Origin of the sequence: Streptomyces sp. NPDC006174 (assembly GCF_040614075.1) — a bacterium.
GTDB lineage: Bacteria > Actinomycetota > Actinomycetes > Streptomycetales > Streptomycetaceae > Streptomyces.
Genome location: NZ_JBEXTJ010000006.1, coordinates 1 through 227,527, shown reverse-complemented (window position 1 = coordinate 227,527; position 227,527 = coordinate 1). Strand labels below are relative to the sequence as shown.

Annotated in this window: 205 protein-coding genes, 1 tRNA gene, 6 pseudogenes and 1 riboswitch (1 of these 213 cut by a window edge); of the genes and pseudogenes, 122 read left to right on the top strand and 90 right to left on the bottom strand. The window is 70.9% G+C overall.

The genetic code is table 11. The annotated features are described in order from the left end of the window. Positions 1-638: the 3' portion of a serine protease gene (locus ABZ267_RS15710; RefSeq protein ID WP_356748727.1), read on the top strand. Its footprint begins 142 nt before the window's first position; the window shows 638 of its 780 coding nt (coding positions 143-780); its start codon lies off the left edge, out of view; it ends in the stop codon at positions 636-638. Between the two features lie 34 nt (positions 639-672). Here ABZ267_RS15710 and ABZ267_RS15705 read toward each other — a convergent pair whose 3' ends face one another. Next, on the bottom strand, positions 673-2,496 hold the full coding sequence (locus ABZ267_RS15705; protein ID WP_356748725.1) for a glycoside hydrolase family 35 protein: 1,824 nt from the start codon (positions 2,494-2,496) through the stop codon (positions 673-675). Positions 2,497-2,648: 152 nt separating this feature from the next. Here ABZ267_RS15705 and ABZ267_RS15700 point away from each other — a divergent pair, with 152 nt between their 5' ends. Together ABZ267_RS15700 and ABZ267_RS15695 are read left to right on the top strand one after the other, a co-directional pair. Continuing rightward, positions 2,649-3,527: an AraC family transcriptional regulator gene (locus tag ABZ267_RS15700; protein WP_356748723.1), complete on the top strand. Its 879-nt coding sequence runs from the start codon at positions 2,649-2,651 to the stop codon at positions 3,525-3,527. Between the two features lie 24 nt (positions 3,528-3,551). Then, a complete protein-coding gene (locus tag ABZ267_RS15695; protein WP_356748721.1) occupies positions 3,552-3,914 on the top strand; it encodes a chorismate mutase in 363 nt (120 codons plus the stop codon). Here ABZ267_RS15695 and ABZ267_RS15690 read toward each other — a convergent pair. Further along, positions 3,895-4,710 (bottom strand): aquaporin, encoded by an 816-nt coding sequence (locus ABZ267_RS15690; RefSeq protein WP_356748719.1) that lies wholly within the window; start codon positions 4,708-4,710, stop codon positions 3,895-3,897. The genes ABZ267_RS15695 and ABZ267_RS15690 overlap by 20 nt on opposite strands. 182 nt (positions 4,711-4,892) lie before the next feature. Between ABZ267_RS15690 and pepN the strand changes: the two genes are divergently transcribed. Then, positions 4,893-7,457, top strand: a complete 2,565-nt coding sequence (pepN, locus tag ABZ267_RS15685; RefSeq protein WP_356748717.1) for an aminopeptidase N — start codon at positions 4,893-4,895, stop codon at positions 7,455-7,457. Positions 7,458-7,500: 43 nt separating this feature from the next. On the opposite strand, the gene ABZ267_RS15680 is transcribed toward pepN, so the two are convergent. Continuing rightward, on the bottom strand, positions 7,501-7,875 hold the full coding sequence (locus ABZ267_RS15680; protein WP_356748715.1) for a metalloregulator ArsR/SmtB family transcription factor: 375 nt from the start codon (positions 7,873-7,875) through the stop codon (positions 7,501-7,503). Between the two features lie 113 nt (positions 7,876-7,988). After that, positions 7,989-8,441, bottom strand: a complete 453-nt coding sequence (locus ABZ267_RS15675) for an ATP-binding protein (RefSeq protein WP_356748713.1) — start codon at positions 8,439-8,441, stop codon at positions 7,989-7,991. Positions 8,442-8,813: 372 nt separating this feature from the next. On the opposite strand from ABZ267_RS15675, the gene ABZ267_RS15670 reads away from it, so the two are divergent. Continuing rightward, positions 8,814-10,229, top strand: a complete 1,416-nt coding sequence (locus ABZ267_RS15670) for an aminotransferase class V-fold PLP-dependent enzyme (RefSeq protein ID WP_356748711.1) — start codon at positions 8,814-8,816, stop codon at positions 10,227-10,229. Beyond that, positions 10,226-11,653 (top strand): SidA/IucD/PvdA family monooxygenase, encoded by a 1,428-nt coding sequence (locus ABZ267_RS15665; RefSeq protein ID WP_356748709.1) that lies wholly within the window; start codon positions 10,226-10,228, stop codon positions 11,651-11,653. The genes ABZ267_RS15670 and ABZ267_RS15665 overlap by 4 nt, the downstream gene beginning before the upstream one ends. 87 nt (positions 11,654-11,740) lie before the next feature. On the opposite strand, the gene ABZ267_RS15660 is transcribed toward ABZ267_RS15665, so the two are convergent. After that, positions 11,741-13,564, bottom strand: a complete 1,824-nt coding sequence (locus ABZ267_RS15660; protein ID WP_356748707.1) for a 5'-nucleotidase C-terminal domain-containing protein — start codon at positions 13,562-13,564, stop codon at positions 11,741-11,743. Positions 13,565-13,710: 146 nt separating this feature from the next. On the opposite strand from ABZ267_RS15660, the gene ABZ267_RS15655 reads away from it, so the two are divergent. Both ABZ267_RS15655 and pyk read left to right on the top strand, forming a co-directional pair. Next, positions 13,711-14,436 (top strand): SIMPL domain-containing protein, encoded by a 726-nt coding sequence (locus ABZ267_RS15655; RefSeq protein ID WP_356363332.1) that lies wholly within the window; start codon positions 13,711-13,713, stop codon positions 14,434-14,436. Positions 14,437-14,555: 119 nt separating this feature from the next. Continuing rightward, positions 14,556-15,995: a pyruvate kinase gene (gene pyk / locus ABZ267_RS15650; protein WP_356748705.1), complete on the top strand. Its 1,440-nt coding sequence runs from the start codon at positions 14,556-14,558 to the stop codon at positions 15,993-15,995. A 6-nt stretch (positions 15,996-16,001) separates the two neighbouring features. On the opposite strand, the pseudogene ABZ267_RS15645 reads toward pyk, so the two are convergent. From ABZ267_RS15645 to ABZ267_RS15625, 5 genes and pseudogenes are all read right to left on the bottom strand, one after another. After that, a pseudogene (locus ABZ267_RS15645) lies at positions 16,002-16,608 on the bottom strand (helix-turn-helix domain-containing protein). Positions 16,609-16,678: 70 nt separating this feature from the next. Then, on the bottom strand, positions 16,679-16,867 hold the full coding sequence (locus tag ABZ267_RS15640; protein WP_356748703.1) for a hypothetical protein: 189 nt from the start codon (positions 16,865-16,867) through the stop codon (positions 16,679-16,681). Then, the gene (locus ABZ267_RS15635; protein ID WP_356748906.1) at positions 16,864-17,460 is read right to left on the bottom strand and encodes a recombinase family protein; all 597 of its coding nucleotides are present in this window, start codon (positions 17,458-17,460) and stop codon (positions 16,864-16,866) included. The genes ABZ267_RS15640 and ABZ267_RS15635 overlap by 4 nt, the downstream gene beginning before the upstream one ends. A 145-nt stretch (positions 17,461-17,605) precedes the next feature. After that, positions 17,606-17,977, bottom strand: a complete 372-nt coding sequence (locus ABZ267_RS15630) for an STAS domain-containing protein (protein WP_356748701.1) — start codon at positions 17,975-17,977, stop codon at positions 17,606-17,608. Then, the gene (locus tag ABZ267_RS15625; RefSeq protein WP_356748699.1) at positions 17,974-19,407 is read right to left on the bottom strand and encodes a GAF domain-containing SpoIIE family protein phosphatase; all 1,434 of its coding nucleotides are present in this window, start codon (positions 19,405-19,407) and stop codon (positions 17,974-17,976) included. Before ABZ267_RS15625 ends, ABZ267_RS15630 begins: the two co-directional genes overlap by 4 nt. Positions 19,408-19,729: 322 nt before the next feature. Here ABZ267_RS15625 and ABZ267_RS15620 point away from each other — a divergent pair, with 322 nt between their 5' ends. Together ABZ267_RS15620 and ABZ267_RS15615 are read left to right on the top strand one after the other, a co-directional pair. Then, positions 19,730-21,424, top strand: coding sequence for a Mu transposase C-terminal domain-containing protein (locus ABZ267_RS15620; RefSeq protein ID WP_356748697.1), 1,695 nt, complete (start codon positions 19,730-19,732; stop codon positions 21,422-21,424). An 86-nt stretch (positions 21,425-21,510) separates the two neighbouring features. After that, entirely contained in the window at positions 21,511-22,221 is a 711-nt protein-coding gene (locus ABZ267_RS15615) for a hypothetical protein (protein ID WP_356748695.1), read from the top strand. 308 nt (positions 22,222-22,529) lie between these two features. Here the strand turns inward: ABZ267_RS15615 and ABZ267_RS15610 are convergent. Further along, positions 22,530-22,602: transfer RNA gene (locus ABZ267_RS15610), tRNA-Leu, on the bottom strand. 100 nt (positions 22,603-22,702) lie between these two features. On the opposite strand from ABZ267_RS15610, the gene ABZ267_RS15605 reads away from it, so the two are divergent. Next, on the top strand, positions 22,703-23,359 hold the full coding sequence (locus tag ABZ267_RS15605; RefSeq protein WP_030567928.1) for a response regulator: 657 nt from the start codon (positions 22,703-22,705) through the stop codon (positions 23,357-23,359). A 90-nt stretch (positions 23,360-23,449) separates the two neighbouring features. Here ABZ267_RS15605 and ABZ267_RS15600 read toward each other — a convergent pair whose 3' ends face one another. The 7 genes from ABZ267_RS15600 to ABZ267_RS15570 all read right to left on the bottom strand — a co-directional run bounded on the left by ABZ267_RS15600 (position 23,450) and on the right by ABZ267_RS15570 (position 32,691). Beyond that, a complete protein-coding gene (locus ABZ267_RS15600; protein ID WP_356748693.1) occupies positions 23,450-24,166 on the bottom strand; it encodes an ABC transporter ATP-binding protein in 717 nt (238 codons plus the stop codon). Beyond that, complete coding sequence (locus ABZ267_RS15595; protein WP_356748691.1) at positions 24,163-25,122, bottom strand: ABC transporter ATP-binding protein; 960 nt, start codon at positions 25,120-25,122, stop codon at positions 24,163-24,165. The genes ABZ267_RS15600 and ABZ267_RS15595 overlap by 4 nt, the downstream gene beginning before the upstream one ends. Before the next feature lie 2 nt (positions 25,123-25,124). After that, positions 25,125-26,963, bottom strand: a complete 1,839-nt coding sequence (locus ABZ267_RS15590) for a branched-chain amino acid ABC transporter permease (RefSeq protein ID WP_356748689.1) — start codon at positions 26,961-26,963, stop codon at positions 25,125-25,127. Further along, a complete protein-coding gene (locus tag ABZ267_RS15585) occupies positions 26,960-27,889 on the bottom strand; it encodes a branched-chain amino acid ABC transporter permease (protein ID WP_356748687.1) in 930 nt (309 codons plus the stop codon). The genes ABZ267_RS15590 and ABZ267_RS15585 overlap by 4 nt, the downstream gene beginning before the upstream one ends. 95 nt (positions 27,890-27,984) lie before the next feature. Further along, positions 27,985-29,220: a branched-chain amino acid ABC transporter substrate-binding protein gene (locus ABZ267_RS15580; protein WP_356748685.1), complete on the bottom strand. Its 1,236-nt coding sequence runs from the start codon at positions 29,218-29,220 to the stop codon at positions 27,985-27,987. A 628-nt stretch (positions 29,221-29,848) separates the two neighbouring features. Beyond that, complete coding sequence (locus tag ABZ267_RS15575; protein WP_356748683.1) at positions 29,849-30,319, bottom strand: hotdog fold thioesterase; 471 nt, start codon at positions 30,317-30,319, stop codon at positions 29,849-29,851. An 89-nt stretch (positions 30,320-30,408) separates the two neighbouring features. Then, complete coding sequence (locus tag ABZ267_RS15570) at positions 30,409-32,691, bottom strand: FdhF/YdeP family oxidoreductase (RefSeq protein ID WP_356748681.1); 2,283 nt, start codon at positions 32,689-32,691, stop codon at positions 30,409-30,411. Positions 32,692-32,810: 119 nt separating this feature from the next. On the opposite strand from ABZ267_RS15570, the gene polA reads away from it, so the two are divergent. Beyond that, positions 32,811-35,522 (top strand): DNA polymerase I, encoded by a 2,712-nt coding sequence (gene polA, locus ABZ267_RS15565; RefSeq protein ID WP_356748679.1) that lies wholly within the window; start codon positions 32,811-32,813, stop codon positions 35,520-35,522. Positions 35,523-35,576: 54 nt separating this feature from the next. Here polA and ABZ267_RS15560 read toward each other — a convergent pair whose 3' ends face one another. After that, positions 35,577-36,467: a DUF4184 family protein gene (locus tag ABZ267_RS15560; protein WP_356748677.1), complete on the bottom strand. Its 891-nt coding sequence runs from the start codon at positions 36,465-36,467 to the stop codon at positions 35,577-35,579. Between the two features lie 200 nt (positions 36,468-36,667). Here ABZ267_RS15560 and ABZ267_RS15555 point away from each other — a divergent pair, with 200 nt between their 5' ends. From ABZ267_RS15555 to ABZ267_RS15545, 3 genes are all read left to right on the top strand, one after another. Then, a complete protein-coding gene (locus ABZ267_RS15555; RefSeq protein ID WP_356748675.1) occupies positions 36,668-38,422 on the top strand; it encodes a lytic transglycosylase domain-containing protein in 1,755 nt (584 codons plus the stop codon). A gap of 161 nt (positions 38,423-38,583) precedes the next feature. Then, positions 38,584-38,721, top strand: coding sequence for an SPW_0924 family protein (locus ABZ267_RS15550; RefSeq protein ID WP_356748673.1), 138 nt, complete (start codon positions 38,584-38,586; stop codon positions 38,719-38,721). A 28-nt stretch (positions 38,722-38,749) separates the two neighbouring features. Then, complete coding sequence (locus tag ABZ267_RS15545; RefSeq protein WP_356748671.1) at positions 38,750-39,715, top strand: DUF3068 domain-containing protein; 966 nt, start codon at positions 38,750-38,752, stop codon at positions 39,713-39,715. Here ABZ267_RS15545 and hrpB read toward each other — a convergent pair. After that, positions 39,702-42,203 (bottom strand): ATP-dependent helicase HrpB, encoded by a 2,502-nt coding sequence (hrpB, locus tag ABZ267_RS15540; RefSeq protein WP_356748669.1) that lies wholly within the window; start codon positions 42,201-42,203, stop codon positions 39,702-39,704. The genes ABZ267_RS15545 and hrpB overlap by 14 nt on opposite strands. 64 nt (positions 42,204-42,267) lie before the next feature. Beyond that, entirely contained in the window at positions 42,268-43,098 is an 831-nt protein-coding gene (locus ABZ267_RS15535; RefSeq protein WP_356748667.1) for a class I SAM-dependent methyltransferase, read from the bottom strand. 433 nt (positions 43,099-43,531) lie between these two features. On the opposite strand from ABZ267_RS15535, the gene rpsA reads away from it, so the two are divergent. Beyond that, the gene (rpsA, locus tag ABZ267_RS15530) at positions 43,532-45,043 is read left to right on the top strand and encodes a 30S ribosomal protein S1 (protein WP_018512105.1); all 1,512 of its coding nucleotides are present in this window, start codon (positions 43,532-43,534) and stop codon (positions 45,041-45,043) included. 104 nt (positions 45,044-45,147) lie between these two features. Here the strand turns inward: rpsA and ABZ267_RS15525 are convergent, their stop codons facing one another. After that, on the bottom strand, positions 45,148-46,107 hold the full coding sequence (locus ABZ267_RS15525) for a right-handed parallel beta-helix repeat-containing protein (protein WP_356748665.1): 960 nt from the start codon (positions 46,105-46,107) through the stop codon (positions 45,148-45,150). A 268-nt stretch (positions 46,108-46,375) separates the two neighbouring features. Between ABZ267_RS15525 and ABZ267_RS15520 the strand changes: the two genes are divergently transcribed. The 3 genes from ABZ267_RS15520 to ABZ267_RS15510 all read left to right on the top strand — a co-directional run bounded on the left by ABZ267_RS15520 (position 46,376) and on the right by ABZ267_RS15510 (position 48,421). Then, positions 46,376-47,314, top strand: coding sequence for a PAC2 family protein (locus tag ABZ267_RS15520; RefSeq protein ID WP_356748663.1), 939 nt, complete (start codon positions 46,376-46,378; stop codon positions 47,312-47,314). Positions 47,315-47,381: 67 nt separating this feature from the next. Continuing rightward, positions 47,382-47,987 (top strand): dephospho-CoA kinase, encoded by a 606-nt coding sequence (gene coaE / locus ABZ267_RS15515; protein WP_356748661.1) that lies wholly within the window; start codon positions 47,382-47,384, stop codon positions 47,985-47,987. 68 nt (positions 47,988-48,055) lie between these two features. Further along, positions 48,056-48,421, top strand: coding sequence for a tetratricopeptide repeat protein (locus tag ABZ267_RS15510; protein ID WP_356748659.1), 366 nt, complete (start codon positions 48,056-48,058; stop codon positions 48,419-48,421). A 62-nt stretch (positions 48,422-48,483) separates the two neighbouring features. Here ABZ267_RS15510 and ABZ267_RS15505 read toward each other — a convergent pair whose 3' ends face one another. Then, positions 48,484-48,816, bottom strand: a complete 333-nt coding sequence (locus ABZ267_RS15505; protein WP_356748657.1) for a DUF6343 family protein — start codon at positions 48,814-48,816, stop codon at positions 48,484-48,486. A 56-nt stretch (positions 48,817-48,872) separates the two neighbouring features. On the opposite strand from ABZ267_RS15505, the gene ABZ267_RS15500 reads away from it, so the two are divergent. Further along, positions 48,873-49,571 carry a class I SAM-dependent methyltransferase gene (locus ABZ267_RS15500; protein WP_356748655.1) on the top strand — a complete coding sequence of 233 codons (699 nt, stop codon included), beginning with the start codon at positions 48,873-48,875 and terminating at the stop codon, positions 49,569-49,571. Between the two features lie 28 nt (positions 49,572-49,599). Here ABZ267_RS15500 and ABZ267_RS15495 read toward each other — a convergent pair whose 3' ends face one another. Then, positions 49,600-49,953, bottom strand: coding sequence for a hypothetical protein (locus ABZ267_RS15495; protein ID WP_356748653.1), 354 nt, complete (start codon positions 49,951-49,953; stop codon positions 49,600-49,602). A gap of 344 nt (positions 49,954-50,297) precedes the next feature. Between ABZ267_RS15495 and ABZ267_RS15490 the strand changes: the two genes are divergently transcribed. From ABZ267_RS15490 to ABZ267_RS15475, 4 genes and pseudogenes are all read left to right on the top strand, one after another. Further along, positions 50,298-53,270 carry a DEAD/DEAH box helicase gene (locus ABZ267_RS15490; protein ID WP_356748652.1) on the top strand — a complete coding sequence of 991 codons (2,973 nt, stop codon included), beginning with the start codon at positions 50,298-50,300 and terminating at the stop codon, positions 53,268-53,270. Continuing rightward, positions 53,267-54,622 (top strand): SWIM zinc finger family protein, encoded by a 1,356-nt coding sequence (locus ABZ267_RS15485; RefSeq protein WP_356748650.1) that lies wholly within the window; start codon positions 53,267-53,269, stop codon positions 54,620-54,622. The genes ABZ267_RS15490 and ABZ267_RS15485 overlap by 4 nt, the downstream gene beginning before the upstream one ends. A gap of 59 nt (positions 54,623-54,681) precedes the next feature. Next, positions 54,682-55,413 carry a hypothetical protein gene (locus ABZ267_RS15480; protein WP_356748648.1) on the top strand — a complete coding sequence of 244 codons (732 nt, stop codon included), beginning with the start codon at positions 54,682-54,684 and terminating at the stop codon, positions 55,411-55,413. Positions 55,414-55,473: 60 nt separating this feature from the next. Continuing rightward, a pseudogene (locus ABZ267_RS15475) lies at positions 55,474-55,559 on the top strand. A gap of 316 nt (positions 55,560-55,875) precedes the next feature. Here ABZ267_RS15475 and ABZ267_RS15470 read toward each other — a convergent pair. Beyond that, complete coding sequence (locus ABZ267_RS15470) at positions 55,876-57,087, bottom strand: pyridoxal phosphate-dependent aminotransferase (RefSeq protein ID WP_356748646.1); 1,212 nt, start codon at positions 57,085-57,087, stop codon at positions 55,876-55,878. An 86-nt stretch (positions 57,088-57,173) separates the two neighbouring features. Here ABZ267_RS15470 and ABZ267_RS15465 point away from each other — a divergent pair, with 86 nt between their 5' ends. After that, a complete protein-coding gene (locus tag ABZ267_RS15465; protein WP_356748644.1) occupies positions 57,174-57,851 on the top strand; it encodes a winged helix-turn-helix transcriptional regulator in 678 nt (225 codons plus the stop codon). A gap of 80 nt (positions 57,852-57,931) precedes the next feature. Next, the gene (locus tag ABZ267_RS15460; protein WP_356748642.1) at positions 57,932-58,576 is read left to right on the top strand and encodes a uridine kinase; all 645 of its coding nucleotides are present in this window, start codon (positions 57,932-57,934) and stop codon (positions 58,574-58,576) included. Here the strand turns inward: ABZ267_RS15460 and ABZ267_RS15455 are convergent. Further along, positions 58,573-59,499: a PfkB family carbohydrate kinase gene (locus ABZ267_RS15455; protein WP_356748640.1), complete on the bottom strand. Its 927-nt coding sequence runs from the start codon at positions 59,497-59,499 to the stop codon at positions 58,573-58,575. The genes ABZ267_RS15460 and ABZ267_RS15455 overlap by 4 nt on opposite strands. Next, positions 59,496-60,428, bottom strand: a complete 933-nt coding sequence (locus ABZ267_RS15450; RefSeq protein WP_356748638.1) for a pseudouridine-5'-phosphate glycosidase — start codon at positions 60,426-60,428, stop codon at positions 59,496-59,498. The genes ABZ267_RS15455 and ABZ267_RS15450 overlap by 4 nt, the downstream gene beginning before the upstream one ends. Positions 60,429-60,533: 105 nt before the next feature. Between ABZ267_RS15450 and ABZ267_RS15445 the strand changes: the two genes are divergently transcribed. Continuing rightward, positions 60,534-60,896, top strand: coding sequence for a cupin domain-containing protein (locus tag ABZ267_RS15445; protein ID WP_356748636.1), 363 nt, complete (start codon positions 60,534-60,536; stop codon positions 60,894-60,896). Positions 60,897-60,907: 11 nt separating this feature from the next. Here the strand turns inward: ABZ267_RS15445 and ABZ267_RS15440 are convergent, their stop codons facing one another. The 3 genes from ABZ267_RS15440 to ABZ267_RS15430 all read right to left on the bottom strand — a co-directional run bounded on the left by ABZ267_RS15440 (position 60,908) and on the right by ABZ267_RS15430 (position 63,906). Then, complete coding sequence (locus ABZ267_RS15440; protein ID WP_356748905.1) at positions 60,908-62,107, bottom strand: MFS transporter; 1,200 nt, start codon at positions 62,105-62,107, stop codon at positions 60,908-60,910. A gap of 272 nt (positions 62,108-62,379) precedes the next feature. Then, positions 62,380-62,937 (bottom strand): methylated-DNA--[protein]-cysteine S-methyltransferase, encoded by a 558-nt coding sequence (locus ABZ267_RS15435; RefSeq protein ID WP_356748635.1) that lies wholly within the window; start codon positions 62,935-62,937, stop codon positions 62,380-62,382. An 81-nt stretch (positions 62,938-63,018) separates the two neighbouring features. Continuing rightward, a complete protein-coding gene (locus tag ABZ267_RS15430) occupies positions 63,019-63,906 on the bottom strand; it encodes a glycerophosphodiester phosphodiesterase family protein (RefSeq protein WP_356748633.1) in 888 nt (295 codons plus the stop codon). 285 nt (positions 63,907-64,191) lie between these two features. On the opposite strand from ABZ267_RS15430, the pseudogene ABZ267_RS15425 reads away from it, so the two are divergent. From ABZ267_RS15425 to ABZ267_RS15405, 5 genes and pseudogenes are all read left to right on the top strand, one after another. Then, positions 64,192-64,806 (top strand): annotated as a pseudogene (locus tag ABZ267_RS15425) (MHYT domain-containing protein); the annotation flags it as partial. Positions 64,807-64,929: 123 nt separating this feature from the next. After that, positions 64,930-67,059: an excinuclease ABC subunit UvrB gene (gene uvrB / locus ABZ267_RS15420; RefSeq protein ID WP_356748631.1), complete on the top strand. Its 2,130-nt coding sequence runs from the start codon at positions 64,930-64,932 to the stop codon at positions 67,057-67,059. A 181-nt stretch (positions 67,060-67,240) separates the two neighbouring features. Beyond that, positions 67,241-67,819 (top strand): TerD family protein, encoded by a 579-nt coding sequence (locus tag ABZ267_RS15415; RefSeq protein ID WP_015607863.1) that lies wholly within the window; start codon positions 67,241-67,243, stop codon positions 67,817-67,819. A 119-nt stretch (positions 67,820-67,938) separates the two neighbouring features. After that, a complete protein-coding gene (locus ABZ267_RS15410; RefSeq protein ID WP_356748629.1) occupies positions 67,939-69,864 on the top strand; it encodes a TerD family protein in 1,926 nt (641 codons plus the stop codon). A 241-nt stretch (positions 69,865-70,105) separates the two neighbouring features. Next, positions 70,106-71,113 carry a TerC family protein gene (locus ABZ267_RS15405; RefSeq protein WP_356748627.1) on the top strand — a complete coding sequence of 336 codons (1,008 nt, stop codon included), beginning with the start codon at positions 70,106-70,108 and terminating at the stop codon, positions 71,111-71,113. A gap of 138 nt (positions 71,114-71,251) precedes the next feature. Here the strand turns inward: ABZ267_RS15405 and ABZ267_RS15400 are convergent, their stop codons facing one another. Beyond that, positions 71,252-71,908 (bottom strand): MBL fold metallo-hydrolase, encoded by a 657-nt coding sequence (locus tag ABZ267_RS15400; RefSeq protein ID WP_356748625.1) that lies wholly within the window; start codon positions 71,906-71,908, stop codon positions 71,252-71,254. 53 nt (positions 71,909-71,961) lie between these two features. After that, the gene (locus tag ABZ267_RS15395) at positions 71,962-72,651 is read right to left on the bottom strand and encodes a maleylpyruvate isomerase family mycothiol-dependent enzyme (RefSeq protein ID WP_356748623.1); all 690 of its coding nucleotides are present in this window, start codon (positions 72,649-72,651) and stop codon (positions 71,962-71,964) included. 177 nt (positions 72,652-72,828) lie between these two features. Between ABZ267_RS15395 and uvrA the strand changes: the two genes are divergently transcribed. Beyond that, complete coding sequence (uvrA, locus tag ABZ267_RS15390) at positions 72,829-75,885, top strand: excinuclease ABC subunit UvrA (RefSeq protein ID WP_356748621.1); 3,057 nt, start codon at positions 72,829-72,831, stop codon at positions 75,883-75,885. A 176-nt stretch (positions 75,886-76,061) separates the two neighbouring features. Then, the gene (locus tag ABZ267_RS15385) at positions 76,062-76,490 is read left to right on the top strand and encodes a Rieske (2Fe-2S) protein (protein ID WP_356748619.1); all 429 of its coding nucleotides are present in this window, start codon (positions 76,062-76,064) and stop codon (positions 76,488-76,490) included. Positions 76,491-76,541: 51 nt separating this feature from the next. Here ABZ267_RS15385 and ABZ267_RS15380 read toward each other — a convergent pair whose 3' ends face one another. Further along, a complete protein-coding gene (locus tag ABZ267_RS15380; protein WP_356748617.1) occupies positions 76,542-77,468 on the bottom strand; it encodes a hypothetical protein in 927 nt (308 codons plus the stop codon). Positions 77,469-77,694: 226 nt separating this feature from the next. On the opposite strand from ABZ267_RS15380, the gene ABZ267_RS15375 reads away from it, so the two are divergent. The 15 genes from ABZ267_RS15375 (at position 77,695) to ABZ267_RS15305 (ending at position 93,364) form a co-directional block, all read left to right on the top strand. Then, positions 77,695-78,309, top strand: coding sequence for a papain-like cysteine protease family protein (locus tag ABZ267_RS15375; protein WP_356748615.1), 615 nt, complete (start codon positions 77,695-77,697; stop codon positions 78,307-78,309). Between the two features lie 4 nt (positions 78,310-78,313). Next, complete coding sequence (locus ABZ267_RS15370) at positions 78,314-79,219, top strand: hypothetical protein (RefSeq protein ID WP_356748613.1); 906 nt, start codon at positions 78,314-78,316, stop codon at positions 79,217-79,219. A gap of 98 nt (positions 79,220-79,317) precedes the next feature. Further along, positions 79,318-81,420, top strand: a complete 2,103-nt coding sequence (uvrC, locus tag ABZ267_RS15365) for an excinuclease ABC subunit UvrC (protein WP_356748611.1) — start codon at positions 79,318-79,320, stop codon at positions 81,418-81,420. Beyond that, positions 81,417-82,424 carry an RNase adapter RapZ gene (gene rapZ / locus ABZ267_RS15360; RefSeq protein WP_356748609.1) on the top strand — a complete coding sequence of 336 codons (1,008 nt, stop codon included), beginning with the start codon at positions 81,417-81,419 and terminating at the stop codon, positions 82,422-82,424. The genes uvrC and rapZ overlap by 4 nt, the downstream gene beginning before the upstream one ends. Further along, positions 82,421-83,455, top strand: a complete 1,035-nt coding sequence (gene yvcK / locus ABZ267_RS15355) for a uridine diphosphate-N-acetylglucosamine-binding protein YvcK (protein WP_356748607.1) — start codon at positions 82,421-82,423, stop codon at positions 83,453-83,455. Before rapZ ends, yvcK begins: the two co-directional genes overlap by 4 nt. Further along, positions 83,446-84,435: a DNA-binding protein WhiA gene (gene whiA / locus ABZ267_RS15350; protein WP_084745309.1), complete on the top strand. Its 990-nt coding sequence runs from the start codon at positions 83,446-83,448 to the stop codon at positions 84,433-84,435. The genes yvcK and whiA overlap by 10 nt, the downstream gene beginning before the upstream one ends. 242 nt (positions 84,436-84,677) lie before the next feature. Next, positions 84,678-85,688 (top strand): type I glyceraldehyde-3-phosphate dehydrogenase, encoded by a 1,011-nt coding sequence (gene gap / locus ABZ267_RS15345; RefSeq protein ID WP_356748605.1) that lies wholly within the window; start codon positions 84,678-84,680, stop codon positions 85,686-85,688. 115 nt (positions 85,689-85,803) lie between these two features. Next, complete coding sequence (locus tag ABZ267_RS15340; protein WP_356748603.1) at positions 85,804-87,015, top strand: phosphoglycerate kinase; 1,212 nt, start codon at positions 85,804-85,806, stop codon at positions 87,013-87,015. A gap of 6 nt (positions 87,016-87,021) precedes the next feature. Then, complete coding sequence (tpiA, locus tag ABZ267_RS15335) at positions 87,022-87,798, top strand: triose-phosphate isomerase (RefSeq protein ID WP_356748601.1); 777 nt, start codon at positions 87,022-87,024, stop codon at positions 87,796-87,798. A gap of 114 nt (positions 87,799-87,912) precedes the next feature. Next, entirely contained in the window at positions 87,913-88,149 is a 237-nt protein-coding gene (gene secG / locus ABZ267_RS15330; RefSeq protein WP_026241503.1) for a preprotein translocase subunit SecG, read from the top strand. A 108-nt stretch (positions 88,150-88,257) separates the two neighbouring features. Beyond that, positions 88,258-88,593, top strand: a complete 336-nt coding sequence (locus ABZ267_RS15325) for an RNA polymerase-binding protein RbpA (protein WP_073217477.1) — start codon at positions 88,258-88,260, stop codon at positions 88,591-88,593. A 181-nt stretch (positions 88,594-88,774) separates the two neighbouring features. Beyond that, positions 88,775-90,427, top strand: coding sequence for a glucose-6-phosphate isomerase (gene pgi / locus ABZ267_RS15320; RefSeq protein ID WP_356748599.1), 1,653 nt, complete (start codon positions 88,775-88,777; stop codon positions 90,425-90,427). A gap of 4 nt (positions 90,428-90,431) precedes the next feature. After that, entirely contained in the window at positions 90,432-90,950 is a 519-nt protein-coding gene (locus ABZ267_RS15315; RefSeq protein ID WP_356748597.1) for a PH domain-containing protein, read from the top strand. Next, positions 90,947-92,467 carry a PH domain-containing protein gene (locus ABZ267_RS15310; RefSeq protein ID WP_356748596.1) on the top strand — a complete coding sequence of 507 codons (1,521 nt, stop codon included), beginning with the start codon at positions 90,947-90,949 and terminating at the stop codon, positions 92,465-92,467. Before ABZ267_RS15315 ends, ABZ267_RS15310 begins: the two co-directional genes overlap by 4 nt. 57 nt (positions 92,468-92,524) lie before the next feature. After that, a complete protein-coding gene (locus ABZ267_RS15305) occupies positions 92,525-93,364 on the top strand; it encodes a poly-gamma-glutamate hydrolase family protein (protein WP_356748594.1) in 840 nt (279 codons plus the stop codon). A 45-nt stretch (positions 93,365-93,409) separates the two neighbouring features. Here ABZ267_RS15305 and ABZ267_RS15300 read toward each other — a convergent pair whose 3' ends face one another. The 6 genes from ABZ267_RS15300 to tkt all read right to left on the bottom strand — a co-directional run bounded on the left by ABZ267_RS15300 (position 93,410) and on the right by tkt (position 100,440). Beyond that, entirely contained in the window at positions 93,410-93,772 is a 363-nt protein-coding gene (locus ABZ267_RS15300; RefSeq protein ID WP_356748592.1) for a VOC family protein, read from the bottom strand. A gap of 76 nt (positions 93,773-93,848) precedes the next feature. After that, entirely contained in the window at positions 93,849-94,631 is a 783-nt protein-coding gene (gene pgl / locus ABZ267_RS15295) for a 6-phosphogluconolactonase (RefSeq protein ID WP_356748590.1), read from the bottom strand. Then, positions 94,628-95,653: a glucose-6-phosphate dehydrogenase assembly protein OpcA gene (gene opcA, locus ABZ267_RS15290; protein ID WP_356748589.1), complete on the bottom strand. Its 1,026-nt coding sequence runs from the start codon at positions 95,651-95,653 to the stop codon at positions 94,628-94,630. Before opcA ends, pgl begins: the two co-directional genes overlap by 4 nt. Further along, positions 95,650-97,182 carry a glucose-6-phosphate dehydrogenase gene (gene zwf / locus ABZ267_RS15285; RefSeq protein WP_356748587.1) on the bottom strand — a complete coding sequence of 511 codons (1,533 nt, stop codon included), beginning with the start codon at positions 97,180-97,182 and terminating at the stop codon, positions 95,650-95,652. The genes opcA and zwf overlap by 4 nt, the downstream gene beginning before the upstream one ends. A gap of 5 nt (positions 97,183-97,187) precedes the next feature. Beyond that, the gene (gene tal / locus ABZ267_RS15280) at positions 97,188-98,306 is read right to left on the bottom strand and encodes a transaldolase (RefSeq protein WP_356748585.1); all 1,119 of its coding nucleotides are present in this window, start codon (positions 98,304-98,306) and stop codon (positions 97,188-97,190) included. Positions 98,307-98,352: 46 nt separating this feature from the next. Then, positions 98,353-100,440: a transketolase gene (gene tkt / locus ABZ267_RS15275; RefSeq protein ID WP_356748583.1), complete on the bottom strand. Its 2,088-nt coding sequence runs from the start codon at positions 100,438-100,440 to the stop codon at positions 98,353-98,355. Between the two features lie 290 nt (positions 100,441-100,730). Here tkt and ABZ267_RS15270 point away from each other — a divergent pair, with 290 nt between their 5' ends. Then, positions 100,731-101,684 (top strand): heme o synthase, encoded by a 954-nt coding sequence (locus tag ABZ267_RS15270; RefSeq protein ID WP_356748582.1) that lies wholly within the window; start codon positions 100,731-100,733, stop codon positions 101,682-101,684. 87 nt (positions 101,685-101,771) lie between these two features. Continuing rightward, positions 101,772-102,149 (top strand): hypothetical protein, encoded by a 378-nt coding sequence (locus ABZ267_RS15265; protein WP_356748580.1) that lies wholly within the window; start codon positions 101,772-101,774, stop codon positions 102,147-102,149. Between the two features lie 58 nt (positions 102,150-102,207). Here the strand turns inward: ABZ267_RS15265 and ABZ267_RS15260 are convergent, their stop codons facing one another. The 3 genes from ABZ267_RS15260 to ABZ267_RS15250 all read right to left on the bottom strand — a co-directional run bounded on the left by ABZ267_RS15260 (position 102,208) and on the right by ABZ267_RS15250 (position 104,953). Continuing rightward, positions 102,208-103,194, bottom strand: a complete 987-nt coding sequence (locus ABZ267_RS15260; protein ID WP_356748578.1) for a COX15/CtaA family protein — start codon at positions 103,192-103,194, stop codon at positions 102,208-102,210. Positions 103,195-103,262: 68 nt separating this feature from the next. Further along, on the bottom strand, positions 103,263-104,030 hold the full coding sequence (locus ABZ267_RS15255) for an ABC transporter permease (protein WP_356748576.1): 768 nt from the start codon (positions 104,028-104,030) through the stop codon (positions 103,263-103,265). Next, on the bottom strand, positions 104,027-104,953 hold the full coding sequence (locus ABZ267_RS15250; RefSeq protein ID WP_356748575.1) for an ABC transporter ATP-binding protein: 927 nt from the start codon (positions 104,951-104,953) through the stop codon (positions 104,027-104,029). Before ABZ267_RS15250 ends, ABZ267_RS15255 begins: the two co-directional genes overlap by 4 nt. Positions 104,954-105,089: 136 nt before the next feature. Between ABZ267_RS15250 and ABZ267_RS15245 the strand changes: the two genes are divergently transcribed. The 9 genes from ABZ267_RS15245 (at position 105,090) to ABZ267_RS15205 (ending at position 112,105) form a co-directional block, all read left to right on the top strand. Continuing rightward, a complete protein-coding gene (locus ABZ267_RS15245) occupies positions 105,090-105,833 on the top strand; it encodes a metalloregulator ArsR/SmtB family transcription factor (protein ID WP_356748573.1) in 744 nt (247 codons plus the stop codon). Then, the gene (gene sufB / locus ABZ267_RS15240; RefSeq protein ID WP_030568051.1) at positions 105,830-107,251 is read left to right on the top strand and encodes a Fe-S cluster assembly protein SufB; all 1,422 of its coding nucleotides are present in this window, start codon (positions 105,830-105,832) and stop codon (positions 107,249-107,251) included. The genes ABZ267_RS15245 and sufB overlap by 4 nt, the downstream gene beginning before the upstream one ends. A 99-nt stretch (positions 107,252-107,350) precedes the next feature. Then, a complete protein-coding gene (gene sufD, locus ABZ267_RS15235; RefSeq protein ID WP_356748571.1) occupies positions 107,351-108,532 on the top strand; it encodes a Fe-S cluster assembly protein SufD in 1,182 nt (393 codons plus the stop codon). Next, on the top strand, positions 108,532-108,849 hold the full coding sequence (locus tag ABZ267_RS15230; protein WP_014156911.1) for a bifunctional 3-phenylpropionate/cinnamic acid dioxygenase ferredoxin subunit: 318 nt from the start codon (positions 108,532-108,534) through the stop codon (positions 108,847-108,849). The genes sufD and ABZ267_RS15230 overlap by 1 nt, the downstream gene beginning before the upstream one ends. 7 nt (positions 108,850-108,856) lie before the next feature. Continuing rightward, positions 108,857-109,621: a Fe-S cluster assembly ATPase SufC gene (gene sufC, locus ABZ267_RS15225; protein WP_019762839.1), complete on the top strand. Its 765-nt coding sequence runs from the start codon at positions 108,857-108,859 to the stop codon at positions 109,619-109,621. Further along, on the top strand, positions 109,618-110,886 hold the full coding sequence (locus tag ABZ267_RS15220) for a cysteine desulfurase (protein ID WP_356748568.1): 1,269 nt from the start codon (positions 109,618-109,620) through the stop codon (positions 110,884-110,886). The genes sufC and ABZ267_RS15220 overlap by 4 nt, the downstream gene beginning before the upstream one ends. 10 nt (positions 110,887-110,896) lie before the next feature. Further along, on the top strand, positions 110,897-111,352 hold the full coding sequence (sufU, locus tag ABZ267_RS15215) for a Fe-S cluster assembly sulfur transfer protein SufU (RefSeq protein WP_032772319.1): 456 nt from the start codon (positions 110,897-110,899) through the stop codon (positions 111,350-111,352). After that, positions 111,349-111,687 carry a metal-sulfur cluster assembly factor gene (locus tag ABZ267_RS15210; RefSeq protein ID WP_015607822.1) on the top strand — a complete coding sequence of 113 codons (339 nt, stop codon included), beginning with the start codon at positions 111,349-111,351 and terminating at the stop codon, positions 111,685-111,687. The genes sufU and ABZ267_RS15210 overlap by 4 nt, the downstream gene beginning before the upstream one ends. A 52-nt stretch (positions 111,688-111,739) precedes the next feature. After that, positions 111,740-112,105, top strand: a complete 366-nt coding sequence (locus tag ABZ267_RS15205) for a VOC family protein (protein ID WP_356748566.1) — start codon at positions 111,740-111,742, stop codon at positions 112,103-112,105. 3 nt (positions 112,106-112,108) lie between these two features. Here ABZ267_RS15205 and ABZ267_RS15200 read toward each other — a convergent pair whose 3' ends face one another. After that, the gene (locus ABZ267_RS15200) at positions 112,109-113,101 is read right to left on the bottom strand and encodes a hypothetical protein (RefSeq protein WP_356748903.1); all 993 of its coding nucleotides are present in this window, start codon (positions 113,099-113,101) and stop codon (positions 112,109-112,111) included. 282 nt (positions 113,102-113,383) lie between these two features. Between ABZ267_RS15200 and ABZ267_RS15195 the strand changes: the two genes are divergently transcribed. From ABZ267_RS15195 to dapD, 3 genes are all read left to right on the top strand, one after another. After that, complete coding sequence (locus ABZ267_RS15195; protein ID WP_356748564.1) at positions 113,384-113,710, top strand: multidrug efflux SMR transporter; 327 nt, start codon at positions 113,384-113,386, stop codon at positions 113,708-113,710. After that, the gene (locus ABZ267_RS15190; protein ID WP_356748562.1) at positions 113,710-114,258 is read left to right on the top strand and encodes a TetR family transcriptional regulator; all 549 of its coding nucleotides are present in this window, start codon (positions 113,710-113,712) and stop codon (positions 114,256-114,258) included. The genes ABZ267_RS15195 and ABZ267_RS15190 overlap by 1 nt, the downstream gene beginning before the upstream one ends. Positions 114,259-114,323: 65 nt before the next feature. Then, entirely contained in the window at positions 114,324-115,322 is a 999-nt protein-coding gene (dapD, locus tag ABZ267_RS15185) for a 2,3,4,5-tetrahydropyridine-2,6-dicarboxylate N-succinyltransferase (protein WP_356748560.1), read from the top strand. A 3-nt stretch (positions 115,323-115,325) separates the two neighbouring features. Here the strand turns inward: dapD and dapA are convergent, their stop codons facing one another. Continuing rightward, entirely contained in the window at positions 115,326-116,219 is an 894-nt protein-coding gene (dapA, locus tag ABZ267_RS15180) for a 4-hydroxy-tetrahydrodipicolinate synthase (protein WP_356748558.1), read from the bottom strand. Between the two features lie 161 nt (positions 116,220-116,380). On the opposite strand from dapA, the gene ABZ267_RS15175 reads away from it, so the two are divergent. The 3 genes from ABZ267_RS15175 to ABZ267_RS15165 all read left to right on the top strand — a co-directional run bounded on the left by ABZ267_RS15175 (position 116,381) and on the right by ABZ267_RS15165 (position 119,470). After that, a complete protein-coding gene (locus ABZ267_RS15175; protein WP_356748556.1) occupies positions 116,381-117,025 on the top strand; it encodes a DUF4232 domain-containing protein in 645 nt (214 codons plus the stop codon). 84 nt (positions 117,026-117,109) lie between these two features. Then, positions 117,110-117,823 (top strand): antibiotic biosynthesis monooxygenase, encoded by a 714-nt coding sequence (locus ABZ267_RS15170; RefSeq protein WP_356748554.1) that lies wholly within the window; start codon positions 117,110-117,112, stop codon positions 117,821-117,823. A 183-nt stretch (positions 117,824-118,006) separates the two neighbouring features. After that, on the top strand, positions 118,007-119,470 hold the full coding sequence (locus ABZ267_RS15165) for a hypothetical protein (RefSeq protein ID WP_356748552.1): 1,464 nt from the start codon (positions 118,007-118,009) through the stop codon (positions 119,468-119,470). 50 nt (positions 119,471-119,520) lie between these two features. Here the strand turns inward: ABZ267_RS15165 and ABZ267_RS15160 are convergent, their stop codons facing one another. Next, on the bottom strand, positions 119,521-120,627 hold the full coding sequence (locus tag ABZ267_RS15160; RefSeq protein ID WP_356748550.1) for a hypothetical protein: 1,107 nt from the start codon (positions 120,625-120,627) through the stop codon (positions 119,521-119,523). A 70-nt stretch (positions 120,628-120,697) separates the two neighbouring features. Here ABZ267_RS15160 and ABZ267_RS15155 point away from each other — a divergent pair. Together ABZ267_RS15155 and ABZ267_RS15150 are read left to right on the top strand one after the other, a co-directional pair. Continuing rightward, positions 120,698-120,928 (top strand): annotated as a pseudogene (locus ABZ267_RS15155) (TROVE domain-containing protein); the annotation flags it as partial. 88 nt (positions 120,929-121,016) lie between these two features. Next, the gene (locus ABZ267_RS15150; RefSeq protein WP_003969918.1) at positions 121,017-121,247 is read left to right on the top strand and encodes a hypothetical protein; all 231 of its coding nucleotides are present in this window, start codon (positions 121,017-121,019) and stop codon (positions 121,245-121,247) included. 110 nt (positions 121,248-121,357) lie between these two features. Here the strand turns inward: ABZ267_RS15150 and ABZ267_RS15145 are convergent, their stop codons facing one another. Together ABZ267_RS15145 and ABZ267_RS15140 are read right to left on the bottom strand one after the other, a co-directional pair. Next, the gene (locus ABZ267_RS15145) at positions 121,358-122,581 is read right to left on the bottom strand and encodes a TerD family protein (RefSeq protein ID WP_356748548.1); all 1,224 of its coding nucleotides are present in this window, start codon (positions 122,579-122,581) and stop codon (positions 121,358-121,360) included. Next, positions 122,578-123,552, bottom strand: a complete 975-nt coding sequence (locus ABZ267_RS15140) for a LuxR C-terminal-related transcriptional regulator (protein WP_356748546.1) — start codon at positions 123,550-123,552, stop codon at positions 122,578-122,580. The genes ABZ267_RS15145 and ABZ267_RS15140 overlap by 4 nt, the downstream gene beginning before the upstream one ends. A gap of 687 nt (positions 123,553-124,239) precedes the next feature. Here ABZ267_RS15140 and ABZ267_RS15135 point away from each other — a divergent pair. From ABZ267_RS15135 to ABZ267_RS15090, 10 genes are all read left to right on the top strand, one after another. Continuing rightward, complete coding sequence (locus ABZ267_RS15135) at positions 124,240-124,416, top strand: hypothetical protein (protein WP_356748544.1); 177 nt, start codon at positions 124,240-124,242, stop codon at positions 124,414-124,416. A gap of 112 nt (positions 124,417-124,528) precedes the next feature. Continuing rightward, positions 124,529-125,653: a glutamine-hydrolyzing carbamoyl-phosphate synthase small subunit gene (carA, locus tag ABZ267_RS15130; protein WP_356748542.1), complete on the top strand. Its 1,125-nt coding sequence runs from the start codon at positions 124,529-124,531 to the stop codon at positions 125,651-125,653. Next, positions 125,653-128,952, top strand: a complete 3,300-nt coding sequence (gene carB / locus ABZ267_RS15125; protein ID WP_356748540.1) for a carbamoyl-phosphate synthase large subunit — start codon at positions 125,653-125,655, stop codon at positions 128,950-128,952. The genes carA and carB overlap by 1 nt, the downstream gene beginning before the upstream one ends. A 25-nt stretch (positions 128,953-128,977) precedes the next feature. Continuing rightward, entirely contained in the window at positions 128,978-129,979 is a 1,002-nt protein-coding gene (sbnA, locus tag ABZ267_RS15120) for a 2,3-diaminopropionate biosynthesis protein SbnA (RefSeq protein WP_356748538.1), read from the top strand. Beyond that, positions 129,966-130,970 (top strand): 2,3-diaminopropionate biosynthesis protein SbnB, encoded by a 1,005-nt coding sequence (sbnB, locus tag ABZ267_RS15115; protein WP_356748536.1) that lies wholly within the window; start codon positions 129,966-129,968, stop codon positions 130,968-130,970. Before sbnA ends, sbnB begins: the two co-directional genes overlap by 14 nt. Then, the gene (locus tag ABZ267_RS15110; protein ID WP_356748534.1) at positions 130,967-132,646 is read left to right on the top strand and encodes an FAD/NAD(P)-binding protein; all 1,680 of its coding nucleotides are present in this window, start codon (positions 130,967-130,969) and stop codon (positions 132,644-132,646) included. The genes sbnB and ABZ267_RS15110 overlap by 4 nt, the downstream gene beginning before the upstream one ends. Positions 132,647-132,681: 35 nt before the next feature. Further along, complete coding sequence (locus ABZ267_RS15105; RefSeq protein WP_356748532.1) at positions 132,682-134,250, top strand: carbamoyltransferase C-terminal domain-containing protein; 1,569 nt, start codon at positions 132,682-132,684, stop codon at positions 134,248-134,250. Between the two features lie 106 nt (positions 134,251-134,356). Further along, positions 134,357-137,527 (top strand): amino acid adenylation domain-containing protein, encoded by a 3,171-nt coding sequence (locus ABZ267_RS15100; protein WP_356748530.1) that lies wholly within the window; start codon positions 134,357-134,359, stop codon positions 137,525-137,527. Then, entirely contained in the window at positions 137,520-138,326 is an 807-nt protein-coding gene (locus ABZ267_RS15095; protein ID WP_356748526.1) for an alpha/beta fold hydrolase, read from the top strand. The genes ABZ267_RS15100 and ABZ267_RS15095 overlap by 8 nt, the downstream gene beginning before the upstream one ends. A gap of 8 nt (positions 138,327-138,334) precedes the next feature. Further along, a complete protein-coding gene (locus ABZ267_RS15090; protein ID WP_356748524.1) occupies positions 138,335-139,639 on the top strand; it encodes an MFS transporter in 1,305 nt (434 codons plus the stop codon). Between the two features lie 63 nt (positions 139,640-139,702). Here the strand turns inward: ABZ267_RS15090 and ABZ267_RS15085 are convergent, their stop codons facing one another. Beyond that, the gene (locus ABZ267_RS15085; RefSeq protein WP_356748522.1) at positions 139,703-140,623 is read right to left on the bottom strand and encodes a LysR family transcriptional regulator; all 921 of its coding nucleotides are present in this window, start codon (positions 140,621-140,623) and stop codon (positions 139,703-139,705) included. On the opposite strand from ABZ267_RS15085, the gene ABZ267_RS15080 reads away from it, so the two are divergent. From ABZ267_RS15080 to ABZ267_RS15060, 5 genes are all read left to right on the top strand, one after another. Further along, entirely contained in the window at positions 140,546-140,857 is a 312-nt protein-coding gene (locus ABZ267_RS15080; RefSeq protein WP_356748520.1) for a putative leader peptide, read from the top strand. The two genes, ABZ267_RS15085 and ABZ267_RS15080, sit on opposite strands and share 78 nt — an antisense overlap. 173 nt (positions 140,858-141,030) lie before the next feature. Beyond that, the gene (locus ABZ267_RS15075) at positions 141,031-141,606 is read left to right on the top strand and encodes an LLM class flavin-dependent oxidoreductase (RefSeq protein WP_356363812.1); all 576 of its coding nucleotides are present in this window, start codon (positions 141,031-141,033) and stop codon (positions 141,604-141,606) included. Positions 141,607-141,656: 50 nt separating this feature from the next. Next, complete coding sequence (gene ssuE, locus ABZ267_RS15070; RefSeq protein ID WP_356748518.1) at positions 141,657-142,211, top strand: NADPH-dependent FMN reductase; 555 nt, start codon at positions 141,657-141,659, stop codon at positions 142,209-142,211. Between the two features lie 73 nt (positions 142,212-142,284). Beyond that, positions 142,285-143,457, top strand: a complete 1,173-nt coding sequence (locus ABZ267_RS15065; protein WP_356748901.1) for an SfnB family sulfur acquisition oxidoreductase — start codon at positions 142,285-142,287, stop codon at positions 143,455-143,457. 23 nt (positions 143,458-143,480) lie between these two features. Then, complete coding sequence (locus tag ABZ267_RS15060) at positions 143,481-144,644, top strand: LLM class flavin-dependent oxidoreductase (RefSeq protein WP_356748516.1); 1,164 nt, start codon at positions 143,481-143,483, stop codon at positions 144,642-144,644. Positions 144,645-144,703: 59 nt separating this feature from the next. On the opposite strand, the gene ABZ267_RS15055 is transcribed toward ABZ267_RS15060, so the two are convergent. From ABZ267_RS15055 to ABZ267_RS15040, 4 genes and pseudogenes are all read right to left on the bottom strand, one after another. Then, positions 144,704-146,155 carry a penicillin-binding protein 2 gene (locus ABZ267_RS15055; RefSeq protein ID WP_356748514.1) on the bottom strand — a complete coding sequence of 484 codons (1,452 nt, stop codon included), beginning with the start codon at positions 146,153-146,155 and terminating at the stop codon, positions 144,704-144,706. Positions 146,156-146,269: 114 nt separating this feature from the next. After that, positions 146,270-146,426 (bottom strand): annotated as a pseudogene (locus tag ABZ267_RS15050) (DNA-binding response regulator); the annotation flags it as partial. A gap of 58 nt (positions 146,427-146,484) precedes the next feature. Next, positions 146,485-146,963, bottom strand: a pseudogene (locus ABZ267_RS15045) (GNAT family N-acetyltransferase). Then, on the bottom strand, positions 146,963-147,733 hold the full coding sequence (locus ABZ267_RS15040) for an IclR family transcriptional regulator (RefSeq protein ID WP_356364033.1): 771 nt from the start codon (positions 147,731-147,733) through the stop codon (positions 146,963-146,965). The pseudogene ABZ267_RS15045 and the gene ABZ267_RS15040 overlap by 1 nt, the downstream one beginning before the upstream one ends. Positions 147,734-148,886: 1,153 nt before the next feature. On the opposite strand from ABZ267_RS15040, the gene ABZ267_RS15035 reads away from it, so the two are divergent. From ABZ267_RS15035 to ABZ267_RS15025, 3 genes are all read left to right on the top strand, one after another. Continuing rightward, positions 148,887-149,579, top strand: a complete 693-nt coding sequence (locus ABZ267_RS15035) for a hypothetical protein (protein ID WP_356748512.1) — start codon at positions 148,887-148,889, stop codon at positions 149,577-149,579. Positions 149,580-149,702: 123 nt separating this feature from the next. Beyond that, the gene (locus tag ABZ267_RS15030) at positions 149,703-150,419 is read left to right on the top strand and encodes a DsbA family oxidoreductase (RefSeq protein ID WP_356748510.1); all 717 of its coding nucleotides are present in this window, start codon (positions 149,703-149,705) and stop codon (positions 150,417-150,419) included. An 87-nt stretch (positions 150,420-150,506) separates the two neighbouring features. Beyond that, complete coding sequence (locus ABZ267_RS15025; RefSeq protein ID WP_356748508.1) at positions 150,507-151,565, top strand: aminotransferase class V-fold PLP-dependent enzyme; 1,059 nt, start codon at positions 150,507-150,509, stop codon at positions 151,563-151,565. Positions 151,566-151,572: 7 nt separating this feature from the next. Here the strand turns inward: ABZ267_RS15025 and ABZ267_RS15020 are convergent, their stop codons facing one another. After that, on the bottom strand, positions 151,573-152,079 hold the full coding sequence (locus tag ABZ267_RS15020) for a MarR family winged helix-turn-helix transcriptional regulator (RefSeq protein WP_356748506.1): 507 nt from the start codon (positions 152,077-152,079) through the stop codon (positions 151,573-151,575). A gap of 168 nt (positions 152,080-152,247) precedes the next feature. Between ABZ267_RS15020 and ABZ267_RS15015 the strand changes: the two genes are divergently transcribed. Continuing rightward, positions 152,248-153,318, top strand: coding sequence for an alkene reductase (locus ABZ267_RS15015; RefSeq protein ID WP_356748504.1), 1,071 nt, complete (start codon positions 152,248-152,250; stop codon positions 153,316-153,318). On the opposite strand, the gene ABZ267_RS15010 is transcribed toward ABZ267_RS15015, so the two are convergent. From ABZ267_RS15010 to ABZ267_RS14985, 6 genes are all read right to left on the bottom strand, one after another. Beyond that, positions 153,294-154,331 (bottom strand): VOC family protein, encoded by a 1,038-nt coding sequence (locus tag ABZ267_RS15010; protein WP_356748502.1) that lies wholly within the window; start codon positions 154,329-154,331, stop codon positions 153,294-153,296. The genes ABZ267_RS15015 and ABZ267_RS15010 overlap by 25 nt on opposite strands. A gap of 102 nt (positions 154,332-154,433) precedes the next feature. Continuing rightward, complete coding sequence (gene thpD, locus ABZ267_RS15005; RefSeq protein WP_356748500.1) at positions 154,434-155,327, bottom strand: ectoine hydroxylase; 894 nt, start codon at positions 155,325-155,327, stop codon at positions 154,434-154,436. Positions 155,328-155,332: 5 nt separating this feature from the next. Beyond that, positions 155,333-155,731 carry an ectoine synthase gene (locus ABZ267_RS15000; protein WP_018512207.1) on the bottom strand — a complete coding sequence of 133 codons (399 nt, stop codon included), beginning with the start codon at positions 155,729-155,731 and terminating at the stop codon, positions 155,333-155,335. A gap of 84 nt (positions 155,732-155,815) precedes the next feature. Continuing rightward, positions 155,816-157,078, bottom strand: coding sequence for a diaminobutyrate--2-oxoglutarate transaminase (gene ectB / locus ABZ267_RS14995; RefSeq protein ID WP_356748498.1), 1,263 nt, complete (start codon positions 157,076-157,078; stop codon positions 155,816-155,818). Positions 157,079-157,303: 225 nt separating this feature from the next. After that, positions 157,304-157,834 (bottom strand): diaminobutyrate acetyltransferase, encoded by a 531-nt coding sequence (ectA, locus tag ABZ267_RS14990; protein ID WP_356748496.1) that lies wholly within the window; start codon positions 157,832-157,834, stop codon positions 157,304-157,306. A 308-nt stretch (positions 157,835-158,142) separates the two neighbouring features. Continuing rightward, on the bottom strand, positions 158,143-159,249 hold the full coding sequence (locus ABZ267_RS14985; protein ID WP_356748494.1) for an aminotransferase class V-fold PLP-dependent enzyme: 1,107 nt from the start codon (positions 159,247-159,249) through the stop codon (positions 158,143-158,145). 111 nt (positions 159,250-159,360) lie between these two features. Between ABZ267_RS14985 and ABZ267_RS14980 the strand changes: the two genes are divergently transcribed. Together ABZ267_RS14980 and ABZ267_RS14975 are read left to right on the top strand one after the other, a co-directional pair. Beyond that, positions 159,361-160,473: an amidohydrolase family protein gene (locus ABZ267_RS14980; RefSeq protein WP_356748492.1), complete on the top strand. Its 1,113-nt coding sequence runs from the start codon at positions 159,361-159,363 to the stop codon at positions 160,471-160,473. Between the two features lie 301 nt (positions 160,474-160,774). Beyond that, positions 160,775-161,779 carry an SCO1860 family LAETG-anchored protein gene (locus ABZ267_RS14975; RefSeq protein ID WP_356748490.1) on the top strand — a complete coding sequence of 335 codons (1,005 nt, stop codon included), beginning with the start codon at positions 160,775-160,777 and terminating at the stop codon, positions 161,777-161,779. Between the two features lie 61 nt (positions 161,780-161,840). On the opposite strand, the gene cobC is transcribed toward ABZ267_RS14975, so the two are convergent. Next, the gene (gene cobC / locus ABZ267_RS14970; protein ID WP_356748488.1) at positions 161,841-163,421 is read right to left on the bottom strand and encodes an Rv2231c family pyridoxal phosphate-dependent protein CobC; all 1,581 of its coding nucleotides are present in this window, start codon (positions 163,419-163,421) and stop codon (positions 161,841-161,843) included. 170 nt (positions 163,422-163,591) lie between these two features. Here cobC and ABZ267_RS14965 point away from each other — a divergent pair, with 170 nt between their 5' ends. After that, positions 163,592-164,314, top strand: coding sequence for a ZIP family metal transporter (locus ABZ267_RS14965; protein WP_356748486.1), 723 nt, complete (start codon positions 163,592-163,594; stop codon positions 164,312-164,314). A 34-nt stretch (positions 164,315-164,348) separates the two neighbouring features. On the opposite strand, the gene ABZ267_RS14960 is transcribed toward ABZ267_RS14965, so the two are convergent. The 7 genes from ABZ267_RS14960 to ABZ267_RS14930 all read right to left on the bottom strand — a co-directional run bounded on the left by ABZ267_RS14960 (position 164,349) and on the right by ABZ267_RS14930 (position 172,865). After that, on the bottom strand, positions 164,349-165,698 hold the full coding sequence (locus ABZ267_RS14960; RefSeq protein WP_356748484.1) for a cobyrinate a,c-diamide synthase: 1,350 nt from the start codon (positions 165,696-165,698) through the stop codon (positions 164,349-164,351). Next, positions 165,692-166,291 (bottom strand): cob(I)yrinic acid a,c-diamide adenosyltransferase, encoded by a 600-nt coding sequence (gene cobO, locus ABZ267_RS14955; protein ID WP_026237554.1) that lies wholly within the window; start codon positions 166,289-166,291, stop codon positions 165,692-165,694. Before cobO ends, ABZ267_RS14960 begins: the two co-directional genes overlap by 7 nt. Then, positions 166,291-168,327: a putative cobaltochelatase gene (locus tag ABZ267_RS14950; RefSeq protein WP_356748482.1), complete on the bottom strand. Its 2,037-nt coding sequence runs from the start codon at positions 168,325-168,327 to the stop codon at positions 166,291-166,293. Before ABZ267_RS14950 ends, cobO begins: the two co-directional genes overlap by 1 nt. Continuing rightward, positions 168,324-169,961, bottom strand: coding sequence for a cobyric acid synthase (locus ABZ267_RS14945; protein WP_356748480.1), 1,638 nt, complete (start codon positions 169,959-169,961; stop codon positions 168,324-168,326). Before ABZ267_RS14945 ends, ABZ267_RS14950 begins: the two co-directional genes overlap by 4 nt. Continuing rightward, a complete protein-coding gene (locus tag ABZ267_RS14940) occupies positions 169,958-170,938 on the bottom strand; it encodes a cobalamin biosynthesis protein (protein ID WP_356748478.1) in 981 nt (326 codons plus the stop codon). Before ABZ267_RS14940 ends, ABZ267_RS14945 begins: the two co-directional genes overlap by 4 nt. A gap of 125 nt (positions 170,939-171,063) precedes the next feature. Continuing rightward, a riboswitch (cobalamin riboswitch) is annotated at positions 171,064-171,197 on the bottom strand. Between the two features lie 147 nt (positions 171,198-171,344). Then, on the bottom strand, positions 171,345-171,584 hold the full coding sequence (locus tag ABZ267_RS14935; protein WP_356748476.1) for a hypothetical protein: 240 nt from the start codon (positions 171,582-171,584) through the stop codon (positions 171,345-171,347). 12 nt (positions 171,585-171,596) lie between these two features. Continuing rightward, positions 171,597-172,865: an inorganic phosphate transporter gene (locus ABZ267_RS14930; RefSeq protein WP_356748474.1), complete on the bottom strand. Its 1,269-nt coding sequence runs from the start codon at positions 172,863-172,865 to the stop codon at positions 171,597-171,599. Positions 172,866-173,142: 277 nt separating this feature from the next. On the opposite strand from ABZ267_RS14930, the gene ABZ267_RS14925 reads away from it, so the two are divergent. The 3 genes from ABZ267_RS14925 to ABZ267_RS14915 all read left to right on the top strand — a co-directional run bounded on the left by ABZ267_RS14925 (position 173,143) and on the right by ABZ267_RS14915 (position 176,522). Further along, positions 173,143-173,802, top strand: a complete 660-nt coding sequence (locus tag ABZ267_RS14925) for a class II aldolase/adducin family protein (RefSeq protein WP_356748472.1) — start codon at positions 173,143-173,145, stop codon at positions 173,800-173,802. An 81-nt stretch (positions 173,803-173,883) separates the two neighbouring features. Then, positions 173,884-175,011 carry a hypothetical protein gene (locus ABZ267_RS14920; RefSeq protein WP_356748470.1) on the top strand — a complete coding sequence of 376 codons (1,128 nt, stop codon included), beginning with the start codon at positions 173,884-173,886 and terminating at the stop codon, positions 175,009-175,011. Positions 175,012-175,196: 185 nt separating this feature from the next. Further along, positions 175,197-176,522, top strand: coding sequence for a hypothetical protein (locus ABZ267_RS14915; protein ID WP_356748899.1), 1,326 nt, complete (start codon positions 175,197-175,199; stop codon positions 176,520-176,522). A gap of 68 nt (positions 176,523-176,590) precedes the next feature. Here ABZ267_RS14915 and ABZ267_RS14910 read toward each other — a convergent pair whose 3' ends face one another. Continuing rightward, complete coding sequence (locus ABZ267_RS14910) at positions 176,591-177,481, bottom strand: neutral zinc metallopeptidase (protein ID WP_356748468.1); 891 nt, start codon at positions 177,479-177,481, stop codon at positions 176,591-176,593. A 200-nt stretch (positions 177,482-177,681) separates the two neighbouring features. Between ABZ267_RS14910 and ABZ267_RS14905 the strand changes: the two genes are divergently transcribed. The 3 genes from ABZ267_RS14905 to ABZ267_RS14895 all read left to right on the top strand — a co-directional run bounded on the left by ABZ267_RS14905 (position 177,682) and on the right by ABZ267_RS14895 (position 180,777). Further along, positions 177,682-179,280, top strand: a complete 1,599-nt coding sequence (locus tag ABZ267_RS14905; RefSeq protein ID WP_356748466.1) for an ABC-F family ATP-binding cassette domain-containing protein — start codon at positions 177,682-177,684, stop codon at positions 179,278-179,280. Between the two features lie 354 nt (positions 179,281-179,634). Then, positions 179,635-179,856, top strand: coding sequence for a helix-turn-helix domain-containing protein (locus tag ABZ267_RS14900; protein ID WP_006123601.1), 222 nt, complete (start codon positions 179,635-179,637; stop codon positions 179,854-179,856). Between the two features lie 129 nt (positions 179,857-179,985). After that, positions 179,986-180,777: an enoyl-CoA hydratase/isomerase family protein gene (locus ABZ267_RS14895; RefSeq protein WP_356748464.1), complete on the top strand. Its 792-nt coding sequence runs from the start codon at positions 179,986-179,988 to the stop codon at positions 180,775-180,777. Here the strand turns inward: ABZ267_RS14895 and ABZ267_RS14890 are convergent. Continuing rightward, a complete protein-coding gene (locus tag ABZ267_RS14890) occupies positions 180,774-181,568 on the bottom strand; it encodes a hypothetical protein (RefSeq protein WP_356748462.1) in 795 nt (264 codons plus the stop codon). The two genes, ABZ267_RS14895 and ABZ267_RS14890, sit on opposite strands and share 4 nt — an antisense overlap. 94 nt (positions 181,569-181,662) lie before the next feature. Between ABZ267_RS14890 and ABZ267_RS14885 the strand changes: the two genes are divergently transcribed. The 5 genes from ABZ267_RS14885 to amaP are packed head-to-tail and all read left to right on the top strand — an operon-like array spanning position 181,663 to position 183,985. Further along, positions 181,663-182,139, top strand: a complete 477-nt coding sequence (locus ABZ267_RS14885) for an Asp23/Gls24 family envelope stress response protein (RefSeq protein WP_356748460.1) — start codon at positions 181,663-181,665, stop codon at positions 182,137-182,139. Between the two features lie 40 nt (positions 182,140-182,179). Next, a complete protein-coding gene (locus ABZ267_RS14880; RefSeq protein WP_093709428.1) occupies positions 182,180-182,371 on the top strand; it encodes a hypothetical protein in 192 nt (63 codons plus the stop codon). Then, positions 182,368-182,715: a hypothetical protein gene (locus ABZ267_RS14875; RefSeq protein ID WP_356748458.1), complete on the top strand. Its 348-nt coding sequence runs from the start codon at positions 182,368-182,370 to the stop codon at positions 182,713-182,715. Before ABZ267_RS14880 ends, ABZ267_RS14875 begins: the two co-directional genes overlap by 4 nt. After that, positions 182,712-183,401: a DUF6286 domain-containing protein gene (locus ABZ267_RS14870; protein ID WP_356748456.1), complete on the top strand. Its 690-nt coding sequence runs from the start codon at positions 182,712-182,714 to the stop codon at positions 183,399-183,401. Before ABZ267_RS14875 ends, ABZ267_RS14870 begins: the two co-directional genes overlap by 4 nt. 5 nt (positions 183,402-183,406) lie before the next feature. After that, positions 183,407-183,985, top strand: coding sequence for an alkaline shock response membrane anchor protein AmaP (gene amaP, locus ABZ267_RS14865; RefSeq protein WP_356748454.1), 579 nt, complete (start codon positions 183,407-183,409; stop codon positions 183,983-183,985). Positions 183,986-184,019: 34 nt separating this feature from the next. Here the strand turns inward: amaP and ABZ267_RS14860 are convergent, their stop codons facing one another. The 6 genes from ABZ267_RS14860 to ABZ267_RS14835 form a co-directional block, all read right to left on the bottom strand. Then, positions 184,020-184,775 (bottom strand): SDR family oxidoreductase, encoded by a 756-nt coding sequence (locus tag ABZ267_RS14860; protein ID WP_356748453.1) that lies wholly within the window; start codon positions 184,773-184,775, stop codon positions 184,020-184,022. Between the two features lie 4 nt (positions 184,776-184,779). Continuing rightward, positions 184,780-186,573 carry a glycoside hydrolase family 15 protein gene (locus tag ABZ267_RS14855; protein ID WP_356748451.1) on the bottom strand — a complete coding sequence of 598 codons (1,794 nt, stop codon included), beginning with the start codon at positions 186,571-186,573 and terminating at the stop codon, positions 184,780-184,782. A 77-nt stretch (positions 186,574-186,650) separates the two neighbouring features. Beyond that, positions 186,651-187,457, bottom strand: a complete 807-nt coding sequence (locus tag ABZ267_RS14850) for an SURF1 family protein (RefSeq protein WP_356748449.1) — start codon at positions 187,455-187,457, stop codon at positions 186,651-186,653. A gap of 78 nt (positions 187,458-187,535) precedes the next feature. Then, the gene (locus tag ABZ267_RS14845; protein WP_006123591.1) at positions 187,536-187,769 is read right to left on the bottom strand and encodes a hypothetical protein; all 234 of its coding nucleotides are present in this window, start codon (positions 187,767-187,769) and stop codon (positions 187,536-187,538) included. 63 nt (positions 187,770-187,832) lie between these two features. After that, on the bottom strand, positions 187,833-188,864 hold the full coding sequence (locus ABZ267_RS14840) for a DEDDh family exonuclease (RefSeq protein ID WP_356748447.1): 1,032 nt from the start codon (positions 188,862-188,864) through the stop codon (positions 187,833-187,835). Positions 188,865-188,918: 54 nt separating this feature from the next. Then, a complete protein-coding gene (locus tag ABZ267_RS14835; RefSeq protein WP_356748445.1) occupies positions 188,919-192,002 on the bottom strand; it encodes an NACHT domain-containing protein in 3,084 nt (1,027 codons plus the stop codon). A 149-nt stretch (positions 192,003-192,151) separates the two neighbouring features. On the opposite strand from ABZ267_RS14835, the gene ABZ267_RS14830 reads away from it, so the two are divergent. Continuing rightward, a complete protein-coding gene (locus ABZ267_RS14830) occupies positions 192,152-193,126 on the top strand; it encodes a sterol desaturase family protein (protein WP_356748444.1) in 975 nt (324 codons plus the stop codon). Continuing rightward, positions 193,123-193,863, top strand: a complete 741-nt coding sequence (locus ABZ267_RS14825) for a lysoplasmalogenase (RefSeq protein ID WP_356748442.1) — start codon at positions 193,123-193,125, stop codon at positions 193,861-193,863. The genes ABZ267_RS14830 and ABZ267_RS14825 overlap by 4 nt, the downstream gene beginning before the upstream one ends. On the opposite strand, the gene ABZ267_RS14820 is transcribed toward ABZ267_RS14825, so the two are convergent. Next, on the bottom strand, positions 193,818-195,326 hold the full coding sequence (locus ABZ267_RS14820) for a S8 family serine peptidase (protein WP_356748440.1): 1,509 nt from the start codon (positions 195,324-195,326) through the stop codon (positions 193,818-193,820). The two genes, ABZ267_RS14825 and ABZ267_RS14820, sit on opposite strands and share 46 nt — an antisense overlap. A gap of 323 nt (positions 195,327-195,649) precedes the next feature. Between ABZ267_RS14820 and ABZ267_RS14815 the strand changes: the two genes are divergently transcribed. The 3 genes from ABZ267_RS14815 (at position 195,650) to moaA (ending at position 198,842) form a co-directional block, all read left to right on the top strand. Next, positions 195,650-196,015 (top strand): DUF485 domain-containing protein, encoded by a 366-nt coding sequence (locus tag ABZ267_RS14815; RefSeq protein ID WP_356748438.1) that lies wholly within the window; start codon positions 195,650-195,652, stop codon positions 196,013-196,015. Further along, positions 196,012-197,652, top strand: coding sequence for a cation acetate symporter (locus tag ABZ267_RS14810; RefSeq protein ID WP_356748436.1), 1,641 nt, complete (start codon positions 196,012-196,014; stop codon positions 197,650-197,652). The genes ABZ267_RS14815 and ABZ267_RS14810 overlap by 4 nt, the downstream gene beginning before the upstream one ends. Positions 197,653-197,852: 200 nt before the next feature. Continuing rightward, positions 197,853-198,842, top strand: a complete 990-nt coding sequence (gene moaA / locus ABZ267_RS14805) for a GTP 3',8-cyclase MoaA (protein WP_356748434.1) — start codon at positions 197,853-197,855, stop codon at positions 198,840-198,842. A 3-nt stretch (positions 198,843-198,845) separates the two neighbouring features. Here the strand turns inward: moaA and ABZ267_RS14800 are convergent, their stop codons facing one another. Then, positions 198,846-199,094, bottom strand: coding sequence for a hypothetical protein (locus ABZ267_RS14800; RefSeq protein WP_356748432.1), 249 nt, complete (start codon positions 199,092-199,094; stop codon positions 198,846-198,848). A gap of 221 nt (positions 199,095-199,315) precedes the next feature. Then, positions 199,316-199,693: a DUF3099 domain-containing protein gene (locus ABZ267_RS14795; protein ID WP_356748431.1), complete on the bottom strand. Its 378-nt coding sequence runs from the start codon at positions 199,691-199,693 to the stop codon at positions 199,316-199,318. 206 nt (positions 199,694-199,899) lie between these two features. On the opposite strand from ABZ267_RS14795, the gene ABZ267_RS14790 reads away from it, so the two are divergent. Further along, a complete protein-coding gene (locus tag ABZ267_RS14790) occupies positions 199,900-200,175 on the top strand; it encodes a GlsB/YeaQ/YmgE family stress response membrane protein (protein WP_356748429.1) in 276 nt (91 codons plus the stop codon). Between the two features lie 74 nt (positions 200,176-200,249). Here ABZ267_RS14790 and tyrS read toward each other — a convergent pair whose 3' ends face one another. The 3 genes from tyrS to ABZ267_RS14775 are packed head-to-tail and all read right to left on the bottom strand — an operon-like array spanning position 200,250 to position 204,488. Beyond that, on the bottom strand, positions 200,250-201,521 hold the full coding sequence (gene tyrS, locus ABZ267_RS14785; protein WP_356748427.1) for a tyrosine--tRNA ligase: 1,272 nt from the start codon (positions 201,519-201,521) through the stop codon (positions 200,250-200,252). Positions 201,522-201,573: 52 nt separating this feature from the next. Then, positions 201,574-202,968, bottom strand: a complete 1,395-nt coding sequence (locus ABZ267_RS14780; RefSeq protein WP_356748425.1) for a metallopeptidase TldD-related protein — start codon at positions 202,966-202,968, stop codon at positions 201,574-201,576. Next, positions 202,965-204,488: a TldD/PmbA family protein gene (locus tag ABZ267_RS14775; protein ID WP_356748423.1), complete on the bottom strand. Its 1,524-nt coding sequence runs from the start codon at positions 204,486-204,488 to the stop codon at positions 202,965-202,967. Before ABZ267_RS14775 ends, ABZ267_RS14780 begins: the two co-directional genes overlap by 4 nt. Before the next feature lie 237 nt (positions 204,489-204,725). Between ABZ267_RS14775 and fabG the strand changes: the two genes are divergently transcribed. From fabG to ABZ267_RS14760, 3 genes are all read left to right on the top strand, one after another. Continuing rightward, on the top strand, positions 204,726-205,445 hold the full coding sequence (gene fabG / locus ABZ267_RS14770; protein ID WP_356748421.1) for a 3-oxoacyl-[acyl-carrier-protein] reductase: 720 nt from the start codon (positions 204,726-204,728) through the stop codon (positions 205,443-205,445). Between the two features lie 5 nt (positions 205,446-205,450). Continuing rightward, positions 205,451-206,218, top strand: coding sequence for an enoyl-ACP reductase FabI (fabI, locus tag ABZ267_RS14765; protein ID WP_073879980.1), 768 nt, complete (start codon positions 205,451-205,453; stop codon positions 206,216-206,218). A 184-nt stretch (positions 206,219-206,402) separates the two neighbouring features. Beyond that, positions 206,403-206,774: a hypothetical protein gene (locus ABZ267_RS14760; RefSeq protein WP_356748419.1), complete on the top strand. Its 372-nt coding sequence runs from the start codon at positions 206,403-206,405 to the stop codon at positions 206,772-206,774. A gap of 6 nt (positions 206,775-206,780) precedes the next feature. Here ABZ267_RS14760 and ABZ267_RS14755 read toward each other — a convergent pair whose 3' ends face one another. Next, positions 206,781-207,455, bottom strand: coding sequence for a FadR/GntR family transcriptional regulator (locus ABZ267_RS14755; RefSeq protein WP_356748417.1), 675 nt, complete (start codon positions 207,453-207,455; stop codon positions 206,781-206,783). A 122-nt stretch (positions 207,456-207,577) separates the two neighbouring features. On the opposite strand from ABZ267_RS14755, the gene ABZ267_RS14750 reads away from it, so the two are divergent. The 4 genes from ABZ267_RS14750 to ABZ267_RS14735 all read left to right on the top strand — a co-directional run bounded on the left by ABZ267_RS14750 (position 207,578) and on the right by ABZ267_RS14735 (position 210,027). After that, positions 207,578-208,882 carry an MFS transporter gene (locus ABZ267_RS14750; RefSeq protein WP_356748415.1) on the top strand — a complete coding sequence of 435 codons (1,305 nt, stop codon included), beginning with the start codon at positions 207,578-207,580 and terminating at the stop codon, positions 208,880-208,882. 17 nt (positions 208,883-208,899) lie between these two features. Next, on the top strand, positions 208,900-209,016 hold the full coding sequence (locus ABZ267_RS14745) for an SGM_5486 family transporter-associated protein (RefSeq protein ID WP_093693186.1): 117 nt from the start codon (positions 208,900-208,902) through the stop codon (positions 209,014-209,016). Between the two features lie 148 nt (positions 209,017-209,164). Beyond that, positions 209,165-209,404: a hypothetical protein gene (locus ABZ267_RS14740; protein ID WP_356748413.1), complete on the top strand. Its 240-nt coding sequence runs from the start codon at positions 209,165-209,167 to the stop codon at positions 209,402-209,404. Between the two features lie 104 nt (positions 209,405-209,508). Next, positions 209,509-210,027: a histidine phosphatase family protein gene (locus tag ABZ267_RS14735; protein WP_356748411.1), complete on the top strand. Its 519-nt coding sequence runs from the start codon at positions 209,509-209,511 to the stop codon at positions 210,025-210,027. Between the two features lie 157 nt (positions 210,028-210,184). Here the strand turns inward: ABZ267_RS14735 and serB are convergent, their stop codons facing one another. Next, the gene (gene serB, locus ABZ267_RS14730) at positions 210,185-211,510 is read right to left on the bottom strand and encodes a phosphoserine phosphatase SerB (protein ID WP_356748409.1); all 1,326 of its coding nucleotides are present in this window, start codon (positions 211,508-211,510) and stop codon (positions 210,185-210,187) included. A gap of 238 nt (positions 211,511-211,748) precedes the next feature. Between serB and ABZ267_RS14725 the strand changes: the two genes are divergently transcribed. Beyond that, positions 211,749-214,367, top strand: coding sequence for an FHA domain-containing protein (locus ABZ267_RS14725; protein ID WP_356748407.1), 2,619 nt, complete (start codon positions 211,749-211,751; stop codon positions 214,365-214,367). 75 nt (positions 214,368-214,442) lie between these two features. Here the strand turns inward: ABZ267_RS14725 and ABZ267_RS14720 are convergent, their stop codons facing one another. The 3 genes from ABZ267_RS14720 to ABZ267_RS14710 all read right to left on the bottom strand — a co-directional run bounded on the left by ABZ267_RS14720 (position 214,443) and on the right by ABZ267_RS14710 (position 217,389). Continuing rightward, positions 214,443-215,189 carry a transglycosylase SLT domain-containing protein gene (locus tag ABZ267_RS14720; protein ID WP_356748405.1) on the bottom strand — a complete coding sequence of 249 codons (747 nt, stop codon included), beginning with the start codon at positions 215,187-215,189 and terminating at the stop codon, positions 214,443-214,445. A gap of 272 nt (positions 215,190-215,461) precedes the next feature. Then, the gene (locus ABZ267_RS14715) at positions 215,462-216,619 is read right to left on the bottom strand and encodes an S-adenosylmethionine:tRNA ribosyltransferase-isomerase (protein ID WP_356748897.1); all 1,158 of its coding nucleotides are present in this window, start codon (positions 216,617-216,619) and stop codon (positions 215,462-215,464) included. A gap of 44 nt (positions 216,620-216,663) precedes the next feature. Next, positions 216,664-217,389, bottom strand: coding sequence for an SDR family oxidoreductase (locus ABZ267_RS14710; RefSeq protein ID WP_356748403.1), 726 nt, complete (start codon positions 217,387-217,389; stop codon positions 216,664-216,666). A 246-nt stretch (positions 217,390-217,635) separates the two neighbouring features. Between ABZ267_RS14710 and ABZ267_RS14705 the strand changes: the two genes are divergently transcribed. Together ABZ267_RS14705 and ABZ267_RS14700 are read left to right on the top strand one after the other, a co-directional pair. Beyond that, positions 217,636-218,781 carry a GAF domain-containing sensor histidine kinase gene (locus ABZ267_RS14705; protein WP_356748401.1) on the top strand — a complete coding sequence of 382 codons (1,146 nt, stop codon included), beginning with the start codon at positions 217,636-217,638 and terminating at the stop codon, positions 218,779-218,781. Next, positions 218,774-219,418 carry a response regulator transcription factor gene (locus ABZ267_RS14700; RefSeq protein ID WP_356748399.1) on the top strand — a complete coding sequence of 215 codons (645 nt, stop codon included), beginning with the start codon at positions 218,774-218,776 and terminating at the stop codon, positions 219,416-219,418. Before ABZ267_RS14705 ends, ABZ267_RS14700 begins: the two co-directional genes overlap by 8 nt. A gap of 307 nt (positions 219,419-219,725) precedes the next feature. On the opposite strand, the gene ABZ267_RS14695 is transcribed toward ABZ267_RS14700, so the two are convergent. Then, positions 219,726-220,514: a hypothetical protein gene (locus ABZ267_RS14695; protein ID WP_356748397.1), complete on the bottom strand. Its 789-nt coding sequence runs from the start codon at positions 220,512-220,514 to the stop codon at positions 219,726-219,728. A 157-nt stretch (positions 220,515-220,671) separates the two neighbouring features. On the opposite strand from ABZ267_RS14695, the gene ABZ267_RS14690 reads away from it, so the two are divergent. The 4 genes from ABZ267_RS14690 (at position 220,672) to ABZ267_RS14675 (ending at position 223,977) form a co-directional block, all read left to right on the top strand. Then, on the top strand, positions 220,672-221,469 hold the full coding sequence (locus ABZ267_RS14690) for an ABC transporter ATP-binding protein (protein WP_015607716.1): 798 nt from the start codon (positions 220,672-220,674) through the stop codon (positions 221,467-221,469). A gap of 111 nt (positions 221,470-221,580) precedes the next feature. Next, complete coding sequence (locus tag ABZ267_RS14685; protein ID WP_356748395.1) at positions 221,581-222,009, top strand: NfeD family protein; 429 nt, start codon at positions 221,581-221,583, stop codon at positions 222,007-222,009. 99 nt (positions 222,010-222,108) lie between these two features. Further along, positions 222,109-223,125 carry an SPFH domain-containing protein gene (locus tag ABZ267_RS14680; protein WP_356748393.1) on the top strand — a complete coding sequence of 339 codons (1,017 nt, stop codon included), beginning with the start codon at positions 222,109-222,111 and terminating at the stop codon, positions 223,123-223,125. A gap of 84 nt (positions 223,126-223,209) precedes the next feature. Then, positions 223,210-223,977, top strand: a complete 768-nt coding sequence (locus tag ABZ267_RS14675; protein WP_356748391.1) for a sulfite exporter TauE/SafE family protein — start codon at positions 223,210-223,212, stop codon at positions 223,975-223,977. 75 nt (positions 223,978-224,052) lie between these two features. Here the strand turns inward: ABZ267_RS14675 and ABZ267_RS14670 are convergent, their stop codons facing one another. The 3 genes from ABZ267_RS14670 to ABZ267_RS14660 form a co-directional block, all read right to left on the bottom strand. After that, complete coding sequence (locus ABZ267_RS14670; protein WP_356748389.1) at positions 224,053-224,565, bottom strand: HNH endonuclease; 513 nt, start codon at positions 224,563-224,565, stop codon at positions 224,053-224,055. A 138-nt stretch (positions 224,566-224,703) separates the two neighbouring features. Then, entirely contained in the window at positions 224,704-225,240 is a 537-nt protein-coding gene (locus ABZ267_RS14665; RefSeq protein ID WP_356748387.1) for a YbhB/YbcL family Raf kinase inhibitor-like protein, read from the bottom strand. 84 nt (positions 225,241-225,324) lie between these two features. Further along, complete coding sequence (locus ABZ267_RS14660) at positions 225,325-226,107, bottom strand: sporulation protein (RefSeq protein WP_350683973.1); 783 nt, start codon at positions 226,105-226,107, stop codon at positions 225,325-225,327. An 87-nt stretch (positions 226,108-226,194) separates the two neighbouring features. Between ABZ267_RS14660 and ABZ267_RS14655 the strand changes: the two genes are divergently transcribed. Beyond that, complete coding sequence (locus ABZ267_RS14655; protein ID WP_356748385.1) at positions 226,195-226,839, top strand: DNA-3-methyladenine glycosylase; 645 nt, start codon at positions 226,195-226,197, stop codon at positions 226,837-226,839. The last annotated feature ends 688 nt before the right edge of the window (positions 226,840-227,527 follow it).

The window sequence follows — 227,527 nt, the reverse complement described above, 5'->3', positions numbered from 1 at the left end:
TCCCGTTCATGGTCCGGCTCTCCATGGGCTGCGGTGGCGCCCTCTACGCCAAGGACATCGTCCTCACCGCCGCCCACTGCGTGAACGGATCGGGCAACAACACCTCGATCACCGCCACCGCCGGTGTCGTCGACCTCCAGTCGTCGAGCGCCATCAAGGTCCGCTCCACCAAGGTCCTCCAGGCTCCCGGCTACAACGGCACCGGCAAGGACTGGGCGCTCATCAAGCTCGCCCAGCCCATCAACCTGCCCACCTTGAATATCGCCACCACCACCGCCTACAACCAGGGCACCTTCACCGTCGCCGGCTGGGGAGCCAACCGTGAGGGCGGCAGCCAGCAGCGCTACCTGCTCAAGGCCGACGTCCCGTTCGTCTCCGACACCGCTTGCCGCTCCGCCTACGGCAGCTCGTTCGTCGCCGGTGAGGAAATCTGCGCCGGCTACCTCAGCACCGGTGGCGTCGACACCTGCCAGGGCGACTCCGGCGGCCCGATGTTCCGCCGGGACAACGCCGGAGCCTGGGTCCAGGTCGGGATCACCAGCTACGGCCAGGGCTGTGCCCGACCCAACTACCCCGGCGTCTACACCGAGGTCTCGACCTTCGCCTCCGCCATCGCCTCCGCGGCCCGCACGCTCTGACGCCGCTGACCGGCACCCGCTTCCCCGTGGGTGATCACGGCTGAACCACTCCGGGGGCGCCCGAGCACCGTACGGGCGTCCCCGGTCCCAGCTCCACCCACGCCTCGCCCGCGCCCTCCAGCTCCAGCACCCACACCTCGTTGACGCCGTCCCGGAGCACCGGACCCGGCACGTACAGCGTCTCCTGCGGGCCCACCGACCGGTACCGGCCCAGGCAGAAACCGTTCACCCAGACGAACCCACGTGTCCAGCCCGGCAACCGCAGCCCCGCGTGATCGACGCCCTCCGCCGCCTCGACGGTGAACGTCCCCCGGAACAACCCGGTCCGCTCCACTCCCGCGTCCACCGGCGAAGGCACCGGCCCGAACGGCACCCGCGCCACCGCACCCGCCTCCTCGAACGCGTCCAGCCGCAGCCCCCGGGCCCGTACACCGTGCAGATACTGCCGCTCGTGCAGCACCCCGCCCGTGATCCCCTTCGGCTCACCCAGGCGCGGCCCGTAGTTGACCCGGCCCAGCGACTCCGCCCACAGCTCCACCTCCGCCGGACCCGCCACCGGCTCCGGCAGCGTCGGGCTCTCCTCGGTCAGCACGCCCGCCCGGACCCCGTCCACGGACACCACCGCCCGGTCCCGCAACCCCGCCACCGTCAACGGATACGGCATACGCGGCCCCGGCACCGCCACCCGGTAGCGCACCAGCCCCCGGCCCACGCCCAGCTCCTCGAACGTCGGCGCCACTCCCGACTCCGGCCCCTCCGGATCACCCAGCGCCTCCAGTACGTCACCGAGCCCGGCCCACCCGTCCAACTCCACCCGCACGGGACGCGCCAACCCCACCGGCTCCGGCGGCACCGCGGGCAACGGGCCCTCCGCGTATCCCTCCAGCACCTTCCGGAACAGGCGGAACTTCTCCGTGGCCCGCCCGTACTCGTCGACCGGCGCGTCATAGTCGTACGACGTCACCGTCGGCTGGAACTCCCCGTCCTGCACCGGCCCACCCCGGTTCGCCCCGGCCCACCCGGCGAAGTTCGTCCCGCCGTGCGCCATGTAGATGTTCACCGACGCCCCGCACTCCAGGATCTCCCGCAGCGCCTCGGCCGCCTGCGCCGGATCCCGTACGACCGGTTCCGCGCCCCAGTGGTCGAACCAGCCGCACCAGAACTCCATGCACATCAGCGGCCCGTCCGGCTGGTGACGGCGCAGCACCTCGAACGCCTCCCGCGCACCGGAGCCGAAGTTCGCCGTCGCCAGCAGCCCCGGCACGGAACCGCCGGTCAGCATGTGGTCCTCCGGGCCGTCCGACGTGAACAGCGGGACGCTCACCCCGCACTCCCGCAACAGCTCCGCCAGCCACTCCAGATACACCGCGTCGCTGCCGTAACTCCCGTACTCGTTCTCCGCCTGCACCAGGACCACCGGACCGCCCCGGCCGATCTCCCGCTCCACCACCTGCGGCAACAGCTCCCGGAACCACCGCTCCACCACCGCCCGGTACTCCACGTCCCGCGTCCGCACCCGCCGACCGAACCGGCCCGTCACCCAGACCGGCAGCCCGCCGTTCTCCCACTCGGCACAGATGTACGGACCCGGCCGCACGATCGCCCACAGCCCGGCCTCCCGCACCGCGTCCAGGAACCGCCCGAGCGCCCCCACATCCCGGTAGGACCCCTCCCGCTCCTCGTGCAGATTCCACGGCACGTACGTCTCCACGCAGTTCAGCCCCATCGCCGCCAGCATCGCCAGCCGGTGCTCCCACTGCCCTTCGTGCACCCGGAAGTAGTGCAGCGCACCCGACAGCAGCCGTACGGGCTTCCCGTCCAGCCGGAAGTGGTCGGTCCCCACGGTGAAGTCGGACATCGTGTACGTACGCTCCTGTGGTCGGCGCACCCGGCGGCCCGGGCGTGCAATGGTCCGACCACTGTGACCTCTGGCGTTACGACGGTCCATGGACAAAGATCGCTGCTGATTGGACGCAAGAGACGTGCGGATCCTGGGAGGAGAAGGCCGCGATGTACCACACCTGGATGCGCTTCTTCACTCCCAGCCCGCTCCACCACCGCCTCGGCCTCGTCTGCCTCGGCGTCGGCCTCCAGCACGGCGCGCTGCCCACCGTCGGCCCCCGGACCCTGGACCACCACGTCGCCGTGATCGTCAACTCCGGCACCGGCTGGTTCAGCGGCCCCGACGGCCGCCGCACGCCCGTCACCGGCCCCACCCTCATCTGGCTCACGCCCGGCACCCCGCACCACTACGGCGCCGATCCGGGCACCGGCTGGGACGAGAGCTTCGTCGACTTCACCGGCCCCGCCACCACCACCTACACCGAGCTCGGCTGCATCGAGCCCGACCGCCCCCTCGTCCCGCTCTCCGACACCGCCGCCCCGCGCGCCGCCGTCGGCCGCATCGTGCGCGCCGCCCGCCGCGGCAACCCCTTGCTGGAGGTCGAGACCGCGGCCGCCGTCCACGAGCTCCTCGTCTCGCTGCGCCGCGCCCGCGCCGACCTCGGTCCCGACGGCGACCCGGTCCTCCAGGCCCTCGCCCGCGACGCCTACCAGCCGCTCACGGTCGCCGAGCACGCCGCCAAACACGGCATGACCCCGGCCGAGCTCCGTACCGCCGTCCGCCGCGGCGCCGGATGCAGCCCCAAGGACTACCTGCTCACCATCCGCCTCGGCCGGGCCAAGGAACTCCTCGCCGCAACCGACCTCCCGGTCGCCGCCGTCGCCCGCCGCGTCGGCTACGACGACCCCGCCTACTTCTCCCGCCTCTTCGCCCGCCGCGTCGGCACCGCCCCCGTCCGCTTCCGCGAACAGCAGGGCCGCACCGTGCCCGGCGGCTGGAGCGACCAGGTGCCCGACCCGGACCACCCGCCGATGATCGGACCGTGAGGAGGGCGTCTAAGCTCGCTGACCATGAGTACGAGCGAGAACGACGCGCCCGCGTCCCAGCTGACCGACCCGTCCGTCCAGGCGGAGCTGAGCCGGCTGCGCGAGTCCATCGACAACATCGACGCCGCCGTCGTCCACATGCTCGCCGAGCGCTTCAAGGCCACCCAGCAGGTCGGCCGCCTCAAGGCCGACCACCAGCTGCCGCCCGCCGACCCGGCCCGCGAGACCCGCCAGATCACCCGGCTGCGGCAGCTGGCACAGAGCGCCAACCTGGACCCGGCCTTCGCCGAGAAGCTGCTCACCTTCATCATCGCCGAGGTCATCCGCCACCACGAGCGCATCGCGGAGGAGACGGGCAACGGGGCCGCTACGGCCGGCGGGGCCTGACGGGCGGGCCGCCGAGCCTCCTGTACGCCGCCGCCGCGAGCCCCGCGCCCAGTCTTCCGCGCACCACCGCCATCAGCCCCGCCCCGGCCACCGCCCCCAGCACCGGCCCGGCCACGTACACCCACAGCAGTCCGGCCTCTCCGGACAGCAGCGCCGGGCCGAACTGCCGGACCGGGTTGGCCGATCCGCCGGTCAGCGGACCGAGTACCGCGATGACGAGCGCGGTGACCAGACCGACGGCGTACGGGAGGAGTCTGCGGCCCACCGGATGCGCCAGGAGCCCCGCGAGCAGCAGCGTCGACCCGGCCGGCACCCCGGCCTCCGCCACCAGCACGGTCACCTCACTCCAACCGGGACCGGGCCGCACCACCGCGTGAGCGACCGGCGGCCGGGCGACCACGGACCCCCACACCAGCCCCGCCAGCCACGTCCCCGCCACCGAGCCGCCCACCTGCGCGACGACGTACGGCGCCACCTCCCGTCCCGGGAACGCCCCGAGCCGCCACAGCGCGACGGTGACGGCCGGATTCAGATGCCCGCCCGACCACCGTCCCGGCGCGGAGAGCATGAGGACGGTCAGCAGCGCACCGACCCCGGTCCCGAGCAGCACGAACGCCGTCCCGCCGCCTCCGTACCCGTCCGGCGCGAAGAGCCACCGCACACCGCTCACCACGGCCAGGAGCAGCAGCGCGGTCAGCCCGAACTCGCAGCCGGCACGGCGCATCAGGCCGGCGGAGGAGGAAGGGACCAGGTCAGGAACGCGGGCGGCGGCAGCGCGCGCAGGCGTGAGCGTCATGAGGATGTCCTCGGTACTCGGTGTGCCGCGCCGAGGAGATGGTAAGGCAACAGCCCCCAGGGGGTATACGCCCCCTCCCGTACACCGGCCCACCTCAGCCCTTCCTGGGGCAGGCACCCCTTCCCGTACGCCCAGGGAGAACCCCCCTGCCCGCGCCCGATCCGGTACGGCAGCATGGGCCCATGTCCGTACTGACGCGCGACGAAGCGCAGACCCGAGCCCAGATCATCGACGTGGAGCGGTACACGATCGCCCTCGACCTCACCACCGGCGAGGAGACCTTCGACTCACGGGCCGCCATCCGGTTCACCGCCCGCGCGGCCGGAGACACCTTCGTCGAGGTCAAGCCCGCCACCCTGCGCTCGATCAGCCTCGACGGACAGCCCCTGGACCCCGCCCTCCTCGACGGCAACCGCTACCCGCTCACCGGCCTCGCCGCCGGCCCGCACGAACTGCACGTCGACGCCGCGATGAGCTACTCGCGCACCGGCGAGGGCATGCACCGATTCACCGACCCGGCCGACGGCGAGACGTACGTCTACACCCAGCTGTTCATGGAGGACGTTCAGCGCGTCTTCGCCGCCTTCGACCAGCCCGACCTGAAGTCCGTCTTCGCCATCACGGTCACCGCCCCCGAAGGCTGGACCGTCCTCGGCAACGGCGTCGCCGACCGCGCCGAGGACGGGCGCTGGACCATCGCGCCCACGCCGCTCATCTCCACCTACCTCGTCGCCGTCGCCGCCGGCCCCTGGCACTCGGTCACCACCCGGCACGCCGGACTGCCCTTCGGCCTCCACTGCCGCCGCTCCCTCGCGCCCCACCTGGACGCCGACGCGGACGAGATCCTCGGGATCACCCGCGCCTGCTTCGACCGCTACCACGAGAAGTTCGACGAGCCCTACCCGTTCGACTCCTACGACCAGGCCTTCGTCCCCGAGTTCAACGCGGGCGCCATGGAGAACCCCGGCCTCGTCACCTTCCGCGACGAGTTCATCTACCGCTCGGCCGTCACCGACACCGAACGCCAGACCCGCGCCATGGTCGTCTCCCACGAGATGGCCCACATGTGGTTCGGCGACCTCGTCACGCTCAGCTGGTGGGACGACATCTGGCTCAACGAGTCCTTCGCCGAGTACATGGGCTACCAGACCCTCACCGAGGCCATCCTTCCCCAAGCTCTCAACTCCGTTCGAGCAGGGGAGGCCCCATTCCCCGACACCTGGGTGGAGTTCGGCGTCGCTCGCAAGGGCTGGGGCTACGACGCCGACCAGCGCCCCTCCACCCACCCGGTCGCACCCGACCCCGAAGCCGTCCCCGACACCGCCTCCGCCCTCCTCAACTTCGACGGCATCAGCTACGCCAAGGGCGCCTCCGCACTCCGCCAACTCGTCGCCTGGCTCGGCGAGAAGGACTTCCTGGCCGGCATCAACACCCACTTCGCCCGGCACAAGTTCGCCAACGCGACCCTCGCCGACTTCATCGACAACCTCGCCTCCGCCACCGACCGCGACGTCCACGCCTGGGCCGAGCAGTGGCTGCGCACCACCGGCGTCGACACCCTCACCGCCGACGTCCACGAACCCACCGGACCCACCGAGGCCGGCCAGTCCTGGGCGCTCACCGTCGAGCGCGACGGCAGCCGGCCCCACCGCATCACCGTCGCCACCTTCGACCACGCCCTCAACACCCAGGCCGGCCCCGGCCACCTCGCCCCGCGCGACCGCTTCGAACTCGACGTACCCGGCGACTCCGCCCCCACCGTCCGCACCGGCCGCCGTCCCGCCCTCGTCGTCCTCAACGACGGTGACTTCACCTACGCCAAGATCCGCCTCGACCCCGCCTCCTGGGACACCGCCCTCGGCCACCTCTCCGCGATCCCCGACGCCCTGACCCGGGCCGTCATCTGGAACGCCGCCCGCGACATGGTCCGCGACGGCGAGCTCGACCCCGCGCGCTACCTCACCGCCGCCCGCACCCACCTCCCGTACGAGAGCGACCTCGCCCTCGTCCAAGGCGTCCTGGCCTTCGCGGGCGGCCAGATCGCCGACCGTTACGTCACCCCGGAAGCCTGCCCGGCCGCCCTCGCCACGCTCACCGACCTCTGCCGCGACCTGATCCGCCGCACGGAGGACGGCTCGCACCCGGGCCTGCGCCTCACCGCCGTACGCCACTTCATCGACGCCGCCACCCAGCCCGACACCCTCCAGGCCTGGCTCACCGAAGGCACCGTCCACGGCGGACCCGAACTCGACCCCGAGCTGCGCTGGCGCATCCTCACCCGCCTCGCCGTCCTCGGCGCCACCGACGAGCGGGCCATCGACGCCGAACTCGCCGCCGACCCCAGCGCAACCGGCCGCGAAGGAGCCGCCCGCTGCCGGGCCGCGCTGCCCACGCCCGAGGCCAAGGCGGCGGCCTGGCAGGCCATGTTCGGCGACGACACCCTGTCCAACTACCTGTTCACCGCCGCCGCCCAGGGCTTCTGGCAGCCCGGCCAGGACGAGCTCCTCACCGCGTACGTCGACCGCTTCTACCCCGACGCCACCGCACTCGCCGCCCGCCGGGGCCCGGCCATCGCGGAGGCCGCCGGACGGTACGCCTTCCCCGCCTACGCCATCGACCCCGACAGCCTCGCCACCGGAACCCGCGCCCTCAAGGACCCGGCCCTCATCCCGGCGCTGCGCCGCAAGCTGGTCGACCAGCTCGACGACCTGCGCCGGGCCCTGGCCGTACGAGCGACGGAGCACTGACCCGGCAGACACGGGTGAGGACCGGCGGGCGCGACGACCACCGTCAGCTGCCCGCCGGCCCCTCACCCGGTCCCGGATCGGCCGCCCCCGGATCGACCGCCCGCAGATCCGCCAGCAGTTCTGCCTGACCCGTCAGCACCTCGGTGAGAATCGTCCGCGCCACCCGCAGCAGCTCCGCCACCTCCGGCGCCGCCAACGTGTAGTGCGCGGCGGAACCCTCCCGCCGCGCCACCACCAGACCGGCCCGGCGCAACACCGCCAACTGCTGGGAGAGATAAGCCGCTTCGACGCCCACCTCGCTCAGCATCTCCGAGACCGCGTGCTCACGCTCACTGAGCAGTTCGAGCACCCGGATCCTGACCGGATGACCCAACGTCTTGAAGAACTCAGCCTTCAGCCGGTACAGCGGCGTACTCACCGACGGGGCCCCGTTCCGTGCACCGGGAACCCGTCGTGGCACGGCGCACCAGATCTCTTCTCCATGGGTTCATCCTCCCGTCTCCCCGCCGCCGCGGTGAACCGGCCGGTGGTTCACGGAGCGCGGAGTGTGCCCGGCCGCCGGAGCGGAAGCGTGACCCAGATGCTCTTCCCGCCCTCGTCCGCGTCCCCTCGCACCACCGCGCTGCCGCCCAGCTCCAGCGTCAGCTCCACCACCGTGGCCAGACCCCGCCCGGCACCGGCCACCGCCGAGGTGTAGAGCGCGGGACGGTAGGGATGACGGTCGTGCACCCCGAACGCGAACGCGTCCGGCCCGCCCGCGAAGACCACCGTCACACTCGGGGAGAGCACCGCCGCGTGCCGCACGCTGTTGGCCACCAGCTCGCTCAGGATCAGCAACGCCGGTCCCGCACACGGCTCCTGCGGGCCCACGCCCCACTCCGCCAGCACCTGCTCCGTCGTCTCCCGCGCGACCCGCACCGCCGAACCCATCGCGGGCAGCGTCAGGACATGGCGGTACGGCAACGAGTCATGAGGCCTGATCACCGGGAAGCCTCCTCGCCATCGGGTCCACAGCATGGAGGGAATTGCAGAATTCGGCAATTAGTTGATCGCCTAACTCCTCCTTCTAGCGCTCCCTCCACGCTCCCCGCCCCGCCGGAAGCACTCTGCCGAAGCACTCCGCCCAAGCGCTGCGCCGCAACCGCCTCACAGGAACCGCCCCGCCGGCACCACCCGTACGCCCGTACACCCGTCTAGAAACCGCACATCTATACCACCCGAACCCCCGGCAAAGGGCCCACACCGGCCGCCAGTACCCCTTTCGAGTTCAGATCGTTGACCTCTTCGGCCGCCCCGCCCGAAACCCGGGACAAGCTGGCATGTCCACCCCCGCCCTCCCGAAGGACCACCCCACCCATGCCCACCCCACCCCTCGCCGGAGGCACCGCAGGGCCCGCCGCACTGCGCCCCCTCATCGACACCGTGCTCACGGCACTCCACGACGGCGCGGCCCTCCGGGACGGCCCCCTCCCCGCCGGCGGACCCGACACCGTCACCCCGCGCACCCGCACCGCCACCCACCCCCTCATCCCCGACCACGGCACCGGCGCCCACCACGCCCTCCGCGCCCTCGTCACCGCCCTCACCGAAGGCGCCGCCGACCCCGCCCACCCGCACTGCGCCGCCCACCTCCACACCCCGCCGCTCGCGCTCGCCGCAGCCGCCGACCTCGCCGCCAGCGCCCTCAACCCCTCCATGGACTCCTGGGACCAGGCCCCCGCCGCCTCCGCCCTCGAAGCCGACCTCACCACCGCACTCGCCGCCGAGATCTACCCTCACGCCCCGTCACCCGACGTCGTCATCACCACCGGCGGCACCGAGGCCAACCAACTCGCACTCCTCCTCGCCCGCGAACGCCACGGCCCCGTCCAGACCGTCTGCGCCACCAACACCCACCACAGCGTCGCCCGCGCCGCCTGGCTCCTCGGCCTCCCCGAACCCGTCACCGTCCCCGCCCCCGACGGCACGATGAACCCCGCCGCTCTCGACGACACCCTCGCCCGCCTCCACCGCCCGCTCCTCGTCGTCGCCACCGCCGGAACCACCGACACCGGCGCCATCGACCCGCTCGACACCATCGCCGACCTCTGCACCACCCACGGCGCCGAACTCCACATCGACGCCGCCTACGGCGGACCCCTCCTCTTCAGCCCCACCCACCGCACCCTCCTCCACGGCCTCCACCGCGCCCACAGCGTCACCCTCGACCTGCACAAACTCGGCTGGCAACCCGCCTCCGCCGGCCTCTTCGCCGTCCCCGAACGCCACCACCTCACCCCCCTCCACCACCACGCCCCCTACCTCAACGCCGACGACGACACCGAAGCCGGCCTCCCCGACCTCCTCGGCCGCTCCCTGCGCACCACCCGCCGCCCCGACGCCCTCAAGATCGCCGTCACCCTCCAGGCCCTCGGCCGCACCGGACTCGCCGACCTCATCGACCGCACCCTCGCCACCGCCCACCACCTCGCCGACCTCATCACCCGCACTCCCGCGCTCGACCTCTACCAACGCCCCACCATCTCCACCGTCCTCTTCCGCCCCACCGGCGCCGACGACCACACCGTCGCCACCCTCCGCCGCACCCTCCTCAACCGCGGCCACGCCGTCCTCGGCCGCGCCCACGCCGCAGGCCGCCTCTGGCTCAAGGCCACCCTCCTCAACCCCCACACCACCCCCGAAGACCTCCAGGCACTCATCGACCTCGTCACCACCACCACCGACCTGGCGGTCACCACCACCCCCCGCACAGAAGGCGACACCTCGCGATGACCGACCGGCCCGCCCCCGCCCCCGACCGGCCGCACGACCTCGTCGGCATCGGCATCGGCCCCTTCAACCTCTCCCTCGCCGCCCTCGCCCACAACATCCCCGCCACCCCCGACGACCCCCGGCCCCTCGCCGCGACCTTCTACGAACAACGCCCCGCCTTCCACTGGCACCCCGGCCTCCTCCTCGACGGCGCCAGCCTCCAAGTCCCCTTCCTCGCCGACCTCGTCACCCTCGCCGACCCCTCCAGCCCCTGGAGCTTCCTCAACTACCTCCGCACCCGCGACCGCCTCTTCCCCTTCTACTTCGCCGAGCGCTTCCACATCCAACGAGCCGAGTACGACGCCTACTGCCGCTGGGTCAGCGAACAACTCCCCGGACTCCACTTCGGCCACCAGGTCGACGCCGTCCGCTGGAACACCGAACGCGCCCTCTTCGAAGTTGACTTCACCCAACTCGACCCCGACGGCGAAGCCGAAGCCCTCGGCCGCGCCTACGCCCGCCACATCGCCCTCGGCATCGGCACCGAACCCTTCGTCCCCGAACCCCTCCGGCCCCTCGCCGAAGCCGAATCCGTCCCCGTACTCCACTCGGCCGACTACCTCCGCCACCGCGAACAGCTCCTCGCCGCCAACCACATCACCGTCATCGGCTCCGGCCAGTCCGGCGCCGAAGTCTTCCTCGACCTCCTGCGCGCCCGACCCGAAGGCTCCGAGAACATCCACTGGCTCGCCCGCACCCAGGCCTTCGCCCCCATGGAATATTCCAAGCTCGGCCTGGAGCACTTCACGCCCGACTACAGCCGCTACTTCCACGCGCTCCCAGAAACCGCCCGCGACGAACTCGTCCCCCGCCAATGGCAGCTCCACAAAGGCATCGACGCCGACACCATCGCCGCCATCCACGACGAGCTCTACCGCCGCACCCTCCACGGCGGCTGGCCCGACGCCACCCTCACCCCCGGCGTCCACGTCCGCACCGCCGGACGCCTCGCCAACACCCGCGTCGAACTCCACCTCGAACACACCCAGCAGGGCACCCGCTCCCGTCTCACCACCGACGCCGTCATCCTCGCCACCGGCTACCGCGAACGCCCCCTCGACGCCCTCCTCGGCGGCCTCGACCCCTACCTCCGCCGCGACGCCTCGCACCGCCCCCGCATCGACGACCAGTACCGCCTGATCCTCGACCGCGCGGTCACCGGACACGTCTACGTACAGAACGCCGAACGCCACACCCACGGCGTAGGCGCACCCGACCTCGGCCTCGCCGCCTGGCGCAGCGCCACCATCCTCAACAACCTCACCGGCACCATCCCCTACCCCCTCCCCGAACGCACCGCCTTCACCACCTTCGGCCTCGCCCCCAACCACCCCCGCGTACCCGCCCAGGCTCCCGCCCTCATCCCGCTCAGCCAGTCCGTCTAGCCGGCGCACGGCGGACGGCGGACACAGAACGGCCCGGGACTCCACCACACGGAGACCCGGGCCGAACGAACAGCACACCGCTCAGAGTTACGGGAACACCGGCGTCCCCTCACGCGTCAGCCGCCACCCCACCGAAGCGAACGCCGCCGGATCCACCGACCCCTTCGCCTGCACCCACGCGATGATCGTGTTCCGGATCTCATCCGAATTCGCCCACACCTGCTTGGCACCCGGCACATGCGGGAAATTGCCTCCACCGCTCGCCCGGTAGTTGTTCACCGCGAACACGAACCGCGCCGCCGGATCGACGGGCTTCCCCTCGAAGGACAGTCCGACGATCCGCGAACCCACCGGCTGCGCGATATCGATGTCGTACGTCACACCCGACACCGCGTCATAGTTGTAATCCGGAATCCCGTCCGCATTCGTCAGCTTCGCCGTATCCACCGGACCACCCGCCGCAGTTCGCACGTAATACCGCGCCGAATACTCCAGATACTCCTTCAACTGCACGCCCGTGAGCAGCCGCGCCTCCAACGTGTTCTCGAACGGATACAGCCCCGCCGCATCCCGGATCGTCACCTCGCCCGCCGGAATCCCCGCCGTACGCGAGAAGCACGACGCCTGCGACAGCACCGGCAGCTCCGCATACTCCCCACCCGCCAGCGCCGCCGCCACCGTCTCCGTCTGCACCTGGTTGATCAGATCGATGATCGGCTCGTCCCTCCACGGCGCGTCCGCCGTCGACATCGCCACCACCGACGTACCGATCACCTGATTGACGTACGCCACCACCTTCCGGTGCTCGCTCCGCAACAGCGACACCACCTTCCGGTCCTCCGCCACCGCATTCGAGTTCAGCACCTGCGAACCGGCCTTCTCGACCGTCCAGCGCCCCTTCTCCCACACCAGATCGAAATCGAACAACGTCAGCCGCTGCCCCCACTTCGCCGGCTCCGAGAGCACCACACGCTTCCCGGTCTCCTTGTTCACCACGAAATGCTCGGCGATCTCCACATGCGCGTGACCCACCAGAATCGCGTCGATCCCCGGCACCTGCTCAGCCACCAGACCCGCCGCATTCTCGACGTACGGCAACTGATCCCCGTACGACGACGTCCCCGACGAACCCGAATGCGCCGACACGATCACCACATCAGCACCCATCGACCGCAGCCTCGGCACCCACTTCGCCGCCTGCTCCTCCAACCCCGGGAACACCATCTTCCCGCCCACATTCACCTTGTCCCAGATCGCGATCCCCGGATTCGTCAACCCGAGAACCGCCACCCGAACATCACGCCCGAACGGCGTCCGCAACCGCTTGATCACATACGGCGCGAACGCCGGCCGCAACGTCTTCGCATCCAGCGCATTCGCCCCCAGCAGCGGAAAATCACACTGCTCCTCAAACTTCCGCAGCACCGGAATCCCGTAATTGAACTCATGATTCCCCAGCGCCGCCGCGTCATAACCGATCGCGTTCATCGCCTTCGCCATCGGATGCACCGGACCACGCCGCGCGGTGATCGGATCGACCTTCGCGTAGTAATACGACAACTGCGTGCCCTGGATCGTGTCACCCGCGTCGATCAGCAACGTGTTCCGGCGCCCCTTCTCCCTGCGCACCTGATCCACCAGCGTCGAGATCTTCGCCAGACCGATGTCGTTGCGGGCCGCGTCGTCGTACTCCTTGTCGGTGAAGTAGTCCCAGTTGAAGACGTTCCCGTGCAGATCCGTCGTCCCCATCACCGTGAACGAGTACCGCCGGCCCGGCCGCCCACGACTGTGACCGTGCTCCCGGCCCCGCGCCCGAGCCTCACCACCCGCCACCACCACACCGGCGGCACCCGCACCGACAGCGGCCGAACGGCCCAGAAACGTCCTACGGTCCCACCGGTCCAACGCCATGCTTCTCACTCCTCGTTCAGTAGGGCAACGCGCGTAGATTCTGACCCGCCCGCGTTACACGCAACACCCCCGGCAGATGAGGATCCGATGGCCACCCCACACACGTCCTCCACAACCACCCCCGCCCGCCATGCCACAGTGAACGCATGACCGAAACCCCCACACCCACGCCCGCACCCACCCACCACGCCTACGGCACCCCCGACACCCCCCACGTCACCGTCCGAGGCGAAGCACACCTCGAAGTCGACCCCGAACTCGCCCACATCACCATCACCCTCACCGCCCGAGGCACCGACCGCCGCACCACTCTCGACGACCTCACCCGCCGCAACACCACCACCCTCGACCTCATCAAGAGCTACGGCGACACCATCGAAAAGCTCGAGACCGGCACCCTCACCATCAATCCCGAACTCACCCGCCACGGCCGCGCCGAACGCATCCGCGCCTACCACGGCCACATCCAACTCACCGCCACCGTCAACGACTTCACCACCCTCGGCGAACTCATCACCCGCCTCGCCGACCACGACCTCACCCGCATCGACGGCCCTTGGTGGTCCCTGCACCCCACCTCACCCCACCACGCCACCGCCCGCCGCCAAGCCGTCCGCGAAGCCCTCCAACGCGCCCGCGAATACGCCGAAGCCCTCGACACCCGCCTCGGCGCCCTTCTCGAACTCAGCGACACCGGCACCCACCACAGCCCCCTCGGCCGCGCCGCCTTCGCCGAGTCCATGCCCTACGCCGCAGCGGCGGGCGGAGCCGAAGCCACCGACGCCGCCCCGATCAACCTCGAACCCGTACGCCAGAACATCGACGCCCAGGTCGAAGCGTCCTTCACCCTCATCCCGCCGGCCCTCGGATAACGCTCATCGGAGCGGACCGCTGCACAATTCAACACTTGTCAATAACCCTTCACCCAAAGGTTGTTGAGGTGTCATGCCGAGCCAAATACCTACCCGTAGGTAAGGTTTAGGCTCGAACCATGCGCCGAGCGAAAATCGTTTGTACCCTGGGACCCGCAACCGACACATACGACCAGATCAAGGCCTTGGTCGAAGCGGGAATGGACATCGCCCGCTTCAACCTCAGCCACGGCTCCTACGCCGAACACGAGCAGCGATACCACCACGTCCGCAAAGCCGCCGAAGAGACCGGCCGCAGCGTCGGCATCCTCGCCGACCTTCAAGGCCCGAAGATCCGCCTCGGACGCTTCCGCGAAGGCCCCGTACTCCTTGAACGCGGCGACACCTTCACCATCACCGTCGAACCCCTCGAGAACGAAGGCGACGGCGACATCTGCGGCACCACCTACGACGGCCTCGCCGCCGACGTCACCACCGGCGAACGCATCCTCGTCGACGACGGCCGCGTCACCCTCGAAGTCACGGACGTCGACGGCCCCCGCGTCCACACCACCGTCATCGAAGGCGGCATGGTCTCCGACAACAAGGGCCTCAACCTCCCCGGCGTCGCCGTCTCCGTCCCCGCCCTCTCCGAGAAGGACATCGACGACCTCCGCTGGGCCCTGCGCACCGGCGCCGACCTCATCGCCCTCTCCTTCGTCCGCACCGGACGCGACATCGACGACGTCCACCGCATCATGGACGAAGAAGGCCGCCGCCTTCCCGTCATCGCCAAGGTCGAAAAACCCCAGGCCGTCGAGAACATCGACGACATCGTCGCCGCCTTCGACGGCATCATGGTCGCCCGCGGCGACCTCGGCGTCGAAATGCCCCTGGAACAGGTCCCGATCGTCCAGAAGCGCGCCATCAAGCTCGCCAAGCGCAACGCCAAACCGGTCATCGTCGCCACCCAGATGCTCGACTCGATGATCGACAACTCCCGCCCCACCCGTGCCGAAGCCTCCGACGTCGCCAACGCGATCATCGACGGCACCGACGCCGTGATGCTCTCCGGCGAGACCAGCGTCGGCAAGTACCCCATCGAGACCGTCCGCACCATGTCCCGCATCGTCGAAGCCGCCGAGGAAGACATCCTCGCCAAGGGCCTCCCGCCCCTCACCGACCGCAACAAGCCCCGCACCCAGGGCGGCGCGGTGGCGCGTGCGGCCGCCGAGATGGGTGACTTCCTCGGCGCCAAGTTCCTCGTCGCCTTCACCCAGAGCGGCGACACCGTCAAGCGCCTCTCCCGCTACCGCTCACCCATCCCGCTCCTCGCCTTCACCCCCGACGAAGCGACCCGCGCCCAGCTCAACCTCACCTGGGGCGTCGAGACCTTCCTCGGCCCGCACGTCGACTCCACGGACGCGATGGTCGCCCAGGTCGACGAGGAACTCCTGCGCATCGGCCGCTGCGCGAAGGGCGACATCGTGGTGATCACGGCCGGCTCCCCGCCCGGCGTGGCAGGCTCCACCAACCTGGTCCGCGTCCACCACGTGGGCGAGGACGACAGCCCGAAGTAGGACGGCTCAGTATGTCGGCCCGACGTGCGCATCCATGAGGGCGACGGATGCCCGTCGGGCTACGGAGATGTTGTAGGGCTTGCCCGCACGTGTGCAGTGCGTCCAGACGATGCCGAGCGCGTCGAGGGTGGTCGTGTAGAGCCCGCGGATGTCGTCGGAGACGTTGGTGAAGTAGTACCGCGGATACTCGTAGCGCTTCTGTTCGCCTTTGACGATCCGGGTCGTCCAGTTCATGTTCCGGCATCCGTCGGAGTGGATGAGGCCCCGGACGAAGCGCCAGGGATGCCCGTCGACGATCTCCTGTTGCCACGGTTCGAGAACGATGGGGCGTTCGTGCTTCTTGCCCGGCCCGTGCTGAGGAAAGGCGCAGATCCAGTACTTGCTGTACGACTTCACTTCAGCGCAGTTGTTCCGCTGCCGCCGACCGGTGCGCGGCATGGGCATGACCTTGCGCATGGGCGCTTCGGCCTCATCGACCACGCCCGGCCAGATGGCGTCGCAGAAGACCGACAGATGGTGCTCTGCTTGGCTTCGACGTGATGTGGCCGTCACCGAGGTACAGCCCCAGTAGGTAGGCGTACGCGGGGCGGTCGAGTTCTCGGCCCGTGCACACGGGGCAGTCGGTGGTCTGTTCTTACTGCACTCCGCGCCGCTTGCGGTCCTTGTCGGCCGACGCGGAAATGTCAGTGCTTCCGACAGCGAAAGTTCCAGCGGTCCGTGCGTTCGTCGTCCGGCTCGGCGTGCACCTGGTCCTGCTCGTCAACGTCGTGTTTGGTGTCCCCGCCGTACGGCCCGAAGGGCCAGACCTCCCCGGCGGTGCGGGCGCCCAGGACGAGGGAGGCCCCCTTCAAGCGGTACGGGGCGGCGATCACCGACCGCTCCCTTCGAGCTGGGCGGGGACGCGAGAGGTCCGCAGTTCCTTGAGGTCGGGGATGTGGTTGTAGAGGGTGCCCACCGAGACGCCGAGCAGGGCCGCGATCGTCTCGATGCTGTTCTCCGGGTTGGGCAGCATGCCGCGGGCGGCGCGCAGCAGGTTGTCGTTGACGACGGTGGGTCGGCCGCCGACGCGACCGCGGGCCCGGGCTGCGGCCAGGCCCTCGTTGGTGCCCTGCACGATCAACTCCCGGATGAACTCCGCGAGGGCGGCGAAGACGTGGAAGATCAGGCGGCCACCCGGGGTGGTGGTGTCGAGCCGCTCGTGCAGGGATGTGAAGCCGATCTGCCGCTTGTGGAGTTCGCCGACCATGTTCACCAGGTCCTGGAGGCTGCGGCCGTACCGGTCCAGGGAGGGGACGACGAGGGTGTCCCCTTTCTGGAGGAAGGCGTGGCACGCCTTCAGTTCGGGGCGCAGGTCGTTCTTGCCGGACTTCTTCTCCGGGAAGATGCGCCGGCACCCCGCGAGGGTGAGGGCGTCGATCTGCCGGTCGAGGTTCTGCCCGCCGGTGGAGACCCGGGCGTAGCCGATGCGGATCTCGGTGGGGTGGAGGGGGAAGGTGCCCAGGGGGTCGTCGTCCCCTGAGCTGAGGGCGCTGGTGAGGCTGTCCACGTGTTGATCGTGCCCTCTCTTGATGCTGCGGCGGACGCCTTTGCCCGGCGGTCACCGCAGGGAGTTAGGCGTCGGCCGTGTCTGGGCTGGGGGTGTGCGCGACGAGGGCGTGGGCTGCTGTGGGGTGGGCGGGTAGCAGGGTGCTCAGGCCGGTGAGGTCCAGCAGCCGCTCAAGGCGGTCGGGGACGGCGGCGAGGACCAGGGTGCCGTCGGTGGTCTTGGCGCAGCGGTAGATGCCGATCAGGGCGCTGAAGCCCGTGGAGTCGCAGAAGGTGACGGCTGAGAGGTCCAGGATCAGGTGCCGGTGGCCCTGTTCGATCAGGGCCAGTGCCTGGGCGCGCAAGCGGGGGGCGGTGGCTATGTCGAGTTCCCCGGCGACGTGGACCAGGGCCAGGTCGCCGTCGGTGTGCTGTGCGGTGAGGCTGAAGTCGGTCACGGTCGGCTCTCCGGCGTCTCGCCGGCGGGGGCGATGGTGTGGGCGGTGGCGGTCGCGGTGAGGCCGTCCGCGGCGCGTGCGAGGGGGACGGACAGGGCCAGCAGGGCGACGTCGTCGCCGGCCCCCTGGGGTGTGGCGTCGATGAGGTCGACGGTGTCCCCTATGACCTCCGCCGCGCTGATGGGCCCGGTACGTGCGGAGAGGAAGCGGGTCAGGCCCTCTTCTCCGATCATTCCTCCGCCCAGGATGCGGGCCTCGGTCAGGCCGTCGGTGTAGAGGAGCAGTCCTTCGCCCGGTGCGAGGTGGAGTGTGTGGGAGGCGAAGCGCGCCTCGGCGAGGGCGCCGATGAGCATGCCGCCCTGCGGGCGCACCGATTCCACCGTCCCCTGTCCGCGCAGGTGGTAGGCCGGGGGGTGTCCGCCGGTGGCCACCGTGACGGTGAACCCGTCCTTCTCGTGGGGTTCCAGGGTGCCGAAGACGGCGGTGCAGAACCGGGTCCCGACAGCGGGGTCGAGGAGCAGCGCCGTGTTCAGCGCGGTGAGTACTTTGTCGGGGTCGGGGTCGATCAGGGCGGCGGCGCGCAGGGTGTAGCGGGTCAGGGAGGTGACGGAAGCGGCTTCGGGGCCCTTGCCGCACACGTCGCCGAGGAAGAACGCCCACCTCGTGTCGTCGAGGGGGAAGACGTCGTAGAAGTCGCCGCCCACATCCTGCGGGGAGGCGGTGGCGTAGTGGCAGGCCAGTTCCAGCCCCGGGATCACCGGGAGTGCCGGCGGCAGCAGGGTGCGCTGGAGGGTGGAGGCGAACGCCTGGATGGCGGCCATGTCGCGCTCCGCGCGCTCGCGGGCCTCCTCCTGCTCGATGCGCCGCTCCTGCTCGGCGCGCAGGGCGTTCAAGGCCGCCAGGCGCATCTCCAGCTCGTCGAGCACGATCGCGGCCAGGTCGGCGAGGGTGGCGGTGTCGTCCTTGGTGATCAGGCGAGGCTTGACGTCGAGGATGTTGACGGTGCCCAGTCGGTGCCCGTCACGGGTGGTGATCGGCGCGGCGGCGTAGAACCGGACGCCCATCGGCCCGGTGACCAGCCCGTTGTTGGCGGCGACGGGGTCGGTGAGAGTGTCGGGGATCACCAGGGTCTCGTCGGCGAGGATCGCCGAGCCGCACAGGCCCGGCTCCCGGCCGATCTCGCTGACGCCTTCCAAGCCGTGGGCTGCCTTGAACCAGATCCGGTCCTCGTCCACGATCGTCACGCTCGCCACCGGCACCTTGAACAGCCGGGCGGCCATCGCCGCGACGCGGTCGAACGCGCCGTCGGGCGGGGTGTCGAGGATGTTGTAGCGGCGCACGGCGTTCATCCGGGCCGCTTCTTCCACCGCACCGAGCGTCTGGCGCCCCGGCTCGTTCGCCGGGCTGGTCGCGTGTCGCGCTTGCGGCATGTTTGCCTTCCTTGACGCGCCGGCCTCGGTGGCCGACGACTGTCGCAGCCTAGACCGGCCTCCCGTCGTCAAGAAACCAACGTTTTCTGAGGAATGGCCGACGATCACCAGAAGAGGGTCCAGAGCCTTCGACAACTCCCTCACAACCCTGGCCGTCAGAAAGTTCGCACCACCCTTTGGTGAGGGAATCCGGACCTCTCCGGCCGTATCGGGATCATGTCGGAGCCGTACGTGCCACCTGTTCAGCGAAGGCTTATCCGAACGTGTGGATGCGGGCGCATGTTCGGGGACGGCGGCGCCGACACCATTGACACTGCGGTTCATGGGGAGGGTGACGGAGGAGAAGCGTCGGGCGGCCGTCGAACGGCTGTCCCGGCTGCGGGACGACGAGGCGCTGACCGCCGCGCACGTCCGTACGGTCGCGGACGCGCTGGAGGTCTCGGAGCGGACGGTGTGGCGGTGGCTCGCGCCGCCGAGGCCCGCCGAGCCGGCCGCGTGCCCCCGCTACAAGCTGACCGACACCGACCGCGCGGCGTTCGCGTTCTACCGAGGCAACGTCGCCGCACTGGCCCGTGCCCGGCACGCGGTCACCGCCGGAGACGGCACCACGGCCGGGGCACCGGTGCCCGACTTCCTCGCCGAAGGGTGGGCGCGGGCGAAGACCGTCACCGAGCGGACGCTGCAACGCGCGTTCATCGCCGACATGACCGCCGCGGACCGGACGGCGTGGAAGACCGGCGAGGCCGTGCGCCGTGCGGCCGCGGTCTACCTGCGCCGCCCGGACGCGCCGCGCGGGCGGACCTGGGAGATGGACCACAAGCAGCTACCCCTCATGGTCCTGCCGCCCAAGGGCAAGGCGCTCGCACCGTGGCTGACCACCGTGGTCGACGACGGCACCCGGGCCCTACTCGGCTGGGCCATCGCCGTCACCCCGACCTCCGGCACCGTCCTGACCGCGATGCGCATGGCGCTCACCCACGAGCCGGACCTCTCGCCGTTCGGCGCGGTGCCCGAGCGCGTACGGATCGACCGCGGCCTGGAGTTCGCCGCCGGGGCGGTGAAGGAGGTCCTCGGCGGCCTGGCCGTGGTCATGCACCGCCTGCCCGCGTTCACCCCACACCGCAAGGGCAAGGTGGAGCGGCTGAACCTCACGATCGAGCAGACGCTGATCTCCCAGCTCGCAGGCTTCACCGGCGGCCCGCGCGACGCCGGCGGGAAGTTGTACGGGCCGGTGAAGGACTCCGTCGCCGCCCAGCGCGCCGCCGAAACGGCCGCAGAAGGCACCGGCCCGCTGCGCATCCAGCGGTTCGTCGCCCGGTTCGCCGCATGGGCCCGCTGGTACAACACCGAGCGCCCGCACCGCTCCCCGGCTTGGCGCACCCCGCTGACGGCCTGGAACGAGGACACCGCGCCGCTGCGGCGGATCGGCGCCGACCAGCTGCGCCACCTCATGCTCGCCGGGGTGGAGCGGACCGTGCAGAAGGACGGCATCAACTTCGGTGGCCTGGCCTACGTCGCTCCCGAACTGCACGGGCGCGGCCGACAGCGGGTCCAGATCCGGTACATGCCGCACGACGACCGCAGCATCGAGGTCTACGACCTGCCGACCTTCGAGGACGCCGCCGTCTACCTCCGTGCCGACTGGGCCCACCAGCTCGACCGCCTCGACGACGACGACGAATGCCCCAGCTACGGCCACACCACCGGCAAGACCCTCCTCCCGCCGTACGCGGCCGACATCATCGCCGCCCACCTCGCCCACCGCCGAGCGGACGGCGCCGGCACCCTCCGCCGCTTCTTCGCCGACCCGAAGGACCCCGAGCTCGACACCTCCGACCGCGCCCTGACCGAGATGGTCCTGCGTACCTGCCGCAGCATCGGCTTCGACCCGGTCTGGCTCCACCGCGGGCACTGCGAATTCGCGAAGCTCGGCTCTGGACCAGCCCCCATGACCGACTGGATGGCCGCCCGCCGACTCGACGGGAAGATCCTCAGCGACCGGGGTGCCGCCCTGTGACCGGCCCGTACAAGCCCCCGCGCTACAAGCCCCGCGGCTGGGGCGAGGAACTGCGCCGCACAACGCGGGCATGTCTGCGTGGGAGCTTGCCGACCTCCTCGGCGTCCACGAAGCCGACATCAGCCTGGATCACCTTCCCAACCAGCCGCTGCACGTCGTCCTCGAACTCGCCCGGCGCCTCGACCTCCACCCCGGCGACCACCCCGTACGCCGCCGACGTTTACGACCGCCCCCGCTACCTTGACGCCCAGCAGTCGCCCGAGCCCGCCCCCGCCCCCGGCACCGACACGGACGCCGTCGCTCTCCTCAACGCTCTCGCCCACGCCGCCCGCCCGCTCACCGCCGACTTCCTCGCCGAGTCCCTCGGCTGGAACCTCGACCGCGTGAGCGACGCCATCGAGCGCGCCTGGGCGTACCCCCACCTCTCCGGGCCGCATGCCCTGCGGCGCACCGCCCCCGCGCACTTCACCCTCAGCCCGCGCCTGGACGTCCTCACCGACCGGCAGATGAACTGGGTCCACCCCGCCAACCACACCGAGCCGTGGCGCGACCCGCGAGACCCCTACCACCGACCGCTTCAACGCGACGTGCTCAGTGATCAGGACGCGGCCGTGCTGTTCCAGGCGTCCTATGAGGGCTCCGTCTCCACCGACTCCGAGGAGCCGACCGCAGCCACCGTCGCGGGTCTGCTCGACACCGGGCTCCTGGTCCGCGCCGACGACGGCACCGCCGTACTGGCCGACGACGTCCGGTACAGCCTCCGCCTCACCGACACCAACGACCCCAGCACCTACTGACACACCTCATGTCGGAACCACTGACATCAGCTGTCGGAATCCACTGCCATCCTGATGTCGCCCGACAGTCCTCGTGCAGCCACCAGCCGACGGTTCCGCGTGGGACGTTCAGGTGCTCCGCGACTGCTCGATTGGCGGTCCCGCCCCGCAGGAGGTCAAGTGCTTCGTCACGTATCGAGGGGTTGTGCATGCTCCATGCAGCGCAGTTTCCTGCGACCTTCGAAGGCGCGTGCCTGGATCGAAGGTGCGTCCACCGGCAAGGGTGAAGATCGCCAAATTATTGCTCGACCTTGGAATCCAAGGAGAAGTGCCCCGAGTCGGATTCGAACCGACGCTGTATGGGTTTTGAATCCATCGCCTCTGCCGCTGGGCTACCGGGGCCCCTTCGAAACGAAGGATATCGAGGACCCTCCGTGCCTCAAACATACCGTAACTAGGTAGGCTCTTGGGAGCTGCACCCCTGTCCTTCCCAAGGAGCCCCGTGACCACCCCCGAGTCGCCCCAGCCCGTAGACGCCGTCGACGACGACAAGTCGCACGTCCCGCCGCTGACGACCCGCGTCGTCATCGCCGAGGACGAGGCCCTCATCCGCCTCGACCTCAAGGAGATGCTGGAGGAGGAGGGCTACTCCGTCGTCGGTGAGGCGGGCGACGGGCAGCAGGCCGTCGAGCTGGCCCGGGAGCATAAGCCGGACCTGGTGATCCTCGATGTGAAGATGCCGGTCCTGGACGGGATCTCCGCCGCCGAGAAGATCGCCGAGGAGTCCATCGCGCCCGTCCTCATGCTCACCGCCTTCTCGCAGCGCGACCTGGTCGAGCGGGCCCGGGACGCCGGGGCGATGGCGTACCTCGTGAAGCCGTTCAGCAAGAGCGACGTCGTGCCGGCCATCGAGATGGCCGTCTCCCGGTTCGCGGAGCTGAAGGCGCTGGAGAGCGAGATCGCGGATCTGTCGCAGCGGCTGGAGACGCGGAAGCTGGTGGACCGGGCGAAGAGCATTCTCCAGACCGATTACGGGCTCTCCGAGCCGGCCGCGTTCCGGTGGATCCAGAAGACGTCGATGGACCGCCGGATGTCGATGCAGCAGCTGGCGGAGGCGCTGATCGAGGACGCCGAGGAGAAGAAGAAGGCGGCCGAGTAACCCCGTACGTGCGCGATCGTACAAAGAAGAAGAGGCCCGCACCCGGATCAAGAACCGGGTGCGGGCCTCTCCGCGTACGGGGCGAGGACCTCAGTCCTCGCCCAGGTACGCCTTGCGGACCGAGTCGTCGTGCAGCAGGTCCTGGCCGGTGCCGGAGAGGACGATGTTGCCGACCTCCATCACGTGCGCGTGGTTGGCGAGCGAGAGCGCCGCCTGGGCGTTCTGCTCGACGAGCAGGATGGTGGTGCCCTGCGCGCGCAGTTCGGTGATGGTCGCCATGATCTTCTGCATCATGATCGGGGAGAGGCCCATGGAGGGCTCGTCGAGCATGAGCAGCTTGGGCTGGGACATCAGGGCGCGGCCCATGGCGAGCATCTGCTGCTCACCGCCGGAGAGGGTTCCGGAGGCCTGCTTCCGGCGTTCCCCGAGGATGGGGAAGAGGTCGTAGGCGCGCTGGATGTCCTTGTTGATCCCGTCGTTGTCCTTGCGGAGGAACGCGCCGAGGCGCAGGTTGTCCTCGATGGACATGCGGGGGAAGATGTGGCGGCCTTCGGGGGAGTGGGCGAGTCCGAGCGAGACGACCTGGTGGGCCGGGATCTTGCGGAGGGACTTGCCGTTGAACTTGATGTGGCCGGTGAGCGGCTTGATCAGTCCGGAGAGGGTGCGCAGCGTCGTGGTCTTGCCGGCGCCGTTGGTGCCGATGAGGGTGACGACTTCGCCTTCTTCGACCTTGAACGAGATTCCTTTGACGGCCTCGATCTTGCCGTAGGCGACGCGCAGGTCCTCGACTTCGAGTAGTGCGGTCATCGGTCGTTCTCCTTGCTGGTGCTCTCGCCGGGGGTGGTGGGAGCGTCTTCGGTCGTGGCCTTGGCCGTGGTGGCCTCCGGGGTCTCCGTCGCTGCGGCGGCTTCGGCGGCTTCGACTTCGGCGACTTCGGCTGCGCCGGGGTCGCCTTCGAAGGGTTCGCCGAGGTAGGCGGCGACGACGCGTTCGTCGCCCTGGACCTCGGCGGCGGTGCCTTCGACGAGCTTCTCGCCCTGGACGAGGCAGGCGACGCGGTCGCAGAGGTTGAAGATGAAGCGCATGTCGTGCTCGATGACGAGGACGGCGATGCCCTTGTCGCGGATGGCGAAGATGAGTTCTTCGGCCGCGCGGGTCTCCTGCGGGTTCATGCCGGCGGTGGGCTCGTCGAGCAGGAGGAGGCCGGGCTCGCTGGCGAGCGCGCGGGCGATCTCCAGCTTGCGCTGTTCGCCGTAGGGGAGGTTGCGGGAGAGGTGTTCGGCCTTGTGGTCGAGGCCGACGAACTCCAGCAGTTCCATGGCGCGGGCCTTGGACTCGGCCTCGGCGCGGTGGAAGCCGGGGCCGCGGAGGAGGGCGGACCAGAGGCCTTCCTTGGTGCGGGTGTGGCGTCCGACGAGGACGTTCTCCAGGACGGTCATGTTGGAGAAGAGCCGGATGTTCTGGAAGGTGCGGGCGATGCCGGTCGCCGTGATCTTGAAGGATTTGGCGGGGAGGACGTTGCCCTTGTAGCGGACTTCGCCTTCGGTGGGGATGTAGAGGCCGGTGAGGCAGTTGAAGAAGGTGGTCTTGCCTGCGCCGTTGGGGCCGATGAGGCCGACGATCTCGCCGGAGTTGACGGTGAGGTCGACGGAGCGGACGGCGGTGAGGCCGCCGAATCGCATGGTGACGCCGCGGGCGTCGAGGACGGTTTCGCCGGGGGTGCTCACGGCTGTGGCCTCGGCGGTGGTGGTGTCGGTGGTCATCGTCAGGCCCCTGCCTTGGTGAGAGTGGCGGGCGCTTCGTCCTTCTCGTGGAATTCGAGCTGTCGGCGGCGGTTGGCGATGAGGCCCTCGGGGCGGAAGCGCATCAGCAGGACCAGCGCGAGCCCGAAGGCGAAGAGCTGGTAGTCGCTCATGAACTGGAGCTTGGCGGGGATGAGGAAGAGCAGTGCGCCGCCGACGAGCGGGCCGCTGATCGTTCCCATGCCGCCGAGGACGACCGCCGCGAGGAGGAAGGCCGAGTTGGGCGGGACGGCGTGGGCGAACTGGTACTGCTCGGGTGTCACGGTGTACGTGACGTGTGCCTGTACGGCTCCGGCGAGGCCGGCGAGGGTGGCGCCGAGGGCGAAGGCGATGAGCTTGGTGCGGAAGCCGTTGATGCCCATGGCTTCTGCGGCGGTCTCGTCCTCGCGGATGGCGACCCAGGCGCGGCCGATGCGGGATTCGGCGCTGCGGCGGAAGACGACGACCACGATGAGCGTGACGAGCAGCATCAGGAAGAAGTAGTTCGCGAAGCGTCCGATGGTGAAGCCGGCGATGGTGTGGGCGGCGCCGAAGTCGAAGCCGAAGATGGAGAGGTTCGGGATCGAGGAGATGCCGTTGGAGCCGTTGGTGACGTCGGGTCCGGAGGTGCCGTCGAGGTTGAGGACGGCGATGCGGAAGATCTCCCCGAAGCCGAGGGTCACGATGGCGAGGTAGTCGCCGCGCAGTCGCAGGGTGGGGGCGCCGATGAGGACGCCGAAGACCATGGAGGCGGTGGCACCGACCAGGATGGCCTGCCAGAACGGCAGTTGGATGCCGAGCGGGGAGGTGGGTGAGCCGGAGACCAGGGCGGCGGCGTAGGCGCCGACGCCGAGGAAGGCGACGTATCCGAGGTCGAGGAGGCCGGCGAGGCCGACGACGATGTTGAGGCCGAGGGCGACGGTGGCGAAGATGAGGATGTTGACGCCGATGGTCGCGTACTGGTCGTCGGACTGGGTGAACGGGAAGGCCGCGGCGGCGACGAAGGCGCCGACGAGGGTCACGTTGCGGTGGCGTGCGGTGAGGGTGGAGACGCGCTGGATGAGGCCGGCTTTCTGGATCGCCGCGAAGCCGAAGCCGGCGGTGATGAGGAAGCCGATGAACAGCTCGTCGTACTCGGTGGTGATGCCGTAGGTGAAGACGACCAGGCCGAGGGCGAGGACGGCCGCGACGATGAGGATCTCGAGGTAGGCGGGGAGGGTCTTCGCGGGCTGGGCGCTGGTGGTGTTGAAGGCGCTCTTGTAGGTGGTCCCGCGGTTGCTCAGGTTGTGCTTGAACTGGTCGTAGCCGCTGTCCTCGGGGTCGGCGGGGGTGTTCTCGGGCCGCTCGAAGGGGAGGGAGCGGGCGCCGATCCAGCCGATGAGGGTGGCGACGAGGGCGACGTAGGCGCCGGGTTCGAGGTTGACGACGCCGCCGAGCTGGACGCTGATGGCGATGATCGAGAACCAGGCGGTGGCGAGGGCCGCGTAGGAGGCGAGCCGGATCGCGGGGTCGGCGCCCTGGGGGGTCAGCCAGGTGAGGCCCTTGACCCCGTAGGAGGAGAGGCCGAAGAGGGCGAGGAGGGCGCCGCTGACGAGGACGAGCCACTGGAGGCCGCCGGGGTAGCCGTAGACGGTGAGGTCTCCGGGGAAGGCGGAGGTCCAGGTCCAGGCGAGGAAGGCGGAGACGACGGTGAGTGCTCCGCCGGCGGTGGCGGTGGCCCGGGCGATGTGCGGCGGGAGGGTGAGGGGGCCGCGGGTGGTGGGGGCGGTCGGTGCGGGTGCGGTGACCGTGCTGGTGGTCTGTGTGGTGGTCATGGTGGTCACGCCCTGTCCGCGACGCGCTCGCCCATGATGCCCTGGGGCCGGAAGAGGAGCACGAGGATGAGGAGTACGAAGGCCCAGGCGTTGGCCCAGGACTGGCCGCCGAGCTGTTCGAGGCCGGGGATCTCGGCGACGTAGGCGGCGGCCATGGTCTCGGCGACGCCGAGGGTGAGGCCGCCGATCATGGCGCCGTAGATGTTGCCGATGCCGCCGAGGACGGCTGCGGTGAAGGCCTTGAGGCCGAGCAGGAAGCCCATGCGGAACTGGACTTCGCCGTACTTGAGGCCGTAGGCGACGGCTCCGATGGCGGCGAAGGTGGCGCCGAGGGCGAACGCGACCACGATGATGCGGTCGGTGTTGATGCCCATGAGCTTGGCGGTGTCGGGGTCCTGCGCGGTGGCCTGCATGCCGCGGCCGGTGCGGGTCTTGATGACGAAGTAGCCGAGGACGGCCATGGAGATGGGGGCGGCGATGAGGAGGAAGACGTCACCGGTCTGGATGGTGACGGGGCCGAGCTCGAAGGGGCCGCCGGGGATCTCGGGGAAGGTGCGGGCGGACTTGGCGCCCGGGTACCAGGCCCATACGGCTTGCTGGAGGGCGAGCGAGAGGCCGATGGCGGTGATGAGGGGTGCGAGGCGTGGTCCGCCGCGTAGCGGTCGGTAGGCGAATCGTTCCGCTCCGACGGCGATGGTGGTGGCGACGACGATCGCGCCGATGAGCATGAGGGGGAGTGCGAGCAGCACGCTGGTGCCGCTGGGGAGTATGAGCCAGACCGTGAGGGCCCCGAAGCCGCCGGTCATGAAGATCTCGCCGTGGGCGAAGTTGATGAGCTGGACAATGCCATAGACCATCGTGTAGCCGATGGCGACGAGCCCGTACATCGATCCGAGTAGCAGGCCGTTGACCAGCTGTTGCGGCAGTTCGTTCACCGCGGGTCCTCCGTGTCTTTCGCCGGGTATAGAGCAGCGCGGGGCGCCTGGTGTGCGGCGCCCCGCGCTGCCGGTGGTGGGTCAGGCTGGTGGTGTCAGCTGGTGAGCTCGCCGGACTTGACCGCGGCCCAGGCGCCGTTCTTGTACGCGTAGACGGTGAGCTGCTTGTTGGTGGTGTCACCGAACTCGTCGAAGGAGACCTTGCCGGTCACGCCGTCGAAGTCGACCTTGCCGACGGCCTCGGCGACCTTGGCGCGGGCGTCGCTCGGGAGCTTGCCGTCGTTGGCCTCGGCGACGGCCTTGACTGCCTCGATGATCGACCAGGCGGCGTCGTAGGAGTAACCGCCGTACGCCTCGAAGGGCTCCTTGTAGCCGGCCTTCTCGTAGTTCGCCACGAACTCCTTGGCGGACGGCAGGGTGTCGATCGGCGCACCGACGGAGGTGGCGAGGTCGCCCACGCCTTCGGCGCCGGAGAGCTTGATGTACTCGGCGCTGTAGATGCCGTCGCCGCCGACGAGCGGGATCTTGGCGCCGGCCTTCTTGATCTGCTTGCTGAGCGGGCCGGCCGCGGGGTATTCGCCGCCGTAGTAGACGACGTCGGCGCCGGAGCTCTTGACCTTGGTGGCGACCGAGGAGAAGTCCTTGGTCTCGGGGTCGATGTGCTCGGTGCCGGCGATGGTGCCGCCGAGCTTCTCGAATTCGGCCTTGAAGGTGCCGGCGAGGCCGGCGCCGTAGGTCTTCTTGTCGTCGATGACGAAGACCTTCTTCTTCTTGGCGTCGTTGAAGAGGTACTGCGCCGCGAAGGGACCCTGGACGGCGTCGGTGGTCGCGGTGCGGAAGTAGGAGGCGAACGGGCGGGCCTTGGTGCCGCCGTTCCAGTCCTGGCCCTGGGTGAGGGAGGGCGAGGTGTTGGCGGGGGAGACCTGGACGAGCTTGGCGTCGGCGAGGACCTTCTGCATGGACTCGCCGACGGACGAGTTCAGGGGGCCGACGACGCCGAGGACGTCCTTGTTGGCGACCAGCTTGCTGGCGTTCTGCTGTCCGGAGGACGGCTGGGCCTGGTCGTCGAGGGCTTCGACCTTGAAGGTGACGCCTTCGACGAACTTCTTGGCGTTGGCCTGCTTGACGGCGAGGTCGGCGGAGTTCTTGATGCCGAGGCCGAGGGCGGAGAGGTCACCGGTCAGCGGGGCGTCGATGCCGATGACCACGGTCTGGGTGCCACCGTCGCCGCCGCTGCTGTTGTTGCTGTCGTCGCGCGAACCGCAGGCGGTGAGGGTGAGTGCTCCGGTGGTGAGCACGGCAGTGAGTATGAGCAAAGAACGGTGTCGCACGAAAAGTCCTTTCCCTGGCGCGGCCTCCTCTGCTTGAGGTGCCGTGTCGGTCGCCGGGCCGTGCTGGGGTGGTGCGAGGGGCTGTGCGGCAGACGTGCCCGGCGGCGCGGTGACTGGCGGTGACTCTAAGCGCAGCTGGGGGCGTCCGGGACGGGTCGGCGACGGATGTGACGCTCTTGTTATGCCGTTGAGCAAGGCTTGAGGTTCCTGGGTGTGGATGTGTGGCTTTGGCACGGAGTGCGGAATGACCACATGCTGAGAACGCGCAGCTCTGCTAAGGGGCTTGGGGTGATCTTGGTGCTGACGCGGGGCGGGGGCGGCATCGGGCGTGCCGGAGTGCCCCGGGGCCCCGGGCCGGGGTGGGCGACTGGTTTTCACATTTCGCACTTGTTACGCAGTGTTACAACGGCGAAGGTGCGTTCGAGTTCACTGAGGCCAATGTGGCTGCTGAGTGGCTCATGGAACGTCGTTCGCCGTCAAGGGTGTTGACCGAGGGTGGTGATCAACGCCGTTGGGATTGGTGGGGATATGGCGCTGCCCGGCCGGAATGCGGGGGCGATTCCGGCCGGGCAGTGGGGTTCTTGCGGCGGTGGTACGGGGTGACGCGGCGTGCTTCTGAGGAGCTGGGTCAGCCGGCGTCGGTGTGGGGGGCGTCGCGGAGGAGGCAGGTGAGGCGGGCGGTGCAGACCCGCTTGTCCTGTTCGTCGGTGATGACGATCTCGTACGTGGCGGTCGAGCGCCCCCGGTGTACGGGGGTGGCGACGCCGGTGACGAGGCCGCTGCGCGCGCCGCGGTGGTGGGTGCAGTTGAGGTCGACGCCGACGGCGATCTTGTTCGCGCCGCCGTGGAGCATGGAACCGATGGAGCCGAGGGTCTCGGCGAGGACGGCGGAGGCGCCGCCGTGCAGGAGGCCGTAGGGCTGGGTGTTGCCTTCGACGGGCATGGTGCCGACGACGCGGTCGGCGGCGGCCTCGACGATGGTCACGCCCATGCGCTCGCCGAGGTGGCCGGCGGAGAAGAGGGCGGGCAGGTCGATGCCGAGTGCCGCGTACTCGTCGATGACTTCCTTGGGGAAGAGGGGTGCGGTGTGCTCGCCCATGGGTCCGGCTCCGATCGTCTGCGCTGGTTCATTGCTGTGTGCACTGTTCTTACCAGACGGCTGAGCGAACGCTTAGGGAGTGGCGGTTTTCAGTCGGTGGCCTCGGTGCTCTCGAAGCGGATGACGACGGACTTGCTGGCCGGGGTGTTGCTGGTGTCGGCGGTGGAGTCCAGCGGGACCAGGACGTTGGTCTCCGGGTAGTAGGCGGCGGCGCAGCCTCGGGCGGTGGGGTAGTGGACGACGCGGAAGCCTTTCGCGCGGCGCTCGACGCCGTCCTTCCACTCGCTGACGAGGTCGGTGTAGGAGCCGTCGGTGAGGCCGAGCGCGGCGGCGTCGTCGGGGTTGACCATGACGATGCGGCGGCCGCCTCTGATGCCGCGGTAGCGGTCGTTCAGGCCGTAGATGGTGGTGTTGTACTGGTCGTGCGAGCGCAGGGTCTGCAACAGGAGCCTGCCTTCGGGGAGTTCGGGGAACTCGACGGGCGCGGCGGTGAAGTTGGCGCGGCCGGTGGCGGTGGGGAAGCGGCGTTCGTCCCGGGGGGCGTGAGGGAGGGTGAAGCCGCCGGGATGGGCGATGCGGGTGTTGAAGTCCTCGAAGCCGGCGACGACGCGTGAGATGCGGTCGCGGATGGTGGCGTAGTCGCGCTCGAACTCCTCCCACGGCGTACGGGAGTTGGCGCCGAGGGCCGCGCGGGCGAGGCGGGCCACGATGGCGGGCTCGGAGAGGAGGTGGGGGCTCGCGGGCGTGAGGTTGCCTCGGGAGGCGTGGACCATGCCCATGGAGTCCTCGACGGTGACGAACTGCTTGCCGCCCGCCTGGACGTCCTTGTCGGTGCGGCCGAGCGTCGGCAGGATCAGCGCGCGGGTGCCGGTGACGGCGTGTGAGCGGTTGAGCTTGGTCGACACGTGGACGGTCAGGCGCGCGCGGCGCATCGCGGCCTCGGTGACGGCGGTGTCGGGTGTGGCCGCGACGAAGTTGCCGCCCATCGCGAAGAAGACCTTCGCCTCGCCGTCGCGCAGAGCCTGGATGGCGCGCACCACGTCGTAGCCGTGGTGGCGCGGCGAGGTGATGCCGAACTCCTGGTCCAGGGCGTCGAGGAAGGCCGGTGCGGGCCGTTCGAAGATGCCCATGGTGCGGTCGCCCTGGACGTTGGAGTGGCCGCGCACCGGGCAGACGCCGGCGCCGGGGCGGCCGATGTTGCCGCGCAGGAGGAGGAAGTTGACGACTTCGCGGATGGTGGGCACGGAGTGCTTGTGCTGGGTGAGGCCCATGGCCCAGCAGACGATGGTGCGCTCCGAGGTGAGGACCATGGCGAGGGCCTGCTCGATCTCGGCGCGGGTGAGGCCGGTGGCCCTCAGGGTCTCGTCCCAGTCGGCGGCTTCGGCGGCTTCGGCGAACTCCTCGTAACCGTGGGTGTGTTCGGTGACGAACGCGGTGTCGACGGCGCCTTCGGCGGCGAGGATCAGCTTGTTGAGGAGGCGGAAGAGGGCCTGGTCGCCGCCGATGCGGATCTGCAGGAAGAGGTCGTTGAGCGGCGTGCCCTTGAGCATGCCGTGCGGCGTCTGCGGGTTCTTGAACCGCTCCATACCGGCCTCGGGCAGCGGGTTCACCGAGATGATCTTCGCGCCCGCGCGCTTGGCCTTCTCCAGGGCCGAAAGCATCCGGGGATGGTTGGTGCCGGGGTTCTGTCCGGCGACGATGATCAGGTCGGCCTGGTGGATGTCCTCCAGGGAGACGCTGCCCTTGCCGATGCCGATGGTCTCGTTGAGCGCCGAGCCGGAGGACTCGTGGCACATGTTGGAGCAGTCGGGGAGGTTGTTGGTGCCGAACTCGCGGGCGAAGAGCTGGAGGAGGAAGGCGGCCTCGTTGCTCGTCCGTCCGGAGGTGTAGAAGAGGGCCTCGTCGGGTGAGCCGAGTGCGGTCAGCTCCTCGGCGATGATCGCGAAGGCGCGCTCCCAGGTGATCGCCTCGTACCGGTCGGCGCCTTCGGGCAGGTACACCGGCTCGGTGATCCGGCCCTGCTGGCCGAGCCAGTAACCGCTGCGTTCGGCGAGGTCGGCGACCGGGTGCGCGGCGAAGAAGCCGGGCGTGACGCGGCGCAGCGTGGCTTCCTCGGCGACGGCCTTCGCGCCGTTCTCGCAGAATTCGGCGGTGTGCCGTTTGTCGCCTTCGGGCCAGGCGCAGCCGGGACAGTCGAAGCCGTCCTTCTGGTTGACCTTGAGGAGGGTCTGCGCGGTGCGGCGCACGCCCATCTGCTGCCTCGCGATGCGCAGGGAGTGGGCGACGGCGGGCAGTCCGGCGGCGGCGTGCGGTGCCGGTTCGACCTGCGGGGCGTCCTGGACCGGGTCACCGGTCGGCGGCTTGCTGGCCATGATGCTGCTCCCCTTCGAGCGCTTCTTCGGCGGTCGTGTGTCCTCTCCATCGATCCTGTCACGGTCGGGCAAGGCCGTGCCGGTCCGGATTGTCAGTGGGCCGTGGCAGGATCGGGGGCGTGGCTGAGACGGCATCGAAGAAGACGGCAGACAACCGACCGCGCCTGCTCCTCATGGACGGGCACTCCCTGGCGTACCGGGCGTTCTTCGCCCTGCCCGCGGAGAATTTCACGACGGCGGTGGGGCAGCCGACGAACGCCGTGTACGGCTTCATGTCGATGCTGGCGAACACCCTGCGTGACGAGGCTCCTACGCACTTCGCGGTCGCGTTCGACGTGTCCCGCAAGACCTGGCGGGCCCAGGAGTTCCCGGAGTACAAGGCGAACCGCTCCAAGACCCCCGACGAGTTCAAGGGCCAGGTCGAGCTGATCGGCGAGCTGCTGGACGCGATGCACGCGGACCGGTTCGCGGTGGACGGCTTCGAGGCGGACGACGTCATCGCGACGCTGGCGACCCAGGCCGAGGCGGCCGGGTTCGAGGTGCTGATCGTCACCGGCGACCGGGACTCCTTCCAGCTGATCACGGAGAACGTGACCGTGCTGTACCCGACCAAGGGCGTCTCCGAGCTGACCCGGTTCACTCCGGAGAAGGTTTTCGAGAAGTACGGACTCACTCCGCGGCAGTATCCGGACTTCGCCGCCCTGCGCGGCGACCCGTCGGACAACCTTCCGAGCATCCCCAAGGTCGGTGAGAAGACGGCCGCGAAGTGGATCAACCAGTTCGGCACGTTCGACGAGCTGATCGCGCGGGCCGACGAGGTCAAGGGCGTGGCCGGGCAGAACCTCCGGGACCACCTGGACGCGGTGAAGATGAACCGGGTCCTGACCGAGATGGTCCGGGACGTGGAGCTGCCGAAGTCCCCGGCCGAGCTGGAGCGCGCTCCGTACGACCGCTCGGCGGTCACCGGCATCCTGGACATACTGGAGATCCGCAACCCGAGCCTGCGCGAGCGCCTCCTCGCCGTCGACCCGGGCGCCGCGGAGGCCGAGCCGCCCGCGCCCGCCGCCGGGATCGAGCTGGACGGGGCCGTCCTCGGCTCCGGTGAGGTCGGCCCGTGGCTGGAGGCGCACGGCGCGCAGCCGCTCGGCGTGATGACGGTCGACACCTGGTCGCTCGGTGCCGGTACGGTCACCGAGGTCGCGCTCGCCGCCGCCGACGGGGCCGCCGCCTGGCTGGACCCGGCGCAGCTGGAGGAGGCCGACGAGCGGGCGTTCGCCGCCTGGGTCGCCGACCCGCAGCGGACGAAGGTCCTGCACAACGCGAAGAACGTGATGCGGGTCTTCCCGGAGATGGGCTGGCAGCTCGAAGGCGTCACCATGGACACCGCGCTCGCCGCGTATCTGGTGAAGCCGGGCCGCCGCTCCTTCGCGCTGGACGCGCTGGCCGTGGAGTATCTGGGCCGCGAGCTGGCCCCGGCCGCCGCCTCCGACGGGCAGCTGGCCTTCGGCGCGGACGACCGGGCCGAGGCGGACGCGCTGATGGCGCAGGCCCGTGCCGTGCTGGACCTCGGCGAGGCGTTCACGACCCGGCTGAAGGAGGTCAACGCCACCGAGCTGCTCCATGACATGGAGCTGCCGACCTCGATCCTCCTGGCCCGCCTGGAGCGCCACGGCATCGCGGCGGACCGGGCCCATCTGGAGTCCATGGAGCAGCAGTTCGCCGGGACCGTGCAGCAGGCGGTGAAGGAGGCGCACGCGGCGGTGGGCCGCGAGTTCAACCTCGGTTCGCCCAAGCAGCTCCAGGAGATCCTCTTCGGCGAGCTGGGCCTGCCGAAGACGAAGAAGACCAAGACCGGATACACCACGGACGCGGACGCGCTGGCCTGGCTGGCCGCGCAGACCGAGCACGAGCTGCCGGTCCTCATGCTGCGCCACCGCGAGCAGGCCAAGCTCCGGGTCACGGTCGAGGGCCTGATCAAGACGATCGCCGCCGACGGCCGCATCCACACCACGTTCAACCAGACGGTCGCGGCGACCGGCCGCCTCTCCTCCACCGACCCCAACCTGCAGAACATCCCGGTCCGCACCGACGAGGGCCGCGCCATCCGCCGCGGCTTCGTCGTCGGCGAGGGCTTCGAGACGCTCATGACGGCGGACTACAGCCAGATCGAGCTCCGGGTCATGGCGCACCTCTCCGAGGACGCCGGTCTCATCGAGGCGTTCACCTCCGGCGAGGACCTCCACACCACGGTCGCCTCGCAGGTCTTCGGCGTGGAGAAGGACGCCGTCGACCCGGAGATGCGCCGCAAGATCAAGGCCATGTCGTACGGACTGGCCTACGGCCTCTCCGCGTTCGGCCTCTCCCAGCAGCTGAACATCGACCCGGCCGAGGCGCGGGTGCTGATGGACACCTACTTCGAGCGGTTCGGCGGCGTACGGGACTATCTCCACCGGGTCGTCGAGGAGGCGCGGGCCACCGGCTACACGGAGACGATCCTCGGCCGCCGCCGCTACCTCCCCGACCTCAACAGCGACAACCGCCAGCGCCGCGAGGCCGCCGAGCGGATGGCGCTCAACGCCCCGATCCAGGGCACGGCGGCGGACATCGTGAAGGTGGCGATGCTCCGGGTGGACAAGGCGCTGCGGGAGGCGGAGCTGACCTCGCGGATGCTGCTCCAGGTCCACGACGAAATCGTGCTGGAGATCGCCAAGGGCGAGCGGAAGCAGGTGGAGGAGATCCTGCGCCGCGAGATGGCGGGCGCGGTCGAGCTGCGCGCCCCGCTGGACGTCTCGGTCGGCGTCGGCAAGGACTGGGAGTCGGCGGCACACTGACCGACGAAGAAGGGCCCGGAACCGGGACGCGGTTCCGGGCCCTTCGGCGTCCCGCTACGCCCGGTCGGCGGCGGACTCCTCCGTACGGGATCCGTCCGCCAGGGACGGTACGGTTACGGCTTCCAGGCTCTCCGCCGGCCGTCGGCGCCCGCGCAGCAGCCGCATCCACACCCCGTACAGCAGCAGTCCGCACGCCAGCCCCGCGCCGGCACCGAAGCAGGCGGTCGGGATGATGTCGAGCGGGTTCTCGATGCGCCCGAAGTGGGCGTAGAAGCGCACGCACCGGTGGACGATCCCGGCCACCATGCAGCCGGCGAGCAGCCCGAGCGCACCCCACCGCTCGCCACGGCCGAGCTCCGGCAGCGCCTCCGGCACCGGTGTCGCGACCGTGCGCCGCAGCGCGGTGAGCACGAACCAGCCGAGCACCACCAGCGCCAGGGCCGAACTGCCGTACTGCGCGAACTGGTAGAGCGGGAAGCCGCCGACGCTCCGGTTCAGGAACGGCAGCAACTCCGTGCCCCACCGGCTGTGATGCGTGAACGCGTCCCACACCACATGCGTGGCCGCGCCCAGTGCGGCCGACCGCACGAACCACATCCAGGCGGCGGGCCGAAACGTCCGCCGGTTCCACCGCTGTCCGCGTACCAGAGTGTGCACGCGGCCTCGTACGCGTACCGGAAGCAGCGCCACCATCGGCTCGCGCAGCGCCGCCCAGACCGCCACCAGCACGGCGGCGATCAGCACGTTCACCGTGACGACGCCGAGAAAGGTGTGTGTGAAGTCGCCGAACCTCATGGCCCCGGGGATCACGGTGTCCGCGAAGTAGGTGATATCGGGCGCGAACGAACCGGCGATCAACGCCGAGGGGTACAGCCGCCCGCGGGCGGTCCCGTTCCGGCGGATTACCGGGAGCACGGCGGCGGCATGGCTGAGGGTGAACGGCATGGCGGCAAGTATGCGGGAGCGTCGGAACCGCCTGCCGGGGCAGCCTCCGTTGCCCTCCCGGACACCGTGTGTGGCGGAACGTGAAAAAACCGTAAGAAGCGGTCAGGGTGCGGTGCTCGGGCGCCACATGGTGCCGTAGGGTCGCTTGAGTCTGGCGCTGGGGAGCGCGATCAGCCTTCGAGGGGGAGGGACCGGAACGTATGGCAGCGCACATTCGCCGACGGCTGCGCAAGGGGGCCACGACGACCGCGGTGGCGGCGGCCGCCGTGGCGGCGCTCGCGGCGTCCCAGGCGCCCGCGGCCCCGCTGGCCGACGGGTCCATGGGCGGCGACCAGCAGACCGCCGGCGGTGAGTCGGGCGGCCCGGAGGACGGCGCCGCCACCGGCAACTCGCCGTACTACACCGACCTTCCCCCTCTCGTCACACCCAATCGGCCCGGTTCGTCCAGTAATCTCCCGGCCGCCACCGGTAGCGCGGAGGCAGGCATTCCGGCCTCGATTCTGGCCGCGTACCAGCAGGCCGAGCGGACCGTCACGACCACCGACCCGGCCTGCCGGCTGCCCTGGCAGCTCCTCGCCGCGATCGGCAAGGTCGAGTCAGGCCAGGCCCGCGGCGGCCAGGTCGACGCGAACGGCACCACCCCGACCCCGATCCTCGGCCCGGCCCTCAACGGCCAGGGCTTCGCGCTCATCAAGGACACCGACGGCGGTGCGTACGACGGCGACGCCGTCCACGACCGCGCGGTCGGCCCGATGCAGTTCATCCCGTCCACCTGGGCCACCTGGGGCCAGGACGCGAACGGTGACGGACGCAAGGACCCCAACAACATCTACGACGCGGCGCTCGCCGCCGGCCGCTACCTCTGCGCGGGCGGCCGGAACCTCGCCGTCGCCGCCGACCTCGACCGGGCGGTGCTGAGCTACAACCAGTCGACGGAGTACCTGCGTACGGTCCGGTCCTGGTTCGCGTACTACCAGCGCGGCACGCACGAGGTACCCGACGGCAGCGGCGTCCTCCCCACCGCGCCCAGCACCCCGACGCCGAGCCCGAGCCCCGTTCCCGTCGGGACGACGAGCCCGACGCCCTCCCCGTCCCCGTCCACGCCCGGTGGTACGAACCCGAGCCCGGGCCCCACGAAGCCCGGCGGCGGCTCCACCAGCCCGACGCCGACGCCGCCCACCACGCCGCCGAAGCCGACACCGCCGCCGAGCCCGTCCCCGTCCCCGTCCCCGGCCGAGACCTTCGGCTCCCTGGAGAACGCGGGCACCGGACCCCTCCGCGCCACCGCCGGCTCCACGTTCGAGCAGCGGCTCTCCGTCCGCGCCCGCAACGCCCTCGGCGCGACGATGGCCAAGGTGCCCGTCACCTTCACCGTCACCGGGACCACCGGCACGCTCTTCGACGGCGGCAGGAAGACGGTCACGGTCGTCACCAAGGCCGACGGCACCGCCACCGCACCCGCGCTCAAGGCGGGCGAGAAGACCGGCGAGTTCACCGTCACCGCCACGGCCGGCACCACCCGGCCGCGTGCCCTGACATACGCGGCGAGCGTCACCGCCCGCCAGGCCGACACGATCGTCCGGGTCGGTGAGGAGGCGCTCGTCGCCGCGCCCGGCCAGAAGTTCGCCGACGCCGTCACCGTCAAGGCCACGCACAAGGGCGCCGCCGCGGCCGGAGTGGCCGTCACCGCCAGCATGGTCAAGGACAGCCTCGGGCTCATCGACAACGACAAGGGCCCGTACTTCAAGGACGCGGCCGGAAAGCCGCTGCGGACCCTGGAGCTCACCACGGACGCCGACGGCCTGCTCCAGCTCCCGGAGATCTTCGCCGACGAGAACCCGGGCACGTACAAGCTGCGGCTCACCACCGAAGGCGGCGGCTCGGTCGTCATCGAGCTGACCGTCCAGGCCCCGGAGGAGACGGCGCCGGAGGAGACCGAAACCCCCGCAGCCTGACCCAGGCCGCTCCCACAGATCTCACCGCTCCCACCGACAGCCCCCGCGCCCACCCGGCGCGGGGGCTGTCCGCGCTGTTCTCATCTCACGCCCCGGTTGCTACGGTGCCTCATCCCTGACGAACCATCAGATCGCCGACGTACCGTTCCGGGAGGTCGAGCATGCGTGCCCTCGTCGCCGCCGCCATCGGGCTGGCCGCAGCCTTCGCGCTCGTGTTCACCCTCTCCGCCGTCGGCTCGCCGCCCGGTGAGACCTCGCCGAAACCCCTGCTCACCACGGTCCCGGGCCCCAAGAGGTAGTACCGCAGAGGGAGAGGTCACCACCACCATGCGCCGCCGAGCCGGTCTCGTACTCCTGGCCTTCGCCGTCTTCTTCACCGCCCTGTCACCGCTGCTGCGCTGGTACGCCTTTCCTCGCCTGGCCAAGGTGCCGCCGAACCAGTACCAGGAGGTCGTGCTGGAGGCGAAGCCCGCGACCCTTCTCGACTACACGACGCTCAAGGCGAAGGAGGTCGAGAAGGTCACCGTCGTCCAGACGCTCAGAGGCAACGTGGAGGAGTCCGAGAAGATCGAGCGCAGCGCCGGACGGGACGTCGTCGTCTGGGACGCGCTCTCCTACATCGAGGGCCCCGACGGCGAAATGGTCTCCGAGATACCCGAGCGCTACATCTTCGACGCCCACACCCAGGCCCCGGTCAACGCCACCGGTGAGATGGTCGACGGCGACCCGGTCCGCCGCACCGGCATCGAGTTCAAGTGGCCCTTCCTCACCGAGAAGCGGGACTACGAGTACTTCGACGCGCAGTCCCGTACCACCGCGCCCATCCACTACCAGGGCACCCGCACCTTCCGTGGCCTGGAGGTCTACCACTTCGAGCAGACCATCCCGTGGACCAAGGTCCCGATGCCGAAGAAGATGCCCATCGAAGGCGTCACCGCCGAGCAGATCGCACAGACCGGCATCACCCGCTGGTACACCACCAAGCGCATGTTCTGGGTCGAGCCGGTCACCGGAGCGCCGGTCAACGGCGAGGAGATCCACGAGGAGGAGCTGCGGAACGCGAAGAAGATGGGCATGTCCGAGGACACCGTCACCGCGTTCTCCGGCCATGTGAAGATGCGCGAGGACTACATCGTGGACACCGTCGAGCTGGTGAAGTCCCAGCGCGTCCTGGTCCTCCTCCTCACCTCGTATCTGCCGTGGGGCTTCCTCGGCCTCGGCATCGGGCTGCTCGCGCTCGCGCTGTGGCTGGAGGCGCGGTCAAGGCGGCCGGAGGGTGCTACGACCGCTTGAGGCGTGCGGAGGTGTACCGCGTCGCCTGTACGGTCGCGGGGTCCTCCGGCCACGGATGCTTCGGGTAGCGGCCGCGCAGCTCCGCCCGTACCGCCTTGTAGCCGTCCCGCCAGAACGACGCCAGGTCGGCGGTGACGGCGGCGGGACGGCCTGCGGGGGAGAGGAGGTGGACCAGGACCGGCACGCCGGCCACCCGTGGCGTCTCGGCCAGCCCGAACAACTCCTGGAGCTTGACCGCGAGTACGGGCTGCTCGCCGCCGTACTCGACGCGGATACGGGAGCCGCTCGGCACCCCGATCCGCTCCGGCGCCAGCTCGTCCAGGCGCACCGCCTCGCCCGTCGCCCACGGCAGCAGCCGGCGCAGCGCCTGGCCCGCGTCGATCCGTCCCAGGTCAAAGCGGCGCCGGGCCCGCGACAGCTCCGGCTCCAGCCAGGCACCCGGCTCCGCCAGCAGCGCCTCGTCCGACACGTCCGGCCACGGCGCGCCCACCACCCGGTGCAGGAACGCCAGCCGCAGCCGCAGCTGCTCACTGTCCCGGCTCCACCGCAGCAACCCGAGCCCTTCCCGCCGCAGCCCCTCCACCAGGGCCCCGCGCACCAGCTCCGGATCCGGCTGCTTCAACGGCCGCACCGCCAGCTCCACCGCTCCGACCCGGTCCACCGACCGGGCCACCACCTCACCGTCGACCCAGCGCACCTCCTCGCCGCGCACCCGCAGATGCCCGGCGGCCAGCAGCGCGGTCTCCTGGTCGACCACCGCCGCCAGCCGCACCCGGGCCGAGGCCGCATGAGAGGGCCGGTCCGCGACGGCGACGGCCAGCCAGGCCGCGCTGCGCAGCCGTGAGGTCTCCCGCAGCTCCGCGCCCGTACCCGACACCATGAGGAAGGCCCCGTCGCCTCGCGCCCGCGCCACCCGCTCCGGAAAGGCCAGCGCGGCGACGAGCCCGACGACGGCGTCATCGGAGCGCTGTTCATCGGTGCCGGAGCCGCTCACCTGGGCCGACAGCCGCCGCACCTCCTGCTTCCACCGCGCCGCGTACCCGTCCTGGCCCCGGCGGGCCGTCCGCAGCGCCGCCGCCAGATCGTCCCCGTACTCCCTCGGCGGCTCCTCGCTCAGCAGCGCCACCACCTCCGCGGCCCGCCGCGCACCGGCCTCCGAGGCGCCGTCCAGCAACGCCCGCGCCAGCCGGGGATGCAGCCCGAGGCGGGACATCCGTACACCGCGCTCGGTGACCCGGCCCGTCGCATCGACCGCGCCGATCGCCTCCAGCACCTCGCGGGCGGCGGCCATGGCTCCGGCGGGCGGCGGGTCCAGCAGCGCGAGCGAGGAGGCGTCCGGGTCGCCCCAGCACGCCACCTGGAGCGCGAACGCCGCGAGGTCGGCCACCTTGATCTCCGGCGCCGGGAAGCGCGCGAGCCGCCCGTCCTCGGCCTGCTCCCAGCACCGGTACACCGCACCGGCCGCCTCCCGCCCGGCCCGGCCCGCACGCTGCCGGCCGGCCGCCTGCGAGGCCCGTACGGTGGTCAGCGCGCTCAGGCCCCGGGCATGGTCGGTACGCGGCTCCCGGGCCAGGCCCGAGTCGACGACGACCCGCACACCCGGCACCGTCAGCGACGACTCCGCCACCGAGGTCGCCAGCACCACCCGCCGTACGCCGGACGATCCGGCCAGCACCGCGTCCTGCACGGCGGCCGGCGCGCGCCCGTGCACCTGGAGCACCTCGGCACCGACCCCGGCGAGCTGCCTGGCCACCCGCGCGATCTCTCCGACACCGGGCAGGAAGCAGAGCACGTCCCCGTCCCGCTCCGCGAGGGCCCGCCGTACGGTCGCGGCCACATGCGTCAACAGCGCCGGTTCCACGTGCATCCCGTGCGGAGGCTTCACCGGCCGCGCGGTCGGCGCCCAGACCACCTCCACCGGATACGAGACCCCCTCGGCCTCGACGACCGGCGCATCGCCCAGCAGCCGGGCCCACCCTTCCGCGTCCGTCGTCGCGGAAGCCGCCACCAGCCGCAGATCGGGCCGGATCGCCTCCCGTACGTCCAAGAGGAAGGCGGCCACCGTGTCGGCGTCCAGATGGCGCTCATGGCACTCGTCGATGATCACCACGTCGACCCCGGCCAGCTCCTGGTCCCGCTGGAGCCGCTGGAGCAGCACCCCGGTGGTCACCACCTCCACCACCGTCTGCGGGCCCACCACGCGCTCGCCGCGCACCGTGAAGCCGATCCGTCCGCCCGGCCGCTCGCCCAGCAGCCACGCCATCCGCCGCGCCGCCGCCCGCGCGGCGATCCGGCGCGGCTCGGCAACCACGACCCGGCGCACCGGTCCTGCCCCGGTCAGCCCGGCCAGGACCAGCGGCACGAGGGTCGTCTTGCCGGTGCCGGGCGGGGCGCAGAGGACGGCGACGCCTCGCGCGTCGAGCGCGCGCTCCAGGGCGGGGACGGCGGTGCGGACGGGGAGGCGGTCCAGGGCTTCGGTGCGGATCACGGTCCCAGTGTCGTACGCGATAGTCCCTGGGGGAGACGTCAGTCCCGCCCGCACACGAAGAACCTCAGTCCCGCTCGCACACGAAGATCGCCGTCCCCGGGATCAGGTTGCCGCGCAGCGGGGACCAGCCGCCCCACTCCTGGTCGTTCCACTCGGGCCATTCCGGTTCGACGAGGTCGAGCAGCCGGAACCCGCCCGCCACCACGTCCCGTACCCGGTCGCCGAGTGTGCGGTGGTGTTCCACATAGACGGCGTCGCCCTGCTCGTCCTGCTCGACATAGGGGACACGGTCGAAGTAGGAGGCCGCGACGGAGAGGCCCTCGGGCCCCGGCTCGTCCGGGAACGCCCAGCGGATCGGGTGCGTCACGGAGAAGATCCAGCGCCCGCCGGGCCGCAGCACCCGGTGCACCTCGCGGAAGACCTGTACCGGGTCGGCGACGAAGGGCACCGCCCCGTACGCGGAACAGGCCAGGCCGAAGGAGGCGTCCCGGAACGGCAGCCGGCCCGCGTCCGCCTCGACGAGCGGGATGTCCTCGCCGATGCGCAGCGCGTGCTGGAGCTGGCGGTGGGAGAGGTCGAGCGCCACCGGGCGGGCGCCCTGCGCGGCCAGCCAGCGCGAGCACTGTGCGGCTCCGGCACCGATCTCCAGGACGTCGAGCCCTTTGAGGGAGGCGACGGGCCCCAGCAGGCCGGCCTCCGCCTCGTCGAGCCCTTCCGGGCCCCAGACGAAGCGGTCGTCACCGAGGAAGCCGCCGTGATCCATCTGGTACTCGTCGGCGTTCCGGTCCCACCAGCCGCGGCTGGCCCGGCTGCTCTCGGCCTCGTCCGCCGTCCGGCGGGTCGCTTCGGGTTCTGCGGGTCCCTCTGTGGAGGTCCCGTGGATCTCTTGGCTCATCGTGCCCGTCGTTGTAGTTTGCCTTCACTCGCCGCACGCGGTACGGACCGGAGGTGGTACCGGGTCGGACACGTGTGCGCGACGCCTTGCCGCACTGCCGTATTGTGTACGGGTCGATCGGCCCGAACGCGCCTCGGAGAACAGGAGTTGCTCCGGTACAGGGCCGACATGGAGCCGTGGTGTCCCTCGGTCCGCGCCTGCGCGCATTGACCCTGTCCGGCTGCCCCCGTATGCTACAAGTTGCGCTGCGAGCCTGCGCGCCTCAGACCTAGCAGGCCGCGCTCGCGTCTGTTGCATGTCCCCTCGGTTGTCGAGGCGCCTCTCCGGAAACGGATTGCGCGCCTTCCAGGCTGTCCGGCTTCTGCAGAGGCGATACGGGCTTTCGGCGTAGCAGTACCTACGACTCTCTGTCCGTACCGGAGCCCTTTCCCACATGACGAGCAGCACCGAGACCACCGCCACCACTCCGCAGGTTGCGGTCAACGACATCGGCGACGCGGACGCGTTCCTCGCGGCGATCGACGAGACGATCAAGTACTTCAACGACGGCGACATCGTTGACGGTGTCATCGTCAAGGTTGACCGGGACGAGGTTCTCCTCGACATCGGTTACAAGACCGAAGGTGTCATCCCGAGCCGCGAGCTCTCGATCAAGCACGACGTCGACCCGAACGAGGTCGTCAAGGTCGGCGACGAGATCGAGGCCCTGGTTCTCCAGAAGGAGGACAAGGAAGGCCGCCTGATCCTCTCGAAGAAGCGCGCTCAGTACGAGCGTGCCTGGGGCACCATCGAGAAGATCAAGGAAGAGGACGGCATCGTCACCGGTACCGTCATCGAGGTCGTCAAGGGTGGTCTCATCCTCGACATCGGCCTCCGCGGCTTCCTCCCGGCGTCGCTCGTCGAGATGCGTCGTGTCCGCGACCTCCAGCCCTACGTGGGCAAGGAGCTCGAGGCGAAGATCATCGAGCTGGACAAGAACCGCAACAACGTGGTCCTGTCCCGCCGTGCCTGGCTCGAGCAGACCCAGTCCGAGGTGCGCCAGACGTTCCTCACGACCCTCCAGAAGGGTCAGGTCCGCTCCGGCGTCGTCTCCTCGATCGTCAACTTCGGTGCCTTCGTGGACCTGGGTGGCGTCGACGGTCTCGTGCACGTCTCCGAGCTCTCCTGGAAGCACATCGACCACCCCTCCGAGGTTGTCGAGGTCGGCCAGGAAGTCACCGTCGAGGTTCTCGACGTCGACATGGACCGCGAGCGCGTCTCCCTGTCGCTCAAGGCGACGCAGGAAGACCCGTGGCAGCAGTTCGCCCGGACGCACCAGATCGGTCAGGTCGTCCCGGGTAAGGTCACGAAGCTCGTTCCGTTCGGTGCGTTCGTCCGTGTCGACGAGGGCATCGAGGGCCTGGTCCACATCTCCGAGCTGGCCGAGCGCCACGTGGAGATCCCGGAGCAGGTCGTCCAGGTCAACGACGAGATCTTCGTCAAGGTCATCGACATCGACCTCGAGCGCCGTCGCATCAGCCTCTCGCTGAAGCAGGCCAACGAGTCCTTCGGTGGCGACCCGGCCTCGGTCGAGTTCGACCCGACCCTGTACGGCATGGCCGCGTCCTACGACGACCAGGGCAACTACATCTACCCCGAGGGCTTCGACCCCGAGACCAACGACTGGCTCGAGGGCTTCGAGGCACAGCGCGAGGTCTGGGAGACGCAGTACGCCGAGGCGCAGCAGCGCTTCGAGCAGCACCAGGCCCAGGTCATCAAGTCCCGCGAGGCCGACGAGGCCGCCGCTGCCGAGGGTGCTGCCGCCCCGGCCGGCGCCGCTCCGGCCGCCTCGGGTGGCTCCGGTGGCGGTTCGTACTCCTCGGAGTCGGCGGACAACTCCGGCGCCCTGGCGTCGGACGAGGCCCTCGCCGCCCTGCGCGAGAAGCTGGCGGGCGGCCAGAGCTGACGCTCCGGATCCCGACGGCTCATCGGCTGCGGTAAAGCTGTAGAGCGGTAAGTGAGGCCCGTTCCCTTAGGGGGACGGGCCTCACTCGCGTATGCGGAGGCCGGTCAGGGCGTGACGGTGATGTTGGTGAGGCCCTTGCCGCCGGTGACGGTGTTGCTCGCGTGGACCGCGGTACGGCAGGTGGCGCTGTTGTTGGTGACGTTGATGGCGAGTTGCCGGTCGCCGGTGGCGCCGGACAGGTTCGCGGTGTTGTTCCGGAAGACGGTGCCGCAGCCCCAGCCGCTCTGCTGGGTGTGGGTCTCGTAGCCGTTGTTGGTCGTACGCATACCCCGGTTGCCTTCCACCAGGACGTTGTTGCCCTTCACGTCGACCCAGGAGTCGTCGTAGTTGGCGCCGGTGAGCCCGCTGCCGTCGAAGGTGTTGCCGATGATCCGGGCGCCGGTGGTGCCTTCCTTGATGTCGACGTTCTCGCCGCCGACGCCGGGCCCGATGGTGTTGTTGAGGATCTGCGCGTTGTCGCTGCGGTCGGAGAGGTCGTTCGCCGTGCCGACGTAGACGCCCTCGCCCATGCCGCGGCCGTTCTTCCCGGTGTCGTAGATGCGGGAGTTCTTCAGTACGCCGTCGCGGCTGGACTTGCGGAAGTGGACGCCCTCCATGTCGAGGTCGTGGACGGTCACCGAGTCGATGACGACGCCGTTCGCCGCGTCGGCCATGATCCCTTTCTGACCGCCCTTGATCGTGACCCCGTGGACCGTCCAGTACGAGGCGCCGTTCAGGTGCAGTCCGTTGCCGCCGCCCGCCGTCAGGACGGCCCTGCTGGAGCCGGTGAGGATGATCCGGGCGCCGGAGGTGCCGGGCCGGGTGGCCTTGAAGTTCCCGGTGTACGTGCCGTCGGCGAGCCGGATCGTGTCGCCGGGAGAGACGGTGGTGAGCGCCGACTTCAGCTGGGCCGCGGTGGACACGTCGATGACGGCCGCGTGCGCGGGCCCGGCGCCGGTCAGGACCAGGCCGCCGGTGGCGAGGACGGCGGTGAGCAGGGCGGTGAGGGGAGCGCGGGGGCGCATGGGGGGAGGCCTTCCCGTCGGAGGGGTTCAGGGCGTCCTCGTACATTCCTGCACATTCCTGTACGTGAATGAGGAACGCGTCTCTGAACGTGTCGCCCAGTGACGGTAGGGACGGCGGTCGGACCCGTCAAGGTCTGGACCAATAACTTCCCGACCCGGACCGGCAACTGACGCGCCGTGAAGCTCCGTTGCCGGAAAGTGCGGTCGCGGGGAATGCTCATGCGGCCGGCCGCGTTCTTCCCAAGGAACACGAGGAGGAGCGGTAACCGTGCCTGATCCGCAGAGTTTGTACGAATGGGAGCCGAAGGGCCTGGCCGTCGTCGACATGGCGCTGGCCCAGGAGTCGGCCGGCCTGGTCATGCTCTACCACTTCGACGGATACATCGACGCGGGCGAGACCGGCGAGCAGATCGTCGAGGGCCTGCTCGAAACGCTGCCCCACCAGGTCGTGGCCCGCTTCGACCACGACCGGCTCGTCGACTACCGCGCACGCCGGCCCCTGCTGACCTTCCGGCGCGACCGCTGGACCTCCTTCGAGGCCCCGACCCTGGAGGTCCGGGTCGTCCAGGACGCCACCGGAGCGCCTTTCCTGCTGCTGTCGGGCCCGGAGCCGGACGTGGAGTGGGAGAGGTTCGCCGCCGCCGTCGAGCAGATCGTCGAGCGCCTCGGCGTCCGCCTCACGGTCAACTTCCACGGCATCCCCATGGGCGTTCCGCACACCCGGCCCGTCGGCATCACGCCGCACGGCAACCGCACCGACCTGATGCCGGGCCACCGCAGCCCCTTCGACGAGGCGCAGGTCCCGGGTTCGGCGGAGTCCCTCGTGGAGTACCGGCTGATGGAGTCCGGCCACGACGTCCTCGGGGTCGCCACGCACGTCCCGCACTACGTGGCCCGCTCCGCCTACCCGGACGCGGCCCTGACCGCGCTGGAGGCCATCACCGCCGCGACCGGCCTGGTCCTGCCCGCCCTCGCGCACTCCCTGCGCACCGAGGCGCACCGCACGCAGACCGAGATCGACCGGCAGATCGGCCAAGGCGACGAGGAGCTGGTCTCGCTCGTCGAAGGCCTCGAGCACCAGTACGACGCGGTCGCCGGCTCCGAGACGCGCGGCAACCTGGTCGCCGAACCGGTCGACCTGCCGTCCGCCGACGAGATCGGCCGCGAGTTCGAGCGCTTCCTCGCGGAGCGGGAGGGCGACGGCTGAGCTGCCGGGGCCGCCGAGGGGGAGGGTGGCGGTCGGGCGCTGCGGCCGGGCCCGTAGGCTGCGGGCCATGCTGAAAGTGGGCCTGACCGGCGGGATCGGCGCCGGCAAGAGCGAAGTGTCGCGGCGACTCGTCGAGTACGGTGCCGTCCTGATCGACTCCGACCGGATCTCGCGCGAGGTCGTCGAGCCCGGAACCCCCGGGCTCGCGGCCGTGGTCGAGGAGTTCGGGCCGGACATCCTGGCGGCCGACGGCACGCTGGACCGCCCGGCGCTCGGCCGAATCGTCTTCGCCGACCCGGACCGCCGCGCCGCGCTCAACGCGATCGTCCACCCTCTGGTCGGCGCCCGCGCCGCCGAGCTGGAGCGCGATGCGGGTGCGGACGCCGTCGTCATCCACGACGTACCGCTGCTGGCGGAGAACGGTCTCGCACCTTTCTACGACCTGGTCGTCGTCGTGGACGCCTCGCCCGAGACCCAGCTCGACCGGCTGGTGAACGTACGCGGAATGACCGAGTCCGACGCCCGCGCCCGGATGGCCGCCCAGGCGACCCGTGAGGAACGTCTCGCCGTCGCCGATCTGACCGTGGACAACGACGGGCCGATAGAGGCGCTGGAGCCGCAGGTCCGCGGAGTGTGGGAAGAGCTGCTCCGCAGGGCCGCCGCCACGCGCTGATCGCCGTACCGGAATACGCGCTCCCGGGTGGACGTTGGAAACCCGGGAGCGACAGGAAGGATGCGACCGTGCCTGAGAGCAACCCGGAAACCCATGTCATCGACTTCCGCGCGGCCGAGCAACTGCTCGACGCCCGGGATCCCCGGGGCGCGGTCAAACTGCTCGACTCGGTGATCGCCGCGCACCCGGAGAACACCGCCGCCAGGCTCCTCCGGGCCCGCGCCTTCTTCGCCGCCGCGCAACTGCGCCCCGCCGAGCTGGAGTTCGAGCTGGTGCTGGAGCGTGAGCCGGACAACGCGTTCGCCCACTTCGCACTGGCCCGCACCTTCGAGCGGGCGGGCCGCCCGGAGGCGGCGACGCGGCACTTCCGGCTCGCGGCGGCGCTGGACCCGAAGCCGGAGTATCTGAAGGCGGCCAGGTTCGACGCGGAGTGAGCACCGGAGGCTCTTCGGGGCGTCACGGCGTCCGGATCCGCGCGCCGGAGCCCTCCGGGCCGTCACGGAGGTTTCGTACGGTCTCCAGGGGTCGGTCTGCGCCACCGAGGACGCCCGCCGCGGTCGGGTTCGTACGGCGGCACGTCCCGACCCGGCTGGAAGTGCGCTCCCTGGCGCATGCGGTACGTGACCACGCCGAGGTCCAGGAGCGTGAGGGCCAGGAGCACCGCGCAGGCCACCGCCCAGCCCGGCCGCCCGACCAGCGAGAACGCCACCAGCCCGAAGAGCGCCCAGAACGTCCCCCAGAGACTCAGCCAGAGCCGCATCCGCAGCGGACTGCGGGCGGTCGCGGGCTCACTGCCGGTACGCATGGCGATCACCTCACCCTCCAGCATGGACCCGTGAGGCGCGTAGCGGGAACCGATGGACCGAGGCCGGCCGTTGGTCCTTCATGGGTGAATCACCGGTACGCGAGGGATATACGGGGACGGGGCCGGGAGCCATCACGCCGGACGGGTGCGCCGTCGAGCTCTACCGGCGCCTGGCCGTCGGCGATGAGCCGGAGGTGATCGCGTCGGTGGCTCCCGCCGGCGCGAGCCTGCTCGAACTGGGCTGTGGAGCGGGCCGGGTGACGCATCCGCTCGTCGAGCGCGGTTTCGCCGTGACGGCGGTGGACGAGTCGGCGGAGATGCTGGAGCAGATCGCCGGCGCGCGTACGGTGCGCAGCGCCATCGAGACGCTGGACCTCGGCGCCGAGCGGTTCGATGTGGTGCTGCTCGGTTCGTTCCTGGTCCACGCGGGCGAGCACCGGGTGCGGGACGGCATGCTGCGCGTCTGCCGCCGGCACGTGAAGGACGGCGGGATCGTCCTCATCCAGCGCGAGGGCGTCGCCCACCGCTCCGAGCTGCCGTGGGAGCGGGTCGACGCGTCCGGCTGCGTCATCCGGATCGTCTCGGCGCTGCCGGTGGGGGACGGGGTGCGGTCGGTGCGCGCGGAGTACGACTTCGGTGACGCCCGGTGGACGCAGACGTTCCTGTCGCGGGAGCTGTCCGACGATCAGCTCGCCGGACACCTGGCGGCGGCGGGACTCACGGTGGACCGCACTCTCACCGCCGACGGCACCTGGCTGCTGGCCCGGCCCGTGCCGTGACGGCCGGGCACCGGCCACGGTCCCTGCCTCAGTGCACGAAGGTGTAGCTGCGCCACGGCGGGCCGCTCTCGGGCGCCACATCGCTGAACCGGGTGGCCACATAGGCCGTGCCCTGACCGGAGCAGTCGCGGGTCGGGTAGAGGACGATGTCGACCAGCGTGCCGTTCTCGATCTCGCGGGCTCCGGCCGGCGAGAGCCGGTGGCAGCCGCGCACGGAGGGGCTGTTCACCTGCACCACCGCCTCGCGGTCGGTGTGGTAGGTCACCGGGCCGACGGCGGTGCGGCCGAGACCGGAGCAGCCCGAGACGGTGAGGGCGAGGAGCGAGGCGGCGGCGACGGCGCCGAGACGGCGTCGGCGGGGATCGGGCGCGGTCACGGACATGGGCGGGTCCTCGTCTGCTCGTCCGGTGCTCGTCCGGCTCGTTCGGTACGTCTCCGGCTCTCATCGGTACGCCGGGAGACGTGCTGGCGCTGGCCACCCTGCCCGCTTCCCACCGCCACGGCATCCGGTGCGCGGCCGACCGGGCGAGGGACGGACCATGCGGAGGCCCCGCCACCCGTCACCGGGCGTAACCGGCGCCGGACCGGTCCTGAGCGCGCCGGATACCGCTCTGAGCTGCGGTGACGCAACCGGAGGAAGGGTTGTCAGACCTCCCGCCTAGACTCGCAGAGTCAGCATGACCGTGCTGGTCGGTTCGGTGGATCTGGTGGGAGGAGGTGGCCGGAATGGCAGCAGCAACAACTCGGGACGCACACGACCCGCGCGGTGGCGAGCCGCGCACCGCGGACGTCGGCCGCCTGCTGCGCTGTGCGGCGGTCTTCCTGCCGGGCCCGGTCCCGCGCGAGGGCCGGATCGCCTTCTGGGACCCGCACGCGGACGGGCGTGGTGGGTCCTCCTTCGCCTACGCGGACGGGTCCCCCGCCGACGCCGTGCCGTACAGCCCGCACCAGCTCACCGTGGTCCGGCGGGACGGGGCCGCACCTGGTGTCCGGAGCGCCGAGGTGCCCGCCGCGCTGCTCTCCGTGGACGACGCGCTCCCCGTGCTCGTCCGCGCCCGCCACCAGGCGTCCGCCCATCCCGCCACCCGCTGCTGGGGCGCGGCCGCGCTGCACGCACTCCACCTGGTCGCGCGCGGCAGGCTCCTGCCCGGTCTCACGGCGGACGGCGACGACGCCTGGCGTGCGGGCCCACGGGACGCGGAGGACGTCGCGCACCTGCGGGCCACCGCCGCGGCGATGCCGTACGAGGGATACGCGACGCCGCTCCCGGAGCAGGACCCGCTCCGGCTGCCCGACCCGGAGGCGCTGATCGGCTCCTTCCTGGACGCGGTCGCCGACACGCTCCCGCGCACCCCGGCCGCCGCCTTCGCGATGGGCGCGGCCTTCGCCGCCCGGGAGCCGCAGCACCTGCCCCATGCCGCCGCCTGGGCCGTCGAGGTGGCCTCCGGGCTGGACGCCGGGGTGCGGGTCTCGCTCAGGCTCGACCTCTCCGCCTACGAGCTGTTCGACACCGCCGACACCTACGCGGTCACGGCCTCCCGGGAGGACAGTGATCAGGGCGCCCCGGAGCACCCGGACGACCCGGCGCTCTGCCATGCCGCCGCGGCCGTCGTCCAGGTGCACAGCCTCGCCGACCCGACGTACGTGGTCGACGCGGCCGCCCTCTGGAACGGGCTCGCAGGCGAGCCGTTCGGGCCGCGAGCCCGGGTCGACGCGGTGCTGGCGCTGCGCCGGGCCGCCCGGGTCTGGGGACCGCTGCAGCGGCTGCTGGACCAGCACGTGCCCGATGTACTGGCGATCACCGAGGACGAGCTGTACGAGCTGCTGAGTGACGCGGGAGCCCGGCTGGCGGCCGCCGGGGTCCACGTCCACTGGCCCCGCGAGCTGGCCCGATCGCTCACCGCGGCCGCCGTCGTGCGGCCCGCGCCCGGATCGGCCACCGACGGCACCTCGTTCTTCGACGCCGAGCAGCTCTTCGCCTTCAACTGGCAGCTCTCGCTGGGCGACGAGCGGCTCACCGAGGCCGAGATGGACACCCTCGCCGAAGCGCACCGCCCGGTGGTGCGGCTGCGCGACCAGTGGGTGGTCGTCGATCCGCACCTCGTCCGCAAGGCGCGCAAGCGGGAGCTCGGGCTGCTGGACCCGGTGGACGCGCTGGCCGTCGCCCTCACCGGCAGCGCCGAGGTGGACGGGGAGCAGGTCGCGGCCGTCCCGGTCGGAGCGCTCGCCGCACTCCGTACGCGGATCCTCGCCGACGACACGGTGATCGCACCGCCGCCCGGCCTCGACGCCACGCTGCGCGACTACCAACTGCGCGGCCTGGCCTGGCTGGACCGGATGACCTCGCTCGGCCTGGGCGGCTGCCTCGCCGACGACATGGGCCTCGGCAAGACGATCACCCTCATCGCGCTCCACCTCCACCGCGCCCAGCAGGCGCCCACGCTGGTCATCTGCCCGGCCTCCCTCCTCGGCAACTGGCACCGGGAGATCAACCGCTTCGCGCCCGGCGTGCCGGTCCGGCGCTTCCACGGCACCGACCGTACCCTCGGCGAGCAGGACGGCGGCTTCGTCCTCACCACGTACGGCACCATGCGCTCCAGCGCGACCCAGCTCGCCGCGCACACCTGGGGCCTGGTCGTCGCCGACGAGGCGCAGCACGTCAAGAACCCGCACTCCTCCACCGCCAAGGCCCTGCGCACCATCCCGGCCCCGGCCAGGGTCGCCCTGACCGGCACCCCGGTGGAGAACAACCTCTCCGAGCTGTGGGCCCTGCTCGACTGGACGACCCCCGGACTGCTCGGCCCGCTCAAGGCGTTCCGGGCCCGGCACGCCCGGATCGTGGAGAACACCGGCACCGCCGCGGGCCTCGGCAACGAGGAGGCGGTCGAGCGGCTCTCCCGGCTGGTCCGTCCCTTCCTCCTCCGCCGCAAGAAGTCCGACCCCGGCATCGCTCCCGAGCTGCCGCCCAAGACGGAGACCGACCACCCCGTCTCCCTCACCCGCGAGCAGGCCACGCTCTACGAGGCGGCGGTGCGCGAGACGATGGCGCAGATCGAGGCGGCCGAAGGCATCGCCAGGCGCGGCCTGGTCATGAAGCTGCTGGCCTCGCTCAAGCAGGTCTGCAACCACCCGGCGCAGTATCTGAAGGAGGAGCCCACCCGGCTCACCGGCCGCTCCGGCAAGCTCGCCCTGCTGGACGAGCTGCTCGACACGATCCTCTCCGAGGACAGCTCGGTCCTGATCTTCACGCAGTACGTGACGATGGCCAAGCTCCTCTCCGCGCACCTCGCCTCCCGCGCGATCCCTTCCCAACTCCTGCACGGCGGTACACCGGTGGCCGAGCGGGAGCGGATGGTGGACCGCTTCCAGTCCGGTGAGGTCCCCGTCTTCCTGCTCTCCCTCAAGGCCGCCGGCACCGGGCTCAACCTGACCCGCGCCGCGCATGTCATCCACTACGACCGCTGGTGGAACCCGGCCGTGGAGGAGCAGGCCACCGACCGCGCGTACCGCATCGGCCAGACCCAGCCCGTGCAGGTCCACCGCCTCATCGCGGAGGGCACGGTGGAGGACCGGATCGCCGAGCTGCTGGAGTCCAAGCGCGCCCTCGCCGACGCGGTCCTCGGCGCCGGTGAGACCGCCCTCACCGAGCTGAGCGACCGCGACCTGGCCGACCTCGTCTCACTGCGGAGGCCCGCATGAGCCCGCGCCCGACCACCGGCCCGGCCGCCCGGCGATCGGCCCCTCGTGCCCGTCCCGGCCCCGACGATCTGCGGCGTACCTTCGAAGCCGTGCCCGCCCGCACCTCTCAGGAAGGCGAGCCGTTCGCCGACAGCTGGTGGGGCCGTGCCTGGGTGGCGGCGCTGGAGTCGCTGTCGATGGACGAGGCCCGGCTCGCCCGCGGCCGTACGTACGCCGACGAAGGCAAGGTCGCCGCGATCACCGTCACTCCCGGACGCGTCGTCGCCTATGTGCACGGCAGCCGTGCCCGTCCCTACCGCGCCGAGCTGCGTCTGCGCCCCTTCACCGACACCGGCTGGGACACCCTGCTCGACGCGGTCGCCGTCCATCCGGGCCACCTCTCCGCGCTGCTGGCCAAGGAGATGCCGCACTCCCTGGCCGACACCGCGCGGGAGGCCGACGTCCGGCTGCTGCCCGGCGGCAACGACCTGGACCCGAGCTGTACGTGTCCCGACCACGGCCGGCCCTGCAAGCATGTCGCCGCGCTCTGCTACCAGACCGCGCGGCTGCTCGACAGCGACCCGTTCGTCCTGCTGCTGATGCGGGGCCGTGGCGAGCGCGAGCTGCTGGACGAGCTGGGCCGCCGCAACGCCGTCCACACCGCCCGCGAGCGCCCCGCCGCCCCTGCTGTCCCCTCGGTCCCGGCGGCGGACGCCCTCGCGGACCGCTACCTGCCGCCGCTCCCGGCGCCCCTTCCCGTACCGCCGTATCCGGGCCAGCCGCCGTCCTACCCGGACCTGCCGGGCGCACGCGACCCGCTGGGCCTGGACCACCTCGCCACCGACGCCGCCGCCCGCGCCCACGCGCTCCTGACGACGGGCCGCGATCCGCTGGCCGGGCTCACCGCCTGGCAGGACGCCGTCCGGATCGCCGCCTCACGCCCGACCGCCGGGCTCACCGCCACCACCCGCGCGCTCTACCGGGAGCTGGCCCACGCCACCGGCCGCAACACCACCGACCTGGCCCGCGCGGTGGCCGCCTGGCGGCAGGGCGGGGCCGAGGGGCTCGCGGTCCTTGAGGAGCCCTGGGACCCGCCGGCCGGCCCGTTCGACCGGGCCAGGCCGCTGCTGGCCGCCGCCGAGTTCCCGCGCTTCACGCCCTGGCGCAACCACCTCACCCACCCGGCCGGCACGCTCCAGCTCCGCTTCGGTCACGACGCCCGCTGGTACGGCTACGAGTCCGACCCCGGCGCCGAGGACTGGTGGCCCCGCGCCACCCCGGACCCCGACCCGGTCGCCGCCCTCGAAGGACTGATGGCCGGCGACACGCTCACCACGGCTCCGGACGACGTCGACCCGTCGTACGTCAGATGACACCTGCGTACGGCAAAACCTTTGGCCACAGCCCAGTTGGCGCTGTTACCGTCCTCGACGTGGCGAAACTCAATCAGATCATCGCAGTGGAGAAGGGCGTCAAGTCCAAGGCGCACCAGGACCTGACGGCGGCCCACCACGGTCTGCAGAAAGCCGGACTGCTGGCCGGGATCTCCCGGACCTACCAGCCCAAGGACGAGGAGGGCGAGCAGCTTCCGCCCGAGTCGACGCTGGTCCAGGTCAAGGCCGAGGATGTGCTCCGGGACACCGCGAGCACGCTCACCCGGCTCTTCGACGTGACCGCCACGAAGGACTGGGCGAACTGCTCCGCCAGGGCCGACGTGAAGGTCGACGGCCGGGTGCTGGTGGCCGAGGTTCCGGTCTCGTACCTGCTCTTCCTGGAGAAGCAGCTCACCGACCTCAACACCTTCATCCGTAAGCTGCCGGTGCTGGACGCCGCCGAGGCCTGGGGGCAGGACCCGTCCACCGACTCCTGGAAGACCGAGCCGGTCCGGACACTCCGGACGAAGAAGGTGCCCCGCAACCATGTGAAGGCGGAGGCCACCGAGAAGCACCCGGCGCAGGTCGAGGTGTACTACGAGGACATCCCGATCGGTTACTGGACGACCGTCAAGTTCTCCGGCGCACTGCCCGTGCGGCGCGTCAACGAGCTGCTGGACCGGGTCGAGAAGCTCCAGCAGGCCGTGAAGTTCGCCCGCGAGGAGGCCAACGGCGTCGAGGTCACCGACCAGCGGGTGGGTGATGCGGTATTCGGTTACCTCTTCGGGTGACCGGCCTCGGTCATCTCTTCAGGTGACCGACCATGGATTCCCCGGTAACCGATCAAGGCCGCCGGGGTGCGCGAGGAGCGCAAGCTGAAACTGAAGCTTGTCGTGAAGGCGCGGTTCCAGTGGAGGTTCGACTCCTCCCTCCGGCACGGGCCGGAGTAGCCCAAGCAGGCAGAGGCAGACCGCCGTCAATCTCAGACTCTTGCTCCAGACTCAGCATTCGCCGCCGATCGCCGGATCGAACGGGCCCGGGCCCGCGCGCGTCGAGATGCCGGTTCAAGTCCGGCCCGCAGAGCTTTCGATCTGCGGTGGTCCAAAGGCAGGACGCGACGACATCATGACTGACCCGGACCCTTAAACGTGCCGGCGTGCGAGATGGGCGGCACACTCAGGGCCCGGAGGCCGGCTACGCCTCCGGGCCCGCTCCCGTTTCCGGGGGCAGGCCCTTGGAACCCTGCGGCCCACTCACTGGCGGTATCCGTTCAGGAAGCGGCCGATGCGGCTGATCGCCGCGTCGAGGTCGTCGGCGTACGGGAGGGTCAGGATGCGGAAATGGTCCGGGCGCGGCCAGCTGAAGCCCGTGCCCTGCACCACCTGGATCTTCTCCCGCAGCAGCAGGTCGAGGACGAACTTCTCGTCGTCGACGATGGGGTGCACCTTCGGGTCGATGCGCGGGAACGCGTACAGCGCGCCCTTCGGCTTCACGCACGAGACGCCGGGGATCTCGTTCAGCCGCTCCCAGGCCCGGTCGCGCTGCTCGTGCAGCCTGCCGCCCGGCGCGACCAGCTCCCGGATCGACTGCCGGCCGCCGAGCGCGGCCTGAATGGCGTACTGCGCGGGCGCGTTGGGACACAGGCGCATGGAGGCCAGCATGGTGAGGCCCTCCAGATAGTTGCGGGCGTGCTGCTGCGGACCGGAGACCACCATCCAGCCGGAGCGGAACCCGGCCACCCGGTACGTCTTCGAGAGCCCGCTGAAGGTGAGGCAGACCAGGTCCGGTGCGAGGACGGCCGCGCTGTGGTGCTCGGCGCCGTCGTACAGGATCTGGTCGTAGATCTCGTCGGCGAAGACCATCAGGTTGTGCCGGCGGGCCAGATCCAGGATGCCTTCCAGGATCTCGCGCGGATACACCGCGCCGGTCGGGTTGTTCGGATTGATGATCACGACGGCCTTGGTCCGGTCGGTGATCTTCGACGCCATGTCGGCGAGGTCCGGGTTCCAGTCGGACTCCTCGTCGCAGATGTAGTGCACGGCCCTGCCGCCCGCGAGCGTGGTCACCGCCGTCCAGAGCGGGAAGTCGGGCGCCGGGATCAGCACCTCGTCGCCGTCCTCCAGCAGCGCCTGCACGGCCATCGAGATCAGCTCGGAGACCCCGTTGCCGAGGAAGATGTCGTCCACGCCGACCTCGGTCAGCCCCATGGCCTGGTAGCGCTGCGCCACCGCGCGCCGCGCGGAGAGGATGCCGCGCGAATCGGTGTAGCCATGAGCCTGCGGCAGCATCCGGATCATGTCCTGGACGATCTCCTCCGGCGCCTCGAAGCCGAAGAGCGCCGGATTGCCCGTGTTGAGCCGGAGCACGCTGTGGCCCGCCTCCTCCAAGGCGTTGGCGTGCTCGATGACCGGGCCCCGGATCTCGTAACAGACCTCGTTGAGCTTGCTGGACTGCCGGAACTCCATGCGGTGCCTCCCCGAGCCGAACTGCGATACTTGGTTTTACCAAGTGAGAGCTTGGAAAGTCCAACAACGTGTCTAGACTGCGTCGCATGCCACGTCAGCAGCCCGCCGCCCCACGCCCCGTCAGACGCCGGAGCTACGACCAGTTCTGCGCCACAGCCCGCGCCCTCGACTCCGTCGGCGACCGGTGGACGCTGCTGATCGTCCGCGAACTGCTCGCCGGACCTCGCCGCTACACCGACCTCCACGCCGACCTGCCCGGCGTCTCCACCGACGTCCTGGCCTCCCGCCTCAAGGACATGGAGCAGAGCGGCCTCGCCGTACGCCGCAAACTCCCGCCGCCCGCCGCCGCCTCGGTCTACGAGCTGACCGAACGCGGCCACGGCCTGCTCCCGGTCCTCGCCGCCCTGGCCGAGTGGGGAGCGCCCGCACTCACCGAACGCCGTCCCACCGACGCCGTGCGCGCCCACTGGTTCGCTCTGCCGCTGCTGCGCGCGCTGCCGGGGCTCACTCAGGAAGGCGTCCTCGAAGTGCGGCTGGACGAGGGCGAGTTCCATGTCCGCACGGGAGTGGGCGCGGCGGTGGAGTCGGAAGGCGAGCCGTACGGGTTCGGCCCGGCGGTGCGGCCCGATGCCCGCATCACGCTGGACGCCGAGCTGTGCCTGGCGCTGGGACGCGGCGAGGTCACGCTCGCGGAGGCGGTCAAGGACGGGCGGATCGAGGTGGCGGGGGAGGGGGCGCTCGCCGCCGAACTGCGCGGCGGGTGACGCGGGGCCGCGTCGGCCGGGATGGATCATGGAGGCGTGCGACCACCGAGGCCGCGTCTTCCGGCAGGGATGATGGAGGCGTGCGACTCGAAGCGATCACCTGGGAACGGCTGGCCGGCGAGCTGGCCCGGCACGCCGACGGCCTCGCCGCCGCCGACGGAGCGCCCTGGCTCACCCTCGGCATCGACGGCGCCCCGGCCGCCCGCACCAGTGACCTGGCGGAACGCCTCGCCGATGAGCTGAGGCTGCGCGGCCGGTCGGTGCTCGTGGTCTCCACCGAGGGCTTCCTGCGGCCGGCGAGCCTGCGGTTCGAGTACGGGAAGGAGGACCCGGACGCGTACGCGGACAGCTGGTTCGACACGGGCGCGCTCTGGCGCGAGGTGTTCGGGCCGCTGGAGGCGGGCGGTACCGGGCGGGTGCTGCCCGATCTGTGGGACCCGGTGACGGACCGGGCCACGCGCACGCCGTACCACCGGCTGCCGGAGGGCGGCGTGGTGATCGTGCACGGGCCGCTGCTGCTCGGCCACTGGTTCCCGTTCGCGCTGAGCGTCCATGTGCGGCTCTCGCCGGGCGCGTTGCGACGGCGTACGCCGGAGGAGGAGCGGTGGACGCTGCCGGCTTTCGCGCGGTACGAGGAGGAGGCGGCGCCCGCCGACGCGGCGGACGTGACCGTGCGCGCGGACGACCCGCACCATCCGGCGTGGTCGGGGCTGGACGGCCTCTAGGGCTCGTTCTGCCCAGGTGGGCGGCCGCCCACCGTGGTCACCGCCTCGGCCCCGGCCCGGCAGCCCTCCGCCGCCGCGGCCTCGTCGTCCGCACCGGCCAGCAGAGCCGCGAGGAACCCGCCGGTGAACGCGTCACCCGCCCCCGTCGAGTCGACCGGCTCCCGGACCGCCGGTGCCCGGACCCGGCCCGTCACCACGCCTCCGGCGGCCACCAACGCACCCCGCTCGCCCAAGGTGACGGCGACCCGTGGAAACGTACGGCTCAACTCGGCCGCCGCTTCCTCCGGTTCGGGCAGTCCGGTCAGCAGCCTGGCCTCGTCCGCGTTCGGCAGCAGCAGCTCGGCCCCGTCGGCGAGCTCCAGGAACCGCTTCGGCCCCAGCTCCGCGAGGAACCCCGCCGACGCCGGATCCACACTTACCGGAACGCCTCGTTTCACAGCCGTACGCAGAGCGAGCAGCGCCGTGACACGGCTCGCCGCGGCGAACAGGAGATAGCCGGAGAGGTGCAGCCGTCCCACGCCGTCCAGCATCGACGGTGCGAAGTCCTCGGTGGCCAGGCGCAGTACGGCCCCGCTGTCGGTGAGGAACGTCCGCTCGGCGGCGGCGTCCACCAGCGCGATGACGGTCGCGGTCGCCACCTCGTCGTCCACCGCCAGCAGCGCCCGCACCCCGGCCCGCTCCAGCGCCTCCCGGTGCCAGGCGGCGGACTCCACGCCGGCCCGCGCCACCAGCGCCACGTCCCGGCACCCCGAACGCACCGCCCAGCACGCCACGTTGGCGCCCGCACCGCCCGGCACGCTCAGAATGTGGGCGGCGGTGTCCGTGCCGTGGACGAGCGGAGAGCCGTGCCGTGCCACGACGTCGGTGACCACCTCGCCGACCACGAGGAGCCCGCGCCCGGTCGCCGGGCCCGCGTCGGTCACCGTACGGCCGCCGCTGCGGCGATCCGTGCCGCGAGCCGCACGTTCCCGCGCACCGCCGCCAGATTCGCCTCCAGCGACGCTCCCTCGGTCCGCCGCATCAACTGGTCCAGCAGGAACGGCGTCACGCCCTGCCCGGAGATCCCACGCTCCCGGCACGCGTCGAGCGCCTCGGCGAGCACCCGGTCGTGCAGCGCCGGATCCAACTGGTCCTCCTCCGGTACGGGATTGGCGACGATCAGCGCGGCTTCCGGGCCGCCCAGCGCCTCCTTGGCCCGGACCACCTCCACCACCTCCTCCGGGCTGTGCACGGTCCAGTCGACCGGTTGGCCGGAGCTGCTCAGGTAGAAGCCGGGGAAGTGGCCGGTGCCGTATCCGAGGATGCCGACGCCCAGGGTCTCCAGCCGCTGGAGCGTCGCCGGGACGTCGAGGATCGACTTCACGCCCGCGCAGACCACCGTGATCCCGGTGCGGGCGAGCAGCCGCAGGTCGGCGGACTCGTCCTGGCTGTCGGCCCATTCCCGGTGGACGCCGCCGAATCCGCCGGTGGCGAAGAAGCGCAGGCCAGCCCGCGCCGCGAGGAACGCCGTCGCGGAGACCGTGGTCGCTCCGCTCGCTCCGAGCGCGAGGGCGGGCGCGAGATCGCGGTGGCCCAGCTTCCGGACCTCCGGGTCGGCGGCCACCCGCTCCAACTGGTCCTTCTCCAGACCCACATGGGCCTCACCGTCCAGAACGGCGATGGTCGCCGGGACGGCGCCGGCGGACCGGACGATCCCTTCCAGTTCGACGGCCACCTTGAGGTTGCGCGGACGCGGCAGTCCGTGCGCGATGATCGTCGACTCCAGGGCCACCACGGGCAGTCCGCCGGCCAGGGCCGCGCGTACCTCGGCGGAGAGGACCGGCTCGTAGGAGGTGTCGCTGTTCTGTGGCATGTCCCCATCCCTGTCGCGGGCGGGAGGGCCGCAAACCACGGGAGGACGGGTTCCGGCCGGTCCTGGTGACGGGTCGGCCGGAAGTGGTCGCTAAGGTGACCGGCCATGACGACAAACGACCAGGCCCCCGCCTCCTTCGCCGTACACATCCCGGACGCCGAGCTCGAACCGGAGCCGCTGGATCCGGCCCAGATCGTCTCGGGCGAGCCCGAGGTGACGGGCAAGGTGCTGTGGGAGTCCGCCGACGGCACGCAGGTGCGCGGGATCTGGCAGATCACGCCGGGCGTGGTCACCGACACCGAGGCGAACGAACTGTTCGTGGTCGTCAGCGGACGGGCGACCGTGGCGGTGGAAGGCGGCGCGACGCTGGAGATCGGTCCGGGGGACGCCTGTGTCCTGCGGGAAGGTGACCGGACGACGTGGACGGTCCACGAGACGCTGCGCAAGGCGTACCACATCAGCCTCTGAGGCTCGGTGGTTCAGCCTCCGGCGATGGAAGGCCTCATGCTCCGCCGCAGCGCCAGCGCGGCCACCGGCAGCAGCAGCGCGGCACCGACGGCGTTCAGTGGGCCGTACCCCCACTGGGCGACGATCACTCCGGCCGTCGCTCCGCCGATCCCGGCCGCCGCGTTCATGGACAGGTCCGACAGGCCCTGCACCGCCGCCCTGGCGTCCTGCGGCACGGAGTCGGTGAGCAGCGCCGAACCGGCGATCATGCCCGCCGACCAGCCGAGGCCGAGCACGAACAGGCCCAGAGCGGTCTGGCCGTGCCGTGGCCCGGCGGTGCCGGCGAGCAGCGCGGCGCAGCTCAGCAGACCGACCGCGAGGCCGATCACCGATAGCCGGCCGAACCGGTCGGCCAGCCATCCCATCACCGGTGAGAACGCGTACATGCCCGCGATGTGCCCGCTGATGACCAGCCCGATCAGCTGGAGACCGGCGCCGTGTCCGCCCAGGTGGACGGGGGTCATGACCATGATCGACACCATGGCGGTGTGCGACACGGTGACGGTGCCCAGCGCGAGCTTGGCCATCGGCGACTCACGGACAGCCGCGACCCCGGCGCGCAGGGACCGCTTCCGCGCTCCTTGCGGGCTCTGCGGAGCCAGGGCGCGGGCCGTGAGGAGCGGGTCAGGCCGCAGCAGTACGGCCACGATCACGCCGGCGAGCAGGAAGGCGACGGCGGACCAGAGGTAGGGGCCCGCGGTCTCGGGCACCGGCGTCTCGCGGAACACCCGGCCCGCCGGCGCCGCGATGTTGGGGCCCACCACCGAGCCGATCGTGGTGGCCCAGACGACGGTGGAGATCGCCCGGCCCCGCCGCTCCGGCCCTACCAGGTCGGCCGCCGCGAACCGGGCCTGGAGGTTGGCGGAGGACCCGGCGCCGAACGCGGCCATCCCGAGGAGCAGCAACGGGAAGCTGCGCACCACCGTGCCGAGGACCACCAGAGCACCGCCGAGCGCACCGATCAGATAGGCGAGCACCAGACCGGGGCGCCGGCCACGCGAGGTCATCAGGGCGGGCAGCGGCAGCGACAGCAGCGCCGTACCGGCGACGGACGCGGTCGGGGCCAGCCCGGAGAGCGCCTCGGAGCCGGTCACCTCGGTGGCCAGCATCGGAGCCAGCGCGATGCCGATGGCCACACCGAGGCCGCCGAGTATCTGGCTGACGACGAGCACGGCCGAGGTCCGGCGCTGGAGCGCGGGCAGCGTGGCGGCGGTGATCGGAGGCGCGGAGCGGAGGAGTGATGGTGTCACCGGCGCAGTGTGCCATTGGATGAACGGCGTGTTGCACCCGTCCGAGTGAACCGGCCGCCGATGCGTTCGGGAAGCGCCCGGGAATCGCGCCTGCGCCACGTCACGGCCGTAGCGAGAGGCTCCTGAAAAGGCTCCGGGACAGCCTCTGCCTGAGACAGCCTCCGCCGGAACAGCCTCTGCCGAAGCAGCAGGCCTTAGAACAGCGGCTGCGGCAGCACTCCCTCCAGCGCCAGCAGCTGCCGCTTCGTCTCCAGCCCGCCTCCGAACCCGCCGAGGCCGCCGTCGCTCTCCACCACCCGGTGGCACGGCACCACCACCGGCAGCGGGTTCGACCCCATCGCGGCCCCCACGGCCTGCGCGCCTTCCGGCCGGCCGACCCGCGCGGCCAGCTCCCCGTACCCGACGACCGTCCCGTACGGCACTCCGGACTCCAGCTCGCGGAGCACCTCGCGGTGGAAACCGGCCGTCAGCGACCAGTCCAGCTCCAGGCCGAAGTCCTGCCGCTCACCCGCGAAGTAGGCCGCGAGCCTGCGTATCGGCTCGGCGAGCCGCTCCGAGCCGGGCGCCTCCACCGGCTCCGCGCCGAGCCGGGCCCGCAACTGGGCGAGGGCCGCGTCCCGCACGTCGGGACGCGCGTGGAAGGCCACGCTCACCAGACCGGCGGAGGTCGCGGCGAGCAGCATCGGTCCGATCGCGCTCTCCACGACGGACCACTCGACGGCCGGCTCCCCACCGGGCCCGTAGCTGTTCATGCCGTCCACGGTACGACCGGCCCCTGACAACGCCGGGCCCGTCGGCGGAGACCGACCGGCCCGGCGCCTGCCTCCGCCGCGTCAGCGCGTCGCGTCACGCACCACGTCGGGATAGTTGGTGATGATGCCGTCCACGCCGTAGGCGTGGACCTTGGCCGCGTTCGCCGCGTCGTTGACCGTCCAGGTGCTGACCCGCAGCCGCTTGCCGTGCGGGCCCTTGAGCCGCTGCACGGCCGCCACGTAGTCGGCGTCGATCGTCGCGTACGAGGGATTGATCTGGTCGGTGAACGCCGCGTACCCGGGGAGGTCGGCCACCGGCGGGGTGCCCAGGAAGCCGGTGGTGATGTCGGGGCGCAGGGCGTGCACCTCCTTGACGCTGTCGGCGCCGAAGCTCTGTATGACCAGCCGGTCCCGTACGTGCGAGCGGTCCAGCCATCCCGCCTGGCCCAGCACACGCAGGATGTCCCGCTCGATGCCCGGGTAGGTGGCCGGGCTCTTGATCTCCAGGAGCAGCTTCTGCCGGTTGCGCTCCAGCCGGTTCACGAACTGGCTGAGCGTCGGCACCCGGGTGCCGGTGAACTGGGACCCGAACCAGCTGCCCGCGTCGAGCTTCGCGATCTCCGCGGCGGTGAAGTCCTTGACCGCCCACGGAGCGCGGCCGGGGAAGACCTCCTCGACGTTCGTCGTGCGCTTCAGGTCGGTGTCGTGCAGCACGACGAGCACACCGTCCTTGGTGCGGTGGACGTCATTCTCCACCCACTCGACGGAGAGCGCCTTCGCGGCGTCCGCGGCGGCGAGCGTGTTCTCCGGCGCGTAGCCCGAAGCGCCCCGATGGGCCACGACGACCGGGCTCGTCCGCGGGTCGGAGGTCAGGGCGGCCGTCTCCTGCGGATGGGCGGCGGGCAGCAGCAGCGCGCCGGCGCCGAGCACGGCCGCGGCGGTGGAGGCGGTTGCGGTGCGTACGGACACGTGGACTCCTCGTATCGGAGTGTGCGGACACGGCGAGACTGTCAGCGGCCCGCCAACGCCGTGCGGGGCGGCGATGGCCGCGGAGTGAACGGATTCGCGGAATCCGCGCGACCTGAGTGACCAGGAGGAGCCACCGCAGTGGCCAGGAGCCACCTGAGTGGCCCGGGGAACACACCGGACGGCCGGGAGCACGGTCCCGGGCCGATAAAATGTGTTCCCTACATATGCCTGTCGGGCCCTGGGGGACACCCATCGAACCCGGGCTTTCTCGAAGGGCGTGCCGGAGTGCAGGGAACGGTTGACGGATTCACCCATGGCCCGGTGATCCCGGTCCTGGCTTTCCTCGTGGCCTGCCTGGGAGCCGCTCTGGGGCTCCGCTTCACCGTCAGATCTCCCCGCACGGCACGCTCCTTCAAGGCCGGCCGGCTGGCGCTCGGTGCGCTGTCCATCGGCTCCGGGATCTGGACCATGCACTACGTGGCGATGACGGGCTTCACCGTCGTGGAGGCACCGCTCTCCCACGACAAGCCCTACATCCTCGCCGGCCTGGCCGTGGCGGTCGTGATGGCCGGCGTCGGCCTCTTCATTGTCGGGTACCGGGGCGCGACCCGCATGGCGCTGATCACCGGCGGCACCCTCACCGGCCTCGGCATCGCCTCCACGCACTACCTGGGCATGGCGGGCATCCGCTTCCGGGGACACTTCACGTACGAGACACCTCTGGTCGTCCTCTCGGTCCTGATCGCCGCGACCGCCGCCACCGCCGCGCTCCGCGCCGCCCTCTCCACCCGCGCGCTCCTCTCCGGCCTGGGCGCGGGCGCCATGATGGCCGTCGCGGTGACCGGGATGCACTACACCGGGATGGCCTCGCTCGGCGTGTACCTGCACCCGACAGCGCCCGGCCTCACCTCCGACCACCTCACACCGGACTGAGCGCTTCCGCCGCTGCCGCGCGAGCGTGCGGGACGGGGCCCGTTGCGCCGATCCGAGGCCGTTGTCAGTGGGTGGCCGTACGGTGGTTGCATGCGGCCCGTTTCCAAGATCGAACGTTCGGTGGCGCCTTTCGAGGTCGTCAGTCCCTACCAGCCCAGCGGCGACCAGCCGGCGGCCATCGCCGAGCTGGACCGGCGTATCCGCGCAGGTGAGAAGGATGTCGTCCTGCTCGGCGCGACCGGCACCGGCAAGTCGGCGACCACCGCCTGGATGATCGAGAAGCTGCAGCGCCCCACCCTGGTGATGGCGCCGAACAAGACGCTCGCCGCCCAGCTGGCCAATGAGTTCCGCGAGCTCCTGCCGAACAACGCGGTGGAGTATTTCGTCTCGTACTACGACTACTACCAGCCCGAGGCGTACGTCCCGCAGTCGGACACCTACATCGAGAAGGACTCCTCGATCAACGAGGAGGTCGAGCGGCTGCGCCACTCGGCGACCAACTCGCTGCTCACCCGGCGCGACGTCGTCGTGGTCGCCTCCGTCTCCTGCATTTACGGCCTCGGCACGCCGCAGGAGTACGTGGACCGCATGGTCCAGCTCAAGGTCGGCGAGGAGACCGACCGCGACCAGCTGCTGCGCCGGTTCGTGGAGATGCAGTACACGCGCAACGACCTCGCCTTCACCCGCGGCACCTTCCGGGTGCGCGGCGACACCATCGAGATCTTCCCGGTCTACGAGGAGCTCGCCGTCCGCATCGAGATGTTCGGCGACGAGATCGAGGCCCTCTCCACGCTGCACCCGCTGACCGGCGAGGTCATCAGCGAGGACCAGTCGCTCTACGTCTTCCCCGCCAGCCACTACGTGGCCGGACCCGAGCGGCTGGAGCGGGCCGTCCGGGGCATCGAGGAGGAGCTGGAGCAGCGCCTGGCCGAGCTGGAGAAGCAGGGCAAGATGCTGGAGGCCCAGCGGCTGCGGATGCGCACCACGTACGACATCGAGATGCTCCACCAGATCGGCAGCTGCTCCGGCATCGAGAACTACTCGATGCACTTCGACGAGCGGGCCCCCGGCACCGCGCCCAACACCCTCCTCGACTACTTCCCCGAGGACTTCCTGCTCGTTCTCGACGAGTCGCACGTCACCGTGCCGCAGATCGGCGCGATGTACGAGGGCGACGCCTCCCGCAAGCGGACGCTCGTCGACCACGGCTTCCGGCTGCCGTCCGCCATGGACAACCGCCCGCTGAAGTGGGAGGAGTTCCTCAAGCGGATCGACCAGACGGTCTACCTCTCCGCCACCCCGGGCAAGTACGAGCTCTCGCGCGGCGACGGCTTCGTCGAGCAGATCATCCGCCCCACCGGCTTGGTCGACCCCCAGATCGTCGTCAAGCCGACCGAGGGCCAGATCGACGACCTGGTGCACGAGATCCGCAAGCGCACCGAGCGCGACGAGCGGGTCCTGGTCACCACCCTCACCAAGAAGATGTCGGAGGACCTCACCGACTACTTCCTGGAGCTCGGCATCCAGGTCAGGTATCTCCACAGCGACGTCGACACCCTGCGCCGCATCGAGCTGCTGCGCGAGCTGCGCTCCGGTGAGTACGACGTCCTGGTCGGCATCAACCTCCTCCGCGAGGGCCTCGACCTTCCCGAGGTCTCCCTCGTGGCCATCCTCGACGCCGACAAGCAGGGCTTCCTGCGCTCGGGCACCTCGCTCATCCAGACCATCGGCCGCGCCGCCCGAAACGTCTCCGGCCAGGTCCATATGTACGCGGACAAGGTCACCCCGGCGATGGCGCAGGCCATCGACGAGACGAACCGCCGCCGCGAGAAGCAGATCGCGTACAACACCGAGCGCGGTCTCGACCCGCAGCCGCTGCGCAAGAAGATCAACGACATCGTGGCCACCATCGCCCGCGAGGAGATCGACACCGAGCAGCTCCTCGGCACCGGCTACCGGCAGGGCAAGGAGGCCAAGACGCCGGTGCCGACGCTCGGCGCCAAGGCGGCCAAGGGCGGCGCCAAGACCAAGGGCGCCTCGCCCGGTGCGGTGGTCAGCGACCGTCCCGCGGCCGAACTGGCCGGGATCATCGAGGAGATGACCGACCGGATGCGGGCCGCCGCCGCCGACCTGCAGTTCGAGGTCGCCGCCCGGCTGCGTGACGAGGTGGGCGAGTTGAAGAAGGAGCTGCGCCAGATGAAGGAGGCGGGCCTCGCCTGAGGCCCGGCCCGCCGGACGGCCCACCGGCGCGCGGCGACCGCCGTCCGCCGGTGGCTCGCCCGGTGTGTTGCAAGACCGACACAAAAACGGACCGAAGCTGCTGCCGCGCCGGGGGGAATGCGTAGGGTGCGGGGAAACCGCACACGGACGGTTGCGGGGCAATGCCGAGAGGGGACAGCGCGTGACGGTCAACATGACCAAGGGTCAGGCCATCAGCCTGCAGAAGAGCGACGGGGGGACCCTGACGGCGGTACGGATGGGGCTCGGCTGGCAGGCGGCTCCGCGCCGCGGTCTGTTCGGCTCGCGCACCCGCGAGATCGACCTGGACGCCTCGGCGGTGCTCTTCGCCGACAAGCAGCCGGTCGATGTCGTGTTCTTCCGTCACCTCGTCAGCGACGACGGCTCGGTCAAGCACACCGGCGACAACCTGGTCGGCGGCGCCGGCTCCGGCGGCGACGACGAGGCGATCCTCGTCGACCTCCAGCGCGTCCCGGTCCACATCGACCAGATCGTCTTCACGGTGAACTCCTTCACCGGCCAGACGTTCCAGGAGGTCCGACACGCCTTCTGCCGCATCGTGGACGAGACCAACGGCCAGGAGCTCGCCCGGTACACGCTGGACGGCGGCGGCCAGTACACCGCCCAGATCATGGCCAAGGTGCACCGCGCGGGCAGCGGCTGGCAGATGACGGCCCTCGGAAACCCGGCCAACGGCCGCACCTTCCAGGACCTGATGCCCTCCATCCTGCCCCACCTGTAGGCGGACCGGACCGGATCAGGCCGGCACCGGCACCTGCGGCTCCCGGAGACACCCGCCTCCGGGAGCCGCACCGCGCGCGGGGCGCGGGCACAGCACACATCGTCGAGGGGGACAGCGCAATGACGGCCGAACTGGTCCGCGGGCAGAACCACACCTTGCCCCAGACCCGTCTGGAGATCCGGGTGTCGGCGGGCACACCCGTCGTGGCCGGCGCCACCCTCGGCGACGAGAACGGCGTGGTGCGCGGCGCCGAGTGGATCGCCCACCCCGGCTCGCCCCAGCTCCCCGGCCTCGAAGTCTCCCAGCAGGCCGCGGCCGGCCACCGCCTCGCCGTCGACCTGGAGGCCCTGCCCGAGGCGGTCCACCGGGTCACCGTGCTGCTCGCCCTCCCGGTCGGCGCGGGCGGCCCGGCCCGGTTCGGCGCCACCGCCGCGCCCTTCGTCGCCGTCACCGGGCTCGACGGCACCGAGATCGCCACCTTCACGCTCACCGGCCTCGACACCGAGTCGGCGGTCACCGCCCTGGAGCTCTACCGCCGCCAAGGCGCCTGGAAGGTCCGGGCCGTCGGCCAGGGGTACGCGGCCGGGCTGGCCGAGATGCTCGCCGACCAGGGCCTGTCCGGTGCGGCCGAGCTGGCCGCGTCCATCCAGGAGGCGGTCGCCCGCTCCCTGGCCCGCTCGGTGGCCCCGCCACCGCCCCGCACGCCCGAAGGCGACCACGTACGCCACGCCTCCGGCTCCTCGGACCCCGGCCCCGCGCCCGCCGCGCCTCCGGCAGCCACCCCCGTACAACCATCACCAGACCCCGACCCGACCCCCGGCGGCCCCATCGACTACGCGCACCCGCGCCGTCAGCACGCCGCCCCGCCGACGCCGCCGCCCACCGCGCCCCCGGCACCGCCCGGGCAGGCCGCGCAGCCGGTGGCCGGGGACGCCACCGGCTGGTCGATGGACGAGCGGCTCTACAACCAGATCTGGGGCATGTTCGAGGACCTGGCACGGGCTGCCGCGGCCTACCGCAGCGCCGTGGACTTCGCCGAGTCCCGGATGGACCAGGAGCTCGACCGGTCGCTGTCCGACCCGCGCAACCGGATCGGTGGCGCGGGCGACCGGGTCCGCGAGGAGGCCCGCGCCAAGCGCGACGAGCTGACCGCCCGGGCCCGTGAGGTCCTCGACCGCGACCTCGCGCAGCTGGCCGCCGAGGCCGCCGTCGTCGAGCCCGCGCTCCCGGCCGCGTACGCCGGCTGGGACAACCCCGTCTGGCACGCCCACCGCATCCCGATGGAGCTGCCGATGGCCCTGCGCCTGGGCGACCTCCATCTGCCCGAGCGCACCGACCTGCGCATCCCGCTGCTGGTCCGGCTGCCGCTGGAGCGGGGGATGTGGGTGGACAGCGGGCGTACGGCCTCCGAGGCCGCCGCGCTCATGGACGGCGACCGGCTCCGCCGCCTGGCGATGGAGACCGCCGTCCTGCACGCGGCCCGGCTGCTCGCGGTGTACCCGCCCGGCGAGTTCGCGGTGCACGTCATCGACCCGGCGGGCGCGGCGGCGGGGCCGCTCGCGCCGCTGGTCGACGCGGGTGTCCTCGCCGGACCGCCGGCCGCCGGGCCGCAAGGAGTGGCCGCGGTCCTCGCCCACCTCACCCGCCGCGTGGACCTGGTGCAGATGGCGGTGCGGGCCGGGGCGGCCGACTCGCTCCCGCCCGACCTGGACACCGGCGAGCAGCTCCTGGTGGTCAACGACTTCCCGCACGGCTTCGACGACCGGGCCGTCACCCAGCTCCGCTACCTCGCCGACGAGGGCCCGGCGGTCGGCGTGCATCTGCTGGTGGTGGCGGATCGCGAAGATGCGAGTGCGTACGGGCCGGTGCTCGACCCGCTGTGGCGGTCGCTGCTGCGGATCACTCCGGTCGCCGACAGCCACCTCGCCGACCCCTGGGTCGGTCACGCCTGGACATATGAGCCGCCGGTGACACCACCGGGCAGCCGCGTCCTGGAGCAGGTCCTCGCGGCGGTCACAGCGGCCCGCCGAGCTGCCGACCGTTGACCACCGACCGTACCTGACCTGCTTATTTTGATTCCTCTTTACCTTTTTCTTTACCTATCCTTGGTGGTACATGTACTGTACGGACCACGGAGGGGAGTACTCCTTACGCGACGTTCCCGTCAGTACGGACCGTGACCGGTCCCGGGGCGTCGGCCCGGCACGCATCCCGTGTGCCAGGGTGGAAGAGACCTCCGGCAGCGACGACGCTGATCAGTAGCCGTAGCGAACTGCCGGAGGCGCAGTGGACGTTTCATGGACCCTTTGGGCTCTGACCATCATTGGTCTGTCAGCCTTGATCGCCGTCGACTTCTTCATCGGGCGCAAGCCCCATGACGTGTCGACCAAGGAAGCCGGGATCTGGACGATCGTCTGGATCGCGCTGGCCGTCGTCTTCGGGCTCGGCCTGCTGGTGTTCGGCAGCAGCCAGGCGTCCGGCGAGTTCTTCGCCGGATTCATCACCGAGAAGTCGCTCAGCGTCGACAACCTCTTCGTCTTCGTCCTGATCATGGCGAAGTTCTCGGTGCCCTCGCACCTCCAGCAGCGTGTGCTGCTCATCGGTGTGCTCATCGCGCTGGTGCTCCGGGCGATCTTCATCGCCGCCGGTGCCGCCGTGATCGCGAACTTCTCGTGGGTGTTCTACATCTTCGGCGCGTTCCTGATCTACACCGCCTGGAAGCTCATCCAGGAGGCCCGGGCCGGCGAGGAGGAAGAGGAGTTCGAGGAGAACCGTCTCCTCAAGTCGATCGAGAAGCGCTTCGGCGTCTCCGACCAGTACTACGGCACGAAGCTCTTCATCCAGAAGCACGGCAAGCGCGTCATGACGCCGCTGATGGTGGTCATGCTCGCCATCGGCACCACCGACGTCCTGTTCGCGCTGGACTCGATCCCGGCGATCTTCGGCCTGACCCAGGACCCGTACATCGTCTTCACGGCCAACGCGTTCGCGCTGATGGGCCTGCGGCAGCTGTACTTCCTCATCGGCGGTCTGCTGAAGAAGCTGGTCCACCTCAGCTACGGCCTGTCGGTGATCCTCGGCTTCATCGGCGTCAAGCTGGTGCTGCACGCGCTGCACGAGTCCGGGGTGCACGTGCCGGAGATCTCCATCCCGTTCTCCCTCACCGTCATCTGCGGCGTCCTGGTGGTCACCACGATCACCAGCCTGATCGCGAACAAGAAGCGTGAGGCGGCCGAGGCCGAGGCGAAGAGCGTCGACGCTTCCGACGAGCAGCCGGAGAGCGTCAGCAGCTGACCCCGGGCCGCCGAGGGCGGCACAGGGATCCACCGGCAGCGGCCGGGGCGGAGGGGCGCGAGCCCGTCCACCCCGGCCGCTGTGCGTGTACGGGAGAGGAGTCCGGGGCCCACCGGCCCCGGACGGGAGAAACCGGGGTCACCAGCCCCGCGCGCGCCACTCCGGCAGGTGCGGCCGCTCGTCGCCGAGGGTCGTGTCGTTGCCGTGGCCCGGGTAGACCCAGGTCTCGTCGGGAAGCCGGTCGAACAGCTTCGTCTCGATGTCGTGCAGCAGGCTCGCGAACGCCTCGGGGTCCTTGTGCGTGTTGCCGACCCCGCCCGGGAAGAGGCAGTCGCCGGTGAACAGGTGCGGGGCGCCGTGCGGGTCGTCGTAGACCAGCGCGATCGAGCCGGGCGTGTGGCCGACCAGGTGGCGGGCGGTCAGCTCCACCCGGCCCACCGTGATCGTGTCGCCGTCCTCCACCGCCACGTCCGTGGCGACCGGGACGCCCTCGGCGTCGTACCGGCCGGCGTACGTACGGGCGCCGGTGGCCGCCACCACCTCGGCCAGCGCCTGCCAGTGGTCGCCGTGGCGGTGGGTGGTGACGACGGACGCGATGGAGTCGTCACCGATCAGCGCCAGCAGGGTCGCGGGCTCGGCGGCCGCGTCGATCAGGAGCTGCTCGCCGGTGGCCCGGCAGCGCAGCAGATAGGCGTTGTTGTTCATCGCGCCGACGGCGACCTTGGAGATCATCAGATCCGTCAGTTCGTGCACGCTCGCCGGTCCGCCGACCTTCACCGCTCCGCTGTACGTCATACGGATCACCCTAATCCGTATGACGTACAGCGGGGACGGAGTCCGGACAGCCGCTACAGCGGCGGCAGCCCCGGCAGCGCGCCACCGGTCACGGTCAGCGCCGAGCCGTCGCGGCGGCCGGCCAGCCAGCCCAGGAGATCGGCGGCCGTACCTCGTACGGACACGGCCGGGCCGTCCGCGCCGCCGCCCGTGGTCCAGGTGCGGCCGTCCTCGGCGGTCACCGTGGTGGCGGGGACGTCCGGGTGGCCGGCGAAGCGGTCGGTGAGGAAGGCGATCTCCCGCTCGGTGAAGTCCGCCGGCAGGTCCTCCAGCTCGTAGCCGACGTCCAGGTCGACATGGTGGATCTCCACCTCGATCAGGCGCCGGAAGGGGAGCCGGGACGCGGAGTCCGTCACACCGTTGCGGAGGGCGACCGTACGGGACCAGTCGGCCGGTTCGTCGGCCGCCGCCCGCAGGCGGTCCGCGCTCTCCCGGAAATCGGCCAGCTGCTCGTCCAGCGGGCGCGAGGCGCCGGCCGCGATGTCGGCGTCCCGCATTTCGCTGCTCGCGTACATCGGCAGACCCCGGAGAACATTTTCGAGCGCGTCGGCGTTACGTGACAAGTGGGTCAGGACATGGCCCCGACTCCATCCGGGCAGCCGTGACGGCTCGGCGAGTGCGGCGTTGTCCCACTTACCCGCTTCGTTGAGCAGTCGATCGGTCGCTTCGCGTACAGCTCCCAGGTCATGCGCATGATCCATCATGCGGCCGAGCCTAGCTCCGCCACTCATTCGGGTGAAGGAGTCCGAGCGCGACCGTTAATCGAATGTGCGTGCTATACGCTCGGAGGAGACAAAGCTTCCCACATCGCTGTGGCGCCCCCCATAACCTGGACCGGGGGCTGAGTTCCCCCGTTTCTCTCTAGAAAGGTGCGGACCGGCGTGGCCGACCGTCTCATCGTCCGTGGCGCGCGCGAGCACAACCTGAAGAACGTCTCGCTCGATCTCCCCCGTGACTCCCTCATCGTCTTCACCGGGCTCTCCGGGTCGGGCAAGTCGTCCCTCGCGTTCGACACGATCTTCGCCGAGGGCCAGCGGCGCTATGTGGAGTCCCTCTCCTCGTACGCCCGGCAGTTCCTCGGCCAGATGGACAAGCCGGACGTCGATTTCATCGAAGGTCTCTCCCCGGCCGTCTCCATCGACCAGAAGTCGACCTCGCGCAACCCGCGCTCGACGGTCGGCACCATCACGGAGGTCTACGACTACCTCCGGCTGCTCTTCGCGCGGATCGGCAAGCCGCACTGCCCCGAGTGCGGCCGCCCCATCGCCCGCCAGTCGCCGCAGGCCATCGTGGACAAGGTCCTCGGCCTGCCCGAGGGCAGCCGGTTCCAGGTGCTCTCGCCGCTCGTGCGCGAGCGCAAGGGCGAGTTCGTCGACCTCTTCGCCGACCTCCAGACCAAGGGGTACAGCCGCGCCCGGGTCGACGGCACCACCATCCAGCTCTCCGAGCCGCCCACGCTCAAGAAGCAGGAGAAGCACACCATCGAGGTGGTCATCGACCGCCTCACCGTCAAGGACAGCGCCAAGCGCCGGCTCACCGACTCGGTGGAGACCGCGCTCGGCCTCTCCGGCGGCATGGTCGTCCTGGACTTCGTCGACCTCCCCGAGGACGACCCCGAGCGCGAGCGGATGTATTCCGAGCACCTCTACTGCGCCTATGACGACCTCTCCTTCGAGGAGCTGGAGCCGCGCTCCTTCTCCTTCAACTCGCCCTTCGGCGCCTGCCCCGACTGCACGGGCATCGGTACGCGCATGGAGGTCGACCCGGAGCTGATCGTTCCGGACGAGGAGAAGTCGCTCGACGAAGGAGCGATCCACCCCTGGTCGCACGGCCACACCAAGGAGTATTTCGGCCGGCTGATCGGCGCGCTCTCCAAGGCGCTCGGCTTCCGCACGGACATCCCGTGGGCCGGCCTGCCGCAGCGCGCCAAGAAGGCCCTCCTGTACGGACACAAGATCCAGACCGAGGTCCGCTACCGCAACCGGTACGGGCGCGAGCGCGCTTACACCACGCCCGCCTTCGAAGGCGCCGTCCAGTTCGTCAAGCGGCGCCACACCGAGGCCGAGAGCGACTCCAGCCGCGAGCGCTTCGAGGGCTACATGCGCGAGGTGCCCTGCCCCACCTGTGAGGGCACGCGGCTCAAGCCGATCGTCCTCGCGGTGACGGTGATGGAGAAGTCCATCGCCGAGGTCGCCGCGATGTCGATCAGCGAGTGCGCAGAGTTCCTCGGCCGCCTCAAGCTGAACGTCCGCGACAAGAAGATCGCCGAGCGGGTCCTCAAGGAGGTCAACGAGCGGCTGAAGTTCCTGGTCGACGTCGGCCTGGACTACCTCTCGCTGAACCGCGCGGCCGGCACGCTCTCCGGCGGCGAGGCCCAGCGCATCCGGCTCGCCACGCAGATCGGCTCCGGCCTGGTCGGCGTGCTGTACGTCCTGGACGAGCCGTCCATCGGCCTCCACCAGCGCGACAACCACCGGCTGATCGAGACACTGGTCCGGCTCCGCGACATGGGCAACACGCTCATCGTCGTCGAGCACGACGAGGACACCATCAAGGTCGCCGACTGGGTCGTCGACATCGGCCCCGGCGCCGGTGAGCACGGCGGCAAGGTCGTCCACTCCGGCTCGCTCAAGGAGCTGCTGACCAACAAGGAGTCGATCACCGGCCAGTATCTGTCCGGCAAGCGGGCCATCCCGACGCCGGACATCCGCCGCCCGATCGACCCGGCGCGCAGCCTCACGGTGCACGGCGCCCGCGAGAACAACCTGCACGACATCGACGTCTCCTTCCCGCTCGGCGTGCTCACCGCCGTCACCGGAGTCTCCGGATCCGGGAAGTCGACCCTGGTCAACGACATCCTCTACACCCACCTGGCCCGCGAGCTGAACGGCGCCAAGTCGGTCCCCGGCCGCCACACCCGGGTCGACGGCGACGACCTGGTCGACAAGGTGGTCCACGTCGACCAGTCGCCGATCGGCCGGACGCCCCGGTCCAACCCGGCGACGTACACCGGCGTCTTCGACCACGTCCGCCGGCTGTTCGCGGAGACGATGGAGGCGAAGGTGCGCGGCTATCTGCCGGGCCGCTTCTCCTTCAACGTCAAGGGCGGCCGCTGCGAGAACTGCTCCGGCGACGGCACGATCAAGATCGAGATGAACTTCCTGCCCGATGTGTACGTCCCGTGCGAGGTCTGCCACGGCGCGCGCTACAACCGGGAGACCCTGGAGGTCCACTACAAGGGCAAGTCCATCGCCGAGGTGCTGGACATGCCGATCGAGGAGGGCCTGGAGTTCTTCGAGGCCGTCCCGGCGATCGCCCGCCACCTCCGTACGCTGAACGACGTCGGCCTCGGATACGTCCGGCTCGGGCAGTCCGCGCCGACCCTGTCCGGCGGTGAGGCGCAGCGCGTCAAGCTGGCGAGCGAGCTCCAGAAGCGCTCCACCGGCCGTACGGTCTACGTCCTGGACGAGCCGACCACCGGTCTCCACTTCGAGGACATCAGCAAGCTGATCACCGTCCTCTCCGGCCTGGTCGACAAGGGCAACTCGGTGATCGTCATCGAGCACAACCTGGACGTCATCAAGACCGCCGACTGGGTCATCGACATGGGCCCCGAAGGCGGCAACGGCGGCGGACTGGTCGTCGCCGAGGGCACGCCGGAGCAGGTCGCCTCGGTCCCGGCCAGCCACACCGGGAAGTTCCTCCAGGGGATCCTGGACGCGGACCGGATCAGCGAGGCCGCGCTGCCGTCGGGACGAGGGACGGCTCGTAAGACCGCCGCCCGGAAGACCACCACGGCGAAGAAGGCCACGGCGGCCGGTGCGAAGAAGACCGCCGCCACCAAGGCCACGGCGGCCAAGAAGGCGACGGCGGTCAAGAAGGCCACCGCCACCAAGGCCGCCACCGCGAAGAAGGCGACGCGCGCCCGCAAGGCGTGAGCTGACGACTGTGGCCCCCTCCCGCTCAGGAGGGGGCCACAGCCATGACCGGGACCGGGCCCGGCCGCAGGCCGTCCGTTCCCCGCCGGTATCGTCGGTTCCGTCACCGGCGGCAACAGCCTCCGCCGCCTCCCGGCGACACCGCCCCACCCCGAACACCGATCCGTGGAGTCCGCATGCCCGGCCTGCCCGCCGCCCGCCGTACCGTGCTGAAGGGCGCCGCGCTCGCCGGTGCCGCCGGGCTGGGAGCGGCCGCCTGCTCCACCGAGTCCAAGCTCGGCCACGCCAAGTCGCCCACGCCCACCGCACCCGTCGCGCTCGGCGAGGCATCCGAGGTGCCCGTCGGCGGCGCCAAGCTCTACCGCGAGCAGCGCCTGGTCGTGAGCTGCCCGGCGAAGGGTGAGTACAAGGCGTTCAGCGCCCAGTGCACCCACGGCGGCTGCGTCCTGACCAAGATCGAGGGCACCGAGGGCCACTGCGCCTGCCACGGCAGCCGCTTCGACACGACCACCGGCGAGGTCATCCAGGGTCCGGCCACCGTCCCGCTGCCCGCAGTGCCGGTCACGGCCGACGGCGGAAAGCTCGTCGCGGGCCCGGACGCCTGACCCCGGCCCCGCACTGCACGGCCCCGGTCCCACCCCACGTAACGCCGACACTCACTCCCAGTCCCAGTCGATCCCCACGAGCCCCGGCCGCACCCCTTCCTCCACCACGTGCACCGTCCGGTGCAGGCCGGTGAGCGTGAGGTCCCGGCGGGCCGCGCGGGCCGCACCGGCCGAGGACTGCTCGAACCGGCGGCACCGCACCGGCAGCGCGGCCCCGTCGAAGCCGACCTGGAGCACGTACTGCCCGCCGCCGAAGGTGAAGCCGCGCACGTACTCGTCGCTGGGCCCGCCCGTACCGTCCTCGAAGCCGTAGCCGAAGACGTACGTCTCGCCCGACCGCAGCCGGGTGTCGAAGAGCAGCTCCGCCACCAGCACGCCCGCCTCCGCGTCCCAGCGCACCCGCCCGGTCCGGCAGTTCTCACCGGCCCGGACCGCGATCCGCGACGGCTCGCACCCCGGATCGCCGCGGTGGACCGCCAGATAGCGGTCGACGCCGTCCCGGTGTGCGCGGACGACATGGAGCGAGGTACGGCCCGCCAGCTCGCGCCGCGCTCCGATCCGTACGCGCTCCTGGTGGTCCACGGTGTGCAGCCCGCCGTCCACCGGTGACTCCATCGCCGCCAGCAGCCGTTCCACCGCACCCGAGGACTCCAGCAGCGAGCGGTACGAGCGTGCCGCCGGGCGCTCTCCGTCGCCGCCGGAACCGTCGTCCCGCAGCAGCCGCAGCAGCGACTCGTCCGGCAGCGCCAGCACGTCCTCCAGTGCGCGGACGGCCCGCAGCGACTCGGGGCGGCGCGGCCGCCGTACGCCCTGCTGCCAGTAACTCAGGCTCGTCACCCCGACTTTGACGCCCCGGTGCGCCAGATGGTGCTGCACCCGGTGGAGCGGCAGCCCGCGCACCGAGAGGGCGGTGCGCAGGGCCAGATGGAAGGGGCCGGTGTCCAGCACCCGGTCCAGTTCTCTCTCGGTGTGCCGCATAGGGGCCTCCGGTGAACGTTCACGTGGGGGAGAGGCGACACCGCCCCCGGGGGATGCGGGGGAGCAGGTGAGGGGGCTGCGCCGTTCACACGGGCGTCGCGCCGTTCACACCGTGATGTCACTCCGCATTGAAGCGTGTTGACCTGCTCCGGACAACGGTCGATGCTCCTCATCAGCGTCCGGACGCGCTCCTCCGATCCCCGCCCCCCGCCTTGGGAGGAACGCCATGCGCAACCGAAGAATCCGTCCCCGAAAGCTGTCCTTCACCGCCCTTCTGGCCGCCGCCCTCCTCGCCGTCCCCGCGGCCACCGCCACCGCCACCGCAGTGGAGCCCGCGTCCCGGGACGGTGCCTCCATCGCCGCCGCGCAGCGCCTCGACATCACCATGCAGGCGCAAGCGAAGACCAACTGGTGCTGGGCGGCCGGCGGCAACACCATCGCCGCCTGGTTCGGCCGCAGCTACTCGCAGAACCAGTTCTGCAACGCCTCCTTCAACCGCTCGCAGAACACCGAGTGCCCCAACTCGCAGGCCACGCTCGGCAACGTCCAGACCGGACTGTCCTGGGCCGGCGTCCGGCCCGGCAGCTACGTCACCGGCTGGCTGCGCTACCCGACCGTCCAGGCCGAGATAGCCGCTCAGCGGCCCGTCGAGACCCGCATCCAGTGGTCGTCCGGCGGCGGCCACATGCACGTCATCTACGGCTACGACGACGCCAACAGCTGGGTGTACTGGGGCGACCCGTGGCCCTCCAGCGACCGTTACAACTGGGCCTCGCACTCCTGGTACGTGAACAACAACCAGTTCTCCTGGACCCACTCGCTCTACCGGATCGGGGCGTGAGGACATGACCACGACCACCCGGCGCCTCGCCGTCGCCACCGCGCTCGCCGCCACCGCCCTGCTCGCCGCCGCGCCCCTGGCCACCGCCGACGAGGGCCCGGCCGCCCCGCCGAAGCTGACCGCCACCACGCTCGAAGCCGCCCACGAGGCCGCCTCCGCACCGGCCACCCTGGACACCCTGTCCCGGTTCTTCGCCCGTGAGGGAGCGGTGGCGCGTACGGCGGCCGCACCGCGCATCGAGGCGAAGACGGTCCCTGTACGTACGCTCTCGGCCGCGTACGTCGCCGGGAAGCCCGGGGCCGCGCCCAGCACGCTGGACTACCTCGCCGCCACCGCCGTCTCCTCCGACGGCCAGAAGGCCTCCCTGTGGACCGTTCCCGGCGCCGGCGGCAGCGGAGAATGGCAGGTGGTGAACATCGCCACCGGCGACGACGAGGCCCGCTACACCGCGCAAGGAGCCCGCGCGCTCCCCGGCGGCACGGTCTTCCGCGAACCGCAGATCGACGCCTGGTACGTCCACGACGCCTCCCGCGTGCTGCCGCTGGACGAGGACGCGACGGCGGCCGTGGGCGCGAAGGGCACCAGCCTGAACGCGTACCGGGCCCGCGTGACGGAGGCGTACGGCGACAAGCTGCCCGGCTCCGGCTACGCGAAGTCCGGCAAGGCGGGCGGTTACGGCCCCGAGGCGGCGACCGGCACCGGAACCGGCGCCCAGGCCCCCGCACCCGGTCCTGACGCCGCACCCGGACCCGCGCTCGCCGACGCGGCCGGCACGGGCACTCCGGACACCGCGCTGACCGCCGTCTCCACGACGGCCGGCGCCGGGGCCCTGCTCGCTCTGGCGCTCGGCGGAGCCGCCGCCGTACGCCACCGCGGCCGCACCCGGCACAGCCCAGCGCCGGACGCCTGAGCGGAGCGCTCCGGGGCCGTCGGCACCCCGGCGCCCCGGAGCGCACCGGTCACCTCGCGGACGACGTCCTGTCACACCCCGCAAGTAGGGTGTGAGACATGGCAGACCCCTCCAGCTACCGCCCCAGCCCGGGGCAGATCCCCGACTCCCCGGGGGTCTACAAGTTCCGCGACGAGCACCGCCGGGTGATCTACGTCGGGAAGGCGAAGAACCTCCGCCAGCGCGTGGCCAACTACTTCCAGGACCTGGCCAATCTCCATCCGCGTACGCGCTCGATGGTCACGACCGCCGCCTCCGTGGAGTGGACGGTGGTCTCCACCGAGGTCGAGGCGCTCCAGCTGGAGTACACCTGGATCAAGGAGTTCGACCCCCGGTTCAACGTCAAGTACCGGGACGACAAGAGCTATCCCTATCTCGCCGTCACGCTGAACGAGGAGTTCCCGCGCGTCCAGGTGATGCGCGGCGCGAAGAAGAAGGGCGTGCGCTACTTCGGTCCGTACGGGCACGCCTGGGCGATCCGCGAGACCGTCGACCTGATGCTCCGCGTCTTCCCCGTCCGCACCTGCTCCGCCGGCGTCTTCAAGAACGCCGCCCGCACCGGCCGCCCCTGCCTGCTGGGCTACATCGACAAGTGCTCGGCCCCTTGCGTCGGCCGCGTCACGCCGGAGGAACACCGCGAGCTGGCCGAGGACTTCTGCGACTTCATGGCCGGTCGTACGGGCACCTACATCCGCCGCCTGGAGAAGGACATGGCGCAGGCGGCCGAGGAGATGGAGTACGAGCGCGCCGCCCGCCTCCGGGACGACGCCGGGGCCCTCAAGCGGGCCATGGAGAAGAGCGCCGTCGTCCTCGCCGACGCCACCGACGCCGACCTGATCGCCGTCGCCGAGGACGAGCTGGAGGCCGCCCTCCAGATCTTCCACGTGCGCGGCGGCCGGGTGCGCGGCCAGCGCGGCTGGGTCACCGACAAGGTCGAGGCGGTCGACACGGCCGGCCTCGTGGAGCACGCGCTCCAGCAGCTGTACGGCGAGGAGCGCGGCGACGCAGTCCCCAAGGAGGTCCTGGTCCCGGCCCTGCCCGAGGACACCGAAGCGGTCTCGCAGTGGCTCGCCGAGCGCCGGGGCTCCCAGGTCAGCCTGCGCATCCCGCAGCGCGGCGACAAGAAGGACCTCATGGCGACGGTCCAGCGCAACGCCCAGCAGGCGCTCGGCCTGCACAAGACCAGGCGCGCCTCCGACCTCACCACCCGCTCCCGGGCGCTGGAGGAGATCGCCGAGGCGCTCGACCTGGACACGGCCCCGCTGCGCATCGAGTGCTACGACATCTCGCACCTCCAGGGCGACGACGTGGTGGCCTCCATGGTGGTCTTCGAGGACGGCCTGGCCCGCAAGAGCGAGTACCGCCGCTTCCAGATCAAGGGCTTCGAGGGCCAGGACGACGTCCGCTCGATGCACGAGGTGATCGGCCGCCGCTTCAAGCGCTACCTCCAGGAGAAGGAGCGCACGGGCGAGTGGGACCAGACGCCGCAGGCCACCGAGGAGACGCCGGAGACCGCCCAGGCTCTACCGGGAGCCGGCCCCACCGAGTCCACGGGCCCCGCTCCCACCGGCCCCGTCCCGGCCCCCGCCTTCACCCCCGCATCACCGGCCGACGAGATCGAGCCCCGTGAGGACGACGGCCGTCCCAAGCGGTTCGCGTACCCGCCGCAGCTCGTCGTGGTCGACGGCGGACAGCCGCAGGTCGCCGCCGCCAAGCGCGCACTGGACGAGCTGGGCATCGACGACATCGCCGTCTGCGGCCTGGCCAAGCGGCTGGAGGAGGTCTGGCTCCCCGATGACGACGACCCCGTCGTCCTGCCGCGCTCCAGTGAGGGCCTCTACCTCCTCCAGCGCGTCCGCGACGAGGCCCACCGCTTCGCCATCACCTACCAGCGCGCCAAGCGGGCCAAGCGCATCCGTACGAGCCCGCTGGACGACGTGGCAGGGCTCGGCGAGACCCGTAAACAGGCCCTGATCAAGCATTTCGGCTCCGTGAAGAAGCTCCGGCAGGCGACAATCGAGGAGATCTGCGAGGTCCCCGGGATAGGGCGCAGGACGGCCGAATCGGTGGCGGCCGCGCTCGCCTCGGCCGCTCCCGCGGCCCCTGCCGTGAACACGGCCACAGGAGAGATCATGGAAGAGGACGACGGGGACACGTCATGACCGAGCACACCCGCCGGGCCGACGGCGGAGGCGACGCCGGCAGCGCGCCCACCGACGACCAGCAGCACGAACGAACAGACCGAGCAGACGGAGCAGACGTGAGTACGAACACCAAGAACGAGACGGGCGAGGCAGTCGCGCCGGCCATCCCCGAGCTGGTGATCATCTCCGGCATGTCCGGCGCCGGACGCAGCACCGCCGCCAAGTGTCTGGAGGACCTCGGCTGGTTCGTCGTCGACAACCTGCCGCCCGCGCTGATCCCCACCATGGTGGAGCTCGGCGCCCGCTCCCAGGGCAACGTGGCGCGGATCGCCGTCGTCGTCGACGTGCGCGGCCGCCGCTTCTTCGACAACCTCCGCGAGTCCCTCGCCGACCTGGAGGCCAAGCACGTCACCCGGCGGATCGTCTTCCTGGAGTCCTCCGACGACGCGCTGGTCCGCCGCTTCGAGTCCGTCCGCCGCCCGCACCCGCTCCAGGGCGACGGCCGCATCGTCGACGGCATCGCCGCCGAGCGCGACCTGCTGCGCGAGCTGCGCGGCGACGCCGACCTGGTCATCGACACCTCCAGCCTCAACGTGCACGAGCTGCGGGCCAAGATGGACGCCCAGTTCGCGGGCGAGTCCGAGCCGGAGCTGCGCGCCACGGTGATGTCCTTCGGCTACAAGTACGGCCTGCCCGTCGACGCCGACCTCGTCGTGGACTGCCGCTTCCTGCCCAACCCGCACTGGGTCCCGGAGCTGCGCCCCTTCACCGGCCTGAACGAGGAGGTCTCCGGTTACGTCTTCGACCAGCCCGGTGCCAAGGAGTTCCTCAACCAGTACACGGAGCTGCTCCAGCTGATCGCCGCCGGCTACCGCCGCGAGGGTAAGCGGTACGTGACCATCGCCGTCGGCTGCACGGGCGGCAAGCACCGGTCCGTCGCCATGTCGGAGAAGCTCTCCGCCCGCCTGGCCGCCGAAGGCATCGAGACCGTCCTCGTCCACCGGGACATGGGGCGAGAGTGACCGGTCGCAATCTGCGGATGCGGCGGCTGAGCCGCGCCACATCGGCGCTCTCCGGCCGCAAACGCGGTGCACAGCCCAAGGTCGTCGCGCTCGGCGGCGGCATGGGCCTCTCGGCGTCCCTGGCGGCGCTGCGCCGGATCACCGGCGACCTCACGGCCGTGGTCACCGTCGCCGACGACGGCGGCTCCAGCGGCCGGCTCCGCGAGGAGCTCGGCGTGCTGCCGCCCGGCGACCTGCGCAAGGCGCTCGCCGCGCTCTGCGGCGACGACGACTGGGGCCGCACCTGGGCCCGGGTCATCCAGCACCGGTTCGAGTCCAAGGGCGACCTCCACGAGCACGCGGTCGGCAACCTGCTGATCGTGGCCCTGTGGGAGCAGCTCGGCGACCATGTCCAGGCTCTCGACCTGGTCGGCAAGCTGCTCGGCGCGCAGGGCCGGGTGCTGCCCATGTCCGCCGTGCCGCTGGAGCTCCAGGCGCTGGTCAAGGGCCACGACCCGGAGGTGCCCGACGCCATCGTCACCGTGCGCGGCCAGGCCACCGTCGCGCTCACGCCGGGTGAGGTGCAGTCCGTGCACGTCGTCCCGCCCGACCCGCCGGCCGTCCCGGAAGCGGTGGCGGCGGTCCTCGACGCGGACTGGGTGGTGCTCGGCCCCGGCTCCTGGTTCTCCTCGGTCATCCCGCACCTCCTGGTGCCGGAACTGCTCGACGCGCTGGTCACCACGAAGGCCCGCAAGGTCCTGTCGTTGAATCTCGCACCACAGCCCGGTGAAACCGAGGGGTTCTCACCGCAGCGTCATTTGGAGGTTTTGGGACGACACGCCCCTAAACTCGCCTTGGACGTGGTGCTGGCCGACGAGGCAGCCGTGCCCGACCGCGAATTGCTCGACGACGCCGCAAAACGGCTCGGAGCCGCGGTCGAGCTGGCGCCGGTGGCATCGCCCGACGGCGTTCCGGTCCATGATCAGGAGCTGTTGGCCGCCGCGTACGACCGTATTTTTCGGATGCATGGAAGGATCGGCCCATGGCGATGACGCCAGCGGTGAAGGACGAAATCTCTCGGCTTCCCGTCACCCGGACCTGCTGCAGGAAGGCGGAGGTCTCGGCGATTCTTCGGTTCGCGGGCGGGCTGCACCTGGTGAGCGGCCGCATTGTGATCGAGGCGGAGCTGGACACCGCGATGGCGGCGCGCCGGCTCAAGCGCGACATCCTCGAAATCTTCGGGCACAGCTCGGAGCTGATCGTGATGGCCCCCGGCGGACTGCGGCGCGGCTCGCGCTACGTCGTACGGGTGGTGGCGGGCGGCGACCAGCTGGCCCGCCAGACGGGCCTGGTGGACGGCCGCGGCCGTCCCATCCGCGGTCTGCCGCCGCAGGTGGTCTCGGGGGCCACCTGCGACGCCGAGGCCGCCTGGCGTGGCGCCTTCCTCGCGCACGGCTCGCTCACCGAGCCCGGCCGCTCCTCCTCGCTGGAGGTCACCTGCCCCGGCCCCGAGGCGGCCCTCGCGCTGGTCGGCGCGGCCCGCCGGCTCTCCATCGCCGCCAAGGCCCGCGAGGTCCGCGGCGTGGACCGGGTCGTCGTCCGCGACGGCGACGCCATCGGCGCCCTGCTCACCCGGCTCGGCGCCCATGAGTCGGTGCTGGCCTGGGAGGAGCGCCGGATGCGGCGCGAGGTCCGCGCCACGGCCAACCGGCTCGCCAACTTCGACGACGCGAACCTGCGCCGCTCGGCCCGCGCGGCGGTCGCCGCCGGGGCCCGGGTGGGGCGCGCACTGGAGATCCTCGGCGAGGAGGTCCCCGAGCACCTCGCGGCGGCCGGCCGGCTGCGTATGGAGCACAAGCAGGCCTCGCTGGAGGAGCTGGGAGCGCTCGCCGACCCGCCGCTGACCAAGGACGCCGTCGCCGGCCGCATCCGCCGCCTGCTGGCCATGGCCGACAAGCGCGCCCAGGACCTCGGCATCCCCGGCACGGAGGCCACGCTCAGCGAGGAGCTGGCGGACGGCCTGGTCGGCTGAGCCGGGCGGCGGCTCGGGACCAACGTCCCGGGCCGCACCGGGACCTAGGTCCTGAAGCGTGAACGGAGGCCCGTGACCCTACTGGGGAGTACGGGCCTCCCGTCGTATTCCGGTGGCGCGTACGGCCCCCGTCGATGTCACCCCGGCGGCCTCGGAGAGGTAGGGTCGATAGCGGTCGGGGACATCCCTATACACCCTCGCCGGCGTCAGAAACCGGCGTACCTATACGAGGAGATCGGTTCGTGACGATCCGCGTAGGCATCAACGGCTTTGGCCGCATCGGTCGTAACTACTTCCGCGCGCTGCTGGAGCAGGGTGCGGACATCGAGATCGTGGCTGTCAACGACCTGGGTGACACTGCGACCACGGCCCACCTGCTGAAGTACGACACCATCCTGGGTCGTCTTAAGGCAGAGGTCAGCCACACCGCCGACACCATCACCGTCGATGGGCACACCATCAAGGTGCTGTCCGAGCGCAACCCGGCCGACATCCCCTGGGGTGAGCTGGGCGTCGACATCGTCATCGAGTCGACCGGCATCTTCACCAAGAAGGCCGACGCCGGGAAGCACATCGCCGGTGGCGCCAAGAAGGTCCTCATCTCGGCTCCGGCCAAGGACGAGGACATCACCATCGTGATGGGCGTCAACCAGGACAAGTACGACGCGGCCAGCCACCACGTCATCTCCAACGCCTCCTGCACCACCAACTGTGTGGCGCCGATGGCCAAGGTTCTCGACGAGAACTTCGGCATCGTCAAGGGCCTGATGACGACGGTCCACGCGTACACCAACGACCAGCGCATCCTGGACTTCCCGCACTCGGACCTGCGCCGCGCCCGCGCAGCCGCCGAGAACATCATCCCGACCACGACCGGTGCCGCCAAGGCCACCGCTCTGGTCCTCCCGCAGCTCAAGGGCAAGCTCGACGGCATCGCGATGCGCGTCCCGGTCCCGACCGGCTCCGCCACCGACCTCGTCGTCACGCTGGACCGCGAGGTCACCAAGGACGAGGTCAACGCCGCGTTCAAGAAGGCCGCCGACGACGGCGCCCTCAAGGGCTTCCTGACGTACACCGAGGACCCGATCGTCTCCTCGGACATCGTCGGCGACCCGTCGTCCTGCACCTTCGACTCCTCCCTGACCATGGTCCAGGAGGGCAAGACGGTGAAGATCCTCGGCTGGTACGACAACGAGTGGGGCTACTCCAACCGCCTCGTCGACCTCACGGTCTTCGTCGGCGAGCAGCTCTGACCCTCGGGCCGGCAGGCACAACCATGTGAGTGAAGGGGCTCGACCGGCGCAAGGACGCGCCGGTCGAGCCTCTTAGCATGTTCATCCGCCCTTGCAAGGAGTAACGGAAGACCAGATGAAGACGATCGACGAACTTCTCACCGAAGGGGTCGCCGGCAGGCGGGTATTCGTCCGCGCCGACCTCAACGTGCCGCTGGACGGCACCACCATCACCGACGACGGCCGCATCCGCGCCGTCCTGCCGACGGTCACCAAGCTCGCCGAAGCCGGCGCGCGCGTCGTCGTCGCCTCGCACCTGGGCCGCCCCAAGGGCGCTCCGGACCCGGTGTTCTCGCTGGCGCCCGCCGCCGCGCGGCTCGGTGAACTCCTCGGTGCCGACGTGGCCTTCGCGACCGACACCGTCGGCGACTCCGCCCGCTCAGTCGTCGCCGGCCTCACCGACGGCCAGGTCGCCGTCGTCGAGAACCTCCGCTTCAACGCCGGTGAGACCTCCAAGGACGACGCCGAGCGCGGCGCCTTCGCCGACCAGCTGGCCGAGCTCGCCGACGTGTACGTGGGCGACGGCTTCGGGGCCGTACACCGCAAGCACGCCTCGGTCTTCGACCTCCCGGCGCGGCTTCCGCACTACGCGGGCTACCTCATCGCCACCGAGATCGGCGTCCTCAAGAAGCTGACCACCGACGTCAAGCGGCCGTACGCCGTCGTCCTCGGCGGGGCCAAGGTCTCCGACAAGCTCGGCGTCATCGACCACCTGCTGGAGAAGGCCGACCGCATCCTCATCGGCGGCGGCATGGTCTTCACCTTCCTCGCGGCCCAGGGCCACGAGGTCGGCGCCTCGCTGCTCCAGGAGGACCAGATCCCGGTCGTCAAGGAGTACCTGGAGCGGGCCGGGAAGCAGGGCGTGGAGTTCGTGCTCCCGGTCGACGTGCTGGTCGCCGCCGAGTTCCCGGACGTGAAGACCAAGGCCCCGGCCCACCCGGACACCGTCGCCGCCGACGCGATCCCGGCCGGCAAGATGGGCCTGGACATCGGCCCGGAGTCCGGCCGGCTGTACGCCGCGAAGCTCGCCGACGCGGCCACCGTCTTCTGGAACGGCCCGATGGGCGTCTTCGAACACCCCGACTACGCCGAGGGCACCCGCGCGGTCGCCCAGGCGCTCCTCGACTCCCCGGCGTTCACCGTCGTCGGCGGCGGCGACTCCGCCGCGGCCGTACGCATCCTGGGCTTCGACGAGAATGCTTTCGGACATATCTCGACCGGTGGCGGCGCCAGCCTCGAATACCTCGAAGGCAAGACGCTTCCCGGCCTCGCCGCACTGGAGGACTGAACCTCAATGACCACCCGCACCCCGCTGATGGCGGGCAACTGGAAGATGAACCTCAACCACCTCGAGGCCATCGCCCACGTCCAGAAGCTCTCCTTCGCCCTGGCCGACAAGGACTACGACGCCGTCGAGGTCGCCGTCCTGCCGCCCTTCACCGACCTGCGCTCCGTGCAGACCCTGGTGGACGGCGACAAGCTGAAGATCAAGTACGGCGCCCAGGACATCTCGGCGCACGACTCCGGCGCGTACACCGGCGAGATCTCCGGCCCGATGCTCGCCAAGCTGCGCTGCACGTACGTGGCCGTCGGCCACAGCGAGCGCCGCCAGTACCACGGCGAGAACGACGAGATCTGCAACGCCAAGGTGAAGGCCGCCTACCAGCACGGCCTGACCCCGATCCTCTGCGTCGGCGAGGGCCTGGACATCCGCAAGGCCGGCGACCAGGTCTCCTACACGCTCGCGCAGCTCGACGGCGCCCTGAAGGACATCCCGGCCGAGCAGGCCGAGTCCATCGTCATCGCCTACGAGCCGGTCTGGGCCATCGGGACCGGCGAGGTCGCCACCCCCGAGGACGCCCAGGAGGTCTGCGGTGCGATCCGCCGCCGGCTGGCCGAGCTGTACTCGCAGGAGCTGGCCGACGCCGTCCGCATCCAGTACGGCGGCTCGGTGAAGTCCGGCAACGTGGCCGCCATCATGGCGCAGCCCGACGTCGACGGCGCCCTGATCGGCGGCGCCGCGCTGGACGCCGACGAGTTCGTCAAGATCGTCCGCTTCCGCGACCAGTGAGTATGCGGTAGCGCGGATCCGTCGTACCCTTGCGGGGGCCGAGGGGGTTGCCACCCTCCGGCCCCCGCTGTACGTACAGGCAGTAGTCGAGAATTCTGAAAGTAGGGACCAGCCGTGGTTATGGCGTTCCAGATCGCTCTGATCGTCTTCAGCCTGCTGCTGATGCTGCTGGTGCTCATGCACAAGGGCAAGGGCGGCGGCCTCTCCGACATGTTCGGTGGCGGAATGCAGTCCTCCGTCGGCGGCTCCTCCGTGGCAGAGCGCAACCTCGACCGCATCACCGTCGTGGTCGGTCTGGTCTGGTTCGCGTGCGTCGTCGTCCTCGGTCTGCTGGTCAAGCTGGGCGACTGACCGTCGTCCGCGATTCCCGGTGAGGGTGTAACTCCTTTCACTGGACGCGCGTTGGGCCTTACGTAGACTGGGGCTTCGTCGAGCACCATCAGGCAGGGAGTTACGACCGTGGCAAGTGGCAACGCGATCCGGGGAAGCCGGGTCGGAGCGGGGCCGATGGGGGAGGCCGAGCGAGGCGAGTCCGCGCCGCGCCTCCGCATCTCCTTCTGGTGCTCGAACGGGCACGAGACGCAGCCGAGCTTCGCCCATGACGCGCAGGTGCCGGACACCTGGGACTGCCCGCGCTGCGGCTTCCCGGCCGGCCAGGACAAGGACAGCCCGCCGGACCCGCCGCGCACCGAGCCGTACAAGACGCACCTCGCGTACGTACGTGAGCGGCGCAGCGACGAGGACGGCGAGGCGATCCTCGCCGAGGCCCTCGCCAAGCTCCGCGGCGAGATCTGACGTTCCCCGCACCGCTCCACGGACCCACCCAGTCGTTCACCGGCCGGACACCCCACAGGTGTCCGGCCGGACCACTTTCCCGCTTCCCGGCCCGCGTCCGCGCCGACTGCCTCCTCGATCAATTAGGTTGGTGGGGCAGCGGGGATGCTGACGTACAAGAAGAAGTGGGCTGATATCCGGGATGAACGCAGCAAGCCGAACCAAGCTCAACCAGACCCCCGAGTGGACCGCTCTCGCCAAGCACCGTGAGGAGTTCGGCGCCACCGAGCTGCGCGAGCTCTTCGCGCAGGCGCCGGACCGGGGCACCGCCTACACCCTCCGGGTCGGCGACCTCCACCTCGACTACTCCAAGCACCTGGTCACCGACGAGACGCTGCGCCTGCTGCGCGAGCTCGCCGCCGCCACCGGGGTCGCGGAGCTGCGGGACGCGATGTTCCGCGGCGAGAAGATCAACACCACCGAGGACCGGGCCGTCCTGCACACCGCGCTCCGCGCCCCGCGCGGAGCGGTGACCGAGGTCGACGGCGAGAACGTCGTACCCGCCGTGCACGCCGTCCTGGACAAGATGGCCGCCTTCGCCGACAAGGTCCGGGCGGGCGAGTGGACCGGTCACACCGGCAAGCCCGTCAAGAACATCGTCAACATCGGCATCGGCGGCTCCGACCTCGGCCCCGCCATGGCGTACGAGGTGCTGCGCTCCTTCACGGACCGCTCGCTCACCGTCCGGTTCGTCTCCAACGTCGACGGCGCCGACCTCCACGAGGCCGTCCGCGACCTGGACCCGGCCGAGACGCTGTTCATCGTCGCCTCGAAGACGTTCACCACGATCGAGACGATCACCAACGCCACCTCCGCCCGGGACTGGCTCCTCACCGAGCTGCGGGCCGGTCAGGACGCCGTCGCCAAGCACTTCGTGGCGCTGTCGACCAACGCGGAGAAGGTCGAGGAGTTCGGCATCGACACGGCCAACATGTTCGAGTTCTGGGACTGGGTCGGCGGCCGCTACTCCTACGACTCCGCGATCGGCCTCTCGCTGATGATCGCCATCGGCCCGGACCGGTTCCGCGAGATGCTCGACGGCTTCCACCTCGTCGACGAGCACTTCCGCACCGCCCCGGCCGAGGAGAACGCGCCGCTCCTGCTCGGCCTGCTCGGCGTCTGGTACGGCAACTTCTTCGACGCCCAGTCGCACGCGGTGCTGCCGTACAGCCACTACCTCTCCAAGTTCACCGCCTACCTCCAGCAGCTCGACATGGAGTCCAACGGCAAGTCCGTCGACCGCGAGGGCCACCGCGTCGACTGGCAGACCGGACCGGTCGTCTGGGGCACGCCCGGCACCAACGGGCAGCACGCGTACTACCAGTTGATCCACCAGGGTACGAAGATGATCCCGGCGGACTTCATCGGCTTCGCCGCCCCGGTCCACGATCTGCTGCCCGGCCTCATCGCCCAGCACGACCTGCTGATGGCGAACTTCTTCGCCCAGACCCAGGCGCTCGCCTTCGGCAAGACGCCCGACGAGGTCCGCGCGGAAGGCGTGCCGGAGGAGCTGGTCCCGCACAAGACGTTCCGCGGCAACCACCCGACGACCACGATCCTCGCCGACAAGCTGACGCCCTCGGTCCTCGGCCAGCTCATCGCGCTCTACGAGCACAAGGTCTTCGTCCAGGGCGCCATCTGGAACATCGACTCCTTCGACCAGTGGGGCGTCGAGCTCGGCAAGGTCCTCGCCAAGAAGATCGAGCCGGTCCTGACCGGTGAGGCCGGCACGGAGGAGCTCGACAGTTCCACCGCCGCGCTGGTCACCGCCTACCGCACGCTGCGGGGGCGCTGAGCCCATGCCGGAGGGGGAGGCGGACGGGGCGGCGGCGGAGATACGGCTGCGGCCGCCGCGCAACACGCTGAACGAGCGGGTCGTGGGCTGGTGGCGCGTCCAGTGGCTGCTGATGACCGCCGTCCCCGTCGTGCCGCTGGCCGTCCTCGGGGCGCTGATCGGGCCCGCCCGCTTCTGGCTCCTGCTGCCCGCCGCGGTGTTCGCCGCGGCGGGCGGCGGAGCCGCCGTCCTCCTGCCGCTCTGGTGGTTCCGTACGCACCGCTGGGAGGTCACCGAGGACGCGGTGTACGTACGCACGGGGTTCTTCTGGCAGGAGTGGCGGATCGCGCCGATGTCCCGGATCCAGACCGTGGACACCGTGCGCGGCCCGCTGGAACAGCTCTGCCGGCTCGCCACCGTCACGGTCACCACCGCCTCCTCCAAAGGCGCGGTACGGATCGAGGGCCTGGACCACGAGGTCGCCGCCGAACTGGCCGAGCGCCTCACCCGCATCACCCGTAACACTCCCGGCGACGCCACATGAGCACCCCGCGCCCTCCCTACGACGACTGGCTCCGCCTCGATCCCCGTACGGTCCTGGTCTCCGCCCTCGTCGTGGCGGGCGTCGTGGCCGGCGCGGCCCTGCCGGCCGCGCTCGGCCTCTCCCGCTGGCTCGGGCTGCCGGGCGGAGTGCTCGCCGTGGTCGGCGCCGGCCTCCTGGTCATCGGCGTGGCGGCCGGCGCCGACCGGGTCCGCTGGCACCGCACCCGCTACCGCATCGGTGAGGAGCGCGTCGACCTCCACACCGGCCTCCTCCTCGTCAAGCGCCGCTCCCTGGCCCGCAGCCGCATCCGTACGGTCGACCTCACCGCCAACCTGCTGCTGCGCCTCCTCGGCCTGGTCACCGTCCGGATCGGCACCGGCGAACACGGCAGCGACTCCACCCTGGAGCTGGACCCGGTCACCCGCGCCGAAGGCGAACGGCTCCGCCGCGTCCTGCTGGAACGCGCCACCACCACGCCTGCCGGAGTCCACCGCGACGGCGAACTGGCCGTGCTCGATCCGCGCTGGATCCGGTACGCACCGGTCTCCTTCGTCGCGCCCATGCTCGGCGGCGCGGCCGTCGGAGCCGTGATGCAGATCAGCGACTGGGTCGGTGCGCAAGGCGAGGTCATCGAGTGGATAGGCGACCGGTTCCGGGACACCCCGCTGCTCTGGACCATCGTCATCCTGGTCCTCGCCGCTCTGGTCGCCGGTGTGGTCGGTGCGCTCGGCCTCTGGATCGAGATGTGGTGGAACTACCGCCTGGAGCGTGAGCCCGGCGGCACCATCCGGGTCCGGCGCGGGCTGTTCACCTCCCGGTCGATCTCCGTCGAGGAGGCCCGGCTGCGCGGTGTGGACCTGGTCGAACCTCTCGGCGTACGGCTGTTCGGCGCCGGCCGGCTGGACGCCATCACCACCGGGCTCGCCAAGGACAAGGAGTCCAGGAACGCCGACCACAACACGGTCCTCCCGGCGGTGCCGCGCCCACGGGCCGACTCCGTCGCCGCCGCGATACTCCGCGAGGAAGCCACTCCGACCGGCGCCGCGCTGACCCGCCACCCGCGCGCCGCCCGAGGCCGCAGGCTGCGCTGGTCGCTCGTCGCCGCCCTCGCCCCGGTGCTGCTGCTGGCCGTCCTCGGCGCGCTCCTCACTCCCGTACTCCTGTGGATCGCGCTCGGCTCGGCGGCGGTGTTCCTGCCACTCGCGGTGGCGCTGGCACTGGACGCGTACCGCAACCTCGGCCACACGCTCTCCGGCCGCTACCTGGTGACCCGCTCCGGCACGCTGCGCCGCTCCACCGCCGCGCTGGAACGGGCCGGAGTGATCGGCTGGACCGTCAAGCAGTCGTACTTCCAGCGGCGGACCGGACTGCTCACGATCACGGCCACCACGGCCGCCGGAGGAGGCGCGTACTCGGCGTACGACACCGACGCGGCCGAGGGCCTCACCTTCGCCGCCGAGGCCGTTCCCGGGCTGCTGGAGCCCTTCCTGGAGCGCGGGAACCTCGACGGCCCGTGACCTACGGCACAACCGGGCTCCTGGGCAGCCGGAGCGCGGTAGGCGACGATGTCGATCATGACCTCTGCCGACCGTCGTACGGTTCTCACCGCCCTGGCCAGCGCCGCCGTCTGCGGCCCGCTGCTCGGCTCGCTCGCCGCGAGCCCGGCCCACGCCACCGACGACCTGGACATCTACACCTCCAACACCGACCTCTACAAGAAGCTCGCCGGGCAGGAGGGCGTCGAGTTCGCCCGCCGCTACAAGAGACACGAGTACGCCGACCACTCGACCCCGCAGAGATTCCCGTACAACCGGACCACCGTCATGGCCCTGCACGGCGGCGGCATCGAGACCGGCACCTCCGAACTCTGCCTCGCCATAGCCGGCTACCACCCGGCCACGCTCGCGCCGCTCCAGGACGGCCACGGCGTGCACGACTACTGGATGTTCGAAGGGCTGCGCACCTCGGGCAACCGCGATCTGCACGTCACCGCCAAGAACTGCGACGACCATGTGGCGCTCTCCATGGCGTTCAGCAGCCTCAACGTCCTGAGCCTGCACGGCTGTACGTCGGCGCAGGCGGGCACCGTCCCGCAGGCCGTGGTGGTCGGCGGCCTGAACACCCGGTTCAAGACCCTGCTCAAGGCGGAGTTCGACGCGGTGGGCATCGCCTGGCGGGACGGGAACGAGACGCCCGATCTGGCCGGCGTCAACCCGGCCAACCCGGTCAACCGCACCATGCTGTCCAAGGGCGGTCAGCTGGAGCTCACCACGGAACTGCGCGCCGCCATGTTCACCGTCAACACCCGCGCGGGCCGGGCCGGCTCCACGACGCCGGTCTTCGACCGCTTCGTCGGCGCCTGCCGGGCCGCGACCACCAAGCTGGAGCAGGGCGCGGACCAGATCATCCTCTGATGTACGAGGCCTCGGGCGCCGTGCGTCCTGTGACGCCGACGGTCCTCAGGCGTTGTACGTCGTGTCGATGACGCAGAAACGGTTGCCTTCGGTGTCGGCGAGGACCACGAAGTCCGGGTCCGGCGGATAGAGCTCCCACGCCACCCGCTCCGCGCCGAGTCCCATGAGCCGCTCCACCTCGGCCTCCTGCTCGTCGGAGTAAAGGTCGAGGTGGACCCGGGGAACCTCCTGGACGGGCGAGGTGGAGCGGCCCAACGCCACACCGACGCCGGGCCCTTCGACCGGTACCAGCACCACCCAGTCGTCCGTCCCCGGCTCGCGCTCGGTGTACGTGAGCGCCGCCTTCCAGAAGGCAGCGGCACGCGCCACGTCGGTCGCGCCCATCACCACGGTTCCGATATGCACCATGGGCGCGAGCCTTTCATGCCACAGGCCCGGTCCGCTCGGACAAAGAGCGGGCCGGGCCTTCGAGGGTTTCCGACGGTCAGGCGGACGCCGGTGGATACAGTGCGCGCGGCAGCTGGGACGCCGCCGCCGCGTCCAGCAGCCAGAGCGTCCGGCTGCGGCCGTACGCGCCCGCCGCCGGCGCCTGGATCTCGCCGGCGCCGGACAGCGCGATGGCCGCCGCCTCCGCCTTGTCCTCGCCGGCCGCCAGCAGCCACACCTCACGCGCCGCGCGGATCGCGGGCAGCGTGAGCGAGACGCGGACCGGCGGCGGCTTGGGCGCTCCGTGCACACCGACGACGGTGCGCTCGGTCTCCCGTACCGCCGGCAGCTCCGGGAAGAGCGAGGCCACATGCGTGTCCGGGCCGACGCCGAGCATCAGCACGTCGAACGCCGGTACCGGACCGTGGTCCTCCGGGCCCGCCGCTGCGGCGAGTTCGGCCGCGTACGCCGCCGCCGCCTCGTCCACGTCCTTGCCGTACGGGCCGTCGGACGCGGGCATCGCGTGCACCCGGGCCGGGTCGAGCGGCACCGCGTCGAGCAGTGCTTCACGGGCCTGGGTCACGTTCCGCTCGGGGTCGCCCTCCGGCAGGAACCGCTCGTCGCCCCACCACAGGTCCAGCCGCGACCAGTCGACGGCGTCCCGGGCGGGCGCGGCGGCGAGTGCGGCCAGCAGGCCGTTGCCGTTGCGCCCGCCGGTCAGCACCACCGAGGCGTGGCCCCGGGAGGCCTGGGCGTCGACGATCCCGGTGATCAGCCGGGCCGCCGCGGCCTGCGCCATCAGCTCCTTGTCCCGGTGCACGACCAGCTGAGGAGGCGTCACTTGGCGGCCGCCTTCTTCGCCGGGGCCTTCTTCGCGGCCGGCGCCTTCTGCTCGCCCTCCGCAGGCTTCTCCGCGGAGGCCGCCTTCACCTCGCCGCCCGCGTGGAGCTTGTCCACTCCGAACTTCACCGCCGACTCGTAGGTGTTGTCCGGGTCGAGCCGGCGCAGCTCCTCCGCCAGCAGCTCGGCGGTGTCCCGGCGCTTGAGCGCCACCGCGCGGTCCGGCTGGCCCTGCATGGAGAGCGTGGCCAGCGAGCCGTCGGCCCGGTCCAGCACGATGACGCCGTTCTTCGTCTCCATCCGGACCGCGGTCAGACCCGGCCCGGCGGAGTACGTACGCTCCACCGGGACGCCGAGCCGGTCCGCGAGCCACATCGCGAGCAGCTCGCAGCTCGGATTGTCGCTCTCGCCTTCGACGGTCGCGCCGATCACCGTCGCCGGCTGCTGGTCCAGCGCCGCGGCCAGCATCGAGCGCCACGGCGTGATCCGGGTCCACGACAGGTCGGTGTCGCCGGGACTGTACGTCGCCGCGCGCACCGCCAGCTCGTCGATCGGCCGCTCGGCCGAGTAGCTGTCGGTGATCCGGCGCTGGGCGAGCGCGCCCAGCGGGTCCTTCGCCGCGTCGGCGGGCGCGTCCTCTGGCCACCACACCACGACCGGCGCGTCCGGCAGCAGCAGCGGCAGGACCACCGACTGGGCGTGGTTGGCCAGCTCGCCGTGGAGGCGCAGCACGACCGTCTCGCCGGTGCCCGCGTCGGAACCGACCCGGACCTCCGCGTCGAGCCGGGCGTCCCGGCGGGCGCGCGGCGAGCGGCTGACCCGCTTGATCACCGCGATGATCCGCGAGGGGTGCTCGCGCGAGGCGTCACCGGCCGACTTGAGCGCGTCGTACGCGTTCTCCTCGTCGGTGACGACGACCAGCGTGAGCACCATGCCGATGGCCGGGGTGCCGATCGCCCGGCGGGCCGAGACCAGCGCCTGGTTGATCTTGCTGGATGTGGTCTCCGTGAGATCGATCTTCATGGCCGCCTCCAGCTCCGTCCGTCACGTGCGAGCATCTCGTCGGCCTCGGCCGGACCCCAGGTGCCGGCCGCGTACTTCGCCGGCTTGCCGTGCTTGTCCCAGTACGCCTCGATCGGGTCGAGGATGGTCCAGGAGAGCTCGACCTCCTGGTGGCGCGGGAACAGGTTGGCGTCGCCGAGCAGCACGTCCAGCAGGAGCCGCTCGTACGCCTCCGGGCTGGACTCCGTGAAGGACTCGCCGTACGCGAAGTCCATCGTGACGTCCCGGACCTCCATCGAGGTGCCGGGCACCTTGGAGCCGAAGCGCACGGTGACGCCTTCGTCCGGCTGGACCCGGATGACCAGGGCGTTGCCGCCGAGCTCCTCCGTGGCGCCGGACTCGAACGGCAGGTAGGGCGCGCGCTTGAAGACGACCGCGATCTCCGTGACCCGGCGGCCGAGCCGCTTTCCGGTCCGGAGGTAGAACGGCACGCCCGCCCAGCGGCGGTTGTTGATCGTCAGCTTGATCGCCGCGTAGGTGTCGGTCGTCGACTTGGGGTCGATGCCGTCCTCCTCGCAGTAGCCGAGGACCTCCTGGCCGCCCTGCCAGGCGTGCTCGTACTGCGCGCGCACGGTGTGCAGACCGAGGTCCTCCGGCAGCTCGACGGCGGTGAGCACCTTGAGCTTCTCGGCGACCAGGGCCTTCGGGTGGAAGGAGCCGGGCTCCTCCATCGCGGTCAGCGCCAGCAGCTGGAGCAGGTGGTTCTGGATGACGTCACGGGCGGCGCCGATGCCGTCGTAGTAGCCGGCCCGGCCGCCGATGCCGATGTCCTCGGCCATCGTGATCTGTACGTGGTCGACGTAGGACCGGTTCCAGATCGGCTCCCACATCGTGTTGGCGAACCGCAGCGCCAGGATGTTCTGGACCGTCTCCTTCCCCAGGTAGTGGTCGATCCGGAAGACCTCGTTGGGCGGGAAGACGTCGTGCACGAGCTGGTTGAGCTCCTGCGCGCTGGCCAGGTCGTGGCCGAACGGCTTCTCGATGACGGCACGCCGCCAGGAGCCTTCCTTCTGGTCGGCCAGGCCGTGCTTCTTCAGCTGCTGGACGACCTTCGGGAAGAACTTCGGCGGTACGGAGAGATAGAAGGCGAAGTTGCCTCCGGTGCCCTGTGCCTTGTCGAGCTCCTGGATGGTGGCCTTGAGCGTCTCGAACGCCTCGTCGTCGTCGAAGTTGCCCTGGACGAAGCGCATCCCCTGGATGAGCTGCTGCCAGACCTCCTCACGGAACGGCGTACGGGCGTGCTCCTTGACGGCGTCGTGGACGACCTGCGCGAAGTCCTCGTCCTCCCAGTCGCGGCGCGCGAAGCCGATGAGCGAGAAGCCCGGTGGCAGCAGGCCGCGGTTGGCCAGGTCGTAGACGGCAGGCATCAGCTTTTTACGGGACAAATCGCCCGTGACGCCAAAGATGACCAGGCCCGACGGCCCCGCGATACGCGGGAGCCGTCGGTCCTGTGCGTCACGGAGCGGGTTGGCTCCGGGAACAGCAGACAAAGTGGTCAGCCCTCCGAGGGGGCGAGGCGCTGGAGCTCCGCCTCGGTCGACTTGAGCAGGTCGGTCCAGGACGCCTCGAACTTCTCGACGCCCTCGTCCTCCAGCACCTGCACGACGTCGTCGTACGAGATGCCGAGCTTCTTGATCGCGTCCAGGTCGGCGCGCGCCTGGTCGTAGCCGCCGGCGACGGTGTTGCCGGTGATCTCGCCGTGGTCGGCCACGGCCTCCAGGGTCGCCTCCGGCATGGTGTTCACCGTGTTCGGCGCCACCAGGTCGTCGACGTACAGCGTGTCCTTCAGCGACGGGTCCTTGACGCCGGTGGAGGCCCAGAGCGGACGCTGCTTGTTGGCCTGCGCCTTGTCCAGCGGGGCCCAGCGCTCGCCCGAGAAGGCCTCCTCGTACGCCTCGTAGGCGAGGCGCGCGTTGGCCAGCGCGGACTTGCCCTTGGCCGCCTTCGCCTCGTCGGAGCCGATGGCGTCCAGGCGCTTGTCGATCTCGGTGTCCACGCGGGACACGAAGAAGGACGCCACCGAGTGGATCTTGGAGAGGTCCAGGCCCGCGGCCTTCGCCTTCTCCAGGCCCGCCAGGTAGGCGTCCATGACCGCGCGGTACCGCTCCAGCGAGAAGATCAGCGTCACGTTGACGCTGATGCCCCGGCCGATGGTCTCGGTGATCGCCGGCAGACCGGCCTTGGTCGCCGGGATCTTGATGAGCGTGTTCGGCCGGTCGACCAGCCAGGCCAGCTGCTTGGCCTCGGCGGTGGTGGCCAGAGTGTTGTGCGCCAGGCGCGGGTCCACCTCGATGGAGACCCGGCCGTCCTGGCCGCCGGTCGCGTCGAAGACCGGACGCAGGATGTCGGCGGCGTCGCGGACGTCCGCCGTCGTGATCATGCGGACCGCTTCCTCGACGGTGACCCGGCGGGCGGCGAGGTCGGTGAGCTGCTGCTCGTAACCGTCGCCCTGCGAGATCGCCTTCTGGAAGATCGACGGGTTGGTGGTGACGCCGACGACGTGGCTCTGGTCGATCAGCTCGGCCAGGTTGCCGGACGTGATCCGCTTGCGCGACAGGTCGTCGAGCCAGATCGCCACGCCCTCGTCGGAGAGGCGCTTGAGTGCGTCTGTCATGGGTTGCATCTCCTACTAGTCGTACATCTACGTCGTATATACGGCGTCAGCGCGCTGCGGCTTCGAGGGATTCCCGCGCGACGGCGGCCACGTTCTCGGCGGTGAAGCCGAACTCGCGGAAGAGGACCTTCGCGTCGGCCGAGGCACCGAAGTGCTCCAGCGAGACGATCCGGCCGGCGTCCCCGACGTACCGGTACCAGGTCAGGCCGATGCCCGCCTCCACGGCGACCCGCGCCTTGACCGACGGCGGGAGCACGCTCTCCTTGTAACCCTGATCCTGCTCCTCGAACCACTCGACGGACGGCATCGAGACGACCCGGGTCGGCACACCGGCGGCCTGGAGCTGCTCGCGCGCCTCGACGGCGACGTGGACCTCGGAGCCGGTCGCGATGAGCAGCACCTGCGGCTCGCCGCCTTCGGCCTCGAACAGGACGTAACCGCCCTTGGCCGCGTCCTCGTTCGCCTCGTACGTCGGCACGCCCTGCCGGGTCAGCGCCAGGCCGTGCGGGGCGCCCTCGCCGAACACCTTGGTGTAACGCCGCAGGATCTCGCGCCAGGCGATGGCGGTCTCGTTGGCGTCGGCCGGGCGCACGATGTTCAGGCCCGGGATGGCGCGCAGCGCGGCCAGGTGCTCGACCGGCTGGTGCGTCGGGCCGTCCTCGCCGAGGCCGATCGAGTCGTGCGTCCACACGTACGTCACCGGCAGGTGCATCAGTGCGGAGAGCCGCACCGCGTTGCGCATGTAGTCGGAGAACACCAGGAAGGTGCCGCCGTAGATGCGGGTGTTGCCGTGCAGCGCGATGCCGTTCATCGCGGCGGCCATCGCGTGCTCGCGGATCCCGAAGTGGATCGTGCGGCCGTACGGGTCGGCCTCCGGCAGCGGGTTGCCGACCGGCAGGAACGACGACGTCTTGTCGATCGTGGTGTTGTTCGAGCCGGCGAGGTCGGCGGAGCCGCCCCACAGCTCGGGCACGACATCGCCGAGCGCCTGGAGCACCTTGCCGGAGGCGGCGCGGGTGGCCAGGGCCTTGCCGGGCTCGAAGACCGGGAGCTTCTCCTCCCAGCCCGCGGGCAGCTCGCCCGCCGCGATCCGGTCGAAGTCGGCGGCGCGCTCCGGGTTGGCGGTGCGCCACGCGGCGAACGTCTTCTCCCACTCGGCACGCGCCTCACGGCCGCGGTCGAGCGCCTCACGGGTGTGGCCGACGACGGCGTCGGAGACCTCGAAGGTCTGCTCCGGGTCGAAGCCGAGGACCCGCTTGGTCGCCGCGATCTCGTCGTCGCCGAGCGCCGAGCCGTGGGCCGCCTCGGTGTTCTGGGCGTTCGGGGCCGGCCAGGCGATGATCGAGCGGGCCGCGATGAACGACGGGCGCTCGGTCTCGGCCTTGGCCGCCTGCAGTGCCGCGTACAGACCCGCCGGGTCCAGGTCGCCGCTCGGCAGCTGCTCGACGCGCTGGACGTGCCAGCCGTACGCCTCGTACCGCTTCAGGGTGTCCTCGGAGACCGCGGTCTCCGTGTCGCCCTCGATGGAGATGTGGTTGTCGTCCCAGAGCAGGACCAGGTTGCCGAGCTTCTGGTGGCCGGCCAGCGAGGACGCCTCGGCCGAGATGCCTTCCTGGAGGCAGCCGTCACCGGCGATGACCCAGACCGTGTGGTCGAACGGGGAGGTGCCGGGGGCCGCCTCGGGGTCGAAGAGGCCGCGCTCGTAGCGGGCGGCCATGGCCATGCCCACCGCGTTGGCGACACCCTGCCCCAGCGGACCGGTCGTCGTCTCGACACCCGTCGTGTGGCCGTACTCCGGGTGGCCCGGGGTCTTGGAGCCCCAGGTCCGGAAGGACTTCAGGTCCTCCAGCTCCAGGCCGTAACCGGCGAGGTAGAGCTGGATGTACAGGGTCAGGCTGGAGTGACCGGCCGACAGGACGAACCGGTCACGGCCGGTCCACTCCGCGTCGGCGGGGTCGTGCCGCATGACTTTCTGGAACAGGGTGTACGCGGCGGGAGCCAGGCTCATAGCCGTACCCGGGTGGCCGTTTCCGACTTTCTGTACGGCGTCCGCGGCGAGGACGCGGGCGGTGTCCACGGCCCGCTGGTCCAAATCGGTCCACTGGAGGTCTGTGGTGGTCGGCTTGATGCTCACCCTGAGTCAGGGCTCCTCTCCACTGTTCGTAAGCCGGTGACTGTTACCGCACCGGGCGCTGTCGAGCCTACCCCTGCCACAGGGCGCGCTTTCCGGGCACTTTCCAGGGTGCGGGCGACCTGCCCGCTTCGCCTCCCGGCGGACGGGTCCCGTACATCGCACAGTCACCCTCAACACGACCCCACCCCCGCGAAGGGCGGCGTATCCCCAACGTCTAGAGTGGTCGAGTTCGCGCAAGTCTTCACAAGGGCCTTTCCGGCCCGGAGCTTGCTGGGATTTCTCTGTCAGGGGTGTGCGTGACGGCCGTCGAGTCCCGACCCGCAGGGGTCGCCTTGACTCCCAGCCCAGGGGGCCATCGCCCGTACGGGGCCCGTGTCAAGGCATTCGTGGCGCTTACCAAGCCACGGATCATCGAGCTGTTGCTCATCACCACCGTTCCGGTGATGTTCCTCGCCGCGCAAGGCGTACCCGACCTGTGGCTGGTGCTCGCCACCACGCTGGGTGGTTACCTCTCGGCGGGCGGCGCCAACGCGCTGAACATGTACATCGACCGCGACATCGACGCGCTGATGGACCGCACGTCACAGCGGCCGCTGGTCACCGGCATGGTCAGCCCGCGCGAGTGCCTGGTCTTCGGCATCTCGCTCGCGGTCGTCTCCACGCTCTGGTTCGGACTGCTCGTCAACTGGCTGTCCGCCGCGCTCGCTCTCGGTGCGCTGCTCTTCTACGTCGTCGTCTACACGATGCTGCTGAAGCGCCGCACCTCGCAGAACATCATCTGGGGCGGCATCGCCGGCTGCCTGCCGGTGCTCATCGGCTGGTCCTCCGTGACGAACTCCCTCTCCTGGGCCGCCGTCATCCTCTTCGCCGTCATCTTCTTCTGGACGCCGCCGCACTACTGGCCGCTCTCCATGAAGGTGAAGGAGGACTACGCCCGGGTCGGCGTCCCGATGCTCCCGGTCGTCGCCTCCAACCAGGTGGTGGCCCGGCAGATCGTCATCTACAGCTGGGTGATGGTCGGCGTCTCGCTGCTGCTCACTCCGCTGGGCTACACCGGCTGGTTCTACCTCTCGGTGGCGCTGCCGGCGGGCGGCTTCTGGCTCTGGGAGGCCCACGGGCTGCAGAACCGGGCCAGGGCCGGCGTGAGTGGCGCCAAGCTCAAGGAGATGCGGCTGTTCCACTGGTCCATCACCTACGTCTCACTGCTCTTCCTGGCCGTGGCGGTGGACCCCTTCCTCCGCTAGCTGCCGGCCTCTACGGGCGGGTCACGTGGCACAAGCCACGTGACCCGCCCGTCGCCGTTCCTCCTACCCGTCGGTAGCATCCTGTCCATGGCAGAGACGGCAGCAGACGCAGCAGACACGGAGCAGACCTCGCGGACGGACGCCAGGAAGGCGGCCCGCGCGGAGCGCAAGGCGGCGAAGCTGGCCCGCGAGATCGGCGCCTTCGCCAAGGAGCACGGCGGCGCCGAGGGGCAGCTCGCCTACATGGGCCAGGCGGGCGCCCGCATCGTCCTGGTCGGCCAGGACGGCGCCTGGGGCGACCTGGTGGCGCCGACGTACGCGGTGGCCGAGAGCGCGGCGGAGAAGTCCGGCATCACGATGCACGAGGAGTTCGACGGCGACTTCGCGCTGAAGGTTCGCACGGGTCCCTACGAGTGGTCGCGGATGGCCGGGATCCAGGTCGGCGGCCCGTCCAACGACAGCTGAGCGGGTACGGAGAAGGGGCGGCGGGCATGTGCCCGCCGCCCCTTCTCCGTACGGCCGTTCAGAGGGCCTGCGCCGACTCCCGCTGCTCGGCGGAGGCGGACGGGCCCGGCAGCGTGGCCGGCTCGGCGTCGCCGCGCTCGCGCACGCTCATCACCAGGCGGATCACGGCGATCCACATGATGGCCGAGCCGAACATGTGGATGCCGACCAGGATCTCGGGGACGTCGGTGAAGTACTGGACGTACCCGATCGCGCCCTGAGCGAGCAGCACGACCAGCAGGTCACGGGCGCGGGCCCGGGTGTCGGCGGGGGCGTCGACCACTCGCAGGGCCAGCCACATCGCGATGGCCAGCGCGCAGACCACCCAGGCGGCGATGGCGTGCACATGGGCGGCGGCCGACCAGTCCCACGGCATGCGCGGTACGTCGCTGCTGTCGCCCGCGTGTTTGCCGGAACCGGTCACCGAGGTGCCGAGCACGATGAGGATCACAGTGGTCGCCAGGATCGCCCAGGAGAGGCGGCGTACCGGCAGCGGTGCGCGGGGCCGGGCCGGGCCGTCGCCTTCGCCGATCCGGACCCAGGTGATGACCGTGACCGCGAGGAGCGCGTTGGCGAGCAGGAAGTGCCCGGCCACCGTCCACGGGTTGAGGCCCGCCCAGACGGTGATGCCGCCGAGGACGGCGTTGCCGAGCACGATCCAGAACTGCGACCAGGCCAGCCGGGTCACCTTGCGGCGGCGCGGCTTCATCGAGCGGGTCGCGATGATCGCCCAGCCGACGGCGGCCGACAGGACGTACGTCAGCATCCGGTTGCCGAACTCGATCGCGCCGTGCAGGCCCTGCTCGGGCGTCGCGAACAGGCTGTCGTCGGTGCACTTGGGCCAGGTGTCGCAGCCGAGGCCCGAACCGGTCAGCCGGACGGCACCTCCGGTCACGATGATGAAGACGCTCATCATCACGGCGGAGAGCGCGGCACGCTTCACCACTTGGGTGGACGGCGTCCAGCGCTTGGCGATGGCAGAGATGGGGGTTTCCACGCGGACCATCGTAGGACGCGGCTTGTGCATGTTTTCACGAGGGGTGGGTTCGTGCAGGGTTGCCCTGAGTGGTCCCGCTACTCCCAGCGGAAGAACTTCGCCGCCGTGCCAAGACCCAGCACCGCCCACACCGCCAGGATCCCGGCCTGGGCCCACGGCATCGACGCGCCGTGCTGGAGGACGTCCCGCAGACCCTCCGAGAGCGCCGAGATGGGCAGCAGCCCGAGCACCGACTGCACCGCGTCCGGGAACTTGTCCAGCGGCACGATGACCCCGCCGCCGACCAGCAGCAGCAGGAAGACCAGGTTGGCGGCGGCCAGCGTCGCCTCCGCCTTCAGCGTCCCGGCCATCAGCAGCCCGAGCCCGGAGAACGCGGCGGTCCCGAGGACGAGGAGCAGCAGCACGGAGAGCGGGTTGCCGTGCGGCGACCAGCCGAGCGCGAGGGCGATCGCCGTCAGCAGCAGCACCTGGAGCACCTCGGTGACCAGCACCGAGAGCGTCTTCGCGGTCATCAGGGCCCAGCGCGGCAGCGGTGAGGCCGCGAGCCGCTTCAGGACTCCGTAACGCCGTTCGAAGCCGGTGGCGATCGCCTGGCCGGTGAAGGCCGTGGACATCACGGCGAGCGCGAGAATGCCCGGCGCCAGGAAGTCGACCGCCGCGCCCGAGCCGGTGTCGACGATGTCCACCGCGCTGAACAGTACGAGCAGCAACGTCGGGATGATGACCGTCAGCAGCAGCTGCTCGCCGTTGCGCAGCAGCATCCGGGTCTCCAGCGCGGTCTGCGCGGCGATCATCCGGGAGAGCGGGGCGGCGCCGGGGCGCGGGGTGTACGTACCGGCGCTCATGCGCGCAGCTCCTTGCCGGTCAGTTCGAGGAAGACGTCCTCCAGCGTGTGCCGCTCCACCGAGATGCCGTCGGGCATCACGCCGTGCTGCGCGCACCAGGAGGTGACGGTGGCCAGCAGCTGCGGGTCGATGGATCCGGTGATGCGGTACGTGCCCGGGAGCGGCTCGGCGGCCTCGGAGCCGTCGGGCAGCGCCTTGACCAGCGAGCCGAGGTCGAGCCCCGTACGGCCGGTGAAACGCAGGGTGTTCTCGGCGCCGCCGCGGCAGAGCCGCTCCGGGGAGCCCTGGGCGATGACCCGGCCCGCGTCGATGATGGCGACGTCGTCGGCGAGCGCCTCGGCCTCGTCCATGAAGTGCGTGGTCAGCACCACGGAGACGCCGTCGGCGCGCAGCTCGCGCACCAGGTCCCAGGTGGAGCGGCGGGCCTGCGGGTCGAGCCCGGCGGTCGGCTCGTCCAGGAAGACCAGCTCGGGCCGGCCGACGACCGCGAGGGCCAGGGCCAGGCGCTGCTGCTGGCCGCCGGAGAGCCGGCGGTAGGTGGTGCGGCCGCAGGAGCCGAGGCCGAGGCGCTCGATCAGGGCGTCCACGTCCAGCGGGTGGGCGTGGAGCCTGGCCATGTGGCGGAGCATCTCGTCGGCGCGGGCGCCGGAGTAGACGCCGCCGGACTGGAGCATGACCCCGATCCTCGGCCGCAGCCGCTCCGCGTCGGCGACCGGGTCGAGTCCGAGGACGCGTACGGTGCCGGCGTCGGGACGGCGGTAGCCCTCGCAGGTCTCGATCGTGGTGGTCTTGCCGGCGCCGTTCGGGCCGAGCACGGCCGTCACCGCGCCCGACGCCACGACCAGATCGAGGCCGTTCACCGCGGTCTTCGTGCCGTACCGCTTCACCAGGCCGGTGACCTGTACGACGGGCTCGTTCTCCATGGCAGGGAAGTCTAGGCAGGGTTCGCAGGAGACCCGGTCCCGGGGCCAGATTAGGTAACCCTAAGTGACGAACCACACCGTAGATCGTTCCGGACCGTGGTTGTCATGGCCGAATGAATTACGCAACAATGGTGTTGTGAAATACGACGGTGAGGCTCCGCAGGAGGAACTCGCGACCGGTGAGCGCTCGACGCGCAACCGGGTCGCGCGCTCCATCCTGGACCACGGCCCGTCCACCGTCGCGGAGCTCGCCAAGCGCGTCGGCCTCACCCAGGCCGCCGTCCGCCGCCACCTGGACGCCCTCGTCTCCGACGATGTCGTCGAAGCCCGTGAACAGCGGGTCTACGGGGCGCGGACCCGTGGCAGGCCCGCCAAGGTGTTCGCCCTGACCGACTGCGGCCGGGACGCCTTCGACCAGTCCTACGACAAGCTGGCCGCCGACGCGCTGCGGTTCATCGCCGAGTCCGGCGGGGACGAGGCGGTCACCGCCTTCGCCCGCGCCCGGATGGCGTCGATGGGCGAGGCATACCGCGCCGCGGTCGAGGCCGCGGCACCCGAACGGCGTACCGAGGCCCTCGCCAGGGCCCTGAGCGCCGACGGGTACGCTGCAACGGCGCGAAGCGCGCCGGACCCGCAGCAGGGCGAGCAGCTGTGCCAGCACCACTGCCCGGTGGCGCATGTCGCCGAGCAGTTCCCACAGCTGTGCGAGGCGGAGACGGAATTCTTCTCCAGCCTCCTCGGGACCCATGTGCAGCGTCTGGCCACCCTCGCCCACGGCGACGGCGTGTGCACGACATACGTGCCGCGCAGCGGCCAGGCAGCACCCACACAGACCACCCATTCAGCATCTGCAAGCACGGCCGGGAGGAACCCCGCATGACGCTCCCCACGGAGACTGCCCACCCTGAGCTCGAGGGTCTGGGTACGTACGAATTCGGCTGGGCCGACTCCGACGCGGCAGGCGCGGCGGCGAAGCGCGGCCTCTCCGAGGCTGTCGTCCGCGACATCTCGGAGAAGAAGAACGAGCCCGAGTGGATGCTGAAGCTGCGGCTCAAGGGCCTCAAGCTCTTCGGCAAGAAGCCCATGCCGAACTGGGGCTCGGACCTGTCGGGCATCGACTTCGACAACATCAAGTACTTCGTTCGGTCCACGGAGAAGCAGGCGGCCTCCTGGGAGGAGCTGCCCGAGGACATCAAGAACACGTACGACAAGCTCGGCATCCCGGAGGCGGAGAAGCAGCGCCTCGTCGCCGGTGTCGCCGCGCAGTACGAGTCCGAGGTCGTCTACCACCAGATCAACGAGGAGCTGGAGGCGCAGGGTGTCATCTTCATGGACACCGACACCGCGCTGAAGGAGCACCCGGAGCTCTTCAAGGAGTACTTCGGCACCGTCATCCCCGTCGGTGACAACAAGTTCGCCTCGCTGAACTCGGCCGTGTGGTCCGGTGGCTCGTTCATCTACGTGCCCAAGGGCGTCCACGTGGAGATCCCGCTCCAGGCCTACTTCCGTATCAACACGGAGAACATGGGCCAGTTCGAGCGGACGCTGATCATCGTCGACGAGGACGCCTACGTCCACTACGTCGAGGGCTGCACCGCCCCGATCTACTCCTCGGACTCGCTGCACAGCGCCGTGGTCGAGATCATCGTGAAGAAGGGCGGCCGCTGCCGCTACACGACGATCCAGAACTGGTCGAACAACGTCTACAACCTGGTCACCAAGCGGGCCGTGGCCTACGAGGGCGCGACCATGGAGTGGGTCGACGGCAACATCGGCTCCAAGGTGACCATGAAGTACCCGGCCATCTACCTGATGGGCGAGCACGCCAAGGGTGAGACGCTCTCCATCGCCTTCGCGGGCGAGGGCCAGCACCAGGACGCCGGCGCCAAGATGGTCCACATGGCGCCGAACACCTCCTCGAACATCGTCTCCAAGTCGGTGGCGCGAGGCGGCGGCCGTACGTCCTACCGCGGACTGATCGAGATCGGCGAGGGCGCGCCGGGCGCGAAGTCCAACGTGCTCTGCGACGCTCTCCTCGTCGACACGATCTCCCGCTCGGACACCTACCCCTACGTCGACGTCCGCGAGGACGACGTGTCGATGGGCCACGAGGCGACCGTCTCCAAGGTCTCCGAGGACCAGCTCTTCTACCTCATGAGCCGCGGACTCACCGAGTTCGAGGCCATGGCGATGATCGTGCGCGGCTTCGTCGAGCCGATCGCGAAGGAGCTGCCCATGGAGTACGCCCTGGAGCTCAACCGGCTGATCGAGCTGCAGATGGAGGGTTCGGTCGGCTAGGACCTCGTACGAGGATCCTGCGGGGCGGCCCTCGCGGCCGCCCCGCACCCCACCGAACCACCCCCCTTCTTGACTGAGAAAGCGAGCACTACGACAGCCATGGCTGAGGCTCAGAACACTCCGGTGGGCTCCACCACCGCCGGCTCCATCGCGGTGGCCGCCGAGTCGACCGTCGCCACGCGCATGAGCGCACCCCCGTCCTTCGACGTCGCGGACTTCCCCGTCCCGCACGGTCGCGAGGAGGAGTGGCGCTTCACGCCGCTGGAGCGGCTGCGCGGGCTGCACGACGGCACCGCCGTCGCGAACGGCGGCGGCGTGAAGGTCGCGATCGACGCGCCCGACGGCGTCACCGTCGAGACCGTCGGCCGCGACGACGCGCGGCTCGGCAAGGCCGGTACGCCGGTGGACCGGGTCGCCGCACAGGCGTACAGCTCCTTCGAGCAGGCCTCGGTCGTCACCGTCGCCAAGGAGGCCGTGCTCACCGAGCCCATCCGGATCGCCGTGCACGGCGAGGGCGGCACCGCCTACGGCCACCAGCTCATCGAGCTGAAGCCCTTCGCCGAGGCCGTCGTCGTCATCGACCACACCGGTGACGCGGTGCTCGCCGCCAACGTCGACTACGTCCTCGGTGACGGCGCCAAGCTGACCGTCGTCTCCGTCCAGGACTGGGACGACAAGGCCGTCCACGTCGGCCAGCACAACGCGCTGGTCGGCCGGGACGCCTCCTTCAAGTCGATCGTCGTCACCTTCGGCGGCGACGTCGTCCGCCTGCACCCGCGGGTCGCCTATGCGGCGCCCGGCGGCGAGGCGGAGCTCTTCGGTCTGTACTTCACCGACAAGGGCCAGCACCAGGAGCACCGCCTCCTGGTCGACCACAACACCCCGCACTGCAAGTCCAACGCGGTGTACAAGGGCGCGCTCCAGGGCGACGGCGCCCACGCCGTCTGGATCGGCGACGTCCTCATCCAGGCCGCGGCCGAGGGCACCGACACCTACGAGATGAACCGGAACCTCGTCCTCACCGACGGCGCCCGGGTCGACTCCGTACCCAACCTGGAGATCGAGACCGGCGAGATCGTCGGCGCCGGCCACGCCTCGGCGACCGGCCGCTTCGACGACGAGCAGCTCTTCTACCTCCAGTCCCGCGGCATCCCGGCCGAGGAGGCCCGCCGCCTGGTCGTGCGCGGCTTCTTCGCCGAGCTGGTCCAGCAGATCGGCCTGCCGGACGTGGAAGCGCGTCTGCTCGACAAGATCGAGACCGAGCTGAAGGCGTCGGTCTGATGGCCTTCGTCAAGGCGTGCGCGCTCAGTGAGCTGGAGGACGACACCCCGAAACGGGTCGAGCTCGACGGCACACCGGTCTCCGTCGTCCGCACCGAGGGCGAGGTGTTCGCGATCAACGACATCTGCTCGCACGCGAACGTGTCGCTGTCGGAGGGCGAGGTGGAGGACTGCGCGATCGAGTGCTGGCTGCACGGATCGTCGTTCGACCTCCGCACCGGCAAGCCGTCCGGCCTTCCCGCGACGCGCCCCGTCCCCGTATACCCCGTAAAGATCGAAGGGGACGATGTGCTCGTCTCCGTCACCCAGGAGTCCTGAGTCACCCATGGCAACGCTTGAAATCCGCGACCTGCACGTCTCCGTCGAGGCCGACAACGCCACGAAGGAGATCCTCAAGGGCGTCGACCTGACCGTGAAGCAGGGCGAGACCCACGCCATCATGGGCCCCAACGGGTCCGGCAAGTCCACCCTCGCGTACTCGCTCGCGGGTCACCCCAAGTACACGATCACCGGCGGTACGGTCACGCTGGACGGCGAGGACGTCCTGGAGATGTCCGTCGACGAGCGCGCCCGCGCCGGCCTCTTCCTCGCCATGCAGTACCCGGTCGAGATCCCCGGTGTCTCGGTCTCCAACTTCCTGCGCACCTCCGCCACCGCCGTCCGCGGCGAGGCACCCAAGCTGCGTACATGGGTCAAGGAGGTCAAGGAGACGATGGCCGGGCTCCAGATGGACCCGTCCTTCGCCGAGCGCAACGTCAACGAGGGCTTCTCCGGCGGTGAGAAGAAGCGCCACGAGATCCTCCAGCTGGAGCTCCTCAAGCCGAAGATCGCCGTCCTGGACGAGACCGACTCCGGCCTGGACGTCGACGCGCTCAAGACCGTCTCCGAGGGTGTCAACCGGGTCCGCGCGACCGGCGAGGTCGGCACGCTGCTGATCACGCACTACACCCGGATCCTGAAGTACATCCAGCCCGACTTCGTGCACGTGTTCGCCAACGGCCGGATCGCGGCCTCCGGCGGCGCCGAGCTGGCCGACCAGCTGGAGAACGAGGGCTACGAGGCATACACGAAGGGTGGCGCTTCCGCGTGACTGACGCCCGACAGGGGCTCACCGGCCTCCTCGACACCGAGGCGATCCGCAAGGACTTCCCGATCCTGGACCGCACGGTCCACGACGGCAAGAAGATCCTGTACCTGGACTCCGCGGCGACCTCGCAGAAGCCGCGCCAGGTCCTCGACGCGCTCAACACGTACTACGAGCGCCACAACGCGAACGTGCACCGAGGCGTCTACACGATCGCCGAGGAGGCCACCGCGCTGTACGAGGGCGCCCGTGACAAGGTCGCGGCCTTCATCAACGCGCCGAGCCGCAACGAGGTGATCTTCACCAAGAACGCCTCGGAGTCGCTCAACCTCGTGGCCAACATGCTCGGCTGGGCGGACGAGCCCTACCGGGTGGACCGCGACACCGAGATCGTCACCACGGAGATGGAGCACCACTCCAACATCGTGCCGTGGCAGCTGCTCGCGCAGCGCACCGGCGCGAAGCTGAAGTGGTTCGGCATCACCGACGACGGCCGGCTCGACCTGTCGAACATCGACGAGATCATCACCGAGAAGACGAAGATCGTCTCCTTCACGCTGGTCTCCAACATCCTGGGCACCGTCAACCCGGTCGAGCAGATCATCCGCCGCGCCCAGCAGGTCGGCGCGCTGGTCTGCATCGACGCCTCGCAGGCGGCCCCGCACATGGTGCTGGACGTGCAGGCGCTCCAGGCCGACTTCGTGGCCTTCACCGGCCACAAGATGGTCGGCCCGACCGGCATCGGCGTGCTCTGGGGACGGCAGGAGCTCCTGGAGGACCTGCCGCCGTTCCTCGGCGGCGGCGAGATGATCGAGACCGTGTCGATGCACTCGTCCACGTATGCTCCGGCGCCGCACAAGTTCGAGGCCGGTACGCCTCCGATCGCGCAGGCCGTCGGCCTCGGCGCGGCCGTGGACTACCTATCCGCGATCGGCATGGAGAAGATCCACCAGCACGAGAAGGCGATCACCGAGTACGCGGTGAAGCGCCTCCTGGAGGTCCCGGACCTGCGGATCATCGGCCCGTCGACGGCCGAGGACCGCGGCGCGACGATCTCCTTCACGCTCGGCGACATCCACCCGCACGACGTGGGCCAGGTCCTCGACGAACTGGGCATCTGCGTCCGGGTCGGCCACCACTGCGCGCGCCCGGTCTGCCTGCGGTACGGAATTCCCGCGACGACGCGAGCGTCGTTCTATCTGTACTCCACGCCCGCCGAGGTCGACGCACTGGTGGACGGGCTGGAGCACGTCCGGAACTTCTTCGGCTGAGGACGCAACGGTGAAGCTTGATTCCATGTACCAGGAAGTGATCCTGGACCACTACAAGCACCCCCACGGGCGCGGCCTGCGGGACGGCGACGCCGAGGTGCACCACGTCAACCCGACGTGCGGCGACGAGATCACGCTCCGGGTGAAGTACGACGGCGAGACCATCGCCGACGTCAGCTACGAGGGCCAGGGCTGCTCCATCAGCCAGGCGTCCGCCTCCGTACTGAACGAGCTGCTCGTCGGCAAGGAGCTGGCCGAGGCGCAGAAGATCCAGGCGGCTTTCCTGGAGCTGATGCAGTCCAAGGGCCAGCTGGAGCCGGACGACGCGATGGAGGAGGTGCTGGAGGACGCGGTCGCGTTCGCCGGCGTCTCCAAGTACCCCGCCCGGGTCAAGTGCGCGCTGCTGAGCTGGATGGCGTGGAAGGACGCGACGGCCAAGGCGCTGTCCGAAGGGAAGACCGCATGAGCGAGAACGAGACCGCGACCATGAAGCCGGCCTCCGAGGAGGAGGTCCGCGAGGCGCTGTACGACGTCGTCGACCCCGAGCTGGGCATCGACGTCGTCAACCTGGGCCTGATCTACGGCATCCACGTGGACGACGCCAACATCGCCACCCTCGACATGACCCTGACGTCCGCGGCCTGCCCGCTGACCGACGTCATCGAGGACCAGGCGAAGTCCGCCACGGACGGCATCGTCAACGAACTCCGGATCAACTGGGTCTGGATGCCGCCGTGGGGCCCGGACAAGATCACGGACGACGGGCGCGAGCAGCTGCGCGCGCTGGGGTTCAACGTCTGACGCGCTCCGAGCACCACGGATACGGCCATGCCCGCCAGGCATACTGGCGGGCATGGCCGTCTCCCTGTACCACCTCGCCGTCGACGCTCACGACCTGCCGCTCATGGCCCGCTTCTGGAGTGCGGTGCTGGAGTGGCAGGTGCTCTTCGAGGACGAGCACGAGATCGTCATCGGCGCCCACGAGACCGCGCTGCCGGGCATGTGCTTCCTTCCCGTGCCGGAGAGGAAGACCGTGAAGAACCGGCTGCACATCGACCTGACGCCGGACGACCAGGCCGCCGAGGTCGAGCGGATCATCGCGCTCGGCGCACGGCGGGTGGACGTCGGGCAGGGGCCGGACGCCACCTTCGTGGTGATGGCCGATCCCGAGGGCAACGAGTTCTGCGTGCTGCGGCCGAAGCGGACGCTGACCGACTGAGGCCTACGCCGGTGCGGCCGGCGGTGGTCCGTACTGCTCGGGCAGGGGCTGTGCCGCCGCGGCCTCGGCCAGGACCGGGGCCAGGTTCTCGTTGCGGATGCGGAGGTCCACGTACAGCAGGCCGGTGACCAGCGGCGGGAGGATCATCGTGATCAGCTGGGAGATCATCTGGCTGATGAACGACAGCGCCATCACACCGCCGAACATGGCGATGAGCGCCCCGTCGCTCGGTTCGGAACCCATGTCCGCGGGGTCGAACAGGCCGGGAAGCATGCCGATCATCTGGAACGGCATCTGGATCATGAAGCCGATCATGGCCGCAAGACCGAAGCCGAGCAGCGTGATGCCGAAGACCCGCCACCACGTGCCGCGCACGAGCTGGGCCGAGCGTCGCAGGGCCGCCACCGGGCGCCGGTCCTCGAAGACCACGACGGTCGGCGCCAGGCAGAACCGTACCCAGAGCCACATCGCCGCCGGTGCCAGGAGCAGCCCGACGAGGGTGCCGATCAGCGCCAGTGGCAGCGCGCCGTCCTCGTCGCCCAGCGAGACCGCGTAGACCATCAGCCCGGCGAAGGCGGCCAGGAGGGGCGCCAACCCGATGAACATGATCAGCCCGGTCAGGAACACCGCGCCGATGATCGACCAGACCCGCGACCACGCCCGCTTCCAGACCTCCCCGAAGCGGATCGGGCGGCCCAGGACGGCTTCCTGGAGGACCACGGGGACCGCCGCCTGCATCATGGCCGACGCCAGCAGGTAGACGATCATGCCGATGGCCATCAGCACGCCGAACGCCACGGCGAGCGGGACGAGTTCGGCAGCGTCGGGGGAGTCCGAGGAGCCGGACGTCAGCTCGTCCCACTGGCTTGCCACGGTGGAGGCGGCCACCACCAGCGCGACGACCATCACGAGCGTCGCCGCGCCGAACAGCGTCAGGGCCACCCCGATCAGCGGCTTCCAGTGACGCCCGATCGTCGCGAAGGCGCCGCTGAGCAGGTCCGAGACCCTCAGCGGCGCCAGGGGTATCACCCCCGGCCTGGGTGGCGCCCATCCACTCCAGCCACCCGGTCCCGGCGCTCCCCCGTGGAAGGGCCCCCCACCGTGGGGCGCGCCCTCGTACGGGCCACCGCCCCACCCTGCGTCCTGCGCCACTGCGTCTCCGCTCAGCTCCGTCGGCCCGTGGTCCCGGACCGTGTCATCGGGTCGGGACACCGTAGCGCCCCCGACGCGGGCCGATGATATGTACAGCTGTACGCAACGATGCGTACAGTCGTCCACATGGGATACGCATACGGACTGCTGGCCGCGGCGATCGCGGCGGAGGTGGCCGGGACGACGGCCATGAAGTACAGCGAGGGCTTCACCCGCCTCTGGCCCTCGATCGGCACGGCGGTGGGCTATCTGATCGCCTTCACCCTGCTCGCGCAGACCCTCAAGACACTCTCCGTCGGCACCGCGTACGCGATCTGGGCCGGCGTCGGCACGGCGGCCGTGGCGCTCATCGGCATCCTGTTCCTCGGCGAGTCCAGCAGCCTCATCAAGATCGTCGGGGTCGGTCTGATCGTCGTCGGGGTCGTCGTGCTCAACCTGGGAGGCGCGCACTGATGGCCCGCCGGTACGATCCCGACCGGCGGACGCGGATCATCGACGCGGCGCTGCGGGTGATAGCGGCCGACGGGATAGCCGGGCTGAGCCACCGCACCGTGGCCGCCGAGGCGGACGTGCCGCTCGGCTCGACCACGTACCACTTCGGCTCGCTGGACGAGCTGCTGACGGCGGCCCTGCGCCGGTCCAACGAGAACTTCGCGCAGGCGCTGCGCGACAGCCAGGTCTGCGCCGAACCGTCGGGACCCGGGCTCGCCGATGAGCTGACCCGGGTGCTGGGGGAGTGGTTCGCGGGCGAGCGGGGTGCGATCGAGCTGGAGTTCGAGCTGTACCTCGCGGCCCTGCGCCGCCCGGTCCTGCGGCCTGTCGCCGCCGAATGGACCGCTTCGGCGGTCGAGCTGCTGTCCACGCGCACCGACCCGGCCACGGCGCGGGCGCTGGTCGCGCTGATGGACGGCGTCTGCCTGCAGGTGCTCCTGACCGGCTCCGCCTTCGACGCGCGGTACACCCGCGAGATGCTGGCGCGGGTGGTGGAGGGGCGGGGCTGAGGGGAACGGGCCGGAGGCTGAGACCGGTTCGCCCGAGCGGGCCCCGGCCGGTTAGGTTTCTGTCCATGACCGACACGACTTCCCAGGCCACTTCCCGTACCACCGGCGCCGTCGCCGCCGGCCTCGCCACCGTCGCCGGTGACGGCACCGTCCTCGACACCTGGTTCCCCGCCCCCGAGCTCGAGCCCGAGCCCGGCCCGGCCGGTACGCAGCGGCTCACGCCGGACGAGGCCGTGAACCGCCTCGGCGAGGGCGCCGCCAAGGCCATCGGCGTGGACGCCCGGCGCGGGGTCGAGGTCATCGCCGTCTCCACGGTCATCTCCTCGCTGGAGGACAAGCCGCTCGACGCGCACGACGCGTACCTGCGCCTGCACCTGCTCTCGCACCGCCTCGTCCAGCCGCACGGCCAGAACCTGGACGGCCTCTTCGGTCTGCTCGCCAACGTCGCCTGGACCTCGCTCGGCCCGGTCGCCGTCGACGACCTGGAGCGGGTCCGCCTCAACGCCCGTGCCGAGGGTTTGCACCTCCAGGTGACCTCGGTCGACAAGTTCCCGCGCATGACGGACTACGTGGCTCCCAAGGGCGTACGGATCGCCGACGCCGACCGGGTCCGGCTCGGCGCGCACCTCGCCGCCGGGACCACCGTCATGCACGAGGGCTTCGTCAACTTCAACGCCGGCACGCTCGGCACCTCCATGGTCGAGGGCCGCATCTCCGCCGGCGTCGTCGTCGGTGACGGCTCGGACATCGGCGGCGGCGCCTCCACCATGGGCACGCTCTCCGGCGGCGGCAACGTCCGCATCGTCATCGGCGAGCGCTGCCTGGTCGGCGCGGAGGCCGGCGTCGGCATCGCGCTCGGCGACGAGTGCGTCGTGGAGGCCGGGCTGTACGTCACGGCCGGCACCCGCGTCACGCTGCCGGACGGCCAGGTCGTCAAGGCCCGTGAGCTCTCCGGCGCCTCCAACATCCTCTTCCGCCGCAACTCGGTCACCGGCACGGTCGAGGCCCGCCCGAACAACGCGGTGTGGGGCGGGCTGAACGAGGTCCTGCACGCCCACAACTGACCTTCAGCTCGCGAGGAGCTCCTCGTACGCCGCACGCAGCCCGTCGACCGCCTCGCGGCCGGCGGGCTGCAGCGGTTCGCGGACCGGGCCCGCGTCCAGCAGCGCCTTCACGGTGACGGTGCCGGGCAGACCGCTCGCCATCATCAGCTCGGTGAGCCGGATGGTCAGCCCGTTCAGCCGCGCCGCCTCGTCGGTGCGTCCCGCGTCGAACGCGTCCAGCGGCGCACGCATCCGGCGCGGCGCCACGTTGGCGACGGTGCTGACGTAGCCCGCGCCGCCGAGCGCGTACAGCGGCAGGTTCAGCTCCTCGCACCCCGAGTAGTACGCCAGCTCGGTGCGGGCGATCACCTTCGTCGACCCGAGCAGGTCGTACGCGCAGTCCTTCACCGCGACGATCCGCGGGTGGTCCGCGAGCCGCAGCAGCGTCTCCGGTTCGATCCGGACGCCGGTGCGGCCGGGGATGTCGTACAGCATCAGCGGTACGCCGGTTGCCTCGGCGATCCGCAGGAAGTACGCCTCCACGGCGGCCTGCGGCGGCCGGCTGAAGTACGGCGGCACCACCAACAGCCCGTCCGCGCCCGCCTCTTCGGCTTCCCGCGCGAGCCGCACCGCGTGCGCGGTGTCCGCGCTGCCGACACCGGAGAGCAGCGCCACCCCGTCCCCGACCTCCGCCCGCACGGCCCGCAGCAGCTCCGCCTTCTCCGCGTCCGAGGTGGTCGGCGACTCGCCGGTGGTCCCGCTGAGCACCAGCCCGTCGCACCCCTCGGCCACCAGGTGCGCGGCGTGGGCGCGGGCGGCGTCGAGGTCCAGCGCGCCGGTGGCGGTGAACGGCGTGATCATGGCGCAGAGCGCGCGGCCGAAGGGGCGGGGACGGGAGCGGGGCGCGGTGGTGGTCATGTCCGAAGTGTCGGGCCGGACGACCGTGAAGGTCCACTTAGATCTGCTTGGCCGGACCGGGAAGAGATGCTGAACAGTGCCGTGGACGCGCCCGCCTCCTGACATGATCGAACACGCGGACGACGTACGGCCGGAGGGCTGTGATGAGGAGCGGGCGAGGGATGGGCTACACGGGCGAGCGGGTGCGGATGTGGAGACCGGCCTCGGTGATGGTGCTGCTGATGGGGCTGACCGGCTGTTCGGGGTTTCTCGTCCCGGCCGGCGAGGGCGAACGCGAACCGACCCCGTCCGTCCAGGCCGCGACGCCGCCCTCCGTAATGCCACCGCCGGCCGTCGACGTACCGGCTCGGAGCCCGGACCCGTCGCCCACCCCTTCACCCACCGGCGACTGCCCCGCCCCCGGGACCGTGGTGACCATGGGGGAGGTGCAGGCCGTGATGATGAGCCGCGCGGTCGTCCTGACCTTGACCAACTGCGGCTCGAAGCCCTACCGGGCCGACGGCTACCCCTCGGTCCAGGTGCTCGGCGAGGACGGCGAACGCCTGCCGGTGAAAGTCAACCCGGGCGGTTCGATGTTCGGCCACGACAAGGGCCCCGAGGCTCGCACGCTGAAGCCCGGCGCCACCGTACGGTCGATGCTCGCCTGGGTCTCCACGCAGGAGGGCGGCGAACTCATCATGGCCGACGCCCTGGAACTGGCCGCCGCGCCGGACAGCGGGGCGCGGGTCTACCGGCTGGAGGGTCACGACATCCGGTACATGGACGAGCTGAACATGACGGCGTGGCGGGCGGAGCTGCCGGAGTGACCGCGCTTGACCTCAAGTTGACTTGAGGTGTGACGGTGGTGGCAACCGCTCGCCGACCGGTGCGCGGTGGAGGGGAGCGCCACCATGACCGTGCAGTTCACCGACCGTCCGGACCCGGGCCGTGCCGACGCCGGGATCGTCAAGGCCAGTACCTGGGGCGTCGGTACGCCGGAGCGGCAGCGGCAGGTCGTCGACGCGATCCGGAAGGCTTGGGAAAGCCGGGCGTGGCCGCATGCCGGGCTGCTCTCGTACAGCGTTCTCGTGGGTGAGGACGGGGCGACGCTGCTGCACCACTCCCAGTGGACCGGCGAACTCGCCTACCAGGACTTCGTCCGGGAGAGCCGTGACGCCCGTAACGACGACATCGACGCCGCCGTGCCCGGCATCGAACGCCGCGATCTGCACACGTACGAGCTGTACCGCTCCGGGCTCCGGACCCAGGGTGACAGCCGTGAGCCCGGGTGTGTCGTGATCGTCGACGTGGAGTTCGCCGGACCGGACCCGGCGCGGCAACGGGACTGGGTGGATACGGTGTTCGAGGCGCTCGGCGCGGACCCGCACACGCCGGCCGGTGGCATCGCCGCGCACTTCCACGTCAGCACCGACGGGACCCGGGTCCTCAACTACGCGGAGTGGGAGAGCGCTGAACACCACATCGCGGCCCTCGCCGCGCCCGGCGACGGGGTCGGTTCGCCGTCGCCGCTGTGGGAGCGGGTGCTGAAGTATCCGGGTGTGACCGGTGGGGGCGTGAACCGCTACACGCCCGCGCTCAGCATGGAGGCGGGCGCGGGCGGGTAAAGGGGCGCGGCGGGCGGCGGGTGGTGAAGGACGTCTAGGGTGTATCCGGCGGGTCGGGGCCGGATGGGCCGTGCCAGGCGTCGTGGACCCGGTCAATGATCCGCCGGACACGCCCTAGGCTTGGGCGGCTGAACCGCGTACCCGTTCCGTACGCCCCCGAGCACGCACCGAGGAGAACCCCCGATGTCCGCAGAGCGCCCCATCCTGCCGCCGGTGCGGCTGCACTCCGAGGCCGAACTGGCGCGGGACGCGCTCGCCGCACCGCTGTTCGTGCGCGCCGTGAAGCTCGCTCGCTGGGCCGGGCCCGAAGCGCGGGTCGGCGCCGGCGGCGAGCTGGTGGAGGCGCAACTGCCCGCCGCCGCCGAGCACCTCGGCCTGACGGACGACGGGGACGGTGCCGCGTACGCCAGCGAGGCCTGGCGGCTCGCCGTGGACACCGGGCTCCTCGACGTCACGGACCCCGAGAGCGAGGACGGCGAGGGCACCGTCACCGTGGGTGCGAACCTGGCGCTGCTCACCTCCGGCTCACCGCAGGACGTCCTCTCCATCTGGCTCGACGGCCTGGACGCCGTGCACGCCGACGCCACCGCGCCCGTCCTGGACGACTTCGCCGACCTCGTCGGTGAGGACGGCTCGATCGACTTCGACGCGCTGGACTGGGACCCGGAGGCCGAGGCGGAGTTCCTCGACGGAGTCCTCGGCAACCTCTACCTGCTCACGCTCGCCGACCACGGCGCCGGCGAGGGCCCGGTGCCGCTGCCGGCCCTCGCCGCGTCGATGATCGTCCCCGACGACATGGGCGAGCCCACCGACGACATCCTGGAGCAGGTGTCGGAGGCGATGATGCGGCTCGACGACCAGTTCCGGCTCCTCGAACCCATCGGCATCGTCGCCTACCAGCCGGTGGACGAGGCGCTGATGGTCGAGGAGGGCGACGTGGCGGACGCCTCGGTCACCGAAGCCGACGAGGAGGACGTCACGCGGTACGGCATGGTCAGGCTCACCCCGCTCGGCCTGTACGGCGTCCGGGCCCGGATGCTGGAGGCCGGCGTGGACGCCCCGGCCGTCGGCGACCTGGCCGGCAAGGGAGCCGACGCCCTTCTCGACGGCATCGCGTACTACCCGGAGGCCGCCGCCCGCGCCGAGATCCAGCTCTGGCTCGCGGGACGCGGGGCCGAAGGCACGGTCCCGGCCGCCGCCGAGCTGCTCGCCGCCGCGCGCGGCACGGACGAGGGCGCACCGCTGCGCCGCCTCCACTGCCAGCAGGCCCTCGCGCTCGCCGGCGAGCAGGCCGAACCGGCCGTACGCGCCGTCCTCGGCGACCAGGAACTCGGCGGCCTGGCCCGCGTCTGGCTCGCGGAACGCGGCGCGTCCGACGTCCCGGCCCCGCCGGAGGCGATGATCTTCTGGCTGGCCATCGACACGATCGCCGCCCAACTGGACGCCGACGGTGAACTCGACGAGCTCCAGGGTCTGGTCGAAGGGCTCTCCGCGCAGCACAGCGGCTTCTTCGACGAGGTCTGGCGCGTCGACCACCCGGCCACCGCCGATGTGCTGGAGGCCATGGGCCGCCTGCACAGCGACAAGAAGGCCGCGAAGGACGCCCGCAAGGCCGCGTTCAAGGCCCGGTCGCGCGTAGGAGCGTAGCTCAGGCGGTTCCTACCGAGCAGGTGTCCGCGGTACTCAGGTCGACCGGTTCAGCTCCGGAAACGCCTCCCGGACCTCCGCCAGGAGGTCCGGGAGGCGCTGCCGTACGTGGCGGCTGCCGCGTACACGGCATCCGGTGCGGCGCGCAGCGGATCCTCCTCCACCGCGGCGAACAGCGCGCGCATCGCCATGGCCTGCTGCAGTAGGTCGTCCCGGCTTCCTTGCGGAGCGCGCACGAAGGTTCGCGGGACGTTCTTCTGGGCGAAGAACCACTTCCAGGCCTCCTCCCGGTCGTCGAAGGCGCCGGACGACCGCTCGCCGGTGTGCAGGTCCCGGACGGCGCGGGCGAACGCGTAGAACGTATGGAGCTCGGCTCTGACGAGGGCGCGGCTGACGGCCCAGCGGGCGATGGCCCGCTGCGTGGTCGCGTCGGCTGTGTCCACGGCGTCCACCAGGTCACGGTCCAGGAGGATGAGGCCCCAGAGGTCGCCGCCCGCCTCGCGCAGCGCCGGGCTCGGCTCCCGACCGTCCCACTCGCCCGCCTGCGCCCGCCACTCCGCGTCGCGGAGGATCTTCTCCTCCGCCTCACGCCGAGGTCGCTCGGTCTCGGCGCGTTCCTCGGGTGTGGGCGGCGGCGGCAGTGTGCGGGCGTGGTCGTGCCAGTACGCGGCGCTCTGCGTCGTCTGCTTGATCACGCGGTCCGCGGCGGGCTCCGCCGGCCAGAACTGCAGCAGGTAGTGATCGACGACGGGTCCGCCGTCCAGGACGGAGAGCTCGTCGTCCGGTGTCGTGTCCATGCCTCGTGCGCAGTAGCGGACCCGGTGGTCGGCGATCGGCAGATCGAGCGAGCAGAGTGGGGCTGCGGCCCACGGTACGACCGCGGTCTCCGTGGACCCGGGGCGGAAGGCGACCTCGACGATCTCCTCCCACCGCTCATCGATCGGCGGTTCGGCCTCGTGGACCTCCACGGTCAGGCCCACCCGTCCCGTGTGCAGTCCCGTCGTCAGGAAGAGGTAGCCCGGATTGGCTCCACCGCACAGCCCGTTGCTCTGCCCGGCACTGTGCGCCACCTCCTCCTCATGAGCGACATCGAGGCGGCTCTTGACATAGAACTGCCGATAGCTGACCTCCAGAACACCGTCGTGGACCGTTCGCACAACCGCCCCCTGGCCGAGTAATCACGTGAGGGCAGTATGCGACCCGGCACTCCGCGTCCGGGCGCTGAGCCACGACCCGGTGCTGATCGTCACCGACGAGCAGGCTCCGTACACCCACCGTGGCGACGCCACCCGGAGCGTTCCGGACACCGTGCCCGTCCACACGCGGAACCTGGCCGGATACCGGCTCGGCCACGCCCCGTACGGCGAGAGAAACCGCCACACGTTCGGGGGGCTTTCCGGCGCCGTGTTCCGTGTGGTTCCGCTGCTGGAGGCGGGGGTAAGCGCTGACCGGGCCTGGTGGGCGCGGGTCACGAATCCGGCACTTCTGGGACCCGGGCGGCAAACGGGCATGGCGTCGGGCCTTCACAGGGCGCATACTCGACTTAATGAAACAGTCAGCCGGATCCCGGCGTCACCTGCCTTCCAGTCCCTTCAACCGCCCGGCCCAGGAGGCCCCACCGGTCGAATGCTTCGATGTGGGCGACAGGGTGTCGCACGACCAGTTCGGGCTCGGCAGAATCCTTGCTGTCGAGGGCGACAACGACGCAGTCCTCATCGACTTCTCGGGGCGCCAGGGAAGGATCCTGAGCCCCTACTCCAAGCTGACCAAGCTCTGAGAGAGCCGACGAGCACGAGCGGCGTCAGCGCCCGTCTTCTCCTTCTCCCGATCCGGGGCACCTGAACCACTTCAGGTGCCCCGGATGCCGTTGTGGCCCGGTCGGACGGCTCAGAGTGACTTGGCGGCGGGCTTCACCATGCCCCGTACGGTCCGCGACTTCACGAACTCGCCCATGGCCGTCATCTCCCACTCACCGGTGAACTGCTTGATCAGCTTGGCCATCATGACGCCGGTCTGCGGCTCGGCGCCGGTCAGGTCGAAGCGGACCAGCTCCTCGCCGGTGGCCGCGTCGATCAGGCGGCAGTAGGCCTTGGCGACCTCGTTGAACTTCTGGCCGGTGAACGAGTTCACCGTGAAGACCAGGCCCGTCGCCTCGGCCGGGATCCGGCCCAGGTCCACGACGATCACCTCGTCGTCGCCCGCGCCCTCGCCCGTGAGGTTGTCGCCGGAGTGCTTGATCGCGCCGTTGAGGATGGAGAGCTTGCCGAAGTAGCAGCTGTCCAGGTGGTTGCGGTTGGGGCCGTAGGCGATGACCGAGGCGTCCAGGTCGATGTCCTTGCCGCGGAACGCCGGCTCCCAGCCGAGGCCCATCTTGACCTGGGAGAGGAGCGGGGCGCCGCCCTTGACCAGGGACACCGTCTGGTTCTTCTGGAGGTTGACCCGGCCCTTGTCCAGGTTGATCTTCCCGGTGGCGGCCTGCGCGGGCGGTGCCGGGGGAGCGGCGGGGGCGGGCGGGGCGATGCGCGGGTCGACCGGAGCCGCCGCCGGGGTCACCGGGGCGGCTGCGGGGGCCACCGGGGCTGCTGCGGCCGGGACCGGCGGGGCGGCCGGCTCCTCGACCGAGACGCCGAAGTCCGTGGCGATGCCGGCCAGCCCGTTCGCATAGCCCTGGCCGACCGCGCGGGCCTTCCAGGCGCCGTTGCGCCGGTAGACCTCGATGACCACGAGCGCCGTTTCGCCGCCCAGCTGAGGCGGGGTGAACGTGGCCAGCGCGGTGCCGTCGTCGGCGTTGCGCACGGTGGCGGTGGGCTCGACGCCCTGGAAGGTCTGTCCTGCGGCGTCGGGGCTCGCGGTGACGACGATCTTCTCGATGCCGGGCGGGACCGCGGTCGTGTCCACCACGATGGCGTCGGGTGCGGAGCCCCCACCGGCGCGGTAGGTCACACCGGGGCCCGAGGGCTGGTTGTAGAAGATGAAGTCGTCGTCGGAGCGCACCTTGCCGTCGGCGGTGAGCAGCAGGCCCGAGACGTCGAGCCGCACCGGAGCGGCGACGTCCACCGCCACACGGACGGCGGAGAGAGGGATGTTCGAGCCGGGGGTCATTGCGGTCATGCACGGGGTAACGAACGACCCGGCTTTGCCGTTCCCTTACCTTCGAGGCTCTCCGGCCGCTCCTCCCCGCCCCCGGCCTCCGCGTCCGGCCGCGCGGCGTGGTGGGCGGAATGGCAGAGGAGGTAGCCGAGGTGCGTGCGGTTCTTCGCGCCGAGGCATTTCTTGATGTGCGCGATGTGTGCCTGCAGCGAGCGCTCGCTGATGCCGAGGCGGCGCGCGATCGCCTTGTCCGAATGTCCCTGCGCGAGCAGCTGCCGGATGGCGGCGCGGATCGGTTCGATCACCTCGGAGGCCGCCTGCGCGGCGTAGTTGGGGACGAACGGGAAGGGCTCCGCGCGGTCCCAGGCACGCTCGAAGACATCGGCGAGGAAGCGGACCACGGACGCCTCGGTGATCGCGACGGCGATGGTGCGCTCGGAGTTGGCCGGAATGAAGGCGGTGGAACGGTCGATGATGATCAGCCGGTCGAAGAACTCGGGCAGGGTCCGGACCTCGGCGCCGTAGCCCGTGACCGCGCGGACGTAGGACTTGGTCGCCTCGTCGAAGCGGGACGAGTGCTGATAGATCGTCCGCATACCGACGCCGTCGTCGATCCTGAGGCGGACCGACTCCAGAGCTCCGGTGAGCACCTCCTTCGGACGCGCGCCGTCCGGCTGGGCCGTGAGGATCTCCGATACGGCGCCGTCGAGGCTGGAGCCGATGGCCGCGTTGATCGTCGCCACGCCGTGCAGGTTCAGCAGCCCCGGCCGCCTCCTGGGAGCGGCGGAGTGCGGCGCGGTCGCCGGCGACCCGGCCCGGTCGTCGTGGTCCGCCTGGCGCAGAACCCGCCGTGACAACTCGGCGAGCGCTTCGGCGATTTCTTTCCAGCCATGGGCACCCGACGGATCCGAGCCGCCGGTTCTCGCCGGGTCCTCGTCCGGGTCGGGGCCGGTCCGGTCCCGGACCGCCGCGAGCCCGGAACCGGGTCGCACCCCTGCCGACCTGCTCGTCATCAGCCGTCGCCCCCAGACTCACGCGCCGTGGAAGCGGCCCGTCGCCGCCCGCCACGCGCCAAGCGAGATGCCTCCAATAGTAGCAATGCGATTACCTGAACCATCATGGATCTTTCCTACGACCCATGCGGTACTGGACACTCGCTTGAAGATGGAGCCAAGACGGCGATGCGTTGGCCAGAATCATCTGGTGCGTGGCCGGATACATCTATGGGGGGAAGTTCTGATGGAGTGTGTGGATCGTGGCACGGGCCCAGTGATTCGACCTGACGGCCCGTATGCCACCCCGAGGTGCTGTTCCCGGTAGCCGGCTCTCGTGGCCACTCGCGGTACCCCTGCCCGAAGGTGTCCGAAAGCTTTCGGCAGGAGATGTCCTAAAACTCTCGGCGGGCCGTCCTTGCGGCATGGGCCGACCATCACTTCTCATGTCACGGAGCGGCGCGAACCGGCAGGGCCTCGATACCGGACGGGACTCCGGAACGGCCTTTCCGGAAGATGAAATCCGGCCAGAGCAGATCCGGCCGGAACAGATCAGTGACATCGACGGGCAGCAGAGAATACGGCTACGGGAATGCGCCCGAGGCAACCGCCGCGTGTCACCGAGGACATTCATAAGCTCCGGGTCAGGCCTTTCGTCGGCCGACCCATTCCGAAGTCAGGACAGTCATGAGCTCCCACCGTTCCGGACCGCACCCGGACGCGGCCTCGGCCCGCCCGCTCCCCGCACCGCGGGTCGAGACCCTCGCCGCCATGGCGGCCATCGCGCCCTGCGCGGCCCCGGCGCCCGGCTTCCTCCGGTCCTCCGACGACGTCGGATGGAACGCCTCCGGAAGCGGCGGCTGACAGCCCTTCCCCACGCCCGGTCATACCCAGTGGTTTCTCCCTGACGGGACGTGGCCGCTGCATGTCCGCACGCCTGGATTCACATCCGTTCGACGGCTAGGAGGAGGGAACGATGAACACGTCCGCGACGCGGGCCGCACTGGTACTCGAGAACGGGAAGGTGTTCTGGGGCCGAGAATTCGGTGCCCTTGGCCGCTCCCTGGGCGAAGTGGTCTTCCAGACCGGCATGACGGGTTACCAGGAAACGCTCACCGACCCGTCGTACCACGGTCAGATCGTCGTACAGACCTCCCCGCAGATCGGCAATACGGGATGGAATGACGACGATGACGAATCGGCCCGGATACAGGTGGCCGGATACGCGGTGCGCGACCCCTCCCGGGCCGCCTCCAACTGGCGCTCGCGCGGAGAACTCGCGGACGAGCTGGTACGGCAAGGAATCGTCGGCATTTCCGAGATCGACACCCGGTCGCTGACCCGGCACATTCGCGAGGCCGGAGTGATGCGTGCCGGAGTGTTCTCGGGAGAGGCCCTGGCCGGCCCCGACACCATGACGGAACAGGTGCTGACCGCCCCGCAGATGGCCGGCGCCGACCTCGCGGCCCGCGTCGGCACCGTACGGCCCTACGTCCGGCCGGCGGCCGGGACCCGCCGGTTCCGGGTGGCCGCACTGGACCTCGGCGTAAAGACCAGCACGCTGCGGATGTTCGCCGAGCGCGGGATCGAGACGCATGTGCTGCCTCCCGCCACCACACTGGACCAGCTCCTGGAGACCGAGCCGGACGGAGTGTTCCTCTCCAACGGCCCCGGCGACCCGGCGGCGATGACGCAAGCGGTCGCGCTGACCCGCGAGGTGCTGGAGCGCCGCATCCCGCTCTTCGGCATCTGCTTCGGCAACCAGATCCTCGGACGGGCGCTGGGCCGGGCGACGTACAAGATGCGCTACGGCCACCGGGGCATCAACATCCCGGTGATCCACGCCGGAGACGGGCGCGTGTCGATCACCTCGCAGAACCACGGGTTCGCCGTCGAAGGTGAGGCCGGAGAGCGGTTCGAGACGCCGTACGGCCGGGCCATGGTCTCCCACCACTGTCCCAACGACGGTGCCGTGGAGGGCCTGCGCTGCCTGGACGTCCCGGCCTTCTCCGTCCAGTACCACCCCGAGGCCGCGGCCGGTCCGCACGACGCGGTCGCCCTCTTCGACGAGTTCACCACCCTGATGAGCGGGGACCGCTGATGCCGAAGCGTACGGACCTGAAACATGTGCTGGTGATCGGTTCCGGACCGATCGTGATCGGGCAGGCGTGCGAGTTCGACTACTCGGGCACCCAGGCGTGCCGGGTGCTGCGCGAGGAAGGGCTCCGCGTCAGCCTGGTGAACTCCAACCCGGCGACGATCATGACCGACCCGGAGTTCGCCGACGCCACCTACATCGAGCCGATCACCCCGGAGTTCGTCGAGAAGATCATCGCGCTGGAGCGGCCGGACGCGATCCTCGCGACGCTCGGCGGACAGACCGCGCTGAACTGCGTCGTCGAGCTGCACGAGCGGAACGTGCTGGACAAGTACGGCGTCGAGCTGATCGGCGCGGACGTCGAGGCGATCGCCCGCGGTGAGGACCGGCAGCGGTTCAAGGACATCGTCGCCTCCGTAGGCGCCGAGACCCCGCGCAGCGCCGTCTGCCGGACGATGGACGAAGTGCGTGCCACGGTCGCGGAGCTGGGCCTGCCTGTGGTGATCCGGCCCTCCTACACCATGGGCGGCCTCGGCTCCGGCATGGCGTACACCCCGAGCGACCTGGAATCGCTGGCTGGCGACGGCCTGGCCCAGAGCCCGCTCGGCGAGGTGCTGATCGAGGAGAGCGTGCTCGGCTGGAAGGAGTACGAGCTCGAACTCATGCGGGACCGCAACGACAACGTCGTCGTGGTCTGCTCGATCGAGAACGTCGACGCGATGGGCGTGCACACCGGCGACTCGGTCACCGTGGCACCCGCGATGACCCTCACCGACCGCGAGTACCAGCACATGCGCGACGTCGGCATCGACGTGCTGCGCGCGGTCGGCGTCGACACCGGCGGTTGCAACATCCAGTTCGCCGTGCACCCCGCCACCGGCCGGCTGGTGGTGATCGAGATGAACCCGCGCGTCTCGCGCTCCTCCGCACTGGCCTCGAAGGCGACCGGCTTCCCGATCGCCAAGATCGCCGCGAAGCTGGCCATCGGCTACACGCTGGACGAGATACCCAACGACATCACCGGCGAGACCCCGGCCAGCTTCGAACCCACCCTCGACTACGTGGTCGTCAAGATCCCCCGCTTCGCCTTCGAGAAGTTCCCGACCGCCGACGCGACCCTCACCACCACGATGAAGTCCGTCGGCGAGGCCATGGCGATCGGCCGCAACTTCGCCGAGGCGCTCGGCAAGGCGCTCCGCTCGACGGAATCCGCCACCGCCGGCTTCTGGACCGGCCCCGACCCCGAGGACGCCGACCGGTCCGCCACGCTGGAAGCGCTGCGGACCCCGCACGACGGGCGGCTGTACACCGTCGAGCGCGCGCTGCGGCTCGGCGCCACGGTCGCGCAGGTGCACGATGCGTCGGGCATCGACCCGTGGTTCGTCGACCAGATCCTCGGCCTCGTCGAACTGCGCCAGGAGTTGCTGGACGCCGAGACCGTCGACGCCGAACTGCTGCGCCGCGTCAAGCGGATGGGCTTCTCCGACCTCCAGATCGCGCTGCTGCGGCCCGAGTTGGACGGCGAGGACGGCGTACGGGCGCTGCGTAGCCGCTGGGACGTCCGGCCGGTCTACAAGACGGTCGACACCTGCGCCGCCGAGTTCGCCGCGACCACGCCGTACCACTACTCCGCCTACGAGACCGACCCGGCGGCGGAGTCGGAGGTGGTGGAGCGGAGCGAGCCGCTGCCGAAGGTGCTCATCATCGGCTCCGGACCCAACCGCATCGGCCAGGGCATCGAGTTCGACTACTCCTGCGTCCACGCGGCGCTGACCCTGCGGTCGGCCGGCTACGAGACCGTCATGGTCAACTGCAACCCGGAGACCGTCTCCACCGACTACGACACCTCCGACCGGCTCTACTTCGAGCCGCTGACCTTCGAGAACATCGTCGAGGTCTACCGCGCCGAATGCGCGACCGGTGAAGTGGCCGGAGTCATCGTGCAATTGGGCGGCCAGACACCGCTGAAGCTCGCGCGGCGGCTGGCCGGGGCCGGGCTGCCCATCGCGGGCACCTCGCCGGACGCCATCCACCTGGCCGAGGACCGCGGCGCCTTCTCCGAGGTGCTGGACGCGGCGGGCCTGACCGCCCCGCGCAACGGCATGGCCGTCACCTTCGACCAGGCCAGGAGCGTCGCCGACCGGATCGGCTATCCGGTGATGGTGCGCCCCTCGTACGTCCTCGGCGGACGCGGCATGGAGGTCGTCCACGACGAGGAGGCGCTGGCCGCCTACGTCCGGCAGGCCACCGAGGTCGCGCCCGAACGTCCGCTGCTGATCGACGAGTTCCTGCTGGACGCGATCGAGATCGACGTCGACGCGCTGTGCGACGGACACGAGGTCTTCCTCGGCGGCGTGATGGAGCACATCGAGGAGGCCGGGGTCCACTCCGGCGACTCCGCCTGCGCGCTTCCGCCGATCACGCTGGGCCGGCCCGACATCGACACGGTGCGCGCCCACACCGAGGTCATCGCGGCCGGACTCGGCGTACGCGGTCTGCTGAACATCCAGTTCGCGCTCAAGGACGGCGTCTTCCACGTCCTGGAGGCCAATCCGCGAGCCAGCCGCACGGTGCCGTTCGTCTCCAAGGCGACCGGCGTCCCGCTGGCCAAGGCCGGTGCCCGGATCATGCTCGGCGCCACCATCGCCGAGCTGCGCGCCGAGGGGCTGCTGCCGGCGACCGGCGACGGTGGACAACGCCGGACCGGCTCGCAGATCGCGGTCAAGGACGTGGTCCTGCCGTTCCACCGGTTCCGCACCGGCGGTGGCGAGGGCCTGGACAGCCTGCTCGGGCCGGAGATGAAGTCCACCGGCGAGGTCATGGGCATGGGCACCGGCTTCGACGTGGCCTTCGCCAAGGCCCAGCTGGCGGCCGGCTTCGCACTGCCGCTCTCGGGCCGGGTCCACGTCTCCTCCGCCCTCGAACACCTGACCCGCGTGCTGCCCTCGCTGCGGACCCTTCGCGGGTACGGCTTCGAGATCACGGCCGAGTCCGGTACGGCGGAGCTGCTGCAGGTCGCCGGGTTCCTGCCGGACGAAGTGGTCGAGGCCGGCCCCGACGACCCGACCGTCGACCGGCTCCGCGACGGCGAGGTCCACTTCGTCATCAGCCTCGCCGCGCAGGGCACGGACCGCGACGCCGACCGGCCGGTCCGTACGGCCGCCGCACAGTACTCCGTCCCCTACGCGACGACAGCTTCCGGGCTGCTGGCCATGGTCAGGGGCATCCGGGCCAGAAGCCGGATGGAATTCGAGGTGAGTTCACTTCAGGAGCTGCAGCAACGCAGTCGCAGGCACAGCTGAGGCACCATCCCTACTCGCTTCGGGAATGAAGTTGATCGCTGAGCATGTCTATGACCTTATCCTGGACGACATATATCTCAGAGTTTCCGGGATCGACAACCTGAACCGGCTCTATTTCAAGGTCGAAGGATTCAACCCCGGCGGCTCGATCAAGATGAAGACCGCTCGCGGCCTCATCCAGGCCGCTGAGGATTCCGGACGGGATCTGACCGAACTCCGGCTCATCGAGTCGACGTCCGGCAATCTCGGAATCTCCCTCGCCGTCATCTGCGCGGCGAAGGGATACCGGCTGACCCTGGTGACCGACCCGAATTCCAACGCGACGGCCGTGGCCATCATGCGCGCGCTCGGAGCGGAGGTCGTGGAGATCACCGAACGGGACGCCAACGGCGGATTCCTGGGCTCCCGGATCTCCTACATCCAGCAATTACAGGCCGCCGACCCCGATGTCTACTGGCTCAACCAGTACGAGAACCCGACCAACCCCACAGCACACGAGCTGGCCACCGCGCCGTCCATGCTCAGAGAGTTCGGCAAGGTCGACTACCTCTTCCTCGGAGTGGGGACCGGAGGCACCCTGATGGGCTGCGTCGACTACTTCCGCCGCCGCAGTCCGCATACCCGGATCATCGCGGTCGACACCGCCGGCTCGGTCAACTTCCAGGCCACCGCGGGCCCTCGGCACATCCCGGGGCTCGGGACCAGCAAGCGGCCGCCGATCCTCGACAACCAGGCGCCCGACGAGGTCGTGCTGATCCCCGAGTGGGAGACGGTGCGCGAGTGCCGCTGGCTGGCCGAGAAGTCCGGCCTCCTCGCGGGCGGTTCGACCGGCACGGTCCTGGCCGGAATCCGCCGCCTCGCTCCCGGCATCCCGCAGGACGCCACCGTGGTGGCGATCTCGCCGGACCTCGGCGAGCGCTACCTGAACTCCGTGTACGACGACACGTGGGTGGCCGAACGAGGCCTGGACAAGGCCCACTTCGATGATGAAAAGCTACCCGAGGAGGAGCTCGATGTTCTCGTTTGATGTGGTGCCCGGCAAGGTCGTCAAGGACATCCTGGACAGCTCGGCGGAGCGGATCGTCGACCTCGTCGAGGACGCCTACCTGCGTCACGACGGCGGGAAGACGGTCAACCCGGACAGCTACTTCCTGCGCTTCCCGGCGAAGCCGGACGCCCGGATCATCGCCCTGCCCGCCGCGATCGAGCTGTCCGAGGACCACGCCGTCGGGATCAAGTGGATATCCAGCTTCCCCGGCAACGTCGCCGAGGGCATACCCCGCGCCTCCGCCGCGCTGATCCTCAACGACTACGCCACCGGCTACCCGAAGGCGCTGCTGGAGGCCGCCAACATCAGCGCGGTCCGCACCGCCGCCTCGGCCGCGGTGGCGGCACGGGCCTTCGCCCGCCATGTGACCCCGGACGGCCGGGTCTCGTTCATCGGCGCCGGTGTCATCGCCCGGACCATCCTCCGGTACCTCGTGGCCACCGACTATCCGCTGCACTCCGTCGAGATCTTCGACCTGCACGCCGAGTCGGCGCAGCACCTGGCCCGCTTCGCCACCGAGGAGCTCGGACTCACGGCCAAGGCGGTCGGCTCGCTGGCCCAGGCGCTGACCGCCCAGACCGTGATCACGACCACTACGGCCGGCACCCCGTACATCGGGCAGCTGCTCCGCCCGGGACAGGTGGCGCTCAACATCTCGCTGCGCGACTTCCAGCCGACCGTCATCCTCGCCGCCGAGAACTACTTCGACGACGTCGAGCACTGCATGAAGGCCAACACCTCGCCGCACCTGGCCGAACAGGCCACCGGCAGCCGGGACTTCGTCAGCGGAACCCTCGCGGACGTACTCAAGGGCCGGACCCAGCCGCAGGGCCGGCGCGGCCTGGTCTTCTCGCCGTTCGGCCTCGGCGTCCTGGACCTCGCGGTCGGCCAGTACGTCCTCACCGCGGCCCGCGCCCAGGGCCTCACGGTCGAGATCCCGAACTTCTTCGGCGAGACGAGCCGCTGGTGACTCCCGTACGCATGGCCGTGGTCGGCCTCGGTCCGCGCGGGCTCTCCGCGCTGGAGCGGGTCATCAGCCACACCCGGCTCGAAGGCCCGCCCGTCGAGCTGCTGCTGATCGAGCCCGATGAGCCCGGCCCCGGGATGCACGAGGTCAAGCAGCCGGACTACCTGCTGCTCAACACGATCGCCTCGCAGCTGACCATCTTCTCCGACGAGCGGATGACCCCGGACGCACCGGTCACGCCAGGACCCGGCTTCCTGGAGTGGTGCCAGGAGCGTCACGGCCCGGTCGCCTTCGACGCCTTCCTGCCGCGCCGCCTGCTCGGCGAGTACCTGCAGTGGGCCGCCGGTGAGCTGCTGGACCGGGCCTCGGCCTCCGAGCGGCTGACCGTACGCCATCTGCCGGCCGTCGCCGCCTCCGTACGCCAGGACGCCGAAGGCGCCACGGTGACGCTCGCGGACGGCGCCGAGCACCGCGTGGACCTGGCCGTCGTCACCACCGGCCACGGCATCACCCGGACCGCTCCGGCGGAGCGGGACGGCTTCATCTCGCTGCCCTACCCGCTGCCCGACCAGGTGGAGAAGATCCCCGAGGACGCCACGGTCGCGCTGCTCGGCACCGGGCTGAGCGCCATGGACGTCATCGCGGCGCTGACCGTGGGCCGTGGTGGAGAGTTCACCGAGGACGGCTACCGTGCCTCGGGCCGTGAGCCCCGCATCGTCCTGGTGAACCGGACCGGCGGACTGCCCCGCGCCCGTCCGGCCACCACGCGCGAACGCCGCTCCGCGCCGGCCGCCTTCCTCACCCAGGAGGCCGTCGCCGCACTCCGCGAGCGCACCGAGGACGGCCGGCTCGACTTCCGGCGGGACGTCGAACCGCTGATCCTCCGCGAGGCCCGCGCCCGGATGGCCGGCGCCACGCCTGAGGAGACCGCGGCCGTCGAGCGCGCCCTGCGGCCCGACGCCCGGACCTCGCCCGGCTACCAGGAGTACGTGGCCGAGCTGATCGAGCAGGCGGCGGCGGACCTGCGCGAGGCCGAACGCGGCCTCGGCACCAGCCCGGTCAAGGAGGCCCTGGAGATCCTCCGCGACCACCGCGACGGCGTGCGGGCGGCCGTGGACCCGCCGGGCCTGACCGACGAGTCGCACCGCTACTTCATGAGCGCGTACGTCCCTCTGGTCAACCGGACCGTCATCGGCCCGCAGAAGGAGCGCATCCACGAGCTGCTCCAGCTCATCGCCGCAGAAGTGGTCGTACCCGGCCCCGGAGCCGCACCCGAGGTGACCCGGGACGGCGACCGCTGGACGATCGCCTCGACGACGCTGGAGCGGCCGCACCGCATCGAGGCCGACGTGGTGATCAAGGCCAACATGGACTGGCCGGTCCTCGACCCCGGGATCGACCCGATCGCCTGCTCGCTGCGCGAGTGGGCCGCACCCGGCCCCCGCGGCGCGCTCCGCCTGGACCGGGACGGATTCGTCGTACCGCGCGAGCCCGCCGGCTCCTCCCGGTCGGTCGCCGTCTTCGGGCCGCCCGCCGAAGGGGCCAGCTACTACAACCACTACGTGCCGTCACCAGGTGTCTGGTCCCGTGCACTGACCGACCTCGACCGCGTCCTCGGGCCCGTGCTCGGCACCGGACGTGTCACCGGCCGCCCCGACGGCGACCGGCCGGCGCAGTAAACCCGACATCCCCTTACGGAAAGGTTCTCCCACACATGTTGATCCTGGGTTTCAAAGAGGGCCATGACGGCGGAGTCGTCGCCATCGAGGACGGCAAGCTTCTCTTCGCGCTGGAGGCGGAGAAGGACAGCTTCCCGCGCTACGACCGGCTGACCGCCGAGGTGATCACCCGGGCCGCCGGCATGCTGGACCGCCAGCCCGACGTGATCTCGCTGAGCGGCTGGGTCAAGGGCTTCCACTCCGTCGAACCGAAGCTGCGGGCCGGTTACTTCGGCGTCGGTGAGGGCTCCATACAGGACGACCCGGGCAAGTGGTTCGGCAAGGACGTCCGGATCTTCTCCTCCACCCACGAGCGCTCGCACATCATGACCGCGTACGGGATGGCCCCGGCGGCCACCGGCAAGGCGCACTACTCGCTGGTGTGGGAAGGCAGCATCGGCGACTTCTACCGGATCGACGAGTCGGGTGAGGTCACCCACCTCCAGCACGTGATGACCGACCCGGGCAACAAGTACGCCTACCTCTTCTCCCTCGCCGACCCCAAGCACCCGGCGGGCAAGGGCTACTTCAACTACAGCCACGCCGGCAAGCAGATGGCGCTGACGGCCTTCGCCGACGACTCCCCGATGACCAGGGAGGAGAAGGAGACCATCGACTTCATCCTGAAGCAGGACGGCATCGTGCTCGGTGTCTCCAAGGACGAGATGACCTGGTCGCACCTGTACAACGCCGGTGTCGACTCGCAGGCGTACCGCAACGCCGCCGCGAAGCACTCGGACGCGATCTTCGGCCGGTTCTACGACTACGCGGCGAAGAACATGACCGAAGGACTGCCGCTGCAGATCTCCGGTGGCTGCGCGCTCAACTGCAACTGGAACGCGGAGTTCCGTCAGAGCGGCCTGTTCGAGTCCGTCTTCGTGCCGCCGTGCCCGAACGACAGCGGCGCCGCGCTCGGCACCGCCATCGACGCCCAGCTCTTCTACACCGGCCAGGCGACCATCGACTGGGACGTCTACGCGGGCGAGGAGTTCCAGGAGGACATCCAGCCGGACCCCTCCGTCTACGAGACCCGGCCGCTGGTCGCCGCCGAGGTGGCCCGCTTCCTGGAGCAGGGCAACATCATCGGCTGGGCCCGTGGCCGCTACGAGATGGGCCCGCGCGCGCTCGGCAACCGGTCCATCCTGGCCGCGCCGTTCACCGAGGAGACCACCGTCCGGCTCAACACGATCAAGGGCCGCGAGGGCTACCGCCCGATCGCCCCGATCGCGCTGGAGGCGGACGCCGACAAGTGGTTCGTCGGCTCGGTCCACGACCCGTACATGCTCTTCTTCAACCGGGTGACCACCGAGGAGCTGAAGGCCGTCACGCACATCGACGGTTCCGCCCGCACCCAGACGGTCACGCACGAGCGGAACCCGGGCATCGCGACGCTGCTGGAGGCGTTCCGCGACATCACCGGGTTCAGCGTCCTGTGCAACACCTCCCTGAACTTCAACGGCCGCGGGTTTATCAACACCACCAGCGACCTCCTGAAGTACGGCGAGGAGCACGGTCTCGACGGCTACGTCATCAACGACACCTTCGTCACCCGCCGTAAGGGCTGACCTCCCTGCCGTACACGACAAGCACTTGCGGTGCCGCACCCAAAAGGTGACGCGGCCACCGCAAGTGCTGCGTTGTTGTTATCCGATCACACAGAAAGTCGCACTCATGACCACATCCACCGCAGCCCTGCGTCGCGCGCCGCTCTCGTTCGGCCAGGAGCAGCTCTGGTTCCTGGACCAGCTGACCCCCGGTGTGACGGCCTACAACATCCTGCTCGCCTCCCGCCTGCGCGGCCCGCTCCGGACCGACCTGCTCCGGCGCGCCCTCACCCTGGTGCTGGCCCGGCACGAGGCCATGCGCGTGACGATCCACGCCGACGAGGGCGGCATCCCCTACCAGGAGGCGTCGGAGCCCTCCGAGGTGGACCTCCCCGTCATCGACCGGACCGGCCTGGACGCCGAGGCGCAGGACCGTTTCATCGAGGAGACCCTCGGTGAGCTCTCCGGCAAGCCGTTCGACCTCCAGAGCGGGCCGCTCTACCGCTACAGCGTGATCAAGCTGGCCGACGACGACCACGTCTTCGTGCAGAACCTGCACCACATCGCGACGGACGGCTGGTCCTCCGGCATCGTCAACGCCGAGCTGAGGACCGCGTACGACGCTCTGCTGGCCGACCGTGAGCCGGAGTTCGAGAAGCCGGGCTCGCAGTACCTGGACGCCGCCCGCGCGCAGCGCGAGCACATGCGGGGCGAGGTGCTCAAGGAGGAGCTGGACTTCTGGGCCGACCGGCTGGCCGACCTGCCCACCCTGGAGTTCCCGACCGACCGGCCCCGGCCCGCCACGGCGACCCGCGGCGGCGGCGCGGTGGTCGGCGAGTTCCCGACGGAGCTGCTGGAGCGGGCGCGCGCGCTCGCCAAGGAGCACAACGTCTCGCTCTACATGGTGCTCTCGGCCGCCCTCCAGGTGGTGCTGAGCCGCTACACCGGCCAGGAGGACCTCCCGATCGGCGTGCCGATGCTGAGCCGGACCGAGGTCGAACTGGAGGACGTGGTCGGCCTCTTCGTCAACATGGTGGTCGCGCGTTCCGACGTGTCGGGCGACCCGACCTTCGCCGAGCTGCTGGACCGGACGCTCGACGCCAACCTGGACCTCTACGAGCACCAGGAGGTCCCCTTCCACCTGATCGTCGAGCGGGTCCAGCCGGAGCGGGTGGCCGGCCGCAATCCGCTCTTCCAGGTCTCCATGCAGCTGCTCGGCGCCGCCAACTCCGGTGGCAGCGTGGCCTTCTCGGGCGTGACCAGCACGCCGGTCAGCCCGCCCGGCGCCTCCTCGCGCTTCGACATGGCGATCGACTTCGTCGAGTCCGGTGACACGCTCAAGGCGTTCGTCGAGTACAGCAAGGACCTGTTCGACGAGTGGCGGATCGCGGCGCTGCTCGGCCACATCGAGACGGTGCTCTCGGCCGCGGCGAAGGACACCTCGCTCCGCGTCTCCCAGCTCCCGCTGCTCACCGACGCCGAGCGCGAGGAGGCCTTCGCCATCGGCAAGGGCGAGGACGCCGAGTACAGCGAGGACGCGCTGCACGTCGGCCTCGCGAAGATCGCGCGCGAGACCCCGGACGCGGTGGCCGTGGTCTGCCGCAACGTCGAGATCACCTACGGCGAACTCGACCGGCGCGCCGACCGCCTCGCCCGCCACCTGCGGGCTCTCGGCCTGAAGCACGGCCAGGTCGTCGCCACGGTGATCGACCGCGACGTGGACGCGTACGTGGCGATGGCCGGCATCCTGAAGGCTGGCGGCGCCTTCGCGATGATGGACCCGAAGCTGCCCGCCGCCCGCCTGGACTACATGATCAAGGACACCGCCGCCCCGGTGGTGCTGACCCGCTCCCCGCTGGCCGACCGGCTGCCGGAGTCCACCGGCTGGGCCCGGGTGCTCATCGACACGGACTGGCCGCAGATCGAGGCCGTCCCGGCCGACGAGCCGTTGGAGGAGTGGGCGACCCGCGAGTCCCTGGCGTACGTCCTCTACACCTCGGGCTCCACCGGTACGCCCAAGGGCGTCATGATCGCCCACCGCGCGGTCTCGTTCTTCTGCGAGGCCTACCGGCGTACGTTCGACTTCGGCCCGCAGGACCGGCTGCTCCAGCTGCCCGCGCTGAACTTCGACATGTCGCAGGGCGAGATCTGGACGGCGTTCCTGGTCGGCGCGCGGGTGGTGGCGGTGTCGCCGGAGGACGCCCAGTCGCCGGAGGCGCTGACCGCGCTGCTGCGGGACCAGAAGGTCACCTACGCCGGACTGCCGCCGGCGATGCAGTCGGTGATGGAGCCCGGACCCTACCCGGACCTGAAGTACGTCATGGGCGGCGCCGAGGTGCTGCCTCCCGAGCTCGTCAACAAGTGGAACCTGCCGGGCCGCAAGTACCTCAACCTGTACGGCCCCACCGAGTGCGCGATCGGCCAGACCGAGTACCACGTCGAGCAGATCGAGTGGACGACGCCGCCGCCGATCGGCCGCCCGCAGCTCAACCGGCAGGTCTACATCGTCGACCCGCGGAACAACCTGGTGCCCAAGGGCGTCTACGGCGAGCTGCTCATCGGCGGCAAGGAGGGCGGGCTGGCCCGCGGTTACCTGAACCAGCCGGAGATGACGGCGGCCAAGTTCATCCAGGACCCCTTCGACCCGAGCAGCAAGGTCTACCGCAGCGGTGACCTGGTGCGCTGGACCGAGGGCGGCCAGATCGAGTTCCTCGGCCGGATGGACAACCAGGTCAAGCTGCGCGGCCTGCGCGTGGAGCTCGGCGAGATCGAGACCGCGCTGCAGCTGCACCCCGGCATCCTGCGGGCCGTGGTCCTGATGCGGCCCGACCGGCGAGGCGAGAACCGGCTGGTGGGCTACTTCACCTCGGTGGGCCAGGTGCCGGACATCGACGGCCTGCGCAAGCACCTGGCCGAGTCGCTGCCGGACTACATGGTGCCGACCGCCTGGGTGCCGCTCGACAAGTTCCCGATGAACAACGACGGCTGGAAGATCAACCGGAACGGGCTTCCGGAGCCCGCGGACGAGGACGGCGACCGCGACTTCACCGCGCCGCGGACCCCGACCGAGGAGCAGGTCGCCGCCGCCTTCGCCGACGTCCTGGCGCTGAAGCAGGTCGGCGCCGACGACAGCTTCTTCGACATCGGCGGCAACTCGCTCCAGGCGCTGCGCGTGGTGAGCCGGATCAACAAGACCCTGAAGATCCGCATCAGCGTCCGGCTGCTCTACGGCAACGCCACGGTCGCCGCCATCTCCACCGTGGTCGACGAGCTGATCGAGGCGAAGAACCGTGGCTGACCTGGACCGCATCGTCCCGCTGCGGACCGAGGGCGACCGGACACCGCTGTTCTGCGTGCACGCGGTGTCCGGCTCGGCCTACTCGTACGCGGGCCTGGCCCGGCTGCTCGACGAGGGCCGGCCGGTGTACGGGTTCGAGGCGCCCGGCTTCGACAACGACCGCGCCCCCGTGCGGTCGTTGCCGGACCTGGCCGACGAGTACACCGAGATCCTGCGGGAGTTCCGGCCCGACGGCGAGTACCGGCTGCTCGGCTGGTCGCTCGGCGGGCTGCTGGCCCACGAGATGGCGAAGCGGCTGACGGCGTCCGGCCACCGGGTCGCCAACCTGATCATGGTGGACACCGGTCTGCCCGTGGTGTCGCCGCTCCCGCCGGAACGGGACATCCTGATCCGGTACATCCGGGACATGATGGGCCTCGAAGAGGAACCGGCCGAGCTCAAGCGGCTCTTCGAGGCCTTCCCGCCGGACGTCGAACCCGACACCGTCTTCCAAGCGGTCGAGGAGTCCGGCCTGCTGCCGGAGGAGTTCGACGCCTATCTGCTGGCGGGCCAGTACGACGTCTTCCGCTCGCACCTGGAGGGCTTCTACTCCATCGACGTCACCGGCGGCTACGACGGACCCGCGATCCACATCATGGCGAGCGGGTCGGTCGCGGAGGACATGCCGTGGAAGCGGCTGATGCCCGACCTCCGCGAGCACACCGTGCCGGGAACACATCACACCATCTGGAACGGCGCGAGCCTGGAGACCCTGACCCGGATCGTCCAGGACGCTCTCGACGCCGAGAACTACGGTTAGGGGCATCGATGTCGGTCACATCCGAAACCGGGAGCGAACCCGAGGAACAGGTACGGAGCCTGTGGCACAACCCGGACTTCCTGAGGTTCTGGGTCGGCGAGACCGTATCGCTGCTCGGCACCCAGGTCACCAACCTGGCGCTGCCGCTCACGGCGATCTACGCCTTCAACGCCAGCGACGAGCAGGTCGGCTTCCTGCGGTTCCTGCAGCTCGTCCCGTACATCGGGTTCGCCCTGCTCTTCGGGGTCTGGGTGGACCGGGTCCGGCGGCGGAACGTCATGCTGGCGACCAACATGTTCCGCGCGGTGCTGATCGGGCTGATACCCGTACTGCACTGGCTGGACGTGCTCAACATGCCGGTGCTGCTGGTCATCGCCTGCGCGCTCGGCACCGCCTCATGCCTCTTCGACGTGAGCTGGATGCCGTTCGTGCCGACCCTGGTCAAGGATCCCAAGCACTACGTCGAGGCCAACGCCAAGATGGGCATCAGCCAGTCGGTCTCCGACGTCGCCGGGCCCGGTATGGCCGGTGTCCTGGTCTCCGTGCTGACCGCTCCGGTGGCGCTGATCGTCAACGCGGGCTCGTACCTCTTCTCCACCTTCATGCTGCTGCTGGTCCGCACCCGGGAAGCCGTCCCGGAGCCGGGCGTGAAGCGGCACGTGTGGCGGGAGCTGCGGGACGGCATCGAGTGGGTGTTCCGCAAGCCGATCCTGCGCTGGCTGGCGATCGTCGGCTTCTGCTGCAACTTCTCGATGATCACCGTGTGGACCATGTTCCTGCTCTACGGCACCCGTGACCTCTCGCTCAGCGCCTCGACGCTGGGCGCGATCTTCGGGACCGCCTCGGTGGGTGGCCTGATCGGCGCGATCGCCTCGCGCAAGGTGGTGCAGCGCTTCCCGCTCGGGCGGGTCTACTTCGTCGCGCAGACCGCGCTGCTGCTCGGCCCGATCCTGATCGTCCTGGCCGGCGGGCCCAAGCTGGTGGTCATCGGCCTGGTCACGCTGTCCTTCTTCACCACCTACCTGGGCCTCGGCATCGCCAACGTCATCATCGTCAGCGTGCGGCAGACCACCACACCGCACTCGATGATGAGCCGGATGACCGCCTGCTTCCGCACGCTGCTCTTCGGCGGCGGCGCGCTCGGCGGTCTGGTGGCCGGTCTGCTCTCCGGCGCGATCGGCAACCGCAACGCCCTCATCGTCGCCGCGGCCTTCTCGGCCGCGGTGGTGGTGGCCCTGGTCAAGTCGCCGGTCAGCCGGTTGCGGGAGCTGCCGCCCGCGGCGGCCGAGCCGACGGCGAAGACCTCGTCCTAGCCGACCCGACGGGGTTCAGGTCCCCGCACCTCCTGGCCAGGAGGTGCGGGGACCGGCCCGGCGTCACCGGGAGCCGGATCCGTCCGTACGGTGCTCCTCGGCGCGCTCCACGAGGATCCGGTGCAGGTCGCGTGCGGTCCGCGTCACCGAGGCCGAGCGGTTGCGCTGCACCACCAGCACCACGGTGGTGGAGCCGTGCGCCAGCGGACGGCAGGTGATCGCGCCGGTGCGCTCCAGCGGGTCGCCGACCACGCTGTAGTCCGGCAGCAGCGTGACGCCGAGCCCCTCCGCCACCATCAGCTTGCCCATCTCCGCGCCGTCGGCGGAGTACGAGAACGAGGGCACCCTGCCCTTCAGCAGCCGGTGCGTGAAGCGGTGCATCACATAGCCGGACCGCATCACGATCAGCGGCTCGCGCAGCAGCTCCTCCACACCGACCGACTCCAGGGCCGCCAGCGGACTGTCGGGACGCGTACAGACGACCGGACGGCCCCGGATCAGCTCCGTGGTGTCCAGGTCCGTCGCGATGTCGTCGCCCTCCAGGTAGTTCACCAGCCCGAGGTCCACGCCGCCTTCCAGCAGCGAACGGTGGATCACCGACTGCTGGGCCGCGATCACCTCCACCTCGGTCGCCGGATGCAGCGTGTGGAACTCCCGGATCGCCGGTACGAGCAGCGGCACCGTCGCCGCGAACACCGTGCCGAGCCGGACCGAACGGCTGGTGCGGTGCTGCTCGTCGGCGGCCCGGCGCAGCCGGTCGACCGCGTCCAGCACCCCGATGATGTGCGGCAGCAGCTCGCGACCCGCCTCGCTGATCGTCGCTCCCGACCGCTTCCGGTCCAGCACGGCCACGCCGAGCTCGCGCTCCAGATTCCGTACGGTCTCGCTCAACGCGGGCTGCGACAGGTGCAGTTCCTCCGCCGCCCGGCGCAGCGAGCCGAGCCGGGTGACGGCCTCGATGTACTCCAGCTGTTCGATCCGCACGGCGGCCCTTCCCTCGACCGGGCATCAGGTGGAAGGGAAACCCTATCGCTCCCTCGCCGATGCCTTCTCGACCTGGAGCGTTCCGGCACCCTACTCTGGAACCCGAAGGCGCTCCGGCATCCACCGGGTGCCCGCCGCGGAACGCGAAAGGAGAGGGATGTGCGCCGCTTGACCCGTCGCCGCCACATCGACCTCGGCCGCGTTTCCAGCGCCTTCTGTTGTCGCGAAGTCTGAGGAGAGCCTTCCTCCTTCGCGCTCCCGTGTCCGCGGTGCACCTGTGCCGCCGTCGCACTCGTGCGGTGACCGCCGTGACCGGGACGCTCCTCTCCTCCCGCGCTCCTCGCCCCTGATCGGGTTTCTCGATCACCGGGGCCACTCCGCCATGCTCAGCTGTCCGGGAGAACCGCATGTCCACTCCGCCCTCCGCCGACCCGGTCCGCTTCGCGTACTGGGTGCCCAACGTCAGCGGCGGCCTCGTCACCTCCACCATCGAGCAGCGCACCGACTGGGGATACGACTACAACCGCGAACTCGCCGTCCTCGCCGAGAACAACGGCTTCGACTACGCGCTCAGCCAGGTCCGCCACATGGCCGGCTACGGCGCCGAGTACCAGCACGAGTCCACCTCCTTCAGCCTCGCCCTCCTCCTCGCCACCCAGCGGCTGAAGGTCATCGCCGCCGTCCACCCCGGCCTCTGGCACCCCGGCGTCCTCGCCGAACTCGGCGCCACCGCCGACCATTTCAGCAACGGCCGCTTCGCGGTCAACGTGGTCAGCGGCTGGTTCAAGGACGAGTTCACCGCGCTCGGCGAACCCTGGCTGGAGCACGACGAGCGCTACCGCCGCTCCGAGGAGTTCATCCGGGCCCTGCGCGCGATCCGGACCGAGGACCACGCCGAACTCGCCGGCGACTTCTACCGCATCCGGGACTTCGGCAGGAAGGTGCTGCCGCTGGTCCGCGAGCTGGAGGCCGACGCCCTCTAGGGCCTGTCCGGCACTCCTGACCGCCCCTCCCCAGAAACGAGATCCTCCTCATGGCCACTGTCCTCTCGGTCTCCGGCAGCCCCTCCGCCACCTCCCGCACCGCCCGCCTCCTGCGCCACCTCGACGCCGACCTCACCGCCCAGGGCCACGACGTGATACCGCTCGACGTCCGTACGCTGCCCGCCGAGGCCCTCCTCGGCGCCGACTTCGCGCACCCGGAGATCGTCCGGGCCACCGAGCTCTTCGCCCGCGCCGACGGCATCGTCATCGGCACGCCGGTCTACAAGGCCGCCTACTCCGGCCTCCTCAAGACGCTCCTGGACCTGCTGCCGCAGTACGCGCTCACCGGCAAGACCGTCCTCCCGCTCGCCACCGGCGGCACCACCGCCCATGTCCTGGCGCTCGACTACGCGCTGCGCCCGGTCCTCTCCTCCATGGGCGCCGCGCACATCGTCCCGGGCCGGTTCGTCCTGGACCGGCACATCACGGCCGGCGAGGACGGTTCGCTCGTCCTGGACCCCGCATCCGCAGCCCCGCTCGACCAGGTGGTCGCCCAGTTCGCCGCCGCCCTGGACCGCACCGCCCCGGTCCCCGCCACCCGCTGACCCCGATCCGCAACCCTCCTGGAGGCAGGCCGTGACCGCGACGACCCGACGACGACCACCGCTCACCGCGCGGGTGATCCGCGACGGTGACGAGGCGCTGCGCACCGCCGCCGAACTCGCCGAGGAGTTCCGTCCGGGCGCCTCCGGCCGCGACGCCCGGCGCGAGCTGCCGCGCGCCGAGCTCGACCGCCTCACCGCCACCGGCCTCCTCGCCGTCACCGTCCCGGCCGAGCACGGCGGGGCCGACGTCTCCGCCGCCACGCTCGCGGAGGTCTTCCGGCTGCTCGCTTCCGCCGACGCCAGCCTGGCGCAGATCCCGCAGAGCCACTTCGCGTACGTCAACGTCCTGCGACAGCAAGGCAGTCCGGAGCAGCAGGCCTTCTTCTTCGCCGAGGTGCTGGCCGGCCGCCGCTTCGGCAACGCCCAGTCCGAGGCCGGAACCAAGCACCTCCAGGACATCCGGACGCGGCTGATGTCCGCCGACGACGGCTCGTACCGCCTGACCGGCGTGAAGAGCTACTCCACCGGAGCCCTCTTCGCCGACTGGATCCCCGTCCTCGCCCGCACCGAGGACGGCCTGCTCCATGTCGCGTACGTCCCGGCCGACGCGCCCGGCCTCACGGTGACCGACGACTGGGACGGCATGGGCCAGCGGACGACCGCGAGCGGCACGGTCGAACTGACGGACGTCGCGGTCCCGGCGGCCCACATCGTCCCGCACCACCTCACCTTCACCGGCCCTCAACTCCACGGCGCCATAGCCCAGTTGCTGCACACCGCCATCGATGCCGGCATCGCGGCCGGAGCGCTGGCCGAAGCGGCCGATTTCGTCCGGACGCGGAGCCGGCCCTGGTTCGAGAGCGGGTACGAGAGCGCCGCCGAGGACCCGCTCCTCATCCAGCGCTTCGGTGAACTGGAACTCCGCCACCGCGCCGCCGACGCGCTGCTGGCCACCGCCGCGCGGGCCGTCGACGCGGCAAGGGCCGACCTCGACGACGACAGCGCGGCCGAGGCGTCGATCGCGGTCGCGGCGGCGAAGGCGTACGCCGGGAGCGCTGCGCTGGAGATCGCGGACGCGCTCTTCGAGGTCTCCGGCACCCGTGCCGCGCTCGACAGCCTCAATCTGCACCGCCACTGGCGCGACGCCCGCACCCACACGCTCCACGACCCGGCGCGCTGGAAGATCCAGCACCTCGGGCGGTACGTCCTCAACGGCACCCGCCCGCCCCGCCACGGCCTGCTCTGACTCACCACCCCTTCGGAGAGACGATGTCCCTGACCTTCCACTGGTTCCTGCCCACCAACGGCGACAGCCGCCATGTCGTCGGCGGCGGCCACGGAACCCCGGTCACCGCGGCCGGTGGCGACCGCCCGCCGTCCGTCCGCTACCTCGCCCAGATCGCCCGCGCAGCCGAGGACGTCGGCTTCACCGGAGTGCTCACGCCGACCGGCGCCTGGTGCGAGGACGCCTGGCTCACCACCGCGATGGTCAGCCAGCACACCGAGCGGCTGAAGTTCCTCGTCGCCTTCCGGCCCGGCTTCATCTCACCGACCCTGGCCGCGCAGATGGCCTCCACCTACCAGCGGCAGACCGGCGGCCGGCTGCTGCTCAACGTCGTCACCGGTGGCGAGAGCCACGAGCAGCGCGCGTACGGCGACTTCCTGGACAAGGACGCCCGCTACGCCCGTACCGATGAATTCCTGGAGATCGTCCGGCAGTTGTGGGACGGCAAGACCGTCGACCTGGACGGCGACCATCTCCACGTCGAGCAGGCCCGCCTCACCCAGCTCCCCGACCCCGTCCCGGAGGTCTACTTCGGCGGCTCCTCACCGGCCGCCGGCCGCGTCGCCGCCCGCCACGCGGACGTCTACCTCACCTGGGGCGAACCGCCGGCCCAGGTGGCGGAGAAGATCGCCTGGATCCGGTCGCTCGCCGCCGAGCAGGGCCGTACCGTACGGTTCGGCATCCGGCTGCACGTGATCACCCGGGACACCTCCGAGGCGGCCTGGGCCGAGGCGGACCGGCTGCTCGCCGGCTTCGACCCAAAGACCGTGCGCTCGGTCCAGGAAGGCCTGCGGCGCAGCGAGTCGGAGGGCCAGCGGCGGATGCTGGAGCTGCACGGCGGCGGCCGGGACGGCCTGGAGATCCACCCGAACCTGTGGGCCGGCATCGGCCTCGTCCGCGGCGGCGCGGGCACCGCGCTGGTCGGCAGCCACGCGGAGGTCGCGGACCGGATCCGGGAGTACCACGCGCTCGGCATCGACGAGTTCGTGCTCTCCGGCTATCCGCACCTGGAGGAGGCGTACTGGTTCGGCGAAGGCGTCCTGCCACGGCTGGCGGATGCGGGACTGTGGACGCACCCGGCGGGGCCGGTCCGTCCGGGCGGTGCGGCGGAGATCCCGTTCGCGGGCGGTGCGGAGGTGGCGCGGTAAGGCCGGGTCTCGAAGGGGTACGGAGCCCGGGCCGGCATCCACGGCAGCCGGCCCGGCTCTCACCGCTCCAGCGCCGCCTTCATCATCTTCTGCGCGATCGGCGCCGCCAGGCCGTTGCCGCTGACCTCGGAGCGCGCCGAGCCGGAGTCCTCGACGATCACCGCGACGGCGACCTCCTTGCCGCTGCTGTCGTCCTTCGCGTACGAGGTGAACCAGGCGTACGGAGTGTTGCTGTTGTCCACGCCGTTCTGCGCGGTCCCGGTCTTCCCGCCGACCTCGGCCCCGTCGATCTTCGCGTTGGTGCCGGTACCTTCCTCGACCACGGTCACCATCGCGCTGCGCAGCTGCTCGGCGGTCTTCTCGTCCACCACCCGCTTCGTGTCGCCGTCCTCGGTCTCCTCCAGCGTGGAGCCGTCGCCGTCCGTCACCGAGGAGACCATGTGCGGCGCGGCCAGCTCACCGCCGTTGGCGAGGGCCGAGGTGACCATCGCCATCTGGAGCGGCGTCGCGGTGACCTCGAACTGGCCGATGCCGGTCAGCGCCGTCTGCGCCTTGTCCATGCCGGTCGGATAGACGCTCTTCGCCGCCCGCACCGGCACGTCCAGCTTCTCGGTGTCGAAGCCGAACGCGTCCGCCATCTCCTTGACCTTGTCCTGGCCGAGGTCGGCGGCGGCCTTGGCGAAGACGTTGTTGCAGGAGTACTGGAGGGCGGTGCGCAGGGTCGCGTTCTCGCAGGGCGCGGAGGCGTTCTCGTTGCGCAGGACCGTACGGGTGCCCGGGAGCGTGTACGGGTCGGGGCTCTTGGTGGCCTCGTCGACGGAGCCGTACAGGCCGTTCTCCAGCGCCGCGGCCGCGACCACCAGCTTGAACGTGGAGCCCGGCGCCAGCGGCTGCCGCAGCGCCCGGTTGACCAGCGGTTTCTCCTCGTCGTCCAGCAGCTTCTGCCAGGCGTCGCCGTCGTCCGTACCGCTGATCTTCGACGGGTCGTACGACGGCGTGGAGACCATGCCGAGGATGCGGCCGGTCTTCGGGTCGATGGCCACGGCCGCGCCCTTGTCGTCGCCGAGCGCCTCGTACGCCGCCTTCTGGACGCCCGGGTCGATCGTGGTCAGGACGTTGCCCGGAGCGGCCTGCTTGCCGGTGATCAGGTCGGCCGGGTTCTTCAGGCGGTCGTCCGTGCCGTCCAGGACATGGCTGTAGATGCCTTCGAGCTGGGTCGCCCCGTACGCCTGCGAGCTGTAGCCCGTCACGGCCGCGTAGAGCTCGCCCTGCGTGTAGGTCCTCTTGTACCGGAGGTCGCCGCCACTGGTCCCCTTCGATCCGGTGACCGGCGAACCGGCCACGATGATGTCCCCGAGCGGCTGCGCGTACTGCGCGATGGTGTTCCGCCGGTTGTGCTCGTCGTCTGCGAGCGCCTTGGCCTGGTAGCCCTGCACCCACGTCGCCCGCACCAGCAGGGCGAGGACCGCGAGCAGGCAGAAGACCGAAGCGCGCCTGATTGTCTTGTTCATCCCGCTGGAGGGACGAGCGGGGCCGTTCCGCACGTTCCCGGTTGTGCCGCTTCTCACCGATTTCTCACGTGGCCCACCAGCCTGTGACGCTCAGCCCGGATTTCGGGCCGTGGCTCAGCCCGGCGTGATGAAACCGGACTCGTAGGCCGCGATGACCGTGCGTACGGTCCCGGGCGCCGGTCTTCACGAGGACCGCCGCCACTTGGGTCTTCGCCGTCGCCGGGCCCACCGCGAGCCGTCCCGCGATCTCGGCGTTGGCCGGCCCGGCCGCCCAGCAGCGCCGCCCGCTCCGCGATACCGCGCAGTCCGCGACCGCCGCCGGGACGCACTCAGCCGTGCAGTGTCGCGAGAACCTCCTCGATCTCCTCGCCACGGGCCGGGGCGAAGCCGCGCTCCCGGCCGGTCACCACGAAGCCGCACTTCTCCAGCACCCGGAGCGAGCCGAGGTTGTCGGCCGCCGCCGACGCGTGCAGAGGGCGCGCGGGCGACTCCTGGAGGAACGCGCGCAGGGCTGCCGTCGCCAGTCCTCGGCCCCAGTGCGCACGGTCCATCCAGTACGTGACGTGGCGGTCGCCGGTCTCTCCGTACGCGCCCACATGGCCCACCACCACACCGTCCGCCACCACCGTGCGCATCACCGCTCCGCCGGATCCGGCGCGGATCCGCGCCCAGTGGGCGTCGAACGCGGCGCGGTCGGTGGGGTCCTCGGAGGTGAACGCGGCGACGCGCGTCGCCGCGGGGTCGCTCGTCAGGCGAAGAACAGCGGCAGGTCGCCGTCCTCCACCGGGCGCAGGACGATGTCCGTCATCAGAGCCTCCGCGTCGCGAGCGTGACCCGGTCGCGGGCGTCCAGCAAGGCGTCCTTGACCGTCTGTTCGTGGCCGGGGGTGAGGCGGGCCACCGGCACCGAGCAGCTGATCGCGTCGCGGGCCGGGGTCCGGTAGGGGATGGCCACGCCGAAGCAGCGCAGGCCGAGCGTGTTCTCCTCGCGGTCCACCGCGTAGCCCTGTTCGCGGACCAGGCGCAGTTCCTCGATGAGCTTCTCGCGGTCGGTGATGGTGTGTTCGGTCAGCGCGGGCAGCGTCTCGGGGAGCAGCTTGCGGACCTGCTCGTCGGTGTGGGTGGCCAGGAGCGCCTTGCCGAGCGCGGTGGAGTGCGCCGGGAGCCGGCGGCCGACGCGGGTGAAGGGGCGCAGGTAGTGCTGGGACTGGCGGGTGGCGAGGTAGACCACGTTCGTGCCGTCGAGCCGGGCCAGGTGGATGGTCTCCGTGGTGTCGTCGGAGAGCCGGTCCAGGGTCGGACGGGCGGCGGCCACGGCCTCGTCGCCGTCGATGTAGGAGGTGCCCACGAGGAGCGCGCGGACCCCGATCCCGTACCGCGTGCCCGTCGCGTCCGTCTCCACCCAGCCGAGTTCGACGAGCGTGCGCAGCAGCATGTAGAGGCTGGACTTGGGATAGCCCACGGCCTCCTGGACGGTGGCGAGCGAGTGCATGCCGGGACGGCCCGCGAAGTATTCGAGCAGCTCCACCGTCCGTACCGCGGACTTGACCTGTGCCCCACCGGGCTCGGCGACCGACATCGCCTCACGCTCCTTCTTCGGCTTCTGCGGCCGTTGCCAACACGGAAGGCCCGGAAATAGGGTCCGAGCACATTCACGGTCAGGAACTCTGTTCAGAATACCGAACGTGTTCGGCCGGTGTTCCAGGACCCGAGGAGAATCATGGTGGGTGCGGCACCAGTCCGGAGCGTCGACCCCGGCAGCGGGAACCCGCGCGAGCAGGTCGCGGTGGAGGCCACCGTCGAGGCGGAATGAGTCCGGGCTGAACTCTGCCGGGAGCACGTGGAGAGAACGGGGGACCGGCCGGTGCCGGTGACGCTGAAGTTCGACCAGCGGGCGATAGCCGTGGTCGAGCTGCTGGGAACGACGACGGAGTGCGACGACTTCGAGCAGGCGCTGCAGGAGAGGAGGTGGCCGATTCTCCAGAAGGAGGGCGGCCCCGCGACCGCGACGACCGCACGCACGACCCGCTATCTGCTGGAGTGCCGCTTCCCCGGCAGCCGGGTCAACGCCCGGCGCGGAGCGCGGGAGCGTATCGAGGTGGTCGGGGACGAGCTGCAGCTCGATCTCAACGTCGAGGTCACCGACCTCGTGGTCAGGGATCCCGAGGACCGGCCGGTCTGGTTCGCCTACGAGCGTCCGGCGGCCGATGAGCCTCCGGTGAACCCTTCTACGCGTCGGGTGCGGTGGCGGAGGCGGGCCCGGCGCTGGTGCGCGGAACGGCTCGCGCCCTACCGCACGGGGCGTCATGTCGCCGCCGCGTCACGCTCGCGAGCTCAGGAACTCGCCACGCGTACGCTGCCGGGCACGGTCACGCCCTCGTCGCGCGTCACGGTCCGCCGGTCCATCGGGACTCCGGACCCGGACCCGGGGGCCGTGATCGGGAGGCGGAGGCGAGAGGCCCGCGAGCTCGTCAAGCTCTGCCACGCCGCGGCGGCTCTCATCATCCTGTCGTCGCTGATCGCCCGCCTCTGGCCGCAGGGCCTCGCGGCCCGGTGGGTGCTGGGCGCGATGGCGGTGGCGGCCCTGGGACTGGCCGCCCACTGGCTGACCCGGATCATGCCCGGCAAACCCGGAGCCGCCCTGGGGTCGGCCCTGGCACTCGGCGTGTTTCACGGCCGCGATCGGGGCCGGGATCGAGGCCTCCGGGGAGTCCGGTGCGTTCCCGGGCTCCGTGGGCCTGGTGCTCGTCGCCGCCGGCTATGTGGTCTTCACAGGGATCCGCCTGCTGGTACGCCAGTGGAGCTGGCGCGTGGTCGCCCCCTGGCTGCTTCCCGCGCTGCTGCCGCTCACCCTGGGCTTCTTCCCGTCCCTGGGCCTGGGGCTCCACGCGCTTTACCTCGATGCCTTCGGCCTGAACCTGGAGGACGTGGAGATCCCGAGGCTCTGGCAGCTCATCGCCACGGTCAGGCTGGGGCTCGCGGTCAACCTCTGGCTCATCGCCCTGGCCGGGCTCGGGTATGTGCAGCATCTCCACTGGTGCGTACGCGACCGATGGCCCGCCTACACCCTGCTGGGCTTCTCCGCCCTGTCGCTGCTGTGGACCGGCTTCTGGAACCTCGGGCTCGAAACAGCCGCTCGCGCCGGGAACGACGCGGTGAGGGCGGCGGCATCACGGCAGGCCCCGGACGCGTACTTCGGCATCACCCCGCTGTGGGTGTGCGTGCGCCCCATCGGCCCGGCCGACGGCATCCATGTCGACGGAGGGGAGTTCCGGCCTTCCCGTCCGTACCTGAAGATCGGTGACGCGTCCGGGACCGCGGTGCTCTGGGACCCCGCCGAGAAGAGCGCGCTCAAGATGCCCATGGAGAAGCTCCGCGTCATCCCGGTGGACGGGCCGCCGAAGAGCTGCGCCCCCGCTCCGTGAAGCGCTCCGGCGAAGGCGGACAGTCCCGGGAATGACCAGGTCAGCTCCGGTGTTCGACTCAGAGGTCCGTCCTGCGGGGCGGCCTCCCCGAGCCGTCCGCGACCCCTGGAGAGTAGAAGAGTCATGCGCGTCGAGATCTGGTCCGACATCGCTTGTCCCTGGTGCTACATCGGCAAGGCCCGCTTCGAGAAGGCGCTCGCCGAGTTCGCCCACCGGGACGAGGTCGAGGTCGTGCACCGTTCCTTCGAGCTCGACCCCGGGCGGGCCAAGGGTGAGACCGAGCAGGTCGTCGAGATGCTGGCGACCAAGTACGGGCGGACCCGTGAGGAGGCCGCCGGAATGGAGGCCAACGTGGCGGCCAACGCGCGCGCGGAGGGGCTCGGTTACCGGACCGAGGGCCGGGACCACGGCAACACCTTCGACATCCACCGGCTGCTGCACCTGGCCAAGGCCCGCGGCCGCCAGGACGAGCTGCTGACCCTCACCTACCGGGCCAACTTCGCCGAGGAGCGGTCCGTCTTCGACGACGACGTGCTGCTCGCGCTCGCCGTGGAGGCCGGACTCGACGGTGACGAGGCGCGTGCGGTGCTCGCCGACCCCGAGGCCTACGCCGACGAGGTCCGGGCAGATGAGCGCGAGGCGGCCGAGCTGGGTGCCAACGCGGTGCCGTTCTTCGTGCTCGACCGACGGTACGGGATCTCCGGCGGCCAGCCCTCCGAGGTCTTCGTCCAGGCGCTGGAGCAGGCCTGGAAGGACCGTCCGGCCACCGCGCTGACCACCGTCGGCGGCGACGCGGCCGCCTGCGACACGGACGGTGCCTGCGAGGTCCCGAAGAGCTGAGCACCGCCGCCGGCATAAGCGTTTCTTGGATGCGCCCTACGGATTCCGGCAATTGACCGCGCGTCGCGGGGCCTCCAGGCTGAGCGTATGACGATCTCTCCGCTCAGCCAGGTGGCCGCCGCCGAGTTCGCGCCCGAGGTCACCTACCTCAACACTTCCAGCTGGGGGCTGCTGCCCCGCCGCACCATCGCCGCAGTCAAGGCCCTCGCCGACGAGAACGCCGCCGGCCGCCGGATCGGCGCGGGCAGCTTCGACGCGGTGGAGGCGGCCCGGTCCGGTTTCGCCCGGCTCGCCGGGGTCGAGCCGGACCGGGTCGCCACCGGCAGCTCGGTCACCGTCCATGTCGGGCTGATCGCCGCCTCGCTCCCGGCGGGCGCCGAAGTCCTGGCGCCGGAAGGCGAGTTCGCCTCCGTCGTCAGTCCGTTCGCGCTCCGCGGCGACCTGCGTATGCGGTACGTCCCGCTCACGGACCTCGCCGACGCCGTACGGCCCGCCACCGCGCTCGTCGCCTTCTCCTCGGTCCAGTCGGCCGACGGCCGGGTCGCCGACCTCGCCGCCGTCCGCGCGGCCGCCGCCGCCCACGGCGCCCGGACCCTGCTGGACGCCACCCAGTCGGCCGGCTGGTCGCCGCTGGACGCCGGAGCGTACGACTACACCGTCACCGGCGGTTTCAAGTTCCTGCTCTGCCCGCGCGGTACGTCGTTCCTCACCGTGACCGAGGAGGCGCAGGCCACCTTGCCGCACCTCTTCGCGGGCTGGGTCGCCGCCGGTGCGCCGTGGGCCGGCAACTACGGGCCGCTGGAGCGCGTCGCCTCCGGTGCGCGCGGCTTCGACGTGCCGCCCGCGTTCCTCTCGTACCACGGGGCCGAACACTCGCTCGCGCTGCTCGCGGAGATCGGCACCGACGCGCTGTACGCACACGCCACCTCGCTCGCCGCCCGGCTGCGCTCGGGGCTGGTGGAGCTGGGCCACAAGGTGGTGCCGGGGGAGTCGGCGATCGTCTCCGTGCCGGGGCTGGACGGCCGCCACGACGAGCTCACGCGGGCCGGGATCGCGGTCTCGGCACCTGCCGGCAACCTGCGGATCTCCTGCCACCTGTACAACACCGAGGCGGATGTGGACCGGGTGCTGGAGGTGCTGGGCTGAGGAGGGTTCAGCCGCGCTCCGGGCAGCCTTCCGTCTCCTGGCAGAGGTTGGCCTCCACCTTCGCCAGCAGCCGCGTCAGCTCCGTACGCTCGTCGCTCTCCAGCCCCGCCAGCGTGTGCTCCTCCAGGCTGCGCCACGCGTCCCGCACCGCCGTGTGCAGCGCGCAGCTCTCCGCCGTCGCCTCGACCAGGACCGCGCGCCGGTCGTCCGGGTCGGGACGGCGGCGCACATGGCCGGTCTGCTCCAGGCGCTGGAGCATCTTGGTGACCGTGGACGGGTCCAGGTCCAGCGTCCTGATCAGCTCGGACTGGCGGACCGGCCCCGAGTCCCACAGGTGCATCATCAGGAGCTCCTGGCCCGGATAGAGCCCCAGACCCTTGAGCAGCTTGCCCGCCGCGATCCGGTGCAGCCGGGCGACCCGGGAGACGGCGTGGCTCACGGGTCCGCCGAGCGCTGCTGCGGGCAGCGCGTCGGTACAGGCGACTTCCGCGGTGCCGGTGGTGGCGGTGTTCATGGCGGGCTCCTCGGTGCTGCTCCGATGGGGGCTTGTCTGGCGGCCGGAGCCTTCCGGACACTTTACCTTGGTCGGCCAATCAATGCGCTACAGTGACCGTCAGCGTCAATGGTTGGCCGACCACATACTCTTTTTATTGGTCGACCACATACTCTTCTGGGAGCCCTGATGACCACCGCTTTCGACCCCATCGATCTCTCCGGCACGCCGCTGGCCAACCGCATCGTGATGGCCCCGATGACCCGGAGCCGGGCGGGCGAGGGCGGTACGGCGACCGAGCTCACGGCCGCCTACTACGCCCAGCGCGCCTCGGCCGGCCTCGTCATCACCGAAGGCATCCAGCCCTCCGCCGTCGGCCAGGGCTATCCGTTCACGCCCGGGCTGCACAGCGCCGAGCAGGTGGCCTCCTGGCGCAAGGTCACCGACGCGGTGCACGCCGAGGGCGGCCGGATCTTCGCCCAGATCATGCACGCCGGCCGCATCGGCCACCCGGACCTGCTTCCCGACGGCCTGGTCCCGGTCGGCGCCTCGCCGGTCAAGGCCGCCGGCCAGGTCTACACCGCCGAGGGCCCCAAGGACTTCGTCGAGCCGCACGAGCTGACCGATGCCGAGATCCGGCAGACCATCGCCGACTTCGTCTCCGCCGCCCGCAACGCCGTCGAGGCCGGGTTCGACGGCGTGGAGCTGCACGGCGCCAACGGCTACCTCATCCACCAGTTCCTCGCGCCCAACACCAACCGGCGCACCGATGAGTGGGGCGGCTCGGAGAGCGCGCGCATCCGGTTCGCCGTGGAGGTCGTCAAGGCGGTCGCGGCCGAGATCGGCGGAGCCCGTACCGGACTGCGGATCTCGCCGTCCAACCCGTACAACGACATCGACGAGCCGGCTCCGGACGCCGTCTACACCGCGCTGGCCCAGGAGATCGAGCCGCTCGGCCTCGCCTACCTGCACATCCTGGAGGGCGCTCCGATCCGCGAACTGACCCTCCAGCTGCGCAAGGTGTTCACCGGCACCGTCCTGATCAACGTGCACTCCGACGGGCCGACCGGCCCGGACGACCACACCGTGATCGACGACGGTATCGCCGACCTCATCTCGTACGGCGTCCTCTTCCTCGCCAACCCGGACCTGCCTGCCCGGCTCAAGGCCAAAGGCCCCTTCAACACCCCGGACCCGTCGTCCTTCTTCGGCGGCGACGCCAAGGGCTACACCGACTACCCGGCGCTCGGCGCCGTCTGACCGTCCGCCGGCGGCTCCCCGTGCCACCGCCACGAGGTGAGGCGCGGACGGTCCGGCAGTTCGGCGCGGCCGGTGGCCCAGAGCAGGACGGTCCACCGGTCGCCGCCCGCCGGCGCTTCCGGGAAGAGCCGGGCCAGCACCCGGTCGCAGAGCGCGGCGGGCGGCGTCCAGTCAAGGCCCAGGCCCTCCGCGAGGTCATGGGTGTGCACGAGGGTCTCCACCACGCCCATCGCGGCGAAGCCCTCCGGGTCGGAGATGCCGAACGAGTGGTACGAGCGCACCTGAGGCGGCGTCGTCCGCGCCATCGCGGCCAGCAGCGCACCGCTCGCCTCCAAGGTCGCCAGCAGCCCGGCGGGCCCGGCCTCCCGGTCGGCGAAGACCGCGTTGGCCGGGCCGTCCGGCCGCTCCGGCGCCCACCGGTAAGGCACCTCACCGTCGAGCGGCGGCTTACGCGGGCCCAACTGGACGGCGTACGCGAAGAGATCGTCGCTCAGGTGCTCCACCGTCTCCCAGCAGCTCCACTCCAGCGTTCCGGCGGACTTGTCCCAGCTGTCCGCCGGAGCTCCGGCCAGTGTGTCCGCCGCGAGCCGGACGGCGGTGGTCACATCGTCGGCGGTCACCGGCAGCCGCGTCCCGCTCAGCGCGGCCCGCTCGGCCGCCGAGCACTCCACGCAGAACTCGTTGCCCTCCGGATCCGCCAGCGTCGCCCATCCCCGCCCGTCCGGCTTCCGGTGGTCACCGACCAGCGTGGCGCCGAGCGCGAGGAGCCGCTCCACCTCCTCGTCCCGCGTGCGGTCCTGCGGCTGGATGTCGAGGTGCACCTGGTTCCTGGCGGTCCTGGCGCCGGGCCCCTGGACGAAGAGGATCGCGGCGCCCGGGGTTTCGAGCAGGGCTTCCGGATCACCGGGGAAGTCGTCGTCGGCGAGCGGGGCGCCGAGCACCTTCGACCAGAAGCTGCCGAGCGCGTGGGCGTCGGCGCAGCCGACGGTGATGTGCCGTACGTGAGAAGTCATGGCCGCCACCCTCTCCGGCGGCCGGTGGCCTGGTCCAGCGAGTTACGCGGCAGGGCCCGGGACGGCGTACCGTCCCGGGCCCTGAGCTGTCTCCGCGAGGCGCTACTTCACCGGCGTGAAGTCCCGCGCCCCGATGAACTCGGGACGGCGGATCGGCGCCGCGAAGGGCTCCTGCGCCGCGTTCTCCACGCTGTTGAAGACGATGAAGACGTTCGAGCGCGCGTACGGCGTGATGTTGTCGCCCGACCCGTGCATGGCGTTGCAGTCGAACCAGGTCGCCGAACCGGCCTTGCCCGTGAAGAGCTTGATGCCGTGCCGGTCGGCCATCTTCGTCAGCGCCTCGTCGGACGGCGTGCCGGCGTCCTGCATCTGGAGCGACTTCTTGTAGTTGTCCCTCGGCGTCTCGCCCGCACAGCCGAGGAACGACTTGTGCGAACCGGGCATGATCATCAGCCCGCCGTTGGTGTCGAAGTTCTCCGTCAGCGCGATCGACACGGAGACGGTCCGCATGTTCGGCAGACCGTCCTCGGCGTGCCACGTCTCGAAGTCCGAGTGCCAGTAGAAGCCCGTGGCGCCGAAGCCCGGCTTCACGTTGATCCGGGACTGGTGGACGTACACGTCCGAGCCGAGGATCTGGCGGGCCCGGCCCACCACCCGCTCGTCGCGGACCAGACCGGCGAAGATCTCGCTGATCTTGTGGACCTCGAAGACGGACCGTACGTTCTGCGTCTGCTTCTCCACGATGGAGCGCTCGTCGGCACGGATCAGCGGGTCGGCGACCAGCCGGTCCAGCTCCGCGCGGTAGCCGGCGACCTCGTCCGGGGTGATGAGCTGGTCGACGGTGAGGAAGCCGTCGTGCTCGTAGCCCTGGAGATCCTTGGCGGCGATCGGGCCCGGTGCGCCCGGCGCGGACCAGATGACCGGGTCCTGGCGGGGAGTGGTCATCTCGGCGGCGCCGCGCGAGGGGTACAGATCGGCGCGTACTTCGGTGGTCATACGGTTCAGGCCTCCTCGGTCAGCAGTGGGTAGACACCGTTCTCGTCATGGTCCTCCCGTCCGGTGACGGGCGGGTTGAAGACGCACACGCAGCGGAAGTCGGTCTTGGGCCGCAGTGTGTGCCGCTCATGCCCGTCCAGCAGGTACATCGTGCCCGGCGAGATCCAGTGGGTCTCGCCGGTCTCGTCGTTGGTGAGCTCGGCCTCGCCCTCGGTGCACAGGACCGCTTCGATGTGGTTCGCGTACCACATGGAGGTCTCCGTACCCGCGTAGAGCACGGTCTCGTGGAGCGAGAAGCCCACCTTCTCCTTGGCGAGCACGATGCGCTTGCTCTCCCAGGTGCCGGACGCGGACTTCACATGCCGGTCGGTGTTCTCGATGTCCTTGAACGATCGGACGATCACGGTGAGCAGTGCCTTTCTCTTGAACTCCGCCCCGGGCCCGCGAGGCCCGGGGCGCTCCTTCTCGCCTGCCCCGGACTGGCCGGGTCAGGCCGTCTCGCGGACGCAGCGGGCCAGCGTGCGCAGGCCCTCGTCCAGCTCGTCGGTGGTGATGGTCAGCGGCGGCAGCAGCTTGACGACCTCGCTCTGCGGGCCCGAGGTCTCCAGCAGGAGCCCGAGCTCGAAGGCGCGGGCGCAGACCGCCGAGGCGCGCGCCGGGTCCTGGAACTCCATGCCCCAGACCAGGCCGCGGCCGCGGAACTGCGCGGTCGGCTCCTCGGCGCAGATGGCCAGCAGCGCCTGCTCGACCTGCTCGCCGCGGGCCAGGGTCTGCTTCTCCATCTGGCCGTCGGCCCAGTAGGCGTCCAGCACGGCGGCGGCCGTGACGAAGGCCGGGTTGTTGCCGCGGAAGGTGCCGTTGTGCTCGCCCGGCTCCCAGATGTCCAGCTCCGGCTTGAACAGGCAGAGCGACATCGGCAGGCCGTAGCCGCTGATGGACTTCGACAGCGTGACGATGTCCGGGACGATGCCGGCCTCCTCGAAGGAGAAGAAGCCGCCGGTGCGGCCGCAGCCCATCTGGATGTCGTCGACGATCAGCAGCATGTCCTGGCGCTCGCACAGCTCCTTGAGCGCGCGCAGCCACTCGGCGCGGGCCACATTGATGCCGCCCTCGCCCTGGACCGTCTCCACGATCACGGCGGCGGGCTTGTTGAGCCCGGAGCCCTGGTCCTCGAGGAGCCGCTCGAACCAGAGGAAGTCCGGGACGGTGCCGTCGAAGTAGTTGTCGAACGGCATCGGCGTGCCGTGCACCAGCGGGATGCCGGCGCCGGCGCGCTTGAACGCGTTGCCGGTGACGGCGAGCGAGCCCAGCGACATGCCGTGGAAGGCGTTGGTGAACGAGACGACCGACTCGCGGCCCTTGACCTTACGGGCCAGCTTCAGCGCCGACTCGACGGCGTTGGTGCCGGTCGGGCCGGGGAACATGACCTTGTACGGGAGGTCGCGCGGGCGCAGGATGACGTTCTGGAACGTCTCCAGGAAGGCGCGCTTGGCGGTGGTCGCCATGTCCAGGCCGTGGGTGATGCCGTCGCGCTCGATGTAGTCGATCAGCGCTCGTTTCAGCACCGGGTTGTTGTGGCCGTAGTTGAGCGAGCCGGCCCCGGCGAAGAAGTCCAGGTAGGAGTGGCCGTCCTCGTCGGTCAGCCGAGCGCCCTGCGCGCGGTCGAACACGGCGGGCCAGCCGCGGCAGTAGCTACGGACCTCCGACTCCAGGGTCTCGAAGACGCTCAGTGCGGGCGGTGTGATGGTCACAGCGGATCTCCTGCGTGAGGGGGTGTGACGGGCAGTGGTCGGTGCTCCCTGCCGCACGGAGGCGGCCGGGACCGCGCCGGATGGTCGGCCGGCGCGAAAAGTCGTGGGGAAACGGGCGTACGGGTCAGGTACGCCGGGCCGTGGCCGGGTGGCGCACGGGGCCGGTGCGGCGGTCGGGGCCGCCGCGGCCGGTGTGGCTGCCGCGGCTCGGGTGACTCAGACGGCTCAGTCCGCGAAGGGACCTATCCGGTAGAGGACCTCCGGCAGGTGCGTGCCTTCGGGGAACAGCCCTCCGTCGAAGAGCACCTCCTGCTCCAGCGGGACGTCGTGCCGCTGGGCGTAGGACGTGAACAGCCGGTCGGACGCGGTGTTGTCCGGGGTGATCGTCGTCTCGACGCAGGAGAGTCCCTGGTCGGCGGCGACCCGGGCGGTCAGCGCGTCCAACAGCGTGGCGGCCAGACCCTTGCCGCGGTGGGCCCCGTCGACGGCGACCTGCCAGACGACGAGGGTCTCGGGGCGGTCGGGACGGATGTAGCCGGTGACGAAGGCGATCGGCTCGCCGTCCTCGCCACGGGCGACGGCGGACGTCGCGGCGAAGTCACGACACCACAGCAGGTAGCTGTACGAGGAGTTCAGGTCCAGGACCTCGGAGTCGCGGGCGATGCGCCAGATCGCGGCTCCGTCCTCCACTCGCGGCGTGTCGATACTCAGGAATTCGCTTCGGGCACGGGCAAAATCTGCTGGTGCGGCGGTCATGCGAATTGAATTTACCCAGCAAATTTCTAAATTGCATCGCGGCAAAGGGTTGGGTGGAGCGCTCGTATGTGTTATCAGGCGTGCGCGAGATCCCCCATGATCTGGGCGCGATTTCCCAATCTTTGTCCTGAATTTTTCGGGCATAACGCCGCTCGTGTGGAGTCGGTCACAGGGTTGTAACTCCTCTGAGACGCGTCCGAATCATGAAGTTCGAGCCCCGAAGAAACTTTCGCGTTTAGGCGACGGGAAAGCGGGCAGAAGAATGCGGGGAGCTGCTTTCGATAAAGCAGCTCCCCGCATTATGAATATCAGAGGCCCGGCGAGGTTTCCGCCACCGCACGGCGGGCAGCATCGAAATCGACCTGCCGGCCCGTAGCGGCCAGCGCCGCCCCCAGAGCCGCGAGCGAGGTCAGCACCGCGCTCGCCGTCGCGTCCGACCCGTAGTGATTGACCCGGATCATCTCCTTGGCCAGCGCCCCGCCGCCCGCGATGAGCGGCAGCGAGGGCTCCAGCTCCAGCGCCCGCGCCACCAGCGCGGAGGCGTCCGTCCCGGCCGGAGCGCGCAGCGTCGTGGCCACCGGAGCGGCGTCCCGCGCCTGGAGGACGTACGGCTCCAGACCGCCGCCGAGCGCCACCGCACCCGCCCGGGTCGCCGCCGCGGCCGCCGCGTGGCGGGCCGTCACGGCATCCAGGCCGTCCTCCTCGATCCGCTCCAGACACGCCTCCAGGCCCAGCATCTCCAGCTGCGCCGGAGCGTGCGGCAGAGCCTTGCGGCCGCCGTCGATCCAGCGCTCCTTCCAGTCCAGGAGCGAGAGGTACGAGCGGCGCGGCGCGGCCGGATTGGCGGCGATCCGCTCCCAGGCCCGCGCGCTCACCGACACCGCCGAGACCCCGGCCGGACCGCCCATCGCCTTCTGCGCGCCGATCACGCACAGGTCCACGCCCCAGGCGTCCGGCAGCAGCGGCTCGGCGGCCACCGAGGCGACCGCGTCCAGCATGAACAGCGCCCCGTGCGCCCGCACCACCTCACCGATCTCCGCGACCGGGTTGGTGTTGCCGGTCGCCGCCTCCGCGTGCACCAGCGAGACGAAGTCGATCTCCGGGTGCTCGGCGAGCGCCTCGGCGACCTGGCCGGCGGTGACCGCGGTGTGGAAGGGCACGGTGAGGTCGACGACCTCGGCGCCGCAGTCCCGCAGCCAGTTGCCGAAGGTCTGCCCGTACGGTCCGGTCACCACGTTCAGCGCGGTCGAGCCGGGCCGGGCGCCGCCGCGGATGCAGCCCTCCAGCGGCAGCAGCGCCTCGCCCTGCGTGATGACGACGTCCTGCTCGGTGGCGAGGAGCGCGGCCACCCGCCGCTCGATGGCCGCGAAGTGCGCGGCGGTCAGTGGCGGGAGGTCGAGGAAGGGGTGCGTCACGGTGGGGCTCTCTCCGGGTCGGTCGGGCCGTCTTCTCTGGCGCGGGCGGCGGGTCCGGCTCGCGGCCGACGCCCTCCTCGCAGCCTACCGAGGGCCTCGTACAGTGCCGCTATGAGTGATCAGGTGCGCGAGCGGGACGGGCAGCGGGTGCTGCGGGTGAAGGGACGGGTCCTCGTCGGGCCGGACGAGGTGCGCGACGAACTGTGGGCCGTGGACGGACACATCACCTACGAGCGGCCGCCGGGCGCGGAGAGCGCGGAGACCGTCACCGGCTGGGCGCTGCCCGGACTTGTCGACGCGCACTGCCATGTCGGTCTGGACCGGCACGGCCCGGTCGACGCGGCGACCGCCGAGAAGCAGGCGCTCACCGACCGGGAGGCCGGGACCCTGCTCATCCGGGACGCCGGATCGCCGTCCGACACCCGCTGGATCGACGGTCGCGAGGACCTGCCGAAAATCATCCGGGCCGGCCGCCACATCGCCAGGACCCGGCGCTACATCCGTAACTACGCGCATGAGATCGAGCCCGGCGACCTCGTCGCGTACGTCGCGCAGGAGGCCCGGCGCGGCGACGGCTGGGTCAAGCTGGTGGGGGACTGGATCGACCGGGACGCGGGTGACCTCACCGCCTGCTGGCCGCGCGGCGAGGTGGAGGCCGCCATCGCCGAGGCGCACCGGCTCGGTGCCCGGGTCACCGCGCACTGCTTCGCCGAGGAGTCGCTGCGCGATCTGGTGGAGGCGGGCATCGACTGCGTCGAACACGCCACCGGCCTCACCGAGGAGACCATCCCGCTCTTCGCCGAGCGCGGCGTCGCCATCGTCCCGACGCTGGTCAACATCGCCACGTTCCCGGACCTCGCGGCGGGCGGCGAGGCCAAGTTCCCGCGCTGGTCGGCGCATCTGCGGCAGCTGTACGAGCGGCGCTACGACACCGTCCGGTCCGCGTACGACGCCGGCATCCCGGTCTACGTCGGCACCGACGCGGGCGGTTCGCTGGCGCACGGCCTGGTCGCCGGCGAGGTCGCCGAGCTGGTGAAGGCGGGCATCCCGCCGCTGGAGGCGCTCTCGGCCACGGCGTGGGGCGCGAGGCGGTGGCTGGGGCGGCCGGGTCTTGAGGAAGGCGCTCCGGCGGACCTGGTCGTGTACGAGGAGGACCCGCGCGCGGACGTCCGGGTGCTGGCGGCCCCGCGCCACATCGTGCTGAACGGGCGGGTCGTCGGCTGAAGTTGCGCTGGGTTGACCGGCAGTGACGGAACGGCCTCCCGGCTCGTTGATGTGGTCCGCTCGTCCAGCGCCCCGGCTTCCGGTGTGTGAAACGGGTGAGGCTGCGAGGCAGGAGGGAACACAGGTACCGAAAGATTCGAATATGCGCACGGAAACCCCCCTTTGGGGTGAACTCACTTCAGGTATCCGCCAGTTCACCCACAGTGCGTAAAGATTCACGGAGTCGAGGTCACCGGCGCAGGCGATGTCCCCCATTGGACTGTGCCGGTGGCTCCATGTCTCTTGTGGGGGTTCCACCATCTTGAACAGCAACACCTTCCTTCTTGCTGCCCTGGCGGTCGCCACCGCTCCCGTCGCTCTGTTTGCCGCCGTCCCCGCGCAGGCAGCCCCGGCGACGCCCGCCACCGGCGGCGAGGGCAAGGCGAGCGCGGTCGTGCTCCGTACCGCGCTCGACGTCTCGCTCCTCAACAAGTCCGTCCAGGTGCCGCTCAAGGTCACGCTCAACGAGGTGCAGGCGCCGGCGAGCGCCGAGAAGACCGCGCTCTCGGTGAACCTGGACGGCGTGGAAGGCGGAAAGCCGGTCAGCGTCCTGCGCGCCGACGTGGCCACCGCCGGCGCCACCGTGGACGAGAAGAAGGCCGAGGGCCACGCCAACCTGGTCAAGGCCCGGGTCCATGTGCCCGGACTGCCGCTGCTCTCGCTCATCGAGGTCGAGAAGGTGACCTCCAAGGCGCTCTGCGAGGTCGGCGAGCAGCCCGTCGCCGAGTCGAACGTGCTCGGTCACGTCAAGGTGCTCGGCCAGAAGGTGACGCTCTCCGCGGGCGGTCCGACCCTGGTCACGGTGCCGGGCGTCGGTGAGGTCAGCCTCGACCTGTCGAAGACGGAGACCACCTCGCGTACGGCGGCGGCGACGGCGCTCCAGCTCAAGGTCGCGATCAATCCGCTCGATCTCAACGTGGCCGAGGTGAACGGCGAGGTCACACTGGCCCAGGCGACCTGCGAGACCCCGAAGACGCCGGAGGAGCCGGGCGGCACCGACGGCGGGTCCACGGGTGGCTCCGGCGGCGGTGACACCGTTGGTTCCACGGGCGGGTCCACCGGCGGTGACCAGGGCGGCTCAACCGGCGGTTCCGACGGTGGCACCGATGTGAAGCCGCAGACCGGTTCCGGCACCACGCCCAACCTCGCCGAGACCGGCGGCAGCTCCTCCACTCCGTACATCGCGGGCGGCGCGGCCCTGCTGCTCGCGGTCGGCGCGGGCGCCACGGTGGTCGCGCGCCGGCGCAGCGGCAGCGCGCAGAGCTGATCCTGGCTCGCCCATAGGACCCGGGGGCGGCGTTCGTACGACGGAACGCCGCCTCCTGGGCTCAGCGTCCGGTGCGTGCGGGCAGCGCCTGGACGGCCTGGTCCAAGGCCTGGAGGAAGCGGTTGGTCGTCGCCCGGTCGCGGACGGCCAGCCGCAGCCACTGCGGCCCGAGCCCCGGGAACGTATCGCCGCGCCGGGCCGCGAAGCCCAGCAGCCGCAGCCGCTCCCGGATCTCCGCCGCCCGCTCCAGCCGGACCAGGACGAACGGCCCGGAGGCCTCCTCCACCGCCCGCACCTCGCTGAACTCCGCCAGCCCGGCCAGCAGGTGCGCCCGGTCCACCGTGATCCGGTCCGCCGCCTCCGCCGCCTCCACCAGCGCCCGCGGCTCCATGCACGCCTGGGCCGCCGCCAGCGCCGGGGACGACACCGGCCACAGCGGTTGCGCCTCGGCCAGCAGCGCGATCGTCTCCGGCTCGGCCAGGACGTAGCCGATCCGCAGCCCGGCCAGTCCCCATGTCTTGGTCAGGCTGCGCAGCACGACCAGGCCCGGAATGTCCGTCCGCCCGCACAACGCCTCGCGCTCGCCCGGCACCACGTCCATGAACGCCTCGTCCACCACCAGCGTCCGGCCCGGTCTTGCCAGCCGCTCCAGCAGCGCCGCCGGATGCAGCACGGACGTCGGGTTGGTGGGGTTGCCGACCACCACCAGATCCGCCTCCTCCGGCACCGCCGCCGGATCGAGCCGGAAGCCGTCCTCCGCCCGCAGCAGCACCCGACCCACTCCGTGCCCGGCCGCCCGCAGCGCCGCCTCCGGCTCGGTGAACTGCGGATGCACGACCACCGGACACCGGGCCGGCAGCGCCCGCGCGATCAGCACGAACGCCTCCGCCGCGCCCGCCGTCAGCAGGACACGCTCCACCGGCAGTCCGTGCCGCTCGGCGACCGCCGCCCGGGCCGGTGTGCCATCGGGGTAGGCGGCCAGCGAAACGAGAGAGGCGGCTATCCGCTGACGCAGCCACTCCGGCGGTGTGTGGGTCCGGACGTTCACGGCGAGATCGGTCAGATTCTCGCCGCGCACCTCCGCGTCGCCGTGGTGCCGCAGGTCGGGCCCGGCGCTCTCGATGTCTCGCGTGGGGGGATGTGTGGGGGGAGTCATGGCTGCCATGGTGAACGGGCCGGGGCCTTCCGTCACGAGTGGGGTGGAAGTTTTCTCGCCGGAAACAGCGAAAGGCGCAAGGACGGCCGGAAAGCGGCGGGCCACCGCACAGGTCGCCAGGCCCTGGCCGGTGGACTTCGCGACCACCAGCTCGTCCGCGCCGATCAGCGCCGCCGCCTCCGCCACCGACGGCGTGCCCACCGCATCGGCCGCCGTACCCGACGGGTTCGGCACGCGCACCGCCGCCAGCGCCGCCGCCGGATACGTTCGCACCGGCACCCCGAGCCGCGCCGCGGCTCCCACGATCCCCGGCTCGTCCGCCTTCGCGTCGACCGTCGCCACCTCCACCACATCGGCGGTCCGCAACCCGGCTCCGCGCAGCGTCCGCTCGATCAGGCCGAACACCGCGTCGGCCGGTGCGTCCCGGCGGGCGCCGACCCCGACGACCAGGTTCCGCACACCGGGCTCAGGGGTGGGGGTCGTCATGGCGGAGCCTGCCTTTCACGTCAAGGGGTGGGAGGTGGAGCTGTTCCGTATACGGTCACGGGCCCGGCGGCCGTACGGCTCACGGGCCTGGTCGTCGTCGCGGGCGCGGCCGCTCCGGGTAAGGACACCCTGAGATGCGGTCGGCCGGGTCGATCGACTAGCAAGACCCCATGGCGGTGTTCGTCGCGCTCGGCGCGTTCCTGATGACTCTGGCCGGCGGCTGGGTCGCGCAACGCGTCACCGACCGCCGCCACCTGGTGCTCGGCTTCGCGGGCGGGCTGATGCTCGGCGTGGTCGGCCTGGACCTGCTGCCGGAGGCGATGGAGGCCGCGGGCGCGCCGGTCTTGGGCGTGCCCGCAGCTCTGCTGCTCTTCGTCGGCGGCTTCCTGGTGGCCCATCTGGTGGAGGGACTGCTCGCCGTGCGCCAGGTGGCACACGGGGCGAGTGGCGAACGCGTACCGCGGGTGGGGCTGACGGCGGCGGCCGCGATGGTCGGCCACAGCCTGATGGACGGCATCGCGCTCGGCGCCGCCTTCCAGGTCAGCGGAGCCATGGGCGTGGCCGTCGCGCTGGCGGTGATCAGTCATGACTTCGCCGACGGATTCAACACGTACACCCTCACCAGTCTTTACGGGAACGCCCGTCGCAAGGCGCTCCTGATGCTGTTCGCGGCCGCCGTGGCACCGGTCGTGGGCGCCGCGACGACGCTGCTGTTCACCCTTCCGGAGGAACTGCTCGGCGGCTATCTCGGATTCTTCGGCGGAGCGCTGCTCTACCTGGCCGCCGCGGAGATTCTTCCCGAGGCACACCACACCCATCCCGCCCGCTCCACCCTCCTCTGCACCATCGGAGGCGTGGGCTTCATCTGGCTGGTGGTCGGCATCGCGGAGTGAGCCGTACGTGCGCCGGCGTGCGCCCCGGTACGCCTCACCGCACCCGGCAGTGCTCCACGAACCGCCGCGCCACCTCGGGCGAGGCGGCCCAGTGGGTGTGCAGATAGCTGGCGTGCACGCCCCGCTGGACGTACCCCTCCACCCGACGCTCCGGCTGGTGCATGCCCCACGCCGGCACCGGCCCCGCGCCCGGCTCCAGCACCGTCCGGTGGAACTCATGGCCGCGCATCCGGGTCCCGGCCGCCGCCAGCGGACTCTCGGAGACCGCCACCGCCTGCCGGTACCCGAGCGTGAGCCGCTCCGACATCCGGGCCTCCGCGTCCAGCACCCCGCACATCGGCTTCCCGTCCAGCTCCCGCGCCAGATAGAGCAGCCCGGCGCACTCGGCGGCCACCGGAGCGCCGCTCAGGGCCAGTTCGGTCACGGCCCGCCGCAGCGGCTCGTTGGCCGACAGTTCGGGTGCGTACACCTCCGGGAACCCGCCGCCGATCACCAGCCCCGCCGTGCCGGCCGGCAGCTTCTCGTCCCGCAGCGGGTCGAAGACCACGACCTCCGCGCCGGCCGCCGTCAGCAGCTCGGCGTGTTCCGCGTACGCGAAGGTGAACGCCGCTCCGCCGGCCACCGCGACGACGGGCCGCGGGCCTTGGGCCGGGGCGTACGCCGGTGCCCACGGCTCGTCCGCCAGCGCGGGCGCCGTCCGCGCCAGCGCCATCAGCGCGTCCAGGTCGCACCCGGCGAGAACCCGCTCACCCATGGCCCGTACGGCATCCACCGCATCGTCCTGCCGCTCGGCCACCGGCACCAGACCCAGGTGGCGCGAAGGCGTCGCGACCTGAGGCGCCCGGCGCAGCACACCGAGCACCGGAAGCCCCGACTCGTCCAACGCGTCCCGCAACAGCGCCTCGTGCCGGTCGGAGGCCACCTTGTTCAGGATCACGCCGCCGATCCGCACCTGAGGGTCCCAGGAGGCGAAGCCGTGCACCAGCGCCGCCACCGACCGCGACTGCGAGGAAGCGTCGACCACCAGCACCACCGGCGCCCTGAGCAGCTTCGCCACCTGCGCGGTCGACGCCAGCTCACCTTGGCCCGAGGCACCGTCGTACAGCCCCATCACGCCCTCGACCACGGCGAGGTCACACCCCGACGACCCGTGCGCGAAGAGCGGAGCGACCAGCTCCGGCCCGCACATGTACGCGTCGAGATTCCGGCCCGGGCGGCCCGTCGCCAGCGAGTGGTAGCCCGGATCGATGTAGTCCGGGCCCACCTTGTGCGGCGAGACGGCGAGCCCGCGCGCGGCGAAGGCGGCCATCAGGCCGGTGGCGACGGTGGTCTTGCCGCTGCCCGAGGCCGGAGCGGCGATGACCAGACGGGGCGTACTCACCACTCGATGCCCCTCTGGCCCTTCTGTCCCGCGTCCATCGGGTGCTTGACCTTCGACATGTCGGTCACCAGGTCGGCGGCCTCGATCAGCGCGTCCGGCGCGTTGCGGCCGGTGATCACCACATGCTGGGTGCCGGGCCGGTTCCGCATGACCTCGACGACCTCGTCGGTGTCGATCCAGCCCCAGTGCAGCGGATAGGCGAACTCGTCCAGCACATACAGCTTGTACGTCTCGGCCGCCAGGTCACGCTTGACCTGCTCCCAGCCCTCGCGGGCCTTCTCCTCGTTGTCGAGCTGGCCGTCGCGCTGGACCCAGGACCAGCCCTCGCCCATCTTGTGCCAGTCGACCGTGCCGCCCTCGCCGCTCGCGCCCAGCACCTTCAGCGCGTTCTCCTCGCCGACCTTCCACTTCGCCGACTTCACGAACTGGAACACCCCGATCGGCCAGCCCTGGTTCCAGGCCCGCAGCGCGAGCCCGAATGCCGCTGTCGACTTGCCCTTGCCTATGCCCGTGTGGACGAACAGGAGCGGGCGGTTGCGGCGCTGACGGGTGGTGAGCCCGTCGTCCGGTACCGATGTCGGCTGTCCCTGCGGCATTAAGCGGCCCTCCCGGCTGCGGTGACGTCCTTGACGAGCCCGGCGATCGAGTCGGCCCGCAGCTCGTCGAGCGTGACGGCGGTGCCTCCCAGCTCCCGGGCCAGCTCCCCGGCGAGACCGAGGCGTACGTACCCCGACTCGCAGTCCACGACGACCGACGCCGTCCCTTCGGCGCGGTGCAGCCGCCCGGCCCGGCCTGCGAGCGCCACCGGCTCCGGACCGCCGGTCGCCCGGCCGTCCGTCACCACGACGAGCAGCGGCCGCCGCGACGGATCGCGCAACCGCTCCACGCGCAGCACGTCATGGGCCTTCAGCAGCCCGGCGGCCAGAGGCGTACGGCCACCGGTCGGCAGCGACTCCAGCCGGGCGGCGGCCGCGTCCACGGACGAGGTCGGCGGCAGCGCCACCTCGGCCTCCTTGCCCCGGAAGGTGACCAGTCCGACCTTGTCCCGCCGCTGGTAGGCGTCGAGCAGCAGCGACAGCACGGCTCCCTTGACCGCGCTCATCCGCTGCCGGGCCGCCATCGACCCGGACGCGTCCACGACGAACAGCACGAGGTTGCCCTCGCGTCCCTCACGGGTCGCCTGCCGCAGATCGTCCCGCCGCACCACGAGCCCGCGCCCGGACCGCCCGCGCGCACGCTGGTGCGGTGCGGCCGCCTGGATGGTGGCGGCGAGGTGCAGTTTGGTGAGAGCGCCTTGTGGCCGGACCGATCCTGTGGTCCGACCATGCGCCGTACGGGCCCGAGAACGCCGCCCCGCAGCGCCTTCTCCCAGCCCCGGAACACTGAGCATCTTCGTACGGAACGGCTCGGCGGCCGCCACGGGCTGCTGCTCGGCTCCGGCGGACCGGCCCGGCGCGTCGGGAGCGCCTTCGGGAGCCTGCGACGGCGTGTCGTCCGAGCCGCCGTCGCTCTGCGGAGGCGTGCGGTCGCCGTCGGCCTGAGGCGGCACGCCACCGCCACCGCCACCGTCGCCGCCATCGGGACCCGGATCGGGATCGTCGTCGCCGTCGTCGCTCTCCTGCGGGCCCGCCTCGTCCAAGGTCTGATCGAGCTTGTCCTCGTCCAGGCCCGGCGCGTCGAACGGGTTGCGGCGCCGGCGGTGAGGCAGGGCCAGGAGAGCGGCCTGCCGTACGTCGTCGGCGGTGACCTCCTCGCGTCCGGCCCAGGCGGCGAGCGCGGTCGCGGTACGGGCCATCACGATGTCCGCCCGCATCCCGTCGACCTCGAACGCGGCACAGGTCGCGGCGATCTGCCGCAACACGCCGTCACCGAGCACGACACGCGGCAGCAGGGCGCGCGCGGCGGCGATGCGCTCCCGGAGCGCCGTCTCCTCCTCGGCCCAGCGCGCGGCGAACGCCTCGGGATCGTCGTCGTACGCGAGCCGGCGCCGTACGACCTCCACCCGCTCATCGGTGTCCCGGGAGGCGGCCACCTCCACGGTCAGCCCGAACCGGTCCAGCAACTGCGGCCGCAGCTCGCCCTCTTCCGGGTTCATCGTTCCGACCAGCAGGAACCGTGCCGCATGCCGTACGGAGACGCCTTCGCGCTCCACGTACGAGGCACCCATGGCGGCCGCGTCCAGCAGCAGGTCCACCAGGTGGTCGTGGAGCAGGTTGACCTCATCCACGTACAGGATCCCGCGGTGCGCGTCCGCCAGCAGCCCCGGCTCGAACGCCTTCACGCCCTCCGAGAGCGCCCGCTCGATGTCCAGCGCCCCCACGAGCCGGTCCTCGGACGCGCCGACGGGCAGCTCGACGGTCCGCGCCGGACGCGACACACCGGCCGCCTCCGCGTGCGGCCCATCGGGACACGCCGGATCGGGCGAGGCCGGATCACAGGAGAACCGGCAGCCGGGGACGACGGAGACCTCGGGCATCAGCGCGGCGAGCGCCCGCACGGCGGTGGACTTGGCGGTCCCCTTCTCACCGCGCACCAGCACACCACCGACGGCCGGACTGACGGCATTCAGCAACAGCCCGAGCCGCAGGTCGTCCTGCCCGACGATCGCGGTGAAGGGATACGGCGTACTCACTTGGCCTCCTCGTCGACATGAACATCAGCAACCGCAGGCCCAGCGGGCCCGGCGATTTCAAGCCCCTCCGGCGATTGAGGAGCGGGGTCCGGTGCAGCGCCCCGGCTCTGCGGCCCACCCGCACCCAACGCCGGCGCCCCCGGCGGCACGAACGGCAACCCCACCGGCGCGCCCTCCTCGATCAACCGCCACAACGCGTCCGTATCCGCGTGCTCCTCCACCAGATCCCCGAGCCGATCCAGCTGCTCCTCCCGCAACACCCCGAAGCTCGTGTCCGGCGCCGGCACGAACCGCCGCCCGGCGGCCCGGGCCACCTCCTCCAGGAACCGCCGCCGGAACCCGTCGCTCTCCAGCGACCCGTGCCAGTGCGTCCCCCACACCGCACCGACCCGGCACCCGTCCAGGAACGGCTCGCCGCCCCGCACATCGGCCACCCCGTGGTGGATCTCGTACCCCTCCACCGGCTCACCGAGCGCCGAACCCACCGGCCGCGCCAGCGTCTTGGCCCGCTCGAAGCGCACACGTACGGGAAGGAGCCCCAGCCCGTCCACGACTCCGGCCCGCGACTCCACCTCGTCCTCGATCCGCTCACCGAGCACCTGGAACCCGCCGCAGATCCCCAGCACCGGCCGGCCCGCGCGCGCCCGCCGCACCAGCGCCTCCGCGAGACCGCGCTCGCGCAGCCAGGCCAGCGCCTTCACCGTGCCGCGCGTGCCCGGCACGACGACCAGGTCCGCGTCGGCCAGCTCCTCGGCCCGGTCCACGAACCGCACGACGACACCCGGTTCGGCGGCCAGCGCGTCCACATCCGTGAAGTTGGACATCAACGGCACCGCGCAGACCGCGACCCGCAACACGTCCTCGCCGTGCGGCGGTGCCACGACCGACTCGCGCACCGCACCGCGCAGGGACACCCGCAGGCCGTCCTCCTCGTCGATGCCGAGCCCGTGGGCGTACGGCAGCACTCCGTACGTACGCCGCCCGGTCAGCCCGTACAGCATGTCCAGCCCCGGCTCCAGCAGCGAGACATCGCCCCGGAACTTGTTCACCAGGTACCCGGCGACCAGCGACTGGTCCTCCGCGCTCAGCAGCGCCGTCGTCCCGAAGAACGACGCGAAGACTCCACCCCGGTCGATGTCGCCGACCACCAGCACGGGAAAGCGGGCGGCCCGCGCGATCCCCATGTTCACGATGTCCGTCCGCCGCAGGTTGATCTCGGCCGGCGACCCGGCCCCTTCGCAGATCACCGCGTCGTGTGTGGACCGCAGCTGCTCCAGGCAGTCCGTGACCGTCCCGAGCAACGCCTCCTGCCGGCCGCCGTGGTAGCCACGGGCGCTCATCTCGCCGACCGGCTTGCCCATCAGGACGACCTGGCTGGAGCGGTCGCTGCCGGGCTTGAGCAGGACCGGGTTCATCAGGGCCGTCGGCTCGACCCGGGCGGCCTGCGCCTGCATGGCCTGCGCGCGGCCGATCTCGGCGCCTTCACGGGTCACGAAGGAGTTGAGGGACATGTTCTGCGCCTTGAACGGCGCGACCTTCACGCCCCGGCGCACCAGCCAGCGGCAGATGCCCGCCGTGACGACGCTCTTGCCCGCGTCGGAGGTCGTCCCCGCGACCAGCAGCCCACCGCTCATGCCCGTCCCCGCCCCTGTCCTGTCGACGACCGTCCCGCGACCACGCGCCCCACGACCGTCCGGCCCACCACGCACACGCCGAGGGCCAGCACACTCACCCGCCGCGACAGCCGCACCGCGCGTTCGATGTCGGCGCTGCGGACCTCCTGGCCCGACGCACCGTTCAGCACCGGCCGGTGCTCGACGCGCCCGGCGTACGCCAGCGTCCCGCCGAGCCGTACGCCGAGCGCTCCCGCGAACGCGGCCTCCACCGGTCCCGCGTTCGGGCTCGGATGGCGCCCCGCGTCCGCCTTCCAGGCGCGTACGGCCTCCGAAGGGCGCCCGCCGGCCACCACGGCCAGCGCGGCCGTCAGCCGGGCGCCGGGCCATCCCGCCACGTCGTCCAGGCGGGCCGAGGCCCAGCCGTAACGGCGGTGACGAGGCGACTTGTGACCGACCATCGCGTCCAGCGTGTTCACGGCCCGGAAGCCGACGAGCCCCGGAACCCCGCCGATCGCGCCCCACACCAGCGCGCCGACGACGGCGTCCGAGGTGTTCTCCGCGACCGACTCCACGACGGCGCGGGCGATCTGGGGCCCGTCCAGGGCCTGCGGATCGCGCCCGCACAGGTGCGGCAGCCGCTCCCGGGCCACCTCCAGGTCACCGGCGGCCAGCGCACCGCCGATGGCCCGGGCCTCCCGGCCCAGCGACGTGCCGCCGACGACCGACCAGGTGGTGGCGGCCGTCAGCGCGACGGCGAGCGCGGGACGGTTCCGTACGGCACGGGCGGCCAGCGCGGCGGCTCCTACGGCGCCTCCGGCGCAGAGCAGCGTGTGCAGCGCGCCCCGGCCCCGGTCGTCACGCCACAGCAGGGACTCCACCCGCGCGGCGGCCCGGCCGAACCCGGCGACAGGATGCCTGCGGCGCGGATCGCCGAGAGCCGCGTCGGCGATCAGCCCGGCGGTGGCGCCGTACGCGAAGACGCGATCGACACGCACGGTTCAGCCCGCCGTGGGCAGAGGCGTTCCGGCACGAAGAGGTACAGGATGCGGCGCACGGCGGCCGGGCATGGCTTATGTCCTCACTCAGGGTCCGCGCCCTGGTTCGACGTGACCGGCGACAAGAGTCTCCTGGCTTCCGGATCCGCGCTTCCCCCGGCCTTCCAGCCCTCGTCGCGAGGGCCGTGACATCCGGTGTGGGGGAGTGCTCCCCGGTGACAGTGGCGGGACCGCGCCGGATTCGCACCGGCTTCCTCTTCTGTCGCCGTAAATGGCTCCGGCAGTCCACCACGCTGCGAGAACGGCCGTCAACTTGCTGTTGACCTGCGGAGCCCCGGTGTGCGCAGACGCACATCGGGCCGGACACACGGTGGTGTGTCCGGCCCGAAGGAACGTGTCGGTGCGGTCAGGCGACGATCAGATAGATCCCGTACGCGACCGCCGCCACGCACGCCGCGAAGCAGGCGTACGCGCCGGTGCGCGCCAGCGCGGCCGTACCGCCGGTGGCGCCGCCGGTGGCACCGCCGGCCGGGGCCGACAGCTTGGAGAGGGCGACGATGCCCAGGGTGAAGAGGCCGACCAGTGCGACGGTGACCACGAGACTGACACCGAAGACGGAGGCGAGAGCTGCCCAGTCGATTTTCATACGGATCTGTCCTTACACCGTGGCCGCGGGGCGGGGCGTGTCGTCGGGTGCCGCGGCCGGGGCCGGGATGGTGGTCGAGAGCTCGGAGACCGCGCCGGCGGTGGGCGGCGGAGCGACCGCGGCCATGGCGGTGGTGACGATGCCCTGCGGCTCGTCCGCCGTCGCGTCGTCGGTGTCGTTGACGTTGGTGTGGTCGACCGGCTGGCGGCGCGAGGCCAGCCAGATGGCGAAGGAGCCGCCGATCAGGATGACCGCCGTGACGGCGATGCCCCAGGGGCCCTGCTTGGTGAGGAACTCGGCGCCCGCGCCGACCAGACCCGCGGCCGGGAGCGTGAGGCCCCAGGCGACGAACATCCGGGTGGCGGTGGACCAGCGGACCACGCCGCCCTTGCGGCCGAGGCCCGCGCCCATCACGGCACCCGAGCAGGACTGGGTGGTGGAGAGCGAGAAGCCGAGGTGCGAGGAGGCCAGGATGACGGTCGCCGCGCTGGTCTGGGCGGCGAAGCCCTGCGGCGGCCGGAGGTCGGTGAGGCCCTTGCCCATGGTGCGGATGATGCGCCAGCCGCCGAGGTAGGTGCCGAGCGCGATGGCGATACCGGCCGAGACGATGACCCACATGGGCGGGTTGGAGCCGGGGGCCAGGACACCGCTGGTGACCAGCGCCAGCGTGATGATGCCCATCGTCTTCTGCGCGTCGTTGGTGCCGTGGGCGAGCGAGACGAGACCGGCGGAGGCGATCTGGCCGGCCCGGTAGCCCTTGGCGGTCGACTTCTGCTGGTTCGGGTCGGTGACGTTCCGGTTGATCCGGTACGTGAGCCGGGTGGCCAGCATCGCGGCGATACCGGCGACCAGCGGGGCGGCGATCGCGGGCAGCAGCACCTTGGTGACGACGGTGCCGCCGTTGATCGAGGACCAGCCGGCCGACATCACGGCGGCGCCGATCAGACCGCCGAACAGGGCGTGGGAGGAGCTGGACGGGAGGCCCAGCAGCCAGGTGAAGAGATTCCACAGGATGGCGCCGACGAGCGCCGCGAAGATGACCTCTGTTCTGATGCCGTCCTCGTTGACGATCCCGCCGGAGATCGTCTTGGCGACCTCCACCGACAGGAACGCGCCGATCAGGTTGAGAACGGCGGACATGGCCACCGCTGTCTTGGGCTTCATCGCGCCGGTCGAGATGGTGGTCGCCATCGCGTTGGCGGTGTCGTGGAAACCGTTCGTGAAATCGAACACGAGAGCTGTTACGACCACAATCGCAAGCAGCAGCGTGATGTGTTCCATTTACCCAGGCAATCGTTCGACGTCAGTGGCTCGTGGACCGTAGGCAACCTGAGTGAACGGAAGATGAACTGGGTGGGGCGCTGTGGTGACCCGAATCGGAGTGCGGTGGTTCCGCTTGTGTGCGGGAGGGGTTGCGGGATGCCCGTGGTGCACCGGCTGGTCTGCCCTTTACTCCTCGTTGGCGAAGTTTTTGACGGTCACATCCGACCCCGGAAGAGATCCCGGTCACGTGGGGCGTGACGTTCCGGTTTCCGGCCGCCGCCCCTACGCTCGCCCCATGAGCGAGCAGCAGGCGGAATCAGTCGCCCTGGCCTGGCGGGACGTGGTCGCGACCGCCCGCCGGAGCGCCGCCGAGGGCCTGGTCGTCGGCACCTCCGGCAATGTGTCGGCCCGCGTCGGAGACCTGGTCCTGGTGACGCCCACCGGCGTGCCGTACGACCGGCTCGGAGCGGAGGACGCGGTCGGCGTCGACCTGGACGGGCGGCAGGTGCTGGGGCAGCTGAGGCCCACCAGCGAACTCCCGCTCCACCTCGCGGTCTACACGGAGACCGACGCCGCCGCCGTGGTCCACACCCACGCGGTGCACGCCACCGCCGTCTCCACCCTCGTCACCGAGGTGCCGCTCGTGCACTACGCGGCCGCCATCCTCGGCGGCCCCGTCCGCACCGCCCCGTACGCCCGCTACGGCACGCCCGAGCTGGCCGACGCCATGCTCACCGCGCTGCGCGGCCGCACCGGCTGCCTCCTGGCCAACCACGGCACCGTCACCTACGGCTCCACCCTCGGCCAGGCCTACGAGCGCACCGCCCAGCTGGAGTGGCTCTGCCGCCTCTGGCTCACCGCGAGCGCGCTGCCCGGCCGCACCCCGTCGCTGCTCAGCGGGGCCCAGCTCGACGAGGTGACCGAGGCGCTCAAGGGATACGGCCAGCCCGGCTGATCCACAGCGCCGCCCCGTCCGCGCCACACCGGACGGCCCCGCCCACTGGCACCACGGCGTCCGTCCCACGACACTGAAGCGGTGCGCCCGGCAACTGCGACGGCAACGGCCGTCACCACGATTTTCGGCGCCGGCGCGGCAGCTGTCGCCGCCGGCCGGTACGCCAGTGACGCCGCCCTCAAGGCGGCGCCCGGACGGCCCCTCCCCGCCGACCGCAGACTCACCGTGCACGCCACGGCGATCGAGCGGATCACCCTGACCCGCTCGCTCACCGCGCTCCGCCCCGGCACGTACGGGATCGAGGGCCCCGGAGTCCACGCCGTGGTCGGGCCCGTCGTGGAAGGCGCCGAGTCCACCGCCGACACCGTCGTCCGCACCCTGGAGCGGGTCACCCACGGCCTCCTCGAACCCGGCGACAAGGTCCGCCTCACGCCCGAGCTCTACCGAGGCGACCCGGGCAGCGCGCTCGGCCTGGAGTTCCGGGAGGTCGAGATCCCCGGCGAGCTCGGCGGACTGCCCGCCTGGTGGGTCCCCGGCGAGCGCGACACCTGGATCATCACCGCGCACGGCCTCGGCACCACCCGCGAGCACCCCATGAACCTGATGGGCTTCCTGAGCGATCAGCAGTTCCCCGTACTGGACCTCGCCTACCGAGGAGACGCCGGAGCCCCGCGTCCCGCCGACGGCCTCGGCCACCTCGGCGCCTCCGAATGGCGCGACCTGGACGCCGCGATGCGCTTCGCCGTCCGCTACGGCGCCCGGAACGTGATCCTGTACGGCTGGTCCACCGGCGCCTCCATGGCCCTGCACGCCGCCGTGAACTCTCCGCTGCGCGAGCGCGTCGGCGGCCTCGTCCTGGACTCCCCGGTCCTGGACTGGCCGACCACGCTGCGCGCGCTGGCCGCCGCCCGCGGAGTCCCCGCCGCTCTGCTGCCGCTGGCGGTCCGCGCCGCGCAGGGCCGGACCGGGATGACCTCGGCCCCGCTCCTGGACACCTCCCTGGCCGACGAGCTGCCCGCACCGACGCTGATCCTGCACGGCCCGGACGACACGATCGCGCCGTGGCGCCCGTCCCGGGAGCTGGCCGCCCGCCGGCCGGACCTGGTCAGCGTCCACGCCGTACAGCAGGCTCCGCATGCGTCGATGTGGAACGCGGATCCCGGCCGTTACGAAGAGACCCTCAGGCGTTTCCTCACGCCCCTGATGTGAGGTGATGGCCGCATCGGTCCCTTTGGTCGCCGCACCCCCGGTAACCCCGCGCGTACCGGTGAAACGGCTTCCGTTTGGGCTTTCGGGCCGTCAGAGGCAAGACTGCTCCCGTGACGTCCCGTACCCCGCGCGACTCCAGGCTGCGACTTGTCCGCCCGCGACCTCTTGCCACCGCCCGCAAGGCCGTGACCACCCGGCGCACCAGGCCGGCCCCCAGGCCCCCCGAGGGCACCCCGCCCCGCACCGAACTGGCCCGCCAGGCCCGGTCGGTCCTCGCCGACGCCGTGCGCATCGCCCACTGGGCCGCCGGCGCCCCCGCACCCGGCAGCGCCGCACCCCTCGCCACCCAGGCCCTCGAACGGGCCGCGACGGCCCTGGAGCTCTCTCCGGCCCAGGTGCGCGCGGGCTGGGACCGGGCCCGGCTGGCCGGCCTGATCGAGCTGCACGGCGACACGGCCCGCCCCGGCTGGCGGCTGCGCGCCTGGGACCGGGACGACTCGGCCGTGCTGCGCGGCTGGGTCGCGCTCTTCGACGCTTGGTCGCTGGTCCACGCCGCGCCCGAGGACATCGAGGCCGGAGCGGTCGCCGAAGCCGTCGAGGCCGTGCCTCAGGTGCTGTCGCTCCTCCAGCTCTCCGCGGGCCCCGTCCCCGTACCCGCTCTCCTGGACCTCCTCGCGCAGCGCATCGCCGAGCTCCAGGAGGAGCGCTGCGAAGTCCCGTACGGCGCCGGCCGCGCGGGAGGACCCGGCGAACCGGCCACCGCGGGCCCGGCGGCCGACCGCAGCGCCGACCTCGACGCCCTCCTGCTCGACTGGGCCCTCGAAGGCCTCGCCGCCGTCGGCGCCCTGACCCTCGGCCACGGCCACGCCACCCTCACCCCGCTCGGCAACTGGGCGGTCTGGGTCAAGCTGGAACAGATCTGCGTCGCCGCCCAGAGCCCGGCCGGCAACATCGAGCAGTCCGCCGCCGACATGCTGCTCGGCTGCGCCCGCCTCACCCCCGGACCGGCCCGCGCCGAATACCGGGCCTGGCTCGCCGCCCGTACGGTCGGCAGCGCCGTCGCCGAACTCCTCGCCGTCGCCCGCGGCGAGGACGCGCTGCTGCGGGGCCTGGCCTTCGAGGCGCTCCGCGTCGTCGGCGCTCCGGCCGAGCCCGAGGTCCGCGCCGTGGTCGACCACCCGTCGCTGCGGCCCTACGCGCTGCTCTGGCTCGCCGAGTACGAAGGCGCCGACCCGGACGACGCGCAGGAGATCCTCAGCCGTGAGGAGGCCACCTGGCTCTGGGTCGACACCGCCGCCGCCGTCGCCGACCACGGCGAGACCGGGCTGCTGGTGCGCCACCTCGACTCCGCCGTCCAGGGCACGGTCCCGGCCCTGCTCGACGAGGTCCGAGCCGTCGGCCACCCGCGCACGGTCCAGGTCCTGGTGGCCCTGGCCGCCGCGCATCCCGACCCGGCCCTGGCCAAGGCGGTCCGCCGCGCCGCCTTCCAGGTCCACACCGGCGGAGCCTGAGAGTCCCTACGGCCCCGGGTCCACCGCTCAGCCGGCGGACCCGGGGCCGTACGCGCACGATCCACGCCTCAGGCGAAGGTGTCGCACCGCGCCATGTCACCGCTGCGGAACCCGGTCGAGAACCACTGCTGGCGCTGGGCCGAGGAGCCGTGCGTCCAGGACTCCGGCGTGACCCGGCCCTGGAACCGCTCCTGGATCCGGTCGTCCCCGACCGCCGCCGCCGCGTCCAGACCGTCCCGGATGTCCGCCCGGGTCAGCTCCGTGATCAGCGGCCGGCCCGTCGACTCGTCCGGCGTCGTCGTCGCGTGGTGCGCCCAAACCCCGGCGTAGCAGTCGGCCTGCAGCTCCACCTTCACCGCGTTGCTGTCCGCACCCTGCCGCCCGTCCTGCGAGCGGCTCAGTGTGCCCATCTGGTTCTGCACATGGTGGCCGTACTCGTGCGCGATCACATACGCCTGCGCGAACGGCCCGCCGCTGGAGCCGAACTTCGTCCGCAGCTCGTCGAAGAAGCCCAGGTCCAGATAGACCTTCCGGTCGCCCGGGCAGTAGAACGGCCCCACCGCCGCGGTCGCCGCCCCGCACGCGGTGCCGACCCGCTCGCTGAACAGGACCGTCGGCGCGGCCCCGTAACTCCCGCGCCGCCGCTCGAACTCCTGGCGCCAGAAGTCCTGCACGCTGTTGACCACCGCCACCGTCCGGCAGTCGTCCCGGCTGTTGGCGTCCTGGCCCTTCAGGCAGCTCTCCTGCACCTGCGCCGCCGACGAGGAGGCCGCTCCCGGCTCCGTATCACCGGACGAGAGGCCCAGCTGGTCCGGGCCGACGCCGAACAGCAGCCCCAGGATCAGCGCGATCACGCCCACGATGCCGCCGCCCACGGTGGCCCGCCCGCCCGGGATCCGGCTGCCGCGCACATCCTGGACCTCGGACGTGTCCAGATCGGCGTCGTCGTCGAACTGCATGGGTGCACCTCCGTCGGCTCGGCGGGGACCGGGGTGGCACCCTGCGCCGAGTATCGGACGGTTACCCCCGGCGGGCACGCGGAAAAGCAGTTGCACGCCGCCAGTAGAATGGGGTCATGGCCATTCTCCTTGCGCATTAGCGGCGTCGAGAGACCTCCGCCCTCGTCCCTCCGCCGTCCATCCTGCCCTGGAGTTTTTCCGTGATCACCGCCTCCGGCATCGAGCTGCGCGCCGGCGCCCGCATCCTCATCGAGTCCGCCTCCTTCCGTATCGCCAAGGGCGACCGCATCGGCCTGGTCGGCCGCAACGGAGCGGGCAAGACCACCCTCACCAAGTGCCTCGCCGGCGAGGGCACCCCTGCCGGCGGCACCATCAGCCGCTCCGGCGAGGTCGGCTACCTCCCGCAGGACCCGCGCACCGGCGACCTGGAGATCCTCGCCCGCGACCGCATCCTCTCCGCCCGTGGTCTCGACGAGATCCTGCGCAAGATGCGCGAGAACGAGGAGCGGATGGCGAACGGCAAGGGCGCCACCCGCGAGAAGGCCATGAAGAAGTACGAGCGCCTGGAGACGGAGTTCCTCACCAAGGGCGGGTACGCCGCCGAGGCCGAGGCCGCCACCATCGCCGCCGCGCTCAGCCTGCCCGACCGCGTGCTCGGCCAGCCGCTGCACACGCTCTCCGGCGGTCAGCGCCGCCGCGTCGAGCTGGCCCGGATCCTCTTCTCGGACGCCGACACCCTGCTCCTGGACGAGCCCACCAACCACCTCGACGCGGACTCGATCGTCTGGCTGCGCGACTACCTCAAGACCTACCGCGGCGGCTTCGTCGTGATCTCCCACGACGTCGAACTGGTCGAGACCGTGGTCAACAAGGTCTTCTACCTGGACGCCAACCGCTCGCAGATCGACGTCTACAACATGGGCTGGAAGCTCTACCAGCAGCAGCGCGAGGCCGACGAGAAGCGCCGCAAGCGCGAGCGCCAGAACGCCGAGAAGAAGGCCGCGACCCTCAACGCGCAGGCCGACAAGATGCGCGCGAAGGCCACCAAGACCGTCGCCGCGCAGAATATGGCCAAGCGCGCCGACCGCCTGCTCTCGGGTCTGGAGGCGGTACGGGTCTCCGACAAGGTCGCCAAGCTGCGCTTCCCCGATCCCTCGCCGTGCGGCAAGACCCCGCTGATGGCGGAGGGCCTCTCCAAGTCCTACGGATCGCTGGAGATCTTCACCGACGTCGACCTGGCCATCGACAAGGGCTCCCGGGTCGTCATCCTCGGTCTCAACGGCGCCGGCAAGACCACGCTGCTGCGCCTGCTCGGCGGCGCCGAGAAGCCCGACACCGGCCAGGTCATCGAAGGTCACGGCCTCAAGCTCGGCTACTACGCCCAGGAGCACGAGACCCTCGACCCGGACCGCACGGTCCTGGAGAACATGCGCTCCGCCGCGCCCGACCTCGACCTCGTCGCGGTCCGCAAGACGCTCGGCTCGTTCCTCTTCTCCGGCGACGACGTCGACAAGCCGGCCGGAGTGCTCTCCGGCGGTGAGAAGACCCGGCTCGCGCTGGCGACCCTGGTCGTCTCCTCCGCCAACGTGCTCCTCCTGGACGAGCCGACGAACAACCTGGACCCCGCCAGCCGCGAGGAGATCCTCGGCGCGCTGCGCACGTACAAGGGCGCCGTCGTCCTCGTCACCCACGACGAGGGCGCGGTCGAGGCGCTCCAGCCGGAGCGCATCATCCTGCTCCCGGACGGTGTCGAGGACCTCTGGGGTGCCGACTACCGGGACCTTGTCGCCCTCGCCTGATCCCGCCCGGAGGCAGCTCCAAAGAGGGTGTGGAACCCCTCCGGATAGATCATTCGGCCTACGCGTGATCCACCATCTGCGTGAGGACGTCTCGTACCCCGGTGGTGCGCCCCGCGCTCACCCGGCGCGCGTCCTTTTCCCGACCCCTGCTCCCCGTACGGCTCTGACCTGCCGGTTCTTTCGCCGGCGGACGCCGCACGCCCTGATGGCTGCTCGGAATCAGGGATTCCGCATGGATCGGAGCGCCCTGCGGTCCGGAATCCGGTCGCATCGACCTTGCCGAATGGGTGGCCAGGAAGCGCGGTAGGGGTGATCATGAGAGTCCAGAGCGCACTTCCCATAGAGGAGGCACGGGTGGCCGAGACTCTGAAGAAGGGCAGCCGGGTGACCGGCGCCGCGCGTGACAAGCTCGCGGCAGACCTGAAGAAGAAGTACGACTCCGGTGCGAGCATCAGGGCGCTGGCCGAGGAAACCGGCCGCTCCTACGGGTTCGTCCACCGGATGCTCAGTGAGTCCGGAGTGACGCTGCGAGGACGCGGCGGAGCCACACGAGGCAAGAAGGCCGCTTCGGCCTGAGTGCCCCGGAGGCGTGCGGGCTCATCGGAATTCGGGGTGGCCACCCGGCCGACCTTTCGGTCGTCCGGGTGGTTACTGTTCAGTCACTTAGTTTCTGAGTGCTGACTGCACCCGATCCGGAGGCGCCCCATGACCTCGCTCGACCCTGTGCTCGACAAGGACGGCGTACGGCTCACCGTCGAAGACGCGGTTGCCACGGTGACGCTCACCAACCCGGCCAAGCGCAACGCCCAGTCTCCCGCTCTGTGGCGGGCGTTGACCGAAGCCGGACGGGTGCTGTCCGGCGATGTCCGCGTCGTGGTGCTCCGCGGCGAGGGCAAGTCCTTCTCCGCGGGCCTCGACCGGCAGGCCTTCACGCCGGAAGGATTCGACGGCGAGCCGTCCTTCCTCGACATGGCGCGAGGCCCGGAGGCCGAGCTCGACGCGACCATCGCCGAGTACCAGGAGGCGTTCACCTGGTGGCGCCGCAACGACCTCGTGTCGATCGCGACGGTCCAGGGCCACGCCATCGGCGCCGGCTTTCAGCTCGCTCTCGCCTGCGATCTGCGGATCGTCGCCGAGGACGTGCAATTCGCCATGCGCGAGACGAGCCTCGGCCTCGTTCCCGACCTCACGGGCACCCACCCGCTGGTGAACCTCGTGGGGTACGCCCGCGCGCTCGAGATCTGCGCCACCGGCCGGTTCGTCCACGCCGACGAGGCCGAGCGCACCGGCCTCGCCAACCTCGTGGTCCCCGCCGACCAGCTGGACGCGGCCGCCCGCGACCTGGCCGCCGCACTGATCTCCGCCCCGCGCGACGCCGTCGTGGAGACCAAGGCCCTGCTGTCCGGCGCCCTTTCGCGGGACTACGAAGAGCAGCGCGCCGCCGAGCGCGCCGCCCAGGGCCGTCGGCTGCGCGACCTGGCAGGCATCACCGACTAGCGGCCCGCCGCCACCACGTCGGTGACCAGCACCGACACCGGCAGCCCGGTCCCCGTGGCCGCCGACACCGCCGTGCGCACCGACCGGGCCACATCGAGGGCCCGGCGGTCGTCGGCCGTCGCCACCTCGATGCGGATGTGGTCCTCGGCGGTGTGTACGGCGCTGCCGAGGACCCGGGTCAGCGAGACGACACCGGGGACCGCCGCGGCCGCCTCTCCCGCAGGTCCGTCAACCTTCGCGACCGGGGCCGGAGCGGGCGCGGGCGGGTCCGTCACCTGATCGGGTGCAGCGTCCTCGATCAGTGCCGTCACCCGCAGGTCCACCTCCACGATGTCCAGGCCGAGCCGGGCGGCCGCCGCCGCGACGAGCGCCGCGCGCAGGGCGGCCGCCGCGTCGGGCAGCGGCCGGTCGCCGGCCGCCCGGAACTCCGCCTCGATCCTCAGCGGCCCGGGCGGCAGTCCGCTCGGCGGCGCCGGAGGCACGGCCGCCTCCGGACCGCCCGCCTCCGGACCGCCCGCCTCCGGACCGCCCGCCTCCGGACCGCCCGCCTCCGGACCGCCCGCCTCCACCCGTGTATCCGTGTCGAGCACCACCCGGGCCGGTCCGATCCTCAAGCTCCCCAGCACCGCGCCCTCCACAGCCGCTGCGCGCAGCACCGAGGCCGCCGCCGTCTCCGCGATCCAGGTTCCGTCCACGGCACCACCCAAGGGGAGCAGTCTGCCGAGGCCAAGCCGTTGCCGTACCGCAGCTGTCCATCCGTCGGCCCTCTGCGGGCTCCGCTCCGTCGTCATCGCCCCAGCCTGCCGTATCCACGGCGCGGGACCGGGCAAGCGCACTTAACGTGGGCAAGGAAGTCCCCACCCCGCCCCGAAGGGAAGAGCGGCGATGACCGAGACCCCCCAGCGAAACAGCCCCGACAGCGGTTCGGGCCAATCCCCTCTGAGCAAGCGCGGCGGAGGCGATCCCGGCACCCGCGGCCGCACCACCATCGCCGACGGCGTCGTCGAGAAGATCGCCGGAATGGCCGCACGCGATGTGGTCGGCGTCCACGCCATGGGCAGCGGCCTGTCCCGGACCCTCGGCGCGGTCCGCGATCGCGTCCCCGGCGGCGGCAAGTCCGTCACCCGAGGGGTCAAGGCCGAGGTCGGCGAGTCCCAGGCCGCTCTCGACCTGGAGATCGTCGTCGAGTACGGCGTGGCCATCTCCGACGTGGCGAGCGATGTGCGCCAGAACGTCGTCGCCGCGGTCGAGCGCATGACCGGCCTCGAAGTCGTCGAGGTCAACATCGCGGTCAGCGACGTCAAGCTGCCCGACGAGGACGACGACGATGACGACGGTGAGTCGCAGCAGCGCGTCCAGTAGGTCCAGGGTTTCCCCGCCGCAAGGCAGTTGAGGAGAGACGATGAGCATGGCTGTGGCCGGTCTGCTGGCCGGCATGGCGCTCGGGTTCGCCGGATATTTCGGCGGCTTCGGAGCCTTCGTACTGGTGGCCGCTCTGGGTGCGGTCGGCTTCGTCGCCGGCCGCTTCCTGGACGGTGACCTGGAACCCGGCGACTTCTTCCGGAGTCGCGAGCGCGGCGACCGGCGACGGTGACGGCGGTGACCGGGCGGGTCGCCGCCGCCGACCGGGGCGAGACCCGCATCGCCGACCGCGTCGTCGCCAAGATCGCCGCCCAGGCGGCGAAGGAAGCCGTCGACGATCCGCCCGAGAACGGTGCCTCCCCGCGCGCCACGGTCACCGTCCACCGCGACACCGCCCGCGTCCGGATCAGCCTGGAGCTCGGCTACCCCGGTGACATCGGCCGCCAGTGCGGTGCCGTACGGAGCAGGGTCGCCCAGCGGGTCAAGGCGCTGGCGGGCATGGAGGTGCCCGAGGTGGCCGTCCAGGTCGAGCGGCTGCACCCGGCCACGAGCGGAGTACAGGGGAGGATCCGATGACCGAACCCGGCGACCACGACGGCCCCGCCGGCTCCACCCGGCGCATGCCCACGGTGGACCAGGACGCCGGCGGCCCGCACCCGCCCGAGGCCGGCACGCCCGCCGCCCACGACCGGGTGCCGACCCTGGAGCAGGGCGGCGGCAGGGCGGGCCGCTTCTGGTCCGCGCGCCGGATCCCGGCCGCGCTGCTGGCCCTGGTGCTCCTGGGCGCCGCCGGGCTGCTGCTCTACGACATCGCCGCCGTACGCGCCGGGCGCCCGGCCATGCAGTGGCGACGCTCGCTGGCCGACGGCCTCGCGGAGCGGCAGCTCGACGATGTCGCGGTGCTCATCGGCGCCGGGGTCGCGGCGGCCATCGGCCTCTGGCTGCTCCTGCTCGCCCTCACTCCCGGCCTGCGGGACCTGCTGCCGATGCGCCGCGACCGCGCCTCCGTACGCGCCGGACTCGACCGCACCGCCGCCGCGCTGGTCCTGCGGGACCGGGCCGTGGAGGTGGCCGGTGTGCAGTCCGTGCGGGTCCGGATGGGCCGGCGCAAGGCCAAGGTGCGGGCCCTCTCGCACTTCCGGGAACTCGACGACGTACGCGAGGATCTGAACACCGTACTGGCCAAGGCCGTCGGCGAGCTGGGCCTGGCGAAGGAGCCGGGCCTCTCCGTCCAGGTGCACCGGCCGGCGAAGAAGGGATGAGCGGCATGCGCTCCACCGTCAACCGGGTCCTGCTGGCCCTGGCCGGGCTCGTCCTCATCGTCGTCGGCGGAGCGGTCCTCGCCGTCGGCCTCGGTGCTTCCCTGCCGTCCTGGTGGCCCTGGGACGGCAAGAACGACGTGCTGCTCAGCGCCGCCGACCGGGGCCGCTGGCGCGACGAGGGCTGGTGGTGGCCGACGGTGATCGCGATCCTCGCGGTGCTGGTGGTCCTCGCGCTGTGGTGGCTCCTGGCCCAGCTCCGGCGCGGCCGCCTCTCCGACGTCCTGGTCGACAGCGGCGACGGCGAGGGCGCGCAGGTGCGGGGCAAGGCGCTGGAAGGTGTGCTGGCCGAGGAGGCGGGCCAGGTCGACGGAGTGGCCCGCGCCCAGGCGGCCCTGACCGGCCGCCGGACCGCGCCGCGCGCCCGGATCCGGCTGCTGATGGAGCCGGACGCCGCGCCCGGCCAGGCGCTGAACGCGGTGGCCGACGGAGCGCTGGCGCACGCCCGCGAGTCGGCGGGACTGGACGAACTCCCGGCCGAGGTACGGCTGCGGGCCGTCAAGCACCGCGCGGAACGGGTGTCCTGACGGCCCGGAGGCGTACGAGGCAGAGGACAGCGGCTCAGAAGCCGCGCCGCGAACCGCCGTCGACCGGCACCATGATCCCGGTCAGATACGAGGCGGCGGGGGAGAGCAGGAAGGCCGCCGTCTTCCCGAACTCCTCCGGCGTCCCGTAGCGGCGCAGCGGGATGCGCGCCTCGTTGGCCGTACGGGCCGCCTCGGCGTCGCCCGAGAGCGCGTCCAGTTCACGGACCCGGTCGGTGTCGATCCGGGCGGGCAGCACGCCGACGACCCGGATGCCGCGCGGCCCCAGCTCGTCGGCGAGCGACTTGGCGAAACCGGCGAGACCGGGGCGCAGCCCGTTGGAGATGGTCAGTCCGCCGATCGGCTCGTGCACCGAACCGGAGAGCACGAAACCGATGACGCCGCCCTCGCCCAGCGCGGCGGCGGTCGTCCTGGCCAGCCGGACCGCACCGAGGAACACCGTCTCGAACGCCGTCTGCCACTGGTCGTCGGTGTTGTCGGCGACGAGGCCGGGCGCGGGCCCGCCGACGCTGATCAGCACGCCGTCGAGCCGCCCGAACCGCTCCCGGGCCGTGTCCACCAGCCGCTGGGCGGCGCTCGGGTCGGCGTTGTCGGCGGCGAGCCCCACGGCGTCCGGCCCCAGCTCGGCGGCGGCCTCCTCGGCGCCCTTCGCGTCCCGGCCGGTGATGATCACCTTCGCGCCGTCGGCGGCCAGGGCCCGTGCCGTGGCGTTGCCGAGGCCCCGGGTCGCGCCGGTGACGATGTACACGCGGTCCTTCAGTCCAAGATCCATGGACCTATCCTGCCGGGTCCACCCCGGCGAGGTCGACCGCGGAGTTGACCAGCCCGATATGGCTGAACGCCTGCGGGAAGTTGCCCAGCTGCCGCCCGGCCGTCACGTCGTACTCCTCGGCCAGCAGCCCCAGGTCGCTGCGGAGCTCCAGCAGATGCTCGAACAGCTCCCGCGCCTCCTCCGGCCTGCCGATCCGCTGCAACGCGTCCACCAGCCAGAACGAGCAGGCGAGGAACGCCCCCTCGTCGCCCGGCAGCCCGTCGACGGAGACGCCCTCGGTGCTGTAGCGGCGGACCAGCCCGTCGCTGCCCAGCTCGGCGCGGACCGCGTCGACCGTGCCGATGACCCGTGGGTCGTCCGGCGGCAGGAACCCGGTCCGCACGATGAGCAGCGTCGCGGCGTCCAGCTCCTCGGACCCGTAGGACTGGGTGAAGGTGTTTCGTACGGGGTCGTAGCCCTTCTCGCACACCTCGGCGTGGACGGCGTCCCGCATCGCCCGCCAGCGGTCCGCGTCGCCGGGCAGCTCCGGGTTCTCCTCCAGCGAGCACACCGCCCGGTCGGCGGCGACCCAGGCCATCACCTTGGAGTGCACGAAGTGCCGCCGCGCGCCCCGGATCTCCCACAGCCCCTCGTCCGGCTCCCGCCACGACGACTCCAGGAAGCCGAGCAGGCTGAGCTGGAGGTTCCAGGCGTGCGGCTTGTCGTCCAGACCGGCGACCCGGGCCAGCCGGAGCGCGTCGATGACCTCGCCGTACACATCCAGCTGACGCTGGCGGACGGCCGCGTTGCCGGTGCGCACCGGACGGGAGCTCTCGTACCCGGCGAGCCAGGGCAGCTCCATCTCCGGCAGCCGGCGCTCGCCCGCGAGCCCGTACATGATCTGGAGGTCCGCCGGGTCTCCGGCCACGGCCCGCAGCAGCCAGTCGCGCCAGGCCGCCGCCTCCTCCAGATAGCCGGCCGAGACCATCGCACCGAGGGTCAGCGTGGCGTCCCGCAGCCAGCAGAAGCGGTAGTCCCAGTTCCGTACGCCGCCGATCTCCTCCGGCAACGACGTGGTCGGGGCCGCGACGATGCCGCCGGTCGGGGCGTACGTCAGCGCCTTCAGGATGATCAGCGAACGGAGCACGGCCTCGCGGTACGGGCCCTCGTACGTACACCGCTCGGTCCACTTCGCCCAGTCGTGCAGCGTGTGCATCAGCGCCTTGTGCGGGTCGATCAGCTTCGGGCGCGGCGAGTGCGAGGGGTGCCAGGTGAGGACGAACGCCACGCTCTCGCCCTCGGTCACGGTGAACGAGGAGCAGGTGCTGAACTGCTGGCCCCACGTCTTGACCGGCGGTTCGCTGCGCAGCCAGACCGAGTCGGGCCCGGCGACCGCGACCCGGTGGCCGTGCGACTTGCGTACCCACGGCACCACGGAGCCGAAGTCGAACCGCAGCCGCAGCACGGAGCTCATGTCGACGGTCCCGCTGACGCCTTCGACGATCCGCATCACGTCCGGCGACTTGTCGCGCTGCGGCATGAAGTCGATGACCTTGACCGTGCCGGTCCGGGTCTCCCAGATCGTCTCCAGGACCAGCGAATCACCCGCATAGCCGCGCCGGGTACAGGTGTCCGACGGGTCCGTGCCCTGAGGCGCGATGCGCCAGTGGCCGTTCTCCTCGTCGCCGAGCAGAGCGGCGAAACAGGCGCCGGAGTCGAAGCGCGGCAGGCAGAGCCAGTCGATCGAACCGTTCCTGCCGACGAGCGCGGCGGTCTGGAGATCGCCGATCAGGGCGTAGTCCTCGATACGTGGGGTCACGCTCTGGCGTCTTCCCGAACCGGACCCTCGTCAACCAGCCGTTCTGTGTGCCGGAGCTCTCAGAACCCCTGGCGCTCTCAGGCGCTCGCGGTCTCCGGCTGCTCGGCGGCGGTACCGGCCGCCTCACCCTTCGCGGCGGCCTCCTCGCGGTCGCGCTTCTCCCGCCGTACGAGGATGATCCAGCCGACCGGAACGGCGGCGACGAACAGCCACCACTGGACGGCGTACGCCATGTGCGCGCCGATCGAACTGTCGTCGGGGGACGGGATCTGCTCGGGCAGTCCGGCCGAGGGCTGCGGGGCGGTCTGCTCGATGTAGCCGCCGAGGACCTCACGGGAGAGCAGATGCGCCTGCTGCTCGCTGTTGATCAGCATCACCTGCCGGTCCGGCAGCCCCGCCAGGTCCTTGATACCGCTGTTGCCGGTCGTCTCGTCCGCCTTGAGCCGCCCGGTGACGGTCACTTCACCGCGAGGCGCGGGCGGCACGTCCGGGTACGCCGTCTGGTTCGGCGCGGCGGGCACCCAGCCCCGGTTGACCAGGACAGTGGAGCCGTCCTTGAGGTCCAGCGGGGTCAGCACATGTACGCCGATCTTGTCGTCCTCCGACGTACGCCGGCGGACCACCACCTCGTGCTCGGAGTCGAACGTGCCGGTCGCGGTCACCGCCCGCCAGTAGTCGGCGCGCGGGACGGTGTGCCCGGGAGAGGTGAGATCGGTGACCGGGGCCGGATCGGCCTTCAGGTTCCGCGAGATCAGCTCGTTCTGCGCGACCCGGTGCTGATGGCGGTGGAACTGCCAGAAACCCAGCTCGACCATCGTCGGCATCAGTACGAGAGCCAGCAGGGTGAGGATCACCCACTGCCGGGTCAACAGGAAGCGGTACACCCCATGACCGTACAACCGGGGTCATGGGGTGCGGCACTCAGGGGTGCTGCCGGCACTGTCCGGCAGTTGGTGCTTCCATCACACTTTGTCCACGATGCCCGCCTTCCCTTCGGCGCGGGCGCAGTGGGCGCCGCAGTACCAGTGCCCGTCGGCCTCGACGCCCTGACCGATCACCTGGACCCGGCAGTGCTCGCAGATCGGCGCCATGCGGTGGATGGCGCAGGAGAAGCAGTCGAAGACGTGCACCGCACCTTGTGCGTGCACCTCGAAGGACATGCCGTAGTCGTTTCCGCAAACCTCACAACGTGCCATGCGCCACAGGGTGGGACGCCCGGCAGCGCCGGGCGAGCGGCGGCCGGGCGAGTCGCGCCGGGTTCACTCCGATGACGGGGTGGCCTCCGACGGTGGCGGCGGTGCCTGGTGCGGCAGTACAGCGCCTTCGGCGGGCGCCACATCGCGCAGCAGATGGGTGAAGGCGCTCTCCTCCAGGATCGGCGTGCCGAACGCCTTCGCCTTCTGCGTCTTGGAGGTCGCCGCGTCCGGGTCGTTGGTCACCAGCAGGCTGGTCAGCCGCGACACGCTGGTCGCCACATGCAGTCCGGCCTCCACGGCCCGGTCCTCCAGCAGCTCCCGGTCGACCGAGGTGTCCCCGGAGAACGCCACCCGCATCCCCTGCTTGAGCGGCTTCTCCTTCTCGTACCGCCCAGGGTTCGGGTACGGGCAGGCCGGCCGCTTCCGCGAGGGCCGCCAGCTGTTCGGCTGGCGCGCGGGGCGGTAACCGACGCGCGGGGTGACGGGGGAGTCGGACCACTCGGTCAGCGGCAGGCACTCCAGCAAGGGCAGCCGCACCCCGCCCCGCGCCGCCGCGTGCAGACTCGGCCGGAACGCCTCGGCCAGCACCCGGGCGTCGTCCAGCGCGTGGTGCGCGTGCTGCTGTACGACGCCGAAGTGGGCGGCGAGCGAGGCCAGCTTGTGGTTGGGCAGCGGCAGCCGCAGCTCCTTGGCGAGCGCGATCGTGCAGAGCCGCTGCTCGACCGGCGCGACCACGGAGGCGCGTGCGTACTCCCGGGCGATCATGGACCAGTCGAACGCCGCGTTGTGCGCGACGAGCACCCGGTCCGCGAGCCGCGCCGACAGCTGCTCGGCCACCTCCGGGAAGAGCGGCGCGCCTTCCAGCACATCGCTCGTCAGCCCGTGGATCCAGACGGGACCGGGGTCCCGCTCGGGATTCACCAGCGTGTACCAGTGGTCCTCGACATTGCCCAGGGCGTCGAGCCGGTAGACGGCGGCGGAGATGATCCGGTCGTCCCGGGCGAGGCCGGTGGTCTCCACGTCGACGACCGCGTACCCCTGCGGGTAGGCGGTCGGCCACGGTGCGGCTGTCTGGCGGTCGTCGAGCATGGTCACAGAGAATACGGGCCGCGACTGACAGTGCCCTATTCGGCGGGGTGGGTGGGGTGTTCAGGGGAGGCGGACGATGCGGTCCGGTGGGAAGAGGTGGGTGCCGGTGACGTCGGCGCCGTAGCCGATCTCGATCGTCAGGTGCTCCGCATCGGCGAGGGGAGTGAGGTCGACCGGCTTTCTCGGGTCGTGGAGGCTCAGCTTGGTGAGGGCAGGAAGGCCGGCCAGCGGCGCGAGACCTGGGGCGGTCAGGGAGCAGTCGAACAGCAGCAGGTCGGTCAGTCGGCCGAAGGGTGCCAGTTGGCGCAGGTCCAGCTCCACCATGTTGCTGAGCAGCAGATGGGCCAGCCCGAACAGCGACTCCTCGCGGCTGAGCTGCTGCAGATGATCGGGGAAGTACAGCCCCAGCCGTTCGAGCCCCGGCCAGCGGCTGCCGAGGTCTGCCAGGTGGAGGTACCGGGTCTGGGGCAGCAGGTCGAGAGAGGTCCCGTTCTCGCAGACGGGCAGCTCACCCGTGTGGTGGCCGAGCGTCAGATGCCGGAGGTCCGGCATGTCGCTCAGCGGCGCGAGGTCGAGCGTTCCGTGGAGTTGGACCAGGCAGAGCCATTCCAGGCCCGGCCGCGCCAGCGGAGCGATGTCCCGGACCTCCGTACAGTGACTCAGGCCGATCTCATGGACCCGCTCCATCCGTGCCAGCGGACGGAGATCGGTGAGGTCCCCGTTGCGGAGGAGGAAGACCCGCTCCGTCTCCGGCCGCGTCCACAGTGCTGAGAGGTCGGCGTGGTCACCTGTCACCTGCGCGGCCTTCAGATGCGGGATGTGCCGGAGCGCGGACAGTTGTGCGGACGTCCGCACCTGGGCGTACGTGTCGTCCCAGGTCCGGGCCGCCATCACCTCCCGCGCGTAGTGGTCCGCGTCGAAGTGCTCCCAGGAGACGGAGAGCTGGTGAGCGACCAGGCTCCGCCGGTCGTCCCGGAACTGCTTCACCAGCTCGTACGCCACGTCCGTGCGCACAGCCGCCGCTGTCCGCACCACCGCCTCGGCCTGCCGGCCCGTCAGACCGTCCACCACCGGAGACAGGAGTTCCAGAGCGAGATCACCCACCTTGGCCAGCTCGTCGATGCTCTCCTGGCTGTCCGGCGGCAACAGCCTCCCCGTCCGCTCCTCCACCTCCCCCCGCACCGCAGGATCCAGCTCCGGCGCATGGGCCAGACTCCCCGCAGCCAGCAGCACCAGCCGGTGCCCGTGCTCCGGCTCCGCGTCCGCCCGCCTCAGCAACCCCCGCAACAGCGCCGCCCGCTCATCCGGCCGCGCGTGCCCCACCGCCATCTGCACCACGTCGTCCCACTGGTCCTCGTGGGCATGGCTGACCAGGACGCCGAAGTCGCGGGCCTCCACCGCGGCCTTCGCGCCCAGGTAGTCCTGGAAGGTGCGATGCACGAACCCCACCACGCCCGGGGCCGGTTCGCGGAGGAGACCGCTGCGGTTCAACAGATGCGCGAAGATCTGGTCAGGAACGCCCCGGACCTGGGACATGGCCCGCATCCAGTCCGCGATCATGGCCACCGCCTCGTCCTGCCGCGCCTCGACCAGGCCGTTGCGGATCAGCCAGTACGCGAGGTGCTGCAGCAGCGCCGTCTGCTCCTCGCGGGTCAGGTCGACGCCCTCCACGCCGACGATCTCGCGCTCGGTGTCGCGCCGCACCAGCAGCATGTCCAGCGCCGCGTCGTACAGCTCCTTGCGCGCCCGAGGCAGTTGCATCCGGCGGTCCCGGTTCAGCGCGCAGAGCAGAGCGCACATCAGCGGGTTCGTCGCGAGCAGCCCCAGGTCCCGGCGGGTGCCGACGACCCGGCGGAGCGCGCTCTCGTACCGGTCCAACTCGGCGCCCTCCTCCTCGGACCCGCATTCCGAGCGCGCCGCCCGATGCCAGTGGCCGATGAACGCGCGTACGTCCTCCTGGCGCATCGCCAGCAACGTGTGCGGCTCGAAGCCGGAGGCGGAGAGCCAGGTCTCGGGGACGGCGGACGGGCGGGTCGTCACCACGTACTTGGCCAGGGGATAGGCGACGATCAGGTCCTTCAGCCAGCGCTCCGTGCGCTTGCGCAGCCGCTCCGGCACCTCGTCGACCCCGTCGACCAGCACCAGTGCCCGGCCCTGCCGCATCATCCGGTCCGCCCAGCCGGCCGGGGCCGAGCCGTGCAGCGGTACGCCGGTGGCGCGAAGGAAGTCCGCCGGGGCGGGCAAGATGTCGAGGGCGGTGAAGGCACGGAGCCGCAGCACAAAGGGCACAGAGCGATTCCAGTCCGCCAGCTCACTCCCGAACGACCGCCGGGCCGCGTTCAGTGCCAGCCACTGCACCAGCGTGCTCTTGCCGGAACCGGCAGGGCCTCGCAGCAGCAGCCGGTCCCGCTCGCCTAAGGCCTGCTCGATCCTGACCGTGGTCCGGACCGGATGATCCAGACCGAGCCGGTCGACGGTCCCGTACTCGCCGCTGACCTCCAGACCGATGTACGCCGTCTCCAGCGGCCACCCGCCCGCCGACCGCCCCAGCGTCAGCCCGAACAGCTCCACCCGGCTGTTGGCCGCCGCCACGAACTCCGCGTACCGCCGCTCGAAGTCGAGATCCACCGCGTCCGGGCGCGGACCGACCCGGTCCCGTACGTCCTCCACCAGCGCGCGCGTCCGCTCCGCCTTCCGGACCTGCTCCACCGCCGCCCGCGCCGCGAACGACGGATGGGCCGTCAGCTGCTCCACCACGTGCGCACAGCAGCGGCCGAGCAGCTCCTCGTACAGCTCGCGGGCGCGCGCCGAGAGCCCGGCTGCCGGGGCCGAGAGCTCGGCGCGCAGCCGCTCCGGATTCAGCTCCAGCGCGAACAGCCGGTCGGTGTCCAGGACGCCGGCCGAGAACGTGTCCTGTACGGAGGTGAGCGCGGCCAGCCGCTCGTGCTCGGGGAGATCCGCGTACGCCTCGGACAGGCGGCCCGCCAGCACCTTCGCCAGCCGGTCCGGCTTCGCGGGGCGGGGAAGCGGGCGGACCGGGTCCGGGACCAGGCCTGCTCCCGGCCTGGGGGTCAACAACGCCTTGGTGGCGGCGCCGATCACCGTCGTGGCCAGCCGAATCAGCGCAACTTCCGTACCGGACACGTGCGTTCCTCCTCCTCGACGGCGCGCGTCCGCAAATCCTACGGCCCGGTCCGTTGGCAGAAGGTGCCAAAGTCTGCTGACAACAGGTCTCGCATACTTGTGGGTAACAACCTCTAGCCCTCACCGACCGGCGGCCCTACGGTGCTCGCATGGAGCCGAACCTGCCCGATGTCGTGCTGTGGTCAATACCGGCCTTCGTGCTGCTCACCGTGATCGAGATGGTCAGTTACCGCTTCCATCCGGACGAGGACGCGGCCGGCTACGACACCAAGGACGCCGCGACCAGCGTCACCATGGGGCTCGGCAGCCTCGGGTTCGACCTGCTGTGGAAGATCCCCATCCTCGCCATCTACATGGGCCTCTACGAACTGACGCCGCTGCGGGTGCCCGTGGTGTGGTGGACCGTCCTGCTGATGCTCCTGGCCCAGGACTTCTTCTACTACTGGTCCCACCGAGGCCACCACGTCATCCGGATCCTGTGGGCCTGCCACGTGGTCCACCACTCCAGCCGGAAGTTCAACCTCACCACCGCGCTGCGCCAGCCCTGGACCTCCGCCACCGTCTGGCCCTTCTACCTGCCGCTGATCGCCTGCGGTGTCCACCCGGCGGCGCTCGCCTTCTGCCAGTCGGCCAACCTCGTCTACCAGTTCTGGGTGCACACCGAGCGCGTCGGCAAGCTTCCGCGTCCCTTCGAGTACGTCCTCAACACGCCGTCCCACCACCGCGTCCACCACGCCTCGCAGGGCAGCTACCTGGACCGCAACTACGGCGGCATCCTGATCATCTGGGACCGGATGTTCGGGTCCTTCGCGGCCGAGACCGAGCGGCCCGTCTACGGCCTCACCAAGAACATCGCCACCCACAACCCGCTGCGCGTGGCCACTCACGAGTACGCCGCCATCGCCCGGGACGTCCGGGCCGCCGGGAGCTGGAGCGAGCGCGCCGGACGGGTCTTCCGAGGCCCGGGCTGGCAGCCGGCCGCGAAGGCGGGAGCCCTCACCGCGGCGCCCGTCGGAGCCGTCGTGCCCGATCCCGTTCCCGTACGCGCCGAAGCCGCCGCCGTACCCGTTCCCGTACGCGCCGAAGCACCCGCCACGGCCACGGCCCCGGAGCACACCCGATGAGCGCCACCGCGTCCTACTCCGCTGGGCCGGAAGGCGCCGGTACGCGGCGGGCCGAGCGGTTCGCGCGGCCCCTGCTCATCGCCTTCCTCGTCGCGGCCGCCGTCGACCTGGCCGGCGTCCTCGCCGGTCTCGACACCCTCCACCTGGTCGCCAAGCCGCTGCTGATGCCGGTGCTCGCCGGGTACGCGGCCGTGCGGGGCGGGCCGCGGCTGCTGATCGCCGCCCTGCTGTTCGGGTGGGGCGGTGATGTGTTCCTGCTCGCCGACAACGACCTGGCGTTCCTCCTCGGGATGGGCTCCTTCGCCGTCGGCCATGTCTGCTACCTGACGCTGTTCGGGCGAGGGCGAGGACAGGGCCGGCGGCCGCGTGCGTCGCCGGCCGCCGGGATCGCGTACGCCGTCGTGCTCGTCGTCTTCCTCGTCCTGATCTGGCCCGACCTTCCGGCCGACCTGCGCGCCCCGCTGACCGGCTACAGCCTGCTGCTCACCGCGATGGCGTGGCGGGCCGGCGTCCTCGGCCGGTACGCGGCGGCCGGCGGGGCGCTCTTCCTCCTCTCCGACGCTCTCATCGCCACCGGCATCGCCGAGTGGCCCCGGCTGCCCGCGCCCGACTTCTGGGTCATGCTCACCTACATCGCCGCGCAGTTCCTGCTGGCCGTCGGAGTGCTCACGGCAGCCGGGCGGGGCGGGGCCTACCGGCGGACGGCGTCCAGCGCGTCCACCAGGCCGGTTCCGTAGAAGCCGTTGTCGTTCGTGCCGCCTTCGCAGACGGCGTCGATGACTCCGTCGTCGTTGTAGTCGTACGGTGCGCCGCACGCCTTGGCGTCCGCCTGGAGGCCGAGCAGGGCCTTCACGGCGGCCGGTGAGGCGTACGGGTGGCGGGACTTGATCAGGGCCGCGACGCCCGCGACGTGCGGAGAGGCCATCGACGTACCGGCTTCGTAGCCGAACCGGCCGCCCGGCAGCGTGGAGAGGATCAGGCCCTCGACGGCCGGTGGTTGAGGGGTCTGGTAGCCCGGTACGTCGCCGCCCGGGGCCGCGATGTCGATGACGCCCTTGCCGTAGTTGGAGTACGAGGACTTGATGCCCTCGGCGCCCGTCGCGGAGACGGTCACCACGCCCGGCAGCATGGCCGGGACGTCGGGGCAGATGCGCGGGTCGACCGTCCGGGTGACCGGCTCGGTGTCGTTCGGGCTGGACCGGTCCTCGATGGTGCGGGACAGGTCGTGGCGGGCGTTGCCGGCTGCGGCGACGTTGACCGTGCCCTTGCGCTCGGCGTACTTCACCGCGCGGGTGAGCGACTCGACCAGCGCGCCCTGGTCCGGGTCGTTCTTGCAGGCGAACTGCCACGGGTCGGTGTAGTAGCTGTTGTTCGTCACGTCGACGCCGTGCTCGGCAGCCCAGACGAAGCCGCAGACGACGGCCTCGGTGTAGAAGTAGCTGCTCGGCGTCGACACCTTGATGCCCGCGACCTTCACGCCCGGCGCCACGCCGGTGATCCCGTAGCCGTTCTTCGCCGCGGCGACGATTCCCGCCACATGCGTGCCATGAGGGTTCTCGCCCGCCGCCGGGCGCCAGGAGCCGGCGGTGGTGTCCGGTGCGCCCGATGCGCAGTTGACGGATGCTTCGCGGTCGAAGTTGGGCGCCAGGTCGGGGTGCGTGTCGTCGACGCCGGTGTCGATGACGGCGACGGTGACCCGCTTCGAGCCGAGCGACTTCTGGTGGGCCTTGTCCGCCTTGATCGCGGGCAGCGACCACTGCAGCGGCTCCAGCGGATCCTCATCGGCGGTGGATCTCGCGGCAGCGGTGGCCGCCTGGCCTTCGGTCAGCGGCTTGGACAAGGCACCGACGTCCTTGGTGGCCTGCGGCACGATGGGGTTGGTGCGGGTGGCGCCGGCCGAGTGCACGCCTCGTACGCGGCGGATCGTTTCGCCGAAGGCCGGGTTCTGGGAGTGCGCGACGATGACGCCGATCTGCTCGTACGAGATGACGACCGTGCCGCCGGCCTGCTCGACGGCCCTCTCCACCTGCTGGACGGCCGCGTGGCCGCTGCCGGTGTTGACGACGTAACTCAGTTTCGGTCCGTCGGTCCGAGCGGTCGCCGTGGCCGTGGTCGCCGGGAGGAAGCCGAGCGACGCGATGAGCGCGAGTCCGACGGGCAGCGCGAGGGCGCGGGTCCGTCTCGATGCCAGATGAGCCATGGGTTCTCCACATCATCCGTGCCGGTCGACCGGACACCTGGCGTGTTCGGCCGCGTACATGACGAGTGAAGCTATCGCCGGTCTTCCCGGCCCATCAACGCTTGCGCGCAGGTGTGTTCGAAGAGCTGATCTGTGCTGCCGCCCGCAAAGGAGCGTGTTCAGGACGCCGGGATGCGGCCGAGAAGGCGAAAGATCCGGTGAACCGCTTCGTCGCGCCCTCCGTGCCGTTGTCCAGGAGGCACGTGACCGTTTCCCGGTATGCGAGGCCTCCCATGACACCCACCGTCCCCCAGTTCACCGCACCCGCGTCGCGAGGAGATTCCGTGGCTACCGATGCACCGCCGCCCGAGGGCCGTTCCGACACCAGCCCGGCCCAGCCCACCACCGAGGCGTTCAACGCGGTGCACGCGAGTGCCGAGTTCGCCGACCTGCGCCACTCGTTCCGTTCCTTCGCCTTTCCGCTCACCGTCGCCTTTGTGACCTGGTACCTGCTCTACGTCCTGCTCTGCAACTACGCGGGCGGCTTCATGGGCACCAAGGTCGTCGGCAACATCAACATGGCGCTCGTCCTCGGCCTGGCCCAGTTCGCCACCACCTTCCTCATCGCCCGGCTCTACTCCCGGCACGCCGCGAACAAGCTCGACCCGAAGGCCGAAGCGATCAAGTCCCGTATGGAGGCCGACGTATGAGCGCCGCCCACACCCTCTATCCGACCGTCCAGCTCGCCGCCGACGGTGCGGGCGAGCACCGGCCGCTGATCATCACCCTGTTCGCCGCCTTCGTCGTCGCGACGCTCTTCATCACCGTGTGGGCCGGCCGCCAGACCAAGAGCGCCGCCGACTTCTACGCGGGCGGACGCCAGTTCACCGGGTTCCAGAACGGGCTCGCGGTCTCCGGCGACTACATGTCCGCGGCGTCCTTCCTCGGTATCGCGGGCGCCATCGCCCTCTTCGGTTACGACGGCTTCCTCTACTCCATCGGCTTCCTCGTCGCCTGGCTCGTCGCCCTGCTCCTGGTCGCCGAACCGCTCCGCAACTCCGGCCGCTACACCATGGGCGACGTCCTCGCCTACCGGATGCGCCAGCGGCCCGTGCGTACCGCCGCCGGTACGTCCACCATCGTCGTCTCGATCTTCTACCTGCTGGCCCAGATGGCCGGCGCCGGCGTCCTCGTCTCGCTGCTGCTCGGCATCACCAGCGACTTCGGCAAGATCGTCATCGTCGCGCTGGTCGGCGTGCTGATGATCCTGTACGTCACCATCGGCGGCATGAAGGGCACCACCTGGGTGCAGATGGTCAAGGCCGTCCTGCTCATCGCGGGCACCCTGCTCATCACCTTCCTGATCCTGCTGAAGTTCAACTTCAACATCTCCGACCTGCTCGGCACCGCCGCCAGCAACAGCGGCAAGGGCGCGGCGTTCCTGGAGCCGGGCCTGAAGTACGGCGCCACCGGCGTCTCGAAGCTGGACTTCATCTCGCTCGGCCTCGCGCTGGTCCTCGGTACCGCGGGCCTGCCGCACATCCTGATCCGCTTCTACACCGTGCCCACCGCCAAGGCCGCCCGTAAGTCCGTGAACTGGGCGATCGGCATCATCGGCGCCTTCTACCTGATGACGATCGTGCTCGGCTTCGGCGCGGCCGCGATCCTCAACCCGGACGACATCATCGCCTCGAACAAGGCGGGCAACACGGCGGCGCCACTCGCCGCTCTGGAGATCGGCGGCGGCTCCGGGTCCACCGGCGGCGCGATCCTCCTCGCGGTGATCTCCGCCGTCGCCTTCGCGACCATCCTCGCCGTCGTCGCCGGACTCACCCTCGCCTCCTCCTCGTCCTTCGCGCACGACATCTACGCCAACGTGATCCGCAAGGGGAAGGCCACCGAGAAGGAGGAGGTCCGCGCCGCGCGCTGGGCCACCGTCGCCATCGGCATCGTCTCCATCGCGCTCGGCGCACTCGCCCGCGACCTCAACGTGGCAGGCCTCGTGGCCCTCGCCTTCGCGGTCGCCGCCTCCGCCAACCTGCCGACGATCCTCTACAGCCTCTTCTGGAAGCGCTTCACCACACAGGGCGCCCTCTGGTCCATCTACGGCGGCCTCTCCTCCTCCGTCCTGCTGGTGCTCTTCTCACCGGTCGTCTCCTCCAAGCCGACCTCGATGTTCCCGAGCGTCGACTTCGCCTGGTTCCCGCTGGAGAACCCTGGCCTGATCTCGATCCCGCTCGGCTTCCTGCTCGGCTGGCTCGGCTCGGTGATCGGCAAGGAGAAGGCCGACGCGGACAAGTACGCCGAGCTGGAGGTCAAGTCCCTCACCGGCACCGGAGCGCACTGAGAGAAGGAATTCACGGAGCCGTTCGGTTCATCACCCACCTCCGCGGCCGGGCCGCGTCGTAGAGTCCTACGACGCGGCCCGGCCGCACCTCGTGGCAAACGGGCCCCCGCGATGTCACAGGTCTCACGTAGGCTCGGAAGAGATCGACCGTACCGACACCACACCGACCGCACCGACACCACCGGGGGAGGAGAGCCACCGTGCTCATCGACACCTTTGACAGGGTCGCCACCGACCTGCGCGTGTCACTGACCGACAAGTGCAATCTGCGGTGCACCTACTGCATGCCGGAAGAAGGCCTGCAGTGGCTCGGCAAGAGCGAGCTGCTGTCGGACGACGAGATCGTCCGCCTGATCCGCATCGCGGTCACCAGCCTCGGCATCACCGAGGTCCGCTTCACCGGCGGCGAGCCGCTGCTCCGCCCCGGCCTCGTCTCCATCGTCGAGCAGTGCGCCGCGCTCACCCCGCGCCCGCGCATGTCCCTCACGACCAACGGCATCGGCCTCAAGCGGACCGCCGCCGCCCTCAAGGCCGCGGGCCTCGACCGGGTCAACGTCTCGCTGGACACCCTGCGCCCGGACGTCTTCAAGACCCTCACCCGCCGCGACCGCCACCAGGACGTCCTGGAAGGCCTCGAAGCCGCCCGCGAGGCCGGCCTCACCCCGGTGAAGGTCAACTCCGTCCTGATGCCGGGACTCAACGACGACGAGGCACCCGAGCTGCTGGCCTGGGCCGTGGCCAACGCGTACGAGCTCCGCTTCATCGAGCAGATGCCGCTCGACGCCCAGCACGGCTGGAAGCGCGACGGCATGATCACCGCAGGTGACATCCTCGCCTCGCTGCGCACCCGCTTCACCCTCACCGCCGAGGACGACGAGGCCCGCGGCTCCGCTCCGGCCGAGCGCTGGACCGTCGACGGCGGCCCGCACCGCGTCGGCGTCATCGCCTCGGTCACCCGCCCGTTCTGCCGCGCCTGCGACCGCACCCGGCTCACCGCCGACGGCCAGGTCCGCACCTGCCTCTTCGCCCGCGAGGAGACCGACCTGCGCTCCGCACTCCGCTCGGACGCGCCGGACGCGGATATCGCCCAGCTCTGGAAGACGGCGATGTGGGGCAAGAAGGCGGGCTCCGGACTGGACGACCCGTCCTTCCTCCAGCCCGACCGCCCGATGTCGGCGATCGGCGGCTGACACTCAGCCCGCTCCGGGGCCGGACTCCCAGTCGGCGAGCGCCACGACGTCCTTGAGAAACCCTCGTACGCCCAGGAACTGCGAGAGGTGCTCCCGGTGCTCCTCGCAGGCCAGCCAGGTCTTGCGCCGCTCGGGAGTGTGCAGCTTCGGGTTGTTCCAGGCGAGCACCCAGACCGCGTCGGCCCGGCAGCCCTTGGCGGAACAGATCGGGGCACCGGCGGCGCTCTCGGCGGATGTCTCGGGAAAGATCACGGGACCCAGCCTAAGTCAGGTGCTCCGCACGCTGAACGACGCATCCCCGGCCGGAGAAACGGCGACGCCGAGCAGCCACGGGGGGAGCTGCCCGGCGTCGGTCCATCGCTCCGACGGGGGATGCGGAGCGCCTCTGAAGTATGTCACGGGCACCCGGGTGCGGTGCACCGGAACGTCATGATTGATCTGAGCTTTTCCTGAGCTTCGCGGGGCGCCCGGGCTCAATTGTGCTCCTGCGGCGGCGGCACCCGGCCGGCCCGCTCGTCAGAGCCCGAGGACTCGGCGCTACCGGTGGTCTCGGCCGCCTCGACAGCGGGCCGCATCGGTGCGGTGAGATACGTCGACGGCAGCGAAGGAGCGTTCTCCCGGCCCGCGTTGGCGATGACCACCGCCACGTACGGCAGCAGCACACCCAGAGCGAGCGCCACGATCGCGACGTGCCGCTCCACGTTCCACAGCACCGCGGCCAGGATCACCGAGACCGTACGCACGGACATCGAGATCACATAGCGCCGCTGCCTGCCCCGCACATCGTCGGCCAGCCCCTGACGGGCTCCCGTGATCCGGAAGACCTCCACCTCGTCGCTCTTCCGCAGCATGTGCTCCACCACCAGATCTCTGTGCCGGACGCTCCGGGACCGGGCCGCATCCACGGTACGCCGACCCGCCGGCGTACCGAAGGCCGGGGCGGCGCACCACCGCCGCCCGAGCGCGCCCTCACCCGTTCGGCCCGTCCGGAATGCGATCCTCCGTTCACCGTCCAAGACTGGCCGGACGCGCACTCCGCGCCGTACGAGGAGGCGAAATGAGCTGGTTGTGGGCAATCATCGTGGGTCTGGTGCTCGGTGTGATCGCACGAGCGATCTTGCCGGGCAAACAGGACATTCCACTCTGGCTGACGGTCATCTTCGGTATTCTCGGCTCCATCCTCGGTAACGCCGTGGCCGGCTGGATCGGCGTCGAGGACACCAAGGGCATCGACTGGATCCGCCATCTGCTCCAGCTGATCGGTGCCGTGGTCGTCGTCGGTGTCGGTGACATGGCCTGGCAGTCCATCCGGGGCAACAAGCGCAGAACCTGACCGCGCACAGCACAGCGCCGCGGCCGGACACGCGAGGAAGAGCGTGTCCGGCCGCGGCGCTGTCACGGCGTACTTCAGCCGGCCGGGACGACCTCCACGGCCGCCAGGTTCTTCTTGCCCCGGCGCAGCACCAGCCAGCGCCCGTGCAGCAGCTCCGCGGTGTCCGGAGCGGCCTCACCGTCGGCGACCTTCGCGTTGTTCACGTACGCGCCGCCCTCCTTCACCGTGCGCCGGGCTCCCGACTTGCTCGGCGCGAGGCCGACCTCCACCAGGAGGTCCACCAGCGGACCCAGCTCGGCGACCCGGGCGTGCGGCACCTCGGAGAGGGCCGCGCTCAGCGTCGCCTCGTCCAGCTCGGCCAGATCACCCTGGCCGAACAGCGCCTTCGACGCCGCGATGACCGCCGCGCACTGCGCACCGCCGTGCACCAGCGTGGTCAGCTCCTCGGCCAGCGCCCGCTGCGCCGAACGGGCCTGCGGCCGCTCCTCGGTCAGCTGCTCCAGCTCCTCCAGCTCGGCGCGGCTCTTGAAGCTGAGGATGCGCAGGTACCGCGAGATGTCCCGGTCGTCCACGTTCAGCCAGAACTGGTAGAACGCGTACGGCGTGGTCATCTCCGGGTCCAGCCAGACGGCACCGCTCTCGGACTTGCCGAACTTGGTCCCGTCCGCCTTCACCATCAGCGGCGTCGCCAGCGCGTGCACGGTGGCACCCGGCTCCAGCCGGTGGATCAGGTCGATGCCCGCCGTGAGGTTGCCCCACTGGTCGCTGCCGCCCTGCTGGAGGACACAGCCGTAGCGGCGGTACAGCTCCAGGAAGTCCATGCCCTGGAGCAGCTGGTAGCTGAACTCGGTGTAGCTGATGCCTTCCTGCGACTCCAGCCGGCGCGCGACCGAGTCCTTGGTGAGCATCTTGTTGACCCGGAAGTGCTTGCCGATGTCCCGCAGGAACTCGATCGCGGACATGCCCGCGGTCCAGTCCAGGTTGTTGACCATCGTCGCCGCGTTCGGGCCCTCGAAGGTGAGGAAGGGTTCGATCTGCTCCCGCAGCCGCCGCACCCAGGCCGCGATGGTCTCCGGGTCGTTCAGCGTGCGCTCGGCGGTCGGACGCGGGTCACCGATCTGACCGGTGGCCCCGCCGACCAGAGCGAGCGGGCGGTGTCCGGCCAGCTGGAGCCGGCGCACCGTGAGGACCTGCACGAGGTGGCCCACGTGCAGGCTCGCCGCCGTCGGGTCGAAGCCGCAATAGAAGGTGACGGGACCGTCCGCGAGAGCCTTGCGCAATGCGTCCTCGTCAGTGGACTGGGCGAACAGCCCGCGCCACTTCAGCTCGTCGACGATGTCCGTCACGGTTCCGGTGCTCCTTGCAGCTGGTAGGGATGTACGGGTCAGTCTAGGCGGGTCATACCCCCTGGCTGACCGAGCTCATGTTGAAGTCCGGGATGCGCAGCGCGGGCATCGCGGCCCGGGTGAACCAGTCGCCCCACTCGCGCGGCAGCGTCTTCTCCGTACGGCCCGCCTCCGACGCCCGCGACAGCAGGTCCACCGGCGACTCGTTGAACCGGAAGTTGTTCACCTCGCCGACCACCTCGCCGTCCTCCACCAGGTAGACGCCGTCCCGGGTCAGCCCGGTCAGCAGCAGCGTCGCCGGGTCCACCTCGCGGATGTACCAGAGGCAGGTCAGCAGCAGAGCCCGGCCGGTCGTCGCGGCCACCATCTCCTCCAGCGACCGCTCACCGCCGCCGTCCAGCACCAGGTTGTCGATGGCCGGCGCGACCGGCAGGCCGGTGAGGGCGGCGGTGTGCCGGGTCGTCGTCAGCCGCTCCAGCTTCCCGTCCCGTACCCAGTCCGTCGGCGCGAGCGGCAGCCCGTTGTCGAAGACGGAAGCGCTGTCGCCGGAGGAGTGGGCGATCACGAAGGGCGCCGACTCCAGACCCGGCGCGTGCGGGTCGCTGCGCAGGGTCAGCGGGAGCGGGGCCAGCGTCTCGCCGAGCCGGGTTCCGCCGCCCGGCTGGGAGAAGACCGTCCGGCCCTCCACCGCGTCCCGCGCGGTGGACGACCAGAGCTGGTAGATCAGCAGGTCCGCCACGGCGGTCGGCGGCAGCAGCGTCTCGTACCGTCCGGCGGGCAGCTCGATCCGCCGCTCCGCCCACCGCAGCCGCTGCGCCAGCTCCGCGTCCATCGCCGCAGGTTCGACGTCCTTGAAGTCGCGCGTCGACCGGCCCGCCCAAGCGGAACGGGTCCGGTCCGGCGACTTGGCGTTCAGCTCCAGCGTCCCGGTCGGCTGGTCGTGGCGGAGCCGCAGCCCCGTCGACGTACCGAGGTAGGTGGAGGTCAGCTCGTGGTTCGCGAATCCGTACAGCTCGCGGCCACCGGAGCGGGCCCGCGCGAAAGCGTCTCCGAGGGCCGGCGCGAAGTCGGTGAAGACCTCGGAGCCGGTCTCGGCGGGCGCGTCCGTGAAGTCGGGCGACGAGGGCACGTTGCCGACCAGCGGCTGCGCGTCCTCGGCGGGACCGGCGCTCCGGGCGGCGGCCTCGGCGGCCCGGACCAGCGGCTCCAGATCGTCGGCGGTCACGGCGGACCGCGAGACGACACCGGAGGCCGTGCCCTTCGCGCCGTCGACGGTCGCGATGACGGTGAGGGTCCGGCCCCGGGTCACGCCGTTGGTGGTGAGCGCGTTGCCGGCCCAGCGCAGGTTGGCGGAGGAGTGCTCGTCGGCGATGACCACCAGACCGTCCGTGGTGGACAGCTCCAGGGCCCGCTCGACGATCTCGTACGGCTTGCTGACGCGGCTCATCGTCCGGCCTCCTGCGTCGTGTTGAGGATGTTCACGCCTCGGAAGAGGGCGGAGGGGCAGCCGTGGGAGACCGCGGCGACCTGGCCCGGCTGGGCCTTGCCGCAGTTGAACGCGCCACCGAGCACATACGTCTGCGGACCGCCGACCTTCTCCATCGAGCCCCAGAAGTCCGTCGTCGTCGCCTGGTACGCCACATCGCGCAGCTGCCCGGCGAGCTTGCCGTTCTCGATGCGGAAGAACCGCTGCCCGGTGAACTGGAAGTTGTAGCGCTGCATGTCGATCGACCAGGACCGGTCGCCGACCACGTAGATCCCGCGCTCGACCCCGCCGATCAGATCCTCCGTCGACAGCCCGCCAGGGTCCGGCTGCAGTGACACGTTCGCCATGCGCTGTACGGGGACATGGCCCGGCGAGTCCGCGTACGCGCAGCCGTTGGAGCGGCCGAGGCCGGTGAGCTTCGCGATCCGGCGGTCCAGCTGGTAGCCGACCAGCGTGCCGTCCTTGACCAGGTCCCAGGACTGCGCCTCGACGCCCTCGTCGTCGTAGCCGACGGTCGCGAGGCCGTGTTCGGCGGTGCGGTCACCGGTCACGTTCATGACGGAGGAGCCGTACGCGAGCTTGCCGAGCTGGTCGAAGGTGGCGAACGACGTGCCCGCGTACGCCGCCTCGTACCCGAGCGCCCGGTCCAGCTCGGTGGCGTGGCCGATCGACTCGTGGATCGTCAGCCACAGGTTCGACGGATCGACGACCAGGTCGTACGTCCCCGCCTCGACGCTCGGCGCCCGCATCTTCTCCGCCAGCAGGCCGGGGATCTGCTCCAGCTCGGCGTCCCAGTCCCAGCCGGTGCCTGTCAGGTACTCCCAGCCGCGTCCGGCCGGTGGCGCGATCGTCCGCATCGAGTCGAACTCACCGGTCGCGGAGTCCACCGCCACCGCCGTCAACTGCGGCTGGATGCGCACCCGCTGCTGCGTGGTGACCGTGCCCGCCGTGTCCGCGTAGAACTTGTTCTCGTGGACGGTCATCAGCGACGCGTCCACATGCGCCACGCCGTCCGCGCCCAGCAGCCGCCCGCTCCACTCCGCGAGCAGCGCCGCCTTCTCCTCGTCCGGTACGGAGAACGGGTCGACGTCGTACGCCGAGACCCAGGTCCGCTCGCCGTGCACCGGCTCGTCCGCCAGCTCGACCCGCTCATCGGAACCGGCCGCCGCGATCACCTTCGCCGACAGCTTGGCCATCGCCACGGCCTGCGAGGCCACCTTCGCCGCCGCGTCCATCGTCAGGTCGACGCCCGAGGCGAACCCCCACGCCCCGCCGTGCACCACCCGCACCGCGTACCCGAGGTCCGTACTGTCCGAAGCCCCGGCGGGCCGCGCGTCCCGCAGCCGCCAGGAGGCGCTGCGCACCCGCTCCAGCCGGAAGTCGGCGTGCGTGGCGCCGAGCGCCCGCGCCCGCGCGAGCGCCGCGTCGGCCAGCGCGCGCAGCGGGAGGGCAAGGAATGACTGATCTACCTCGTGGGGCACAGGGAATTCCCTTCTCGATACACGACGGCAGTGAACCATGAGGAAGGCGTGGACAGCCGGGGATATCGCGGACGTGTGTGCCCGGCACGCAACCACGCGGACTGTAGGAACCCGACAGCACCCCGGACAAGCCACTGTCAGGGCCCGATTCCTCGATCGGCTCACGGTACCGATAGGTTTTCGACGTACCAGCCCGCCATGGACTGCGCACCACACCGCCAAGGAAAGGGTGATCCGTTGAGCCGCTCGGTTCTCGTCACCGGAGGAAACCGGGGCATCGGCCTCGCCATCGCCCGCGCCTTCGCCGACAACGGCGACCAGGTAGCGATCACCTACCGCTCCGGCGAGCCGCCCCAGGCCCTCACCGAGGCCGGTGTCCTCGCGGTCCGCTGCGACATCACCGATGCCGAGCAGGTGGAGCAGGCCTACAAGGAGATCGAGGAGAAGCACGGTCCCGTGGAGGTGCTGGTCGCCAACGCGGGCATCACCAGGGACGGGTTGCTGATGCGGATGTCGGAGGAGGACTTCACCTCCGTCGTCGACACCAACCTCACCGGCACCTTCCGGGTCGTCAAGCGCGCCAACCGCGGCATGCTGCGCGCCAAGAAGGGCCGCGTCGTCCTGATCTCCTCCGTCGTCGGCCTCCTCGGCTCGGCGGGCCAGGCCAACTACGCGGCCTCCAAGGCCGGACTCGTCGGGTTCGCCCGGTCGCTGGCCCGTGAGCTCGGCTCGCGGAACATCACCTTCAACGTCGTCGCACCCGGTTTTGTCGACACCGACATGACCCAGGCGCTCACCGAGGAGCAGCGCAAGGGCATCGTGTCCCAGGTGCCGCTGGGCCGCTACGCGCAGCCCGACGAGATCGCCGCCGCCGTGCGCTTCCTCGCCTCCGACGACGCGTCGTACATCACTGGAGCCGTCATCCCCGTTGACGGCGGATTGGGCATGGGTCACTGATCACCATGAGCGGAATTCTCGACGGCAAGCGCATCCTCATCACCGGGGTGCTGATGGAGTCGTCCATCGCGTTCCACGCCGCGAAGGTGGCCCAGGAGCAGGGCGCCGAGGTCATCCTCACCGCCTTCCCGCGTCCGACCCTGACCGAGCGCATCGCCAAGAAGCTGCCGAAGCCCGCCAAGGTCATCGAGCTGGACGTGACCAACCAGGAGCACCTGGACCGGCTGGAGGGCCTGGTCCGCGAGGAGCTCGGCTCGCTGGACGGCGTCGTCCACTCCATCGGCTTCGCGCCGCAGGACGCGCTCGGCGGCAACTTCCTCAACACGCCGTTCGAGTCCGTCGCCACCGCGATGCACGTCTCGGCGTTCTCCCTGAAGTCGCTGGCCATGGCCTGCAAGCCGCTGATGAGCGAGGGCGGCTCGATCGTCGGCCTCACCTTCGACGCCCAGTACGCCTGGCCGCAGTACGACTGGATGGGCCCGGCCAAGGCCGCGCTCGAGGCCACCTCCCGCTACCTCGCCCGTGACCTGGGCAAGGACGGGCTGCGCTGCAACCTGATCTCCGCCGGCCCGATCGGCTCCATGGCCGCCAAGTCCATCCCGGGCTTCTCGGAGCTGGCCGACGTCTGGAACCACCGCGCTCCGCTCGCCTGGGACATGTCCGACCCGGAGCCGGCCGGCCGCGGCATCGTGGCGCTGCTCTCCGACTTCTTCCCGCGCACGACCGGCGAGATCATCCACGTCGACAGCGGCGTGCACATGATGGGCGCCTGACCGCGCGCAGCCTCGGCTGACGGCCTCCGGCCGCGTACCTCCTCCTGACTCTTCGAGGCGGTACGCGGCCGGAGGCCGTCGCCGTCCGTGACTCTCTGCCGCCGCTCCGGTCGAAAAGTCTGACGTTCCACCGCAGAATGTGGAGGAACCGGACTTCTGGTCAGGCTGCGGGAGGGAGATCGCCGTGCGCCCCACGCGTCGCCGCCCCCGTCTCCTGCTGGCCGCCTCGGCCGCCGTCGCCGCTCTCGCCGCACCTCTGGGAGTCCACGTGGCCAGCGGTGCCGACTCCGGTACGGCGGTGGCGCCTCCGGAGCCCGAACCGGCCGGCTCCGAGTGCCGTACGACGATCGAGGGCTCCCGGGTCGTCGCGTACTGCCACAACCCCTACCCCTCCACCGACCTGGTCCAGCTCCACACCGAGTGCGTCCGCTGGTGGGACGTCGACGCGGACGGTGCGGCGGTCGCGGTGGCGCCGGGGCGGACCGTACGGCTGGAGGACCGCTGCTGGAAGGAGATCGCGACCGCCTGGGTCAGCCACCGGCCCGCGCCGCTCTGAGGCGGGCTAGACCCGGTCCGCCAGGCAGTTCAGCGCGTGGCTCGCCGCCTCGGCCGCGGCCGTCTCCGCGTCCCCGGCGCGGATCGCCTCGACCAGTCGCGCGTGATCCATATGGTTCTCCGGACGCAGCTCAGGTCCCACGTCACCCCTGAGATAGTCACGCAGCAGATCCCCGAGGTCCGCGTAGAGCTCGGTCAGTACGTCGTTGTGCGAGGCGGCGACCACCGCCAGGTGCAGCGTCGCGTCGGCCGCCACGAACGCCTCCGCGTCACCCGAAGCCCACGCCTCCTCCCGGCGCGCCATCAGCGTGTCGAGCTGCCGCAGATCCCGCTCGGTACGCCGTACGGCGGCGAGCCGGGCGGCTGACGACTCCAGCGTCGAGCGCAGCTCCGCGATGTGGCGCGGGTCGGCGGCGGCGAAGCGGCGGTGCATCACGCCGGCCAGCTCGCTCGTGGCGATCACGTAGGTGCCCGAGCCCTGCCGGATGTCCAGCAGTCCGTTGTGCGCCAGGGCCCGGACCGCCTCGCGCACGGTGTTACGGGCCACGCCGAGCTGCTCGACCAGCTCCGGCTCGGTCGGAATCCGCGAGCCGACCGGCCACTCGCCCGAGGTGATCTGGTTCCGCAGTTGCGCGATCACCTGGTCGGCGAGTGCCGAACGCCGGGGAGACGTCAGCGCCATGGTGCTCCTTGCTCGTGAGCTGTGAGGGCGGGTCCGGGGATTCTCTCAGGGTGACCGGGGGAGGCCGGGTCACCGGGAAGGGGATTGGACAATCAATCATCCCATGATTCTATGATGGCCTCATGCCGGACGACGAGACCCAGACCCAGACCCTGAACCGCGGCGCCGCCGCGCGCACCTCCACCGGCCCCCAGGCCCCGCTGCTCGCCGGAGCCGCCGAGGCCCCGGCCCCCTGGCTGCTGCGCCTGATCGCCGTCGGGCTCGTCCTGGCCGCACTCAACCTCCGCCCCGCCATCACCAGCCTCGGCGCCCTCCTCGAAGAGGTCCGCGACGGGCTGCACATGAGCGGCAGCGTGGCGGGCGTGCTCACCTCCGTACCGCCGCTCTGCTTCGCCGTCTTCGGCGTCATGGCACCGCGCCTAGCCCGCCGCTTCGGCGCGGGCGCGGTCGTCTGCGCGGGCATGGCGGCCATCGCGGCGGGCCTGGTGATCCGCCCGTACATCGGCTCCACCGCCGGATTCCTGGCCGCCAGCGCGCTGGCCCTGATGGGCATCGCCGTCAGCAACATCCTGATGCCGGTGATCGTCAAGCGCTGGTTCCCCGACCGCGTCGGCACCATGACCGGCCTCTACTCCATGGCCCTGGCCCTCGGCACCGCGCTGGCCGCCGCCGTCACCGTGCCGCTGACGAGCACGATGGGCGGAAGCTGGCAGTCCGGGCTCGCCGTCTGGGCCGTGCTCGCCGCTCTCGCGGTGCTGCCCTGGATCGTCCTCGTACGGGACCGGACGCCGGCGCCCGGGACGCCCGTTCCCGGATCGGCCGCCGCACGCTCCGCCGACGCGCCGGCGCTCCGGATCACCCGCAGCCGGACCGCGTGGGGGCTCGCCTGCTTCTTCGGGCTCCAGGCGACGGCCGCGTACATCACCATGGGCTGGATGCCGCAGATCTTCCGCGACGCCGGGGTCTCGGCCGGTACGGCGGGTGTCCTGCTCGCGGTCACCATGGCGATGGGCGTCCCGCTCGCCTTCGTCATCCCGCGGGTCGCCGGCCGGCTCAAGCAGCAGGGCCCCATCGTGGTCGTCCTCGGCCTGTGCGGCCTGATCGGTTACGGCGGCCTCTACCTGGCACCGGCCGCCGGCGCGTGGGCCTGGGCGGTGCTGCTCGGCGTGGCCAACTGCGCCTTCCCGCTCGCCCTCACCATGATCGGCATGCGCTCGCGGACCGGGGCGGGCGTGGTCCGGCTCTCCGCCTTCGCCCAGTCCACCGGCTATCTGCTCTCGATCCCTGGCCCGCTGCTCGTCGGCGTGCTCTACCAGCACAGCGGCGGCTGGGGGCTGCCGATCGCTCTGATGGCGGGGCTGATGATTCCGCAGATGGTGGCCGGAGTGCTCGCCGGGCGGGACCGGACCATCGAGGACGAGTGCTGAGATGCGAGACTGGCCCCATGCCAGTGCTCGATCCGCAGCCCAAGAACGGTCAGAAGAAGCTCCTCCTCGTCTTCGGGGCGATGCTTCTCGTCACGGTGGTCATCGGTGTGATCGCCACCATCGCCTCCCCCTGACGCCCGGCCGCCCTGCCCATGGTGGGGCTGGCCCCCCTGTCCCTTAGGGGGCCAGGGGCAGGGTGAAGTGGGTGGATCACCGGATGGGACCGGCCCGGTCGGTTCCGTAGGTTCTTCGGTAACGAACCGAATACCCACGGAGGCGGACATGCCGGTCCCTGCGCACCCCAGGTCCCACGTCCCGGCCGCCTCCCACCGACCGGCTCCTTCCCAGCCCGCCGCCGACCGTGTGGAGATACGGCTGCCCTGGTGGGCCGTGGCGCTTCCGGCCGTCGCGTTCGCCGCACTGCTGCTCATGATCATGAGTCCGGGCCAGGCACAGGCCGCCACCGCCGACCCCGCACTCGGACAGCTGATCGAGCGCGCGCTCCACCTGCTCTCCCGCTGATCCACGCACCACGGCGAACACACCCCGGACCAGCACGTCCACCTTCCGGACGAGGCTGTCAACACCCTGCGCCGGAGGCCGCGTTTCATGCGAAGCTGAGGTGTATGAGCGTCGAGACACCTCGCAGGATCGTCCTTCTCAGGCATGCCAAGGCGGAATGGTCACAGAATTCGGATCATGAGCGCCCGCTGGCCGAGCGCGGTCGTAAGGACGCGCCCGTGGCCGGCCGCAGGCTCGCCGATTCCGGTATCGACTTCGATCTGGCCCTCTGCTCCAGCGCCGTCAGGACCCGGGAGACCTGGAAGCTGGCGGTCCACGAATTCGCCCAGCGCCCCCGGACCGTCTACGAGGAGAGGCTGTACGAGGCCTCCCTCGGCGAACTGATCGCCCTCTTCAACGAGACCCCGGACGAGGTCCGCAATCTCCTGGTCATCGGCCACAACCCGGGCATGCACGGAGCCGCCGACGCCCTCTCCGGCTCGGCCGAGGGCGACACGCTGGCCCGGATGACCCGGGACGGCTTCCCGACGGCGTCCTACGCCGTGGTGGAGTTCCCCGGCTCCTGGAAGAGCGTCGAGCACGGAGCGGGCCGCCTCACCGAGTACTGGACGCCGAACGACTGAGCGTCCGGACACCGCTGAACACCTGAACGCGCGGGGCCCCGGCACATCACCTGTGCCCGGGCCCTCTTCCGTACGCTGCCAAAACCGCCGACTCCGTACGCTGCCGGAACCGGCGCCGCCGTACGATCACGGGCCCGGCGGCCACCCGCCGGAACCGTCAGTCGACCAGGCCGTCCGCCGCCTCGACCTCTTCGCGGGTGATGCCGAGCAGATAGAGCACGGTGTCCAGAAACGGCACGTTCACCGCGGTGTGCGCCGCCTCGCGGACCACGGGCTTGGCGTTGAAGGCGACCCCGAGCCCCGCCGTGTTCAGCATGTCGAGATCGTTCGCGCCGTCCCCGATGGCCACCGTCTGCGCGAGCGGCACCCCGGCCTGCTCGGCGAAGCTCCGCAGCAGCCGGGCCTTCCCCGCCCGGTCCACCACATCGCCGACGACCCGCCCGGTGAACTTGCCGTCCACCACCTCCAGGGTGTTGGCGGAGGCGAAATCGAGGCCGAGGCGTTCCTTCAGGTCGTCCGTGACCTGGGTGAAACCGCCCGAGACGACGCCCACCTGATACCCGAGGCGCTTCAGCGTACGGATCAGGGTGCGGGCGCCGGGCGTGAGCCGCACCTCGGCGCGGACCTTCTCCACCACCGAGGCGTCGAGTCCCGCCAGCAGCGCGACCCGGGCGTGCAGCGACTGCTCGAAGTCCAGCTCGCCGCGCATCGCCTGCTCGGTCACCTCAGCGACCTTGTCCTCACAGCCCGCGTGGGCCGCGAAGAGCTCGATCACCTCGTCCTGGATCAGCGTGGAGTCCACGTCCATGACGACCAGCCGCTGCGCCCGCCGGCTCAGTCCGGCCGAGACGACGGCGACGTCCACGCCGATCTCGGCGGCCTCGGTCGCCAGCGCGGTCCGCAGCTCCGCCGTCCCGGTCCCCGACACCGCGAACTCGACGGCGGTGACCGGGTACTTCGCCAGCCGGAAGATACGGTCGATGTTCCCGCCGGTCGCGGTGATCGCGGCCGCTATGGCGGCGGTCGACTCCGCGGTGAGCGGGTGGCCCAGCACGGTCACATGGGAACGGCCGCAACCACGGGGCCGGTTGTCACCCGTGCCCGAGATGATCTCGGCCTGCAGCTTCAGGGACTCGGCCCAGCTGTGCACGGTCGCCCGCAGGTCGCCCTCGGTCGTCCCGCCCGCCGTGGGTGAGGTGACCAGGGCGCACAGCACGATGCGGCCCCGGGTGACGACCTGCTCGATGTCCACGACGTCGACGGAGTACGCGGCGAGGGTGTCGAACAGCCCGGCGGTGATACCGGGACGGTCCTTGCCGAAGATCTTGACGAGGAGGGTGGGCGTGCTGTCCGCAAGGTCCGCAGGTTCCGCAAAGTCCGCAGGTTCCGCCGGATTCACAGGTTCCGCCGGGTTCACGGGATCCGCCGGGTTCACGGGAGGCTCGGAGGAGGGGGAAGGCTGAGGTGGCTGAGGTGCGCTCATGGTGGTCCCACCGTATCGGTCCCGTCGCCGCCTCCGGCCGTCCGTCCCGAGTGCCGGACGGAAGACACGGGGGCTTTCCGCCGACCGTCCTCTTTGTGTCGGGATCGCACCGCTTCTCCGCTTCGGTGCCCGACTTCACCGGCCCGACTTTCGGTTGAGGGACTGCTCCTGGAATAGTTCCCCACGATGTTCAGCATCCCTAGACTCCCTGCGACGGGGGTAACACGGGGGACAACTAGTGGGGCGCGGAGTGCCGGAACTCGTACTGGAATTGAATGGCAGCACCTGGACGCTCGATCCGTCCAGGCCGTACACCCTGGGGCGTGACCCGCAGGGGGACCTGACGATCGACGACGCCAGGGTCTCGTGGCGGCACGCCACGATCAGCTGGAGCGGCCGGAGTTGGTTCATCGAGGACCACGGCTCCACCAACGGCACGTATGTGCAGGGACAGCGGATCCAGCGGACGGAGATCGGGCCCGGTTCCGCCGTGCGCCTGGGCAACGCCACCGACGGACCGCGGCTGAATCTCACCGCCGGCGCCGCTGCCCACGCCGGTCAGCCGGCCGCCGCCCACCAAGGCCCGGCCCAGCACCAGCAGCACGCGCAGCCCGGCGCGGCTTGGCCCGGACAGCAGGCGCCTGCCCAGCACCAGGCGCCGGCCCGCCAGGCCCCCGTACATCAGCAGCCCCGGCAGGCGTGGCAGCAGCAGGCACCGGAGCACCAGCAGCAGGCCCCGTACCAGCAGCAGGTTCCGCACCAGCAGGGCCCGGGACGGCCTCCCGCCCCGGCCCACGGCGGCGGACCGGTCCACGGCGGTGCCGCAGGTGCTCCGCCGGTCTACGGCGACCGCAGCCCGACCACGTTCCACCAGCTGGCGCTCGGCCGGGTCATGCGCATCGGCCGTGCGCTGGAGAACGAGCTGGTCGTCTCCGACCTCCAGGTCTCCCGCAACCACGCCGAGTTCCACGCGACGCCCGACGGCCGGTTCGAGATACGTGACCTCGGCTCGCACAACGGCACGTACGTCAACGGTCTGCCGCTCCAGAAGTCCGGCTCGGCGCTCCTCGGCCCGAACGACATCGTCGGCGTCGGCCACTCGACGTTCCGGCTGGTCGGCGACCGGCTGGAAGAGTTCGTCGACACCGGCCAGGTCTCCTTCTCGGCCCGTCACCTCACGGTGACGGTCGACGGCGGCAAGCAGATCCTCAAGGACGTCTCCTTCGGCGTCCCGGAGAAGTCGCTGGTCGCGGTCATCGGCCCCTCCGGCTCCGGAAAGTCCACGCTGCTCAAGGCCCTCACCGGCTACCGGCCCGCCGACGAGGGTGACGTCCTCTACGACAACCGGAACCTGTACAAGCAGTTCGCCGAGCTGCGCCAGCGCATCGGCCTGGTCCCGCAGGACGACATCCTGCACAAGGAACTGACCGTCACCAAGGCCCTCAAGTACGCGGCCAGGCTCCGCTTCCCCGCCGACACCACCGAGGCCGAGCGCCAGGCCCGGATCACCGAGGTCCTCGCCGAGCTCAAGCTCGACATCCACAAGGACAAGAAGATCACCTCGCTCTCCGGCGGCCAGCGCAAGCGCGTCTCGGTCGCTCTGGAGCTGCTGACCAAGCCGTCGCTGATCTTCCTGGACGAGCCGACCTCGGGTCTCGACCCGGGCATGGACCGCGATGTCATGCAGCTGCTGCGCAGCCTCGCCGACGACGGCCGTACCGTGCTCGTCGTCACGCACTCCGTGGCCGAGCTGGCCATCTGCGACAAGCTGCTCGTGATGGCGCCCGGCGGTGCCGTCGCGTACTTCGGTCCGCCGGAGGAGGCGCTGAACTTCTTCGGCTACAGCTCCTGGGCCGACGTCTTCTCCGCCTTCGAGAACTACCGCGACTACGACTGGGCGGGCCGCTGGCGCGGTTCGCAGCACTACCAGATGTACGCCGCCGACATCGACGCCGTCGCCGCGCAGTCCGTCCACATGCCGCCGCCTCAGCAGATGCGGCCCCCGAAGCCGCAGAGCTGGGGGACGCAGCTGTGGACGCTGGTGCGCAGATACACCTCGGTCATCGCCTCCGACAAGGCATTCCTCGGCCTGATGGTGGCTCTGCCGGCGGTGATCGGTGTGCTGGCCGCCGTCATCCCGGCCGACTTCGGACTGGCCCCGCCCACGCCGCCGACCCAGTTCAACGGCAAGGCCGGAATGATCCTGCTGATCCTCGCGGTCGGTATCTGCCTGGCCGGTTCGGCCAGCTCCGTACGAGAACTGATCAAGGAACGCGTCATCTACGAACGGGAACGGGCCACCGGCCTCTCCCGCTCGGCCTACCTGGTGTCCAAGGTGATCGTGCTCGGCGTGATCACGGCCTTCCAGAGCGTCATCCTCTGCGGTATCTGCTTCGCCGCCCGTGAGCTGCCGGCCGAGGGGCTGTTCATGTCTCCGGCCGTCGAGATCTGCATCTCCATCGTGGCTCTCGGGTTCACCTCGATGATGTTCGGACTGATGATCTCCGCGCTGGTCAAGACCTCCGAGATGACCATGCCGTTGCTGGTCATGTTCGCGATCGTCCAGCTGGTGTTCACCGGCGTCCTCTTCCAGGTGTACGGCACGCCGGGCCTGGAGCAGCTCACCTGGCTGATGCCGTCCCGCTGGGGTGTGGCCGCGGCCGGCACCACGCTGGACCTGGCCAACCTGATGCCGCCCTGGGACCCGAAGAACCCGACCGACCTGGACCCGCTCTGGGAGGCCACGGCGGCCCAGTGGGGGATCAACATCTTCGTGCTGCTGGTGATCGGCGCCCTCTGCGGTGTCGCAGTGGCCCGGCTGCTGCGCCGCCACGAACCGGAAGTCATGCGCAAGTAGGGTCCACCGGGACCGCGTACACGCCGAGGCCGGCACCCCGTGGGGTGCCGGCCTCCGGCATGTGCGCTGCTGGGCTCAGTACGCGCTGTCGACGTTGTCCATGGTGCCGTAGCGGTCGGCCGCGTAGTTGCAGGCGGCGACGATGTTGGCGACCGGGTCGTAAAGGTCCTTCTTGGTGCCCTTGACGTGGTAACGGTCGAAGGTGGGCTGGATCACCTGGAGAAGGCCCTTGGAAGGGATGCCGTTGCGGGCGTTGATGTCCCAGTTGTTGATCGCCCAGCGGTTGCCGCTGGACTCCCGGATGATGTTGCGGTGGATCCCCTCGTAGGAACCGGGGATGCCTTCCTTCTTCATGATCGCCATGGCCTCGCGGATCCAGCCGTCCAGGTTGTTGGCGTAGACGGGCTTGCGCGCGGTGGAGCGGTTGGCGGCCTCGGCGCCGCGCTTCTTCGCGTCGGCCTTGGCCTTGGCGGCCTTCTCGGCCTTGTCCTTCGCGTCCGCCGCGGCCTTGGCCTTCGCGGCCTTCGCCTTGGCCTCGGCGGCGGCCTTCGCCTTGGCGGCGTCGGCGGCCTTCACGAGCTGCTCGGCGGTGGAGTGCTGCTCGATGATGCTGTTCTGCACGGTCTTGGCCTGCGCGGAGCCCCCGGTGAAGGCGACGGGAGCGGCAGCGCCCGCTGCCTGCGGGGCGATCTCGGCCTCGGCGTTCGACGGGACGAGCGAGAAGGTCAGGGAGGCGACGGCCAGGGCCGACACACCGGCCACGGAGATCTTCTGGACCTTGTTCAGACGACGGACACGGCTGGGGATGCGAGTCGCAGACATGTAGGGCTACCTCTTCGAATGCTCAGGTGTCCTCACGGAGGACGAGACCGGAGGCGGCGATGCGCACCTCCGTCGGGGACGAGAGCAATTCTTAGCGGCAGCAAAATCGTGTGGCAAAGGTGTGACGTACGAAGCCGGGTAGTGGAACAGGGTCCTGTTCGTCCGAAATAACCCCCGCTCATGCCCACTCAAAACGCCCTTTTGGGTCCACTAGGGACGTTCGTAAGTGACCTGCGCCCTATGCCTGGGCTCACACCGGCGACGCGTCGAGCTCACCACTCGTTGCTGGAGCAATTCGGAGCGTTACGTTCCTCATCCGGCAGGATGAGGTGGACGTCGCCGAACTCGTGCCAGAGGGAGCGCCGCTCCAGCGCCGCCTCGTACCCGCGGCGGAGCGCCTCACGGCCCGCCACCGCCTCCAGCATCAGCAGGTGCGAGGCCTGCGGTTCGTGCAGCCCGGTCAGCAGCCCGTCCACCGCCCGCACACCTCGGCGCGGCGTCACCACCAGGTCCGTCCAGCCCGAGGCGGGCCGCACCACTCCGTCCGCGTCCGCCGCCGACTCCAGCGCCCGCACCGCCGTCGTGCCGACCGCGACCACCCGGCCGCCCGCCGCCCGCGCCGCGTTCACCAGCCACGCCGTGGTGGACGGCACCGCGAACCGTTCCGGGTACGGCGGCTCGTGCGCCTCCGCCGACGCCACTCCCGTATCCAGCGACAGCGGAGCGAACCGCACCCCGCGGCTCACCAGCTCCGCCACCAGGCCGGCCGTGAAGGGCCGGGCCGCGCTCGGCATCTCCGCCGAACCGCTCCCGTCGGCCGCCTGGACCGCGAACACCGTCTGGTACGCGGAGAGAGGCTGGTCCCGCTCCGTGTACGCGTACCGGATCGGCCGCCCGTACCGCCGCAACAGCTCCGGCACCCGCTCCGGCACCCGCGCCCACCACAGCCGCGCGCCCGCCGCGGGCCCCGGCGAATGGAGCCGGTCCGGCCCGCCCGGCAAAGTGCCTCCCACCGGCTCCTCCAGCACCAGCTCCCGGCCACCCGGCAGCCGAACGACCGCACCGGCAGGCCCGCCCGGACGCGGCGCGCCGGCCCCCGAAGCGCCGGGCGCCCGCAGCTCCACCGCCCACCGGCCGTCCTCGCCGCGGGTCGAGAAGTGCACGACGACCCGCTCACCGCCCACCCGTCCGTTCACCGCGGCCGGCAACGTCGCCGACGTGTTCACCACCAGCACGTCCCCGGCCCGCAGCTGCCCCGGCAACTCCCGGAACGCATGGTGCGAGACGGCCGGCCCCCGCGTCACCAGCAGCCGTACGTCATCACGCCCCGACCCCCGCTGCTCGGCCGGCACCCGGGCCGACAGCTCCGGCGGCACCCGCAACGCCTCCAGCGACGACGCGCCGGCCTCCGCCCGGCACCCCTCATCCACCGGAGCGCCCGAGCTCCCCTCCCGCCGCGCCGCCTGCACCGCACTCACCGCGCACCACCGAAAGCCTCCGGGCCCTCCTCCAGCAGCGCCGGAGCGGCGAACCGGCCGCTCGCCGGCCGCTCCCGTACCAGCCGCAGGAACGCGGGGACCACGCTCGCCGGCGACGGCCGCGCCTCCCCGCCGTCGTCCGGCACCGCGGCCTCGTAGAGATCCGTGTCCATGTCGCCCGGATCGACCGCCCACACCCGCAGCGCCGGCTCCTCCACGCCCAGCACCGCCGCCAGCTGGTCCAGCGCCGCCTTCGACGCCCCGTAACCGCCCCAGGTCGCGTACGGCTCCGCCGCCGCGTCCGAACTGACCATGACCACCGCCGCCGAGGCCGACGCCCGCAGCAGCGAAAGCGCCTCCTGCACGAGACCGAGCGCGGCCACCACGTTGGTCTCCAGCGCCTGCCGCAAACCGTCCAGCGGCTGTGCCTCCAGCCGGACCAGCGGCTCGGCGCCCAGCACACTGGCGTTGCTCACCAGCAGATCGAGCCCGCCCAGCTCACCGGCGGCCGCGACCAGCTCCGCCCGGTGCGCCGCGTCCGCGACATCGCCCGGAACGGCCACCACCCGCGTCCCGTACCGCTCCCGCACCTCCTTCGCCGCCGCCTCCAGCACCCCGGACGTCCGCGCGTCCAGCACCAGATCCCACCCCTGCCGGGCCAGCGCCTCGGCGAGCGCGCGCCCCAGCCCCTTCGAACCACCCGTGATCAACGCGACCGGCATCGTGACCGTCCCCTTACAGCGCATCGGCGTCCACCGGGCCGACCCCGGCGACTCCAACGTAGGAAGCCCTGATCACGGAGCGCCTCGCCCGGGAGCCGCACCCGCACCCGGCACTTCGTCCTAGGACCGGGCAGGTCCTAGGACCACGGTCCCGGTACCGGCCCGCGACCGCCCTAGGTCTCCCGTCCTCCGGCAGCCGTCCTCGGCCCGATACGGCCCCCGCACACCCGCCGGTACGGTGATCCCATGAGCCATCGACCACCGTCGGCCCTCGCCGCGGTGAGTGCCGCGCTGCTCGCCATGAGCCGGCACCTCGAAGTAGGAGACGTCCTCAAGACGATCGTCGCCTCCGCCCGCGAGCTGCTGGACGCCCGGTACGCGGCCCTCGGCGTCCCGGACGACCACGGCGGCTTCGCCCAGTTCGTCGTCGACGGTGTGAGCGACGAACAGTGGAAGGCCATCGGCCCGCTGCCCCGGCAGCACGGCATCCTCGCCGCGATGCTGCACCAGGCGAAGCCCGAGCGGCTCGCCGACGTCCGCAAGGACCCGCGCTTCGAGGGCTGGCCCGACGCGCACCCGGACATGTCCGACTTCCTCGGCCTGCCCATCACGGACGGCGACGAGATCATCGGCGCGCTCTTCCTCGCCAACAAGATGTGTCCTAAGCCCGACGGCGGCTGCGGCTTCACCGCCGAGGACGAGGAACTCCTCTCGATCCTCGCCCAGCACGCCGCCATCGCCCTCACCAACGCCCGCCTCTACGAGCGCAGCCGCGAGCTGACCATCGCCGAGGAACGCTCCCGCCTCGCCCACGAGCTGCACGACGCCGTCAGCCAGAAGCTCTTCTCGCTGAGGCTCACCGCCCAGGCCGCCGCCGCTCTCGTCGACCGCGACCCGGCCCGCGCCAAGGGCGAGCTCCAGCAGGTCGCCGTCCTCGCCGCCGAAGCGGTCGACGAACTGCGGGCGGCCGTCGTGGAGCTGCGCCCGGCCGCGCTCGACGAGGACGGCCTGATCGCCACCCTCCGTACCCAGATCCAGGTCCTGGACCGGGCTCACGGGGCCGCGGTCACCTTCGGGAGCAGCGGTGTACGTGCTCTGCCCGCCGCGCAGGAGGAGGCGCTGCTCCGGGTCGCGCAGGAGGCCCTGCACAACGCGCTGCGCCACTCCGGCGCCGAGCGCGTCAACGTCACCCTGACCCGCCGCGCCGCCGCGACCGTCCTGCTCATCACCGACGACGGCATCGGCTTCGACCCCATGGCCGTCCGGCTGGCGGGCCGCCACCTCGGGCTCGTCTCCATGCGCCACCGCGCCAAGAGCGTCGGCGGCCGCCTCACCGTTGTTTCGGAGCCCGGAAAGGGCGCCACGATCGAGATGGAGGTCCCCGGTGGCTGACAAGATCATCAGGGTGCTGCTGGTCGACGACCACCAGGTGGTCCGCCGTGGACTGCGTACGTTTTTGGAGATCCAGGAGGACATAGAGGTCGTCGGCGAGGCGTCCGACGGCGCGGAAGGCGTGGCCCGCACCGAGGAGCTCCGGCCCGACGTCGTCCTGATGGACATCAAGATGCCCGGAACCGACGGCATCGAGGCCCTGCGCAGGCTCCGCCAGCTCGACAACCCGGCCAGGATCCTCATCGTCACCAGCTTCACCGAACAGCGCACGGTGGTTCCGGCCCTGCGCGCCGGAGCCTCCGGTTACGTCTACAAGGACGTCGACCCGGACGCGCTGGCCGGCGCCATCCGCTCGGTCCACGCCGGACACGTCCTGCTCCAGCCGGAGGTCGCCGGGGCCCTCCTCGCCCAGGAGGACGCGGGCAGCGGTACGGGCCGGGGGAGCACTCTCACCGAGCGCGAGCGCGAGGTGCTCGGCCTCATCGCCGACGGCCGCTCCAACCGCGAGATCGCCCGCGCACTCGTCCTCTCCGAGAAGACGGTCAAGACCCACGTGTCGAACATCCTGATGAAACTCGACCTCGCGGACCGCACACAGGCGGCGCTGTGGGCGGTACGGAACGGCGCTGCGGGCTGAGATCCATACTTGTCCGGCACCAACTCAGCCCGTCCGGCGTTTGAGGACGGAACCCTGGAGCCGGGGCCCCCGCACCGGAACCGGCCCCCGCCCAGGGACTCCGACCCCAGCCCGTCCGGCGCTTGAGGACGGAACCCTGGAGCCGGGGTCCCCGCACCGGAATCGGCCCCCGCCCAGGACTCCGACCCCAGCCCGTCCGGCGTTTGAGGACGGAACCCTCACGCCGGTGAGCCCGCACCGGACCAGGCCCCCGCCCAGGGGCACCCCCAACAGCCCGTCCGGCGCTTGAGGACAAAGGGCCCGCGGCCTACCGCGCCACCTCCCCGCCCTCCACATACGCGTTGTACGCGGCGACAACAGCCCGCCGAGCCACCCGCTCCACCGGCCGCAACGCCTCCCCCCGAGCCGCCATCTCCGAAGCGCTCACCGCACCCCCGTGCCCCGACCCGTACGCCACCGACACCAGCAGCCCCACCCGCCGCGCCAGCTCCAGCACCCGCACCGCCCGAGGCGGATAACCAGGCGCCAACACATCCCGCCCACGGCTCTCCGCCCGCGCCCGGTACGCGTCCACCGCCGCCTCCGCCACCGGCCCGGAACCGGCCACATCCAGCCGGGACAGCGCCGCCGTCGCCTCCCGCAACGCCTCCGCCAGCTCCCGCTCCGCCTCGCTCAGCGACGGCACGTCCGCCGGCGGCGCCTCCCGTACCGGCAGCACCCGCCACACCACCTCGACGTGCAGATCTCCCTCCGGCCCGGCCTCGCTCACCTCCGGCACCAGCCCGTACGGCACTCCGTACGCGATCACCGCCTCCTCCGCCTCCAGCGCCCGCGCGTTGAAGTCCGGCGGACCGGACAGCCCCAGCGGATGCCCCGGCACAGGCAGCGCGACCCGGAAACCGGTCGCCCCCAGCGCCCGCAGCCGCCCGAGCGCCAGCGTGAGCCCGACCGGCCCCGCCTCACCCGGCAGCCCCTCGACGCGGTGCACCGCGTCCTCCCCGACAATCGCGAGAGCCGCGTCGTCCGGCGAGACAAGTCCCGCCAGAAGCGCGTTTCCCCAGGCGGCCAACAACCCTGAACGTGGTTCCTCAAGCATGGAGACAGCCTAGGGAACCGGCCGAACCGGCCGGGAACGTCACCGGGGACGGACCTCACGGCCGGAGCGCTCACGCGGTGGCGTAGGTTTTCTCCTGGGACTGTGCCCACAGGCACGCGACGATCTCGACGAGACTGCATGGGGAGACAACGCGCTCATGAGCGATGTACTGGAGCTGGTGGACGTATCCGTGGTCCGCGACGGACGCGCTCTGGTGGACGACGTCTCCTGGTCGGTCAAGGAGGGGGAGCGCTGGGTCATCCTGGGCCCCAACGGCGCCGGCAAGACGACGCTCCTCAACCTGGCGTCCAGCTACCTCTTCCCGAGCAGGGGAACGGCCACCATCCTCGGCGAGCAGCTGGGCGGCGTCGGCACCGACGTCTTCGAGCTCCGTCCCCGCATCGGCATGGCGGGCGTGGCCATGGCCGACAAGCTGCCGAAGCGGCAGACCGTCCTGCAGACGGTGCTCACCGCCGCGTACGGCATGACCGCCACCTGGCACGAGAACTACGAGGCCGTCGACGAGGAGCGCGCCCGCGCCTTCCTGGACCGCCTCGGCATGACCGAGTACCTGGACCGCAAGTTCGGCACGCTCTCCGAAGGAGAGCGCAAGCGCACGCTGATCGCCCGCGCGATGATGACCGACCCCGAGCTGCTGCTCCTCGACGAGCCCGCCGCCGGACTCGACCTCGGCGGCCGCGAGGACCTGGTCCGCCGCCTCGGCCGCCTCGCCCGCGACCCGTACGCTCCCTCCATGATCATGGTCACCCACCATGTCGAGGAGATCGCGCCCGGCTTCACCCATGTCCTGATGATCCGGCAGGGCAAGATCCTGGCGGCCGGGCCCATGGAGACCGAACTCAGCTCCCGTAACCTCTCCCTCTGCTTCGGCCTGCCGCTGATCGTCGAGCACACCGGCGACCGCTACACCGCCCACGGCCTGCCGCTCTCCTGACCCGCCCCGGGGCGGCCTCCAGGGCAATCCCTGGGGCCTTCAGCGCAGTTGACGTCAGTTGACCACCCCTGCGCCCTGTCGGTGACGCACCGACAGTCCTACGATGACCATGTGGACATCGACGCGTGGGTGTGGTGGCTGATCATCGCGGTGGGGCTGGGCATCCCCCTCGTCCTGACCGCGATGCCCGAGTTGGGAATGTTCGCGGTCGGGGCGCTGGCCGCAGCGGTCGTCGCCGCGCTCGGCGGCGGCATCGTCGCCCAGGTGCTGGTCTTCGTCGGGGTGTCGGTGGCGCTGCTCGTCGTCGTCCGCCCGATCGCCGCCAGACACCGGGCCGGACAGACCGGACACGCCAGCGGTATCGACGCCCTGATGGGCCGTCAGGCGGTCGTGCTGGAACGGGTCAGCGGCGCCGGCGGCCGCATCAAGCTCGCCGGCGAGGTCTGGTCGGCGCGCTCGCTCGACGAGGACCAGGTCTACGAGCCCGGCCGGCAGGTCGATGTCGTGGACATCGACGGAGCGACGGCCGTCATCATGTGAGCGAACCACGCACGAGGCGGGCGCAGTTCTGCGAGACTCGAAGTCGATCATGTCGATCATCACGAGATCCGTCGGCAACCGAAGGGCACGAGAGACACGATGCAACCGATCATCATCGTCCTGATCATTCTGGTGGTGCTCGTCTTCATCGCCCTGATCAAGACGATCCAGGTCATCCCGCAGGCCAGCGCCGCCATCGTGGAGCGCTTCGGCCGCTACACGCGCACCCTCAACGCGGGCCTGAACATCGTCGTCCCGTTCATCGACTCGATCCGCAACCGGATCGACCTCCGCGAACAGGTCGTGCCCTTCCCGCCGCAGCCGGTGATCACCCAGGACAACCTGGTCGTCAACATCGACACCGTCATCTACTACCAGGTGACCGACGCCCGTGCCGCGACCTACGAAGTCGCCAGCTACATCCAGGCGATCGAGCAGCTCACCGTCACCACCCTCCGCAACATCATCGGAGGCATGGACCTGGAGCGCACCCTCACCTCCCGCGAGGAGATCAACGCGGCGCTGCGCGGCGTCCTCGACGAGGCGACCGGCAAGTGGGGCATCCGCGTCAACCGCGTCGAGCTCAAGGCCATCGAACCGCCCACCTCCATCCAGGACTCGATGGAGAAGCAGATGCGCGCCGACCGTGACAAGCGCGCCGCGATCCTCACCGCCGAAGGCATCCGGCAGTCCCAGATCCTCACCGCCGAAGGTGAGAAGCAGTCCGCGATCCTGCGCGCCGAGGGCGAGTCGAAGGCAGCGGCCCTCAGGGCCGAGGGTGAGGCCCAGGCCGTCCGCACGGTCTTCGAGGCCATCCACGCGGGGGACCCGGACCAGAAGCTGCTCTCGTACCAGTACCTCCAGATGCTCCCGAAGATCGCCGAGGGCGACGCCAACAAGCTCTGGATCGTGCCCAGCGAGATCGGTGACGCCCTCAAGGGCCTCAGCGGAGCCTTCGGCAACCTCGGCGGCGGCGCCCCCGGCTTCAACACCGGCGGCAACGGCAACGGGGGGAACAGCGGCAACGGAGGCAATGGCGGCAACGAAGGCGGTGCCGGCGTGGTCAACCCCCGTGGCGCCGCCGTCGAACGCCGCGAAGAACCCCCGGTCTACTGACGCGCCACCTCCTTCGTGCATGATCAGTGAGGCCCCTCGACCTTCATGGCGGGGAGGCATCACTGACCATCGAAGGAGATGGCCTTGTCCATCTGGGAAATACTCGCCGTCTTCGTGGCGGGAGTGGGTGCGGGCACGATCAACACGATCGTCGGCTCCGGCACCCTGATCACCTTCCCCGTCCTGCTCGCCACCGGCCTCCCGCCGGTGACCGCCACCGTCTCCAACGCACTCGGCCTCATCCCCGGCTCCATCAGCGGAGCCATCGGCTACCGCAAGGAGCTGGCCGGCCAACGCCGCCGCATCCTCAAACTGAGCGTCGGAGCCGCCATCGGCGGCCTCACCGGCGCCACGCTCCTGCTCGCGCTGCCTTCCACCGCGTTCGAGACGATCGTCCCGGTCCTGGTCGCCCTGGCCCTCGTCCTGGTGATCCTGCAACCACGCATCAGCAAAGCCGTCCAGCGCCGCCGCGAACGCACCGGCACTCCGGCCCGTCCCGACGGCGGCCCGCTCCTCTTCACCGGCCTGACACTCGCCAGCGTCTACGGCGGCTACTTCACGGCCGCCCAGGGGATCATCTACCTCTCGCTGATGGGCATGCTGCTCGACGACACCCTCCAGCGCCTCAACGCCGTCAAGAACGTCCTGGCCGCCGTGGTCAACAGCATCGCCGCGCTGTTCTTCCTCTTCGTCGCCGACTTCGACTGGACGGCGGTCGTGCTGATCGCGGTCGGCTCGGCCATCGGCGGCCAGATAGGCGCCAAGGTGGGCCGCCGCCTCAGCCCGACCCTCCTGCGCGCCCTGATCGTCGTGGTCGGCTCGGCGGCCATCGTCCAGCTGCTGCTCCGCTGACCCACGTGGGCCCGCCCCCGCACAGGGACGGGCTCACGCGTACAGCATCAGCCGTACGTCATCTACGCCATGGCTCTAGGCGGCAGCCGCCGCCCGGTCCAGCCACTCCGGCAGCTCCGCCCGGTCACCGGCGCCCATCGCCAGCAGCATCGCCTCGGCGGGGGAGGGGACGAACGGCTGCTTCAGCAGCGGCATCCCGGCCTGCTCCGGAGTCCGGGCCGCCTTGCGGTGGTTGTCCTCGGCGCAGGAGGCCACCGTGTTCAGCCAGGTGTCCTGACCGCCCTGAGCCCGCGGCACCACATGGTCGACGGTGGACGCTCGCTTCCCGCAGTACGCGCACCGGTGCTGGTCCCGGATCAGCACACCCCTCCTGGACCACGGCGCCTGTCTTCGGAACGGCACCCGTACATACCGGCAGAGCCTGATCACCCGGGGCACCGGAATGTCCACGGCGGCACCACGCATACGGAGCTCGGGATGCGACTGCTCGACGACGGCCTTGTCCGTCAGGATCAGGACCACCGCACGGTTGAGCGTCACTGTCGACAGCGGCTCGAAGCTCGCGTTGAGAACCAGCGTGTCACGCATCCTGCCCACCTCCCGTGTGCCGCCCGCCCCCTGGCAGGCCCGGATCAACTCTGGCTGGGCAGGCCGCGATGGACAACGCAATAAAAAATGCCCTGCTCTGGTCTCTCCAAGACCAGAGCAGGGCAAACAACGGGCGAACTAATCGGCGGCCGGAGCCTCGTACTCACCGATCAGCTGAGCACGCCCCAGCGTGTGGAACCGGAGGTTGAACCCGACCACCGCGGGCGAGGAGTCGCTGTCGATCCCGAGCTTCTCGGTGTCCACCGCGTACACGGTGAACACATAGCGGTGGTTCTCCCCGGCGGGCGGCGCGGCCCCGCCGAACTCCTTCGACCCGTAGTCGTTACGGGCCTGGACGGCCCCCTCGGGCAGCCCCTCGAACGCACCGCTGCCCGCGCCGACCGGCAGCTCGGTCACCGACACCGGGATGTCGAAGACCACCCAGTGCCAGAACCCGCTCCCCGTCGGGGCGTCCGGGTCGAAGCACGTCACGGCGAAGCTCTTGGTCTCCGCCGGGAACCCCTCCCACCGCAGGTGCGGCGAGGTGTTTCCGGACGCAAGCACCTGCGCGTCCCCCAGCACGGCACCCGGAGCGAGATCCTTGCTCGTCACGGTGAACGCGTGCACCTCCGGATGGAAGTCGTGCGGCAGCGGGGCCCTCTTCGGCTCGGTCACGTCTCGTACCTCTCCTGATCGGCGTCGGCTCGTCTTCAGCGGGTTTCCCCACCTGACGGATCTACCCCATCCGACCCTAGAGCCCTAGAGCCAGTTGCGCTGTCCGCCGACCTGGGCGAGCCACTGGTTCAGGTACGCGGCCCAGTCGGTCTGCTGGAAGTCGTGCAGACCCACCTTGAACGCGCGGTACGAGTCGCTGCCCTCGCTGAACAGCCCCGGCTTCTTGTCCATCTCCAGGATCACGTCCATCTCCCGGTCGTCCGCGACGAACGTCAGCTCGACCTGGTGAAGCCCGCGGTACTGCTGCGGCGGGACGAACTCGATCTCCTGGTAGAACGGCAGCCGCTGACGCGAGCCGCGGATGTGACCGCGCTCCATGTCCGCACTGCGGAAGCGGAAGCCCAGCTGCCCGAAGGCGTCCAGAATGGCCTGCTGCGCCGGCAGCGGGTGCACATTGATCGGGTCCAGGTCACCGGAGTCCAGCGCGCGGGCGATCTCCAGCTCGGTGGTCACCCCGATGTCCATGCCGCGCAGGTGCTGACCGGCGAACATCGTGACCGGCGTCTCCCACGGGATCTCCAGACCGAACGGCACCACGTGCACCGCGCCCGCCTGCACCTCGAAAGCACCGCCGAGCCGCACCTTGGCGAACTCGATGTTCTGCTTGGTCTCCTGGTCGCCGCTCTCGACCTCGACCCGGGCCTGCAAACCGACGGAGAGCCCCTCGATCTGCTGAGCCACCGACCCGCCCTGGATCCGCACCTCACCCTGCACGACCCCACCGGGGACGACGTTCACCTCGGTGAGCTCGGTCTCCACCGAGGCACCACCGGCACCCATGCTCGCGAGCAGCCGCTTGAAGCCCATGTTCACTCCTTCTTGGTCCTGACCCCTACATACGCGCCATGACCGTAGCCGGTTCCCGCGCCCACCTCCCCAGTACCCTCGGACGGCATGACCAAGGGCGCCGACCGCACACCACTCACCCGTGACTTCTTCGACCGTTCCGTCCAGGAGGTCGCTCCCGACCTGCTGGGCCGCACGCTCGTCCGCCACAGCGACGAGGGCACGATCGAGGTCCGCCTCACCGAGGTGGAGGCGTACGCCGGCGAGCTCGACCCCGGCTCGCACGCCTTCCGCGGCCGCACGGCCCGCAACAGCGTGATGTTCGGCCCGCCCGGCCATACGTACGTCTACTTCACGTACGGGATGTGGCACTGCCTCAACCTGGTCTGCGGCCCCGAGGGCCACGCGAGCGGGGTGCTGCTCCGGGCCGGCGAGATCAACGTGGGCGCGGGCCTGGCCCGCGTACGAAGGGTCTCGGCCCGCAATGACAAGGAACTGGCCAAAGGCCCGGCCCGCCTGGCCACCGCTCTCGACGTCGACCGGACACTGAACGGCTGTGACCTCTTCGTCGGCCCCACGCCCGCACTCTCCGTCCTCCACGGCACCCCGCCCGCGCCTGACCAGGTACGGAGCGGCCCCCGCACCGGAGTCGGCGGCGATGGCGCACACCAGCCCTGGCGCTTCTGGATCGAGAACGACCCCACGGTGAGCCCCTACCGCGCCCACGCTCCCCGTCGCCGCCGGGCGAAGTGACGGACCATGAGCGACTTGACGGGGCTTGGGCGGACGCCTAATGTAGTCCGAGCCACTTGACACGGGTACAGCTGTCGGCACGGCCCATCGGACCGGACTGACCAGCCCAAAGAGGCCAAACCACTACCTACGACTCACCCTGGCGGGTGCGAATTCGGCATGCCCGTAATTCGCTGGACAGGCTCGATTATGAGCTGCCAAGGGAATGGGCTAACGTAGTGAACACGCCGAAAGGCAAGGCCACTCCACAGGCCACCGGAAATCGAATTCGGACCGGAAACGGAACGAAAAAGAGTCTGGTAAGTTGGAACTGCCGGAAAGGGAAACCTCGAAAGCATCCCGCTTCGACCGGGAATCGGACACGAAAGAGTCTGATAGAGTCGGAAACGCAAGACAGCAAGACAAAGAAGTACATGAAGGGAAGCGCCCGGAGGGCCCCGGTGAGACGGGATCGAAGGAAGCGTCCGTTCCTTGAGAACTCAACAGCGTGCCAAAAGTCAACGCCAGATATGTTGATACCCCGGCCTGCACCTGGTGCAGGTTGGTGGTTCCTTTGAAAAGTCCTGCCACGGGTCGCTTCGGTGACATCGGGCAGGCAATTACACAGCGAGGACGCTGTGAACAACGGGTCTTATTCCGACCGGTTGTTCCGCTCTCGTGATGTGTGCACCCGATTACGGGTAAACAT

Bases quoted from the DNA above. Each gene is read 5' to 3' on its own strand.
- ABZ267_RS15705 (WP_356748725.1), bottom strand. From the start codon at position 2,496: ATGTCCGACTTCACCGTGGGGACCGACCACTTCCGGCTGGACGGGAAG.
- ABZ267_RS15700 (WP_356748723.1), top strand. From the start codon at position 2,649: ATGTACCACACCTGGATGCGCTTCTTCACTCCCAGCCCGCTCCACCAC.
- ABZ267_RS15695 (WP_356748721.1), top strand. From the start codon at position 3,552: ATGAGTACGAGCGAGAACGACGCGCCCGCGTCCCAGCTGACCGACCCG.
- ABZ267_RS15690 (WP_356748719.1), bottom strand. From the start codon at position 4,710: ATGACGCTCACGCCTGCGCGCGCTGCCGCCGCCCGCGTTCCTGACCTG.
- pepN (WP_356748717.1), top strand. From the start codon at position 4,893: ATGTCCGTACTGACGCGCGACGAAGCGCAGACCCGAGCCCAGATCATC.
- ABZ267_RS15670 (WP_356748711.1), top strand. From the start codon at position 8,814: ATGCCCACCCCACCCCTCGCCGGAGGCACCGCAGGGCCCGCCGCACTG.
- ABZ267_RS15665 (WP_356748709.1), top strand. From the start codon at position 10,226: ATGACCGACCGGCCCGCCCCCGCCCCCGACCGGCCGCACGACCTCGTC.
- ABZ267_RS15660 (WP_356748707.1), bottom strand. From the start codon at position 13,564: ATGGCGTTGGACCGGTGGGACCGTAGGACGTTTCTGGGCCGTTCGGCC.
- ABZ267_RS15655 (WP_356363332.1), top strand. From the start codon at position 13,711: ATGACCGAAACCCCCACACCCACGCCCGCACCCACCCACCACGCCTAC.
- pyk (WP_356748705.1), top strand. From the start codon at position 14,556: ATGCGCCGAGCGAAAATCGTTTGTACCCTGGGACCCGCAACCGACACA.
- ABZ267_RS15625 (WP_356748699.1), bottom strand. From the start codon at position 19,407: ATGCCGCAAGCGCGACACGCGACCAGCCCGGCGAACGAGCCGGGGCGC.
- ABZ267_RS15620 (WP_356748697.1), top strand. From the start codon at position 19,730: ATGGGGAGGGTGACGGAGGAGAAGCGTCGGGCGGCCGTCGAACGGCTG.
- ABZ267_RS15600 (WP_356748693.1), bottom strand. From the start codon at position 24,166: ATGACCGCACTACTCGAAGTCGAGGACCTGCGCGTCGCCTACGGCAAG.
- ABZ267_RS15595 (WP_356748691.1), bottom strand. From the start codon at position 25,122: ATGACCACCGACACCACCACCGCCGAGGCCACAGCCGTGAGCACCCCC.
- ABZ267_RS15575 (WP_356748683.1), bottom strand. From the start codon at position 30,319: ATGGGCGAGCACACCGCACCCCTCTTCCCCAAGGAAGTCATCGACGAG.
- ABZ267_RS15570 (WP_356748681.1), bottom strand. From the start codon at position 32,691: ATGGCCAGCAAGCCGCCGACCGGTGACCCGGTCCAGGACGCCCCGCAG.
- ABZ267_RS15560 (WP_356748677.1), bottom strand. From the start codon at position 36,467: ATGCCGTTCACCCTCAGCCATGCCGCCGCCGTGCTCCCGGTAATCCGC.
- ABZ267_RS15555 (WP_356748675.1), top strand. From the start codon at position 36,668: ATGGCAGCGCACATTCGCCGACGGCTGCGCAAGGGGGCCACGACGACC.
- ABZ267_RS15550 (WP_356748673.1), top strand. From the start codon at position 38,584: ATGCGTGCCCTCGTCGCCGCCGCCATCGGGCTGGCCGCAGCCTTCGCG.
- ABZ267_RS15545 (WP_356748671.1), top strand. From the start codon at position 38,750: ATGCGCCGCCGAGCCGGTCTCGTACTCCTGGCCTTCGCCGTCTTCTTC.
- ABZ267_RS15535 (WP_356748667.1), bottom strand. From the start codon at position 43,098: ATGAGCCAAGAGATCCACGGGACCTCCACAGAGGGACCCGCAGAACCC.
- rpsA (WP_018512105.1), top strand. From the start codon at position 43,532: ATGACGAGCAGCACCGAGACCACCGCCACCACTCCGCAGGTTGCGGTC.
- ABZ267_RS15525 (WP_356748665.1), bottom strand. From the start codon at position 46,107: ATGCGCCCCCGCGCTCCCCTCACCGCCCTGCTCACCGCCGTCCTCGCC.
- coaE (WP_356748661.1), top strand. From the start codon at position 47,382: ATGCTGAAAGTGGGCCTGACCGGCGGGATCGGCGCCGGCAAGAGCGAA.
- ABZ267_RS15505 (WP_356748657.1), bottom strand. From the start codon at position 48,816: ATGCTGGAGGGTGAGGTGATCGCCATGCGTACCGGCAGTGAGCCCGCG.
- ABZ267_RS15500 (WP_356748655.1), top strand. From the start codon at position 48,873: ATGGGTGAATCACCGGTACGCGAGGGATATACGGGGACGGGGCCGGGA.
- ABZ267_RS15495 (WP_356748653.1), bottom strand. From the start codon at position 49,953: ATGTCCGTGACCGCGCCCGATCCCCGCCGACGCCGTCTCGGCGCCGTC.
- ABZ267_RS15490 (WP_356748652.1), top strand. From the start codon at position 50,298: ATGGCAGCAGCAACAACTCGGGACGCACACGACCCGCGCGGTGGCGAG.
- ABZ267_RS15485 (WP_356748650.1), top strand. From the start codon at position 53,267: ATGAGCCCGCGCCCGACCACCGGCCCGGCCGCCCGGCGATCGGCCCCT.
- ABZ267_RS15470 (WP_356748646.1), bottom strand. From the start codon at position 57,087: ATGGAGTTCCGGCAGTCCAGCAAGCTCAACGAGGTCTGTTACGAGATC.
- ABZ267_RS15465 (WP_356748644.1), top strand. From the start codon at position 57,174: ATGCCACGTCAGCAGCCCGCCGCCCCACGCCCCGTCAGACGCCGGAGC.
- ABZ267_RS15450 (WP_356748638.1), bottom strand. From the start codon at position 60,428: ATGCCACAGAACAGCGACACCTCCTACGAGCCGGTCCTCTCCGCCGAG.
- ABZ267_RS15445 (WP_356748636.1), top strand. From the start codon at position 60,534: ATGACGACAAACGACCAGGCCCCCGCCTCCTTCGCCGTACACATCCCG.
- ABZ267_RS15435 (WP_356748635.1), bottom strand. From the start codon at position 62,937: ATGAACAGCTACGGGCCCGGTGGGGAGCCGGCCGTCGAGTGGTCCGTC.
- uvrB (WP_356748631.1), top strand. From the start codon at position 64,930: ATGCGGCCCGTTTCCAAGATCGAACGTTCGGTGGCGCCTTTCGAGGTC.
- ABZ267_RS15410 (WP_356748629.1), top strand. From the start codon at position 67,939: ATGACGGCCGAACTGGTCCGCGGGCAGAACCACACCTTGCCCCAGACC.
- ABZ267_RS15400 (WP_356748625.1), bottom strand. From the start codon at position 71,908: ATGACGTACAGCGGAGCGGTGAAGGTCGGCGGACCGGCGAGCGTGCAC.
- ABZ267_RS15395 (WP_356748623.1), bottom strand. From the start codon at position 72,651: ATGATGGATCATGCGCATGACCTGGGAGCTGTACGCGAAGCGACCGAT.
- ABZ267_RS15385 (WP_356748619.1), top strand. From the start codon at position 76,062: ATGCCCGGCCTGCCCGCCGCCCGCCGTACCGTGCTGAAGGGCGCCGCG.
- ABZ267_RS15380 (WP_356748617.1), bottom strand. From the start codon at position 77,468: ATGCGGCACACCGAGAGAGAACTGGACCGGGTGCTGGACACCGGCCCC.
- ABZ267_RS15375 (WP_356748615.1), top strand. From the start codon at position 77,695: ATGCGCAACCGAAGAATCCGTCCCCGAAAGCTGTCCTTCACCGCCCTT.
- ABZ267_RS15370 (WP_356748613.1), top strand. From the start codon at position 78,314: ATGACCACGACCACCCGGCGCCTCGCCGTCGCCACCGCGCTCGCCGCC.
- uvrC (WP_356748611.1), top strand. From the start codon at position 79,318: ATGGCAGACCCCTCCAGCTACCGCCCCAGCCCGGGGCAGATCCCCGAC.
- rapZ (WP_356748609.1), top strand. From the start codon at position 81,417: ATGACCGAGCACACCCGCCGGGCCGACGGCGGAGGCGACGCCGGCAGC.
- whiA (WP_084745309.1), top strand. From the start codon at position 83,446: ATGGCGATGACGCCAGCGGTGAAGGACGAAATCTCTCGGCTTCCCGTC.
- ABZ267_RS15340 (WP_356748603.1), top strand. From the start codon at position 85,804: ATGAAGACGATCGACGAACTTCTCACCGAAGGGGTCGCCGGCAGGCGG.
- tpiA (WP_356748601.1), top strand. From the start codon at position 87,022: ATGACCACCCGCACCCCGCTGATGGCGGGCAACTGGAAGATGAACCTC.
- pgi (WP_356748599.1), top strand. From the start codon at position 88,775: ATGAACGCAGCAAGCCGAACCAAGCTCAACCAGACCCCCGAGTGGACC.
- ABZ267_RS15315 (WP_356748597.1), top strand. From the start codon at position 90,432: ATGCCGGAGGGGGAGGCGGACGGGGCGGCGGCGGAGATACGGCTGCGG.
- ABZ267_RS15310 (WP_356748596.1), top strand. From the start codon at position 90,947: ATGAGCACCCCGCGCCCTCCCTACGACGACTGGCTCCGCCTCGATCCC.
- ABZ267_RS15305 (WP_356748594.1), top strand. From the start codon at position 92,525: ATGACCTCTGCCGACCGTCGTACGGTTCTCACCGCCCTGGCCAGCGCC.
- ABZ267_RS15300 (WP_356748592.1), bottom strand. From the start codon at position 93,772: ATGGTGCATATCGGAACCGTGGTGATGGGCGCGACCGACGTGGCGCGT.
- opcA (WP_356748589.1), bottom strand. From the start codon at position 95,653: ATGAAGATCGATCTCACGGAGACCACATCCAGCAAGATCAACCAGGCG.
- tal (WP_356748585.1), bottom strand. From the start codon at position 98,306: ATGACAGACGCACTCAAGCGCCTCTCCGACGAGGGCGTGGCGATCTGG.
- ABZ267_RS15265 (WP_356748580.1), top strand. From the start codon at position 101,772: ATGGCAGAGACGGCAGCAGACGCAGCAGACACGGAGCAGACCTCGCGG.
- ABZ267_RS15260 (WP_356748578.1), bottom strand. From the start codon at position 103,194: ATGGTCCGCGTGGAAACCCCCATCTCTGCCATCGCCAAGCGCTGGACG.
- ABZ267_RS15255 (WP_356748576.1), bottom strand. From the start codon at position 104,030: ATGAGCGCCGGTACGTACACCCCGCGCCCCGGCGCCGCCCCGCTCTCC.
- ABZ267_RS15250 (WP_356748575.1), bottom strand. From the start codon at position 104,953: ATGGAGAACGAGCCCGTCGTACAGGTCACCGGCCTGGTGAAGCGGTAC.
- sufB (WP_030568051.1), top strand. From the start codon at position 105,830: ATGACGCTCCCCACGGAGACTGCCCACCCTGAGCTCGAGGGTCTGGGT.
- sufD (WP_356748571.1), top strand. From the start codon at position 107,351: ATGGCTGAGGCTCAGAACACTCCGGTGGGCTCCACCACCGCCGGCTCC.
- ABZ267_RS15230 (WP_014156911.1), top strand. From the start codon at position 108,532: ATGGCCTTCGTCAAGGCGTGCGCGCTCAGTGAGCTGGAGGACGACACC.
- sufC (WP_019762839.1), top strand. From the start codon at position 108,857: ATGGCAACGCTTGAAATCCGCGACCTGCACGTCTCCGTCGAGGCCGAC.
- ABZ267_RS15210 (WP_015607822.1), top strand. From the start codon at position 111,349: ATGAGCGAGAACGAGACCGCGACCATGAAGCCGGCCTCCGAGGAGGAG.
- ABZ267_RS15205 (WP_356748566.1), top strand. From the start codon at position 111,740: ATGGCCGTCTCCCTGTACCACCTCGCCGTCGACGCTCACGACCTGCCG.
- ABZ267_RS15195 (WP_356748564.1), top strand. From the start codon at position 113,384: ATGGGATACGCATACGGACTGCTGGCCGCGGCGATCGCGGCGGAGGTG.
- ABZ267_RS15190 (WP_356748562.1), top strand. From the start codon at position 113,710: ATGGCCCGCCGGTACGATCCCGACCGGCGGACGCGGATCATCGACGCG.
- dapD (WP_356748560.1), top strand. From the start codon at position 114,324: ATGACCGACACGACTTCCCAGGCCACTTCCCGTACCACCGGCGCCGTC.
- dapA (WP_356748558.1), bottom strand. From the start codon at position 116,219: ATGACCACCACCGCGCCCCGCTCCCGTCCCCGCCCCTTCGGCCGCGCG.
- ABZ267_RS15175 (WP_356748556.1), top strand. From the start codon at position 116,381: ATGGGCTACACGGGCGAGCGGGTGCGGATGTGGAGACCGGCCTCGGTG.
- ABZ267_RS15170 (WP_356748554.1), top strand. From the start codon at position 117,110: ATGACCGTGCAGTTCACCGACCGTCCGGACCCGGGCCGTGCCGACGCC.
- ABZ267_RS15165 (WP_356748552.1), top strand. From the start codon at position 118,007: ATGTCCGCAGAGCGCCCCATCCTGCCGCCGGTGCGGCTGCACTCCGAG.
- ABZ267_RS15150 (WP_003969918.1), top strand. From the start codon at position 121,017: ATGAAACAGTCAGCCGGATCCCGGCGTCACCTGCCTTCCAGTCCCTTC.
- ABZ267_RS15145 (WP_356748548.1), bottom strand. From the start codon at position 122,581: ATGACCGCAATGACCCCCGGCTCGAACATCCCTCTCTCCGCCGTCCGT.
- ABZ267_RS15135 (WP_356748544.1), top strand. From the start codon at position 124,240: ATGAGCTCCCACCGTTCCGGACCGCACCCGGACGCGGCCTCGGCCCGC.
- carA (WP_356748542.1), top strand. From the start codon at position 124,529: ATGAACACGTCCGCGACGCGGGCCGCACTGGTACTCGAGAACGGGAAG.
- carB (WP_356748540.1), top strand. From the start codon at position 125,653: ATGCCGAAGCGTACGGACCTGAAACATGTGCTGGTGATCGGTTCCGGA.
- sbnA (WP_356748538.1), top strand. From the start codon at position 128,978: ATGAAGTTGATCGCTGAGCATGTCTATGACCTTATCCTGGACGACATA.
- sbnB (WP_356748536.1), top strand. From the start codon at position 129,966: ATGTTCTCGTTTGATGTGGTGCCCGGCAAGGTCGTCAAGGACATCCTG.
- ABZ267_RS15105 (WP_356748532.1), top strand. From the start codon at position 132,682: ATGTTGATCCTGGGTTTCAAAGAGGGCCATGACGGCGGAGTCGTCGCC.
- ABZ267_RS15100 (WP_356748530.1), top strand. From the start codon at position 134,357: ATGACCACATCCACCGCAGCCCTGCGTCGCGCGCCGCTCTCGTTCGGC.
- ABZ267_RS15090 (WP_356748524.1), top strand. From the start codon at position 138,335: ATGTCGGTCACATCCGAAACCGGGAGCGAACCCGAGGAACAGGTACGG.
- ABZ267_RS15075 (WP_356363812.1), top strand. From the start codon at position 141,031: ATGTCCACTCCGCCCTCCGCCGACCCGGTCCGCTTCGCGTACTGGGTG.
- ssuE (WP_356748518.1), top strand. From the start codon at position 141,657: ATGGCCACTGTCCTCTCGGTCTCCGGCAGCCCCTCCGCCACCTCCCGC.
- ABZ267_RS15060 (WP_356748516.1), top strand. From the start codon at position 143,481: ATGTCCCTGACCTTCCACTGGTTCCTGCCCACCAACGGCGACAGCCGC.
- ABZ267_RS15055 (WP_356748514.1), bottom strand. From the start codon at position 146,155: ATGAACAAGACAATCAGGCGCGCTTCGGTCTTCTGCCTGCTCGCGGTC.
- ABZ267_RS15040 (WP_356364033.1), bottom strand. From the start codon at position 147,733: ATGTCGGTCGCCGAGCCCGGTGGGGCACAGGTCAAGTCCGCGGTACGG.
- ABZ267_RS15030 (WP_356748510.1), top strand. From the start codon at position 149,703: ATGCGCGTCGAGATCTGGTCCGACATCGCTTGTCCCTGGTGCTACATC.
- ABZ267_RS15025 (WP_356748508.1), top strand. From the start codon at position 150,507: ATGACGATCTCTCCGCTCAGCCAGGTGGCCGCCGCCGAGTTCGCGCCC.
- ABZ267_RS15020 (WP_356748506.1), bottom strand. From the start codon at position 152,079: ATGAACACCGCCACCACCGGCACCGCGGAAGTCGCCTGTACCGACGCG.
- ABZ267_RS15015 (WP_356748504.1), top strand. From the start codon at position 152,248: ATGACCACCGCTTTCGACCCCATCGATCTCTCCGGCACGCCGCTGGCC.
- ABZ267_RS15010 (WP_356748502.1), bottom strand. From the start codon at position 154,331: ATGACTTCTCACGTACGGCACATCACCGTCGGCTGCGCCGACGCCCAC.
- thpD (WP_356748500.1), bottom strand. From the start codon at position 155,327: ATGACCACCGAAGTACGCGCCGATCTGTACCCCTCGCGCGGCGCCGCC.
- ectA (WP_356748496.1), bottom strand. From the start codon at position 157,834: ATGACCGCCGCACCAGCAGATTTTGCCCGTGCCCGAAGCGAATTCCTG.
- ABZ267_RS14980 (WP_356748492.1), top strand. From the start codon at position 159,361: ATGAGTGATCAGGTGCGCGAGCGGGACGGGCAGCGGGTGCTGCGGGTG.
- cobC (WP_356748488.1), bottom strand. From the start codon at position 163,421: ATGACGACCCCCACCCCTGAGCCCGGTGTGCGGAACCTGGTCGTCGGG.
- ABZ267_RS14965 (WP_356748486.1), top strand. From the start codon at position 163,592: ATGGCGGTGTTCGTCGCGCTCGGCGCGTTCCTGATGACTCTGGCCGGC.
- cobO (WP_026237554.1), bottom strand. From the start codon at position 166,291: ATGCCGCAGGGACAGCCGACATCGGTACCGGACGACGGGCTCACCACC.
- ABZ267_RS14945 (WP_356748480.1), bottom strand. From the start codon at position 169,961: ATGAGCGGTGGGCTGCTGGTCGCGGGGACGACCTCCGACGCGGGCAAG.
- ABZ267_RS14935 (WP_356748476.1), bottom strand. From the start codon at position 171,584: ATGAAAATCGACTGGGCAGCTCTCGCCTCCGTCTTCGGTGTCAGTCTC.
- ABZ267_RS14930 (WP_356748474.1), bottom strand. From the start codon at position 172,865: ATGGAACACATCACGCTGCTGCTTGCGATTGTGGTCGTAACAGCTCTC.
- ABZ267_RS14925 (WP_356748472.1), top strand. From the start codon at position 173,143: ATGAGCGAGCAGCAGGCGGAATCAGTCGCCCTGGCCTGGCGGGACGTG.
- ABZ267_RS14910 (WP_356748468.1), bottom strand. From the start codon at position 177,481: ATGCAGTTCGACGACGACGCCGATCTGGACACGTCCGAGGTCCAGGAT.
- ABZ267_RS14895 (WP_356748464.1), top strand. From the start codon at position 179,986: ATGACCTCGCTCGACCCTGTGCTCGACAAGGACGGCGTACGGCTCACC.
- ABZ267_RS14890 (WP_356748462.1), bottom strand. From the start codon at position 181,568: ATGACGACGGAGCGGAGCCCGCAGAGGGCCGACGGATGGACAGCTGCG.
- ABZ267_RS14885 (WP_356748460.1), top strand. From the start codon at position 181,663: ATGACCGAGACCCCCCAGCGAAACAGCCCCGACAGCGGTTCGGGCCAA.
- ABZ267_RS14880 (WP_093709428.1), top strand. From the start codon at position 182,180: ATGAGCATGGCTGTGGCCGGTCTGCTGGCCGGCATGGCGCTCGGGTTC.
- ABZ267_RS14870 (WP_356748456.1), top strand. From the start codon at position 182,712: ATGACCGAACCCGGCGACCACGACGGCCCCGCCGGCTCCACCCGGCGC.
- amaP (WP_356748454.1), top strand. From the start codon at position 183,407: ATGCGCTCCACCGTCAACCGGGTCCTGCTGGCCCTGGCCGGGCTCGTC.
- ABZ267_RS14860 (WP_356748453.1), bottom strand. From the start codon at position 184,775: ATGGATCTTGGACTGAAGGACCGCGTGTACATCGTCACCGGCGCGACC.
- ABZ267_RS14845 (WP_006123591.1), bottom strand. From the start codon at position 187,769: ATGGCACGTTGTGAGGTTTGCGGAAACGACTACGGCATGTCCTTCGAG.
- ABZ267_RS14830 (WP_356748444.1), top strand. From the start codon at position 192,152: ATGGAGCCGAACCTGCCCGATGTCGTGCTGTGGTCAATACCGGCCTTC.
- ABZ267_RS14825 (WP_356748442.1), top strand. From the start codon at position 193,123: ATGAGCGCCACCGCGTCCTACTCCGCTGGGCCGGAAGGCGCCGGTACG.
- ABZ267_RS14820 (WP_356748440.1), bottom strand. From the start codon at position 195,326: ATGGCTCATCTGGCATCGAGACGGACCCGCGCCCTCGCGCTGCCCGTC.
- ABZ267_RS14810 (WP_356748436.1), top strand. From the start codon at position 196,012: ATGAGCGCCGCCCACACCCTCTATCCGACCGTCCAGCTCGCCGCCGAC.
- ABZ267_RS14795 (WP_356748431.1), bottom strand. From the start codon at position 199,693: ATGCTGCGGAAGAGCGACGAGGTGGAGGTCTTCCGGATCACGGGAGCC.
- ABZ267_RS14790 (WP_356748429.1), top strand. From the start codon at position 199,900: ATGAGCTGGTTGTGGGCAATCATCGTGGGTCTGGTGCTCGGTGTGATC.
- ABZ267_RS14780 (WP_356748425.1), bottom strand. From the start codon at position 202,968: ATGAGCCGCGTCAGCAAGCCGTACGAGATCGTCGAGCGGGCCCTGGAG.
- fabI (WP_073879980.1), top strand. From the start codon at position 205,451: ATGAGCGGAATTCTCGACGGCAAGCGCATCCTCATCACCGGGGTGCTG.
- ABZ267_RS14755 (WP_356748417.1), bottom strand. From the start codon at position 207,455: ATGGCGCTGACGTCTCCCCGGCGTTCGGCACTCGCCGACCAGGTGATC.
- ABZ267_RS14750 (WP_356748415.1), top strand. From the start codon at position 207,578: ATGCCGGACGACGAGACCCAGACCCAGACCCTGAACCGCGGCGCCGCC.
- ABZ267_RS14745 (WP_093693186.1), top strand. From the start codon at position 208,900: ATGCCAGTGCTCGATCCGCAGCCCAAGAACGGTCAGAAGAAGCTCCTC.
- ABZ267_RS14740 (WP_356748413.1), top strand. From the start codon at position 209,165: ATGCCGGTCCCTGCGCACCCCAGGTCCCACGTCCCGGCCGCCTCCCAC.
- ABZ267_RS14735 (WP_356748411.1), top strand. From the start codon at position 209,509: ATGAGCGTCGAGACACCTCGCAGGATCGTCCTTCTCAGGCATGCCAAG.
- serB (WP_356748409.1), bottom strand. From the start codon at position 211,510: ATGAGCGCACCTCAGCCACCTCAGCCTTCCCCCTCCTCCGAGCCTCCC.
- ABZ267_RS14720 (WP_356748405.1), bottom strand. From the start codon at position 215,189: ATGTCTGCGACTCGCATCCCCAGCCGTGTCCGTCGTCTGAACAAGGTC.
- ABZ267_RS14710 (WP_356748403.1), bottom strand. From the start codon at position 217,389: ATGCCGGTCGCGTTGATCACGGGTGGTTCGAAGGGGCTGGGGCGCGCG.
- ABZ267_RS14705 (WP_356748401.1), top strand. From the start codon at position 217,636: ATGAGCCATCGACCACCGTCGGCCCTCGCCGCGGTGAGTGCCGCGCTG.
- ABZ267_RS14695 (WP_356748397.1), bottom strand. From the start codon at position 220,514: ATGCTTGAGGAACCACGTTCAGGGTTGTTGGCCGCCTGGGGAAACGCG.
- ABZ267_RS14690 (WP_015607716.1), top strand. From the start codon at position 220,672: ATGAGCGATGTACTGGAGCTGGTGGACGTATCCGTGGTCCGCGACGGA.
- ABZ267_RS14680 (WP_356748393.1), top strand. From the start codon at position 222,109: ATGCAACCGATCATCATCGTCCTGATCATTCTGGTGGTGCTCGTCTTC.
- ABZ267_RS14670 (WP_356748389.1), bottom strand. From the start codon at position 224,565: ATGCGTGACACGCTGGTTCTCAACGCGAGCTTCGAGCCGCTGTCGACA.
- ABZ267_RS14660 (WP_350683973.1), bottom strand. From the start codon at position 226,107: ATGGGCTTCAAGCGGCTGCTCGCGAGCATGGGTGCCGGTGGTGCCTCG.
- ABZ267_RS14655 (WP_356748385.1), top strand. From the start codon at position 226,195: ATGACCAAGGGCGCCGACCGCACACCACTCACCCGTGACTTCTTCGAC.